The organism is Klebsiella sp. 141240 (assembly GCF_050600805.1).
GTDB classification, from domain to species: domain Bacteria; phylum Pseudomonadota; class Gammaproteobacteria; order Enterobacterales; family Enterobacteriaceae; genus Klebsiella; species Klebsiella aerogenes.
The window spans coordinates 229992-460677 of the sequence record NZ_JAQIRK010000002.1 but is presented as its reverse complement, the minus strand read 5'-3'; the positions used below and the strand labels follow the sequence as shown (position 1 = coordinate 460677).

General features: G+C 55.9%; 208 protein-coding genes and 7 tRNA genes (1 of these 215 running past the window's edge). 118 read left to right on the top strand and 97 right to left on the bottom strand.

The window, feature by feature from the left end:
* The 16 genes from tolA to sdhC form a co-directional block, all read right to left on the bottom strand.
* Positions 1-1299, bottom strand: the 5' portion of a protein-coding gene (gene tolA / locus PGQ95_RS05180) for a cell envelope integrity protein TolA (protein ID WP_032714098.1). 21 nt of this gene lie to the left of the window's left edge; the window shows 1299 of its 1320 coding nt (coding positions 1-1299); its start codon is at positions 1297-1299; its stop codon lies off the left edge, out of view.
* Positions 1300-1389: 90 nt separating this feature from the next.
* A complete protein-coding gene (gene tolR / locus PGQ95_RS05175; RefSeq protein WP_015367661.1) occupies positions 1390-1818 on the bottom strand; it encodes a colicin uptake protein TolR in 429 nt (142 codons plus the stop codon).
* A 3-nt stretch (positions 1819-1821) separates the two neighbouring features.
* Positions 1822-2514 carry a Tol-Pal system protein TolQ gene (gene tolQ, locus PGQ95_RS05170; RefSeq protein WP_015704769.1) on the bottom strand — a complete coding sequence of 231 codons (693 nt, stop codon included), beginning with the start codon at positions 2512-2514 and terminating at the stop codon, positions 1822-1824.
* The gene (gene ybgC / locus PGQ95_RS05165) at positions 2511-2915 is read right to left on the bottom strand and encodes a tol-pal system-associated acyl-CoA thioesterase (RefSeq protein ID WP_004859689.1); all 405 of its coding nucleotides are present in this window, start codon (positions 2913-2915) and stop codon (positions 2511-2513) included. Before ybgC ends, tolQ begins: the two co-directional genes overlap by 4 nt.
* 160 nt (positions 2916-3075) lie before the next feature.
* On the bottom strand, positions 3076-3366 hold the full coding sequence (gene ybgE / locus PGQ95_RS05160) for a cyd operon protein YbgE (protein ID WP_087860209.1): 291 nt from the start codon (positions 3364-3366) through the stop codon (positions 3076-3078).
* Positions 3366-3479, bottom strand: coding sequence for a cytochrome bd-I oxidase subunit CydX (cydX, locus tag PGQ95_RS05155; RefSeq protein WP_004100325.1), 114 nt, complete (start codon positions 3477-3479; stop codon positions 3366-3368). The genes ybgE and cydX overlap by 1 nt, the downstream gene beginning before the upstream one ends.
* Before the next feature lie 15 nt (positions 3480-3494).
* On the bottom strand, positions 3495-4634 hold the full coding sequence (gene cydB / locus PGQ95_RS05150; RefSeq protein WP_015367665.1) for a cytochrome d ubiquinol oxidase subunit II: 1140 nt from the start codon (positions 4632-4634) through the stop codon (positions 3495-3497).
* A gap of 15 nt (positions 4635-4649) precedes the next feature.
* Positions 4650-6218, bottom strand: a complete 1569-nt coding sequence (gene cydA / locus PGQ95_RS05145) for a cytochrome ubiquinol oxidase subunit I (RefSeq protein WP_015367666.1) — start codon at positions 6216-6218, stop codon at positions 4650-4652.
* Between the two features lie 791 nt (positions 6219-7009).
* Positions 7010-7879 (bottom strand): succinate--CoA ligase subunit alpha, encoded by an 870-nt coding sequence (sucD, locus tag PGQ95_RS05140; protein ID WP_015367669.1) that lies wholly within the window; start codon positions 7877-7879, stop codon positions 7010-7012.
* On the bottom strand, positions 7879-9045 hold the full coding sequence (gene sucC, locus PGQ95_RS05135; protein WP_015367670.1) for an ADP-forming succinate--CoA ligase subunit beta: 1167 nt from the start codon (positions 9043-9045) through the stop codon (positions 7879-7881). The genes sucD and sucC overlap by 1 nt, the downstream gene beginning before the upstream one ends.
* Before the next feature lie 104 nt (positions 9046-9149).
* Entirely contained in the window at positions 9150-10370 is a 1221-nt protein-coding gene (gene odhB, locus PGQ95_RS05130; protein WP_020079338.1) for a 2-oxoglutarate dehydrogenase complex dihydrolipoyllysine-residue succinyltransferase, read from the bottom strand.
* 14 nt (positions 10371-10384) lie between these two features.
* A complete protein-coding gene (sucA, locus tag PGQ95_RS05125; protein ID WP_045381571.1) occupies positions 10385-13192 on the bottom strand; it encodes a 2-oxoglutarate dehydrogenase E1 component in 2808 nt (935 codons plus the stop codon).
* 382 nt (positions 13193-13574) lie between these two features.
* The gene (gene sdhB / locus PGQ95_RS05120; protein ID WP_020079339.1) at positions 13575-14291 is read right to left on the bottom strand and encodes a succinate dehydrogenase iron-sulfur subunit SdhB; all 717 of its coding nucleotides are present in this window, start codon (positions 14289-14291) and stop codon (positions 13575-13577) included.
* 15 nt (positions 14292-14306) lie between these two features.
* Positions 14307-16073, bottom strand: coding sequence for a succinate dehydrogenase flavoprotein subunit (gene sdhA, locus PGQ95_RS05115; RefSeq protein WP_032707635.1), 1767 nt, complete (start codon positions 16071-16073; stop codon positions 14307-14309).
* Positions 16073-16420, bottom strand: a complete 348-nt coding sequence (gene sdhD, locus PGQ95_RS05110; protein WP_015367674.1) for a succinate dehydrogenase membrane anchor subunit — start codon at positions 16418-16420, stop codon at positions 16073-16075. Before sdhD ends, sdhA begins: the two co-directional genes overlap by 1 nt.
* Positions 16414-16818: a succinate dehydrogenase cytochrome b556 subunit gene (sdhC, locus tag PGQ95_RS05105; RefSeq protein WP_020079340.1), complete on the bottom strand. Its 405-nt coding sequence runs from the start codon at positions 16816-16818 to the stop codon at positions 16414-16416. The genes sdhD and sdhC overlap by 7 nt, the downstream gene beginning before the upstream one ends.
* Positions 16819-17142: 324 nt before the next feature.
* Here sdhC and PGQ95_RS05100 point away from each other — a divergent pair, with 324 nt between their 5' ends.
* Positions 17143-17274, top strand: a complete 132-nt coding sequence (locus PGQ95_RS05100; RefSeq protein WP_418268990.1) for a hypothetical protein — start codon at positions 17143-17145, stop codon at positions 17272-17274.
* A 183-nt stretch (positions 17275-17457) separates the two neighbouring features.
* Positions 17458-18741, top strand: a complete 1284-nt coding sequence (gltA, locus tag PGQ95_RS05095; protein WP_015367676.1) for a citrate synthase — start codon at positions 17458-17460, stop codon at positions 18739-18741.
* Between the two features lie 97 nt (positions 18742-18838).
* Here gltA and nei read toward each other — a convergent pair whose 3' ends face one another.
* The 8 genes from nei to ybgI form a co-directional block, all read right to left on the bottom strand.
* Positions 18839-19630, bottom strand: coding sequence for an endonuclease VIII (nei, locus tag PGQ95_RS05090; RefSeq protein WP_213317416.1), 792 nt, complete (start codon positions 19628-19630; stop codon positions 18839-18841).
* A 15-nt stretch (positions 19631-19645) separates the two neighbouring features.
* Positions 19646-20290: a pyroglutamyl-peptidase I gene (gene pcp / locus PGQ95_RS05085; protein WP_430917170.1), complete on the bottom strand. Its 645-nt coding sequence runs from the start codon at positions 20288-20290 to the stop codon at positions 19646-19648.
* A 9-nt stretch (positions 20291-20299) separates the two neighbouring features.
* Positions 20300-21295: a DUF979 domain-containing protein gene (locus PGQ95_RS05080; RefSeq protein WP_430917168.1), complete on the bottom strand. Its 996-nt coding sequence runs from the start codon at positions 21293-21295 to the stop codon at positions 20300-20302.
* Positions 21292-22017: a DUF969 domain-containing protein gene (locus PGQ95_RS05075; protein WP_015704763.1), complete on the bottom strand. Its 726-nt coding sequence runs from the start codon at positions 22015-22017 to the stop codon at positions 21292-21294. Before PGQ95_RS05075 ends, PGQ95_RS05080 begins: the two co-directional genes overlap by 4 nt.
* 73 nt (positions 22018-22090) lie before the next feature.
* Positions 22091-22834: a 5-oxoprolinase subunit PxpA gene (gene pxpA, locus PGQ95_RS05070; RefSeq protein ID WP_087860213.1), complete on the bottom strand. Its 744-nt coding sequence runs from the start codon at positions 22832-22834 to the stop codon at positions 22091-22093.
* A complete protein-coding gene (pxpC, locus tag PGQ95_RS05065; protein WP_087860215.1) occupies positions 22824-23756 on the bottom strand; it encodes a 5-oxoprolinase subunit PxpC in 933 nt (310 codons plus the stop codon). The genes pxpA and pxpC overlap by 11 nt, the downstream gene beginning before the upstream one ends.
* Positions 23750-24406 (bottom strand): 5-oxoprolinase subunit PxpB, encoded by a 657-nt coding sequence (gene pxpB / locus PGQ95_RS05060; RefSeq protein ID WP_316424638.1) that lies wholly within the window; start codon positions 24404-24406, stop codon positions 23750-23752. Before pxpB ends, pxpC begins: the two co-directional genes overlap by 7 nt.
* Positions 24407-24420: 14 nt before the next feature.
* The gene (gene ybgI, locus PGQ95_RS05055) at positions 24421-25164 is read right to left on the bottom strand and encodes a radiation resistance protein YbgI (protein WP_032707631.1); all 744 of its coding nucleotides are present in this window, start codon (positions 25162-25164) and stop codon (positions 24421-24423) included.
* 268 nt (positions 25165-25432) lie between these two features.
* Here ybgI and dtpD (PGQ95_RS05050) point away from each other — a divergent pair, with 268 nt between their 5' ends.
* Positions 25433-26911 carry a dipeptide permease DtpD gene (gene dtpD, locus PGQ95_RS05050; RefSeq protein ID WP_430917166.1) on the top strand — a complete coding sequence of 493 codons (1479 nt, stop codon included), beginning with the start codon at positions 25433-25435 and terminating at the stop codon, positions 26909-26911.
* 3 nt (positions 26912-26914) lie between these two features.
* Here the strand turns inward: dtpD (PGQ95_RS05050) and phrB are convergent, their stop codons facing one another.
* The gene (gene phrB / locus PGQ95_RS05045) at positions 26915-28324 is read right to left on the bottom strand and encodes a deoxyribodipyrimidine photo-lyase (protein WP_430917164.1); all 1410 of its coding nucleotides are present in this window, start codon (positions 28322-28324) and stop codon (positions 26915-26917) included.
* Positions 28325-28502: 178 nt separating this feature from the next.
* Positions 28503-28709, bottom strand: a complete 207-nt coding sequence (locus PGQ95_RS05040; RefSeq protein WP_015367687.1) for a DUF2517 family protein — start codon at positions 28707-28709, stop codon at positions 28503-28505.
* Between the two features lie 313 nt (positions 28710-29022).
* Here PGQ95_RS05040 and kdpF point away from each other — a divergent pair, with 313 nt between their 5' ends.
* Genes kdpF through kdpE form a run of 6 tightly spaced genes read left to right on the top strand, consistent with a single transcriptional unit; the run spans position 29023 to position 36808 of the window.
* Positions 29023-29112, top strand: a complete 90-nt coding sequence (gene kdpF / locus PGQ95_RS05035) for a K(+)-transporting ATPase subunit F (RefSeq protein WP_020079348.1) — start codon at positions 29023-29025, stop codon at positions 29110-29112.
* Positions 29112-30791 carry a potassium-transporting ATPase subunit KdpA gene (gene kdpA / locus PGQ95_RS05030; protein ID WP_430917162.1) on the top strand — a complete coding sequence of 560 codons (1680 nt, stop codon included), beginning with the start codon at positions 29112-29114 and terminating at the stop codon, positions 30789-30791. Before kdpF ends, kdpA begins: the two co-directional genes overlap by 1 nt.
* A 20-nt stretch (positions 30792-30811) precedes the next feature.
* The gene (gene kdpB / locus PGQ95_RS05025) at positions 30812-32860 is read left to right on the top strand and encodes a potassium-transporting ATPase subunit KdpB (protein WP_430917160.1); all 2049 of its coding nucleotides are present in this window, start codon (positions 30812-30814) and stop codon (positions 32858-32860) included.
* Between the two features lie 10 nt (positions 32861-32870).
* Positions 32871-33443, top strand: a complete 573-nt coding sequence (kdpC, locus tag PGQ95_RS05020) for a potassium-transporting ATPase subunit KdpC (protein ID WP_430917158.1) — start codon at positions 32871-32873, stop codon at positions 33441-33443.
* Between the two features lie 3 nt (positions 33444-33446).
* Entirely contained in the window at positions 33447-36134 is a 2688-nt protein-coding gene (kdpD, locus tag PGQ95_RS05015) for a two-component system sensor histidine kinase KdpD (protein ID WP_430917156.1), read from the top strand.
* Positions 36131-36808 carry a two-component system response regulator KdpE gene (gene kdpE, locus PGQ95_RS05010; protein WP_101704229.1) on the top strand — a complete coding sequence of 226 codons (678 nt, stop codon included), beginning with the start codon at positions 36131-36133 and terminating at the stop codon, positions 36806-36808. The genes kdpD and kdpE overlap by 4 nt, the downstream gene beginning before the upstream one ends.
* A gap of 2 nt (positions 36809-36810) precedes the next feature.
* On the opposite strand, the gene PGQ95_RS05005 is transcribed toward kdpE, so the two are convergent.
* From PGQ95_RS05005 to seqA, 3 genes are read right to left on the bottom strand one after another with little or no spacing between them, the layout of a single operon-like run.
* Entirely contained in the window at positions 36811-37227 is a 417-nt protein-coding gene (locus PGQ95_RS05005) for an arginine:ornithine antiporter (RefSeq protein ID WP_430917154.1), read from the bottom strand.
* A 55-nt stretch (positions 37228-37282) separates the two neighbouring features.
* Positions 37283-38923 (bottom strand): phosphoglucomutase (alpha-D-glucose-1,6-bisphosphate-dependent), encoded by a 1641-nt coding sequence (gene pgm / locus PGQ95_RS05000; protein ID WP_087860223.1) that lies wholly within the window; start codon positions 38921-38923, stop codon positions 37283-37285.
* Positions 38924-38955: 32 nt separating this feature from the next.
* Positions 38956-39516, bottom strand: a complete 561-nt coding sequence (gene seqA / locus PGQ95_RS04995; protein ID WP_213317403.1) for a replication initiation negative regulator SeqA — start codon at positions 39514-39516, stop codon at positions 38956-38958.
* A 229-nt stretch (positions 39517-39745) separates the two neighbouring features.
* Here seqA and ybfF point away from each other — a divergent pair, with 229 nt between their 5' ends.
* The 8 genes from ybfF (at position 39746) to PGQ95_RS04955 (ending at position 47388) form a co-directional block, all read left to right on the top strand.
* Positions 39746-40519: an esterase gene (ybfF, locus tag PGQ95_RS04990; protein ID WP_113373861.1), complete on the top strand. Its 774-nt coding sequence runs from the start codon at positions 39746-39748 to the stop codon at positions 40517-40519.
* Positions 40520-40652: 133 nt separating this feature from the next.
* Positions 40653-40946, top strand: a complete 294-nt coding sequence (gene ybfE, locus PGQ95_RS04985; protein ID WP_015367696.1) for a LexA regulated protein — start codon at positions 40653-40655, stop codon at positions 40944-40946.
* Between the two features lie 149 nt (positions 40947-41095).
* Positions 41096-41626, top strand: coding sequence for a flavodoxin FldA (gene fldA / locus PGQ95_RS04980; RefSeq protein ID WP_015367697.1), 531 nt, complete (start codon positions 41096-41098; stop codon positions 41624-41626).
* Between the two features lie 292 nt (positions 41627-41918).
* Positions 41919-42371, top strand: a complete 453-nt coding sequence (fur, locus tag PGQ95_RS04975) for a ferric iron uptake transcriptional regulator (protein ID WP_015367698.1) — start codon at positions 41919-41921, stop codon at positions 42369-42371.
* Between the two features lie 113 nt (positions 42372-42484).
* Positions 42485-43411 (top strand): tricarballylate utilization LysR family transcriptional regulator TcuR, encoded by a 927-nt coding sequence (gene tcuR / locus PGQ95_RS04970; RefSeq protein ID WP_047038231.1) that lies wholly within the window; start codon positions 42485-42487, stop codon positions 43409-43411.
* A gap of 96 nt (positions 43412-43507) precedes the next feature.
* Complete coding sequence (tcuA, locus tag PGQ95_RS04965) at positions 43508-44911, top strand: FAD-dependent tricarballylate dehydrogenase TcuA (protein WP_430917151.1); 1404 nt, start codon at positions 43508-43510, stop codon at positions 44909-44911.
* Positions 44898-46037: a tricarballylate utilization 4Fe-4S protein TcuB gene (gene tcuB / locus PGQ95_RS04960; RefSeq protein WP_430917149.1), complete on the top strand. Its 1140-nt coding sequence runs from the start codon at positions 44898-44900 to the stop codon at positions 46035-46037. Before tcuA ends, tcuB begins: the two co-directional genes overlap by 14 nt.
* Positions 46038-46092: 55 nt before the next feature.
* The gene (locus tag PGQ95_RS04955; RefSeq protein ID WP_049034978.1) at positions 46093-47388 is read left to right on the top strand and encodes an MFS transporter; all 1296 of its coding nucleotides are present in this window, start codon (positions 46093-46095) and stop codon (positions 47386-47388) included.
* A 52-nt stretch (positions 47389-47440) separates the two neighbouring features.
* On the opposite strand, the gene chiQ is transcribed toward PGQ95_RS04955, so the two are convergent.
* From chiQ to nagE, 4 genes are all read right to left on the bottom strand, one after another.
* Positions 47441-47773, bottom strand: a complete 333-nt coding sequence (chiQ, locus tag PGQ95_RS04950; protein ID WP_430917147.1) for a ChiQ/YbfN family lipoprotein — start codon at positions 47771-47773, stop codon at positions 47441-47443.
* Between the two features lie 47 nt (positions 47774-47820).
* Positions 47821-49221 (bottom strand): chitoporin ChiP, encoded by a 1401-nt coding sequence (chiP, locus tag PGQ95_RS04945; protein WP_047077883.1) that lies wholly within the window; start codon positions 49219-49221, stop codon positions 47821-47823.
* Between the two features lie 435 nt (positions 49222-49656).
* Positions 49657-51324 carry a glutamine--tRNA ligase gene (gene glnS / locus PGQ95_RS04940; RefSeq protein ID WP_045381516.1) on the bottom strand — a complete coding sequence of 556 codons (1668 nt, stop codon included), beginning with the start codon at positions 51322-51324 and terminating at the stop codon, positions 49657-49659.
* Positions 51325-51501: 177 nt separating this feature from the next.
* Entirely contained in the window at positions 51502-53454 is a 1953-nt protein-coding gene (gene nagE / locus PGQ95_RS04935) for a PTS N-acetyl glucosamine transporter subunit IIABC (RefSeq protein WP_271032765.1), read from the bottom strand.
* Positions 53455-53768: 314 nt separating this feature from the next.
* On the opposite strand from nagE, the gene nagB reads away from it, so the two are divergent.
* From nagB to PGQ95_RS04875, 12 genes are all read left to right on the top strand, one after another.
* Positions 53769-54569, top strand: a complete 801-nt coding sequence (gene nagB, locus PGQ95_RS04930; protein ID WP_015367707.1) for a glucosamine-6-phosphate deaminase — start codon at positions 53769-53771, stop codon at positions 54567-54569.
* 102 nt (positions 54570-54671) lie between these two features.
* Positions 54672-55820: an N-acetylglucosamine-6-phosphate deacetylase gene (gene nagA, locus PGQ95_RS04925; RefSeq protein WP_015367708.1), complete on the top strand. Its 1149-nt coding sequence runs from the start codon at positions 54672-54674 to the stop codon at positions 55818-55820.
* Between the two features lie 8 nt (positions 55821-55828).
* Entirely contained in the window at positions 55829-57049 is a 1221-nt protein-coding gene (gene nagC / locus PGQ95_RS04920) for a DNA-binding transcriptional regulator NagC (protein ID WP_087860229.1), read from the top strand.
* 45 nt (positions 57050-57094) lie between these two features.
* Positions 57095-57847 carry an HAD-IIA family hydrolase gene (locus PGQ95_RS04915; RefSeq protein WP_045392984.1) on the top strand — a complete coding sequence of 251 codons (753 nt, stop codon included), beginning with the start codon at positions 57095-57097 and terminating at the stop codon, positions 57845-57847.
* A 279-nt stretch (positions 57848-58126) separates the two neighbouring features.
* Complete coding sequence (gene asnB, locus PGQ95_RS04910; protein WP_015367711.1) at positions 58127-59791, top strand: asparagine synthase B; 1665 nt, start codon at positions 58127-58129, stop codon at positions 59789-59791.
* Positions 59792-60016: 225 nt separating this feature from the next.
* Positions 60017-60093 (top strand) — tRNA-Met (locus tag PGQ95_RS04905).
* An 8-nt stretch (positions 60094-60101) separates the two neighbouring features.
* Positions 60102-60186, top strand: a tRNA-Leu gene (locus PGQ95_RS04900).
* Positions 60187-60209: 23 nt separating this feature from the next.
* Positions 60210-60284 (top strand) — tRNA-Gln (locus PGQ95_RS04895).
* Between the two features lie 36 nt (positions 60285-60320).
* Positions 60321-60395: transfer RNA gene (locus tag PGQ95_RS04890), tRNA-Gln, on the top strand.
* Positions 60396-60418: 23 nt separating this feature from the next.
* A tRNA-Met gene (locus PGQ95_RS04885) sits at positions 60419-60495 on the top strand.
* A 45-nt stretch (positions 60496-60540) separates the two neighbouring features.
* Positions 60541-60615, top strand: a tRNA-Gln gene (locus PGQ95_RS04880).
* Between the two features lie 35 nt (positions 60616-60650).
* A tRNA-Gln gene (locus tag PGQ95_RS04875) sits at positions 60651-60725 on the top strand.
* A gap of 114 nt (positions 60726-60839) precedes the next feature.
* Here PGQ95_RS04875 and ubiF read toward each other — a convergent pair.
* Positions 60840-62015: a 3-demethoxyubiquinol 3-hydroxylase gene (ubiF, locus tag PGQ95_RS04870; protein ID WP_430917145.1), complete on the bottom strand. Its 1176-nt coding sequence runs from the start codon at positions 62013-62015 to the stop codon at positions 60840-60842.
* Positions 62016-62185: 170 nt separating this feature from the next.
* Between ubiF and miaB the strand changes: the two genes are divergently transcribed.
* The 11 genes from miaB (at position 62186) to PGQ95_RS04815 (ending at position 75394) form a co-directional block, all read left to right on the top strand.
* The gene (gene miaB, locus PGQ95_RS04865; RefSeq protein WP_045381508.1) at positions 62186-63610 is read left to right on the top strand and encodes a tRNA (N6-isopentenyl adenosine(37)-C2)-methylthiotransferase MiaB; all 1425 of its coding nucleotides are present in this window, start codon (positions 62186-62188) and stop codon (positions 63608-63610) included.
* Positions 63611-63766: 156 nt separating this feature from the next.
* Entirely contained in the window at positions 63767-64813 is a 1047-nt protein-coding gene (locus PGQ95_RS04860) for a PhoH family protein (RefSeq protein WP_087860232.1), read from the top strand.
* On the top strand, positions 64810-65283 hold the full coding sequence (gene ybeY, locus PGQ95_RS04855; protein WP_087860233.1) for an rRNA maturation RNase YbeY: 474 nt from the start codon (positions 64810-64812) through the stop codon (positions 65281-65283). Before PGQ95_RS04860 ends, ybeY begins: the two co-directional genes overlap by 4 nt.
* A gap of 158 nt (positions 65284-65441) precedes the next feature.
* Positions 65442-66320, top strand: a complete 879-nt coding sequence (gene corC / locus PGQ95_RS04850) for a CNNM family magnesium/cobalt transport protein CorC (protein ID WP_015704743.1) — start codon at positions 65442-65444, stop codon at positions 66318-66320.
* Positions 66321-66342: 22 nt separating this feature from the next.
* Entirely contained in the window at positions 66343-67881 is a 1539-nt protein-coding gene (lnt, locus tag PGQ95_RS04845; RefSeq protein ID WP_430917143.1) for an apolipoprotein N-acyltransferase, read from the top strand.
* Between the two features lie 428 nt (positions 67882-68309).
* Positions 68310-69221: an amino acid ABC transporter substrate-binding protein gene (locus PGQ95_RS04840; RefSeq protein WP_087860235.1), complete on the top strand. Its 912-nt coding sequence runs from the start codon at positions 68310-68312 to the stop codon at positions 69219-69221.
* Between the two features lie 163 nt (positions 69222-69384).
* Positions 69385-70125, top strand: coding sequence for an amino acid ABC transporter permease (locus PGQ95_RS04835; RefSeq protein WP_087860236.1), 741 nt, complete (start codon positions 69385-69387; stop codon positions 70123-70125).
* Complete coding sequence (gltK, locus tag PGQ95_RS04830; protein ID WP_045381494.1) at positions 70125-70799, top strand: glutamate/aspartate ABC transporter permease GltK; 675 nt, start codon at positions 70125-70127, stop codon at positions 70797-70799. The genes PGQ95_RS04835 and gltK overlap by 1 nt, the downstream gene beginning before the upstream one ends.
* The gene (locus tag PGQ95_RS04825; RefSeq protein WP_015367722.1) at positions 70799-71524 is read left to right on the top strand and encodes an amino acid ABC transporter ATP-binding protein; all 726 of its coding nucleotides are present in this window, start codon (positions 70799-70801) and stop codon (positions 71522-71524) included. The genes gltK and PGQ95_RS04825 overlap by 1 nt, the downstream gene beginning before the upstream one ends.
* 363 nt (positions 71525-71887) lie before the next feature.
* Positions 71888-73561, top strand: a complete 1674-nt coding sequence (locus PGQ95_RS04820; RefSeq protein WP_213317392.1) for a ShlB/FhaC/HecB family hemolysin secretion/activation protein — start codon at positions 71888-71890, stop codon at positions 73559-73561.
* Positions 73562-73600: 39 nt separating this feature from the next.
* Positions 73601-75394 carry a filamentous hemagglutinin N-terminal domain-containing protein gene (locus tag PGQ95_RS04815; RefSeq protein ID WP_430917141.1) on the top strand — a complete coding sequence of 598 codons (1794 nt, stop codon included), beginning with the start codon at positions 73601-73603 and terminating at the stop codon, positions 75392-75394.
* 44 nt (positions 75395-75438) lie between these two features.
* On the opposite strand, the gene PGQ95_RS04810 is transcribed toward PGQ95_RS04815, so the two are convergent.
* Positions 75439-75921 (bottom strand): zinc ribbon-containing protein, encoded by a 483-nt coding sequence (locus tag PGQ95_RS04810; RefSeq protein ID WP_045393055.1) that lies wholly within the window; start codon positions 75919-75921, stop codon positions 75439-75441.
* A gap of 226 nt (positions 75922-76147) precedes the next feature.
* Here PGQ95_RS04810 and leuS point away from each other — a divergent pair, with 226 nt between their 5' ends.
* From leuS to lipA, 15 genes are all read left to right on the top strand, one after another.
* On the top strand, positions 76148-78730 hold the full coding sequence (leuS, locus tag PGQ95_RS04805; RefSeq protein WP_015704739.1) for a leucine--tRNA ligase: 2583 nt from the start codon (positions 76148-76150) through the stop codon (positions 78728-78730).
* Between the two features lie 14 nt (positions 78731-78744).
* Positions 78745-79335, top strand: a complete 591-nt coding sequence (gene lptE / locus PGQ95_RS04800) for an LPS assembly lipoprotein LptE (protein WP_087860239.1) — start codon at positions 78745-78747, stop codon at positions 79333-79335.
* On the top strand, positions 79335-80366 hold the full coding sequence (gene holA / locus PGQ95_RS04795) for a DNA polymerase III subunit delta (RefSeq protein WP_113373848.1): 1032 nt from the start codon (positions 79335-79337) through the stop codon (positions 80364-80366). The genes lptE and holA overlap by 1 nt, the downstream gene beginning before the upstream one ends.
* The gene (nadD, locus tag PGQ95_RS04790) at positions 80359-81009 is read left to right on the top strand and encodes a nicotinate-nucleotide adenylyltransferase (protein WP_162750181.1); all 651 of its coding nucleotides are present in this window, start codon (positions 80359-80361) and stop codon (positions 81007-81009) included. Before holA ends, nadD begins: the two co-directional genes overlap by 8 nt.
* Positions 81010-81060: 51 nt before the next feature.
* Entirely contained in the window at positions 81061-81669 is a 609-nt protein-coding gene (locus tag PGQ95_RS04785; RefSeq protein ID WP_430917139.1) for an adenosylcobalamin/alpha-ribazole phosphatase, read from the top strand.
* Positions 81670-81912: 243 nt separating this feature from the next.
* Positions 81913-82230, top strand: a complete 318-nt coding sequence (rsfS, locus tag PGQ95_RS04780) for a ribosome silencing factor (RefSeq protein WP_002894623.1) — start codon at positions 81913-81915, stop codon at positions 82228-82230.
* A 3-nt stretch (positions 82231-82233) separates the two neighbouring features.
* Complete coding sequence (gene rlmH, locus PGQ95_RS04775; protein ID WP_430917137.1) at positions 82234-82701, top strand: 23S rRNA (pseudouridine(1915)-N(3))-methyltransferase RlmH; 468 nt, start codon at positions 82234-82236, stop codon at positions 82699-82701.
* Positions 82702-82728: 27 nt separating this feature from the next.
* Positions 82729-84630 carry a peptidoglycan DD-transpeptidase MrdA gene (gene mrdA, locus PGQ95_RS04770; RefSeq protein WP_015367733.1) on the top strand — a complete coding sequence of 634 codons (1902 nt, stop codon included), beginning with the start codon at positions 82729-82731 and terminating at the stop codon, positions 84628-84630.
* Positions 84630-85742 carry a peptidoglycan glycosyltransferase MrdB gene (gene mrdB / locus PGQ95_RS04765; RefSeq protein WP_008805635.1) on the top strand — a complete coding sequence of 371 codons (1113 nt, stop codon included), beginning with the start codon at positions 84630-84632 and terminating at the stop codon, positions 85740-85742. Before mrdA ends, mrdB begins: the two co-directional genes overlap by 1 nt.
* 10 nt (positions 85743-85752) lie before the next feature.
* The gene (rlpA, locus tag PGQ95_RS04760; protein WP_213794477.1) at positions 85753-86889 is read left to right on the top strand and encodes an endolytic peptidoglycan transglycosylase RlpA; all 1137 of its coding nucleotides are present in this window, start codon (positions 85753-85755) and stop codon (positions 86887-86889) included.
* 142 nt (positions 86890-87031) lie between these two features.
* Positions 87032-88231, top strand: coding sequence for a D-alanyl-D-alanine carboxypeptidase DacA (gene dacA / locus PGQ95_RS04755; protein WP_015367735.1), 1200 nt, complete (start codon positions 87032-87034; stop codon positions 88229-88231).
* A gap of 113 nt (positions 88232-88344) precedes the next feature.
* A complete protein-coding gene (gene ybeD, locus PGQ95_RS04750) occupies positions 88345-88608 on the top strand; it encodes a DUF493 family protein YbeD (RefSeq protein WP_015367736.1) in 264 nt (87 codons plus the stop codon).
* A 100-nt stretch (positions 88609-88708) separates the two neighbouring features.
* Positions 88709-89350 carry a lipoyl(octanoyl) transferase LipB gene (lipB, locus tag PGQ95_RS04745; protein WP_087860243.1) on the top strand — a complete coding sequence of 214 codons (642 nt, stop codon included), beginning with the start codon at positions 88709-88711 and terminating at the stop codon, positions 89348-89350.
* Positions 89351-89493: 143 nt separating this feature from the next.
* Positions 89494-90444: a YbeF family transcriptional regulator gene (locus PGQ95_RS04740; protein ID WP_430917135.1), complete on the top strand. Its 951-nt coding sequence runs from the start codon at positions 89494-89496 to the stop codon at positions 90442-90444.
* A gap of 181 nt (positions 90445-90625) precedes the next feature.
* Positions 90626-91591: a lipoyl synthase gene (gene lipA / locus PGQ95_RS04735; protein WP_015367739.1), complete on the top strand. Its 966-nt coding sequence runs from the start codon at positions 90626-90628 to the stop codon at positions 91589-91591.
* A 203-nt stretch (positions 91592-91794) separates the two neighbouring features.
* Here the strand turns inward: lipA and tatE are convergent, their stop codons facing one another.
* Entirely contained in the window at positions 91795-92001 is a 207-nt protein-coding gene (tatE, locus tag PGQ95_RS04730) for a twin-arginine translocase subunit TatE (protein WP_045381457.1), read from the bottom strand.
* 138 nt (positions 92002-92139) lie between these two features.
* Entirely contained in the window at positions 92140-92928 is a 789-nt protein-coding gene (locus PGQ95_RS04725) for a deaminated glutathione amidase (protein ID WP_087860245.1), read from the bottom strand.
* An 89-nt stretch (positions 92929-93017) separates the two neighbouring features.
* Between PGQ95_RS04725 and crcB the strand changes: the two genes are divergently transcribed.
* The gene (crcB, locus tag PGQ95_RS04720; protein WP_087860424.1) at positions 93018-93401 is read left to right on the top strand and encodes a fluoride efflux transporter CrcB; all 384 of its coding nucleotides are present in this window, start codon (positions 93018-93020) and stop codon (positions 93399-93401) included.
* A 57-nt stretch (positions 93402-93458) separates the two neighbouring features.
* Here crcB and cspE read toward each other — a convergent pair whose 3' ends face one another.
* Together cspE and pagP are read right to left on the bottom strand one after the other, a co-directional pair.
* Entirely contained in the window at positions 93459-93668 is a 210-nt protein-coding gene (gene cspE / locus PGQ95_RS04715; RefSeq protein WP_012542460.1) for a transcription antiterminator/RNA stability regulator CspE, read from the bottom strand.
* A gap of 193 nt (positions 93669-93861) precedes the next feature.
* Entirely contained in the window at positions 93862-94437 is a 576-nt protein-coding gene (gene pagP, locus PGQ95_RS04710) for a lipid IV(A) palmitoyltransferase PagP (protein WP_430917132.1), read from the bottom strand.
* 291 nt (positions 94438-94728) lie between these two features.
* Between pagP and dcuC the strand changes: the two genes are divergently transcribed.
* From dcuC to uspG, 4 genes are all read left to right on the top strand, one after another.
* Entirely contained in the window at positions 94729-96102 is a 1374-nt protein-coding gene (gene dcuC, locus PGQ95_RS04705) for an anaerobic C4-dicarboxylate transporter DcuC (protein WP_087860246.1), read from the top strand.
* A gap of 93 nt (positions 96103-96195) precedes the next feature.
* Positions 96196-96993, top strand: coding sequence for a ribonuclease I (rna, locus tag PGQ95_RS04700; protein WP_430917130.1), 798 nt, complete (start codon positions 96196-96198; stop codon positions 96991-96993).
* 172 nt (positions 96994-97165) lie between these two features.
* Positions 97166-97576 carry a nucleoside diphosphate kinase regulator gene (gene rnk / locus PGQ95_RS04695; RefSeq protein WP_015367745.1) on the top strand — a complete coding sequence of 137 codons (411 nt, stop codon included), beginning with the start codon at positions 97166-97168 and terminating at the stop codon, positions 97574-97576.
* A 189-nt stretch (positions 97577-97765) separates the two neighbouring features.
* Positions 97766-98194 carry a universal stress protein UspG gene (uspG, locus tag PGQ95_RS04690; RefSeq protein WP_015367746.1) on the top strand — a complete coding sequence of 143 codons (429 nt, stop codon included), beginning with the start codon at positions 97766-97768 and terminating at the stop codon, positions 98192-98194.
* Between the two features lie 87 nt (positions 98195-98281).
* Here the strand turns inward: uspG and ahpF are convergent, their stop codons facing one another.
* Both ahpF and ahpC read right to left on the bottom strand, forming a co-directional pair.
* Positions 98282-99847, bottom strand: coding sequence for an alkyl hydroperoxide reductase subunit F (gene ahpF, locus PGQ95_RS04685; RefSeq protein ID WP_015367747.1), 1566 nt, complete (start codon positions 99845-99847; stop codon positions 98282-98284).
* Positions 99848-99975: 128 nt separating this feature from the next.
* Positions 99976-100539, bottom strand: a complete 564-nt coding sequence (gene ahpC, locus PGQ95_RS04680; protein WP_004859485.1) for an alkyl hydroperoxide reductase subunit C — start codon at positions 100537-100539, stop codon at positions 99976-99978.
* Positions 100540-100941: 402 nt separating this feature from the next.
* Between ahpC and dsbG the strand changes: the two genes are divergently transcribed.
* From dsbG to PGQ95_RS04660, 4 genes are all read left to right on the top strand, one after another.
* Positions 100942-101694 (top strand): thiol:disulfide interchange protein DsbG, encoded by a 753-nt coding sequence (dsbG, locus tag PGQ95_RS04675; protein ID WP_430917127.1) that lies wholly within the window; start codon positions 100942-100944, stop codon positions 101692-101694.
* A 193-nt stretch (positions 101695-101887) separates the two neighbouring features.
* The gene (citR, locus tag PGQ95_RS04670; RefSeq protein WP_087860249.1) at positions 101888-102790 is read left to right on the top strand and encodes a DNA-binding transcriptional repressor CitR; all 903 of its coding nucleotides are present in this window, start codon (positions 101888-101890) and stop codon (positions 102788-102790) included.
* A gap of 149 nt (positions 102791-102939) precedes the next feature.
* The gene (locus tag PGQ95_RS04665; RefSeq protein WP_411325850.1) at positions 102940-104163 is read left to right on the top strand and encodes a phosphoadenosine phosphosulfate reductase; all 1224 of its coding nucleotides are present in this window, start codon (positions 102940-102942) and stop codon (positions 104161-104163) included.
* Positions 104148-104774 (top strand): IbrB-like domain-containing protein, encoded by a 627-nt coding sequence (locus tag PGQ95_RS04660; RefSeq protein ID WP_087860251.1) that lies wholly within the window; start codon positions 104148-104150, stop codon positions 104772-104774. The genes PGQ95_RS04665 and PGQ95_RS04660 overlap by 16 nt, the downstream gene beginning before the upstream one ends.
* Here PGQ95_RS04660 and PGQ95_RS04655 read toward each other — a convergent pair whose 3' ends face one another.
* The gene (locus PGQ95_RS04655) at positions 104775-105920 is read right to left on the bottom strand and encodes a pyridoxal phosphate-dependent aminotransferase (RefSeq protein ID WP_183269012.1); all 1146 of its coding nucleotides are present in this window, start codon (positions 105918-105920) and stop codon (positions 104775-104777) included.
* 184 nt (positions 105921-106104) lie between these two features.
* Between PGQ95_RS04655 and mtnC the strand changes: the two genes are divergently transcribed.
* Both mtnC and PGQ95_RS04645 read left to right on the top strand, forming a co-directional pair.
* Positions 106105-106794, top strand: coding sequence for an acireductone synthase (gene mtnC, locus PGQ95_RS04650; RefSeq protein WP_430917267.1), 690 nt, complete (start codon positions 106105-106107; stop codon positions 106792-106794).
* The gene (locus PGQ95_RS04645; protein WP_113373842.1) at positions 106791-107333 is read left to right on the top strand and encodes a 1,2-dihydroxy-3-keto-5-methylthiopentene dioxygenase; all 543 of its coding nucleotides are present in this window, start codon (positions 106791-106793) and stop codon (positions 107331-107333) included. Before mtnC ends, PGQ95_RS04645 begins: the two co-directional genes overlap by 4 nt.
* A gap of 3 nt (positions 107334-107336) precedes the next feature.
* Here the strand turns inward: PGQ95_RS04645 and PGQ95_RS04640 are convergent, their stop codons facing one another.
* A complete protein-coding gene (locus tag PGQ95_RS04640) occupies positions 107337-107942 on the bottom strand; it encodes a methylthioribulose 1-phosphate dehydratase (RefSeq protein ID WP_087860255.1) in 606 nt (201 codons plus the stop codon).
* A gap of 25 nt (positions 107943-107967) precedes the next feature.
* Positions 107968-108993 carry an S-methyl-5-thioribose-1-phosphate isomerase gene (gene mtnA, locus PGQ95_RS04635; RefSeq protein WP_430917124.1) on the bottom strand — a complete coding sequence of 342 codons (1026 nt, stop codon included), beginning with the start codon at positions 108991-108993 and terminating at the stop codon, positions 107968-107970.
* 104 nt (positions 108994-109097) lie between these two features.
* Here mtnA and mtnK point away from each other — a divergent pair, with 104 nt between their 5' ends.
* Complete coding sequence (gene mtnK / locus PGQ95_RS04630; protein WP_430917122.1) at positions 109098-110297, top strand: S-methyl-5-thioribose kinase; 1200 nt, start codon at positions 109098-109100, stop codon at positions 110295-110297.
* Positions 110298-110305: 8 nt separating this feature from the next.
* Here mtnK and PGQ95_RS04625 read toward each other — a convergent pair whose 3' ends face one another.
* The 3 genes from PGQ95_RS04625 to PGQ95_RS04615 are packed head-to-tail and all read right to left on the bottom strand — an operon-like array spanning position 110306 to position 113888.
* Complete coding sequence (locus PGQ95_RS04625) at positions 110306-111370, bottom strand: sugar ABC transporter substrate-binding protein (protein ID WP_087860258.1); 1065 nt, start codon at positions 111368-111370, stop codon at positions 110306-110308.
* A 20-nt stretch (positions 111371-111390) separates the two neighbouring features.
* Complete coding sequence (locus PGQ95_RS04620; RefSeq protein WP_032714059.1) at positions 111391-112389, bottom strand: ABC transporter permease; 999 nt, start codon at positions 112387-112389, stop codon at positions 111391-111393.
* The gene (locus PGQ95_RS04615) at positions 112386-113888 is read right to left on the bottom strand and encodes a sugar ABC transporter ATP-binding protein (RefSeq protein ID WP_430917120.1); all 1503 of its coding nucleotides are present in this window, start codon (positions 113886-113888) and stop codon (positions 112386-112388) included. Before PGQ95_RS04615 ends, PGQ95_RS04620 begins: the two co-directional genes overlap by 4 nt.
* Before the next feature lie 307 nt (positions 113889-114195).
* Between PGQ95_RS04615 and PGQ95_RS04610 the strand changes: the two genes are divergently transcribed.
* The 3 genes from PGQ95_RS04610 (at position 114196) to PGQ95_RS04600 (ending at position 115804) form a co-directional block, all read left to right on the top strand.
* Positions 114196-114939 (top strand): SDR family NAD(P)-dependent oxidoreductase, encoded by a 744-nt coding sequence (locus PGQ95_RS04610; protein ID WP_015367762.1) that lies wholly within the window; start codon positions 114196-114198, stop codon positions 114937-114939.
* Positions 114940-115122: 183 nt separating this feature from the next.
* The gene (locus PGQ95_RS04605; protein ID WP_015367763.1) at positions 115123-115425 is read left to right on the top strand and encodes a type II toxin-antitoxin system RelE family toxin; all 303 of its coding nucleotides are present in this window, start codon (positions 115123-115125) and stop codon (positions 115423-115425) included.
* Complete coding sequence (locus PGQ95_RS04600) at positions 115400-115804, top strand: helix-turn-helix domain-containing protein (protein WP_430917117.1); 405 nt, start codon at positions 115400-115402, stop codon at positions 115802-115804. The genes PGQ95_RS04605 and PGQ95_RS04600 overlap by 26 nt, the downstream gene beginning before the upstream one ends.
* On the opposite strand, the gene PGQ95_RS04595 is transcribed toward PGQ95_RS04600, so the two are convergent.
* The 7 genes from PGQ95_RS04595 to entC form a co-directional block, all read right to left on the bottom strand.
* Positions 115801-115998 carry a YbdD/YjiX family protein gene (locus tag PGQ95_RS04595; RefSeq protein ID WP_002893903.1) on the bottom strand — a complete coding sequence of 66 codons (198 nt, stop codon included), beginning with the start codon at positions 115996-115998 and terminating at the stop codon, positions 115801-115803. The genes PGQ95_RS04600 and PGQ95_RS04595 overlap by 4 nt on opposite strands.
* Before the next feature lie 79 nt (positions 115999-116077).
* Positions 116078-118183: a pyruvate/proton symporter CstA gene (cstA, locus tag PGQ95_RS04590; RefSeq protein WP_213794470.1), complete on the bottom strand. Its 2106-nt coding sequence runs from the start codon at positions 118181-118183 to the stop codon at positions 116078-116080.
* A 297-nt stretch (positions 118184-118480) separates the two neighbouring features.
* Complete coding sequence (entH, locus tag PGQ95_RS04585) at positions 118481-118894, bottom strand: proofreading thioesterase EntH (protein ID WP_087860261.1); 414 nt, start codon at positions 118892-118894, stop codon at positions 118481-118483.
* Positions 118895-119650: a 2,3-dihydro-2,3-dihydroxybenzoate dehydrogenase EntA gene (entA, locus tag PGQ95_RS04580; protein WP_087860262.1), complete on the bottom strand. Its 756-nt coding sequence runs from the start codon at positions 119648-119650 to the stop codon at positions 118895-118897.
* A complete protein-coding gene (gene entB, locus PGQ95_RS04575; protein ID WP_213794469.1) occupies positions 119650-120501 on the bottom strand; it encodes an enterobactin biosynthesis bifunctional isochorismatase/aryl carrier protein EntB in 852 nt (283 codons plus the stop codon). Before entB ends, entA begins: the two co-directional genes overlap by 1 nt.
* Positions 120502-120514: 13 nt before the next feature.
* Positions 120515-122122, bottom strand: a complete 1608-nt coding sequence (entE, locus tag PGQ95_RS04570) for a (2,3-dihydroxybenzoyl)adenylate synthase EntE (protein WP_113373834.1) — start codon at positions 122120-122122, stop codon at positions 120515-120517.
* Positions 122123-122131: 9 nt separating this feature from the next.
* Positions 122132-123307: an isochorismate synthase EntC gene (entC, locus tag PGQ95_RS04565; RefSeq protein WP_045361975.1), complete on the bottom strand. Its 1176-nt coding sequence runs from the start codon at positions 123305-123307 to the stop codon at positions 122132-122134.
* A 187-nt stretch (positions 123308-123494) separates the two neighbouring features.
* Here entC and fepB point away from each other — a divergent pair, with 187 nt between their 5' ends.
* Positions 123495-124454: a Fe2+-enterobactin ABC transporter substrate-binding protein gene (gene fepB / locus PGQ95_RS04560; protein ID WP_113373833.1), complete on the top strand. Its 960-nt coding sequence runs from the start codon at positions 123495-123497 to the stop codon at positions 124452-124454.
* Between the two features lie 229 nt (positions 124455-124683).
* Positions 124684-126810 (top strand): glycosyl hydrolase family 18 protein, encoded by a 2127-nt coding sequence (locus PGQ95_RS04555; protein ID WP_430917113.1) that lies wholly within the window; start codon positions 124684-124686, stop codon positions 126808-126810.
* Between the two features lie 58 nt (positions 126811-126868).
* Here PGQ95_RS04555 and entS read toward each other — a convergent pair whose 3' ends face one another.
* Positions 126869-128110 carry an enterobactin transporter EntS gene (gene entS / locus PGQ95_RS04550; protein ID WP_213794467.1) on the bottom strand — a complete coding sequence of 414 codons (1242 nt, stop codon included), beginning with the start codon at positions 128108-128110 and terminating at the stop codon, positions 126869-126871.
* A gap of 112 nt (positions 128111-128222) precedes the next feature.
* Here entS and fepD point away from each other — a divergent pair, with 112 nt between their 5' ends.
* The 3 genes from fepD to fepC are packed head-to-tail and all read left to right on the top strand — an operon-like array spanning position 128223 to position 131010.
* Positions 128223-129230 carry a Fe(3+)-siderophore ABC transporter permease gene (fepD, locus tag PGQ95_RS04545; RefSeq protein WP_213794466.1) on the top strand — a complete coding sequence of 336 codons (1008 nt, stop codon included), beginning with the start codon at positions 128223-128225 and terminating at the stop codon, positions 129228-129230.
* Complete coding sequence (gene fepG, locus PGQ95_RS04540; protein WP_213317422.1) at positions 129230-130219, top strand: iron-enterobactin ABC transporter permease; 990 nt, start codon at positions 129230-129232, stop codon at positions 130217-130219. Before fepD ends, fepG begins: the two co-directional genes overlap by 1 nt.
* Entirely contained in the window at positions 130216-131010 is a 795-nt protein-coding gene (gene fepC, locus PGQ95_RS04535; RefSeq protein ID WP_087860268.1) for an iron-enterobactin ABC transporter ATP-binding protein, read from the top strand. Before fepG ends, fepC begins: the two co-directional genes overlap by 4 nt.
* Here fepC and citG read toward each other — a convergent pair.
* The 8 genes from citG to PGQ95_RS04495 are packed head-to-tail and all read right to left on the bottom strand — an operon-like array spanning position 131007 to position 138075.
* Positions 131007-131858, bottom strand: coding sequence for a triphosphoribosyl-dephospho-CoA synthase CitG (citG, locus tag PGQ95_RS04530; RefSeq protein WP_430917111.1), 852 nt, complete (start codon positions 131856-131858; stop codon positions 131007-131009). The genes fepC and citG overlap by 4 nt on opposite strands.
* Positions 131836-132003 carry a hypothetical protein gene (locus tag PGQ95_RS04525; RefSeq protein ID WP_430917109.1) on the bottom strand — a complete coding sequence of 56 codons (168 nt, stop codon included), beginning with the start codon at positions 132001-132003 and terminating at the stop codon, positions 131836-131838. Before PGQ95_RS04525 ends, citG begins: the two co-directional genes overlap by 23 nt.
* A gap of 39 nt (positions 132004-132042) precedes the next feature.
* Entirely contained in the window at positions 132043-133560 is a 1518-nt protein-coding gene (citF, locus tag PGQ95_RS04520; protein WP_430917107.1) for a citrate lyase subunit alpha, read from the bottom strand.
* A 22-nt stretch (positions 133561-133582) separates the two neighbouring features.
* Positions 133583-134455 carry a citrate (pro-3S)-lyase subunit beta gene (gene citE / locus PGQ95_RS04515; protein WP_113373827.1) on the bottom strand — a complete coding sequence of 291 codons (873 nt, stop codon included), beginning with the start codon at positions 134453-134455 and terminating at the stop codon, positions 133583-133585.
* Positions 134455-134745, bottom strand: a complete 291-nt coding sequence (gene citD / locus PGQ95_RS04510) for a citrate lyase acyl carrier protein (RefSeq protein ID WP_430917104.1) — start codon at positions 134743-134745, stop codon at positions 134455-134457. Before citD ends, citE begins: the two co-directional genes overlap by 1 nt.
* Positions 134746-134773: 28 nt before the next feature.
* Complete coding sequence (gene citC / locus PGQ95_RS04505; RefSeq protein ID WP_113373825.1) at positions 134774-135814, bottom strand: [citrate (pro-3S)-lyase] ligase; 1041 nt, start codon at positions 135812-135814, stop codon at positions 134774-134776.
* An 11-nt stretch (positions 135815-135825) separates the two neighbouring features.
* Entirely contained in the window at positions 135826-136707 is an 882-nt protein-coding gene (locus tag PGQ95_RS04500) for a fumarylacetoacetate hydrolase family protein (protein ID WP_113373824.1), read from the bottom strand.
* A gap of 21 nt (positions 136708-136728) precedes the next feature.
* Positions 136729-138075 (bottom strand): 2-hydroxycarboxylate transporter family protein, encoded by a 1347-nt coding sequence (locus PGQ95_RS04495; RefSeq protein WP_113373823.1) that lies wholly within the window; start codon positions 138073-138075, stop codon positions 136729-136731.
* Positions 138076-138380: 305 nt separating this feature from the next.
* Between PGQ95_RS04495 and PGQ95_RS04490 the strand changes: the two genes are divergently transcribed.
* Together PGQ95_RS04490 and PGQ95_RS04485 are read left to right on the top strand one after the other, a co-directional pair.
* A complete protein-coding gene (locus PGQ95_RS04490; RefSeq protein WP_430917101.1) occupies positions 138381-140018 on the top strand; it encodes an ATP-binding protein in 1638 nt (545 codons plus the stop codon).
* A complete protein-coding gene (locus PGQ95_RS04485; protein ID WP_113373821.1) occupies positions 139999-140709 on the top strand; it encodes a response regulator in 711 nt (236 codons plus the stop codon). Before PGQ95_RS04490 ends, PGQ95_RS04485 begins: the two co-directional genes overlap by 20 nt.
* 99 nt (positions 140710-140808) lie before the next feature.
* On the opposite strand, the gene entF is transcribed toward PGQ95_RS04485, so the two are convergent.
* From entF to fes, 3 genes are read right to left on the bottom strand one after another with little or no spacing between them, the layout of a single operon-like run.
* Positions 140809-144690, bottom strand: coding sequence for an enterobactin non-ribosomal peptide synthetase EntF (gene entF, locus PGQ95_RS04480; RefSeq protein WP_430917099.1), 3882 nt, complete (start codon positions 144688-144690; stop codon positions 140809-140811).
* A 10-nt stretch (positions 144691-144700) separates the two neighbouring features.
* Positions 144701-144904: an MbtH family protein gene (locus tag PGQ95_RS04475; RefSeq protein ID WP_015367778.1), complete on the bottom strand. Its 204-nt coding sequence runs from the start codon at positions 144902-144904 to the stop codon at positions 144701-144703.
* A gap of 3 nt (positions 144905-144907) precedes the next feature.
* Positions 144908-146176 carry an enterochelin esterase gene (fes, locus tag PGQ95_RS04470; protein WP_430917265.1) on the bottom strand — a complete coding sequence of 423 codons (1269 nt, stop codon included), beginning with the start codon at positions 146174-146176 and terminating at the stop codon, positions 144908-144910.
* A gap of 236 nt (positions 146177-146412) precedes the next feature.
* On the opposite strand from fes, the gene fepA reads away from it, so the two are divergent.
* Positions 146413-148641, top strand: a complete 2229-nt coding sequence (gene fepA / locus PGQ95_RS04465; RefSeq protein ID WP_058676001.1) for a siderophore enterobactin receptor FepA — start codon at positions 146413-146415, stop codon at positions 148639-148641.
* A 44-nt stretch (positions 148642-148685) separates the two neighbouring features.
* Here fepA and PGQ95_RS04460 read toward each other — a convergent pair whose 3' ends face one another.
* Positions 148686-149627, bottom strand: a complete 942-nt coding sequence (locus tag PGQ95_RS04460) for a transketolase family protein (RefSeq protein WP_430917097.1) — start codon at positions 149625-149627, stop codon at positions 148686-148688.
* A complete protein-coding gene (locus tag PGQ95_RS04455) occupies positions 149620-150450 on the bottom strand; it encodes a transketolase (RefSeq protein WP_087860274.1) in 831 nt (276 codons plus the stop codon). Before PGQ95_RS04455 ends, PGQ95_RS04460 begins: the two co-directional genes overlap by 8 nt.
* 373 nt (positions 150451-150823) lie before the next feature.
* Here PGQ95_RS04455 and PGQ95_RS04450 point away from each other — a divergent pair, with 373 nt between their 5' ends.
* The 10 genes from PGQ95_RS04450 (at position 150824) to PGQ95_RS04405 (ending at position 162091) form a co-directional block, all read left to right on the top strand.
* Positions 150824-151774, top strand: coding sequence for a sugar-binding transcriptional regulator (locus PGQ95_RS04450; RefSeq protein WP_087860276.1), 951 nt, complete (start codon positions 150824-150826; stop codon positions 151772-151774).
* A gap of 348 nt (positions 151775-152122) precedes the next feature.
* Positions 152123-153643, top strand: a complete 1521-nt coding sequence (locus tag PGQ95_RS04445) for an FGGY family carbohydrate kinase (protein WP_271032744.1) — start codon at positions 152123-152125, stop codon at positions 153641-153643.
* A gap of 169 nt (positions 153644-153812) precedes the next feature.
* On the top strand, positions 153813-154748 hold the full coding sequence (locus PGQ95_RS04440; protein ID WP_015367786.1) for a D-ribose ABC transporter substrate-binding protein: 936 nt from the start codon (positions 153813-153815) through the stop codon (positions 154746-154748).
* A gap of 43 nt (positions 154749-154791) precedes the next feature.
* Positions 154792-155412, top strand: a complete 621-nt coding sequence (locus tag PGQ95_RS04435; protein WP_087860278.1) for a DUF2291 family protein — start codon at positions 154792-154794, stop codon at positions 155410-155412.
* Between the two features lies 1 nt (position 155413).
* Entirely contained in the window at positions 155414-156958 is a 1545-nt protein-coding gene (locus PGQ95_RS04430) for a sugar ABC transporter ATP-binding protein (RefSeq protein ID WP_430917095.1), read from the top strand.
* Between the two features lie 17 nt (positions 156959-156975).
* Positions 156976-158043 (top strand): ABC transporter permease, encoded by a 1068-nt coding sequence (locus PGQ95_RS04425; RefSeq protein ID WP_015367789.1) that lies wholly within the window; start codon positions 156976-156978, stop codon positions 158041-158043.
* Positions 158044-158105: 62 nt separating this feature from the next.
* Positions 158106-158903, top strand: coding sequence for an SDR family oxidoreductase (locus tag PGQ95_RS04420; protein WP_020079384.1), 798 nt, complete (start codon positions 158106-158108; stop codon positions 158901-158903).
* An 88-nt stretch (positions 158904-158991) separates the two neighbouring features.
* Positions 158992-159777, top strand: a complete 786-nt coding sequence (locus PGQ95_RS04415) for an SDR family oxidoreductase (RefSeq protein ID WP_430917093.1) — start codon at positions 158992-158994, stop codon at positions 159775-159777.
* A 275-nt stretch (positions 159778-160052) separates the two neighbouring features.
* On the top strand, positions 160053-161033 hold the full coding sequence (locus tag PGQ95_RS04410) for a DUF1852 domain-containing protein (RefSeq protein WP_308958343.1): 981 nt from the start codon (positions 160053-160055) through the stop codon (positions 161031-161033).
* A gap of 26 nt (positions 161034-161059) precedes the next feature.
* Positions 161060-162091: a methionine synthase gene (locus PGQ95_RS04405; protein ID WP_271032740.1), complete on the top strand. Its 1032-nt coding sequence runs from the start codon at positions 161060-161062 to the stop codon at positions 162089-162091.
* 67 nt (positions 162092-162158) lie between these two features.
* Here PGQ95_RS04405 and betT read toward each other — a convergent pair whose 3' ends face one another.
* On the bottom strand, positions 162159-164192 hold the full coding sequence (gene betT / locus PGQ95_RS04400; RefSeq protein ID WP_015704693.1) for a choline BCCT transporter BetT: 2034 nt from the start codon (positions 164190-164192) through the stop codon (positions 162159-162161).
* Between the two features lie 128 nt (positions 164193-164320).
* Here betT and betI point away from each other — a divergent pair, with 128 nt between their 5' ends.
* The 5 genes from betI (at position 164321) to PGQ95_RS04375 (ending at position 170132) form a co-directional block, all read left to right on the top strand.
* Positions 164321-164914, top strand: coding sequence for a transcriptional regulator BetI (betI, locus tag PGQ95_RS04395; protein ID WP_171829429.1), 594 nt, complete (start codon positions 164321-164323; stop codon positions 164912-164914).
* Positions 164915-164925: 11 nt separating this feature from the next.
* Entirely contained in the window at positions 164926-166398 is a 1473-nt protein-coding gene (gene betB, locus PGQ95_RS04390) for a betaine-aldehyde dehydrogenase (RefSeq protein ID WP_048230691.1), read from the top strand.
* Positions 166399-166412: 14 nt separating this feature from the next.
* On the top strand, positions 166413-168077 hold the full coding sequence (gene betA, locus PGQ95_RS04385) for a choline dehydrogenase (protein ID WP_430917090.1): 1665 nt from the start codon (positions 166413-166415) through the stop codon (positions 168075-168077).
* 159 nt (positions 168078-168236) lie between these two features.
* Complete coding sequence (locus PGQ95_RS04380) at positions 168237-169352, top strand: YbdK family carboxylate-amine ligase (RefSeq protein WP_316553591.1); 1116 nt, start codon at positions 168237-168239, stop codon at positions 169350-169352.
* Positions 169353-169400: 48 nt separating this feature from the next.
* Complete coding sequence (locus PGQ95_RS04375; protein WP_430917088.1) at positions 169401-170132, top strand: phosphodiester glycosidase family protein; 732 nt, start codon at positions 169401-169403, stop codon at positions 170130-170132.
* A 40-nt stretch (positions 170133-170172) separates the two neighbouring features.
* Here PGQ95_RS04375 and PGQ95_RS04370 read toward each other — a convergent pair whose 3' ends face one another.
* Positions 170173-172896, bottom strand: coding sequence for a cation-transporting P-type ATPase (locus tag PGQ95_RS04370; RefSeq protein ID WP_430917086.1), 2724 nt, complete (start codon positions 172894-172896; stop codon positions 170173-170175).
* 501 nt (positions 172897-173397) lie between these two features.
* Between PGQ95_RS04370 and PGQ95_RS04365 the strand changes: the two genes are divergently transcribed.
* Positions 173398-173646 carry a DUF1158 domain-containing protein gene (locus PGQ95_RS04365; protein ID WP_430917084.1) on the top strand — a complete coding sequence of 83 codons (249 nt, stop codon included), beginning with the start codon at positions 173398-173400 and terminating at the stop codon, positions 173644-173646.
* 57 nt (positions 173647-173703) lie between these two features.
* Here the strand turns inward: PGQ95_RS04365 and PGQ95_RS04360 are convergent, their stop codons facing one another.
* Complete coding sequence (locus PGQ95_RS04360) at positions 173704-174045, bottom strand: RamA family antibiotic efflux transcriptional regulator (RefSeq protein WP_015367806.1); 342 nt, start codon at positions 174043-174045, stop codon at positions 173704-173706.
* Between the two features lie 32 nt (positions 174046-174077).
* A complete protein-coding gene (locus PGQ95_RS04355; protein ID WP_430917082.1) occupies positions 174078-175193 on the bottom strand; it encodes an MBL fold metallo-hydrolase in 1116 nt (371 codons plus the stop codon).
* Between the two features lie 173 nt (positions 175194-175366).
* Between PGQ95_RS04355 and PGQ95_RS04350 the strand changes: the two genes are divergently transcribed.
* The 3 genes from PGQ95_RS04350 (at position 175367) to nfsB (ending at position 177090) form a co-directional block, all read left to right on the top strand.
* Entirely contained in the window at positions 175367-175948 is a 582-nt protein-coding gene (locus PGQ95_RS04350; RefSeq protein ID WP_087860289.1) for a TetR/AcrR family transcriptional regulator, read from the top strand.
* Positions 175948-176316 (top strand): MmcQ/YjbR family DNA-binding protein, encoded by a 369-nt coding sequence (locus PGQ95_RS04345; protein WP_213317360.1) that lies wholly within the window; start codon positions 175948-175950, stop codon positions 176314-176316. The genes PGQ95_RS04350 and PGQ95_RS04345 overlap by 1 nt, the downstream gene beginning before the upstream one ends.
* A gap of 120 nt (positions 176317-176436) precedes the next feature.
* Positions 176437-177090 carry an oxygen-insensitive NAD(P)H nitroreductase gene (gene nfsB / locus PGQ95_RS04340; protein WP_015367810.1) on the top strand — a complete coding sequence of 218 codons (654 nt, stop codon included), beginning with the start codon at positions 176437-176439 and terminating at the stop codon, positions 177088-177090.
* Between the two features lie 470 nt (positions 177091-177560).
* On the opposite strand, the gene PGQ95_RS04335 is transcribed toward nfsB, so the two are convergent.
* Both PGQ95_RS04335 and PGQ95_RS04330 read right to left on the bottom strand, forming a co-directional pair.
* Positions 177561-178598 carry a DUF2157 domain-containing protein gene (locus tag PGQ95_RS04335; protein WP_430917080.1) on the bottom strand — a complete coding sequence of 346 codons (1038 nt, stop codon included), beginning with the start codon at positions 178596-178598 and terminating at the stop codon, positions 177561-177563.
* A 24-nt stretch (positions 178599-178622) separates the two neighbouring features.
* A complete protein-coding gene (locus PGQ95_RS04330) occupies positions 178623-179492 on the bottom strand; it encodes a helix-turn-helix transcriptional regulator (RefSeq protein ID WP_162750177.1) in 870 nt (289 codons plus the stop codon).
* Between the two features lie 109 nt (positions 179493-179601).
* Here PGQ95_RS04330 and PGQ95_RS04325 point away from each other — a divergent pair, with 109 nt between their 5' ends.
* The 3 genes from PGQ95_RS04325 (at position 179602) to PGQ95_RS04315 (ending at position 182901) form a co-directional block, all read left to right on the top strand.
* Positions 179602-181029: an MFS transporter gene (locus PGQ95_RS04325; RefSeq protein ID WP_430917078.1), complete on the top strand. Its 1428-nt coding sequence runs from the start codon at positions 179602-179604 to the stop codon at positions 181027-181029.
* Between the two features lie 77 nt (positions 181030-181106).
* On the top strand, positions 181107-182351 hold the full coding sequence (locus PGQ95_RS04320) for a mechanosensitive ion channel family protein (protein WP_015367814.1): 1245 nt from the start codon (positions 181107-181109) through the stop codon (positions 182349-182351).
* A 133-nt stretch (positions 182352-182484) separates the two neighbouring features.
* The gene (locus PGQ95_RS04315) at positions 182485-182901 is read left to right on the top strand and encodes an Exc2 family lipoprotein (RefSeq protein WP_045381305.1); all 417 of its coding nucleotides are present in this window, start codon (positions 182485-182487) and stop codon (positions 182899-182901) included.
* Between the two features lie 36 nt (positions 182902-182937).
* Here PGQ95_RS04315 and pheP read toward each other — a convergent pair whose 3' ends face one another.
* The 3 genes from pheP to PGQ95_RS04300 all read right to left on the bottom strand — a co-directional run bounded on the left by pheP (position 182938) and on the right by PGQ95_RS04300 (position 187537).
* Entirely contained in the window at positions 182938-184314 is a 1377-nt protein-coding gene (pheP, locus tag PGQ95_RS04310) for a phenylalanine transporter (protein ID WP_430917076.1), read from the bottom strand.
* 106 nt (positions 184315-184420) lie between these two features.
* Positions 184421-185725, bottom strand: coding sequence for an NAD(P)/FAD-dependent oxidoreductase (locus PGQ95_RS04305; protein ID WP_430917074.1), 1305 nt, complete (start codon positions 185723-185725; stop codon positions 184421-184423).
* A 327-nt stretch (positions 185726-186052) separates the two neighbouring features.
* On the bottom strand, positions 186053-187537 hold the full coding sequence (locus tag PGQ95_RS04300) for an aldehyde dehydrogenase family protein (RefSeq protein WP_430917072.1): 1485 nt from the start codon (positions 187535-187537) through the stop codon (positions 186053-186055).
* 158 nt (positions 187538-187695) lie between these two features.
* Here PGQ95_RS04300 and PGQ95_RS04295 point away from each other — a divergent pair, with 158 nt between their 5' ends.
* The 4 genes from PGQ95_RS04295 (at position 187696) to PGQ95_RS04280 (ending at position 191778) form a co-directional block, all read left to right on the top strand.
* Positions 187696-188997, top strand: a complete 1302-nt coding sequence (locus PGQ95_RS04295; protein ID WP_430917070.1) for an NAD(P)/FAD-dependent oxidoreductase — start codon at positions 187696-187698, stop codon at positions 188995-188997.
* 13 nt (positions 188998-189010) lie between these two features.
* Positions 189011-189376 (top strand): cupin domain-containing protein, encoded by a 366-nt coding sequence (locus tag PGQ95_RS04290; protein ID WP_113373801.1) that lies wholly within the window; start codon positions 189011-189013, stop codon positions 189374-189376.
* 373 nt (positions 189377-189749) lie between these two features.
* Positions 189750-191249 (top strand): APC family permease, encoded by a 1500-nt coding sequence (locus PGQ95_RS04285; RefSeq protein ID WP_430917068.1) that lies wholly within the window; start codon positions 189750-189752, stop codon positions 191247-191249.
* A complete protein-coding gene (locus PGQ95_RS04280) occupies positions 191227-191778 on the top strand; it encodes a DUF3156 family protein (protein ID WP_430917066.1) in 552 nt (183 codons plus the stop codon). The genes PGQ95_RS04285 and PGQ95_RS04280 overlap by 23 nt, the downstream gene beginning before the upstream one ends.
* A gap of 22 nt (positions 191779-191800) precedes the next feature.
* On the opposite strand, the gene PGQ95_RS04275 is transcribed toward PGQ95_RS04280, so the two are convergent.
* The 5 genes from PGQ95_RS04275 to PGQ95_RS04255 form a co-directional block, all read right to left on the bottom strand.
* Positions 191801-192163: a helix-turn-helix domain-containing protein gene (locus PGQ95_RS04275; protein WP_172408062.1), complete on the bottom strand. Its 363-nt coding sequence runs from the start codon at positions 192161-192163 to the stop codon at positions 191801-191803.
* A complete protein-coding gene (locus PGQ95_RS04270) occupies positions 192164-192466 on the bottom strand; it encodes a type II toxin-antitoxin system HigB family toxin (protein WP_045393363.1) in 303 nt (100 codons plus the stop codon).
* A gap of 116 nt (positions 192467-192582) precedes the next feature.
* Complete coding sequence (locus PGQ95_RS04265; protein ID WP_271032038.1) at positions 192583-193698, bottom strand: class II histone deacetylase; 1116 nt, start codon at positions 193696-193698, stop codon at positions 192583-192585.
* Positions 193695-194888, bottom strand: coding sequence for an MFS transporter (locus PGQ95_RS04260; RefSeq protein WP_430917064.1), 1194 nt, complete (start codon positions 194886-194888; stop codon positions 193695-193697). Before PGQ95_RS04260 ends, PGQ95_RS04265 begins: the two co-directional genes overlap by 4 nt.
* A gap of 117 nt (positions 194889-195005) precedes the next feature.
* Complete coding sequence (locus PGQ95_RS04255) at positions 195006-195689, bottom strand: helix-turn-helix transcriptional regulator (protein WP_015367829.1); 684 nt, start codon at positions 195687-195689, stop codon at positions 195006-195008.
* Between the two features lie 425 nt (positions 195690-196114).
* On the opposite strand from PGQ95_RS04255, the gene PGQ95_RS04250 reads away from it, so the two are divergent.
* The 4 genes from PGQ95_RS04250 to PGQ95_RS04235 all read left to right on the top strand — a co-directional run bounded on the left by PGQ95_RS04250 (position 196115) and on the right by PGQ95_RS04235 (position 200762).
* Positions 196115-197302: an anaerobic sulfatase maturase gene (locus tag PGQ95_RS04250; protein ID WP_430917062.1), complete on the top strand. Its 1188-nt coding sequence runs from the start codon at positions 196115-196117 to the stop codon at positions 197300-197302.
* 44 nt (positions 197303-197346) lie between these two features.
* A complete protein-coding gene (locus tag PGQ95_RS04245) occupies positions 197347-199080 on the top strand; it encodes an arylsulfatase (protein WP_430917060.1) in 1734 nt (577 codons plus the stop codon).
* A gap of 88 nt (positions 199081-199168) precedes the next feature.
* Positions 199169-199945: an SDR family NAD(P)-dependent oxidoreductase gene (locus PGQ95_RS04240; RefSeq protein ID WP_430917058.1), complete on the top strand. Its 777-nt coding sequence runs from the start codon at positions 199169-199171 to the stop codon at positions 199943-199945.
* A gap of 25 nt (positions 199946-199970) precedes the next feature.
* Positions 199971-200762 carry a MoaF C-terminal domain-containing protein gene (locus tag PGQ95_RS04235; protein ID WP_430917056.1) on the top strand — a complete coding sequence of 264 codons (792 nt, stop codon included), beginning with the start codon at positions 199971-199973 and terminating at the stop codon, positions 200760-200762.
* Positions 200763-201537: 775 nt separating this feature from the next.
* Here the strand turns inward: PGQ95_RS04235 and PGQ95_RS04230 are convergent.
* From PGQ95_RS04230 to PGQ95_RS04220, 3 genes are all read right to left on the bottom strand, one after another.
* On the bottom strand, positions 201538-202491 hold the full coding sequence (locus PGQ95_RS04230) for an aldo/keto reductase (RefSeq protein WP_430917054.1): 954 nt from the start codon (positions 202489-202491) through the stop codon (positions 201538-201540).
* 129 nt (positions 202492-202620) lie between these two features.
* Positions 202621-203397: an ABC transporter substrate-binding protein gene (locus tag PGQ95_RS04225; RefSeq protein ID WP_430917052.1), complete on the bottom strand. Its 777-nt coding sequence runs from the start codon at positions 203395-203397 to the stop codon at positions 202621-202623.
* A gap of 19 nt (positions 203398-203416) precedes the next feature.
* Positions 203417-204595 (bottom strand): M20 aminoacylase family protein, encoded by a 1179-nt coding sequence (locus PGQ95_RS04220; protein ID WP_430914415.1) that lies wholly within the window; start codon positions 204593-204595, stop codon positions 203417-203419.
* Between the two features lie 236 nt (positions 204596-204831).
* Here PGQ95_RS04220 and PGQ95_RS04215 point away from each other — a divergent pair, with 236 nt between their 5' ends.
* The 3 genes from PGQ95_RS04215 (at position 204832) to PGQ95_RS04205 (ending at position 208244) form a co-directional block, all read left to right on the top strand.
* Positions 204832-205422, top strand: a complete 591-nt coding sequence (locus PGQ95_RS04215) for a YSC84-related protein (protein WP_430917050.1) — start codon at positions 204832-204834, stop codon at positions 205420-205422.
* Between the two features lie 163 nt (positions 205423-205585).
* Positions 205586-207130: a nucleoside hydrolase-like domain-containing protein gene (locus PGQ95_RS04210; RefSeq protein WP_430917048.1), complete on the top strand. Its 1545-nt coding sequence runs from the start codon at positions 205586-205588 to the stop codon at positions 207128-207130.
* Positions 207131-207227: 97 nt separating this feature from the next.
* Positions 207228-208244 carry an ROK family protein gene (locus PGQ95_RS04205; RefSeq protein ID WP_430917046.1) on the top strand — a complete coding sequence of 339 codons (1017 nt, stop codon included), beginning with the start codon at positions 207228-207230 and terminating at the stop codon, positions 208242-208244.
* Positions 208245-208304: 60 nt separating this feature from the next.
* On the opposite strand, the gene PGQ95_RS04200 is transcribed toward PGQ95_RS04205, so the two are convergent.
* The 7 genes from PGQ95_RS04200 to PGQ95_RS04170 form a co-directional block, all read right to left on the bottom strand.
* Entirely contained in the window at positions 208305-208769 is a 465-nt protein-coding gene (locus PGQ95_RS04200) for an RcnB family protein (protein WP_430917044.1), read from the bottom strand.
* 175 nt (positions 208770-208944) lie between these two features.
* Positions 208945-209370, bottom strand: coding sequence for a hypothetical protein (locus PGQ95_RS04195; RefSeq protein ID WP_045393394.1), 426 nt, complete (start codon positions 209368-209370; stop codon positions 208945-208947).
* Positions 209371-209485: 115 nt separating this feature from the next.
* Entirely contained in the window at positions 209486-210628 is a 1143-nt protein-coding gene (locus tag PGQ95_RS04190; protein WP_411325827.1) for an HlyD family secretion protein, read from the bottom strand.
* Entirely contained in the window at positions 210628-210963 is a 336-nt protein-coding gene (locus PGQ95_RS04185) for a DUF3302 domain-containing protein (protein WP_430917041.1), read from the bottom strand. Before PGQ95_RS04185 ends, PGQ95_RS04190 begins: the two co-directional genes overlap by 1 nt.
* Before the next feature lie 93 nt (positions 210964-211056).
* A complete protein-coding gene (locus PGQ95_RS04180; protein WP_373431804.1) occupies positions 211057-211698 on the bottom strand; it encodes a helix-turn-helix domain-containing protein in 642 nt (213 codons plus the stop codon).
* Positions 211699-211816: 118 nt separating this feature from the next.
* A complete protein-coding gene (locus PGQ95_RS04175; RefSeq protein ID WP_087860313.1) occupies positions 211817-212755 on the bottom strand; it encodes a LysR substrate-binding domain-containing protein in 939 nt (312 codons plus the stop codon).
* A gap of 110 nt (positions 212756-212865) precedes the next feature.
* Positions 212866-213351 (bottom strand): DUF1097 domain-containing protein, encoded by a 486-nt coding sequence (locus PGQ95_RS04170; RefSeq protein ID WP_430917039.1) that lies wholly within the window; start codon positions 213349-213351, stop codon positions 212866-212868.
* A gap of 259 nt (positions 213352-213610) precedes the next feature.
* On the opposite strand from PGQ95_RS04170, the gene PGQ95_RS04165 reads away from it, so the two are divergent.
* The 6 genes from PGQ95_RS04165 (at position 213611) to PGQ95_RS04140 (ending at position 220558) form a co-directional block, all read left to right on the top strand.
* Complete coding sequence (locus tag PGQ95_RS04165) at positions 213611-214216, top strand: ankyrin repeat domain-containing protein (protein ID WP_430917262.1); 606 nt, start codon at positions 213611-213613, stop codon at positions 214214-214216.
* Between the two features lie 39 nt (positions 214217-214255).
* A complete protein-coding gene (locus PGQ95_RS04160) occupies positions 214256-215119 on the top strand; it encodes a DUF2877 domain-containing protein (RefSeq protein WP_430917037.1) in 864 nt (287 codons plus the stop codon).
* On the top strand, positions 215109-216656 hold the full coding sequence (gene fdrA, locus PGQ95_RS04155) for an acyl-CoA synthetase FdrA (protein WP_430917035.1): 1548 nt from the start codon (positions 215109-215111) through the stop codon (positions 216654-216656). Before PGQ95_RS04160 ends, fdrA begins: the two co-directional genes overlap by 11 nt.
* Positions 216656-218074 (top strand): DUF1116 domain-containing protein, encoded by a 1419-nt coding sequence (locus tag PGQ95_RS04150; protein WP_213794424.1) that lies wholly within the window; start codon positions 216656-216658, stop codon positions 218072-218074. The genes fdrA and PGQ95_RS04150 overlap by 1 nt, the downstream gene beginning before the upstream one ends.
* Positions 218075-218201: 127 nt before the next feature.
* Positions 218202-219152, top strand: coding sequence for a carbamate kinase family protein (locus PGQ95_RS04145; RefSeq protein ID WP_430917033.1), 951 nt, complete (start codon positions 218202-218204; stop codon positions 219150-219152).
* Positions 219153-219169: 17 nt separating this feature from the next.
* Positions 219170-220558 (top strand): amidohydrolase family protein, encoded by a 1389-nt coding sequence (locus PGQ95_RS04140; RefSeq protein ID WP_430917031.1) that lies wholly within the window; start codon positions 219170-219172, stop codon positions 220556-220558.
* 58 nt (positions 220559-220616) lie between these two features.
* Here the strand turns inward: PGQ95_RS04140 and lysS are convergent, their stop codons facing one another.
* The 5 genes from lysS to cadC form a co-directional block, all read right to left on the bottom strand.
* Positions 220617-222134, bottom strand: coding sequence for a lysine--tRNA ligase (gene lysS, locus PGQ95_RS04135; protein WP_015704650.1), 1518 nt, complete (start codon positions 222132-222134; stop codon positions 220617-220619).
* A gap of 204 nt (positions 222135-222338) precedes the next feature.
* Positions 222339-223811 carry a dipeptide permease DtpD gene (gene dtpD / locus PGQ95_RS04130; RefSeq protein WP_015704649.1) on the bottom strand — a complete coding sequence of 491 codons (1473 nt, stop codon included), beginning with the start codon at positions 223809-223811 and terminating at the stop codon, positions 222339-222341.
* A 60-nt stretch (positions 223812-223871) separates the two neighbouring features.
* Positions 223872-226019, bottom strand: a complete 2148-nt coding sequence (gene cadA / locus PGQ95_RS04125) for a lysine decarboxylase CadA (RefSeq protein ID WP_015367858.1) — start codon at positions 226017-226019, stop codon at positions 223872-223874.
* An 82-nt stretch (positions 226020-226101) separates the two neighbouring features.
* A complete protein-coding gene (gene cadB, locus PGQ95_RS04120) occupies positions 226102-227439 on the bottom strand; it encodes a cadaverine/lysine antiporter (RefSeq protein ID WP_015367859.1) in 1338 nt (445 codons plus the stop codon).
* Between the two features lie 365 nt (positions 227440-227804).
* The gene (gene cadC, locus PGQ95_RS04115; protein ID WP_087860322.1) at positions 227805-229331 is read right to left on the bottom strand and encodes a lysine decarboxylation/transport transcriptional activator CadC; all 1527 of its coding nucleotides are present in this window, start codon (positions 229329-229331) and stop codon (positions 227805-227807) included.
* A gap of 205 nt (positions 229332-229536) precedes the next feature.
* Between cadC and PGQ95_RS04110 the strand changes: the two genes are divergently transcribed.
* Positions 229537-230643, top strand: coding sequence for an alkene reductase (locus PGQ95_RS04110; RefSeq protein ID WP_087860323.1), 1107 nt, complete (start codon positions 229537-229539; stop codon positions 230641-230643).
* Positions 230644-230686: the final 43 nt, after the last annotated feature.

Sequence of the window (230686 nt, the reverse complement as noted above, 5' to 3'; positions counted from 1 at the left end):
GGCATTTTTTATTTTCTCATAAACAGCCTGACTTGGCGGTTTAGGAATACTCGCAGTACGTGCTGCCGTTAATGCCGCCTGACACAGCGCAGGGTCGCCTCCTTCAGAGGTGATATCCTTTAATGTGCCGTCAGGCCCAAGGTTGATATGCAACACGCAACGCTTGCCTTGATAGAGGCTGGCATCATACAGGCGGCTTTGAATAGCCATCTGTATTTGCTTTGCGTATGCGCTGATATCAGCGCCCGTTGCCCCGCCGTTGGCGCCAGAGGCACCGCTATCTTTCGATGGCTGGCCATTACCTTTAGCGCCACCGCCGGTTTTCGGCGCATTCTTACCTGAACTCAGGTCGCCGAGCAGATCGTCAACACCGCTTGCTTCTTTAGCGGCAGCGGCTTTCTTGGCCGCGGCGGCCTTCGCGGCGGCGGCTTTGGCTGCTTTATCAGCCGCCGCTTTTTCTGCGGCGGCAGCTTTGGCGGCGGCGGCTTTTTCGGCTGCTGCGGCTTTTTCAGCAGCGGCCTTCTCGGCGGCTGCTTTTTCCGCGGCAGCTTTCTGGGCAGCGGCTTTCTCAGCGGCGGCCTTTTCTGCCGCAGCCTGTTTCGCCGCTTCCTGCTGGGCTTTCTTCTCGGCCTGCTGCTGCGCTTTCTTCTCTGCATCCTGCTGAGCTTTTTTCGCAGCTTCCGCTTCGGCTTTCTTCTGCGCATCCGCGGCGGCTTTGGCCGCTTCGGCTTCCGCCTGCTTCTTGGCGTCGGCAGCCGCTTTAGCCGCCGCCTTAGCGGCAGCCGCTTCCGCGACTTTCGCCTGAGCATCGGCCTTAGCTTTGGCATCAGCGGCGGCTTTGGCGGCAGCTTCCTGCGCCTCTTTCGCCTGGGCATCCGCTTTCGCTTTTGCCGCGGCGGCAGCCTTAGCTGCGGCCTCTTCAGCCTGTTTCTGCTGTTCTTTCGCTTCTTTCGCCGCTTCCTGCGCCTGCAGACGTTCTTGTTCCATTTGCTTCAGGCGTTCCTGCTCGGCAGCCTGTTTTTCCCGCAGTTCCTCGGCCTGCTGCTGAGCCTGCTTTTCACGCTGCTCGGCCGCGCGACGCGCGCTGGACTGCTGCTGCTGCTGGCGGTTGTAGTTGTTGACTACCGCGCCAGGATCGACCATCACCGCATCAATGGACGAACCTCCGCCGCCGCCGGAAGTATCCAGATGCTCGTCGAACGAACTCCAGATCAGTAGCGCAATCAGAATGATGTGCAGCACCACTGAAACTATGATCGCTCGTTTAAGCTTATCGTTTTGTTCGGTTGCCTTTGACACTATCGGTTCCCAAAAACTGTTCGCCTGTTGCCGCTTAAAAGCAACGGCGGAATGCTATCGATATCCACCGCCGCTCGCTTTGCGGGCCGATTAAATAGGCTTGGTCATTAAGCCAACCGATTTAACCCCTGCGCTATGCAACAGGTTAAGCGCTTTAATAATTTCATCGTAAGGCACATCTTTCGCGCCACCGATAAGGAACACCGTCTTCTCATTCGCTTCGAGTCGGCGCTTCGCTTCAGCAATGACCTGCTCCGGCGGCAACTGAGACAACGTTTCCTGACCGACTTTCACGCTGTACTGCCCTACTCCGGAGACTTCAACGATAACCGGTGGTTCATCGTTGCTTTTCACCGCTTGCGACTCCGTGGCGTCCGGCAGATCGACTTCCACGCTCTGCGTAATGATCGGCGCTGTCGCCATGAAGATCAGCAACAGCACCAACAGGACATCCAGCAGCGGAACGATGTTAATCTCGGACTTCAGTTCGCGACGTCCGCGTCCACGTGCTCTGGCCATGGCTTACCCCTTATTGCTTTCGCTGCTGGTAAACGCCTGACGGTGCAGAATAGCGGTGAACTCTTCCATAAAGTTGTCGTAGTTCAGTTCAAGTTTGTTCACGCGCTGGTTCAGACGGTTGTAGGCCATAACCGCCGGGATGGCGGCGAACAGACCGATTGCCGTGGCGATCAGCGCTTCCGCGATCCCCGGCGCAACCATCTGCAGCGTCGCCTGCTTCACCGCGCCGAGGGCGATAAAGGCGTGCATGATCCCCCAGACGGTACCGAACAGGCCGATATACGGGCTGATAGAACCCACGGTGCCAAGGAACGGAATATGCGTTTCCAGCGTTTCCAGCTCGCGATTCATCGAGATACGCATCGCGCGCGACGCCCCTTCGACAATCGCTTCCGGCGCATGGCTGTTGGCGCGATGCAGACGAGCGAACTCTTTAAAGCCGCTGTAAAAAATCTGCTCGGAACCGGCGAGACTATCGCGACGGCCCTGGCTCTCCTGGTACAGGCGAGACAGTTCAATGCCGGACCAGAACTTATCTTCAAACGCTTCGGCTTCGCGGCTGGCGGAATTGAGGATACGCGTTCTCTGAATAATAATAGCCCAGGAAGCGATAGAAAAACCAATCAAAATCAACATGATAAGTTTAACCAGAAGGCTCGCCTTCAGGAACAAATCAAGGATATTCATGTCAGTCACTGCTTAAACTCCGCGACAATAGACTTGGGAAGCGCACGAGGCTTCATTAAGAGTGGATCAACGCACACAATGAGAACTTCAGCTTCGTTCAAAACTGTATTCTCGGCGTTGACGATTCGCTGCGTGAAAACCAAAGAGGTGCCTCGCATCGAGGTAATTTCCGTCTGGATTTCGAGCATGTCGTCGAGTCTGGCGGGCGCAAAATACTCCAGCGTCATTTTGCGAACGACAAAGGCAACTCGTTCAGCCAACAGAACCTGCTGACTGAAGTGATGGTGGCGCAGCATCTCTGTGCGTGCTCTTTCATAAAAAGCGACGTAACTGGCGTGGTAAACCACACCACCGGCATCGGTATCTTCGTAGTAGACCCGGACCGGCCATCGAAACAGCGTTGTATTCACTTTACATCCCGGTAATGCAAAAAAAGAGTAGTGCTTTCAAACTTCGCTACTATACGCGCGGGAATCGTGGTTTGGAATGGGAGAAAGTAAACGGCGAGTAAATTTTTATGGGCTTATGCAAGCCCATGCGGTTAACAGACTTCTCTTATACTCTTATCTTTCAAAAGAAGAAAAAGATCAGGCCTGCGAAGAGAACGATATCAGCGATAAGCGGACAAAAAATCCCCTGCCAGTGCACGGCTTTCGGACGGAAGCCCACACCGTGAATGACGCCAGCGCACACCGCCCACATCAGCAAGAATCCATGCCAGATTTCAAGCTCGCTGGTCTTCGCCGCAAAGCGCGACGGATCCCAGAAGATGCAGCCTGCCAGCAGCAGCGCCAATAATAAGGAAAGCGCCCTTAACGGGCGCTTGTCCATTATCGCGTAAAGGGTCGCGATAATTTTCATCAATGCTCTTCTTTACCTGCTTTGGTGGCTTCCACGTGCTCAAGCGCCAGCGCGGTAATCACCCCAAAGGCACAGGCAAGCAGCGTTCCCAAAATCCATGCGAAGTACCACATATATAGCTCCTTACCTTAGTACAGCGAGTGGGTGTTCTTTTCGATGTCTTCGCGGGTAATGCGGCCAAACATCTTCCAGTAACACCAGGTGGTGTAGCCGAGGATAATCGGCACAAACACGATAGCCACGTAGGTCATCACATTCAGCGTCAGCTGGCTGGAGGTGGCATCCCACATCGTCAGGCTCGCATTCAGCATCGTGCTGGACGGCATGATGAACGGGAACATCGCGATACCCGCGGTCAGGATGATGCAGGCCAGCGTCAGCGAGGAGAACAGAAACGCCATGGCGCCTTTATCTGCTTTTGTCGACGCGACGGTCAGCAGCGGCAGCACCACGCCCAGGGCAGGAATAGCCCACAGCGCTGGCATATTGTTAAAGTTAACCATCCACGCGCCGGCTTCACGCGCCACTTCTTTGGTCAGCGGGTTAGACGGACCGGTATGATCCAGCACCGATTTCACCACGTAACCGTCGATACCGTAGTAGACCCATACGCCCGCCAGCGCGAAGCAAACCAGCGTCACCAGCGCCGCCACCGTGGAGACGGTGCGGGTGCGCAGATGCAGTTCGCCTACGGTACGCATCTGCAGGTAGGTCGCACCCTGCGTCAGGATCATCGCCACGCTGACGATACCCGCCAGCAGACCAAACGGATTCAGCAGCTGGAAGAAGTTGCCGGTGTAGTACAGACGCAGATACTCATCAATATGGAACGGTACGCCCTGCAGCAGGTTGCCGAAAGCCACGCCGATAACCAGCGGCGGCACAAAGCTCCCCACGAAGATGCCCCAGTCCCACATGTTGCGCCAGCGGGTATCTTCAATCTTGGAGCGGTAGTCGAAGCCCACCGGACGGAAGAATAAAGATGCCAGCACCAGAATCATCGCCACATAGAAGCCGGAGAACGCGGCGGCGTATACCATCGGCCAGGCAGCAAACAGCGCGCCGCCGGCGGTGATGAGCCACACCTGGTTTCCGTCCCAGTGCGGGGCGATGGAGTTGATCATGATTCGACGCTCGGTGTCATTACGACCGAGGAAACGGGTGAGCATGCCCACCCCCATGTCAAAACCGTCGGCGACGGCGAAGCCAATCAGCAGGATGCCGATCAGTAGCCACCAGATTAAACGCAATACTTCATAATCGATCATTTGACGACTCCTGTCTTAGCGTGCCGACTGAATAGCCGCGGAGGACTGTTCAAAGTGATAGCGACCCGTTTTCAGGCTGCTCGGTCCTTTGCGGGCAAACTTGAACATCAGGAACAGTTCAGCCACCAGGAACAGCGTATATAGACCGCAGATCAGCAACATCGAGAAGATCAGATCGCCCGCGGTCAGCGATGAGTTCGCCACCGCTGTAGGCAGCACTTCACCAATCGCCCACGGCTGACGGCCATACTCGGCAACAAACCAGCCCGCTTCAACGGCAATCCACGGCAGCGGCAGACCGAAGAACGCGGCGCGCAGCAGCCATTTTTTCTCGCCAATGCGGTTGCGAATCACGGTCCAGAAAGAGGCGCCGATAATCAACAGCATCAGTACGCCGCACGCCACCATGATACGGAAGGCGAAGTACAGCGGCGCTACGCTCGGAATAGAGTCTTTGGTCGCTTTAGCGATCTGCTCTTCCGTGGCGTCAGCGACGTTCGGGGTATAGCGCTTGAGCAGCAGGCCATAACCGAGGTCTTTCTTAACATCATTGAACCGATCGCGTACCGCCTGATCGGTGGAACCGGCGCGCAGCTGTTCCAGCAGCGCATAGGCTTTCATCCCGTTACGGATACGCTCTTCATGCTGCGCCATCAGATCTTTCAGGCCGATAACCGGCTTATCCACCGAGCGGGTAGCGATGATACCCAGCGCGTAAGGGATCTGGATGGAGAAGTGGTTGGTTTGCGCTTCCTGGTCGGGAATACCAAACAGGGTAAAGGCAGCCGGCGCCGGCTGAGTTTCCCATTCCGCTTCAATCGCCGCCAGTTTGGTTTTCTGCACGTCACCCATTTCGTAACCGGACTCATCGCCGAGGACGATAACGGAGAGGATAGCGGCCATACCAAAGCTTGCAGCAATCGCGAAGGAGCGCTTAGCAAAGGCGAAATCACGGCCTTTAAGCATGTACCAGGAGCTGATGGCAAGGATGAACATCGCGCCAGTCACATAGCCGGAGGCCACGGTGTGGACGAATTTAACCTGAGCAACCGGGTTCAGGACCAGCTCGGAGAAGCTGACCATCTCCATACGCATGGTTTCAAAGTTGAAATCCGATGCGATCGGGTTCTGCATCCAGCCGTTGGCCACAAGGATCCACAGCGCGGAGAGGTTAGACCCCAGCGCGACCAGCCAGGTCACCGCCATGTGCTGAACTTTGCCCAGACGATCCCAACCGAAGAAGAACAGACCTACAAAGGTAGATTCGAGGAAGAAGGCCATCAGACCTTCAATGGCCAGCGGCGCACCGAAGATATCGCCCACATAGTGAGAATAGTAAGACCAGTTAGTCCCGAACTGGAACTCCATGGTCAAACCGGTTGCGACACCCAGAGCGAAGTTGATACCAAACAACTTGCCCCAGAACTTGGTCATATCTTTATAAATCTGTTTGCCGGAAAGGACGTAGACCGTTTCCATGATGGCCAGCAGGAACGCCATACCGAGCGTTAGCGGCACAAAAAGGAAGTGGTACATCGCGGTCAAGGCAAACTGTAAGCGCGACAGTTCGACTATATCTAACATCATGACTCCTTGCTCATCGCATGAAGACTCCGAGAACGAACCCAAAATTCAGGTTCATACGCATGCCCCAATACAAAATTATTTGCTCCCTGGTACGTTACTGCTCATCTGGCGATGAAACAGCGCCCTCGCAAAGGTTACAAATACGTTAACGAAAAAACCAAATGATTCTCTAATATATTACGCCGCAATAACCTTACAATAAATAGGATTTTATTGTTCCAGCTTTACATTTTTCGACGGTGATCAATATATAGCGAAAATGCCCTGAATAGGCCAATTTGATTTGCGACAATTTAACGTTTTTTGGGGATTTTTTCCAAGTATTAAGCATTGATATAAATCAATTTTTCCCGCCCATGTTAATTATGTGGCGCAATAAAGAATAACAGTGAAATTGATGTTAAAAATGTGTTTAAAGTCTGCCGCTAGCGGTTACTAAAAAGAGAGAGATGAGAATTATAGGTAATATAATTTTAACTTTAACCAATTTAAGGCAAGAAATGATGCGATCCTAATAATGTTAGACCGGTCACACTATTTTTCCCAATCGAAATGCAAAAAATAACGTCTGCGTTTTTCTGTTTATTTTCACATAAAATTAACCATCTCCCCTCCCCCGGAAAGCGGCGAGTGATTATTCCCAATAATATTCATCAAATCAATACAATAGCGTTTTTTAACGCAAGGGAGAGCCTGCGGCATGACGACAAGGCAAAAAAAAGGCCACCTGACGGTGGCCAACCATGTCGAAATCGGACATTAGTCTGCTCCTGAGGAGCAGTGAGGGTTTACTTGATGATTGCTTTCAGCGCTTCGCCGATATCCGCCAGGCTGCGAACGGTTTTCACACCGGCCGCTTCCAGCGCAGCAAATTTCTCATCAGCAGTACCTTTACCGCCAGCGATGATGGCGCCGGCGTGGCCCATACGCTTGCCTTTCGGCGCGGTAACGCCCGCGATGTAGCCGACAACCGGCTTAGTCACGTGCTCTTTAATGTAAGCTGCCGCTTCTTCTTCCGCGCTGCCGCCGATTTCACCGATCATGACGATCGCTTCGGTCTGCGGGTCTTCCTGGAACATTTTCAGGATATCGATGAAGTTGGAGCCCGGGATCGGGTCGCCGCCGATACCGACGCAGGTAGACTGGCCGAAGCCGTAGTCGGTGGTCTGCTTAACCGCTTCATAGGTCAGGGTACCGGAACGGGAAACGATGCCCACTTTACCCGGCTTGTGAATGTGACCCGGCATGATGCCGATTTTGCATTCGCCCGGGGTGATAACGCCCGGGCAGTTAGGGCCGATCATGCGAACGCCAGCTTCGTCCAGCTTCACTTTCACGGTCAGCATATCCAGGGTCGGGATACCTTCGGTGATGGTGATAATCAGCTTAATGCCCGCGTCGATAGCTTCCAGAATGGAGTCTTTGCAGAACGGCGCCGGAACGTAGATGACGGTCGCAGTCGCGCCGGTGGCTTCAACGGCTTCGCGCACGGTGTTAAATACCGGCAGGCCCAGATGAGTGGTGCCGCCTTTACCTGGCGTTACGCCGCCAACCATCTGAGTGCCGTAAGCGATCGCTTGTTCAGAGTGGAATGTACCCTGGCTACCGGTAAAGCCCTGGCAGATAACCTTGGTGTCTTTATTAATTAAAACTGACATTATTTCCCCTCCACTGCGGCAACAACCTGCTGTGCTGCGTCCGTCAGACTTTTCGCTGCAATAATATTCAGGCCGCTGTCAGCCAGTTTTTTCGCGCCCAGTTCGGCGTTGTTACCTTCGAGACGAACCACAACCGGTACGTTAACACCCACTTCTTCAACCGCGCCGATGATGCCGTCAGCGATCAGGTCGCAACGTACGATACCGCCGAAGATGTTAACCAGAACCGCTTTAACGTTGTCGTCAGAGAGGATGATTTTGAACGCTTCGGTCACGCGCTCTTTGGTTGCGCCGCCGCCAACGTCGAGGAAGTTAGCCGGTTCGCCGCCGTGCAGCTTAACGATGTCCATGGTGCCCATCGCCAGGCCTGCGCCATTAACCATGCAACCGATGTTGCCGTCGAGGGCAACGTAGTTCAGTTCCCACTGCGCCGCCTGAGCTTCGCGCGGATCTTCCTGAGACTGGTCGCGCATTTCGCGCAGATCCGGCTGGCGGAACAGCGCGTTGCCGTCAGCGCCCAGTTTACCGTCGAGGCAGATCAGGTCGCCCTGCTTGGTGATAACCAGCGGGTTGATTTCGATAAGCGCCAGGTCGCGCTCCAGGAAGATGGTCGCCAGACCCATGAAGATCTTGGTGAACTGCTGAACCTGTTTACCTTCCAGACCCAGTTTGAACGCCAGTTCACGACCCTGGTAAGGCATCGGGCCCGCCAGCGGATCGATAGCGATCTTGTGGATCAGGTGTGGGGTTTCTTCCGCCACTTTTTCGATTTCCACGCCGCCTTCGGTAGACGCCATGAACACCACGCGACGGGAGCTACGGTCAACAACCGCGCCCAGATACAGCTCTTTATCAATATCGGTCGCCGCTTCAACCAGAATCTGGTTTACCGGCTGGCCGTTAGCATCTGTTTGGTAAGTCACCAGGCGTTTGCCCAGCCAATGCTCAGCAAAAGCGCGAATCTCTTCTTTGCTCTTAACTACTTTCACACCGCCCGCTTTACCGCGGCCACCAGCGTGAACCTGACATTTCACTACCCACGGACCCGCGCCGATTTTTGAAGCGGCTTCTTCTGCTTCACGCGGAGTAGTACAGGCATAACCCACCGGCGCCGGTAAGCCATAGCGGGCAAAAAGTTGTTTTGCCTGATATTCATGTAAGTTCATGTGTTCAGTCCATCCTTCAGGTAATCGTTATCATGTAGCCGACACAATTGCAGGCCGATGATGTTTTTATTGGCCCGGGCAGACGCACCGGGCCATTGTGACTACTACACGTCCAGCAGCAGACGAGTCGGATCTTCCAGCAGCTCTTTAATCGCTACCAGGAAGCCTACCGATTCACGTCCATCGATCAGACGGTGGTCGTAGGAGAGCGCCAGGTACATCATCGGCAGAATTTCTACCTTGCCATTCACCGCCATCGGACGGTCTTTAATGGCATGCATACCCAGGATGGCGCTCTGCGGTGGGTTGATGATCGGCGTGGACATCAGAGAACCGAATACGCCGCCGTTGGTAATGGTGAAGTTACCGCCGGTCAGGTCATCTACGGTCAGCTTGCCGTCACGGCCTTTCACTGCCAGCTCTTTAATATTCTTTTCGATATCCGCCATGCCCAGCAGGTCAACGTCACGCAGAACCGGAGTCACCAGGCCGCGCGGCGTAGAAACCGCCATGCTTACGTCGAAGTAGTTGTGATAAACCACGTCGTCGCCATCGATGGAAGCATTTACTTCCGGGTAGCGTTTCAGCGCTTCAACCACCGCTTTCACGTAGAAGGACATGAAGCCCAGACGGATACCGTGACGTTTTTCGAACGCTTCGCCGTACTGCTTACGCAGATCCATAATCGGCTTCATGTTGACTTCGTTGAACGTGGTCAGCATGGCGGTAGAGTTTTTCGCTTCCAGCAGACGCTCGGCAACGCGTTTACGCAGACGGGTCATCGGTACGCGTTTTTCAGAGCGGTGGCCCAGTTGCGCAACCGGCGCCGCAGCAGCGGCTGGCGCTTTCGCTTCAGCTTTCGCCGGCGCGCTCGCCAGATGCTTCTCAACGTCTTCGCGGGTCAGACGGCCGCCAACGCCGGTGCCTTTAATCGCCGCCGCGTCGAGGCTGTGTTCAGCCAGCAGACGACGGATAGCCGGGCTAAGCGCGTCGTTGCTTTGCTCTTCCAGAGACGCTTGCTGACGCTGAGCCGGGGTGGACTCTTTAGTATCAGCTTTCGCATCAGCGGCTTTACCGGCGCTGTTGCCTTCACGCAGGCGGCCCAGAATCTGACGAGACAGCACGGTGGCGCCTTCGTCTTCCAGTACTGCATCCAGAATGCCGTCCGCTGATGCCGGTACTTCCAGTACCACTTTGTCAGTTTCGATTTCGACCAGAACTTCGTCGCGGACTACCGCGTCGCCCGGTTTTTTGTGCCAGGTGGCGACGGTTGCGTCAGCTACGGACTCAGGAAGGTCGGGAACCAGAATATCTACGCTACTCATTGTGTATCCTTTAATTAATCGACGTTCAGCGCGTCATTGACCAGATCTTGTTGCTGTTTCTGGTGAACGGACATATACCCTACCGCCGGAGAGGCGGAGGCCGGGCGGCCTGCATAACGCAGAGAGGCCCCAAATGGAACTACTTCACGAAGGTGGTGCTGGCTGCAGTACCATGCGCCCTGGTTGAGCGGCTCTTCCTGGCACCAGACAAAATCGTGGACGTGCGAATAAGCTTTCAGCGCTTCCTGCACCGCCTGATGCGGGAACGGATAGAGCTGTTCGATACGCACGATGGCGACATCTTTTTGCTCGTTTTTGCGGCGCTGTTCCAGCAGGTCGTAGTAAACCTTACCAGAGCACAGTACGACGCGTTTCACGGCTTGCGGATCGAGCTCGTCGATTTCGCCAATCGCCGGCATAAAGGTGCCGTTCGCCAGTTCGTCCATGCTGGAAACCGCCAGCGGGTGGCGCAGCAGAGATTTCGGCGACATGACCACCAGCGGACGGCGCATACCGCGCAGCGCCTGACGACGCAGCATGTGGTAAACCTGTGCCGGAGTGGACGGTACGCAAACCTGCATGTTCTGCTCAGCACACAGCTGCAGATAACGTTCCAGACGCGCGGAGGAGTGCTCCGGGCCCTGCCCTTCGTAGCCGTGCGGCAGCAGCATCACCAGGCCGCACATCCGGCCCCATTTCTGCTCGCCGGAGCTGATGAACTGGTCAATCACCACCTGCGCGCCGTTGGCGAAGTCGCCGAACTGCGCTTCCCAGATGGTCAGGGTGCGTGGTTCCGCGGTGGCGTAACCGTATTCGAATGCCAGTACCGCTTCTTCAGACAGCACGGAGTCCCAGACGCGGAACTGGCCCTGGCCATTGTGTACGTTCTGCAGCGGCGTATAAGTAGAGCCGTTGCTCTGGTTATGGATAACCGCATGACGGTGGAAGAAGGTGCCGCGACCGGAGTCTTCGCCGGACAGACGTACCGGAATACCTTCGTCAACCAGGGTGGCGTACGCCAGGTTTTCCGCCGCGCCCCAGTCGAACAGCTTCTCGCCCGCCGCCATCAACTGACGGTCGCCGTAGATTTTCGCTACGCGAGACTGCATCTCAACGCTTTCCGGTACCGTGCTGATGCGTTTGGCCAGCTCTTGCAGACGTTTTGGCTCAACTTTATCCGGATAGCTCTCGTCCCACTCATGGTTGAGGTACGGAGACCAGGTAAAGGAGTGCATGTTCATCGGACGCCATTCCGCTACCACGCAATCGCCGGCATCCAGCGCATCGCGGTAGAGGTTAACCTGTTCGGTAGCGTCTTCCAGCGTCGCGACTTTGTCCTGCTCCAGCTTGTCAGCATAGATTTTGCGCGGAGTCGGATGCTTTTTGATTTTCTGGTACATCAGCGGCTGGGTTGCGCTCGGCTCGTCGGCTTCGTTGTGGCCGTGACGGCGATAGCACACCAGGTCAATGAAGACATCGCGTTTGAAGGTATTACGGAAATCCAGCGCCAGACGGGTAACGAAAGCGACCGCTTCCGGGTCATCCGCGTTAACGTGGAAAATCGGCGCCTGAACCATCTTACCGATATCGGTGCAGTAAGGCGTAGAACGCGCATCCAGCGGGTTGGACGTGGTGAAGCCAACCTGGTTGTTGATAACGATGCGAACGGTACCGCCCACTTCGTAACCGCGCGCTTTGGACATGTTCAGGGTTTCCTGAACCACGCCCTGGCCGGCTACCGCGGCGTCGCCGTGGATGGTGATTGGCAGAACTTTGTTGCTGCTCGGCTCGTCCAGACGATCCAGACGGGCGCGTACGGAGCCGATAACCACCGGGCTTACGATTTCCAGGTGCGACGGGTTAAACGCCAGCGCCAGGTGAACCAGGCCGCCTTCGGTTTCCATATCGGAAGAGAAGCCCATGTGGTACTTCACGTCGCCGGTGCCGAGGTGTTCTTTATGTTTGCCCGCGAATTCGTCGAACAGATCCTGCGGTTTTTTACCCAGCACGTTAACCAGTACGTTCAGACGACCACGGTGCGCCATGCCCAGCACCACTTCACGGGTGCCGCTCTTACCGGCGTGACGGATGATCTCTTTGAGCATCGGGATTAACGCATCGCCGCCTTCCAGCGAGAAGCGTTTCGCGCCCGGGAATTTGGCGCCGAGGTAGCGCTCCAGGCCTTCCGCGGCGGTCAGTTCGCTCAGGAAGCGCTTTTTCTCTTCCGCGGTGAAGCTCGCTTTACCCGCTACTGACTCAATACGCTGCTGGATCCAGCGTTTTTCTTCAGTAGAGGTGATATGCATGTATTCCGCGCCGATGGAGCCGCAGTAGGTTTGCTTAAGCGCCGCAATCAGGTCGCCCAGCTTCATCGTGTCTTTTCCGATGGCGAAAGAACCTACGTTATAGCTTTCCTGGAAATCGGCCTCGGTGAGATCGTGGTAAGCCGGATCGAGATCCGCCACTCTCTCTTGCTGCCACAGTCCCAGCGGATCGAGATTCGCCTGCTGGTGACCGCGGAAACGGTATGCGTTGATGAGCTGCAGGACTTTAACCTGCTTCACATTGGTATCAGGGTCGGATATCGAAGAAGTGTAACGTGAGGCATCCTTCGCCAGTCGACGGAAATAATCACGTGTTTTCGAATGAAATTGATCCGGTTTAACTCCGGTGCCAGGTAACTGCTGGAACATCGAACGCCAGTTGGCGTCAACAGAGTCAGGATCGGTTAAGAAGTCTTCATAGAGCTGTTCTATCCAGCTCTGGTTCGAACCAGAGAGGTAAGAAGAGTCCAGCCAGGCTTTCATTGCGCCGTTCTGCATCGTGATCCCTTAAGCATTTTTATGCTTATTTCGCCGTAGAAACTACCACGCACACCGAGTGCACGTGCCGGGGTTCACTTGTTGCGGACGAGTTGTGGTTTCTATCCGCTAAGGAACCTTTAAAAACTGCCATTAATCTTCAGCGTTCAGGCTGCGGTTGCGTTGGCTGCCTTCGCTTACCCCGGTCACATAGTTCACTATGCTCCCGGGGATGCGCTCAGTTGCCGCCTTACCTCGCACTGAACGCCTCGATTACTGGTACATATTTGGCGGTTTTTAAAGATTTCCTGCTATCTGTCCCCCGGCGGCGCTAGCGCTTGCCGGGGCTACTTCTTTGGTAGCCCGGATAAGCGCAAGCGCCATCCGGGACAGACCGTGTTGCTTACGCGCTGCGCTGCAGCAGCATCGACTTAATATGGCCGATGGCGCGCGTTGGGTTCAATCCCTTAGGACAAACACTGACGCAGTTCATAATGCTGTGACAGCGGAATACGCTGAAAGCATCGCTCAGACCTTCCAGACGCTCGCTGGTTTCGGTATCGCGGCTGTCGATCAGGAAGCGATACGCGGCCAGAAGGCCTGCCGGGCCGATGAACTTGTCCGGGTTCCACCAGAACGACGGACAAGAAGTCGAACAACATGCGCACAGAATACACTCGTACAGACCATCGAGTTTCTCGCGCTGCTCAGGCATCTGCAGATGCTCGCGAGCCGGAGGATTTTGCCCATTATTCAATAAGTAAGGCTTGATCTTCTCATATTGTGCGTAGAATTGCCCCATGTCTACCACCAAATCGCGGATAACCGGCAATCCAGGCAGCGGACGAATAACAATTTTCTTACCCGGCTGATTCAGCGCGGAGATCGGCGTGATACACGCCAGACCATTTTTACCGTTCATGTTCAGACCATCGGAACCGCACACCCCTTCACGGCAGGAGCGGCGGAACGACAGCGACGGATCTTTTTCTTTCAGCTGGATAAGCGCATCCAGCAGCATCATGTCGCGACCTTCTTCCGCGTCGAGGGTGTAATCCTGCATATGCGGAGCGTCATCAACATCCGGGTTATAGCGATAAATTGAAAACTCGAGTTTCATATTCCTGTCTCCGCATTAATAAGTACGAATCTTCGGCGGGAATGCCGGACGCAGTTTCGGTTCCATGTTGACCGCTCGACGCGTCATGGATTCCGACTCTGGCAGATACAGGGAATGGCACAGCCAGTTTTCATCATCACGTTCCGGGAAGTCGAAGCGGCTATGCGCGCCGCGGCTTTCGGTACGGAAGTTAGCGGATACCGCCGTGGAATACGCCGTTTCCATCAGGTTATCCAGCTCCAGGCACTCAACGCGCTGGGTGTTGAACTCGCTGGAAGTGTCGTCCAGGCGCGCATTTTTCAGACGCTCGCGAATCTCTTTCAGCTGTTCCAGACCTTTATGCATCGCGTCGCCTTCACGGAAGACCGAGAAGTTATGCTGCATACATTCCTGCAGCGCTTTGCGGATAGCAACCGGGTCTTCGCCGGAACGGGTGTTGTTCCAACGGTTGAGGCGATCCAGGGAAGCTTCGACATCGGACTCGCTGGCAGCACGCAGCGCGCCCTGCTCGGCGATGGATTCCTGCAGATGCAGACCCGCCGCGCGGCCGAAGACCACCAGGTCCAGCAGCGAGTTGCCGCCCAGACGGTTGGCGCCGTGTACCGATACGCAGGCGATTTCGCCAACGGCGAACAGGCCCGGAATCACCACATCTTCGCCCTTCTCGTTCACGGTCAGCGCCTGGCCGGTCACTTTGGTCGGAATACCGCCCATCATGTAGTGGCAGGTTGGGATAACCGGAATCGGTTCTTTAACCGGGTCAACGTGGGCAAAGGTACGAGACAGTTCAAGAATGCCCGGCAGACGGGATTCCAGCACTTCTTTACCCAGGTGATCCAGTTTCAGCTTGGCGTGCGGGCCCCACGGACCATCGCAGCCGCGGCCTTCGCGGATTTCGATCATGATGGAACGCGCCACCACGTCACGACCCGCCAGGTCTTTCGCGTTCGGCGCATAACGCTCCATAAAGCGCTCGCCGTGTTTGTTCAGCAGGTAACCGCCTTCGCCGCGGCAACCTTCGGTGACCAGCACCCCTGCCCCGGCGATACCGGTCGGGTGGAACTGCCACATTTCCATATCCTGCACCGGAACGCCCGCGCGCAGAGCCATACCGACGCCGTCACCGGTGTTGATGTGGGCGTTGGTGGTGGATTGATAAATACGGCCTGCGCCGCCGGTCGCCAGCACGGTAGCGCGGGCTTTGAAGTACACCACTTCACCGGTTTCGATGCACAGAGCGGTACAACCGACCACCGCGCCGTCCTGGTTTTTCACCAGATCGAGGGCATACCATTCGGAGAAGATAGTGGTGTGGTTTTTCAGGTTCTGTTGATACAGGGTGTGCAGCAGCGCGTGACCGGTACGGTCGGCCGCCGCCGCGGTACGTGCCGCCTGCTCGCCGCCGAAGTTTTTCGACTGGCCGCCAAACGGACGCTGATAAATACGGCCGTCATCAAGACGGGAGAACGGCAGGCCCATATGTTCCAGCTCAAGAATCGCTTCCGGGCCGGTCTTACACATATATTCGATGGCGTCCTGGTCGCCGATATAGTCCGACCCTTTCACGGTATCGTACATGTGCCATTCCCAGTTATCTTCATGGGTATTACCGAGCGCGACGGTGATGCCACCCTGCGCGGAAACGGTATGGGAACGGGTAGGGAAAACTTTAGAGAGCAGCGCACAGGTCTGTCCGCTCTGGGAAATCTGCAGCGCCGCGCGCATACCTGCGCCGCCGGCACCAATTACAACTGCATCAAATTCTCTGACTGGCAATTTCATTACACACCCCACACCACAACAAATCCATAAAGAACGTAAGCCACCAGCGCCACAACGATAATCAGTTGCAGAACTAAGCGCACGGCCAGTGGTTTAACGTAGTCCGTCAACACCTGCCACATACCGATCCAGGCGTGAATCAGGATGGAAACGAGAGCCAGCAGGGTAAAGACTTTGGTGAACGCGGAGGAGAAGAATCCGGTCCAGATTTCCCAGGAGATCTCACCGGAGGTGGCGAAGAAGCCAACCATGTAGATGATGTAGAGGGTCAGAACGATGGCGGTAGCACGGACCAGAATAAAGTCATGTACGCCGTTGCGTCCCAGTGCTGAGGCGTTGCTTACCATACGAGGACTCCTGCGAGAAGTGAAAGCACGACAGTAATAACAAAAGAAATTTTGGCGGAGCGTGTCCCTGCTTCGAGGGTTTCTTCCAGATAGCCAAAGTCCATCAGCAGATGGCGGATACCGACAACGGCGTGATAAGCCAGCGCGGTGAGGATGCCCCACATGATGAACTTCACGAAGAAGCTATTCATGATGGAAGCGGCCGTCAGGAAGCCCTCCGGAGAGGAAAGGCTGGTGCCCAGCAACCAAAGCAGAATACCGACCGCCACAAAAGTGATCACACCGGATACGCGATGGAGAATGGACGCTATCGCCGTGATTGGGAATCGAATCGTTTGTAGATCCAGATTGACAGGTCTTTGTTTTTTCACATTTCTTACCATGAATAACGCCCACATGCTGTTCTTATTGTTTCCTTCCTCCGGTCTGCTTGCGGGTCAGACAGCGTCCTTTCTATAACCAGAAGTCATGTTAAAACCCCTTTCCAGGAGTAAAAGCGTGACCAAACAACGCTGGGTGGCTCGGGATTGCAGGGTGTTCCGGAGACCTGGCGGCAGTATAGGCCGTTCACAAAATCATTACAATTAACCTACATATAGTTTGTCGGGTTTTGTCCGGAACAGTGATCAAGGTCACGATTACAACATTATTTTAAATTTTAATCACCTGATTTGACAAATATTAAACATTCTTGTTACAACCATTACTAGATTAATGCAATAATGCCCAAAAGTTATGGGGTCACTCTTTCACCTGAGAATAAGTTATGTAACAGTGTGATGGTATTGACCGATGTAATCAGGACAGTTATTAGTGGTATACAGGTTTTAATATTCGGGCTGCTAAAACGCTGATTTGCTGCCGTTTCACTCCCGGGCTGAAGACGTACCATCAAGCGCCTGCGCTCTGTACCCTGCAATTTTCGCGACACAGAGCTGTGAGCAACATAACAATCTGGTAACGTAGTCAGGTTCGGGCCGAATGCAAATCCACCACCCGGCAGTCTTAAGCAATAAAAGGCGCTAAGGAGACCATAAATGTCTGATGCTAAAGCAAAAATCACCCTGGGTGGTGACACTGCTATTGAACTTGATGTGCTAAAAGGCACGCTCGGTCAGGATGTTATTGATATTCGTAGTCTTGGTTCAAAAGGTGTCTTCACCTTCGACCCCGGTTTCACTTCAACAGCCTCGTGTGAATCTAAAATTACTTTTATCGACGGCGATGAAGGGATCCTGCTCCACCGCGGTTTCCCGATCGATCAGCTGGCTACCGAGTCAAATTATCTTGAAGTGTGCTACATCCTGTTGAACGGCGAAAAACCGACTCAACAGCAGTACGACGAATTCAAAACTACCGTTACCCGCCACACCATGATCCACGAGCAGATTACCCGTCTGTTCCACGCGTTCCGCCGCGACTCTCACCCGATGGCGGTGATGTGCGGTATTACCGGCGCGCTGGCGGCGTTCTATCACGACTCCCTGGACGTAAATAACCCACGTCACCGTGAAATCGCTGCCTATCGTCTGCTGTCTAAAATGCCGACCATGGCAGCAATGTGTTACAAATATTCTATCGGCCAGCCTTTCGTGTATCCGCGCAACGATCTCTCCTACGCGGGTAACTTCCTGAATATGATGTTCTCCACGCCGTGCGAAACCTATGAGGTTAACCCGGTACTGGAACGCGCAATGGACCGTATCCTGATCCTGCACGCTGACCACGAACAGAACGCATCAACCTCTACCGTGCGTACCGCTGGCTCTTCCGGCGCTAACCCGTTCGCCTGTATCGCTGCGGGTATCGCCTCCCTGTGGGGACCGGCGCACGGCGGCGCCAACGAAGCCGCGCTGAAAATGCTGGAAGAGATCAGCTCCGTTGAACACATTCCGGAATTCGTGCGCCGCGCGAAAGACAAGAATGACTCTTTCCGCCTGATGGGCTTCGGCCATCGCGTGTACAAGAACTACGATCCGCGCGCCACCGTAATGCGTGAAACCTGCCACGAAGTACTGAAAGAGCTGGGCACCAAGGACGATCTGCTGGAAGTGGCGATGGAACTTGAGCACATCGCGCTCAACGACCCGTACTTCATCGAGAAGAAACTGTATCCGAACGTCGATTTCTACTCCGGCATCATCCTGAAAGCGATGGGTATTCCATCCTCGATGTTTACCGTCATCTTCGCGATGGCGCGTACCGTCGGCTGGATTGCCCACTGGAACGAAATGCACAGCGACGGTATGAAAATTGCCCGTCCGCGTCAGCTGTATACCGGCTACCAGAAGCGCGATTTCAAGTCCGATCTCAAGAAGTAATTTCACCCCTTTTGGGGTTAGCAAAAAAATCGGGGACCTTCCCCGATTTTTTTTTATTTAAGCGTACAAAAAAATTTGAATCACTCAACAACTGGCGTTAGTGCTGGCAGCCAGGGCACCAGTAAAAGGGTCGCGATGACAGCATCGTTTTCTCAATGATGCTGCCGCAACGTTCGCAGGCCTCCCCCTCGCGATGAAAAACCTTAAAACGGAATAGCGCGCCATGATGTTTGTTTTCATCCACTTGCCCGCGGGTGCGGTAAGAAAGGCGCGGGATATCCAGCAGCGCGTGCGCCAGCGCATCGAGCTGCGTGTCATTGAGCTCGGCGGCCTTATGCTGCCCGGTCAGCCCTACCTGCCACAGGATCTCCACCCGCAGATAGTTACCGAGCCCGGCGAGAAACGCCTGGTCCAGCAACAGGCCGGAAAACTGGCGATTGCGAAATTTCGCCGATAACAGCCGCTCTCTGACCTGCCCGGCGGTTAACGTCATATCCAGCACATCCGGCCCGACCCGTTGTAAAAACGGATGATCGGCCAGCTGTTGCGCCGTCAGCATCTCAATCTCCGAGGCGCTATAGAGCAAAATCGCCTTGCGTGCGGTCTGCAGTCTGACGCGCAGTACGCGGTTCGATTGCGGCTCAACGCCGGCATCCACCACGCGCCAGACCCCATACAGCTGGTTATGGCTATACAGCGTCAATCCACCGGAGAAGTGGGTTAACAGGGCCTTGCCGCGGGTGGCGATATGGGTCACCCGTTGGCCAATCAGCTGGCTTTGATAGGGTTGCAACTGTGGAAAGGCGAACCAGGCTTCGGTTAACGGTTCGCCTTTGATAGCCGCCTCCAGGTTATCCGCCGCGCGGCGGATCTCCGGGCCTTCAGGCATAGTATCGTCCTTCTGTTAGTGCGTGGCGCCGCCGCCAATTTTGACGTCGTCATCCTGTTCAAGAGCGACGGCAATCGCCGTTTCCAGCGCCGCGCGTACCGTCTCGACCGACATACTCGCCTGCCCCGGATGAGCCGCCGCCTGTTCAGGCAGATACGGAATATGGATAAAACCGCCCTTCTGCCCGGCTTTGCCCTGCAACTGATGCAGCAAGCCATACATCACGTGATTGCAGACAAAAGTGCCCGCGGTTTGCGACACCGAGGCCGGGATCCCCTGCTGGCGCAACGCGCTAACGATCGCTTTGATCGGTAGCGTACTGAAGCAGGCCGCGGGGCCGTCAGCGACGATCGGCTCATCGATCGGCTGCTGGCCTTTATTGTCGGGGATCCGCGCATCATCGACGTTGATAGCCACACGTTCGACGGTAATATCGACACGGCCGCCGGCCTGGCCGACGGCAATCGTTAGCTGCGGTTGATAGGTTTCCAGCGCGGCGTTCAGCACCGTCAGCGCCTCGCCGAACACGCAGGGTAACTGTTTAGCCACCACCTGCTGCCCGCGAATAATCATGCCATCAAGCTGCTTAACCACTTCCCATGAAGGATTAACCGTTTCGCCGCCGAACGGCTCAAAACCGGTAATTAATACGCCAGCCATCATCCCTCCTTACAGGAACATCAGGAAATAGAGTAAGAATACGTTGACGATAAGCAGCAGGATACCGGTCGGTACCTGGGCTTTAATCACCGCGTTTTTATCCGGCAGTTCGAGCAGCGCCGCCGGTACGATATTAAAGTTCGCCGCCATCGGCGTCATCAGCGTGCCGCAGTAGCCGGAAAACATACCAATCGCCGCCATTACCGCCGGATTACCGCCGTGCTGCAGAACTAAAATCGGAATGCCAACCCCGGCGGTCACGATCGGGAAAGCGGCAAAGGCGTTACCCATCACCATCGTCAGCACCGCCATGCCGATGGCGTACACGGCCACGGCGATAAAGCGGTTATCTACCGCCAGATAGTGCTCGGTCAGCCATGAAATGCTGGTTCCGACGCCCGCCGCGGTAAATAGCAGCCCCAGCACCGCGAGGATTTGCGGCAGGATAAAGGCCCAGCCGACGGAATCCAGCAAACGGCGCGCTTCCTGCATCGGTTGCGCCACCGTTTCATGCGTCATACGAATCGCCATCGCCAGGCCAATCAGCGTACCGACGGTCATCGAGAACAGGGTAATCAGCGTCGCGTGGTTGCCCGGCCCGAAGAGCGCCACCTGCCATGAAGGCAGATTGTTAAACAGCAGAACGCCAATAACGGTGACGACCGGAATCGCCAGCGCCGGATAGAAAAGTTTGTTGCCGAGGCGTTTCGCGCTGGCGGTTTTCTCTTCCTGGGTACGCTGATGGTAGCTGCCGAGGCGCACGCCGCCAAAACCAGCGATTAGCGCCAGTACAACCACCAAGCCGCCGACGGCGATGTTCACCGTACGCTTATCGCCCACCAGTTGATACGTCCAGTCGCCGAGCAAAAACACCAGCCCGTACAGGCCCCAGAACAGGCCGGTTGTCAGGCGCCGCGGATTGCTTTTGTCGCGCCAGGACATGATAGCCACGACCAGCAGTACCACGCCGGCCAGCCAGTATAAATACGTTTGCTGGAAGTTCATGCCGCACCGCCTTTCGCCTGCCCGGCGTTAACGCGGTCCAACTCGCGCTGGAGATGGCGATCGAGGCGCCACAGGCGCGCGGCGTGGATCAGGAAGGCGCAGATAGCCGTCGGGATCCCCCACAGGGCAATATGCAACGGTTCCGTCTGGATCCCGCCCGACTCCAGCATAAAGTTGTGCATGAAGATGATCGCGCCAAAGGCGACAAAAATATCTTCACCGAAGAACAGGCCAACGTTGTCGGTCGCCGCCGACATCGCACGCAGGCGGTAGCGCACATGACCCGGCAGAGGGCCAAAGCGCTTTTCCGCCGCCCCCTCCGCCATCGGCGCCAGCAGCGGGCGCACCATTTGCGGATGTCCGCCGAGGCTGGTCAAGCCCAGGGCGGCGGTGGCTTCGCGCACAAACAGATAGACGATCAGCAGACGTCCGGCGGTCGCGCTATGGATCTTCGCGATCCACGCCTGCGCCCGCTCTTTCAGACCATGGCGCTCCAGCAGCCCGATCACCGCCAGCGGCAACAGCAGAATAAACGGCAGATTACGGGTATTAAGGAAGCCCTCGCCCAGTTTCTCCAGAATAGTGGCTATTGGCATATGCGCCGCCACGCCGGTGACGATCCCGGAGATAATCACCACCAGCACCGGGTTAAAGCGTAATACAAAACCGACCACAATCACGGCAATGCCGATCAGCGGCCAGAGGGATATCGCCTCTTGCATAATAACGTCCTGTTCAGTTGTGAGTGTTGTTAGTTATTTGATTTAATTATTATTAAAATACTAAGGCGGACTATTAATCGATGTCCGCGCTGACGTCGATATTGCGCCCTGCGAAAGCAGCGCGCAAGCGTCGGGCGAAATCGAGCGCATGAGCGCCATCGCCATGCAGGCAGACCGTTTCCGCCTTCACATGCGCCCATTCGCCGCTCAGGCTGCGCACCCGATTGTGTTGCACCATTTCCAGCGTTTGCGCCAGCGCCTGCTCTTCGCTCTCTATCAGCGCGCCCGGCTGGCTACGCGGCACCAGGCTACCGTCGGCGAGATAGCCGCGATCGGCGAAGACTTCCTGACGCGTCGTCAGCTGATAATGCTGTCCGGCGCGAATAAGCTCGCTCCCCGCCAGCCCGACCAGCACCAACCCGGCGTCGGCATCGCGCACCGCACGGGCGATGGCATCGGCCAGCGGTGGCTCTTTCGCCGCCTGGTTGTACAACATGCCGTGCGGTTTAACGTGCCGCAGCTCGCCGCCCTGGGCATGCACAATCGCCGCCAGCGCGCCAATTTGGTACAGCACCTGGGCGTAGACCGTTTCTGGCGGTAACTGCATTGCGGTTCGACCGAAATTTTCCCGGTCCGGGAAGCTCGGGTGTGCGCCAATAGCGACGCCGTTTTTCAGCGCCTCGCGCACGCACTGCTGCATAAGCAGCGCATCGCCGGCGTGAAAGCCGCAGGCGATATTGGCGGAAGAGACCAGCTGCAGCAGCGCGCTATCGCTGGCGCAGCCTTCGCCGAGGTCGGCATTTAAATCAATTTTCATCGCTCAATCTCCAGGCCAGTTGTTCAAGGTAACGCTGCTGGTCGGCGCGCGCTTTCAGCGCTTCTTCCAGCGAACAGGGGACGAAATGGATCGGCTGACCCAGCGGAATTTGCGCCAGTTGGTACATATCGGCTTCAATAATGCAGGCTATACGCGGATAGCCGCCGGTGGTCTGCGCATCGTTCATCAACACGATCGGCTGGCCGTTATGCGGCACCTGTACCACCCCAGGCAGTAGGCCATGGGAGAGCATTTCACGGTCGGTTGTGCGCTTGAGCGGCTGACCCTGCAGGCGGTAGCCCATACGGTTGCTCTGCGGGCTAAGCCGCCACGGCGAACGCCAGAACGACTCCTGCGACACGCTGTCGAATTCGTGATACTCCGGCCCCGGCAGCGCACGAATGATATTACCGGTCGGTAGCTGTTTAACGCCGCGCGAGGCGCTAAAGCGGCGGGAGGATTTCCCAATCTTCAATTGATCGCCATCCTGCAATCGGCGCCCTTCGATTCCGCCGATGCCAACTTTCAGATCGGTAGAGCGGGAACCTAAAACTTCAGGTACGTCGATGCCGCCCGCCACCGCCAGGTAGCTGCGGATCCCATGCTGAGGATTTTTCAGCACCAGCCGCTGTCCGGCCTTCGCTTCCATTCGCCAGCCCAGCCAGACCGGCGCGCCGTCGAGCGTCGCTTCACAGGCGGCGCCGGTCAACGCGAACCAGCAGTGGCGGGTAAACTGCACATCGATCTGACCCAGCGTAATTTCCAGCGCCGCCGCCTCCGGCGCATTGCCTACCAGCAGATTGGCAATGGTCATCGCCGGTTTATCCAGCGCGCCGCAGCGGCTAATCCCCCACTGCCGCTGGCCTTCCCGGCCGCCATCCTGTACCGAGGTGTACATGCCGGCGCGGATAAATTTCAACATACCCCCTCCTTCTGAGGCACAAAGCGTACGCGATCGCCAGAACGTAGTAGCACCGGTTCTTCACGCTTTGGATCGAATAATGCCAGCGGCGTGCGCCCCAGCAGCTGCCAGCCGCCCGGCGTCGCCAGCGGATAAATACCGGTTTGCGATCCGCCGATACCGACGGATCCCGCCGGTACCAGTACGCGCGGCTCGGCGCGACGCGGCATGGCCAACTGCTCCGGCAGGCCGCCAAAGTACGGAAATCCCGGCTGGAACCCCAGAAACCACACCACATACTCCACCGAAGAGTGCAGTTCGACCACCTGCTTTTCGCTCAACCCGCTATGGCGCGCGACGTCGCCAAGATCTGGCCCCGCTTCACCGCCATAGATAACCGGGATACTTATCTCACGGGATTCCGGCTCCAGCGCATCGCTCTCTTCCCACCAGCGCTGCAGCTTGTCAATCGCCTCCCACGCCATCTCCTGCGGACGACGCAGCACAACGGTGATGTTGTTCATCCCCGGGATCACTTCAATCACCTCTTCGTGATCGGTTAACCGCTGCGTCAGGCCCCAGATACGTTTTTGGCTCTCCAGGGTCACCGGAGGCTCAAGCTCCAGGACCACCGCCGTTTCACCTAATAGATAACAACGCGCTCGCTGCACTTTTTTCTCTCTCATCAGGCCGGGTTAGGGATATCAATAAAGGTGACGTCCAGGTCGGTATTTTCCGTCAACCACTCGCTCAGGGCGCGAATACCGCCGCGCTCGGTGGCATGATGGCCGGCGGCATAAAAATGCAACCCCTGCTCACGAGCGGAATGGATAGTCTGCTCAGACACTTCACCGGTAATAAAGGCATCGACGCCAAAGCGGGCCGCGCTATCGATAAAGCTCTGGCCGCCGCCGGTACACCAGGCGACGCGGGTAACTTTGTCCGGCCCGGTATCGCCGCACCACAGCGGTTTACGCCCTAATCGCGCTTCAATCCACGATGCCAGTTCCAGCCCGGATACCGGCATAGACAGCTCGCCCCAGGGCACCAATGGTTCGATTTCCCCCATCACATTGATCCCCAGCAGCTGCGCCAGTTGGGCGTTATTGCCCAGCTCCGGATGCGCATCCAGCGGTAAATGCCAGCCATAAAGATTGATATCGTTGGCCAACAGCGTTTTCAGGCGATTGCGCTTCATGCCGCGGATCACCGGCGATTCGCCTTTCCAGAAGTAACCGTGATGCACAATCACCGCATCCGCCTGCAGACGCACGGCTTCATCGAGCAGCGCCTGGCTGGCGGTCACGCCGGTGACGATTTTCCGCACCGTCTCCCGCCCTTCCACCTGCAGGCCATTCGGGGCGTAATCACTGATGGCCGCGCTATTCAGTTTTTCGTTAATTAATTGTTCCAGTTCGCTATTTTTCATTGCCGCTCCATCAGAAAATCAGTTTGTACAAACCTATAACATAACCACATCCGCCCGAGTCGTCGATAGCGACGCCAAAGGGTCCATTTCAGCCATTCGCATAATCGCCCAAATTGCCTCTTCCCCTCACCGCGCATTAGTGTATATTTATGCACTTATAAAGCATATTAAATAACCAGAAAGCCATTTAGGCCATGAATAACACCAGACAAACGCTATTCATGCAGAAAGATCGACTTTCGTTTTACGGCCAGGAAATGAACGTTACATGAACAGACAAACTTCACAGCCACGGGCGATTTACTACGTCGTTGCGCTGCAAATTTGGGAATACTTCAGTTTTTACGGCATGCGGGCGCTGTTAATCCTGTACCTCACCAACCAGCTCAAGTACGACGATAATCACGCCTATACCCTGTTTAGCGCCTACTGCTCCCTGGTCTATGTCACCCCTATTCTCGGCGGCTTCCTCGCCGACAAACTGCTCGGCAACCGCATGGCGGTGATGCTCGGCGCGCTACTCATGGCTATCGGCCATCTGGTGCTCGGCGCCAGCGAAGTCGCCCCCACCTTCCTCTATTTATCGCTGGCGATTATTGTTTGCGGTTACGGGCTGTTTAAATCCAACGTCAGCTGCCTGCTTGGCGAACTGTACGAGCCGACCGATCCGCGCCGCGATGGCGGCTTCTCGCTGATGTACGCCGCGGGAAATATTGGTTCGATCATCGCGCCTATCGCCTGCGGCTACGTGCAGGAAGAGTACAGCTGGGCGATGGGCTTTGCGCTGGCGGCAGTCGGTATGATTGCCGGTCTGGTGATCTTCCTCTGCGGCGGTCGCCACTTCCGCCATACCACCGGCGTTAACCGCGAGGCGCTGCGCGCCCGGACCTTCCTCCTGCCGAACTGGGGCTGGCTGCTGGTATTGCTGGTGGCGACGCCGCTGTTGATTACCGTGCTGTTCTGGCAGGAGTGGTCGGTGTATGCGCTGATCGTCGCGACGGTGATTGGCCTGGCGGTACTGGCGCGTATTTACCTGCGCGCGGAGAACGACAAACAGCATAAAGAGCTGCGTCTGATTATCGTCCTCACCGGTTTTAGCCTGCTGTTCTGGGCCTTTGCCCAGCAGGGCGGCAGCTCCATCAGCCTCTATATCGACCGTTTCGTGAACCGCCACGTCATGAGCTATGAAGTACCAACCGCGATGTTCCAGTCGGTTAACGCCTTCGCGGTGATGCTCTGCGGTATGGTGCTGGCATGGCTGGTCAAAGAGAACATCAAGGGCAACCGCACCGTGCGTATCTGGGGGAAATTCGCCCTCGGTCTGGGGCTAATGAGCGCCGGGTTCTGCATTCTGACCTTAAGCGCCCGCTGGTCGGCCGCGTATGGCCACTCTTCCATGCCGCTAATGGTACTGGGGCTGGCGGTGATGGGTTTCGCCGAACTGTTTATCGACCCGGTAGCGATGTCGCAAATCACCCGGATCGAAATCCCCGGCGTCACCGGAGTGCTGACCGGTATCTATATGCTGCTTTCCGGGGCGATCGCCAACTATCTGGCCGGCGTCATCGCCGACCAGACATCGCAGGCGTCGTTTGATGCCGCGGGCGCGGTTAACTATTCGATTGAAGCCTACATCGACGTCTTCAGCCAGATCACCTGGGGCGCGCTGGCCTGCGTCGGCCTGGTGCTGGTCATCTGGCTGTATCACTCCGTGAAGGTCAAAACCCGCCAACTGGCGGTAGAATAAAAACTATCTGGCGGCTTCCCAGGCCGCCAGCGTCTCCAGCCGCGCCTGCTTATGGTCAACCAGCGGGCGCGGATACCTCAGCGCTACCCCCTGTTTATCCGCCCACAGCCACGGCTGATGCAGCGCTTTCTCTGGTACTTCAGCCAGTTCCGGCAGCCAGCGGCGAATAAACTCGCCCTGCTTATCAAACTTCTCCCCCTGGGTCGTCGGATTGAAAATACGAAAATAAGGGGCTGCATCGGTACCGGTCGAGGCCGCCCACTGCCAGCCGCCGTTGTTGGCCGCCAAATCGCCGTCGATCAGTTGGCTCATGAAATAGCGCTCTCCGTGCCGCCAGTCGAGGCGCAGGTCTTTCGCCAGGAAGCTGGCGACAATCATCCGCAGGCGATTGTGCATCCAGCCGGTGGCGTTAAGCTGCCGCATGGCGGCATCGACGATGGGGAAACCGGTTTGCCCCTGTTGCCAGGCCCGCAGTTCATCCTCATTGCTGCGCCAGGCGACCTTGTCGGTCCAGGCGACAAAGGGCCGGCCTTTACACAGTTTCGGGTAGTAAACCATCAGATGACGATAGAACTCGCGCCAGATAATCTCGTTCAGCCAGCTTGCGCCCGCTTCGCCATCCAGCGCGCCGGGCTGCTCCCGTAACAAGCGATGCAGGCACTGGCGCGGCGACAGTACGCCTACCGCGAGACATGGCGATAGCCTGCTGGTTCCTTCTATTGCCGGAAAATCGCGCTGCTGATCGTAATCCGCCGCCGGCTGCTGGCAAAACGCGCGCAATCGAGTCAACGCCGTTTTTTCATCTGCCGCGAACAGTTCGGTGTCAAATGCCGTTTGTGGATAGTTGATCTCAGGCAGGGGCGGCGCCTGCCCGGCGGCTGACTGGCGTGGTTTCGGCGCCGCCACGCACTCCGGCAGCCCTTCACGCAGGCGGCGGATAAACGCATTTTTAAACGGCGTAAAGACTTTATACATCTCACGGTTGCCGGTCATCACGCTGCCCGGCGGCAACAGTACGCTGTCGTCAAACCCCTGGCAGGTAACTTCTGTCAGGGTTTTCTCGACGTCGGCGTCGCGCCGGCGCTCATTAAACTCATACTGATAGTTATAAAATAGATGGCTCACCTGGTGCTGTTTACAGAAGCGCGTCAGCAACTCGATGCTGGCGGCGAAATCGTCCGCCTCTTCTACCAGCAGCGGAATACCGCGTTCCGCTAATGCCGCGTGCAGGCTGCGTAAATGGCTGGCGATAAAGGCCGCCTGGCGCGGCGCCATATGATGCTGGCGCCACTGCTCTGGCGTGGCGATATAGAGCGCCAGCACCCGCGCCTGCGGGTCGCGGCAGGCGGCGGCCAGCGCCAGATTATCGTGTAGGCGTAAATCCATGCGAAACCAGACCAGATGGGTGGCCATAAAACTCCTCACTCTCCGTAAGCAAAACTCATCACTCAGGCCGGCAAAATAGCGCGCTGCGACAAAATAAGCACCTGCCAATTCTGCCACGGCGCGTGAAAGCTAAGTGTAGACAGCGGACGAAAAAAAACCGCCGGTCGTCAACCGGCGGTTTTTATATTCGTCGCAGCAGCGCGGATTAGTAGAAGTCGTGCGCGGCTTTTTCCGCCTGCGCCATCCATACCGGCTGTTCACTGGTTTTCGCCCATACGCGATGCAGCCAGCTGTAGTAACGGGCGCGATCTTTCCAGAACAGCATCACCGGCAGCGCAGCAACCCCGGCCACGACGGCGAAAGCGCGACGCATCAGGATAATGTGAGCAGGATAAGCTTTGTACAACGCCATAATTTCTCTCCCCTTTGTCAGGCCGGCAAGCAGCGCCGGTAAATGTCACAATGTTTGTCTGCACAAATAATACCGCGCTGGTTGTAATTTTACTACTCATCCGACCACTAAAAAGCACTTATTTATACTTAATTTACATTCACGGCGTAACTGAGTTACAAAAAAGTTAAATTAATACTAACCATTAGTTAAATTGTGCCTTTAGCCATTTTTATACTTTTTTTACACCGCCCGCGGCGATTTTTGCGAAATCTTTGCGCCGAAATTTCTACCCTCTCGGTATATCAATAAGAGACACACCCGGAGGTGGAAAGTGACTACAGGCATCATTGCCGGCGTAACGCTGGTATTCCTGCTGCTGGCGTATCTGGTCTATGCCCTGATACATGCGGAGGCGTTCTGATGGCCGCGCAAGGGTTCTTACTTATCGCCAGCTTCCTGCTGGTACTGCTGGTACTGGCGCGGCCGCTCGGTTCGCTGCTGGCGCGAATGATCAACGACCTCCCGCTCCCGGGGCTTGCCGGCGTTGAGCGCGGTATATGGCGGCTGGCGGGGATTCGCAGCCAGGAGATGGACTGGCGGCAGTACTTGATCGCCATTGTGCTGTTTAACGCGATTGGTCTCGCGGCGCTGATGACGCTGCTGATGTGTCAGGGTTGGCTGCCGTTCAATCCGCAGCACTTCCCCAACCTGTCATGGGATTTAGCGTTGAATACCGCGGTAAGCTTCGTCAGCAACACCAACTGGCAGGCCTACGCCGGGGAAACCACCATGAGCTATCTCAGCCAGATGGTAGGTCTGGCGGTGCAAAACTTCCTGTCGGCCGCGACCGGTATTGCGGTTATCTTCGTGCTGACCCGCGCCTGGGCGCGACAGAAAGTCAGCACCCTCGGCAACGCCTGGGTCGACCTGACCCGCATTACGCTGTGGCTGCTACTGCCTCTTTCTCTGCTGATCGCGCTGTTCTTTGTGCAACAGGGCGTGCCGCAGAACCTGCAGGCTTATCAGCCGTTCACCAGCCTGGAAGGCGTTCGCCAGTGGCTGCCGATGGGACCGGTCGCCTCGCAGGAAGCGATCAAAATGCTCGGTACCAACGGCGGCGGCTTCTTTAACGCCAACTCATCGCATCCGTTTGAGAACCCGACGGCGTTAACCAACCTGGTGCAGATGCTGGCGATCTTCCTGATCCCGGCGGCGCTGTGTTTTGCCTTTGGCGAAGCGGTCGGCGATCGCCGTCAGGGACGCGCCATCCTGTGGGCAATGGCGCTGATTTTCGTGGTCTGCGTGGCGGTGGTGATGTGGGCGGAAACTCGCGGAAATCCGCACCTGCTCAGCCTTGGCGCCGACAGCAGCCTGAATATGGAAGGGAAAGAGAGCCGCTTTGGCATTCTCGCCAGTAGCCTGTTTGCGGTAGTCACCACCGCCGCCTCCTGCGGCGCGGTCAACGCGATGCATGATTCCTTCACCGCGCTGGGCGGCATGGTGCCGATGTGGCTGATGCAAATTGGCGAGGTGGTCTTCGGCGGCGTGGGCTCCGGGCTGTACGGCATGCTGCTGTTCGTCATGCTGGCGGTATTTATCGCCGGGCTGATGATTGGCCGCACGCCGGAATATCTCGGCAAGAAAATCGACGTGCGCGAAATGAAAATGATCGCGCTGGCGATTCTGGTGACCCCAACGCTGGTACTGCTCGGCACCGCGTTGGCGATGATGACCGAAGCCGGTCGCAGCGCCATGTTGAATCCGGGCCCGCACGGCTTTAGCGAAGTGTTGTACGCGGTCACCTCGGCGGCCAACAACAACGGCAGCGCCTTCGGCGGCTTAAGCGCCGGCACGACCTTCTGGAACCTGCTGCTGGCGTTCTGCATGCTGGTGGGCCGCTTCGGGGTGATCGTCCCGGTGATGGCGATTGCCGGGTCGCTGGTGAACAAGAAAATTCAGCCCGCCAGTTCCGGCACGCTCGCCACCCACGATGCGCTGTTTATCGGCCTGCTGATCGGTACCGTCCTGCTGGTCGGCGCCCTCACCTTTATCCCCGCACTGGCGCTCGGCCCGGTGGCGGAACATTTCTCTTTACTTTAAGCGATGCGGAGCAGCCTGTTATGAGTCGCAAACAATTAGCCCTGCTGGAGCCGACGCTGGTGCGTCAGGCGCTGCTGGATGCCGTGAAAAAACTCAGCCCTTCGGTGCAGTGGCGTAACCCGGTGATGTTTATCGTCTGGATTGGCAGCGTGCTGACCACCCTGCTGGCGATGGCCATGGCCGGGGGATATCTTACGGGTCACGCCGGCTTTACCGCAGCCGTGAGTCTGTGGTTGTGCTTTACCGTGCTGTTCGCCAACTTCGCCGAAGCGATGGCCGAAGGACGAAGCAAAGCGCAGGCCAACAGCCTGAAAGGGGTGAAAAAAACCGCTTTCGCCCGTAAGCTGCGCGCGCCGCAGCACGATGCCCCGGTGGATCACGTCCCGGCGGAAGAGTTACGCAAAGGCGATATCGTACTGGTGGAAGCCGGCGACATTATCCCCTGCGACGGCGAAGTGATCGAAGGCGGCGCTTCGGTAGATGAAAGCGCCATCACCGGGGAATCCGCGCCGGTTATCCGCGAGTCCGGCGGCGATTTCGCCTCGGTCACCGGCGGCACCCGGATCCTCTCTGACTGGCTGGTGATCCGCTGCAGCGTCAATCCGGGTGAAACCTTCCTCGACCGGATGATCGCCATGGTTGAAGGCGCGCAGCGCCGTAAAACGCCGAACGAAATCGCATTGACGATCCTGTTGATCGCCCTGACGCTGGTGTTCCTGCTGGCCACCGCCACCATCTGGCCCTTCTCGGCGTGGAGCGGTAATGCGGTTAGCGTGACCGTACTGGTGGCGCTACTGGTATGCCTTATCCCAACCACCATCGGCGGCCTGCTCTCCGCTATCGGCGTCGCCGGGATGAGCCGGATGCTCGGCGCCAACGTTATCGCCACCAGCGGGCGCGCGGTGGAAGCCGCCGGCGATGTCGACGTACTGCTGCTGGATAAAACCGGCACCATCACCCTCGGCAACCGTCAGGCCTCAGCGTTTCTGCCGGCTCGCGGCGTCGAAGAGCGCGTGCTGGCCGATGCCGCCCAGCTATCGTCGCTGGCGGATGAAACGCCAGAAGGCCGCAGCATCGTGGTGCTGGCGAAACAGCGCTTTAATCTGCGCGAACGCGATCTGCAGTCGCTGCACGCCACATTTGTCCCCTTCACTGCCCAGACCCGTATGAGCGGTATTAACATCGACCAACGCATGATCCGTAAAGGATCGGTGGACGCGATTCGCCGCCATATCGAAGCTAACGGCGGCCACTTCCCGGCCGATGTCGATAAGCAGGTAGAAGAGGTCGCCCGCCAGGGGGCCACGCCGCTGGTCGTCGCCGAGGGCGAACGCGTGCTGGGGATTATTTCGCTCAAAGATATCGTCAAAGGCGGCATTAAAGAGCGTTTCGCCCAGCTGCGCAAAATGGGCATTAAGACGGTGATGATCACCGGTGATAACCGTCTGACCGCCGCCGCCATCGCCGCCGAAGCGGGGGTTGATGATTTTCTTGCCGAAGCGACGCCGGAAGCCAAGCTGGCGCTGATTCGCCAGTATCAGTCGGAAGGACGGCTGGTGGCGATGACCGGTGACGGTACCAACGACGCCCCGGCGCTGGCGCAGGCTGATGTTGCGGTCGCGATGAACTCCGGCACCCAGGCAGCGAAAGAGGCGGGCAATATGGTGGATCTCGACTCGAACCCGACCAAGCTGATTGAAGTGGTGCATATCGGTAAACAGATGCTGATGACCCGAGGGTCGTTAACCACATTCAGTATCGCCAATGACGTCGCCAAGTATTTCGCGATTATTCCGGCCGCCTTCGCCGCCGCCTATCCGCAGCTGGCGATGCTGAACGTGATGCATCTGCACTCGCCCTCTTCGGCGATCATGAGCGCGGTTATTTTTAACGCCCTGATTATCGTCTGCCTGATCCCTTTAGCGCTGAAGGGCGTGAGCTATCGTCCGCTGTCGGCATCGGCGATGCTGCGCCGCAACCTGTGGGTTTACGGCCTCGGCGGGCTGATCGTGCCGTTTGTCGGTATTAAAGCTATCGACCTGTTGCTGACCCTGACCGGTCTGGTGTGAGGATATTACCATGTCATTGATTCGTCCGGCACTTGTGCTATTTATTCTGTTAACCCTGCTCACCGGCGGCCTGTATCCGTTACTGACTACCGCCTTAGGGCAGTGGTGGTTCCCGCAGCAGGCTAACGGCTCGCTGATCCATCTCGACGGCGAGGTGCGCGGCTCCGCTCTGATCGGGCAGAACTTTACCGCCGCCGGTTATTTCCACGGCCGCCCTTCCGCGACGGCAGAGGTGGCGGATAATCCGCTGGCCTCCGGCGGCAGTAATCTGGCGGTCAGCAATCCGGCGCTGGATAAAGCGATAAGCGAACGGGTACAGGCATTACGCGCCGCTAACCCGCAAGCGAGCCCGACGGTGCCGGTCGAGTTGGTTACCGCGTCGGCCAGCGGACTGGATAATAACCTGACCCCAACCGCGGCGCTGTGGCAGGTACCGCGCGTCGCTAAAGCGCGCAACCTCAGCGATGCGCAGGTGAAACAGTTAGTGGACCAGGCGACGCAAAAACCGTTGCTCAGTTTTCTCGGTCAACCTGTGGTAAATATACTGCAACTGAACATGGCGCTGGATGCCCTAAAGGATTAATCAATGAGTGACGAGCCGCTGCGTCCGGACCCCGACCGTCTGCTGCAACAAACCGCTGCGCCGCATCGCGGCAAGCTGAAGGTGTTTTTCGGCGCCTGCGCCGGGGTGGGTAAGACCTGGGCAATGCTGGCGGAAGCGCAGCGGCTGCGCGCTCAGGGGCTGGATATTCTGATCGGCGTGGCGGAAACCCACGGCCGCAAAGATACCGCCGCCATGTTGGAGGGGCTTAGCACCCTCCCGCAAAAGCGCATTTCCCACCGCGGACGCTACGTTCATGAGTTTGATCTTGATGCCGCGCTGGCCCGCCGCCCGGCGCTGATCCTGGTGGACGAACTGGCGCATAGCAACGCGCCGGGTTCGCGCCACCCGAAGCGCTGGCAGGACGTCGAAGAACTGCTCGAAGCCGGTATCGACGTCTTCACCACCGTCAACGTCCAGCATCTTGAAAGCCTCAATGACGTGGTCAGCGGTATTACCGGCGTGCAGGTGCGCGAGACCGTCCCCGACCCCTTCTTCGACGCCGCCGATGATGTAGTTCTGGTGGATTTACCGCCGGACGATCTGCGCCAGCGCCTGAATGAGGGCAAGGTGTACATTGGCGGCCAGGCCGAACGCGCCATCGAAAACTTCTTCCGCAAAGGTAATCTGATCGCCCTGCGCGAGCTGGCGCTGCGCCGTACCGCCGACCGGGTAGACGAACAAATGCGCGCCTGGCGCGACCGCCAGGGGCAGGAAAAAGTCTGGCACACCCGCGACGCCATTCTGCTGTGCATCGGCCACAACACCGGCAGCGAAAAACTGGTTCGCGCCGCCGCCCGGCTGGCGGCCAGGCTCGGTAGCGTCTGGCACGCGGTCTATGTAGAAACGCCCGCGCTGCACCGACTGCCGGAGGCCAGGCGGCGGGCGATCCTCGCCGCGCTGAAGCTAGCGCAAGAGTTAGGCGCCGAAACCGCGACGCTCTCCGACCCATCGGAAGAAAAAGCGGTGCTGCATTACGCTCGCGAGCACAACCTCGGCAAAATTGTGATTGGTCGCCAGGGAGAGCGCCGCTGGTGGGAACGAGCCGGGTTTGCCGACCGTCTGGCGCGTCGCGCCCCGGACCTCGATCTGGTGGTGATCGCGCTGGATGAAAAACCGGCCTCCCTGCCCGCCCGTGCAAATGACAATCGTACGGCTATTGATAAATGGCGCCAACAGTTGAAGGGTTGTCTGTTGGCCGTGGCGCTGTGCGCCATTATCACCGTAGTCGCCATGCAGTGGCTGATGGCCTTTGAAGCCGCCAACCTGGTGATGCTCTATCTACTTGGCGTGGTGATAATCGCCCTGCTGTATGGCCGCTGGCCATCGGTGCTGGCGACCTTTATCAACGTGATTAGCTTCGATCTCTTTTTTGTCGCCCCACGCGGTACGCTGGCGGTTTCCGACGTTCAGTACCTGCTGACGTTCGGCGTGATGCTGACCGTTGGTCTGGTGATCGGCAACCTGACCGCCGGGATGCGATACCAGGCGCGGGTGGCGCGTTATCGCGAGCGGCGTACCCGCCATCTGTATGAAATGTCAAAAGCGCTGGCGGTCGGCCGCAGCCGTGAAGATATCGCCGCCACCAGCGAACGCTTTATTACTTCCACCTTTCAGGCCCGCAGCCAACTACTGCTGCCTGATGAGAACGGGCAGTTGCAGCCGATGACCCAGCAATCCGGCGTTTTCTCGTGGGATGATGCGATTGCCCGCTGGAGTTTCGATAAAGGTCAGCCAGCCGGGGCCGGTACCGACACTCTCCCCGGCGTGCCGTATCAAATTCTGCCGCTACAAAGCGCCGCCCGCACCTGGGGGCTGCTGCTGGTCGAACCGGAAAATCTGCGCCAGCTGATGATCCCCGAACAACAGCGGCTGCTGGAAACCTTTACCCTGCTGGTGGCCAGCGCGCTTGAGCGCCTGACCCTGACCGCCAGCGAAGAGCAGGCGCGCTTGACCAGCGAACGCGAAAGCCTGCGCAACTCACTGCTGGCCGCCCTCTCTCACGATCTGCGGACGCCGCTGACGGTCCTGTTCGGCCAGGCGGAGATCCTGACCCTCGATCTGGCCAGCGAAGGGTCGAAGCACGCGCCGCAGGCCAACGAAATTCGCCAGCACGTGCTCAACACTACCCGGTTGGTGAATAATCTACTGGATATGGCGCGTATTCAGTCCGGCGGTTTTAATTTGCATAAAGAGTGGTTAACTCTCGAAGAGATCGTCGGTAGCGCCCTGCGTATGCTGGAGCCTGGGCTTGGCGGCCAGCACATCCAACTGTCGCTGCCGGACCCGCTGCTGTTGGTCCATGTTGACGGCCCGCTGTTTGAACGAGTGCTGATCAACCTGCTGGAGAACGCGCATAAATACGCCGGCGCACAAGCGCAGATTGGCATTCATGCCGAAGCGGATACGCAACAGTTGATCATCGAAGTCTGGGATAATGGTCCAGGGATCGCGGCAGGCCAGGAACAGGCTATCTTTGATAAATTCGCCCGCGGTAATAAAGAGTCGGCCATCCCCGGCGTCGGCCTGGGGCTGGCGATTTGCCAGGCCATTGTCGAGGTGCACGACGGCAGCATTACCGTCAGCAACCGTCCGGAGGGCGGCGCCTGTTTCCGTGTTACACTGCCGCGAGAAGCCCCCCCAGAACTGGAAGAGTTAGCCGAGGAAATGTGATTAACGTTTTAATCATCGAAGACGAACACGCTATCCGCCGCTTTCTGCGCACCGCGCTGGAAGCCGACGGCATGCGCGTATTTGAAGCCGAAACCCTGCAGCGCGGACTCATCGAAGCCGCCACCCGCAAACCGGATTTAGCGATCCTCGATCTTGGCCTGCCGGACGGCGACGGTAATGATTTTATCCGCGAAGTCCGCCAGTGGAGCCAGATGCCGATTATCGTGCTGTCGGCGCGCAGCGAAGAACATGACAAGATCGCCGCCCTTGACGCCGGCGCCGATGACTACCTAAGTAAACCGTTTGGTATAGGCGAACTGCAGGCGCGGCTACGCGTCGCGCTGCGCCGTCACGGCAGCGCGCAGGCCGATGAGCCGGTGGTGCGTTTTGCCGATATTAGCGTCGACATCCCCGCCCGCCGTATCGTGCGCGGCAGTGAAGAAATTCACCTGACGCCCATCGAGTTTCGCCTGCTGGCAGCGCTGCTGAACAATCCGGGCAAAGTGCTCACCCAGCGCCAGCTTCTGAATCAGGTATGGGGACCTAACGCCGTCGAACACAGTCACTATTTACGGATTTATATGGGGCACTTACGGCAAAAGCTGGAGGCTGACCCGGCGCGGCCGCAGCATCTGCTGACCGAAACCGGGATTGGCTATCGCTTTATGCCTTGACGCTATTTCCTGAACCGCCACACGGTATACATTTTTAGCGCTTCAGAAAGCAGTAGAAATGATAAATTTAATATGACATTACCAATTTGCATTTTGTTTAGGAGCCATATCCCAACGTAGAACGAAGGCATCACAAAAAACAAACGGAACGGCGCTTGTATCCACATCGCCGCGGTGGCATAGCGGCTTTGTTTAAAAAACAGGATCATCGACAGCGGAATACTAAGAACAAGCAAGATGCTTACCGGGAATTGCCAGGCTAGCGCGGGGTCGATAGAGTCCAGCAATTGCACAAATGCCAGGGTATCGTCATAGATGGGGATTCGGCGTAAGGAAAAGTTACACCACATTATGTCGAGAATGAAACATAGATCCATCCATCCCCAAAACAGTAATACGTTTTTCCGTTGTAATTTCATCGCATTCCTTGCGAAAGAAATCAGGCCCGCAGGGGGCCTGATGCAGATAGGACAATCAGGCGTTTTTCAGCACTTCGCTGACAATCTCTACCGCTTCTTTTTCAATTAGCTTGCGATGCTCTTCGCCAAGGAAGCTCTCGCAGTAGATTTTGTAGGCGTCTTCGGTGCCTGACGGACGGGCCGCGAACCAGCCGTTGTCGGTCATCACTTTCAGCCCGCCGATAGAAGCGCCGTTGCCCGGCGCCGCGGTCAGACGCGCGGTGATCGGATCGCCCGCCAGCGTATCGGCGCTCACCATTTCCGGCGAAAGCTTAGACAGCGCCGCTTTCTGCGCGGAAGTGGCCGATGCCTGCAGACGGTTGTAGCTCGGGGCGCCAAAGCGTTCCGCCAGCTCGTTGTAGTGTTCCTGCGGGTTCTTACCGGTCACCGCGGTGATTTCCGCCGCCAGCAGGCACATGATGATACCGTCTTTATCGGTGGACCACGGCGTGCCGTCGAAACGCAGGAACGATGCCCCCGCGCTCTCTTCGCCGCCGAAGCCGAAGCTGCCGTCGAACAGACCGTCAACAAACCATTTAAAGCCTACCGGCACTTCCACCAGCTTACGGCCCAGATCGTTAACCACGCGGTCAATCATCGCCGAAGAAACCAGCGTTTTACCAACCGCAACATCTTTGCCCCACTGCGGACGATGCTGGAACAGGTAGTTGATAGCCACCGCCAGATAGTGGTTCGGGTTCATCAGGCCAGCCGGGGTCACGATACCGTGACGGTCGTAATCCGGATCGTTGGCGAAAGCCAGATCGAACTTATCGCGCAGCGCCAGCAGACCCGCCATCGCACACTCGGAGGAGCAGTCCATGCGGATCGCGCCATCTTTATCAAGGTGCATAAAGCGGAACGTCTGATCGACCTGATCGTTGACGATGGTCAGATCCAGCTTGTAGTGCTGGCCGATGCGTTTCCAGTATTCGATACCCGAACCGCCCAGCGGGTCGACGCCCAGTTTCAGGCCCGCTTTCTGGATAGCCGCCATATCGACGATATCCGCCAGCCCTTCAATAAACGGCTGTACCAGGTCCTGCTCTTTCACGTGGCCGGAAGCCAGCGCGGCGTCGAGAGAAATACGTTTCACGCCCTGCAGACCAGCAGCCAGCAGTTCATTAGCGCGGTTCTCTACCACTTTAGTCACGTTAGTATCAGCCGGGCCGCCGTTTGGCGGGTTGTACTTAATACCGCCATCTTCCGGCGGGTTGTGCGACGGGGTAATGACAATACCATCCGCCAGCGGGCCGCCTTTTTTGTTATGCACCAGAATCGCGTTGGAAACCGCCGGCGTCGGGGTGAAGCCGTTGTTTTCCTGAACGATCACATCAACACCGTTCGCCGCCAGCACTTCCAGCACGGAAATAAATGCCGGTTCGGATAAAGCGTGGGTATCCTTACCCACGTAGCACGGGCCGGTGATGCCGTTTTTCGCGCGGTTTTCCGCAATCGCCTGCGCAATCGCCAGAATATGCTGCTCATTGAAATTGTGGCGCCCTGCGCTACCGCGATGGCCGGAGGTGCCGAATTTAACCGCATGCTCCGCATTGCCCGCTTCCGGCTTCAGCACATAGTACTGAGCGGTCAGCTGGGCGACGTTAATCAAATCACTCTGTTGTGCCGGCTGACCCGCACGTTTATCGATTGCCATTGCCTGATCCTTCTGGTGCAAAGTTTAATTAACTAGATCGTGCCGCAAACCTTTTCAATGAGCTCCGCAGGGAACTGCATTGATTGCATGATGTGTTCGATCATGCTGCATTTACGGCCGGTATTAGTATTGGTGATAACCCACCACGGCGTACCAGGAACCTGTTTCGGTTTGGTCTGATTACCGCTTTTCAGCAGCGTCCGTGAGTCTTCGGCGAAGTATACGCGGGTGCGTCCGTGCAGAGACTCAGTGGCTTCTGAAAATGCCTTACTGTCTAACGAGTAAAGCGTAGTCAACACCAGCATGAAGCGGTTAACCGCGCGCTTTTGTTCAGCGTATTCGTCAGATAACAGCAGCTCGCGCATCGCGCGGACTTTATCTTTAACCGGGTTGGCCGGCTTCGCTTCGACGGCTGGCGCCGCCGCAGGAGCAGCCGTCGGCGCGGCTTTCGCCGCTGGCGCGCCAGATGCAGGCTGAGAAACGGCGGAAAATTTCAGCATGCGCCGTAAAATGTCGGATGCGCTCTCGCCAATATGCTGAGTGTGGCTGGCAATATAGCGGTAGAGCTCATCATCAACTTCGATTGTTTTCATCTTAATCCAGTGCGATTTCTTTGTTTCTGAATACAAGTCGTCGGGATTAACTATCCTTTGTCTTTCACGCCGCAGCGCAACAGGCAGCAGATAGAGGACAAATCCCAACCGCGAATAGCGTCAAACCAGGATGGCGTTAAAACTCAGAATGCTTCCGGGTCTTGCAGCCTAATGGCAGAATGTCCAACATAATACCCTAACCCGACGGAGCGAAAAAAAGAACTTTGCCATGAAATTAAATAGCCGAGCGCAATCTGCACAAAACCCGCACAATAAATCCCCAATCGTCCTGGTACATGGCCTGTTCGGCAGCCTGGACAATCTTGGGATCCTCGCCCGCGATCTGGTCGCCGACTACGATATATTGCAGGTCGATATGCGAAACCACGGTTTATCCCCGCGTTCGCCGGAGATGACCTACCGCGCGATGGCGCAGGATCTGCTGGATACTCTTGACGATCATCAGATAGAGAAAGCGACCTTTATCGGCCATTCAATGGGCGGCAAAGCGGTGATGGCGCTGACCGCGCTGGCGCCGGATCGCATCGCCGGGCTGGTGGCGATTGATATTGCGCCGGTGGCTTATCACGTCCGCCGTCATGATGAGATCTTCGCGGCGATTAACGCGGTCAGCGAATCCGCCGCCAGCACCCGCCAGCAGGCGGCGCAGGTGATGCGCGAGCATATAAAGGAAGAAGGCGTCATTCAGTTTCTGCTGAAATCCTTTGTCGACGGCGCGTGGCGCTTCAACGTGCCGGCGCTGTGGGATCAATACCCGCATATTGTCGGCTGGGAAACCGTGCCAGCCTGGCCGCACCCGGCGCAATTTATTCCCGGCGGCAACTCCCCTTATGTCACCGATGAATACCGCGACGCGCTGCTGGCGCAGTTCCCGCAGGCCCGCGCCCACGTCATTGCCGGCGCCGGACACTGGGTGCATGCGGAAAAACCCGAGGCGGTTTTACGCGCAATTCGCCGTTATCTGAGCACAATTGAAGCCTGAGTGGCTAAAAAACGCCCGACCGCGCGGCATAATGCCCGCGGTCGTTGGCGCAGCGGTTCGCCTGATGTATTATGGCGCGCTATCTGCGCCGGCTATAGCCCGGCAGCTTGTTTCCCCGAAGTCACTCTGAATCATGGCAAAAGAACAAACGGACCGAACGACATTAGATTTGTTCGCAAATGAGCGTCGCCCGGGTAGACCGAAAACCAATCCGCTTTCGCGCGATGAACAACTGCGCATCAACAAACGCAATCAGCTCAAACGCGATAAGGTTCGCGGCTTGAAGCGCGTTGAGTTGAAGCTCAACGCCGATGCGGTCGACGCGCTTAATGAGCTGGCGGAAGCCCGCAACATGAGCCGCAGCGATCTTATCGAAGAGATGCTGATGCACCAACTGGCCTGCCTGCGTAACCAGGGCGAAGTCTGAAAAACGCAAAAAAATCGCTTTCATGTAGCAGAGTGTGCACCAGGACGTTATTGCTGTTTCCGCGCCCTTCCCTGTTCTGCTATGATTGCCGTTAACTGTAGGCATAATGCCACTACCACATCATTAAGTTTCAAGAGGTTATTTTACTCATGGCAATCATCGGCATCTTTTTTGGCAGCGACACCGGCAACACCGAAAATATTGCAAAAATGATCCAAAAGCAGCTCGGTAAAGACGTTGCTGAAGTTCACGACATTGCCAAGAGCAGCAAAGAAGATCTGGAAAGCCACGATATTCTGCTGCTCGGCATCCCAACCTGGTACTACGGCGAAGCGCAGTGCGACTGGGACGACTTCTTCCCGACGCTGGAAGAGATCGACTTCAACGGTAAGCTGGTAGCCGTCTTTGGCTGCGGCGACCAGGAAGATTACGCAGAATACTTCTGCGATGCGCTGGGCACCATTCGTGACATCATTGAACCGCGCGGCGCAACCATCGTTGGCCACTGGCCGACCGCGGGTTACCACTTTGAAGCGTCGAAAGGCCTGGCGGACGACGATCACTTCGTAGGTCTGGCGATTGATGAAGACCGTCAGCCGGAACTGACCAACGAGCGCGTTGAGAAGTGGGTGAAGCAGATTTCCGAAGAGCTGCATCTGGAAGAAATCAAAAACGCCTAATAATCAAACGGCGCAGCTATTAAGCTGCGCTGAATTAATAGATAAAAGCAATCAAACTAATAGCTACAAGTTTTTAACTTTTCATCACATATCTGTACAATGTCCTCTGATTCCACGAGGTCACGTGACACAGTTTGTAGCTGGTAATTCGTTTTTGACAGCTTACAAGGCGCGATGCTTGCAGTTTTCATTTCAGAGTAGCAGCTCTATAATGAGACGCATTACATCGGGTGATTCTCTGTATTGCTTCCCTTTGAAGGAAGCCGATCTTTAGCAACAGGACAGATTCCGCATGACTGACAACAATATCGCATTAAAGAAGGCTGGCCTGAAAGTCACACTTCCCCGACTGAAAATTCTGGAAGTGTTGCAGGAACCGGATAACCATCACGTCAGTGCGGAAGATTTATATAAACGCCTGATCGATATGGGTGAAGAGATTGGTCTGGCTACCGTTTACCGCGTGCTGAACCAGTTCGACGATGCAGGCATCGTGACTCGTCACAACTTCGAAGGCGGTAAATCCGTATTCGAGCTGACTCAGCAGCACCACCACGATCACCTGATTTGCCTCGACTGCGGCAAAGTGATCGAGTTCAGCGATGATTCTATCGAATCCCGCCAACGTGAAATTGCTGCGCAACACGGCATCCGCTTAACTAACCACAGCCTGTACCTGTACGGCCACTGTGCGGAAGGCGACTGCCGCGAAGATGAACATGCCCACGATGCGGTGAATAAATAATTTCCCGTCTCGTTTGTCGTAAAAAGCCAACCTGAAGGTTGGCTTTTTTTATGGGCGAAATCCGCCTGAATGCGTATTCTGTCAGAGCCTATCGCCTTGTACGGAGAGTCACTATGGAGCTGCGCCAGCTACGCTATTTTGTCCGCATCGTGGAAACCGGCAGTATGGGCCGCGCCGCGCTCGATCTGAATATTGGCGTCTCTGCGCTCAGCCAGCAAATGGCGCGTCTGGAAAATGAACTCGCTATCCGCCTGCTGCAACGGACTTCGCGTGGCGTAATGCCCACCAGCGCCGGGCTGGCCTTTTACTCACAGGCGCAACTGGCGCTGCGCCATGCTGACGATGCCATTCTCGCCGCGCGTGAAGCACGCCTTTCCGGTCACGTCAGCGTCGGTATGGCGCCCAGCACCGCTTCTGTACTTGGCGTACCTTTTATCAACGCCATGCGCGAAAGCTACGCCGACGTCCGCCTGCACCTGGTGGAGAGCCTCTCCGGCAATCTGGAACGGATGATCAATACCCGCCAGCTCGATTTAGCCATCGTTTTCCAGAAAGAGAAGATCCTGCGCTGGAGCGCCAGACCCATTCTCGAAGAGCGTCTGTTTCTCATTGGCGCCCATGACGTGCTGGCGCCGCTGCCCGGCGATAGCATCTCCCCGAACCAACTGGCCGCCATCCCGCTGATTATGCCAAGCCAGGGGCATGGCCTGCGCGGCAGGCTGGACGCTATTTGCCAGGAGCACGCCATCAACGTTGACGTGGTAGCTGAAATCGATGGCCTGGCCCTGCTGATGCGGGCCGTCCGTGATGGCCTCGGCGCCACGCTGCAGCCGGGCGCGGCGATTTCTCATCTCGACAGCGAGGCGCTAAGAGTGATCGGCGTCGACAATCCAGTACTTAGCCGACCTAATTTTCTGGTCAGTCTCTCAGATGATGAACTCACCCCGGCAGGCCTTGCCGCGCGCGTGATATTGACCAAAGTCATGCGTCAGCTTGTGGAAACTGGCTGCTGGCCGGGCGCCAGTCTTTACACTTACTAAACCCCTCTTTAGCTTTACGCCATAGCGCCTGCCGCCCCTGCACCTTACATTTCCATTACAAATTTAACAATTAGTCAAAGCGTAATGGAGCCGATAATGGTGGATGTACTGGTGATTGGCGGCGGCAACGCCGCGTTATGCGCCGCCTTAACCGCCCGGGAAGCAGGCGCATCCGTCCTGCTGCTGGAGGCCGCGCCGCGGGAATGGCGTGGCGGTAACTCTCAGCACACGCGTAACCTGCGTTGTATGCACGATGCGCCGCAGGATGTCTTAGTCGACAGCTACCCGGAAGAAGAATACTGGCAGGATCTGCTGCGCGTGACCGGGGGCAACACCAACGAAACGCTGGCCCGGTTGGTGATCCGCACCTCGTCGCAATGTCGGGACTGGATGCGCCGTCATGGCGTTAACTTTCAACCGCCCTTATCCGGCGCCCTGCACGTCGCCCGCACCAACGCCTTTTTTATGGGCGGCGGTAAAGCCCTGGTCAATGCCTATTACCGCAGCGCCGAGCAGATGGGCGTGCAGATCCGCTATAACACGCCGGTGCAGGCGCTTGAATTACGTGATGGCGAATTCGTCGCCGCGCTGGCGGGCACCGAGCGGATCGCCGCGAAAACCTGCGTGCTCGCCGCCGGCGGTTTTGAATCTAACCGCGAGTGGCTGCGCGAAGCCTGGGGGCAAAATGAGCGCGGCGAATGGCCTGCCGACAACTTTCTCATCCGCGGCACCCGTTTTAATCAGGGAGTGCTGCTCAAATTTATGATCGACGCCGGGGCCGATATCATCGGCGATCCTTCGCAGTCGCACTGCGTCGCCATTGACGCCCGGGCGCCGCTCTATGACGGCGGCATCTGTACCCGCGTCGACTGCGTGTCGCTGGGGGTGGTGGTGAACCGCGATGCTGAGCGCTTTTATGATGAAGGGGAAGATTTCTGGCCCAAACGTTACGCCATCTGGGGCCGTCTGGTCGCCCACCAGCCAGGGCAAATCGGCTATTCGATCATCGACAGCAAAGCCGTTGGACAGTTTATGCCGCCCGTATTTCCGGGCGCCCAGGCCAATACCATCGCGGAACTGGCCCGCCAGCTGGGGCTGGACGGCGAACGTTTGTCACAGACCATCGCCAGCTACAATGCCGCCTGTACGCCAGGCCAGTTCGACCATACCCGTCTTGATAACTGCGCCACCGCCGGCCTGACGCCGCCGAAGACCCACTGGGCGCGGCCTATCGATACGCCGCCTTATTACGGTTATGCCCTACGTCCTGGGATCACCTTCACCTACCTCGGGCTGTACGTCAATCAACACGCCGCCGTCCACTTTGCCGGCAAGCCGAGCCGCAATCTGTTTGTCGCCGGCGAAATGATGGCCGGCAACGTGCTGGGCAAAGGCTATACCGCCGGCGTAGGCATGTCGATCGGGACCACATTCGGCCGCATTGCCGGTCAGCAAGCCGCCCTGGCGGCGCAGCAGGAGAAACATCATGAAGTCGCTTGAAAAGCTGATCATCGAGGCGCAAATCATCACCGAGCCGGAAGCGGAAGTCGAACGGGTGATGCAGGTCTGTAACGCCTGCCGCTATTGCGAAGGCTTTTGCGCCGTATTTCCGGCCATGACCCAGCGTCTGTCCTTTGGCAAGGCGGATATTAACTATCTGGCGAACCTGTGCCACAACTGCGGCGCCTGCCTGCACGCCTGCCAGTATGCCCCGCCGCACGAGTTTGCGATTAATGTTCCCAAAGCGATGGCGGAAGTGCGGCTGGAAACCTATCAACATTACGCCCGGCCCGCCGCTTTCGGCAGTTTATATCGCCGTGCGGGGATCGCCACGGTGCTGGCGCTGGTCGCGGGTCTTGTCCTGTTTCTGCTGCTGGCGATGGGGCTCAAAGGCTCGCTGCTGCACCCGCCGCTGGCCGGCGATTTCTACCAGATTTTCCCACATAACCTGCTGGCGTGGATGTTTGGTTCAGTCTTTATTTTGGCCATCGGTTTACTGATGAGCGGGGTGATTCGTTTCTGGCGCGAGATCTCGCCGGGCCAACCGCAGGCGGCTGATATCGCCAGGGCCTCACATGATGCGCTGACGTTGAAATATCTCGACGGCGGACACGGTAAAGGCTGTAACGAGGCCGATGACGCCTTCACCCTGATGCGCCGCCGTTTTCACCACTTCACTTTCTACGGTTTCATGCTCTGTTTCGCCGCCACGGTTGTGGCCACCGGCTATCACTACTTCGCCGGTTGGGAGGCGCCCTACCCGTTCTTCAGCGTACCGGTGCTGTTGGGCACGTTCGGCGGCATCGGGCTGCTGGTAGGCCCTGCGGGTTTGCTATGGCTGAATCTGCGCCGCTCGTTGCTGCACGGCGACGCGCGGCAAAAACCGATGGATCGCGCTTTTATCCTGCTGTTGCTGCTGACCAGTTTTACCGGGCTCGCGCTCCTGGCGGGCCGGGACACCTCGTGGATGGGCATTCTGCTCGCTATCCATCTCGGGGTGGTGATGGCGCTGTTTTTAACGCTGCCATACGGAAAATTTGCCCACGGATTTTATCGCTGTGCGGCGTTACTCAAGTGGGCGATTGAGAAGCGGCGCGGAAAACAGGCGGCAGTCGCAGGCGACTAACCCGCTCACTCTTACCTCTATAACAACAAGATAAAGACAATGGAGAGCAAACTCTATGACCCAACCAACATCGCGCGCCGGTACCTTCGGCGCAATTCTCCGCGTAACTAGCGGTAATTTTCTCGAGCAATTCGACTTCTTTCTGTTTGGTTTCTATGCCACCTATATCGCCAGAACCTTCTTTCCGGCAGAGAGCGAGTTTGCGGCGTTGATGCTCACCTTTGCCGTATTTGGTTCCGGCTTTCTGATGCGCCCCATTGGCGCGGTGGTGCTGGGCGCCTATATCGACAGGATCGGGCGCCGTAAAGGACTGATGGTCACCCTGGCGATTATGGGCTGCGGCACGTTACTGATTGCGCTGGTGCCGGGTTACCAAACCATCGGCGTGCTGGCGCCGGTGTTGGTATTAATTGGCCGTTTGCTGCAAGGATTCTCGGCCGGGGTCGAGCTCGGCGGCGTGTCGGTCTATCTGGCGGAAATCGCCAAACCGGGGAAAAAGGGGTTCTATACCAGTTGGCAGTCCGCCAGCCAACAGGTCGCCATCGTCATGGCGGCGCTGATTGGCTACGCGCTGAACGAGACGCTGGGTCACGACGAGATTGCAGAATGGGGCTGGCGCATTCCCTTCTTTATCGGCTGCCTGATTATCCCGCTGATTTTCGTGCTCCGGCGTTCGCTGCAGGAGACCGAAGCCTTTCTTCAGCGTAAGCATCGTCCCGATACGAAAGAGATACTGACCACAATTGTTAAAAACTGGCGCATCATCAGCGCAGGCACCTTACTGGTAGCGATGACGACCACCACCTTTTATTTTATTACCGTCTATACCCCAACTTACGGCAGAGCGGTACTGCATCTGAGCGCACGCGACAGCTTGCTGGTCACGATGCTGGTCGGTATCTCTAACTTTATCTGGTTGCCGATTGGCGGGGCGCTGTCAGACAAAATAGGCCGCCGTCCGGTGCTGATGGGAATCACCGTCCTGGCGTTGCTGACCACCTGGCCGGTGATGCAATGGCTCACCGCCGCGCCGGACTTCACCCGCATGACGCTGGTGCTGCTGTGGTTCTCGTTCTTCTTTGGTATGTATAACGGCGCAATGGTGGCGGCGCTAACGGAAGTGATGCCGGTCTACGTTCGCACCGTGGGCTTTTCGCTGGCGTTTAGCCTCGCCACCGCTATCTTCGGCGGCCTGACGCCGGCTATCTCTACCGCGCTGGTGGAAATCACCGGCGATAAGAGCGCGCCGGGCTGGTGGCTGATGTGCGCGGCGCTATGCGGATTCGCCGCCACCGCCATGTTGTTCATGCGTCTGAGCCGCGGCTATCAACCAGCGGAAATACCGCGTTAAAATAGCGACGGGCGGAGTGTGCGCTCCGCCCGTATACGCTTAACTGTCTGCTTTACTTAGTGGTGTTATTACTGCGAATCTCCTGCCAGATTTTATCGCAGCGCGCTTTGACCGCCTGGTCATTACCGGTGCGCGTCGCCTGAATACAGGCCTGATAATCCAGCACTCTGACGCTCTCCTGCGTCGCAAACTGCTGATGCGGTTTATCTTCCTTCAGGACATTGAGCACGCTCTGACAGGCTTCAATTTTGTCCGGATTACCTTCCGCCGTGTTGATACAGGCGCTATAGGCATCTTTCAATTTGGAATCTTCTTTCGGCGCTGGCGATTGCGCGCAGGCAACCAAACCCGATGCCATGATGGCGATGAGCAGCAGCTTTTTCATAATTATTCTCCCGGAGGGGCGGCAGGCTCACGCCCGCCGCGCAGGCATCAGAAAATGGTGAACGGTGCGATAACCATAAACTTCACGTCACGCTCATCCTGGAAGATGTTGCCGTAACCGCCGCTCCAGCTCGGGATGTCGGAGTGGTTGTCGTATTGCGTGAAGTGCAGTTTGAACATCGTTCCTTTCGCGCGGCCTTCCTGCAGGGTGTAGATAGCATCCAGGCTGTAGGCGGATTCTTTCAGACGATAGTTAGGATCGTAGTAAGCATCCGGGGATGCCATTCTGCCAGGCTTAGCATCCCAGGCGTAAACATAGGATGCGCCAAACGCCCAGCCCGGCATGTCCCAGTTCTTCATGTCGTACATCGCACCGAAGAACACCGCTTTCTCGCCGTTGGCGTTAAAGTCAGAGCGGTTATCCCACCAGATATCGAGACGACCGTTAGAGGAGGCATAGGTTGGCGTCATACGCTGCAGGAAGTAGCCCTGCTGGCCATCGGCTTTCACCCAGGTCCCTTCCAGACGCAGATCCAGCACATCGGCCGCTTTATAGCCGAAAGTGATCGCCTGCAGCCACGCGGTGCCGTCGTAGATATCGTTGACGCCGCCGTTGCTGACTTTATCGCGGGTACCGTAGAACTGATAGCTGGTGCTCAACGGCGAACCCGCGATATCAAATTTGTAGCTGGCTTTAGCAAAGTACTGATCGATATAGCCCTGGGCCTGACCAAATGCGGCTTCCAGCACCAGATCGTTTTTAAAATCGTACTTCGCGCCAACAGAGTGCAGATAGTCAACTTTGGTTTTCTTATCGTTCTGGTAAAAATCATCCATCTCGATATGCCACGGCGCTTTATATTCGTTTGTCCACATATAGGAGAAACTCAGCGCGCCGTTATCGCCGTAGTCGAAGTTCGCCCCGGCTTCAGCCCCCTGATAGGTACCCGGCATAAAGCTCCAGTGCGGCGCCAGCAGCGTTTGTCCGGTCGGCTGAATGTAGCCTGCGCGCGCCCACGCCGGGCCAAATTTAAATTTTGCTGCCGCTTTATACAGGCTTATCCCGCTCTTATCGCCGGTATAATCTTCGCTGTACGCACGGTTGCTGGAGGAGAAAGCAATTTCGTTCGGATGGCCGCTGTCGCCGTTTTCCGCCATTTCAATCGCGGTGAAGGCAGCAATATCCAGACCAAACATATCGGCGGCATAGCCGGACTGGAAATCCAGGTTGGCGTTCCAGGTAGAATGGGAAAGGTTAGTTTCGTATTTGTCGGTTTCTACGTTTTTACGGTCGCGCTCGCGCTGCCAGTAATAGATACCGCCGGTTAAGGTAGAATCATCGATAAAGCCTGCTGCGCTGGCCTGTGGAGCCACAACCCAACCCGACATCGCGGTGACGGCGGCAATAGCCAGCGCCAGCGTACTACGTTTGCCACTAAACGTACGCATGTGCATATCCTCTTTGACGTTTTAAAATTGCGATTGCCAAAGGCAGCTCGCTAAAAAAATAAAAAAGTACTAAAAGCGGTGCGGTTAAAAGTCCGCGAAACCACTATGGATAGACTATTTTTCGTGACGCGAATTATCAATCTCTTTCGCAGAGCAAAGCTTAAGATTATGACAAAGCGCACATAATTTATGTCGTTTTGTTACAGACTTACTTCTCAGCTTTTTTAACGATAAGTCATGGTTATATCGAAAAAAAATTGAAAATCCGTCAAAGCTGAAACGGTTAAATGTAAATACGCAGGCAGGAAGAGATGGGGAATTATTACTGCGTTTTAATAAGATTAATTCGCATCGAAAAAATATCGATTCTTAATTCACTGATTCTGAAATAAAAAAAACGCCGCAGTGCGCGGCGTTTCATGAAGACGGTGAGCATTACTCGCCGATTTTAGCCCAGGTGTCACGCAGGCCAACGGTGCGGTTGAAGACCAGATGGCTCTCGGTGGCGTAGCGGCTGTCGAGGCAGAAGTAACCTTCGCGCTCGAACTGGTATGCTTTACCCGCCTGCGCTTTCGACAGGCTCGGCTCCGCGAAACCTTGCTTGATGACCAGCGATTCCGGGTTCATTACCGCCAGGAAGTCATCCGCCGCGCCCGGGTTCGGCACGCTAAACAGACGGTCATAGAGGCGAATTTCAACCGGCAGCGCGTGCGCCGCGCTCACCCAGTGGATAACGCCTTTAACCTTGCGGCCATCGGCCGGGTCTTTGCTCAGGGTGTCGGCATCGTAAGTACAGAAGATGGTAGTGATATTACCTTCTGCATCTTTCTCAACGCGTTCCGCTTTAATCACGTAGGCGTTGCGCAGACGCACCTCTTTACCCAGCACCAGACGCTTGTACTGTTTGTTGGCTTCTTCGCGGAAGTCCGCGCGATCGATCCAGATCTCAGCGCTGAATGGTACCTCGCGGCTACCCATTTCCGGCTTGTTCGGATGGTTCGGCATCGCCACCATTTCGCTTGCGCCCTGCGGATAGTTTTCGATAACCAGTTTAACCGGATCGATTACCGCCATCGCGCGCGGCGCGTTTTCGTTAAGATCTTCACGAATGCACGACTCCAGCGACGCCATCTCAATGGTGTTGTCCTGCTTGGTCACGCCGATGCGTTTGCAGAACTCGCGGATGGATTCAGCGGTATAACCACGACGGCGCAGACCGGAAATAGTCGGCATACGCGGGTCATCCCAACCTTCCACGTGCTTCTCGGTCACCAGTTGATTCAGCTTACGCTTGGACATCACGGTGTATTCGAGATTCAGGCGCGAGAATTCATACTGACGCGGATGCACCGGAATACTGATGTTGTCGAGCACCCAGTCGTACAAACGACGGTTGTCCTGGAACTCCAGGGTACACAGCGAGTGGGTGATACCTTCCAGCGCATCGCTGATGCAGTGGGTGAAGTCGTACATCGGGTAGATGCACCACTTGTTGCCGGTCTGATGGTGTTCCGCAAATTTAATGCGATACAGCACCGGGTCACGCATCACGATGAACGGCGACGCCATGTCGATCTTCGCGCGCAGGCAAGCTTTACCCTCTTCAAAGCCGCCGGTGCGCATTTTTTCGAACAGCGCGAGGTTCTCTTCCACGCTGCGATCGCGGTAAGGGCTGTTTTTACCCGGCTCTTTCAGGGTACCGCGGTATTCGCGGATCTCGTCGGCGGACAGTTCGTCAACGTAGGCCAAACCTTTGTTGATCAGTTCAACCGCATACTGATGCAGCTGATCGAAGTAATCAGAGGAGTAGCAGACATCGCCGGACCAGTGGAAACCTAACCACTGCACGTCGTTTTTAATCGACTCCACGTATTCGATATCTTCTTTCACCGGGTTGGTGTCATCGAAACGCAGATTACATTGACCTTGGTAATCCTGAGCGATGCCGAAGTTCAGGCAAATGGATTTTGCATGGCCAATGTGCAGGTAGCCGTTCGGTTCCGGCGGGAAGCGGGTATGAACGGTGGTGTGCTTACCGGTAGCCAGATCTTCATCGATGATCTGACGGATAAAGTTAGTCGGGCGGGCTTCTGCCTCACTCATCACGGGTTCCTCAAAGCGTAAACAACGTATAACGGCACATGATCTTACAAGCAGGGCGCAGAGACAACTATTAGTTACGCAAAATACGTATCTGTTGTTGGATATGGGGGTATTTGCTGCAAAAAAAAGCGGCGCAGGTTTCGCTGCGCCGCTGAGGCAAAACTCTACTCAGGAGCCTTACTTGCCTTTAATCTCGAACAACGGCGTTTGGCCGGCGACAACGTTACCCGTTGCCTGAATCACCAGCGCGCTGTAATCATCGCTGTTGCTGCAGACGACCGGACTAATCATCGAGCGAGCGTTGGCGTTGAGGAACGCCAGATCCATTTCCAGAATCGGCTCGCCGGCTTTCACCTGTGCGCCCTCTTCAACCAGACGTTTAAAGCCTTTGCCTTCCAGCGCGACGGTATCGATGCCCATATGGACGACGATTTCCGCGCCATTATCGGTTTCCAGGCAGAACGCGTGGTTGGTGTTGAAGATTTTCACCACCGTACCGGCCGCCGGCGCGACAACGATGTTATCGGTCGGTTTCACCGCGACACCGTCACCGACGGCTTTGCTGGCGAAGGCTTCATCCGGCACCTGTTCAAGCGCCACCACTTCGCCGGTAATCGGGGAAACCAGCGCTTCGACGGTTTTAGCGTTTGCAACCGCCTGCGGTTTGACCGCAGGCGCGGCGGCTGGCGCGCTGTCAGTCGAGACGGCGGTAGCGGCAACCGGACCACGGGCAACCACTTTCTTCATGGCGTCGCCAACGGATTCCGCTTTCGCGCCAACGATGACCTGGATAGTCTGTTTGTTCAGTTTCACCACGCCGGAGGCGCCGAGACGTTTACACGCGGCATCGTTGACTTTCGCCGAGTCGCCGACGGTCAGACGCAGACGGGTGATACAGGCATCAATGGCTTTCAGGTTATCGGTACCGCCTACGGCTGCGATGTAGTTGGTCGCCAGCTGAGTCAGACCTTCTTCGGTGTTGCTGTTAGCTTCTTCAGTCACGACATCGTCGGTTTTATCTTCACGACCCGGCGTTTTCAGGTTGAACATGCGGATAACCGCGCTGAACAACAGGAAGTAAACGAAGAAGAACACCACGCCCATCACCAGCAGCATCCAGACGTTTTTGCTGGCTGCCGGCAGGCTGTACATCAACACGTAGTCGATAGCGCCCGCGGAGAAGGAGAAGCCCGCATGGATACCCAGCGCCGTTGCGATGAACAGGCTGATACCGGTCAGGATAGCGTGCAGGAGGTACAACAGCGGAGCCAGGAACATGAACAGGAATTCCAGCGGCTCGGTCACACCGGTCAGGAACGCGGTGATGGCCACGGACAGCAGCATACCGCCGACCATCGGACGACGCTCTTTCGGCGCAGCCATGTACATTGCCAGCGCAGCGCCCGGCAGACCGAACATCATGATCGGGAAGAAGCCGGACATGAACATCCCCGCGGTGCCGTCACCGGCATAGAAGCGGTTGATGTCGCCGTGGAAGACCGCGCCCGCGGCGTTGGTGAACTCGCCAATCTGGAACCAGGCGATGGTGTTCAGCACCTGATGCAGACCGGTTGGGATCAGCAGACGGTTGATGAAACCGAAGATACCGGAACCCAGCGCGCCCGCAGACACGATCCATTCGCCGCCCGCATGAATAGCGTGCTGCACCGGCGGCCAGACATAACCGAAGATCGCAGCCAGCACCAGACAGAAGAAGCCGGTAGCGATAGGTACGAAGCGTTTACCGCCGAAGAAGCTCAGGAAGTCTGGCAGTTTAATGCCGGCCCAACGGTTATAAACAGCACCCGCGACCAGACCGGTAATGATACCCGCCAGCACGCCCATGTTAATTTCCGGGTTAATGGTGACCATCGCTTTGGTCATCACGAAATAACCTACCGCGCCGGCCAGCGCCGCAGAACCCGCGTTATCTTTGGACCAACTTGATGCCACGCCGATGGCGAAGATCAACGCTAAGTTGTCAAAGATTGCCCCACCCGCTTGCGCGATGAAGGGTACGTTCAGCAGATCTGGTTGCCCGAATCGCAGCAGCAAGGCCGCGACCGGCAGCACTGCGATAGGGAGCTGTAACGCCCTACCCAGCCGCTGAAAGAAACCTAAAATATTCATCTTATTCCCCCTATGAGACCCCGATGAGGCTCATTTCAAAGCCACTTTTTTATTGTGTAACAAGGTCGGATTTATCACTTACCGGCAAAGTGTGTGAAAAATTAATTCGTATCGCAAATTAAACGGGTATTTTTTGTGACTATAATCACCAAATATCGTATTCCCCCCTCCCTTTGACTGGCTAACATCGAAAACTTATTTTATCATTCAAAAAATCAACACGGATTGACCCCGGTCGGCGCAGTTGCTGCAATACTCTTCATAGTATGCTGGCGCCAATCCGCCAGGTTCTAATTTAACTATAGAGGTGAAGAATGAGACTGATCCCCCTGGTAACAGCTGAACAAGTAGGTAAATGGGCTGCCCGTCATATCGTTAACCGCATTAACGCGTTCAAACCGACCGCGGACCGTCCGTTCGTACTGGGTCTGCCTACCGGTGGTACGCCTCTTACCGCTTACAAAGCGCTGGTTGAAATGCATAAAGCAGGCCAGGTTAGCTTCAAGCACGTTGTTACCTTCAACATGGATGAGTATGTCGGCCTGCCGAAAGAGCATCCAGAAAGCTATCATAGCTTCATGCACCGCAATTTCTTTGACCATGTTGATATTCCAGCTGAAAATATCAACCTGCTGAATGGTAATGCGCCGGATATCGATGCAGAATGCCGTCGTTATGAAGAAAAAATCCGCTCCTACGGTAAAATCCACCTGTTTATGGGCGGCGTAGGTAACGATGGTCATATCGCGTTTAACGAACCGGCCTCTTCTCTGGCGTCCCGTACCCGTATTAAAACCCTGACCCATGACACCCGCGTGGCCAACTCCCGCTTCTTCGACGGCGATGTGGATCTGGTGCCGAAATATGCGCTGACCGTGGGCGTGGGTACTCTGCTGGATGCGGAAGAAGTGATGATTCTGGTGCTGGGCCATCAGAAAGCGCTGGCGCTGCAGGCGGCGGTCGAAGGTAACGTCAACCACATGTGGACCATCACCTGTCTGCAGCTGCATCCGAAAGCGGTTGTGGTCTGCGACGAGCCGTCCACGATGGAACTGAAAGTGAAGACTCTGAAATATTTCAACGAATTAGAAGCTGAAAATATTAAAGGTCTGTAATGTAGTCCGTCCCGCGCCCTGGCGTGGGACCATCTTTTTCTTTGTATGCCACACCAGAACAATGCGAGTTGAGCTGGTGGGGCGTATATACCGGGGGTCGTAATGTATGCATTAACCCAGGGCCGGGTTTACACCGGTCATGAAATTCTCGATGACCATGCGGTTGTTATCGCCAATGGCCGTATCGAACGTCTCTGTCCGCTGGCTGATTTGCCGTCTGAAATTGAGCAACGCTCGGTCAACGGCGCGATTATTGCCCCCGGTTTCATCGACGTCCAGCTGAACGGCTGCGGCGGCGTGCAGTTCAACGATAGTCCGGATGCGGTCACCGTCGAAACGCTGGAAATTATGCAGAAAGCGAATGAGCGTTCCGGCTGCACCAACTTCCTACCGACGCTGATTACCTCCAGCGATGACCTGATGAAGCAAGGCATTCGCGTGATGCGCGAATACCTGCAAAAACACCCGAACCAGGCGCTGGGTCTGCATCTGGAAGGGCCGTGGTTGAATATCGTTAAAAAAGGCACTCACAACCCGGACTACGTGCGTAAACCGGACGCCGCGCTGGTCGACTTCCTGTGCGACAACGCCGACGTTATCACCAAAGTGACGCTGGCCCCTGAACGCGTCGAACCGGAAGTGATCCGTAAACTGGTTGCCGCCGGCATCGTCGTTTCAGCAGGCCACTCTAATGCTACGCTGAAAGAGGCGAAAATCGGTTTCCGCGCCGGTATCACTTTTGCGACGCACCTTTATAATGCCATGCCATATATTACCGGTCGCGAACCAGGCCTGGCCGGCGCCATTTTCGACGAGCCGGATGTCTACTGCGGTATCATCGTCGACGGTATGCACGTCGATTATGCCAACGTGCGTAACGCTAAACGCCTGAAAGGCGATAAACTGTGCCTGGTGACTGACGCCACCGCGCCGGCAGGAGCTAATATTGACCAGTTCATTTTTGCTGGTAAAACAATATACTACCGCAATGGTCTGTGCGTGGATGAAAACGGCACCCTCAGCGGCTCTTCGCTGACCATGATTGAAGGGGTACGTAACCTCGTTGAACATTGCGGCGTGGCGCTGGACGAAGTGTTGCGTATGGCGACGCTCTACCCGGCGCGCGCGATTGGCGTGGACAAGCAGCTCGGCAGCATTGCGCCGGGTATGGTCGCTAACCTGACCGCTTTCAGCCGCGATTATAAAATCATCAAGACCATCGTTAATGGTAACGAGGTCGTCACTGAGTAAGTAAAAGTATGACAGCAGGCGGACAAGCTCAAATTGGTAACGTCGATCTGGTAAAACAGCTGAACAGCGCGGCCGTCTATCGGCTGATTGACCAACATGGTCCCATCTCGCGCATTCAGATAGCGGAACAAAGTCAGCTTGCCCCTGCCAGCGTAACCAAAATTACGCGTCAGCTTATTGAGCGCGGCCTGATCAAAGAAGTCGATCAGCAGGCCTCCACCGGGGGGCGCCGCGCCATCTCTATCATTGCGGAGACCCGCAATTTCAACGCCATCGGCGTGCGGCTTGGCCGCTATGACGCCACCCTGACCCTCTATGATTTAAGCAGTAAGACGCTGGAAGAAGAGCATTTCCCGCTGCCGGAGCGTACCCAGGAAACCCTCGAGCACGCGCTGCTGAATATCATCGCCACCTTTATTGAAAATTGTCAGCGCAAAATCCGCGAGCTTATCGCCATTTCGGTCATTTTGCCGGGGCTGGTCGATCCGGAAAGCGGCGTTATCCGCTATATGCCGCATATTCAGGTCGAGAACTGGGGGCTGGTCGGCGCGTTGGAAAAACGCTTTAGCGTCACCTGTTTTGTCGGCCACGATATCCGCAGTCTGGCATTGGCCGAGCACTATTTTGGCGCAAGCCAGGATTGCGAAGACTCCATCCTGGTGCGCGTACACCGCGGTACCGGCGCGGGCATTATTTCCAACGGGCGTATTTTTATCGGCCGTAACGGTAACGTCGGTGAAATTGGCCATATCCAGGTTGACCCATTAGGCGAACGCTGTCACTGCGGCAACTTCGGCTGTCTGGAAACCGTCGCCGCGAACGCCGCCATTGAGCACCGCGTCCGTCATCTGCTTGAGCAGGGCTATCAAAGCCGTATCACGCTTGATGACTGTAATATCAAAACCATCTGCAAAGCGGCAAATAAAGGCGATGCGCTGGCCTGTGAAGTGATCGAATACGTTGGTCGTCATCTGGGTAAAACCATCGCCATCGCCATCAATCTGTTTAACCCACAAAAAGTGGTGATTGCCGGCGAAATCGTCGAGGCGGAAAAGGTGCTGCTGCCGGCCATTGAAGGTTGTATCAACGGCCAGGCGCTGAAAGCGTTTCGTAAAAACCTGCCCGTGGTACGTTCGACGCTCGATCACCGCTCGGCCATCGGCGCCTTCGCGCTGGTCAAGCGCGCGATGCTCAACGGCATCCTGCTACAGCATTTGCTGGAAAGCTAATCCAGCTTTATAGTTTCGCCTTTCGTTAATGATGTTGGACTGTCCATGACCATTCAAAACGTAATTTGTGATATCGACGGCGTGCTGATGCACGATAACGTGGCTGTTCCCGGCGCCGCTGAATTTATCAAACGCATCCTGGATAAAGGCATGCCGCTGGTGATGCTGACCAACTATCCTTCGCAAACCGGCCAGGACCTGGCCAACCGTTTCGCCACCGCCGGTATCGAAGTGCCGGATACCGCGTTCTACACCTCCGCCATGGCCACCGCTGATTTCCTGCGTCGCCAGGAAGGTAAAAAAGCCTATGTGGTTGGCGAAGGCGCGCTCATCCACGAACTGTATAAGGCCGGCTTCACCATCACCGACGTTAACCCAGATTTCGTCATCGTTGGCGAAACCCGCTCCTTTAACTGGGAAATGATGCATAAAGCGGCTTTCTTCGTCGCCAACGGCGCGCGTTTCATCGCCACCAACCCGGATACTCACGGCCGTGGCTACTACCCTGCTTGCGGCGCGCTCTGTGCGGGAATCGAAAAAATCTCCGGCCGTAAACCGTTTTATGTCGGTAAGCCGAGCCCGTGGATTATTCGTTCTGCGCTGAACAAAATGCAGGCCCACTCCGAGCAAACGGTGATCGTCGGCGATAACCTGCGTACCGATATCCTCGCCGGTTTCCAGGCGGGCCTTGAGACCATTCTGGTGCTTTCCGGAGTCTCCACGCTGGATGATATCGATAGCATGCCGTTCCGCCCGTCGTGGATTTATCCGTCGGTCGCCGAAATCGACGTTTTTTGAGCCGAAACCACGTCCCTGGACGTGGTTTTTTATTTTTGGTGCCGCCAAAAATAGATTCATCTAATGAAAATGGCTTATCACTAAACAATCATCAATAAAGCCGAGCTAAACATACTCATTTTTCAACATCCGGCAATCAGCATTGCACTTTTTACTTTCCTGCCAGTAAATCTCTTGCGCCCCACTCTCCTTTACGGCATTTTCTTTAACACGCACTAAGACCTTGCAAGAGACGAGGTCTGCATAACATCACTACAAGACAGGGTAACGGAGAAGGCTATGTGTTCTATTTTTGGCGTACTGGATATCAAAACTGACGCAGGCGAACTGCGTAAAAAGGCACTGGAACTTTCCCGCCTGATGCGCCACCGCGGACCGGACTGGTCCGGCGTTTATGCCAGCGATAAAGCGATTCTCGCCCACGAACGTCTGTCGATCGTCGACGTCAACGCCGGGGCCCAGCCGCTCTATAACCAACAAAAAACCCATGCGCTGGCGGTCAACGGTGAAATTTACAACCACCAGGCGCTGCGCGCCGAATATGGCGATCGCTACCAGTTCCAGACCGGTTCCGACTGTGAAGTAATCCTCGCGCTGTACCAGGAAAAAGGGCCTGAGTTCCTCGATGAACTGCAGGGGATGTTTGCCTTCGCGCTGTATGACAGCGAGAAAGATGCTTACCTGATTGGCCGCGACCATATCGGTATTATCCCGCTGTATATGGGCCACGACGAGCACGGCAACTTCTACGTCGCCTCTGAAATGAAAGCGCTGGTGCCGGTCTGCCGCACGATTAAAGAGTTCCCTGCGGGTAGCTACCTGTGGAGCCAGGATGGCGAAATTCGCCAGTACTATCAGCGCGACTGGTTCGATTACGACGCGGTAAAAGACAACGTCACGGATAAAAACGAGTTGCGTCAGGCGCTGGAAGAGTCAGTAAAAAGCCACCTGATGTCCGACGTACCTTACGGCGTGCTGCTCTCCGGCGGCCTGGACTCGTCGGTGATTTCGGCCATTACCAAAAAATACGCCGCCCGCCGCGTTGAAGATCAGGAGCGCAGCGAAGCCTGGTGGCCGCAGCTGCACTCATTCGCGGTCGGCCTCGAAGGCTCCCCTGACCTGAAAGCGGCGCAAGAAGTCGCGAACCACCTCGGCACCGTGCATCACGAAATTCACTTTACGGTGCAGGAAGGGCTGGATGCGATCCGCGACGTTATCTATCACATCGAAACGTATGACGTGACCACCATTCGCGCCTCGACGCCGATGTACCTGATGTCGCGTAAAATTAAAGCCATGGGCATTAAAATGGTGCTCTCTGGCGAAGGTTCCGATGAAGTCTTCGGCGGCTATCTCTACTTCCACAAAGCGCCGAACGCCAAAGAACTGCATGAAGAAACGGTGCGTAAACTGCAGGCGCTGCACATGTTTGACTGCGCCCGCGCCAACAAAGCGATGTCTGCCTGGGGGGTAGAGGCCCGCGTGCCGTTCCTCGATAAGAAATTCCTCGATGTGGCGATGCGCATCAACCCGCAGGATAAAATGTGCGGCAACGGCAAAATGGAAAAACATATTTTGCGCGAATGCTTTGAGTCCTATCTGCCAGCCAGCGTCGCCTGGCGCCAGAAAGAGCAGTTCTCCGACGGCGTGGGCTATAGCTGGATTGATACGCTGAAAGAAGTGGCGGCAAAACAGATTAGCGACCAGCAGCTGGAGACGGCAAGCTTCCGCTTCCCGTACAACACGCCGACCTCTAAAGAAGGCTATCTGTACCGCGAGATCTTCGAAGAGCTGTTCCCGCTGCCAAGCGCGGCGGAATGCGTACCCGGCGGCCCGTCCGTCGCCTGCTCTTCAGCGAAAGCCATCGAGTGGGATGAAGCGTTCAAAACCATGAACGATCCATCAGGACGCGCGGTCGGCGTGCACCAGTCAGCTTATAAATAAGCCATTCTGGCGAACAACGGACCCTACGGGGTCCGTTTTTTTTATGCCAAAATTGGCAAATAAAAACGATAAATAATCAATTCTTGCCGATTATTGCAGCATGCTGTTCGCAACCTAACCAAACAGTCACATTACGACGATTTTCCTTGAAAAAGTGGTTGACGCTCGCAGGCCCAATACGCATAATGCGCCCCGCAACGCCGATAAGGTAACGCGAAAAAAGATGGCTACGTAGCTCAGCTGGTTAGAGCACATCACTCATAATGATGGGGTCACAGGTTCGAATCCCGTCGTAGCCACCATCTTTTTTGCGGGAGTGGCGAAATTGGTAGACGCACCAGATTTAGGTTCTGGCGCCGCAAGGTGTGCGAGTTCAAGTCTCGCCTCCCGCACCATTCACTAAAAAGCGTTGCACGGATGGGGTATCGCCAAGCGGTAAGGCACCGGTTTTTGATACCGGCATTCCCTGGTTCGAATCCAGGTACCCCAGCCATATTTCTTCGATATTTGCGGTTAGCCGCGACGGTATTGGGGTATCGCCAAGCGGTAAGGCACCGGTTTTTGATACCGGCATTCCCTGGTTCGAATCCAGGTACCCCAGCCATCGAAGAAACAGCATGACAATTTGGCTACGTAGCTCAGCTGGTTAGAGCACATCACTCATAATGATGGGGTCACAGGTTCGAATCCCGTCGTAGCCACCATATTCAGGACTATCGGTTAACATCGGTAAATCCGTAAAAATTTGTTGGGGTATCGCCAAGCGGTAAGGCACCGGATTCTGATTCCGGCATTCCGAGGTTCGAATCCTCGTACCCCAGCCAAATTCAAAAGACGTTCCTCTGTGAACGCAGCCTGTTGGGGTATCGCCAAGCGGTAAGGCACCGGATTCTGATTCCGGCATTCCGAGGTTCGAATCCTCGTACCCCAGCCACTTATTAACAAAAAAGCTCACTTCGGTGAGCTTTTTTGCTTTCTGCGGATAGTCATCTTGCCGATGCAGGTACTGCAAAACCTCAGTATGCAGCCCCCATCGGCAAAAGCCCCTTTACAACCCTAATGCATACTTCAATGCCTGGCGCTTTAATACTCCAGCACGTTCGGCTGCCATCAAGCCAATATTACGCAACACGCGTACCGGCGCTAAATCGTTGCTGAAGCCCGCATAGAACAGATCCATGCCGGATTGCATAATAAAGTTATCCGCCCGACGCCGCGCCTGATAGCGCTTCAGCACCGGCAAGCTGGACCAGGCTTCCCCGCGCCCGCGGGCTTCCGCCAAAATATCCAGCAGCGCGTCAACGTCGCGATAGCCAAGGTTAACCCCCTGCCCCGCCAGCGGATGAATGGTATGCGCAGCGTCCCCCACCAGCGCCAGTCCCGGTTGCACGTACTGCAATGCATGACGGCGGGTTAACGGGAAGGCGCCGGCGCTCATCGGCGTCACGCCGCCCAGACGTTTCGGAAAATGCGCGCTGATTTCCTGCTGCAGTTGGGACATCGACATCCCCTGCAGCTGGCGGATGCGCGCCGGGGTGTCGTACCACACCAGCGACGCCCAGTTATCGAATAGCGGCAGGAAGGCGCGTGGCCCGCTGGGGGTAAACTGTTGCCAGGTGCTATCACCGGGATTGTCGGCGCACTGCACGCTAATTAGCATACAGGATTGTTGATATTGCCACGCCTGAACGCCGATGCCGGCCAGTTCGCGCACCTGAGAATTCGCGCCGTCTGCGCCGATCGCCAGTTGCGCCGTGCAAACGCTCTCATCGCTCAGGCGCAGCGAAACGCCCTGCGGCTCACGATTAAGCTCGCTTAACGTCACGCCAACCCGCAAGGTCACCTGCGGATGGGCTTCGAGCGCCTGCCACAGCGCCAGCTGTAGCACGTTATTTTCCACCATATAGCCAAGCTCAGGCAGCTTCAGTTCGGCGGCATTAAAGTCAACGTGCGCGCTTTCCCACTCCCAGGTTTCAAGACGACGATAAGCATGCGCGCGCATAGCGCGTACCGCTTCCCAGACGCCGAGGCTTTTGAGCAAGCCGACCGACGACGCGCTGATCGCCGAAATACGCACATCCGGCGCCGCAGCGGCATCAAAGGCCGGAGGCGCGTGTTTTTCTATCACCGTCACCGAAAACCCGTGTTGCGCCAGCCCCAGCGCCAGCGCGCCGCCGACCATTCCGCCGCCGACAATGGCGATATCTGTTGCATGAATTGTCATGGCAATTATCCTTAAAGCTGATTTCCTTAAGTTTACCGGATTTTTTGCGCCTTGCGGGGGATCGTGGTCGCACTGGTCAGGTGGCAACCAAAGCATTACAATGCGTACCCTGCAAACGAATTCTAATTCTTAACTTATACCCGTCTTTATAATTGAGCATGAGCAAGTCGATGACAAAAAAACTCCATATTAAAACCTGGGGCTGTCAGATGAACGAATACGATTCATCCAAGATGGCCGATCTGCTGGATGCCACCCATGGGTATCAACTCACAGAAGTGGCCGAAGAAGCGGACGTGCTGCTGCTCAACACCTGCTCAATTCGCGAGAAGGCGCAGGAAAAAGTGTTCCATCAGCTTGGCCGCTGGAAACTGCTGAAAGAGAAAAAACCCGGCGTGATTATCGGCGTCGGCGGCTGCGTTGCCTCCCAGGAAGGCAAGCTGATTCGCCAGCGCGCCCATTACGTTGACATTATTTTTGGCCCGCAGACGCTGCACCGCCTGCCGGAGATGATCGACGCGGTGCGCAACAACCATAAACCGGTTATCGACGTGAGCTTCCCGGAAATCGAAAAATTCGATCGCCTGCCGGAACCGCGCGCCGAGGGGCCGACCGCCTTCGTTTCCATCATGGAAGGCTGCAACAAATACTGCACTTACTGCGTGGTGCCCTATACCCGCGGTGAAGAAGTAAGCCGTCCGTGCGACGATATTCTGTTTGAAATCGCCCAACTGGCGGCGCAAGGGGTGCGTGAAGTCAACCTGCTCGGGCAGAACGTGAACGCCTGGCGCGGCGAAAACTACGACGGCACGACCGGCAACTTTGCCGATCTGCTGCGTCTGGTCGCCGCCATCGACGGTATCGACCGTATTCGCTTCACCACCAGCCACCCGATTGAGTTTACTGACGATATCATCGAGGTCTATCGCGATACCCCTGAGCTGGTGAGTTTCCTGCATTTGCCGGTGCAGGCCGGTTCCGATCGCGTGCTGAACCTGATGGGCCGTACCCACACCGTGCTGGAATATAAAGCGATTATCCGCAAGCTGCGCGAAGCGCGCCCGGATATTCAGATTAGCTCCGACTTTATCGTCGGCTTCCCGGGCGAAACGACGGAAGACTTCGAAAAAACCATGAAGCTGATTGCCGAGGTTAACTTTGACGTCAGCTACAGCTTTATCTTCTCTGCCCGCCCGGGCACCCCGGCGGCGGATATGGTCGACGATGTCTCTGAAGCCGATAAAAAACAGCGCCTGTACATTCTGCAGGAGCGTATTAATCAGCAGGCGATGGCGTGGAGCCGCCGCATGCTCGGCACCACCCAGCGTATTCTGGTAGAAGGCACGTCGCGTAAGAGCCTGATGGAGCTCTCCGGGCGCACCGAGAACAACCGCGTGGTGAACTTCGAAGGTACGCCGGATATGGTCGGTAAATTCGTCGACGTGGAAATCGTCGATGTCTACACTAACTCACTGCGCGGCAAAATTGTCCGCACCGAAGACGAGATGGGGCTGCGCGTCGTGGAATCGCCGGAATCGGTCATTGCGCGTACGCGTAAAGAAAACGATCTGGGCGTCGGCATCTATCAGCCGTAATCCCCGCAGGCCTGTCGGTTCCGACAGGCCTTGTATTTCCCCTCCTCGCCCCTATATCTACAGCAATGCTTGCGCCATATTCCCGTGACGTGAATAATTTCCTTATTGGCCGGATGACGAACGCCCTCCGGCAACACGCGTAATAAGAGGAACAGTTTGAACATAGAAACCCGTGAAATTACCCTGGAGCCAGCGGACAACGCCCGCCTGTTAGGGCTGTGCGGCCCGTTTGACGACAACATCAAACAGCTGGAGCGCCGGTTGGGTATTGAGATCAACCGCCGCGACAATCATTTTAAACTGACCGGCCGCGCCATCTGCGTACACGCCGCGGCAGATATTCTGACAAGCCTGTATGTTGATACCGCGCCAATGCGCGGCCAGATTCAGGATATTGAACCGGAACAAATCCACCTGGCTATTAAAGAAGCCCGGGTGCTCGAGCAAAGCGCCGAGAGCGTGCCGGAATACGGCAAGGCCATCAATATCAAAACCAAACGCGGGGTCATCAAACCGCGTACGCCAAACCAGGCGCAGTACATCGCCAATATCCTCGACCACGACATTACCTTTGGCGTCGGGCCTGCGGGTACCGGTAAAACCTACCTCGCGGTTGCCGCGGCGGTAGATGCCCTGGAGCGCCAGGAAATTCGCCGTATTCTGCTGACCCGTCCGGCGGTCGAAGCAGGCGAGAAGCTCGGCTTCCTGCCGGGCGACTTAAGCCAGAAGGTTGACCCGTATTTGCGCCCGCTGTATGACGCGCTGTTCGAGATGCTCGGCTTTGAGAAAGTTGAGAAGCTGATTGAGCGTAACGTCATTGAAGTCGCGCCGCTGGCCTACATGCGCGGGCGTACGCTGAATGACGCCTTTATCATTCTCGATGAAAGCCAGAACACCACCATCGAGCAGATGAAGATGTTCCTGACCCGTATCGGCTTTAACTCGAAAGCGGTTATCACCGGCGACGTTACCCAGATTGACCTACCGCGCAATACCAAATCAGGTCTGCGTCACGCCGTTGAAGTGCTGGCGGAAGTCGATGAAATCAGCTTCAACTTCTTCCACAGCGAAGACGTGGTGCGCCACCCGGTGGTCGCCCGCATCGTCAATGCCTATGAGGCATGGGAAGAAGCCGAACAAAAACGTAAAGCAGAACTGGCCGCCGAGCGCAAACGCGAAGCCCAGGAACAGGAGCAAAAATGAGTCAGGTGATTCTCGATTTACAGCTGGCCTGCGAAGACACCGGCGGTCTACCGGACGAAGCCCTCTTTCAACGCTGGGTGGATGCCGTCATCCCGCAGTTCCAGGAAGAGTCAGAGTTAACGATTCGCCTGGTCGATGTCGCCGAAAGCCACGAGCTGAACCTGACCTATCGCGGCAAGGATAAGCCGACTAACGTCCTCTCCTTCCCCTTCGAAGCCCCGCCGGGCATTGAGATGCCGCTGCTCGGCGATCTGATCATCTGCCGCCAGGTGGTTGAACAGGAAGCCAAAGAGCAGGAAAAACCGCTGGAGGCCCACTGGGCGCACATGGTCGTGCACGGTAGCCTGCACCTGCTGGGCTACGATCATATCGAAGACGACGAAGCGGAAGAAATGGAAGGCCTCGAAACAGAGATAATGCTTGCTCTGGGCTATGAGGATCCGTACATTGCCGAGAAGATTGCTGAATAGTAACTTGCCGGATGACGGCGCGAGCGCCTTATCCGGCCTACATTCATGCGTATCCCAAGCCTGATAAGCGTAGCGCCATCAGGCGAAACATGCCGTACGACGCTGAGTTTACGCGCGACGAGCGACAATTAAATCAACACGAGAACCCATACGACGCCATGAGCGACGACAATTCACACAGTAGTGACACAGTAAACAGCAAAAAGGGATTTTTCTCCCTCTTACTCAGCCAACTTTTCCACGGTGAACCGAAAAACCGTGATGAATTATTGGCGCTGATCCGTGACTCCGGGCAGAACGAGCTTATCGATGAAGATACGCGCGACATGCTCGAAGGGGTAATGGATATCGCCGACCAGCGCGTCCGCGATATTATGATCCCGCGTTCGCAAATGATTACCCTGAAACGCAACCAGACGCTGGACGAATGCCTCGATGTCATCATCGAATCCGCCCACTCGCGTTTCCCGGTCATTAGCGAAGATAAAGATCACATTGAAGGGATTCTGATGGCTAAGGATCTGCTGCCGTTTATGCGCAGCGACGCCGAAGCTTTCAGCATGGAAAAAGTGTTACGCCCGGCGGTTGTCGTGCCTGAAAGCAAGCGGGTTGACCGCATGCTGAAAGAGTTCCGCTCGCAACGTTATCATATGGCGATCGTCATTGACGAGTTCGGCGGCGTCTCCGGTCTGGTAACTATCGAAGATATTCTTGAGCTTATCGTCGGCGAAATCGAAGACGAATATGACGAAGAGGAAGATATCGATTTTCGCCAGCTAAGCCGTCATACCTGGACGGTACGCGCGCTGGCATCGATTGAAGACTTCAATAAAGCCTACGGTACCCACTTCAGCGATGAAGAGGTCGATACCATCGGCGGACTGGTGATGCAGGCCTTTGGTCATCTCCCGGCCCGCGGCGAGTCGATTGACATTGATGGTTACCAATTCAAGGTCGCAATGGCTGACAGCAGACGTATTATTCAGGTCCATGTAAAGCTTCCTGATGATGCGCCGCAGCCGAAGCTGGAAGACTAATTTAACGGGACGATTAACCTAAATGGTATTTGCCTCTTTACTTGAACGCCAGCGCGTACGTCTGCTGCTGGCGCTGTTATTCGGAGCCAGCGGAACGCTGGCTTTTTCACCTTACGACTTCTGGCCGGCGGCAATTGTCTCGCTCTTTGGCCTGCAGGCGCTCACTCTCAACCGTCGCCCGCTACAAAGCGCCTGGATTGGCTACTTCTGGGGGCTGGGGCTATTCGGTACCGGCATCAATTGGGTTTACGTTAGCATCGCGCAGTTCGGCGGCATGCCGGGCCCGGTTAACGTTTTCCTCGTTGCCTTGCTGGCGGCCTATTTATCGCTGTATACCGGTCTGTTCGCCGGGATCCTCGCGCGACTGTGGCCGAAAACCAACTGGATCCGTCTGGCCATCGCCGCGCCTGTCATCTGGCAAATTACCGAATTTCTCCGCGGCTGGGTGCTGACCGGTTTCCCGTGGCTGCAGTTCGGCTATAGCCAGATTGACGGCCCGCTGAAGGGGCTGGCGCCGGTGATGGGCGTTGAGGCGATAAACTTTCTGTTGATGATGGTCAGCGGCCTGCTGGCGCTGGCAGTCGTACAGCGTCACTGGAAACCGCTGCTGGTGGCGATAGTGCTGTTTGCCCTGCCCTTCCCGCTGCGTTATATCCAGTGGTATCAACTGCTGCCTGAACGGGCGACGGAAGTCTCTTTGGTGCAGGGCGATATTCCGCAGGCGATGAAATGGGATGAAAACCAGCTGGTAAACACCCTGAAAACCTATCTCGATCTCACCCAGCCGCATATGGGTAAATCGCAGCTGATTATCTGGCCGGAGTCGGCGATTCCGGATCTGGAAATCAATCAGCAGCATTTCCTTAGCATGGTTGATGACCTGATGCGGGCAAAAAATAGCTCGTTGATTACCGGTATTGTCGATGCGCGGCTCAATAAACAAAACCGCTACGATACCTACAACACCATCATCACGCTGGGTAAAGATAACCCGTACAGCTACGACTCGAGCAATCGCTATAACAAAAACCATCTGGTGCCGTTCGGCGAATTCGTACCGCTGGAGTCGATTTTACGCCCGCTGGCGCCATTCTTCGATTTGCCGATGTCCTCGTTCAGCCGCGGACCTTACGTGCAGCCGCAGCTGGTGGCGCATAACCTGAAGCTTACGGCGGCAATCTGCTACGAAATTATTCTCGGCGAACAGGTCCGAGATAATTTCCGCCCGGATACCGATTATCTGCTGACCATCTCCAACGATGCGTGGTTTGGTAAGTCGATAGGCCCGTGGCAGCACTTCCAGATGGCGCGGATGCGCGCGCTGGAGCTGGCGCGCCCGCTGCTGCGCAGCACCAACAACGGTATTACCGCCGTTATTGGCCCTCGAGGTGAAATTCAGGACATGATCCCGCAGTTTACCCGCGCGGTGTTGACCACCAAAGTCACGCCAACCACCGGCCTGACGCCGTATGCTCGTACCGGCAACTGGCCGCTGTGGGCGTTAACCGCCCTCTTTGGCTTTGCCGCGCTGGTGATGAGCCTGCGCCAGAGTCGACGCTAATCTTTTCCGCCGGGCAGCCGCCCGGCCTGCTCCCGGCGGCATTCGTCGCCGGCGGGTCTTCCCCGCTTTACGCTCTCCAGCGCCAATCTGGCACGTCCATTGCTTAATTTCATCACTGTAGGCGATTTTGACCGCGGTTGTACCGGGGTTGCACCGAAAGCGTTCGCACTTCGCGCCAGGTTGGTGCAACAACCCATTTTTGCCCACAAATGGTGCGGAGCACTTCGCAAAAATAAACAATAAAGCATCAAAATCTTTACATTAAGCCAAACTAAATGCTAACAAGCTCATACAAATACTGCACTTTAAGATTGCAGACGATTCCCGAAAGCGCCGCCTTACCGCAGTGCCGGAAGGAATAACAACACATACACACAATCACAATGGGTATCACTAGCGTCCCTGGCGTTAAGGATAAGGAGTTGGATATGCAATTACGTAAACTGGCCGCCGCAATGCTGGTCATGGGAGTGACCGCCGGTCTGGCGCACGCTGAAGATGCCGCCCCGGCAGCAGGTCAGAGCACGCTGGATAAAATCGCTAAAAACGGGGTGATCGTCGTCGGCCACCGCGAATCGTCAGTACCATTCTCCTATTACGATAACCAACAAAAAGTGGTGGGTTACTCTCAGGATTACTCCAACGCTATCGTTGAAGCCATCAAGAAAAAGCTGAACAAACCCGACCTGCAGGTGAAACTGATTCCAGTGACCTCGCAGAACCGCATCCCGCTGCTGCAGAACGGCACTTATGATTTCGAGTGTGGTTCCACCACCAACAACCTTGAGCGTCAGAAGCAGGCCGCCTTCTCCGATACCATTTTCGTCGTCGGCACTCGTCTGCTGGTGAAAAAAGGCGGCCCGATTAAAGACTTCCCGGATCTGAAAGACAAAGCGGTGGTCGTTACTTCCGGTACCACCTCGGAAGTGCTGCTGCATAAGCTGAACGACGAGAAGAAAATGAACATGCGCATCATCAGCGCGAAAGATCACGGCGACTCCTTCCGCACTCTGGAAAGCGGCCGTGCGGTAGCCTTTATGATGGACGATGCCCTGCTGGCCGGCGAGCGCGCAAAAGCGAAGAAACCGGATAACTGGGAAATCGTCGGTACGCCGCAGTCAAAAGAGGCTTATGGCTGCATGCTGCGTAAAGATGACGCATCGTTCAAAACGCTGGTCGATGACACCGTCGCCCAGGCGCAGACCTCCGGCGAAGCGGCAAAATGGTTCGACACGTGGTTCAAGAACCCGATTCCGCCGAAAAATCTGAACCTGAACTTCGAACTGTCAGAAGACATGAAGGCGCTGTTCAAATCACCGAATGACAAAGCTCTTAACTAATTAAAAAAACAGGGGCTCGACTAAGTAGCCCTCCCGATTGTTGCCTTCGCACGGACAGACTATACGGTGGCTGGTCGTTCCCCAGCCGCCGCGAATACCGAAACAAGCAGGGCAACAATCTTCGAGGGTAGCGCTGCTACCCTTTTTTTTCTGGAGTTTATTTATGTCAATAGACTGGAACTGGGGAATATTCCTGCAACCCGCCCCGTTCGGCAACACGACTTACTTAGGCTGGTTATGGAGCGGCTTTCAGGTTACCGTCGCGCTGTCGATTAGCGCCTGGATTATCGCTTTCCTTGTCGGCTCACTGTTCGGTATTCTGCGTACCGTCCCTAACCGCTGGTTAGCCGGGATCGGCACCTGCTACGTCGAGCTGTTTCGCAACGTTCCACTGATCGTACAGTTTTTCACCTGGTACCTTGTTATTCCGGAATTTCTGCCGGAAAACATCGGCATGTGGTTTAAGTCAGAGCTGGATCCCAATATCCAGTTCTTTGTCTCCTCAATGCTGTGCCTCGGGCTGTTTACCGCTGCCCGCGTCTGCGAACAGGTTCGCGCCGCGATACAGTCTCTGCCGCGCGGGCAAAAAAATGCCGGCCTGGCGATGGGGCTGACCCTGCCGCAAACCTATCGCTACGTGCTGCTGCCGAACGCCTATCGCGTTATCGTGCCGCCGATGACCTCGGAAATGATGAACCTGGTAAAAAACTCGGCCATCGCTTCTACCATCGGCCTGGCGGATATGGCGGCGCAGGCCGGCAAGCTGCTGGATTACTCTGCCCACGCCTGGGAATCCTTTACCGCGATCACCCTCGCCTATGTCTTCATCAACGCCGTCATTATGCTGGTGATGTACGTGGTTGAACGTAAAGTTCGTCTGCCGGGCAATATGGGAGGCAAATAATGTACGATTTTGACTGGAGTTCAATTGTCCCTTCCATGCCCTACCTGCTGGCAGGATTGGTCATTACCCTGAAAATCACCGTCACGGCGATTATATTCGGTATCGTCTGGGGTACGATTCTGGCGGTGATGCGCCTGTCGAGCTTCCTGCCGCTGGCGTGGTTCGCCAAGACCTACGTTAACGTTTTCCGCTCGATTCCGCTGGTGATGGTGCTGCTGTGGTTCTATCTGATTGTTCCCGGCTTCCTGCAAAACGTGCTGGGACTGTCGCCGAAAACCGATATTCGCCTGATTTCGGCGATGGTGGCATTTTCAATGTTTGAAGCGGCCTACTATTCGGAAATTATTCGCGCCGGGATCCAGAGTATTTCCCGCGGTCAGTCGAGCGCCGCGCTGGCGTTGGGGATGACCCACTGGCAATCGATGAAGCTGGTGATTCTGCCGCAGGCCTTCCGCGCAATGGTCCCGCTGCTGTTAACCCAGGGTATCGTCCTGTTTCAGGATACCTCGCTGGTGTATGTCCTGAGCCTGGCCGATTTCTTCCGTACCGCTTCCACTATCGGCGAACGCGACGGAACCCAGGTGGAAATGATCCTGTTCGCAGGCGCCGTTTATTTTGTATTTAGTCTCAGCGCATCGCTGTTGGTCAGCTGGTTGAAGAAAAGGACTGTGTAATGATTACCCTGAAAAATATTTCGAAATGGTATGGTCACTTTCAGGTGCTGACCGATTGCTCCACCGAAGTGAAAAAAGGCGAAGTGGTGGTAGTTTGCGGGCCGTCTGGCTCCGGTAAATCGACGCTGATTAAAACCGTTAACGGCCTTGAGCCGGTGCAGCAAGGCGAAATTATCGTTGATGGCACTCAGGTTAACGATAAGAAAACCAATCTTGCTAAACTGCGTTCCCGCGTCGGTATGGTATTCCAGCACTTTGAACTGTTCCCGCACCTGTCGATCATCGACAACCTGACGCTGGCGCAGATTAAGGTTCTCAATCGCGATAAAGAATCTTCGCGTAAAAAGGGACTTAAGCTGCTGGAACGCGTGGGTCTGGCGGCGCATGCGGAAAAATATCCGGCGCAGCTCTCCGGCGGCCAGCAGCAGCGTGTCGCGATCGCCCGCGCGCTGTGCATGGATCCGATTGCGATGCTGTTCGATGAGCCGACTTCAGCGCTTGACCCGGAGATGATCAACGAAGTGCTGGATGTCATGGTTGAGTTGGCTAACGAAGGTATGACTATGATGGTGGTGACGCACGAAATGGGCTTTGCCCGTAAAGTAGCCAACCGGGTCATCTTTATGGATGAAGGTAAAATTGTCGAAGATGTCGATAAAGAAGCCTTCTTTGCCAACCCACAATCAGAGCGCGCTAAAGATTTCCTTGCCAAAATCCTGCACTAAAATCCCAGCGCGCACGTCATGTGCGCGCTTTCTTCCCCTGCGGTATTTGCATACATATATTAGTGGTTTATTTTAAGCTTCCTTCTATCAGGCAAATAAATAATTCAACCTCCTCGCCTAATAATTCACATTCTAAATTAGTTTAATTCATATAAAATTCAGTTTCCTTCGCATGGCTAAGCGTTACCGCCACCGCTAACATACCCCCCTTTAAAAACGACCTCAGGAAATACGTCTCTACATAACATTATCAACAATAAAAATAATATTTTTATAGATGACCCTATGGGCTTAATTACGCCACGCCTTGAGCGCGCTTAAACAACGGCATACACACTCAATGAAACAAATGGATCTTGCTTCATGTTTAATAAACACAATCTGCTTCACGCTCTACTAATTTTATTATTATGCCAGCATCAGGCTATTGCCAACACCATTGCCTCGGCCACAACGAATCAAAACGAGCAGGATAAAGCGCGTCAGGCGGCGCTGACGCCACAGCATCAGGCCGCCCAGGCTTCACAAATTAATACCGACCGGCAAACGCTCACCTTTCCGGAGGAAGAAAACTGCAGGCTCATCAATAATATTTATATCGATTCTGCCGAGCCGAAGCTCACTCATCAGCTTCTGGACAACCTTACAGCTCAGGCTCTGCATCGTTGTCTGGGGATTAACGGCATTCAGCATCTCGCCATGGCATTACAAAATGAGTTAATCGCCCGGGGTTATATCACTTCATTGGTGACCATCCCGGAACAATCATTGGCGGAAGGGACATTAAGGCTCGAGCTGGCTTATGGCAAAATCGGTGAAATACTCTGGTCAACCGCAAGTGAGCAAACCACCAGCATCTGGAACAATATCCCCGCCAGCAAGGGAGATATTCTGCGCCTCTCCGATCTCGAACAGGGGATGGAAAACCTGCGTCGCCTGCCGGGAAGCTCAGCGAATATGCAAATATTGCCGGGACAGCGAGAGGCGGAAAGCAATCTGCAGCTTACGCGGCGTCTGGATAAAAAGTGGCAGGTCGGCGCCTGGATGGATGATGCCGGCAGCCGCGCCAGCGGCCGCTATCAGGCCGGCGGCGCGCTCTATCTTTATGATATCACCACGCTCAACGATATATTCTATGTCTCCGGCGGCGGCGATATTGAATTTAATCAGCATAATGACGGCAACCAGAATGGGAGTCTGTATTACTCGATCCCCTTCGGCTACTGGGCATTAAGTCTTTACGGTTCGCAGAGTCAATATAGGCAATTGTTCAAAGGCGCCTGGTCGCAAACGGACTATAAAAGTAAAAACCGCTACTACAGCGCGACGCTGTCGCGGCTCCTGTCACATACTCGTCAACAGCAAACGTCGCTGGATTTACGCATCGCCAAAAGCTCATCACATTATTACTTTGGCGGAGAGGAACTCGGGGTGATGCGCAAACAGAACCCGACATGGGAGCTGACGCTCCGCCAGCAACGCTACTTCGATAAAAAAGTCGTCGCCGCCAGCCTGGGGCTGCAACGCCGCCTTCCATGGCTAAGCTCCGTCGCCACGCCCGAAGAAAAAGCGGGCCTGTTCAGTAAGCGTTCACGTGTCGTACATGCCGATTTACAGGCTTTGATGAAATTCGATGTAACCGGCGATAAATTTAGTTACGCACCGCATGTTAATGCGCAATATAGCCCGGACATCCTCTCTTCGGACAACCAATTTAATATTGGCAACCGCTGGACGGTCCGTGGATTTGATGGCGAATATACGCTCTCCGGCAATCAGGGCTGGTACTGGAGTAATGATTTCATCTGGGATATCGCCGGCCCGGAACAGCAATTTTATTTAGGATTAGATATTGGTCGTATTATTGGCAGTGAACAATATCGGCAAGGAAAAGTTATTTCAGGTGCGGTTAGCGGATTACGTGGCAAGCTATTGTTCACACAATATGATCTTTTTATCGGCACGCCGCTAAGTAAACCGGATAACTTTCAGAGCGACTCACTTAATCTGGGCTTCGCATTGAAATGGAAGTATTAAAAACCACGTATTATCAATCATATTTAAAGGAATAAATTCATGTTTAAGTTTAAATTAACCTATGTTGCGTTAGCAGCGGCGTTAAGTTCTACGATAGCGTACGCCGACCCAACGACTTACACCCATCTGTCAGGAGCAACGGTTGTAGATATTGAAGCCCCTAACGCCGCCGGCGTCTCGCACAATCTGTATCGCGAATTTAACGTAGGTAGTAATGGATTAATACTCAACAACAGCGACAGCGATATCAATCACGCGACTTTTGGCAATATTGCTAAAAACAATAATCTGACCAACGGCGGCGCATCGGTGATCCTCAATGAAGTCACCTCAAATAAAGCCAGTTCCCTGAATGGTTTTATTGAGGTCGCCGGACTAAAAGCCGATGTCGTGATTGCCAACCCCAATGGCATTACCTGCTCTGGTTGTAGTTTCGTTAATACCAACAAGGCGGTATTAACCACAGGCCAGGTCAATATGACCGATGAAGGCGCTATCGGCAGCTATACCATCACCGATGGCAAAATTACTATTGGCGAAAAGGGCATGGATGCCACTACCAGCTATGCCGCATTGCTGGCTGATGCCGTCGCCATCAATGGCATGGTCAACGCAGGTAACGCCACGGTCGGCGGCGGTAACTTCACCTTCGACAACAGCACGGGCGCCATGACTAGCGCAGGTAAAAGCGCGACCGTCCTGCAAATGATAAGCCCAGTATACAGCATTGATATCAGTAGCCTGGGCGGCATTAAAGCCAACAGTATCAGTATGGTCGGCAACAATTTGGGCTTTGGCGTGCGTAACAAAGGGGCAATCACCGCCAACTCGACGCTTTCTATCACCAACAATGGATTACTGACCAACGATGGCTCCATCGCCAGCAATGGCCTTCTCACCAGCATCGCCGCCTCCGGTAACTTCACGAATAACGGTACGCTGACGACTAAAAACTTGACGAAAATCACCACATACGGCGCACTCACTAACGGCAGTAAGGGCAGTATCAGTTCCACTAAACAATTAATTCTGAGTGCCGCAGGCAATTTACAGAACAGCGGAACGATTAGCGCGACGTCCAGTCTGGTGGCCGCCAGCAACGGGGCGATAACCAACAACGCCGGCGCGAAAATCACCTCGGATGCGCAGATTACCGCTACCTCGCTAGGTAATTTCACCAATGCCGGCACGATTAACGGTAAAAACGTCGCGCTGAATTTTATTGGTACTAATTTTAAAAATACCGGAACCATCGCCGCGACCAGTAATGTCGCCGTGAAATCGTTAAATCAGGACAGCACCCTCAACACCGGTGAGATTTACAACTTAGGCAGTATTAGCGGCGCAAATATCGATATGCAAACCGACGGCACGTTGGCGCAGAGCACTGACGGCAAAATGACAGCGACAGACGCTTTTACCGCCCATAGCTATTGGTTGAATAATAATGGCGCGATAAAGGCGGCGACTATCACTACCGATCATGGTCCGGTCAACAATACGGGATCCATAAAAGGTGACACCATTTCAATCACATCCAGATTTGATATCGTAAATGAAGGCACCATCTTCAGCACCGGCGATCTGCTGCTGGATACGCAGAATAAAGCGAATATTTACAATTACTATTTACTGCAGGCGAACGGCACCTTAACCATGACGGCTAAAAAGATAGTTAACGGCGGTCGCGGCTGCGGCTGGTTAAAATTGAGTACCTGCGACGTCGGCACTATCTATGCCGACAAGATGATCCTCAACTCCTCATACAAATACGCCAGCGAGATGGGCGGATATCAATACTTTAAGATTGCGGAAATCAATACCGTTCTGTAATGACTCAGCGATGCGCAGCGCAATGCGCATCGCTGCTTTAGCGTTTACGGTTCAAATGGCCGCCGCTGGAACTGGTCATGCCCGCATTTCGGGCAGCGCGGCAGCACATCCGGGGTGTATACCGCCAGATGGTAGTGGCACTTTTCGCACACCAGGTTGCCAAGGCCCACCACTTCCCCGCTGTGATAGACGCCATGGTGGTTCAAATCCTGGAATACCTCACGCCACTCAAGCTGGGTTTTGTCGGTGATATCGGCAAGCTCCTGCCACAGGCTCTCTTTGATCACCCGCATAAAGACGCTGTCGCTATCGTCTTCATGGCTCTCTTCATAGCTGCGGGCAAATTCTTCCAGATCGCGCTTCACCGCCGCGATAAGTGACTCAACCTCGCTCTGCGTCAGATCGCCTGCCTGGGTGATTTTCTCCCTCGCCTGCTTCACCAGCGCGTCAATGTCACGCTCTCCATTGCGCAGCCGTTCACTGAGCGAGGAGACCAGTTCCCGGTAATATTGAGCAACCTTGTTCATCATTTCGCCTCCGGTGTGATTAACTGCTTCTAATAATAGACGTTATCGGCGGTTTGCTTTGCCATCCGCGCCACAGAGTCGCGAAAAATTCTGCGCCGCTTTTGCCGATGTTAATGTGCGAAAGGCTGTTTTGACGTGGACGTTTGGGCTATGCTATGCCGATCTGAAACAACACATCCATTGGCTACATTTTGTAGCTGTATTGAAAACAGGACCACTGGCTGCCATGCAAGAGCAATACCGCCCGGAAGAGATAGAATCGAAAGTCCAGCTTCACTGGGACGAAAATCGTACATTTGAAGTAACTGAAGACGAGAGCAAAGAGAAGTATTACTGCCTGTCGATGCTTCCTTATCCTTCTGGTCGACTACACATGGGTCACGTGCGTAACTACACCATCGGCGACGTCATCGCGCGCTATCAGCGCATGCTGGGCAAAAACGTCCTGCAGCCGATCGGATGGGATGCGTTTGGTCTGCCTGCGGAAGGCGCAGCGGTGAAAAACAACACCGCGCCGGCTCCGTGGACTTACGACAACATCGCTTACATGAAAAACCAGCTGAAAAAGCTGGGCTTCGGCTATGACTGGAGCCGTGAAATTGCGACCTGCACCCCGGAATACTACCGCTGGGAGCAAAAATTCTTCACCGAGCTGTATAAAAAAGGCCTGGTATACAAGAAAACCTCCGCGGTCAACTGGTGCCCGAACGATCAGACCGTGCTGGCTAACGAACAGGTTATCGACGGCTGCTGCTGGCGCTGCGACACCAAAGTTGAGCGCAAAGAGATCCCGCAGTGGTTTATTAAAATCACCGCCTACGCCGACGAACTGCTCAACGATCTGGATAATCTGGATCACTGGCCTGACACCGTTAAGACCATGCAGCGCAACTGGATCGGCCGCTCTGAAGGGGTAGAAATCTCCTTTGACGTCAACGACTACGCCGATAAGCTGACTGTCTACACCACCCGCCCGGATACCTTCATGGGCTGCACCTACCTGGCGGTCGCTGCGGGTCACCCGCTGGCGCAGCAGGCTGCGGCTAATAATCCGGCGCTGGCCGCCTTTATCGACGAATGCCGTAACACCAAAGTTGCCGAAGCTGACATGGCGACAATGGAGAAAAAAGGCGTCGACACCGGCTTTAAAGCTATTCACCCGCTGACCGGCGAAGCCATCCCGGTATGGGCGGCGAACTTCGTGCTGATGGAGTACGGCACCGGCGCGGTGATGGCCGTTCCGGGTCACGACCAGCGTGACTACGAGTTTGCCAGCAAATACGGCCTGAACATCAAGCCGGTAATCCTCGCCGCCGACGGTTCTGAACCGGATCTCTCAGAACAGGCCCTGACCGAGAAAGGCGTGCTGTTCAACTCCGGCGAATTTAGCGGCCTGGATTACGAAGCGGGCTTCAACGCCATCGCCGACAAACTGGCCGCGATGGGCGTTGGCGAGCGCAAAGTGAATTACCGCCTGCGCGACTGGGGGGTTTCCCGCCAGCGTTACTGGGGCGCGCCAATTCCGATGGTGACCCTGGAAGACGGTACCGTGATGCCGACGCCGGAAGATCAGCTGCCGGTTATCCTGCCGGAAGACGTGGTTATGGACGGCATCACCAGCCCGATCAAAGCCGATCCTGAGTGGGCGAAAACCACCGTTAACGGCATGCCGGCGCTGCGTGAAACCGACACCTTTGACACCTTTATGGAGTCTTCCTGGTACTACGCTCGCTATACCTGCCCGCAGTACGATAAAGGCATGCTGGATCCGAATGCCGCGAACTACTGGCTGCCGGTGGATATCTATATCGGCGGTATCGAACACGCCATTATGCACCTGCTCTATTTCCGCTTCTTCCACAAGCTGATGCGCGATGCCGGTATGGTGAACTCCGATGAGCCAGCCAAACAGCTGCTGTGCCAGGGCATGGTACTGGCCGATGCGTTCTACTACGTCGGCGAAAACGGCGAGCGTAACTGGGTATCACCGATTGACGCCACCGTTGAGCGTGATGAAAAAGGCCGCATCGTCAAAGCCTTCGATCCGCAGGGCCGCGAGCTGGTGTACACCGGCATGAGCAAAATGTCCAAGTCGAAGAACAACGGTATCGACCCGCAGGTTATGGTTGAACGTTATGGCGCGGATACCGTACGTCTGTTCATGATGTTCGCGTCTCCGGCTGAAATGACCCTGGAGTGGCAGGAATCCGGCGTAGAGGGTGCAAACCGCTTCCTGAAACGTGTCTGGAAACTGGTTTACGAGCATACCTCTCAGGGTCCGGCTGTCGCCCTGGACGTGGCAAGCCTCAGCGAAGATCAGCAAGCGCTGCGTCGCGACGTGCACAAAACGATTGCCAAAGTGACCGATGACATCGGCCGTCGTCAGACCTTCAATACCGCCATTGCCGCGGTGATGGAGTTGATGAACAAACTGGCGAAAGCGCCGCAGGAAGGCGAACAGGATCGCGCGCTGATGCGTGAGGCTCTGCTGGCCGTGGTACGTATGCTCAACCCGTTCACCCCGCATGCCTGCTTCACCTTGTGGCAAGAACTGGGCGGCGAAGGCGATATCGATAATGCGCCGTGGCCGGTAGCGGACGAAAGTGCAATGGTTGAAAACACGACTCTGGTCGTCGTCCAGGTAAACGGTAAAGTTCGTGGTAAAATTACCGTTGCGGTAGATGCAACCGAAGAGCAGGTTCGTGAACGTGCAGGCCAGGAACATCTGGTCGCAAAATACCTTGAAGGCGTGACCGTACGTAAAGTGATTTACGTTCCGGGCAAACTGCTCAATCTGGTCGTTGGCTAAGCGCGGGAGGAAGCGTGCGATATCTGGCAACAATGCTGTTATCTCTGGCGGTGTTAATCACCGCCGGTTGCGGCTGGCATCTGCGTAGCAATACGCAGGTTCCAACCACAATGAAAACTATGATTTTCCAGTCAAGCGATCCGAATGGTCCGTTAAGCCGTGCGGTACGCAATCAGCTGCGTCTGAATGGCGTCGAGCTGATCGATGCCGATACGCTGCGTAAGGACGTTCCGTCCCTGCGTCTGGGTAACTCATCCATTCAGAAAGATACGGCATCCATTTTCCAGGATGGTCGTACTGCTGAATACCAGATGGTGCTGACCGTTAACGCCACCGTATTGATACCGGGTCATGACATTTACCCAATCAATACCAAGGTTTATCGTTCGTTCTTCGATAACCCGCAGGCGGCGCTGGCGAAAGATGCCGAGCAGGACATGATTGTTCGAGAGATGTACGACAAGGCCGCGGAACAACTGATCCGCAAATTGCCGAGCGTGCATGTTGCGGATGTCGAAGCCACCAAAGAGGCTGAGCAGCCGGTGTCTGGAACCCCGGCCACCTCGACCTCTGGCAACCGCGTCTCCACTACGCTGGGTAACTGATGATTCGGTTGTACCCGGAACAACTCCGCGCGCAGCTCACTGAAGGGCTGCGCGCGGCGTATTTATTGCTTGGTAGCGATCCATTGCTGTTACAGGAAAGCCAGGATGCGATCCGCGAAGCCGCGGCCGCTCAGGGCTTTACCGAACATCACACCGCGACCATCGATGCCAGCACCGACTGGCCCGCCCTTTTCTCTTTAAGTCAGGCGCTGAGCCTCTTTTCCAGTCGCCAGACGCTTCTGCTTATTCTGCCGGAAAACGGCCCGAATGCGGCGATTAACGAACAGCTTGCCACGCTGGTCGGTATGCTGCATGAAGATTTGCTGCTGATTGTCCGCGGCAACAAGCTTACCAAAGCCCAGGAAAATGCAGCATGGGTGACCGCGCTTGCCAGTCGCGCCGTACAGGTCAGCTGCCAGACGCCGGAATATGCGCAGCTACCGCGCTGGCTGGCCGCCCGCGCTAAACAGAACAAGCTGCAATTAGATGACGCCGCCAGCCAGCTGCTGTGCTACTGCTATGAAGGTAACCTGCTGGCGTTAGCGCAGGCGCTGGAGCGGCTCTCGCTGCTGTGGCCTGACGGCAAGCTGACGTTGCCTCGCGTTGAACAGGCGGTGAATGATGCCGCCCACTTCACGCCGTATCACTGGGTCGATGCCCTGCTGGCCGGCAAAAGCAAGCGCGTACTGCACGTCCTGCAGCAGTTGAGGCTTGAGGGCTGCGAACCCGCCATTTTGTTGCGTACGTTGCAGCGCGAACTGCTGCTGCTGGTGAACCTGAAGCGCCAGTCGGCGCATACGCCGCTACGCACGTTGTTTGATAAACACCGGGTCTGGCAGAACCGCCGTCAACTGGTTGGCGACGCGCTCACGCGCCTCAGCGCCGAGCAACTGCGCCAGGCCGTCACGTTATTAACCCGCGCCGAGCTCACCTTCAAACAAGATTATGGCCAGTCAATATGGCCCGAGCTGGAAAGTCTTTCGTTACTGCTCTGCCATAAAGCGCTGGCAGACGTTTTCATTGATGGTTGATATGACTCAGTTGCAGGCGATGTACGGCGGCACCTTCGATCCGGTGCATTATGGCCACCTGAAGCCGGTAGAAATTCTGGCTAACCAGATCGGTCTTAACCGGGTGATTATCGTCCCCAATAATGTCCCGCCGCATCGTCCGCAGCCGGAGGCCACCAGCGCCCAGCGCGTACATATGCTCGAGCTGGCGATTGCGGATAAACCACTGTTTGTCCTCGACGAGCGCGAGCTGCGACGCGATACCCTCTCATGGACGGCGCAAACGTTGCAGGAGTGGCGGCAGGAACAGGGTCCCGAGCGGCCGCTGGCGTTTATCATCGGCCAGGATTCGCTGCTGACCTTCCCCACCTGGCATAACTACGCCACGATCCTCGATAACGCCCATCTGATCGTCTGCCGCCGCCCGGGATATCCACTGGCGATGAAGCGTGAAGAAGATCAGCAATGGCTCGATAAACATCTCACCCACGACGTCGAGCAGTTACATAACCGCCCCGCCGGAGCTATCTATCTGGCGGAAACCCCGTGGTTCGATATTTCCGCTACGCTGATTCGCCAGCGTCTGCAGCAGGGCGTCTCCTGCGCCGATATGCTGCCTGCAGCCGTGCTGGACTACATTCACCAGCAGAAGCTCTATTGCTGAGAACCCGCTACGGGGATATCGTTACGCTACGCGAGTTCCACGGAGTGCATCATGAAATTATGGCTGGTTCGCCACGGCGAAACGCAGGCTAATGTCGACAGACTGTATAGCGGTCATGCCCCAACCCCCCTTACCGAACGAGGGATCCAGCAGGCCCGCTCGCTGGGTGACTATCTGCGGGCGGTGCCTTTCGAGCTGGTATTGTGCAGTGAGCTGGAGAGAACCCAGCATACCGCCGACTTATTGCTCGCTGGACGGCCAATCCCACGGCAAGTGATTCCTTCGTTGAATGAGATGTTTTTTGGTGATTGGGAAATGCGCCACCATCGCGATCTGCAACAAGATGACCCGCAGAACTACGCCGCCTGGTGCAAAGACTGGCAACATGCTGCGCCGACCAACGGCGAAAGTTTCCAGGCCTTCGCGCAGCGTATCGCGGCTTTTGCCGCCACCCTCGGGCAATATCAGCAGCGGGATAATCTATTGATCGTCGGCCACCAGGGCGCTTTAAGCCTGTTAATCGCACTTTTATTGCAGATGCCTGCGGCAGCAATGTGGCATTTTCCCCTCGCCCACGGTAGCTGGAGCCTTATCGAACGGCGCCACGATTTTACTACCCTGCGGGTATTAAATAGCCAGGCGCGGTGGCGCGCGGAATAAGAATTAATCGTCGCCCATTGACAGCCAAATGCAGGCTGTTATTCTCCGCAGCCAGGCTACACCCGCTATACGCATCTTGCAGAAATTGTTTTACAAAAATGGCGATGCATTCGTCGGCAAGGGATGGGATGATAGCCCGCTTTCAAGGGCTGAAAGCTGACTTTTCTCCCGACATTGCCATGACTTCGGGTATACTGTCAGGCTCGTTATTGTTATCACTCTTCACGCACCCAGGGGGAACACTTGCAGGGTAAAGCACTCCAGGATTTTGTTATCGACAAAATTGATGACCTGAAAGGTCAGGACATCGTCGCCATTGATGTACATGGCAAATCCAGCATCACCGATTGCATGATTATTTGCACCGGCACGTCTACGCGCCACGTGATGTCCATCGCCGACCATGTGGTGCAGGAATCCCGCGCCGCCGGGATGCTGCCGCTGGGCGTTGAAGGTGAAGCCGCCGCCGACTGGATCGTGGTCGATCTGGGCGACGTGATGGTTCACGTCATGCAGGAAGAGAGCCGTCGTCTGTACGAGCTGGAAAAACTCTGGAGTTAATGCGTGAAGCTACAATTGGTGGCCGTTGGCACCAAAATGCCGGACTGGGTTCAGACCGGCTTTAGCGAATATCTGCGCCGTTTTCCAAAAGATATGCCGTTCGAACTGGTAGAGATCCCTGCCGGTAAGCGCGGAAAAAATGCCGATATCAAACGCATCCTCGAAAAAGAGGGCGAAATGATGCTGGCGGCCGCAGGCAAGAACTGTATCGTGACCCTGGATATTCCCGGTAAGCCGTGGGATACGCCGCAGCTGGCGCGAGAACTGGAACGCTGGAAGCAGGATGGCCGGGACGTCAGTTTACTCATTGGCGGCCCGGAAGGTCTCTCTCCGGCCTGCAAAGCGGCAGCGGAACAGAGTTGGTCGCTTTCCACGCTCACGTTGCCTCACCCGTTAGTTCGCGTGCTGGTCGCTGAGAGCCTGTATCGTGCGTGGAGCATTACGACTAACCACCCTTACCACCGTGAGTAATGATGACCTGGGTAGACTAAGCAGCGAATGAAATTACAGAATTCTTTCCGCGACTATACGGCTGAATCCTCGCTGTTTGTACGCCGGGCGCTGGTCGCTTTTACGGGCATTTTGTTGCTTACCGGCGTGCTGATTGCCAACCTCTACAACGTACAGATTGTCCGTTTCAACGACTATCAAACGCGTTCCAATGAAAACCGCATTAAGCTGGTCCCTATTCCGCCCAGCCGCGGCATTATCTACGATCGCAACGGCACGCCGCTGGCGCTGAACCGCACCATCTATCAGCTAGAGATGATGCCGGAAAAAGTCGATAACGTGCAGCAGACGCTGGATGCGCTGCGCGACGTCGTCGACCTGACCGACGACGATATCGCCGGCTTTAAAAAAGAGCGCGCGCGCTCTCACCGCTTCACCTCGATTCCGGTGAAGGTCAATCTTAATGAAGTCCAGGTGGCGCGCTTCGCCGTAAACCAGTACCGCTTTCCCGGCGTCGAAGTCAAAGGCTACAAGCGCCGCTACTATCCCTATAACTCCGCCCTGACCCACGTTATCGGCTACGTTTCTAAAATCAACGATAAAGACGTCGATCGCCTGGATAAAGAGGGCAAGCTGGCCAACTACGCATCGACCCATGACATCGGTAAGCTTGGAATCGAGCGCTATTATGAAGACGTGCTGCACGGGCAAACCGGTTATGAAGAGGTTGAAGTCAACAACCGCGGCCGCGTTATTCGCCAGCTTAAAGAAGTGCCGCCGCAGGCCGGACGCGATATCTACCTAACCCTTGATTTGAAGCTGCAGCAGTATATCGAAACGCTGCTGGCGGGCAGCCGCGCGGCGGTAGTGGTCACCGACCCGCGCAGCGGCGCGATTCTGGCGCTGGTTTCAACCCCGAGCTACGATCCCAACCTGTTTGTCGATGGTATCTCCAGCAAAGATTATTCCGGGCTACTCAACGATCCGAATACCCCGCTGGTTAACCGCGCGACGCAGGGGGTTTATCCACCTGCATCGACGGTGAAACCCTACGTCGCCGTCTCAGCCTTGAGCGCCGGCGTGATTACGCGCAACACCAGTCTGTTCGACCCCGGCTGGTGGCAGTTGCCTGGTTCGGAAAAACGCTATCGCGACTGGAAAAAATGGGGCCATGGACACCTGAACGTCACCAAAGCGCTGGAAGAGTCCGCGGATACCTATTTCTATCAAGTCGCCTATGATATGGGCATCGATCGCCTTTCCGAATGGATGAGTAAGTTTGGCTACGGCGACTACACTGGCGTTGACCTGGCGGAAGAACGCTCCGGCAACATGCCCACTCGCGAATGGAAGCTCAAGCGCTTTAAGAAACCCTGGTATCAGGGTGATACCATCCCGGTCGGTATCGGCCAGGGCTACTGGACCGCTACGCCGATTCAGATGAACAAAGCGCTGATGATCCTGATAAACGACGGCGTGGTCAAAGTGCCCCATCTTCTGCAAAGCACTCTCGAAGACGGTAAACAGGTACCGTGGGTACAGCCGCATGAACCGCCGGTCGGCGATATTCATTCCGGCTATTGGGAAATCGCTAAAGACGGCATGTACGGCGTTGCTAACCGCGGCAACGGTACCGCGCACAAATACTTTGCCAGCGCGCCGTATAAGATTGCGGCGAAGTCCGGTACCGCGCAGGTATTCGGCCTGAAAGCCAACGAAACCTATAACGCGCACCGAATTTCCGAACGTCTGCGTGACCACAAACTCATGACGGCGTTTGCGCCTTACAACAACCCCCAGGTCGCGGTGGCGATGATCCTGGAGAATGGCGGCGCCGGCCCGGCGGTCGGTACCATTATGCGCCAGATCCTCGATCACATCATGCTGGGTGATAACAACACCAATCTGCCGAGTGAAAGCCCGGCGGTGACGGCGGGGGAGGATCAATAATGACCGATAATCCGAACAAAAAATCACTATGGGATAAAATCCATCTGGACCCCACGATGCTGCTCATCCTGCTGGCGCTGCTCACCTACAGCGCGCTGGTTATCTGGAGCGCCAGCGGCCAGGATGTGGGAATGATGGAGCGCAAAATCGGCCAAATCGCCATGGGCGTGGTGATTATGATCGTGATGGCGCAGATCCCGCCGCGGGTATACGAGGGCTGGGCGCCCTACCTCTATATTTTCTGTATTATTTTACTGGTTGCCGTAGATGCCTTCGGCGCAATATCCAAAGGCGCGCAGCGCTGGTTGGATCTCGGTATTGTGCGCTTTCAGCCCTCGGAGATTGCCAAAATAGCCGTGCCGCTGATGGTGGCGCGGTTTATTAACCGCGATGTCTGTCCGCCGTCATTGAAGAATACCGCTATCGCGCTGGTCCTGATCTTCCTGCCGACCCTGCTGGTTGCGGCGCAGCCAGACCTCGGCACCTCGATTTTGATCGCCCTCTCCGGCCTGTTTGTTCTGTTCCTCTCCGGCCTCAGCTGGCGCTTGATCGGTATTGCGGTGGTGCTGGTCGCCGCCTTTATTCCGATTTTATGGTTCTTCCTGATGCACGACTACCAGCGTCAGCGCGTGATGATGCTGCTCGACCCGGAGACCGATCCGCTGGGCGCGGGCTATCATATTATTCAGTCGAAAATCGCTATTGGTTCCGGCGGATTACGCGGTAAAGGATGGTTGCATGGTACTCAGTCGCAGCTCGAATTCCTGCCGGAGCGCCATACTGACTTTATCTTCGCCGTGCTGGCGGAAGAGCTGGGTCTTATCGGGGTGTTGATCCTGCTGGCATTGTACATTTTGCTTATCATGCGCGGACTGTGGATCGCCGCCCAGGCGCAAACCACCTTTGGCCGCGTCATGGCGGGCGGTTTAATGTTGATTTTATTCGTTTATGTCTTCGTAAATATTGGTATGGTAAGTGGTATTTTGCCGGTGGTGGGGGTACCTTTGCCGCTGGTCAGCTACGGGGGCTCAGCCCTGATCGTATTGATGGCCGGGTTTGGTATCGTGATGTCGATCCATACCCACAGAAAAATGTTGTCGAAAAGCGTTTAAGGGGTTCGCAATGCGTAAGCAATGGCTGGGGATCTGCATAGCAGCAGGGCTGCTGGCGGCATGTTCGGGTGAAGACGTTCAGCAGAAGACGGTTAGCGTCCCGCAGCCGGCCGTCTGTAATGGTCCGACGGTAGAAATCAGCGGCGCCGATCCGCGTTTCGAAACGCTGAATGCCACGGCCAATCAGGATTATGAGCGCGACGGCAAAAGCTATAAAATCGTCCAGGATCCGGCTAACTTCACCCAGACCGGTCTGGCGGCAATTTATGATGCCGAACCGAACAGCAATCTGACCGCCTCTGGCGAAGCGTTCGATCCAACTCAGCTCACCGCCGCGCATCCAACCTTGCCCATCCCGAGCTACGCGCGTATCACGAACCTGGCCAACGGCCGGATGATCGTGGTGCGCATTAACGATCGCGGCCCGTACGGCAATGATCGGGTCATTTCCCTGTCCCGCGCGTCCGCCGACCGCCTGAATACCTCGAACAATACTAAAGTTCGTATCGATCCTATTATCGTCTCTCAGGACGGCGCTTTGTCGGGCCCGGGTATGGCGTGTACCACCGTCGCCAAACAAACCTATGCCCTGCCTTCACGGCCAAACCTTGATGGCGATGGTTCCGCGGCCATCGCCCCGGCCGACCAATCAAACATTCACGCCATCAGCAACTCAACGCTTAAGCCTGAGGATAACGTGGGCGCGCCGGTCAGCAATAGTGGATTCCTTGGCGCGCCGACGCCGCTGAATAATGGCGTGCTGGAAAGCAGCGAACCTGCTGCTGCGCCTGCCGCCGTCGCCGCGACGCCGACAGCACCCAGCGCTCCAGTCACCGCGCCGGGCTCGATTCAGGGGAGCGTTGCGCCTGCCGCGGCCGCAGCAGCAACCGCGACTGTTGCCGCGCCAAGCGCCAGCACCAGCGGCGAGTTCGTCGTGCAGGTCGGCGCCGTTAGCGACCAGGCTCGCGCCCAGCAATATCAGCAGCGCTTGAGCCAGCAGTTCGCCGTTCCGGGCCGAGTGATGCAAAATGGCGCCGTGTGGCGAATCCAATTGGGTCCATTTACCAGTAAGTCGCAAGCGTCGACGGTACAGCAGCGCCTGCAAAACGAAGCGCAGCTGCAATCATTTATTACTCGCGCCAACTAAACGTAACGCCGCGGTATCTCCCGCCGCCGCATATGTAAAAGTCGTTAACAAAGTCATATGCAATGTCGGATGCCGCTGCGAAACGCATTTGTTATAGTAAGGCACTTTTTTTAATTTCATCACGGATGCCGTTGTTCTAACCATGAAGACCTCTTTCACCGCTCGTTTACTCGTTACGGCCCTCTCCGTTGCGGCACTGTCTACCGCTGCCCGCGCCGATGACCTGAATATGAAAACCATGATCCCAGGCGCTCCGCAGATCGATGCTGAATCCTGGGTTCTTATCGATTACAACTCAGGTAAAGTGCTGGCGGAAAACAACGCCGACGCCCGTCGCGATCCGGCGAGCCTGACCAAAATGATGACCAGCTATGTCATTGGCCAGGCCATGAAGGCGGGCAAATTCAAAGAATCCGATCTGGTCACCGTAGGTAACGACGCGTGGGCAACCGGTAACCCGGTGTTTAAAGGTTCTTCCCTGATGTTCCTGAAACCGGGCATGCAGGTGCCGGTTTCTCAGCTGATCCGCGGCATCAACCTGCAATCCGGTAACGATGCCTGCGTGGCGATGGCCGACTACGTTGCCGGCAGCCAGGACGCGTTTGTCAGCCTGATGAACAATTACGTTAACGCGTTGGGCCTGAAAAACACCCACTTCCAGACCGTTCACGGCCTGGATGCCGACGGTCAGTACAGCTCCGCGCGTGACATGGCGCTGATCGGCCAGGCGTTGATCCGCGACGTACCGAATGAGTATTCCATCTACCGTGAGAAAGAGTTCACCTTTAACGGTATTCGCCAGCTGAACCGTAACGGTCTGCTGTGGGATAACAGCCTCAACGTCGATGGCATTAAAACCGGCCATACCGATAAAGCCGGCTACAACCTGGTTGCCTCTGCTACCGAAGGCCAGATGCGCCTGATCTCCGCGGTCATGGGCGGGCGTACCTACAAAGGGCGTGAGTCCGAGAGCAAGAAACTGCTGACCTGGGGCTTCCGCTTCTTTGAAACCGTCAACCCTATTAAAGCAGGTAAAGAGTTCGCCTCTGAACCGGCCTGGTTCGGCGATAGCGATCGCGCCTCTCTGGGCGTAGATAAAGACGTCTATCTGACTATCCCGCGCGGCCGTATGAAAGATCTGAAAGCCAGCTATGTGTTGAATAACACCGAGCTGCACGCGCCGCTGCAGAAAAACCAGGTGGTCGGTACCATCAACTTCCAGTTAGATGGCAAAACTATCGATCAGCGTCCGTTAGTGGTGCTGCAGGAAATTCCGGAAGGTAATTTCTTCGGCAAAATCATTGATTACATTAAGTTAATGTTCCATCACTGGTTTGGTTAAAAATTGAACACTTGAAAGTGTGATTTCTATCCCCATATACTATTCATCAAAGAAACCTGATAACTCCCACATTACGTGGGAGTTATTATTTTAGTCGTCACACCGGAGCTGACATGAAAACCAAACTTAACGAACTGCTTGAATTCCCTACTCCATTTACTTACAAAGTAATGGGGCAGGCGTTGCCTGAGCTGGTTGATCAGGTGGTGGAAGTGGTACAGCGCCATGCGCCTGGTGATTACTCTCCGTCAGTAAAACCGAGCAGCAAAGGTAACTACCACTCGGTCTCCATCACCATTAACGCTACCCACATTGAGCAGGTCGAAGCCCTGTACGAAGAGTTGGGCAATATCGAAATCGTGCGGATGGTGCTGTAATCCATCTCCTTACCCGGCCTCAAGGGCCGGGTAATCCTCCCTCTTTCGCTGTGATATACTCTCCCCCACTTAAGTCATCCCTCTCGGCGGAGACGTTGTTTTGCAGCACAATACCATTCTTATCCGACAACTTGGCCTGCAACCTTACGAACCCATCTCGCAGGCAATGCATGAATTTACCGACAGCCGTGACGACACGACGCTGGATGAAATCTGGCTGGTAGAACATCACCCGGTCTTCACTCAGGGTCAGGCCGGTAAAGCCGAACACGTGCTGGTACCAGGCGATATCCCGGTCATTCAGAGCGATCGCGGCGGCCAGGTGACCTATCACGGGCCAGGCCAACAGGTGATGTATGTATTGCTGAATCTTAAACGGCGTAAACTCGGCGTGCGTGAATTAGTGACGCTGCTGGAGCAGACCGTGGTCAATACTCTCGCGGAGTATCAGATTGAATCCCACCCACGCGCCGATGCGCCTGGGGTTTACGTTGGTGAACAGAAAATTTGTTCGCTGGGGCTGCGTATTCGTAAAGGCTGTTCTTTCCACGGCCTGGCGCTGAATGTGGCAATGGATTTGACGCCATTCCTGCGCATTAACCCGTGCGGCTATGCCGGTATGGAGATGACGCAAATGCGCCAGTGGCAGCCGCAGGCCACCACGGAAAACGTCGCGCCGCGGCTGGTCGCCAACCTGCTGGCGCTGCTGAATAACCCACCGCATGAGTATGTAGCCGCTTAAGAAGCTTCGCGCTCTGAAATCTCAGAGCGCCTGTAAATTGCGCAAGTCATTATTAATACTTTATATTTGCAATCAATTATCACGTTCCGCAATGCCACGGCCCGCTATAATAGCGCTATACACCCGACAACCGGATACGCTGAGTGGCAGAAAACCATCCCCCATCGGAACTCAATGAACACCCTGAAGATCGGCAGATTTTTCGTATTCTGCGTAATATTGATCTTAATCTGCTGACCATCTTCGAAGCGGTGTACGTGCATAAAGGCATCGTCAACGCGGCGAGGGTGCTAAATATCACCCCTTCGGCCATCAGCCAGTCCATCAATAAATTACGGGCTCTGTTTCCTGACCCGCTCTTTATTCGTAAAGGACAGGGGGTGACGCCGACGGCTTTTGCCACTCACTTGCATCAGTATATTAGTCAGGGGATGGAAGCCTTTCTCAATGCGCTGGATTTGGGCAGCAGCTCGCAGCAACAGCGCGTGCTCACCATCGCTACCACTCCAACCATCGGCGCCCTGGTGATGCCAACGATCGCCAATGCGTTGAAACCGAGGTTTCCTCAGGTATTACTGCACAATATTGCGATTACCGATGCCGCCAGCCAGCTCAACCAGCGGCAGGTTGATTTGCTGATCGACAGCTATAACCATAGCGGGCTGGCCATTGCACACCAGGTACTGTTTTCCGAACCGGTCGTCATGTTCTGCCGGAAAGATCATCCCATTTTGCCTCTTCTGCTGACGCGGGAAAATCTACAGCAGTTTGAGTTTGCGCTGCTGCTGCCGGAAGGACAGCGCTACCCTACCCTGCATCGGCAACTTGATGAATTTATCGGCGAACGCCGCTGCGGTTTTAGCAGCTATAACCTGTTGACCCAGGCGGCGATGATAAATAATAGCGATTTGCTGGGGCTGACGCCTGAGAGCATGTTCGCGCTGGTGGCGAAGATCTGGGATTTACAAGCGATTCCTTTTCCACCGCTGCAGGACCAGCGTATTGATATTTCGCTCCATTACAACCGACAAAGCGCCCAGGAACCGTTACTGAAAGAGATTATCGACACTATTGTGCAAACTTATTCCTGCTAACCGCACGCGAGGGAAAAGGATAAAACAACAACTATTTTACAATTTGCCGGGTAACCAGGCTGCTTTCAACCCCGTATCAATGATATACTGCCTGTCCTTAGTTCAAAAATAGTTGATAAATACAACATTTGATTGAATTAATTCGCTTTCCTTCGTGACTCGCAACTGGAACACGCACGCTATGAGTAAACCCATTGTGATGGAACGCGGTGTTAAGTACCGCGACGCCGATAAAATGGCCCTTATCCCGGTGAAAAACGTGGCAACTGAGCGTGAAGCTCTGCTCAGAAAACCGGAATGGATGAAAATCAAACTTCCGGCTGACTCGTCCCGTATTCAGGGGATCAAGGCAGCGATGCGTAAGAATGGCCTGCACTCCGTGTGCGAAGAAGCCTCTTGCCCGAACCTTGCCGAGTGCTTCAACCACGGTACCGCGACCTTTATGATCCTCGGCGCTATCTGTACTCGCCGTTGTCCGTTCTGCGATGTTGCCCACGGTCGTCCGGTGACGCCTGATGCCAATGAGCCGCAAAAACTGGCGCAAACCATCGCCGACATGGGTCTGCGCTACGTGGTGGTGACTTCCGTTGACCGCGACGATCTTCGTGACGGCGGCGCGCAGCATTTCGCCGACTGTATCAGCGCTATCCGCGAAAAGAGCCCGAACATCAAGATTGAAACGCTGGTGCCGGATTTCCGCGGTCGTATGGATCGCGCGCTGGATATCCTGAAAGTGACGCCGCCGGATGTGTTTAACCACAACCTGGAAAACGTACCGCGCCTGTATCGCCAGGTACGTCCGGGCGCAGATTACAACTGGTCGCTGAAGCTGCTTGAGCGCTTTAAAGAAGCGCATCCGGAAATCCCGACCAAATCGGGTCTGATGGTGGGTCTTGGCGAGACCAATGAAGAGATCATCGAAGTAATGCGCGATCTGCGCCGTCATGGCGTCACTATGCTGACGCTGGGTCAGTACCTGCAGCCGAGCCGTCACCACCTGCCGGTGCAGCGCTACGTCAGCCCGGAAGAGTTTGAAGAGATGAAAGCTGAAGCCATGGCGATGGGCTTTACCCATGCCGCCTGCGGCCCGTTCGTCCGCTCTTCCTATCATGCCGATCTGCAGGCAAAAGGTATGGAAGTAAAATAACCTCTGCCTTTCTTTGGCCGCCGTTCGCGGCGGCCAGATTTACCTGCTAACGCCCCTTTCTATCGTCACACCTGGTTGCAACTTTTTCGCATCCCAAACAACGACCATAAAAAAGGCGACAACGAATACGCTGCCGCCTCTTTGCCGCCAGAGCTTCACACCCGGCCGCGACGCGCCCCCGCTTATCGGGAGCCCGTGATTAATTACTCTTTATGAGAGAGTTTCTGTGCCGGCGCTTCTTCCTCAGCGCTGGTCTTTTTGGCACTGTCATCGTCATCATTCATGGCTTTCTTGAAGCCTTTGATAGCCGAACCCAGGTCTCCACCCAGCGTGCGTAATTTTTTGGTACCAAACACTAAAATAATCAGCGCTGCGACTACCAGCAGTTTGGTAATACTAATCTCACCCATAGCTAACCTTCTTCTCTATACAAGCTCAAGCTGCGAATACGCCATCATACACATATACGCATACAATTAACGGCTATTTGACGCGCCGACACAATAGCAATCTGTAACAAGGTGAATCAAGCCTTGTTTAAAAAAACGTCACAATAATTGCGGTGGCGCAAATCTGCGATTACGCAGCACCGGCAAACTCTCGCGCACCTGATGAATATAATCTGCGGATATCTCAGCAAAAATCAGCTGCGGCTGGGCTGCGGCGCCAGCAATGGTGGTACCGAGCGGATCGATAATCCGGCTCTGGCCGATATTACGCGTTCCACACTCGCCTGCCGCAATAATGTAGCAGGTAGTATCCAGCGCCCTTGCCGCCAGCAGCGTCGCCCAGTGATGTTCTTTCAATGGCCCACGCACCCAGGCTGTCGGAAGCACCAACACATCAGCCCCCTTTAACGCTAACGATAGCGCTAATTCGGGAAAGCGTAAATCGTAGCAGGTCATTAAGCCGATTCGCATCCCATTTACCTCTATTAACGGCGGGATTTGCTCGCCGGCATCCACCAGCCGTGACTCCTGCATATTAAACGCATCGTACAAATGGAGTTTCTGGTATTGTGCGCAAATCGCCCCTCGGCATATCGCCACCAGCGTATTGCTCGCGCGCCCTTCAGCAGAAGGCACGTGTAGCGTTAATATCGTGGTTAAGTCATTCCGCCGGCTTTCCGCCAGTAACTGCTGCATAAAGCCGCCATCCAGCGCCTGCGCGGATTTTACCGACATATCCGGGTCGTTATCGGCTCGCGCCAGTAGCGCCTCGGGCAAGACCAGTAACGAAGCGCCGCATTCTGCCGCCTGATGCATCAGCTCAACGCAGGTCTGCGCATTTTTTTGCCACTGCGCCGTGACGGCGAATTGTCCCGCAGCTACCCGCATCTCTTTCTCCCACTTGCGAATCCATAGCCAAAAACGCGTTTATCGCGCTACACTCAACCCTCTCTCTAACGTATTAGCAGGAAATGACCGTGTTACAACTCCTTTTAGCCGTTTTTGTTGGCGGCGGAACCGGCAGCGTGTTGCGCTGGTGGCTGGGCATGAAATTTAACCCCATGCATCATGCGATTCCCATTGGCACGCTAGTCGCTAACCTGCTGGGCGCCTTTATTATCGGTGCCGGGCTGGCGTGGTTTAATCGTCTGACGCATGTCGATCCTATGTGGAAGTTGCTCATCACTACCGGTTTCTGCGGCGGCCTGACGACCTTCTCCACCTTTTCCGCAGAAGTCGTCTTCCTGCTCCAGCAGGGGCGTTTCAGCTGGGCGTTGCTAAACGTTCTCGTCAACCTGCTTGGTTCTTTCACCATGACCGCGACGGCATTCTGGCTATTTTCACAGTCAGCCGCCCGTTAACGACAGGCAAAAAAAAACCCGCTATAAGCGGGTTTTTATATTCTACTGACGTGTTGGTTAGATAGCCATTACGTTTGCAGCAGAAGGGCCTTTGGCACCGTTAGTGATTTCGAACTCTACGCGCTGACCTTCAGCCAGAGTTTTGAAACCGTTGGACTGGATTGCAGAGAAGTGTACGAATACATCTTTGCTGCCATCTTCCGGAGTAATGAAACCGAATCCTTTGGACTCATTAAACCACTTAACGTTACCTTTAATCTTAGACATCAAAATTACCTTTAAATTAAAAAACGACACTAATGCTGTGTCGGATACCAGTACATCAATTGTGATGCCTTTTGTCCAGCGTAACTTTCTTAAAAAGTGATAAAAGTCTCTATCTTTATAGCCGACAGTTACGTTAGTCATTGTTTTTCAACAAGACAAAGAACTTATCACTTTTGTCACTACGTTATAACGATTAAAACTGAATGCGCGCCCAGGCAAAATAAACGTTGCCGTTGTTATAAGTGCCGGGGATGTAGGTCATCTGGAACGTCGCCGGGCCGTAGCCAATCGAGGCCAGCGGCAGCACTACCGGGATCGGGATATAGTTCCAGTTATCGCGCGCCGTTACGCCAAGGGTGTAACCAAGGCCAAGGTGGAAGTTGTCATCGGCCAGCGGACGCCAGGTTTTTTCCCAGCCATAGCCGCCAATCGGCTCCCACTTATTAAAGGAATCTTTAAACGCCATCAGATACAGGCCGTGCCAGTTTCCTTTATCGTCCCAACGCGACACGCCGAATCCCGCGCCCCACGGGCGTTCGTTGTACTTATCGGTTTTCTCTTTGTCATAGGCAAAACGCGCGTGCCAGGTGATCGCCGGAACGTACAGATCGTAGTGCTCAGGCTCGTTCCAGGTTTGCGAGACATTGTCCGTCAGCGTATTGTAGCCATCGCGGAGCGTTGACGAGAACGAGGCGTTAGCATAACCGGACGACAGCAGCAGGCCGGACAGCGTAAGAATAAACAATGTAAATTGACGTAGTTTCAACACTTCTCTATTACCGATTTCAATTTTAAAAACGAAGTAAAGTAACAAATGTAATCTTAATAGACTGTTAACGGAATAAGGCAAAATCCTGAATTGCGCCATGGCAAAAACCGCATCCTGGGAGACGACTTTTGTGATGTTAGCCGCGCCGCAGGTTCCGATTAGTCAATTCTCAGTAGTTTATTGATTTGGGTCAGCAAGTTCTGTCCGTTTTTTGGGCACATTCCCTCACTTAATTTTTGTAGTGCTTTAGATATCAGCAGATTCTTTGGGTTAATGGCTTAGGGGTAAAGTATGCTTACGCTTGTTGAGATCCTAATCGGGGTCGTGGTTATTGTGGGCGTCGCCCGCTACATTATAAAAGGCTATTCCGCGACAGGGGTGCTGTTTGTCGGCGGTTTAGTCTTACTTATCGCCAGCGCCATCATGGGGCATAAGGTTCTCCCGGCCAGCGCCGCCAGTACGGGTTACACCGCGACCGACATCTTCGAGTATATTAAAATACTGCTCATGAGCCGCGGCGGCGACCTCGGCATGATGATTATGATGCTCTGCGGCTTCGCCACCTATATGACGCATATCGGCGCCAACGATATGGTGGTTAAACTGGCCTCTAAACCGCTGCGATATATTAACTCACCTTATCTGTTGATGATTGCCGCCTACTTCCTCGCCTGTCTGATGTCGCTGGCGGTCTCCTCAGCGACCGGCCTGGGTGTGCTGCTGATGGCGACGCTGTTCCCGGTAATGGTCAACGTCGGCATCAGCCGCGGCGCCGCGGCGGCGATTTGCGCCTCCCCTGCCGCGTTGATCCTGTCTCCGACCTCCGGTGACGTAGTACTGGCGGCCAAAGCTGCCGAAATGCCGCTAATCGATTTCGCGTTCAAAACCACCTTGCCTATCTCGATTGCCGCTATCGTCTGTATGGCCATCGCTCACTTCTTCTGGCAGCGCTACCTCGATAAAAAAGAGAACGCCTCGCACGAAATGCTCGACGTCAACGAGATAACCACCACCGCGCCGGCGCTGTACGCTATTCTACCTTTCACGCCGATTATCGGGGTGCTGATTTTCGACGGCAAATGGGGTCCTGAATTACACATCATCACTATTCTGGTGCTCTGTATGGTGCTGGCTTCGGTACTGGAATTCCTGCGCAGTTTTGACACTAAAAAGGTCTTCGCCGGGCTGGAAGCCGCCTATCGCGGTATGGCTGACGCCTTCGCCAGCGTCGTCATGCTGTTGGTCGCGGCGGGCGTATTTGCCCAGGGTCTGAGCACTATCGGTTTTATCGACGGACTTATCTCCATAGCCACCTCGTTCGGTTCCGCCAGTATCATTCTGATGCTGGTGCTGGTGATTCTGACCATGCTGGCGGCGATGACCACCGGCTCCGGCAACGCGCCATTTTATGCCTTCGTAGAGATGATCCCGAAGCTTGCCCACTCTTCCGGCATCAATCCGGCTTACCTGTCGATCCCTATGTTGCAGGCGTCGAATTTGGGACGCACTATTTCACCGGTTTCCGGCGTGGTGGTGGCGGTGGCGGGAATGGCGAAGATTTCGCCATTTGAAGTCGTTAAGCGCACCTCGGTCCCCGTTATCGTCGGCCTGTTGGTGGTGATCGTCGCCACCGAGATTCTGGTCCCCGGCGCCGCGGTTCAATAAACTACAAACCACAGTGAAAAGGCGCCAGCAGGCGCCTTTTTTATGCTTTAATAAATCCCAGCAATTAATCATCTCCCACTATCAGGAATAAAAATGTTCAGGAAGGATGTCGTCGCCATTGCCCTTTTACTCGGCGCAACGCAGGTTGGCGCAGAGCCGCTTACCGCGACGAAATACGGTGATTTCGATCGTTACGTGCTGGCACTGTCCTGGCAAACCGGTTTTTGTCAGAGCATGCTGGATAGTAACCGTAATGAGCCCGAGGAGTGCCGGCTACAGCAGGACGAACGCAACAAAGCCGATTTTCTGACGGTACACGGCCTATGGCCGGGCCTGCCGAAGTCGATCGCCTCACGCGGCGTCGACGAGCGCCGCTGGATGCGCTACGGCTGCGCGACGCGCCCGATCCCCAATATGCCGGAAGTCAAAGCCGGGCGTAAATGCCAGGCCGCGGAAACCGGGCTGTCGCTGGAAATGGCTAATAAGCTGAATAGCGTGATGCCGGGTTCTGGCGGGAACTCTTGTCTGGAACGTTATGAGTATGCCAAGCATGGCGTCTGTTTCGGCTTCGATCCGGATAGCTACTTCGGTACGATGGTGCGCCTGAATGGCGAAGTGAAGCAAAGCGCAATCGGTGATTTTCTGGCAAAACACTACGGACAAACCGTTAGCCGTAGCGATTTTGATGCCGCCGTCGCCAAAGCGTATGGCGCGCAAAACGTCAAAGCCTTTAAATTAACCTGCGACGGCAACCCGGCTTATTTAACGGAAATGCAAATTTCCATCAAGGCTGGCGCTATTAATGCCCCGTTGGGCGCAGATTCGTTCCTGCCGCAGCCGCATCCGGGCAACTGCGCTAAGCAGTTTGTTCTGGACAAAGTCGGTTCTTGATAACAGGGCGATGCGCCCACTTCATCTGCTTTTGCTCACGATGCGCTGAATGTGCGCTTAATCACTTCAAACATCAGGCAAGTCTCAGTATGATGAAGGGACATTAACCCTTGCCCCTTTCGGCGAGGGTTTTCTTTTACGGAAAAGGTTCCTGGATAACATGGAGTATGCAATGACCAGACCCGCAATCATTATTAACGAATTCGATGCTGAACGTATCGACAGACTGCTTGAGCAACCGGCTTACGCTAATTCGCCGGTCGCCGATGCCCTGAACGACGAACTGGATCGTGCGCAAATGCTCGCGCCGGAAGCAATGCCGCACGACGTCGTGAGCATGAACAGCAAAGTCCGCTTTCGCGATTTAACCAGCGGCGAAGAACGCGTGCGGACTCTGGTCTTCCCGGCTCAGGCGACCGATAGCGCCACTCAGCTTTCGGTTCTGGCGCCGGTTGGCGCAGCGCTGCTTGGGCTGAAAGTCGGCACCTCCATTCACTGGGAGTTGCCTGGCGGCGCATCGGCGCATCTGGAAGTGCTGGAGCTGCTATACCAGCCGGAAGCCGCAGGCGAATTCCACCGCTAAGTTCCCCGCTGCCTGAGGCGTTTGACGCTTTATTCAGAGGATGCTTCGCCATCCTCTTTCTGTTTTCCCTTCCTGTCTGACAAAGTTTTACCTCATCTCGTGACGGCGTATACAGTTTTGCGACCTGAATGCCACAATATCCTTGTATAATATGTTGATATAGAAACAGACAAACAAGGAGAAATGCATATGTATAAAACTATCATTATGCCGGTTGATGTCTTTGAAATGGAGCTGAGCGACAAGGCTGTCCGCCATGCAGAGTTTCTTGCCCAACAGGACGGCATTATTCATTTACTTCACGTCTTACCCGGCTCATCCAGCTTCACCATGAGCCGTTTTACCGCCGATCTACGCCGCTTTGAAGAGCATTTGCAGCATGAAGCGGAAACCCGCTTGCAGACCATGGTCGGCCACTTCAGCATCGACCCTTCACGCATCAAAAGCCATGTACGTTTCGGCAATGTACGCGACATGGTTAATGAACTGGCCAATGAAATAAAAGCTGACGTGGTAGTAATTGGTTCCCGCAATCCGTCGATCAGCACCCATTTGCTGGGTTCAAACGCCTCAAGCGTCATCCGTCATGCGCATATTCCGGTGATGGTCGTGAGATAACGAAACGGTGAAATAAGCAAAAAAAAAGAGGCGACCCTATGGTCGCCTCTTTGCTGTATGCAGGTATTGTCTTACGACTTTTTATGTTTATGCGCTTTTGGTGCGAATCAGATAATCGAATGAGCTCAGAGAAGCTTTCGCGCCTTCGCCAGTGGCGATAATAATTTGCTTGTACGGTACGGTGGTGCAGTCACCGGCCGCAAACACGCCCTTCACGTTGGTTTCACATTTGGCATCGATGATGATTTCACCCATGCGGTTACGCTCAACCGTACCTTCCAGCCAGTTGGTATTCGGCAACAGGCCGATCTGGACAAAAATACCGGCTAACGCGACATGATGCTCATCGCCGCTGACGCGATCGCGATACTGCAGCCCCGTCACCTTGCTACCGTCGCCAACCACTTCGGTAGTCTGGGCGTTGAGAATAATATCGACATTTTTCAGGCTGCGTACTTTATCCTGCAGCACCTGGTCGGCTTTCATTTCTGGTGCGAATTCCAGTAGCGTCACGTGCTCAACGACGCCCGCCAGATCAATCGCCGCTTCAACGCCGGAGTTACCGCCGCCAATCACCGCCACGCGTTTACCTTTAAACAGCGGGCCGTCGCAGTGCGGGCAGTAGGTTACGCCTTTAGTCCGGTATTGGTCTTCACCCGGTACGTTCATGTTACGCCATTTGGCGCCGGTCGCGATGATCACGCTGCGCGCTTTCAGCACCGCGCCGGAGGCGGTTTCAATCTGATGCAGGCCGCCTTCGACGGCTGCCGGGATCAGTTTTGCCGCGCTTTGTGAATCAATCACATCAACATCATACTCACTGACGTGCGCTTTCAGCGCCCCCGCCAACTTCTGACCTTCGGTTTTCGGTACGGAAATATAGTTTTCGATATCTACGGTATCCAGTACCTGACCGCCGAAGCGTTCGCCCATCAGGCCGGTACGAATGCCTTTACGCGCGGAGTATACCGCCGCCGCGGCGCCAGACGGGCCGGAACCCACAATCAGAACGTCATAAGCATCGCGTTTGTTAAGCTCTTCCGCCGCACGTTTTTCCGCGCCGGTATCCACTTTGGCAACGATTTCAGTCAGCGTCATACGACCTTGACCAAATTCCTGACCATTCACAAACACCGCCGGTACGCCCATCACGTTGCGATCGGTGATTTCATTCTGGAAGGTCCCGCCATCAATCGCCGTGTGTTTGATACGCGGGTTAAGCACCGCCATCAGGTTCAGCGCCTGCACCACGTCCGGGCAGTTGTGGCAAGAGAGCGAGTAGTAGGTCTCAAACTCAAAATCACCGTCAAGATTGCGGATCTGTTCCAGCAGCGACTGGGCTTCTTTCGACGGATGGCCGCCGGTCCACAGCAGCGCCAGCACTAATGAGGTGAATTCATGTCCCAGTGGAGAACCAGCAAAACGCGGGCCCTGGTTGGAACCTGGGTTAGTAATCAGGAACGATGGCTTACGTACCGCCAACGTATTGTCTTCTTTAAAGGTAACTTTGTCTGACAGTTCAGCGATTTCAGCCAACAGTTCCTTGATCTCTGCCGATTTAGCGCTGTCATCCAGCGTGGCAATCAGCTCAACAGGTTTGGTCAGCTTCTCAAGATAGGCCTTGAGCTGGGTTTTCATGTTGGTGTCGAGCATTTTTATCTCCTGGGCTTAAAACATCATCATGCAAGCGGCCTTTATCAGGCAGCCTGAATGCGCTTGCATCATGGTGTTGGAATAAAACGGGCGCGGGTACGCCCGTTGATTAGCGGGAATAAAACGAATTAGATCTTACCAACCAGATCTAAAGAAGGAGCCAGCGTCGCTTCACCTTCTTTCCACTTAGCCGGGCACACTTCGCCTGGGTGGGAAGCAACGTACTGAGCGGCTTTGATTTTACGCAGCAGGTCAGACGCATCACGGCCGATACCTTCAGCGGTAACTTCGATTGCCTGGATGATGCCCTGCGGGTCAACAACGAAGGTCGCGCGGTCAGCCAGACCTTCATCTTCACGCATGTTGTCGAAGTTACGGGTCAGGGCGCCAGTCGGGTCGCCGATCATCGCGTATTTGATTTTAGCGATGGTGTCAGAGCTGCTGTGCCACGCTTTGTGGGTGAAGTGGGTGTCGGTAGATACAGAGTACACGTCTACGCCCAGTTTCTGCAGTTCTTCGTAATGGTCAGCCACGTCGCCCAGTTCTGTCGGGCAAACGAAAGTGAAGTCAGCCGGGTAGAAGAAGAAGACGCTCCAGCGGCCTTCAGTATCTTTTTCGGTAACTTCGATGAATTCACCGTTTTTGAATGCCTGGTTTTTGAAAGGTTTGATTTTGGTATTAATTAAAGACATCGATACTTCCTCCGTGTTTTTGTTGAGGTCTAAGTTAACGAATTTTTCCTGACTCGACCAATGCGTTTGCATTATCAAATCAATAAGCGTTATCTAACAACCGCCACAAGACAACTTTGTGAACCTGCCGTCGCGATCGCGGTTTTTACCCGTGTTTCGCCTCATTTCGCTAAAAGTAAAAAGGCCGCCCTCTCAGGCGGCCCCGTTACCTGAAATACCCGCAGGTAGCTTCAGCGCCAGAATGGCTGGCAATATGTTGCGCTCTACACCTTAATGTAACAGCATGAAGGATTACATCATTCGCCGAACTAAAGGGCAACCAAACGCCCGGCAGGTCTTATCTATGACTGCGATAGGTTTCACCACCACTTCGCATTAGTTTCTGATTTAAAAGGAATACTCATGTTAAAACGACTGCTTTTCCTGAGCCTGTTGCCGTTGTGCAGCTATGCCGAAGACCTCCCTGCCCCCATAAAAGCGATAGAAAAACAGGGTATTACTATCATTAAGCCCTTTGAAGCTCCCGGTGGCGTCAAAGGCTGGCTCGGAAAATATCAGGATATGGGTGTTGCTATCTATCTCACCCCCGACGGTAAACACGCCATTTCCGGCTATATGTACGACGAAAAAGGCAACAATCTGAGCGAACAGCTTTTCCAGAAAGAGCTCTATACCCCGGCAGGACAGGCGATGTGGAAAAAACTCGAATCCGCTGATTGGCTACTGGAAGGCAAAAAAGAGGCGCCCATCGTCCTTTATGTGTTTGCCGACCCTTTCTGCCCTTACTGTAAACAGTTCTGGCAACAGGCGCGACCGTGGGTTGAATCCGGTAAGGTGCAGCTGCGCACCTTATTGGTCGGCGTGATTAAACCAGAGAGCCCGGCCACCGCGGCAGCCATTCTGGCCAGCAAAGACCCGGCGCAAACCTGGCATGATTACGAACAGTCCAACGGCAAAATGAAGCTAAACGTACCGGCAGATATCCCTGCAGCGTTGATGAGGACACTGAATGTCAACCAGCAGCTGATGGATGACCTCGGCGCTAATGCCACCCCGGCTATTTACTATATGAATAAAGACAACATGCTGCAGCAGGTAGTGGGGTTACCTGATAAAGAGAAACTGCAGGTGATGATGGGTGAAAAACAGCAGTAAAAAATAACGTATTTCCGCCAGAGTCTTAAGGACAAAAAAGGATCTGGCGGAAAGCGATTGGTTGGTATACATTTAGTAGGGATTAATTGTAGATTTAGCTATAATAATGATAATTCATGGCATCGCTCCAAATTTATAACGGGAAGAAATAGTAATCCGTTCGCCTCGATGCAACATAAACAGGACGTTAAGCATGGCCAACCTTTATGACTTAAAAAAATTCGATCTAAACCTGTTGGTTATCTTCGAGTGTATTTATCAACATCTTAGTATCAGTAAAGCCGCAGAAACGCTGTTTATTACCCCTTCTGCGGTTAGTCAGTCGCTGCAGCGGTTACGCAATCAATTAAACGATCCGCTATTTGTCCGTTCGGGCAAGGGGATAACGCCAACGATCGTTGGGGTGAATTTACATCATCACCTGGAACAGAACCTCAATCAATTAGAAAAAACAATTAATATTGCCAATCATTCTGAATTAAGTAAAAGATTTGTTATTTATAGCCCACAATTGTTTGTTGCCCCTGGTACAATGGATTTGATCAATGATTTATATCAGGATCCAAACCTCCAAATTGAACACCGCGATCTTCTTTTATCTTCGGAGAGCGCTGATGATTTGATGGCCTATCGAAAAGCGGATCTGGTTTATAGTCTAACGCCAATCTCAAATCATAGTGTCGTATGCCAACCATTTCAGGAAATTGAGGTGGTTCTGATTTGCCGTAAGGATCACCCAAGAAAGGCGTTACTTAATACACAGGAAGCGATTGAGAAGGAAGGATTCACTTATTATATTTCTAATGATCCAGGTGTGAAATTATTTCAAAATCAAAATGAAAATATATTTACCAATCGTAGAATTGCGTTCCAAAGCAACTCGTTGATAGCTATTTTAACCATGATTCATCAAAGTGATTTTATCGGTTATATGGCCAGACACGTACTGGAGTACTTTAAAGGTTCATTTGATTTTCATGAAATCATTCAGCCACACCCCGTACCGCCCATCAAGACATATATGATTTACAATCGTTCATCACTTAACAATCCTAAATTTGCTGCTTTTATCAGCAGACATAAAAACACCGATTAATTAAACCCACAATATATTCACATAACAAATATATTGTGGACCTCCATTTATGAACCAGGTGAAACATTACTAATATATATTAACCTTACCATTAATGTGTTCTACACTATCCGTGAAATCGTACCTATCACATTAAAGGATTAATGGTAATGTCATTAATAAAAATTCCATTACCCGAGTCCGTTCTTCAAGCAAGCCAGCAGCGGATACAGTGGGTATTAGAAAATTTTTCACGCATCTGCATCTCTTTCTCCGGCGGAAAAGACTCCACCACTATGCTGCACCTGGCGGCGCTTTGCGCCCGGCAAATGGGCAAGAAATTCAGCGTGCTGTTTATTGATTGGGAAGCGCAATTTTCCTGCACCATTCAGCATTGCGAAAATATTCGCACCGAATACCAGGATGTTATTGAAAAATTTTATTGGGTGGCCCTGCCGCTCACCACGCAAAACTCACTGACGCAGTTTTCGCCGGAGTGGCAATGCTGGGAACCTGGCGTCAACTGGGTACGCCAGCCGCCCGCTGACGCTATTACCGATCCCGGCTATTTTCCGTTTTATAGATGCGGAATGAGCTTTGAAGAGTTCGTTCGTGATTTCGCCGACTGGTTTTCGCAAAACCGCCCGGCGGCAATGATGGTGGGTATCCGGGCAGATGAATCGCTTAATCGTTTTATGACCATCTCATCGCAGCGCAAGCTGCGCTTTGCCGATGACAAGCCATGGACAACATCGGCGCCGGGCGGTCATACCTGGTACATCTACCCGATCTATGACTGGAAAACCGCCGATATCTGGACGTGGTTTAGCAAAAGCGGCCATACCTATAACCCCCTTTACGATCTGATGTATCAGGCCGGGGTGCCGCTACGCTATATGCGCATCTGTGAACCTTTTGGCCCGGAGCAGCGCCAGGGACTCTGGCTGTATCACGTGCTGGAACCCGAGCGCTGGGCAGCCATCTGCCAGCGCGTAAACGGCGTGCACAGCGGCGGTATTTATGCCGGATATGACAACAAATTCTATGGCCACCGTAAGCTCGATAAACCCGGGCACCACAGCTGGAAGAGTTATGCCCTGTTTCTGCTGGATAGCATGCCGCGGCCAACCGCCGAGCATTATCGTAATAAAATCGCGGTTTATCTGCACTGGTATCAAAAGCAGGGAATGGACGATATCCCCGATAGCCAGGAGAGCGACATCGGCACCCGGGATATCCCTTCATGGCGACGCGTCTGCAAAGTGTTATTAAACAATGATTACTGGTGTCGCCAGCTTTCATTTAGCCCAACTAAGGCCACCCGCTATAAAAACTACTGCGAGCGCATAAGTAAAAAACGCCAACAATGGGGACTGTTATGCAACAACGACTAATAACCCAGATAGAAGAGTATCTGGCCGCGCTGCCGGAAGAGGAAAAAATCGACGCGCTGAACCGCTTTCGCCAGGCTCTGCACCGCCATAGCCCTTTTCGCAACCAGCCGGTTGACTGCGTGCTATGGGTTAAAGAGGAAGAAGTGGTTCCCAATGACTACAACCCTAACAATCTTGCACCGCCGGAAAAGCGACTGTTGTTAACTTCGCTGGAGGCCAACGGCTTTACGCAACCTATCGTGGTGCAGCATCAGCAGCCAAAGCGTTATACCATCATTGACGGTTTTCACCGCCACGAACTGGTTAGCAGCAAAGTGTCATTAAAAAAGCGGCTCAAGGGATATTTACCGGTAACCTGTTTGACGGAGAATAGCCACCCGCGCGATGCCCTGATGGCCGCCACTATTCGTCACAATCGGGCCCGCGGACGCCATCAGATTCACGCGATGTCGGAAATTGTCCGCGAGCTGGCCAATCTCGGTTGGAGCAACGCAAAAATCAGTAAAGAGTTGGGGATGGATGCCGATGAAGTGTTGCGCCTGAAGCAAATTAACGGTCTGGCCGAGATGTTCGGCGACCGTCAATTTTCCCAGGCGTGGACGGTGAAATAGCTACAGCCGACGCAGACGGTCTGCCGCCGCCAGCAGGGTTTCCGGCTGCTTAGCGAAGCACAGGCGAATCAACTTATGCGGGAACGGATCGGCACAGAATACCGACAGCGGGATCGCCGCCACGCCGACGTCCGTGGTCAGCCAGCGACAGAAGCTGACGTCATCAAGGTCAGAAATGGCGCTATAGTCCGCCAGCAGAAAGTAGGTGCCTTCACACGGCAGGATCTCCAGCCGGCTGTCGCGTAGCGCATCAATAAACAGATCCCGGCGCTGCTGATAAAACGCAGGCAGCTCGCGGTAGTGCTCCGGCTGCGCGCGCAGCATATCCGCCAGCGCCAGCTGAGCCGGCGTATTAACGGCAAAGGTTAAATACTGGTGCACTTTACGCAGCTCGGCGCTGATGGCGGCAGGCGCCACGCAATAACCCACTTTCCAGCCGGTCATATGAAAGGTTTTACCGAAAGAAGAGACCGCTACCGCCCGTTCACGCAACTGCGGATGAGCCAGCACGCTGGCGTGCCCCTGCTCTGCAAAACAGATATGCTCATACACTTCGTCGCTGATAACGTAAATTTCCCGCCCGGCGATCGCCTGCCACAGCGCGGCAAAATCTTCCCGCTGCCAGACGGTGGCTGATGGATTATGCGGCGTATTAAGAATGACCAAACGGGTGCGGTCGCTTAACGTGGCGGCAAACTGCTGCCAGTCAACGCGGAAATGCGGCGGCTGCAGAGCAATACGTTTCAGCACGCCGCCGGAAAGTTCTACCGCCGGCGCGTAGCTGTCATAGCTCGGATCAAAGCAGATCGCCTCATCGCCCGCCCTCACCAGCGCAGTAATCGCCGCATACAGCGCTTCAGTCGCGCCGGCGGTCACGGTCACTTCGCTATTAGCATCCGGGCGATAGCCATAAAGTTCAGCGGTTTTATCGGCAATGGCTTCGCGCAGCGCCGGTACGCCGGTCATCGGAGCATACTGGTTGGCTCCCTGGGCGACATGCCACGCCAGGCGTTCCTGTAAATAGCGCGGGCCGTCAAAATCCGGGAAACCTTGTGATAGATTGATGGCCTGATGCTGCTGCGCCAGCGCGCTCATCTGGGTAAAAATGGTGGTGCCTAATGCAGGGAGTTTACTTTCAGGAATCAGTGGCTTATTGCTCATTATCTTCGTTCCGATTGTAATGCTGTTGTTGAAGCCACTATAACACGATGTTAATATTTGGCAATCAAGACGCTTAGACGTCTAAATGCTAACGTTATTTCGCTTGCCGCAGGCAGGCGGCAAACCGACGCCACCGGCAGCACGGCGCACTATCCACTCTGGAGATACCATGATCCGCGCTATCGTGACCGATATTGAAGGCACCACCAGCGACATTCGCTTCGTCCATAACGTCTTATTCCCCTACGCCCGCGAGCGGCTGGCCGCATTTGTCACCGCGCAGCAGTATGTCGAGCCGGTCAGTACCATTCTCGACAATCTGCGTACGGAAATCGCCGCCCCCGAAGCCAGCACCGCAGCGCTTATCGAGACGCTATTCCGCTTCATGGATGAGGATCGTAAATCGACGGCGCTGAAAGCGCTGCAGGGCATTATCTGGCGCGAAGGCTATCTGAACGGTGATTTTACCGGCCATCTTTACCCCGATGTTCTGCCGTCGCTGGAGAAATGGAAGGCAATGGGCATTGATTTATATGTATATTCCTCAGGCTCGGTTGCCGCGCAGAAATTGTTATTTGGCTACAGCGACGAAGGTGATATTACTCATCTCTTTAGCGGCTATTTCGATACCCTGGTCGGCGCTAAACGCGAAGTTCAATCCTATCGCACCATCGCTGAGCAACTGGGGCATAGCCCGGCGCGCATTCTGTTCCTCTCTGATATTCATCAGGAACTGGACGCCGCTGAAGAAGCGGGTTTCCGCACTCTGCAGCTGGTACGCGGCGACCGCGATCCGGCCTGCCATCATCCACAGGTTCAGCGTTTTGACGACATCGACCCGGAGCAACTTCCCTCATGAGCGCATTAACTATTTTTTCCGTTAACGATGCCAGCCATCCACGCTGGCACAGCAGCAACGCCGATGAGATCCAACAGCAATTGCGCGCGAAAGGGGTGCGCTTCGAGCGCTGGCAGGCCGATCGCAACCTTGGCCCGGCGCCAAGCGCTGAAACCGTTATTGCGGCCTATCAGCACGCGATTGATAAACTGGTGGCTGAAAAGGGCTATCAGAGCTGGGACGTCATTAGCCTGCGAGCGGATAATCCGCAGAAAGAGGCGCTGCGGGCAAAATTCCTCAATGAGCATACCCATGGCGAAGATGAAGTGCGCTTCTTTGTCGAAGGCGCCGGGCTGTTTTGCCTGCATATCGGCGATGAAGTCTTTCAGGTGCTGTGCGAAAAGAACGATCTGATCTCCGTCCCGGCAAATACCCCACACTGGTTCGATATGGGTTCGGAGCCGAATTTCACCGCCATTCGTATTTTTGACAATCCGGAAGGCTGGATAGCGCAGTTCACCGGCGATGCTATCGCCGATGCCTACCCGCGCTTACCCTAACCTTTATGCATAGCGGCGGCGCAGCAGCTCGCATTCGAAGAGAAATTCGAGCCCTTCCAGCTGACGCCGCGCCTCGCTAACATCCCTGCCCCAACAGGTTAAACCGTGGCCGCGGATCAAAAATCCATAACGTAAAGGATGGCTACGGGCATACGCTTCAATCCGCGCCGCCAGCGCCTCAATATCCTGATCGTTATCAAAAATCGCCACCGGTACGCTATCGAGATGGCTATGCTGCCCGCTCAGCGTTTTTTGCATTTCATAGCCCTGCAGCTGCAGGGTATCGCTGGTTTCAAGACGTGAGAGCACCGTGGCGTGCACGGTATGCACGTGCAGCACGACGTTCGCTTGCGGAAACAGACGATAAACCAGCGTATGCAACCCGGTCTCCGCCGACGGTTTACGTCCCGATGGCGCGCGATTGCTGGCGATGTCCACCTGCAAAAAATCGTCGCGGGTCAGGCTGCCCTTATCGCGCCCCGATTCGCTTAACCAACACCAGCGCGCATCCTCGCGTACTGACATATTGCCGCCGGTTGCCGGCGCCCACCCTTTCGCGCCAATCCAGTGACAGGTGGTCACCAGTTGTGCGAGTCGCTCTTGCCACATAATCGTTCCTTATCGATGTTAACCGTTACGCCAGCGGCGCAAATATGCCGTCCGCCACCTGCTGTGGCGTGACCACGCCGCTATCCAGCACCCAACCACTGATTAACGACGCTGGCGTCACATCAAAGGCAGGGTTGTAAACCGGCGCGTTTTCTGGCGCCCACTGTACGGCGCCAAAGCTGCCTTTTACGCCGGTCACCTCTTGCGCCGCACGCTGTTCAATCGGGATCGCCGCGCCGTTCGGGCAGTGGCGATCGAGAGTGGTTTGCGGCGCCGCCACGTAGAAAGGAATGCGATGATAGTGAGCCAGCACCGCCAGCGAATAGGTCCCAATTTTATTCGCCACGTCGCCGTTGGCGGCGATACGATCCGCACCGACCCATACCGCATCAACCTGCCCCTGCGCCATCAGGCTGGCGGCCATGGAGTCGGTAATAAGCTGATACGGCACGCCCAGCTCCCCCAGTTCCCAGGCGGTCAGGCGGCCGCCCTGCAGCAGCGGCCGCGTCTCATCGACCCAGACGTTAGCCACCTTGCCCTGTTCATGGGCCAAAGCGATAACCCCCAGCGCGGTGCCAACCCCCGCCGTCGCCAGACCACCGGTATTACAGTGGGTCAATAAACGGCTACCCGGCGTGACCAGCGCATTGCCAGCTTCGGCAATGCTGGCGCACAGCTGTATATCTTCGGCAATCAGACGCAGCGCTTCAGACTCCAGCGCCTGCGGATAATCTTCCTGCGCCAGAGCCTGCTTCATACGATCGAGATTATTCATCAGATTGACCGCCGTCGGCCGCGCCGCGCGCAGGGTTTCCAGCGCCTGAGCGAGCTCGTCGCGGGATAAACCGCGCTGCGCCAACAGCGCCAGCAACAGGCTGGCGGAGAGACCAATCAACGGCGCGCCGCGCACCCGCAAAGCATGAATATGGTCCACCAGCAGCGCAACGTTATCCGCCGCCAGCCAGCGTTTTTCCTGCGGCAATGCCTGTTGATCGAGAATAAAAAGCTGATTTTCGCTTACCCGCAGGCTGGTGGTCTGTAGTGTCTGCATATCGTTAAATCCCTGTTGCGTTGTTGTATCACATTGTGTCAGGATGAAATCCAGATGTATAGACGTCTGAACGGCTTAATTCAGCACTTTTGAGGATCGAGGCAATGTCGCAATACCATACCTTCACGGCCAGCGATGCGGTGGCTTACGCACAACAATTTGGCGGGCTCGACGATCCGTCTGAGCTGGTGTCGGCGCAGGAGGTAGGCGACGGCAACCTCAATCTGGTGTTCAAAATTTTCGATGCTCAGGGCGTGAGCCGAATTATTGTTAAGCAGGCGCTGCCCTACGTGCGCTGCGTCGGCGAATCCTGGCCGCTGACACTGGACCGCGCGCGCCTCGAAGCGCAGACCCTGGTCGCCCACTATCAGCACAGCCCGCAGCATACGGTACAGATTCTTCATTTCGACCCCGCTCTGGCGGTGATGGTAATGGAAGACCTTTCCGACCACCGTATCTGGCGCGGCGAGCTTATCGGCAACGTCTACTATCCGCAGGCAGCAAGCCAGTTGGGCGAATATCTGGCGCAGACGCTGTTCCACACCAGCGATTTCTATCTCCATCCGCATGAGAAAAAAACGCAGGTGGCGCAATTTATTAATCCGGAAATGTGCGAGATCACCGAGGATCTGTTTTTTAACGATCCGTATCAGATCCACGAGCGCAATAACTACCCGGCGGAGCTGGAAGAAGATGTTGCCGCCCTGCGTGAGGACGCTCAGCTTAAACTGGCTGTCGCGGCGCTGAAGCACCGCTTTTTCTCACAGGCCGAAGCCCTGCTGCACGGCGATATTCATAGCGGCTCCATCTTCGTCGCTGAAAATAGCCTTAAAGCCATCGATGCCGAATTTGGCTATTTCGGCCCAATCGGTTTTGACGTCGGCACCGCCATTGGCAACTTGCTGCTTAACTACTGCGGTTTGCCCGGTCATCTCGGCATTCGCGATGCCGCCGCCGCGCGCGAACAGCGGCTCAACGATATTCAGACCTTGTGGCACACCTTCAGCGAGCGTTTCCAGGCGTTAGCGACGGAGAAAACCCGCGATACCGCGCTGGCCTGCCCCGGTTACGCCTCAGTATTCCTCAAAAAGGTTTGGTGCGATGCTATTGGATTCTGCGGAACCGAACTGATACGCCGCAGCGTCGGGCTTTCACACGTCGCCGATATCGATTCTATTCAGGACACGGCCATGCGCCACGAATGCCTGCGCCACGCAATTACGCTCGGCAAAGCGCTGATCGTCATCGCCGAGCGTATCGATAGCGTGGACGAACTTATCGCCCGCGTGCGTCAGTACAGCTAAACGCGTGATTATTTATGTTGGGCTTCCAGGGTGGCAAACCACGGGGCAATAAAATCTTCGGTCTGCCCCCAGCCTGGGATTATTTTCCCCAGCGACGCCACGTTGACCGCCCCAGGCTGTGCCGCCAGCAGCGCCTGCGGGATCGCCGCCGCTTTGAAATCGTAGGTAGCCGGGGTGCTTTCTCCGGCAATCTTATTGGCAATCAAGCGCACGTTGGTGGCGCCGATGAGTTTCGGGTCGACCGCCACGCTAACCTTCCACGAACTACCGGCTTCCCGCATCAGCTGTAAATCCTGATTGGAAATATCGATGCTGTAGAGTTTGATTTCGCTGCGTCCGTTTTCTTTCAGCGCCTTATAGGCCCCCTGGCTAAAGGCATCCCAGGTGCCCCAGATGGCGTCGATTTTCCCTTTCGGATACTTGGCCAGAATCGCGCCGACTTTGTTAGCGGTGTCACCCTGCACGTCGGATGAAACGGCGCCGATAGACTCCAGCTCTTTAATCCCCGGATTTTGTTTAAGCAGCGTCTGGTAGGCCGCCTGCCGGCGTTCCATTGGCGGGAAGCCTGCCACCCACAGCTTGATAATGTTGGCCTTGCCGTTGAAATCTTTCACCAGTTGGCCAAAAGAGAGCTCGGTCAACGAGGCGTCATCCTGCTGGCTAACCGTCACGCCGGGGATGGATCCCTGCACCGCGGTATCGAACACCGCGACTTTGATCCCGGCATCGACCGCCTTTTTCACCAGCGCGGTCGAGTACGGGTCGCGCCCCTGGGAAAGAATAATACCGTCATATTTCTGGCTAATGGCCTGATTGACGAAGTCCTGGAATTTGGCGTCATCACCGTTGCTCAGGAAGGCGCTGACTTTAAAACCGAGCTTTTTACCTTCCTGAATCGCCCCGGCGACAAACTGGGTAGTGTTATCGTCAGAACCGAGATTGCGAATCACCGCGATGCGGATCGGGCCGTTATGCTCAGCGATCGCCGCCGGAACCGGCGTCGGGGTCTGCGCCAGCGCTGCCATCGACTGCAGCAGGCCCAGCGCTATAAGAGAAAGTGCTATCTTTTTCATTTTGTTTACCCTGTAAAGTGTTAGGTCCGGCGCTGAAAATAGGTCAGTGCCAGCGCGCCAGCCAGCACCAGCCCTTTAATAATGTCCATCGCGTAATAGGGCACCGACAGCATCACCAGGCCATTGGAAAGCACGCCGAGGATCACCGCACCCACCAATGTACCCAGCGCATTCGGCTTGCCGGAGCCCGCCAGCGAAAAGCCGATCCACGCCGCCGCGACCGCATCCATCAGGTAACCGCCCCCGGCGTTCACCTGGGAAGAACCAATCCTAGATGCCAGCAGAATGCCGCCCAGCCCGGCCAACAGCGAGGCAATCACGTAGGCCGCCACTTTATAGCGCGTGATCCGCAGGCCGGAGAGTCGCGCCGCCTCCGGGTTGCCGCCGATGGCGTACATCCTCCGCCCGTGAGTGGTGAACGACAGCGCCAGCTGCGCGATTAGCGTTACCACCAGCATGATAATGACGATGGTCGGTACCTGCCCCAGCGCGCCAAACGCCGCCGGGATCGTACCTTCGGCCATCTCGCCGCTCGGCAGCACCATATTTTCGGTGATCGAGCCGCCGTAGCTGTAGGTCATCGCCACGCCCTGAATCACAAACAGGCTGGCAAGCGTGGCGAGCATGTCAGGAATGCGCAGCACCACGATCAGAAACGCGTTGAATAGCCCAACCAGCGTACAGAGCGCGAGGGTGATCAGAATGGCTTCAGTGGTGTTCAGGCCGTGCCAGACAAACAACGAAATCACTAACGCATTCGCCAGCGACGCCGTCGACCCCACCGACAGATCAAAGCCGCCGATGGTAAGAGAAATCGATACCCCAATGGCAATCACCGTCACGATAGCGATGGAGCGCAGAATGTTGATGATGTTAAACGGGTCAAGAAAGTTATCCGAGGCCAAACCAAAGACGCCAACCAGCAGCACCACGGTCAGCAACATGCCCCATTTATAGAGAAAATCGAAAAACCGCTGACGGCCCGATACCGTCGCGTTAACTGCCAGAGCCTTGCTCACGCTGCCGCTCCTCCGGTGGAGTAATAAAGAATCGTCTCCTCCCGCGCCTCGGCGCCGGGAATTTCCGCCACAATGCGCCCATCCCACAGCACGCAGATGCGATCGCACAGGCCTACCAGCTCGGAAAATTCGCCGGAGGCGTAAATCACGCCCCGGCCTTCCCGCGCCAGGCCATCAATCAACTGAAACAGATCGGTTTTCGCTTTCACGTCCACCCCTTTCGTCGGCTCGTCGAAAATCAGCACGTTTGCACCGCCGCGCAGCCATTTGCCGATGGCCACTTTTTGCTGATTACCGCCGGAGAGGCGGCGCAGCGTCTGCCCCGGCCCGGTGGCGCGCACGCCGATACGGGCAATAACCTCCTGCGCCCACCGCCACGCCTGCCGATGGCCGAACAGGCTCCAGCGCGAAAAGCTGTTATCGGCGCTGACCGCCAGATTCATGGCGATCGCCTCATCGATGAATATCCCCTCTTTGCGCCGCTCTTCCGGCACCAGCGCCAGCCCCTGGAGGACGGAATCGCCCGGATCGCGCGGCCGCCACGGCTGGCCGTTAAGTTCGCCGTAGCGCACCCGGCTTTTACTGGCGCCGAATAAGGCTTTGCAAAGTTCAGTTTTCCCCGCGCCCGCTAAGCCGGCGATACCGAGAATTTCGCCCTTATGCAGACGTAGCGAGATATCCTGCAACAGCGCTTCGTCATGCAAACCGTCAACCTGCAGCAGCACCTCTTCGCCATGCGGCGGACGCGCAGGCGGAAAAATATCGCTCAACTCGTGGCCGAGCATTTTTTCGACGATCTGCTCGCCGCTGAGCTGCGCCATCGGGCCGCTTTCGATTAAACGGCCATCGCGCAGTACCGTCAGGGTGTCGCAAATCGCTTTTAGTTCATGAATACGATGCGAAATAAAGACCACGCCGATCCCCTGATGCTGCAGACGACGAACCACCGCAAATAAGCGTTCGCTTTCGTGCTGATCCAACGGCGCGGTGGGTTCATCAAGAATCAAAAAACGGCAATGGTGCGACAGTGCGCGAGCCAGCAGAATTTGCTGTTTTTCGGCAAGGGTACAGCTATCGATTGAACGTCGAACATCCAGCGCAATATCAAGCTGCGCCAGCGCTTCGCGCGCCTGCTGACGCACATGCGACCAGCGAAAAACCGCACCCGGCTCAGCCAGCCTGTCCAGCATGATGTTTTCGGCAATGCTCAGCCCCGGAACCAGCGCAACATCCACCTCCTGCTGTACCAGATGGATGCCCAGTTGCTTTGCATCGCGCGGCGAACGAATGCTAACCGGCTGGTTATTGATCGCGACTTCGCCTTCGTAATCGGCGTGCGTCCCGCACAACACCGCCATCAGCGTCGATTTGCCAGCGCCGTTGGCGCCGGTCAGCGCATGCACCGTTCCGCCCTTAAGGGTAAAATTCACCTTGCTCAGCGCCTGAAAGCCGGAAAAGGCCAGGCTAATGTTATGCATCTCAAGGCGATTCACGCTCATCACCCTCCCCAGGGCAATTAATATTCTGATTTAACGAATTTTTCACAGCCGCCGATGCCTGACAACTGCGTAAAAAGCATAAGATAAAACCAAATAATATTAGCCATCTGGATGTCCAGACATAACATCAGGTTAGCCCAACACCCATAAGGAGCGCTTCCCGCCCTGGCAGCGCTTTAGCCTGCCGGCGACGTTAACCCCTGACGCTTTGCGCGCGACGTTTGAGAAGGTGGAATACTTCAGCCGTTAATCACCCAGACCATCTATACCTAATGATGATTCTCACCACTCTCGTAACGAGGTCATCATGCAGATCGATTTAACAGGTAAGAAGGCGCTGGTTACCGGCGCCAGCCGTGGGTTGGGTCGCGCTATTGCGCTGTCGCTGGCGCGCGCCGGCGCCGATGTGGTTATTACGTATGAAAAATCGGCCGATAAAGCCCAGGCAGTCGCTGATGAAATTAAGGCGCTGGGTCGGTACAGCGAAGCGGTGCAGGCAGACAGCGCCAGCGCGCAGGCCATTCAGGATGCCGTCACCCATGCAGCCCGGGCCCTCGGCGGGCTGGACATTCTGGTCAACAACGCTGGCATCGCCCGCGGCGGTCCACTGGAATCCATGACGCTGGCGGACATTGACGACCTTATCAACGTCAATATTCGTGGGGTGGTCATCGCTATCCAGGAAGCGCTGGTGCATATGTCCGATGGCGGACGGATCATCAACATCGGCAGCTGTCTGGCCAACCGCGTAGCCATGCCGGGCATCGCGGTTTACGCCATGACCAAGTCCGCCCTCAACTCCCTGACCCGTGGCCTGGCGCGTGATTTAGGCCCTCGCGGGATCACCGTTAACCTTGTCCATCCAGGGCCGACCAACAGCGATATGAACCCGGAGGATGGGGAACAGGCGGAAGCCCAGCGCCAGATGATTGCGGTCGGTCACTACGGCCAGCCGCAAGACATCGCCGCGGCGGTCACCTTCCTGGCCAGCCCGGCCGCCGGGCAGATCTCCGGTACGGGGCTCGACGTGGATGGCGGCCTGAACGCCTGATCGCATATTTTCTGCAAGCCTCTGTCGCCCGGCAGAGGCCTTCCCGCGCCGCCTCGACGGGTTACGCTTTGCCTCTTACCTGCGTTTTTTCTCCGCTCTACTGTACTCCATAAGAAATTCGGAATTTATCTAATAGTCTTATTATTTCCTTATGTTTTGTGTGGGCGTACAGTGGAGGTACGGATGAAGATTGTCTGGTCAAAAACGGCAAATAAGCAATTTTCTAAAATCGATAATCGGTATAAGAACCGCATTAAATCCAGGCTGGAGAAGATGAATGATAAAGCTTCACCTATCTCGGATATCAAAAAATTGTCCTTTCCCGAAAACCACTACAGGCTGCGATTAGGTGATTACAGAGTCATCTACACCTTTGGGGATCCGCCGGACGATACCTGCTACGTAGTGGCGGTTAAACGCCGAACCACCACCACCTACCTTCATGAGGAACATACCGAATATGACTATTCAGTACATCAAGGATGAAGAAGGAAAAGACCAGTATGTCGTCATTCCTTACAGTGATTACTTTCGTATGCGCCTGGCTCTGCTGGAGTACGACGACGAGGATGAAAACAATTGGGAAGATATTTCTTATGAATCAGATATCTATGATAACGTAATGCTGCCAGGGGATGTCTGCGACGTGATGCATAAAGAAAACGTCAGCCTGCAGGCCGCGTGGCGTATCCTGCGCGGACTCTCACAGCGGGAGGTCGCGGCTAAACTCGGCATCAGCCAGTCCGCGGTGTCACAGCTGGAAGCGCTGAACTCCCGTCCGCAGAAGCGAACCCGCGAAAAACTGGCGGCGATTTACGGCTGTACCCAGGAGCAAATCAGTCTTTATTTACCGAAAGAAGGCTAGCAGCACTTTGCCCCGCCCTTACCGCCGTAGCGTGCGTCCTGGCGCTCGCGGAAGAATTCTTCATAGGTCATCGGCGTCTGGTCCGGATGCGTGATCCGCATGTGTTCGACGTAGTTGTCGTAATCCGGCACGCCGATCATCATCTTCGCCGCCTGGCCTAAATATTTTCCTGCTTTTGAAAGGGTGTCGAACATAATGAGTTCCTCGCTTATTCCCCTCACCCCAGCCCTCTCCCACAGGGAGAGGGAGGAGAAGAAAGGTAGGCCAAACAGGTTAATGCGCGCGCTTCGCCTGCGCCGTTAAGGTCTGCGCATCCGCGGGCATCGCTTCATACGGCGTCTCTTTCGCCGTCGGTTTATCCTCTTTCAACGCCGCCAGCGCGGTTTTAATCGAGAACAGCGCCAGAACCACCACCACAATCATAAAGAAGATAGTCAGCCCGGCATCGAGACGGTTATTAAACACCAGCTGCGCCAGCTGCGATTCCGTATACTGCGGCGGAATGGCGCCGCTGTCGATCATCGCCTGGAATTTATTGGCGATGGCCAGGAAACCGACTTTGGTATCCGGGCTAAACGATTTCTGCCAGCCGGCGGTCAGCGTACAAATCAGCAGCCAGCTTGTCGGCAGCAGCGCCACCCACGCATAGCGCTGGCGTTTCATCTTGAACAGTACCACCGCGCACAGCATCAGCGCCATTCCCGCCAGCATCTGGTTGGCGATACCGAACAGCGGCCACAGGGTATTGATGCCGCCCAGCGGGTCAACCACCCCCTGATGCAGGAAGTAGCCCCACGCCAGGACGCACAGCGCGGTCGCCAGCAGGTTAGCCGGAAGCGAGCTGGTTTTTTTCAACCCGGGGCTAATCACGCCCAGCAGATCCTGCAGCATGAACCGCGCCGCGCGGGTGCCGGCATCGACCGCCGTCAGGATAAACAACGCCTCAAACAGAATGGCGAAGTGGTACCAGAAAGAGACATCCATCAGCCCGCCCAGCGAGCCGTGCAGAATGTAAGCCATCCCCACCGCCAGCGTCGGAGCGCCGCCGGCGCGTGAAATAATCGACTGTTCGCCGACCTCATGGGCTATTTGATTCAGCGTATCCGGGGTAATGCTAAAGCCCCAGCCGCTCACTACCTGCGCCGCCGAGGCCACGACGTCAGTCGTCCCCGCCGGCGCCAGCACCGCCATCGGGCTGTTCATCGCGAAGTAGACGCCCGGGTCGATAATACAGGCCGCCACCAGCGCCATAATCGCCACGAAGGATTCCATCAACATGCCGCCGTAGCCGATAAAGCAGGCCTGGCCTTCGTTGGCTAACATCTTCGGCGTGGTGCCGGAGGAGATCAGCGCGTGGAAACCAGAAACCGCGCCGCAGGCGATGGTGATAAACAGGAACGGGAACAGGTTGCCGGTCCAGACCGGGCCGGTACCGTCGACGAACTTCGTCAGCGCCGGCATAGTCAGCGTCGGGCGCATAATCAGGATGCCAATCGCCAGCCCAACGATGGTGCCGATTTTCAGGAACGTGGAGAGATAGTCGCGCGGCGCCAGCAGTAGCCAGACCGGCAGTACCGCGGCAACAAAGCCGTAACCCACCAGAATCCACGTCAGCTGTACGCCGGTATAATCAAACCACGGCGCCCAGGTCGGGCTTTCCGCCACCCAGCCGCCGGAAATAATCGCGAACACCAGCATCACCAGGCCTATCACCGACACCTCGCCGATGCGCCCCGGGCGCAGGTAGCGAATATAGATGCCCATAAAGATCGCCAGCGGGATGGTAAAGGCGACGGTGTATGTCCCCCAGGGACTGTGGGTCAATGCTTTCACCACGATCATCGCCAGTACCGCGAGGATGATCACCATGATCATAAAACAGGCCACCAGCGCCAGTACGCCAGCGGTCGGCCCCATCTCCTCTTTAACCAGTTCGCCAAGCGAACGGCCATCGCGGCGGGTCGAAACAAACAGCACCATAAAGTCCTGCACGGCGCCGGCCAGCACCACGCCGGCGAGGATCCAGATCATCCCCGGCAGGTAGCCCATCTGCGCGGCAAGCACCGGGCCAACCAGCGGCCCTGCGCCGGCAATCGCGGCAAAATGGTGACCGAACAGCACTTTTTTGTCGGTCGGAACATAATCGAGACCGTCGTTATGTCGTACCGCCGGCGTCATCCGCGTTGGGTCAACGCCGAGGACGGTTTTGGCGATATACAGGCCGTAGAAACGATACGCGATCAGATAAACGCAGACCGCCGCGACGACAATCCACAGCGCGTTTATCTGCTCACCCCGGTTTAAGGCGATATAGCCGAGGGCAAAGGCTCCGATTACGGAGAGCAGTGTCCAGATAAGGTATTTCCCTGAATTATTCATTGTTGTGGTCCACCGGTAGGGTAATCAGGATGTTACAGTTTGTTTCTAGAACACAACGCAGAATTTAACAACTTCGAAACAGCGCAGATGCCATGCCGCGGCGGAGATTTGTCTCACATTGCTAGCGGGATCACTTAAGACAGGAAAATTAATGAAAGGATTGCCGTGAACGGTGCCGTTTTTTTGTCGGGTGGCGGCCTCAAAACCCCCGGTGGCGCTACCGCTTACCGGGGCTACAGCGCTGTGCGATTTGGTAGCCCGGCTCAGCGCAGCGCAAGCCGGGGAAATAGCGGCGTCTTAGCCAAGCACCGCGGTACCCAGACGACAGGTGCAGCAGCGCCGCCCTTTTTCGTCATACACTACAATTTCCCAACTCTGACTCTGGCGGCCAAGATGCAGCGGTCGGCATTCACCGCGCACTTTACCGCTGGAGACCGGACGATGGTGGGTAGCGTTAAGCTCGGTGCCCACCACGCACTGCCCATCCTCCGTCATCAGCCAACCGGCCATCGAGCCCAGCGTCTCCGCCAGCGCCGCGGAAGCGCCGCCGTGCAGCAGGCCAAACGGCTGATGCGTGCGCGCATCCACCGGCATCTCCGCCTCCAGTAGCCCCTCTTCCAGCCGGGTGTAGACGATGCCAAGATGCGCCACCATGGTGTTTTCGCTGCTGGCGTTCAGCGCCGCAAGCGTGAGCTCTCGTTTCCAGGCCATTTACGCCCCCAGCGTCGAGCCGCCATCGACCACAATATCCTGCAGCGTGATATGGCTGGCGTGAGAAGAGGCGAGGAACAAAATGGTATTGGCGATCTCCTGCGGACGGGCGATTTTGCCCAGCGGGATCCCAAGCTTAAACTGCTCGCCAAATCCGCGGATCCGCTGCTGTTCAGCATCTTCATTGACCCACAGGGTACGTTGCATATCGGTGTCGGTGGAGCCCGGCGATACCAGATTACAACGCACGCCGCTGCCTGCCAGCTCAAGCCCGACGGTCAACGCCAGGCTTTTCAGCGCCGCTTTCGAGGCGCCATAGGCGCTCATGCCGATACGCGGAGTATGCGCGGCATCGGAGGCGACGGTGACGATCGCCCCGCCCTGCTGACGGCGGAACTGCGCCATCGTCTGCTGAAACAGATTAAACGCGCCGCCGACGTTCACCGCGAAGGTCTGCTGCCAGTCCTCCGCGCTCAATTGATCGGTCGCCCCCATGCGCAGGATCCCGGCCGCATTCACCAGCACGTCCAGTCGTTCGATATCGTTGAGCAGACGCGCGCAAACGTCGCGTACCTGGTCGGCATCGGCGACGTCCAGCATTTCGGTGGCAAACGGGTAGCTTTCGCCGTCAAAGGCAAGGTCGAAACCGGTGACGTTGGCCCCGGCCTCGACGAAAGCCAGCGCGGTGGCATAGCCAATGCCTTTACCTGCGCCGGTCACCCACACGGTCTGGCCGTGAAAATCCAGCGCCGCCATTATTTCACCTCGCGGGAAAGCAGCGCCCACCAGGCGTCGATGGTCGGGTTTTTCGCCAGCATCACGAAGTCGATATCGCCGTGCACTTTGCGCCAGCGGGCGGCCAGCGCCATCATACGCACCGAATCCAGCCCGTAGTCGATCAGGTTTTCATCATCCAGCGGTTCGTCGGATTCGTCGAGCAGCGGCAGAATTAGTGCGCGCAGGGCCGCTTTGGAGGCCGGCAGCGGCAGCAGTTCTTCGGTCATCACCACCCGTCCGGAACGGCCAGCGACGTATTTCAGCGCCATCAAATGCTCTTCGCGGCTGAAGTCCGCCAGCGCATCGGCGACAAAGAACGGTTTGATATCGCGCATAAAAGCGTCGGTGGCGGTAGTCATGCAGCCGATATGGGCGTAAACGCCGGTGATGATCAGCTGGTCGCGGCCGGTCTCTTTCAGCATTTCTTCAAGCGGCGAGCGATGAAACGCGCTGTAGCGCCATTTCACCAGCACCGTATCCTGTTCATCCGGCGCCAGCGCGGCAATCACCTGTTGCTGTTCCGGCGAGCGAGTTAACCCCGGCCCCCACATATCATTCAGCAGGGCGCGGTCTTCATCGCTCTGCTCTTTCGGCTGGGCGGTGTAGTACACCGGAATACCGTTTTGTTTGCAGAAGTCGCGCAGGGAGGCGATATTGGCCACCACTTTTTCCATCATCGCGCTGTTTTCGCCCCAGAAATTGAGGAAATACTCCTGCATGTCGTGGATCAGCAGCGCGGCGCGCGACGGCTCAAAGGCCCAGTTAACTTTGTTCGCCGGAATATCGCTGGCTTCCGGCAGCGCATAAGCCTGTAATTTAGGGATTGCCATTTTCTGTTCTCCTTCAGCCCAGCTTGCCTTCGGCCAGCCACTGACGTAATTGTTTTTTATCGACTTTGCCCACCGGCGTCAGCGGCAGCGCGGCAACGCACTCCACGCGATCCGGCAATTTAAATTCAGCCACGCCCTGCTCGCGCAGGAAGCGGCGCACCGCGACGGCGCGCAGCGGCGATGTCACCACCAGATAAGCGCAGCTCTTCTCGCCCAGCAGATTGTCCTCAATGCTGACCAGCGCGGCGTGGATCACCGCCTCATGGCGCAGCAGCAGGTTTTCTATCTCTTCAGCGGCGATCTTCTCGCCACCGCGGTTGATCTGATCTTTTTCCCGGCCCTGGACGGTGATATAGCCATCTTCATCGATCGAAATCAGATCGCCTGAGCAGTAAAATCCATCGGCATCAAAGGCTTCCGCGTTATGTTGCGGACTGTTGTAGTAGCCGCGGAAGGTATAAGGCCCACGGGTCATCAGACGGCCAACTTCGCCGCGCGGCAGCGGGTTGCCATCGGCATCCGCCACCCACACTTCGTCGTCCGGGCACATCGGGCAACCCTGGGTATTGATAATCCGCTGCGGGCTATCGTTGAGACGGGTGTAGTTAACCAGCCCCTCCGCCATGCCGAACACCTGCTGCAGCTGGCAGCCGATTTCCGCCGGAATGCGCGCGGCGAGCGTCGCGGACAGGCGCGCTCCGCCAACCTGCAATAACTGCAGCGATTGCAGTTGCGCGTTGCTGCCCCATTCATGAATAGCCTGCAGCCACAGGCTGACCGCCGGCGGCACCAGCGACGCGACGTTAATCTGATGTTTTTCAATCAACGGGAAACAGAGCGTGGCGCTCGGGTCGGCGGCGAGGATCACCCGGCCGCCGGCGAGGAAGACGCCCAGTGAGCCCGGCGAGCTCATCGCATAGTTGTGCGCCGCCGGCAGCGCGTTGAGATAGCGCGTATCGGCGTTAATACCGCAGATCTCGTTGCTGCGGCGGATACTGTAATCGTAATCGTTATGGGTACGCGGGATAAGCTTCGGCGTCCCGGTGCTGCCGCCTGAGAGCTGGAAAAAAGCCACTTCGTCAGCCGGGGTCGGATTGGCGACAAAGTTATCCGCCGTACGGTTAATTTCCGTCGCCAGGTCGCGCTCGCCGCCATCGTTACGCAGCAGCGCGACGCGCAGTGAAGGATGCTCAGCGATAAAACCATTGAGGAAGCTATCGTCCGCAAACAGCGCGTGCTCGCGATCGGCAATCAGCAGCGAGGGTTTAATCTGCGCGGCGTAGGCGTTGAGTTCGCTACGCTGGTGGCTAAACAAGGCGTTAACCGGAGCGACGCCGATGCGCAGCAGCGCAAAGAAGGTAATGTAGAACTCGGCGACGTTGCCAAGCTGCACCAGCGCGGTTTCTCCGCGCTTAAGCCCCTGATGCTGCAGGGAAGACGCGAGGTTATCCACCAGCAGGTTAAACTGGCGGAAGCTAATCTGCCGCTCGCCGTCGATAATCGCCACGGCGTCATTTTCCGCATGACGAGTAATCAGATTGGTTAACGGCAGATCCTGCCAGTAGCCTTTTTGACGATAGCGGGCCGCAAACTCTTCCGGCCAACGGGTAAATGCAATCATCCTTGCCTCTTAATTCAAGCCAAATACGTTAAGCATGGTGGTGAGTTTGACGCCGGTTTCGCGCCATTCGCCCAGCGGCGAGGAGGCCGGGACGATCCCCGCGCCGGCAAACAGGCGCAGCGAGCGTTGATGTAGGCGCGCACAGCGGATGGTCACTACCCATTCGCCGTTGCCTTCGTCATCGCACCAGCCGACAATGCCGCCAAACAGCTGGCGATCGAACGGTTCGAGCTCGGCAATCAGGCGCTTCGCCACCTGGTGCGGGAAACCGCTCAGCGCCGGGGTCGGGTGCAGCAGGCAGGCCAGCGACATGGCGTTTTCTTCCGCCAGCGCCGTACCTTCGATCGGCGTCGCCAGGTGCCATAAGGTTGGCGTGGTAATCAACTGCGGTGATTCCGGCAGCGACAGCTGGCTACTGCGCGGGCCAAGCACGCTCTTCATCGCCTGGGTCACCAGCTCGTGCTCATGGCGATCTTTACCGGAGGCCAGCAATTTATTGCCTGCTTCGCGGTCCAGCACGTCGTCAGGCTGGCGGCGGGCAGAGCCGGCCAGCGGCAGCGAACTGAAATGCAGCCCTTCTTTACGCAGCAGGAGTTCCGGGCTGGCGCCCAGCAGTACCCCGCCGTCTGACAGCGGGACATGGAAATTAAAGCTCGCCGGGTTCTGGGCAATCAGCCGCTCCAGCAGCGCGCCGCTATCGACCCGGTCGCGGGTAGTGATATCAATCAGCCTTGAGAGCACCACTTTGTCGACTTCCGGAGTCGCCGTCAGCGCGGCGGCACGTTCCACCATCGCCAAAAACTCGTCCTGTTCCGGGATCTCCTGACGATCGACAACATCCATCGCCTTGAGCGGCGCCGCGTAACGCGCGGACTGCTGTTTGTCGGTACGGGAGAAGGTTTCCCAGCGTTCGGGGATATAGAGCTCGGAAGGCTGATTGGTGTCGAACGGAATCGCCCCGACCATTACCGGCTTGCGGATCCCCGCCGCGCGGGCTTCGGCAAAAGCGGCCGCCATTTTCTGCTGGAACTCGCCGTTCAGTGAATCACCGCCGACGGCAGGTTGGGAAAAACGGCTAAAACAGCCGGTGGTGCTGAAGCTGCGGTACGGCGACATAAAGAAGAAGCTTTGCGGCGACAGGGTCTGCGTTTTTTCCTGTACATCCTCAGCCAGTGACGTTTCCATATCATCCTCCAAAAACGATAAAGATATTAAGAATAATTATCATTTATATTTTTGTTGGCTAACCTAAAAGGTATTGCTCTCCTTGTCAACCGCACAAACAGCAGGTTATGCGACTTAAACTTGCATCCAGGCAACACAATGTTGAAAATGAGACGTATTTACTACAACTGACTCAGGATGCGAATTCGTGAATTTTGCCACTTTTTGCCGTCGTACTTTACTCGCCAGCGGGCTGTGCCTTTTAGGAATTACCTCAGCGCTGGCGGCGGACTGGCCGCGTCAGATCGCCGATAGCCGCGGCACCCATACGCTGGAAAGCCAGCCGCTGCGCATAGTCTCAACCAGCGTTACCCTCACCGGCTCGCTGCTGGCTATTGATGCGCCGGTGGTGGCCAGCGGCGCAACCACGCCGAATAACCGCGTGGCCGACGCGCAGGGCTTTCTGCGCCAGTGGGGCGATGTCGCGAAAAAGCGCAAACTGGCGCGACTGTATATTGGCGAACCCAGCGCCGAAGCGGTGGCGGCGCAGATGCCGGATCTGATTTTGATAAGCGCCACCGGGGGAGATTCCGCGCTGGCCCTGTACGACCAGCTTTCGACTATCGCGCCGACGCTTGTCATCAACTACGACGATAAAAGCTGGCAGACGCTGCTTACCCAATTAGGGCATATCACCGGTCACGAGAAGCAGGCGGACGCGCGCATTGCCGAATTCAATAAACAGCTCGTTTCGTTAAAAGAGAAACTGAAGTTGCCGCCGCAGCCGGTCACCGCGCTGGTTTATACCGCCGCGGCGCATAGCGCCAATATCTGGACGCCGGAATCAGCGCAGGGTCAGATGCTGGAACAGTTAGGCTTTAAGCTGGCGGCGCTGCCGGGCGGCCTTCACGCCAGCCAGAGCCAGGGTAAGCGTCACGACATCGTGCAGTTGGGCGGCGAGAATCTGGCGGCGGGTATCAACGGCGAAAGCCTGTTCCTGTTCGCCGGCGACCAGAAAGACGCTGAGGCCATTTACGCTAACCCGCTGCTGGCGCACCTGCCGTCGGTTGCCGCGAAGCGCGTTTATCCGCTGGGTACCGAAACCTTCCGTCTTGACTACTACAGCGCCATGCTGGTCCTGCAGCGTTTATCCGCGCTCTTTGCCTGAGTCTCCCATCCCGGCGCCAGGCGCCGGGATCTCATTTCATCTCATCAAACACATCATCTATCTGTTACAAAAGACTTTTTATTCCTTTTCCCCTTTGATATCTCATCCATTCCTCATGCGAAACATCATCATTTGAGGTGTTGTTTTGTGATTAGCCATCGTCGCCGCCTTCCCCGAATATCTGCCCCACACCACTTGAGGTGGACATTCAACTCAGAAGGAACTTACCGTGACCACTAGCAAATTGATCAAGGGCGATACCCTGACCGAAACCAGCAACGCCGCAGATGGTTTTAACCCGGCAACTGAAGTCAGCAACTACAGCTACACGTCAGACCGCGTCGCCAAACCGGTCTATAACAAATACAAAAGCGCAACCACCAAACCAAAGGTATTCGGTTACTACACCGACTGGTCTCAGTATGATGGTCGCCTGCAGGGCAGCGATGCGAAAGATAACCGCGGCCGCGGCTACGACCTGACCAACGTCTCACCGACCGCTTACGATAAAATCATCGTTGGCTTCGTCGGCGTGACCGGCTTCCATAAAGTGGATGGTCTGTATCGCGATGTGGTGGCCGAAGGCGCCGAGCAGTGCGGCAAAGTCAAATATGAACCGACCTTCCTCGACCCGTGGGGCGACTTCCAGTCTTACGTTAACGTTGGCCACAGCGTTAGCGGCTGGGACGTCGATCCGAAAACCGTAACCCAGACGAACACCAAAGGCCTGCTCGGCGGCCTGCGCGACCTGCAGGCGAAAGCCAAACAGCAGGGCCACAACCTGGTGCTGTCCATGAGCATCGGCGGCTGGACCATGAGTAACGGCTTCCATGAAACCGCGGCATCTGATTCCGCACGTAAAACCTTCTCTAAAGGCGTGGTGAAGCTGTTCAAACAGTTCCCGATGTTCAGCGAAGTGGATATCGACTGGGAATACCCGAACGCTGAAGGCGCCGGTAACCCTTATGGCCCGGAAGATGGCGATAACTACGCCCTGCTGATTGCCGAACTGCGTAAGCAGCTGGATTCCGCCGGCCTGAGCGATGTCAAAATCTCTATCGCCAGTTCGGCGGTGGTGAAGACTTTCGATTATTCCAACGTCAAAGCGCTGCTCAGCGCCGGTCTGTACGGCATCAACCTGATGACCTATGACTTCTTCGGCACCCCGTGGGCCGAAAGCATTGCTCACCACAGCAACCTGAACGCCATTGAACAAGGCGGCTGGGCGGTTAACACCATCGTTGAACATCTGCTGGCGGAAGGTTTCCCCGCTGAACGTATCAACATCGGTTACGCCGGTTATACCCGTAACGGCCGCAACGCCGAGCTGGAGTCGCTGTCTCCGCTGAAAGGTACCTATAACCCGGGTAACGGCACCACCGTCGGTACCTTTGAATCGGGTACCACCGAATGGTATGACGTCATTTATAACTACCTGGACCTGGAAAACCAGAAAGGGCGTAACGGCTTTAACGTTTATACCGACCAGGTGGCTGACGCTGACTACCTCTACAACCCGGAATCCAAACTGTTTATGTCGCTGGATACGCCGCGCACCGTGAAAGCCAAAGGCGAATACGCGGCGAAGCTGGGTCTGGGCGGCATGTTCACCTGGACTATCGACCAGGACAACGGCGTGCTGGTTAACGCCGCCCGTGAAGGTCTGGGATATGAAATCGCTTCTGAAGTTATCGATATGGACCCGTTCTATTTCGAAGGCATCAACGTTGCGCCAGCTGATGAACAGGAGGAAGAAGATACAGACCAGACTGAACCGACGGTAAACCATGCGCCAGAGGCGGCGATTGAGATGATGGTCGTAGGCGGCTCCCGCGTTCGTCTGTCCGGGGAAAAGTCGTCTGATGAAGATAGCGACGAGCTGAGCTACAGCTGGGGCGTGCCGGCAGCGATTGATGTTGTGGATAAAACCGCCGCGGTTATTGAGTTCGATGTCCCGGTCGTCACCGCGGATACCGAGTTTACCTTTACCCTGTTCGTTCGCGACACCTGGGGCGAACCGTCAACCCAGCAGCGCTTTATCCTCTCCGTCGTCGTGGCTTCCGGAAACGGTCAGAGTGATGACAAGCCAGCCGATGAGCCGGCAGATGAACCTGCTGACGAAGAAAAAGAGACTGATGACACCACGCCTGCGCAGGATGATGACGTGGTACCGTCTGACGACGCTACGCCTTACCCGCTGTGGGATGCTAAAACCGTTTATGGCGGCAACTGGGGTACCTTTGAAACCGTGAGCTGGAAAGGTCACAACTATCAGGTGAAATGGTGGTCTCAGGGCAACCAGCCTGACCTGTACTGCGGCCAGTTCGACGTCTGGAAAGACCTCGGCGCATACTAAGTGTTATAAGTGAAGCCAGGCCCCGGAGCAATCCGGGGCCTTTTTGCTATTATCGCGCTTAACTTTCGCTGACCATCTCTGGACGCTGAAAACGACGTAGCTCGCGCAATAAGCCAATCAGTAATACGCCAACAATCACCAGCGCCCAGCCGCTGGCGCTGGCTGAAGCCACCGGGGTCATCACCGCCCCTAATCCGCCAAGCAACGCCGCGCCAATGGCATCACCGGTGACGTTCTGCGCGGTCCACAGGCCATTAATGCGCCCCAGCATATTCTCCGGCGTTTGCGTCTGGATAAGCGTGTACTGTAGCAGCGAGCTTATCGCGCTCAGCCAACCAAACAGCGCCAGACAGAGCGCGCCCAGCGCCCAGAACGGCATCACGCTGAATAAAGCGATCGCCACAAATGACCCTACCGTTGTCATCAGCATCAACGCTCCCGGCCTGGCGGTATGCGCCAGTTGCCCGCTGGTTAACGCTCCCAGCGCCGCGCCAAGTGGGATGGCGGCGTACAACAGGCCAATTTGCGAATTTGACATCTGCCAGCCTTCCGCCAGCGCCGGATAAAGCACCCGCACCGCGCTGGCCATCGTCAACAGGCCGCCGAGCAGCGCAATACCGCCAATAAGCGGGCTATTAAAGAGAAATTTTAGCCCCGCCAGTAACGATTTCAGCGGATGCTCGCGCGGCTGCGGCGGTGGCGGCAGCAGCGGCAGGCGTAGCAGCGTCAGGGTGGTAATGAACGTCCCTGCCGCCGCCAGGCCATAGTTCCAGGCAACACCACCGGTCGCCAGCAATAGGCCGCCGATCATCGGCGAGATCACCGAACCGAGACGCACGGTCAACATGGTGATAGCCCCTGCCTGCATCAGATTTTCGCGGCCCACCAACGCCGGCGTTGCCGCCAATAGCGCGGTTACGCCTAAAGAGGCGAAGAAGCCATCCCAGATCCCCAGCAGGTAAATTGCCGCCAGCGAGGGTTCCGGCAGCATGGCGTTCAGGCACAGGCCGACGAAGCCAACGCCGCAGGTGCCACGCGCCAGCAGGATCAGGCGTTTGCGTTCATAACGGTCGGCCAACACGCCGCCGACCATCAGCCCAATGAACATTGAACAGCCGGTCAACATCACCGAGAGCCCCACCTGCCAGGTCGAATGGGTCATCATCTGGATTTGTACCGGGATCGCCACGCCTAACAGGCCAAGCGACAGGATCGAGATAAAGCGAGCGATAAAGACGGCGCGGAACGCCGGATGGGTGCGCAGGAGGCTGACATCAAGCAGCCGGGAAGGTCGGTTCATGCAAGGGCCTTGTCGTTATTTTTCATACCATTTTTATGGTTTCTCATGATAACATACCTGAATAAAATCGATAACGATAACTACTATCATTATCATATCAGGGATTTGAACTATGTCGTTTTCTACGACCACGGTGCGCGCCGTCGCCGTGCCTGGTCTCTTGTTACTTTTAGCTCTCGCGATTGCGCTCAGCCTGCTTATCGGCGCCAAACCTCTGCCGCCTTCCGTGATTGTCGATGCCTTTTCCGGCAGTTGTCAGAGCGCCGACTGTACCATCGTACTGGATGCCCGCCTGCCGCGTACGCTGGCTGGATTGCTCGCCGGCTGCGCGCTCGGTCTCGCCGGCGCGCTGATGCAAACCCTCACCCGTAACCCGTTGGCCGACCCGGGCCTGCTCGGCGTCAACTCCGGCGCCAGCTTCGCCATCGTGTTAGGCGCGGCGCTGTTGGGTATCACTTCGCCGCAGGAGCAGCTGCTGATGGCCTTCTGCGGCGCCTTCGCCGCGTCGTTACTGGTCGCGTTTACCGGCAGCCAGGGCGGCGGCCAGCTTAGCCCGGTGCGCCTGACCCTGGCGGGCGTGGCGCTGGCGGCGGTACTGGAAGGCTTATCTAACGGCATCGCCCTGCTCAACCCGGACGTATATGACCAGCTGCGCTTCTGGCAGGCCGGCTCGCTGGATATTCGCACCCTGCAAACGCTGAAAATCGTCCTGCTGCCGGTACTGATTGCCGCCGCGGTAACGCTGTTTCTCAGCCGGGCGCTAAACAGCCTGAGTCTCGGCGCCGACACCGCCACCGCGCTCGGTAGCCGGGTCGCGCGCACCCAGCTTATCGGCCTGCTGGCGATCACCGTTCTGTGCGGCAGCGCGACGGCGCTGGTCGGCCCTATCGCCTTTATCGGCCTGATGATGCCGCATATGGCGCGCTGGCTGGTCGGCGCGGATCACCGCTGGTCATTGCCGGTTACGCTGCTCGCCACTCCCGCCCTGTTGCTGTTTGCCGACGTGCTTGGCCGCCTGTTGGTGCCCGGTGAACTGCGCGTTTCGGTGGTCAGCGCCTTTATCGGCGCGCCGGTGCTGATCTGGCTGGTTCGCCGTCAGCCGCGAGGAGGTGCGCTGTGATGGCCCCTTCCCGCCGCCTGATTTTCTGCTGCCTGCTGCTGATCGCCGCCAGTCTGCTGGTGTCGCTGCTCGGTCTGGGTAATGGCCTGGTGCCGCTCAGCATCGAACAGGTGGTTTCGGCGCTACTCGGCGACGCGCCGCGTAACGTCAGCATGGTGGTCACCGAATGGCGCTTGCCGCGCGTGCTGATGGCGCTGCTGATCGGCGCGGGGCTTGGCGTCAGCGGCGCCATTTTTCAGTCATTGATGCGTAACCCGCTGGGTAGCCCGGACGTAATGGGCTTCAACACCGGCGCCTGGAGCGGCGTGCTGGTAGCGATGGTGATGTTCGGCCAGAACCTGACCGCCATCGCGCTGGCGGCAATGCTTGGCGGCGTGCTGACCTCGCTGGTGGTGTGGCTGCTGGCGTGGCGCAACGGCATTGAAACCTTCCGCCTGATCATTATCGGCATCGGCGTGCGCGCCATGCTGGTGGCATTCAATACCTGGCTGCTGCTGCGCGCGTCGCTTGAGACCGCCCTTTCCGCCGGATTATGGAATGCCGGTTCGCTCAACGGCCTGACGTGGGGCAAAACCTGGCCATCGGCGCCGCTGATTCTGCTGATGTTGGCGTGCGGCGCGCTGCTGGCGCGGCGGATGCGGCTGCTGGAGATGGGCGACGATACCGCCTGCGCGCTGGGGGTTCGGGTCGAACGTTCGCGCCTGCTGCTGATGCTGGTGGCGGTGCTACTGACCGCTTCCGCCACCGCGCTGGCCGGGCCTATTTCTTTCGTCGCGTTGGTCGCGCCGCATATCGCCCGGCGGATAAGCGGTACCGCACGCTGGGGATTAACCCAGTCGGCGCTGTGCGGCGCGCTGCTGCTGGCGCTGGCCGATTACTGCGCTCAGCGCCTGTTCATGCCTTATCAGTTACCGGTAGGGGTGGTCACCGTCAGTCTTGGCGGTATCTACCTCATCGCGTTATTAATTCAGGAGTCCCGCAAAAAATGACCGCTGTAACTTCCCGTTTGCGCGGCGACCAGTTGACCCTGGCCTACGGCAAAAAGACCATCGCCGAATCGCTGAACGTCACAATTCCTGACGGCCATTTCACGGCGATTATCGGTCCCAACGGCTGTGGTAAATCAACCCTGCTGCGCACCCTCAGCCGCCTGATGACCCCGTCCAGCGGACACGTTTATCTCGACGGCGAGCAGATCCAGCGCTACGCCAGCAAAGAGGTGGCGAAGCGGATTGGCCTGCTGGCGCAGAATGCCACCACGCCCGGCGATATCACCGTACAAGAGCTGGTGGCGCGCGGGCGCTATCCGCACCAGCCGATGTTTACCCGTTGGCGTAAAGAAGACGAAACAGCGGTAAATAACGCGATGCGGGCGACGGGTATTGTCGACCTCGCGCTGCAGAGCGTGGATACCCTCTCCGGCGGCCAGCGCCAGCGGGCATGGATTGCGATGGTACTGGCGCAGGAGACAGCGATTATGTTGCTTGATGAGCCGACGACCTGGCTGGATATCAGCCATCAGATCGACCTGCTGGAACTGTTAAGCGAGCTGAATCGCGAGAAGGGATATACGCTGGCGGCGGTACTGCACGATCTCAATCAGGCCTGCCGTTACGCCACCCATCTGATCGCCCTGCGCGACGGTAAGATCGTTGCCGAAGGCGCGCCGAAAGAGATCGTCACGGCGGATCTGATTGAGCGTATCTACGGCCTGCGCTGCACGATAATCGAGGATCCGGTGGCGCATACGCCGCTGGTGGTGCCGCTGGGACGTCGTTAAGCATATAGCATAAGCACCTGGGCAACAGCTAAAAGGTCCGCACTCCCTCCTGGACTAAGGTTTCGGTTGGTTAGCGCTTTGTCCATGATCGCTAAATCCGCAGTAGTCCAGCCATGTGCAAGTAATTGGCTGGCATACAATTGGACAAAATGTAATCCTTCCAGCCCCCCTCTTGAGACGAGATTAGTATCGGGATTAACGGCCATTAAACTTAAGAGCGCCTGATGCAAACGTTTCCGAGGACAATGCTCAGTAAACCACCATGGCAGTATATGCTGGCGAATGATCTGAAACCCGCTTTCGGCCTCCCCTCGCGCCCCGGTTAATCCATATTGTTGATATAATCGCTCTCCCGCGGTCTTTCCAGAGCTGCCACCCTGCAGTTCTTTTGCCACAATGCCACGAGTAATGCGCCTGACCGTTTCGCAAAGGGATGATAACGTTAGCGCTTCGCTACGTCCGCTCAACCATCCTGCCGCAGCACAGAGTAACCCAAGAGAAAAGATGCCGCCTTTATGGGTATTAATACCATGAGTGGCGGTAAACATCGCTTGTTCACAAGCCAACCCAATTGGGCGAATCAGCGGCAATAGCGCGGTTTCATCCACATGGCAGTATTGCTCAGCCTTAAACCAGAAATGAGATAGCCACGGAGTAATCGCATCGATGCTGCGTAAGAATAGCGATAAATCCATATCCCGGTGCGCGCCATTATTAGCCGCATCCACCAAACCTGGCTTAGGTGTTAAGTAAACTTCATCAAGCAATGCCTGTCTGGCAGCCATGACAATATCAGGCATGGTTAATTGACTGGCGATACGCACGTTAATCACGACTAAACCAACCATCAATACGTTGTTCTATCTGGTTAGCCGCATCTGACAGCGGCCTCACCAGCAGTAAGAAAATAAACGGAAATTGCCAACGCGTCAGCCACTCCTGCTGGCGTGGAGCACAAAGCGCTTTCACCGCCAGCAGGAGATTGAGACTCACGCCCGACATTTCAGGCGTTGGTAGCATGGATTGTTTACCCTATTTCACCTGGTGCACCACATCAATGACGCTACCATCTCGATAGCGAATTATCCCCACCACGCGGTCGGTAAATTCGATAGGCTTTGGCTCGCCAGTCAGGGTGAGCGCGCGGGCATACAGCTCCGCCATCTCCAGTACCGGCAGACCTGCCGCCAGCAGACGCTCGCGAACTTCCGGGCGCGCCGGGTTCACTGCGATGCCGTGGTCGGTCACCAGCACATCAATGCTTTCGCCCGGCGTCACCATGGTAGTTACCCGCTTCACCACCGTCGGGATTCGGCTACGAATCAGCGGCGCCACGACAATCGTCAGGTTCGCTGCCGCCGCCACATCGCAGTGGCCGCCGGATGCGCCGCGCATCACCCCGTCGGAACCGGTGATGACGTTGACGTTAAAGTCGGTGTCGATTTCCAGCGCGCTGAGGATCACGATATCCAGCTGGTCGCAGCTGGCCGCTTTCGCCCCCGGATTGGCATACACATTAGTGGAGATTTCGATATGATTCGGGTTACGCGCCAGCGACGCCGCCGCCTGGCTGTCGAAGCACTGGGTGTCGAGCAATTTCTCAATTAACCCTTTTTCATGCAGATCGACCAGGCTGCCGGTAATGCCTCCCAGCGCGAAGCGGGCAACAATATTGTTGCGCTCCATCTTCTCTTCCATAAAGCGGGTGCAGGCGGTGGATGCCGCGCCGGAACCGGTCTGCATTGAGAAACCGTTATAGAAATAGCCGGAGTGCTCGATCACTTCCGCCGCGCGACGGGCGATCAGCAGCTCCCGCGGATTACTGGTGACGCGCGCCGCGCCGACGCTGATTTTCGCCGGGTCGCCAACGCTGTCCACTTTAACAATGTAATCAACCTGATCCTGTACCAGGCTCGCCGGCATGTTCGGGAACGGCACGAGTTCTTCCGTCAACAGCACCACATTACGCGCGAACTGCGCATCGACCATCGCGTAGCCGAGAGCGCCACAGCAGGCCTTACCCTGAGTCCCGTTGGCATTGCCGTATTCATCGCTGCAAGGTACGCCGAGGAACGCCACGTCGATTTTAATCTCACCATCCTGCAATAGCTTCACGCGACCCCCGTGCGAGTGGATCTGCACCGGCTCTTCCATCAGGCCATGGGAAATCGCCTCCGCCAGCTTGCCGCGCATACCGGAGGTCCAGATGCGGGTAATCACCCCGGACTGAATATGTTCAATCAGCGCGTCGTTGCAGGTCATCAGCGAGCTGGATGCCAGGGTCAGGTTTTTGAACCCCATTCGCGCCAGCAAAGCGACCACGTCATTGATCACCCTGTCGCCTTCGCGGAACGCGTGGTGGAAAGAGATGGTCATTCCGTCTTTCAGGCCGCTGCGTTTTACGGCCTCTTCAAGATTGGCGCACAGCTTGCGGTGGTGTTTAGCGTCGTTATCCGACAGCCAAGGCGTCATGGTATGCGCGCTGGTAAAAGGTTGTAGATGACGCAGGTGCGCGTATTTCTGGTGCAATTCTTCAGTTAACTTACTCATTACTTTTCCTCGCTGCGCACAATTAACGGCGAATGCCGGATTTCGCGCGTTCCAGAACGCGACGTGCATGGTCAATAATCGGGCCGTCAATCATTTTGCCGTTCAGCGATACCACGCCGAGGCCATTACGTTCGCCCTCTTCCGCTGCTTCCACCACGCGCAGCGCGTGGTCGACTTCTTTCTGCGTCGGGGCATAGGCGTTGTGCAACAAATCTATCTGGCGCGGGTTAATCAGCGATTTGCCGTTGAAACCCAGCTTGCGGATGTGATCGACTTCTTTCAGGAAACCTTCTTCGTCGTTAATGTCAGACCACACCACGTCGAAGGCGTCGATGCCCGCGACGCGCGCGGCATGCAGCACGGCACAACGGGCGTAGAACAGCTCGCTGCCATCACCGCGCTCGGTTTGCATATCCATCACATAGTCGAAGGCCGCCAGCGCAATACCGATCAGGCGCTTCGAGCAGCGGGCAATGGCAACGGCGTTAACCACGCCCAGCGCCGACTCAATCGCCGCCATCACGCGGGTAGAGCCCACTTCTCGACCACAGGCTTTTTCGATGCGTTCGATGTGTGCTTCCAGCTCGTAGATATCTTCCGGGGAATCCGTTTTCGGTAAACGGACAACATCCACGCCAGCGCGCACCACCGCCTCAAGATCCTGCAGGCCAAAGGGCGTATTCAGCGGATTAATACGAACGACGGTTTCGATATCCTGGTACATTGGGTGCTGGAGGGCATGAAATACCAGAACCCGCGCAGAATCTTTTTCACGCAGCGAGACCGCATCTTCCAGATCGAACATGATCGAGTCCGGGCGGTAGATAAAGGCGTTTGACAGCATGGCGGCGTTAGCGCCCGGGAGGAACAACATACTGCGGCGAAGTTTGCTCATTACATTTTCTCCCAGTCAATGGCGGTGACATTAGCCGCACGCATCACCGCGCTTTGCAGCCGGGCGCGGATCACGCAGTCCAGCGCCCCTTTATCTTCAATCACGATCAAACCTTCGCGAACGTCCAGCTTCGCCAGCGTCTCCTCGACGACTTCACGAATACGTTCGCCAAACTGCTTAAACACTTCGCTACGGATAACAATATCCAGCTCGCCGTCAGCAGGGGCGATTTTCACCATCAGGTCGCTTGATTCGACCGTTCCGGATAACGCTTCCTTAACGATTTTCATAATTTATTTCCTGGTAAATTCATTAAAATCATGCCGTTGCGGCAAAATAATTATCTGCTAAATGGTGGTAAGTGGTTTCCGGCACCATCTCACGAATCATCGCGAACTGGTGCTTATCCACCAGACGACGCACTTCAGAAGCAGAGATTGGCGGACCATTACGGCGGGCTTTACGCGGCAACTCTTCCACCTGAACCGGCGGCAGCCGCGGGTTCGACGGCGCACTCAGGCAACGACGCATCGCCTCGTTATACTGGCGGGTGATCGGGCAAAATGGCTCGCTGCCGACGAAGCGATGGGTGATCCCCAACGCCGGCGCGATGTGCTGGCGGAAAATTTGCAAATCCAGCTCGCACCACGCGGTCTCCACCAGCCCGCTGGCCTTCAGGAAGTAAGAGGGAAAGGTCGCACGCGAAATCACATACTCGCCGCCTTCGTGGACGGTGACGTTCTGCAGATGCGACACGCCTTCGCGAACCATCGCCAGCCGTTCGCGAAACGGGAAGAATGACGCTTCTTCGCGTACCACAAAGAGATGCAGCCAGTCGCAGCGTTTCGCCGCCTGTTCGGCCAGGTAGCGGTGTCCAAGGGTGAACGGATTGGCGTTCATCACCACGGCGCCGAGGGTGGCGCCGGGCTTACGCCGTTTGGTCAGCCCGGCACAGTACTGAGAGATACCGCGCGGGGTATTTTCCATCAGCAGCACGTTTTTCGTTTGCGACACCGGCCAGAAACCACACTGACGGAAACGTTCGCCGTTACAGGGGCGGGTGTAGAGGAACAGGTGAAAATGGCCCTTCTCCAGGGCCAGATTTTGTACCTCGCTGAGCAGGCGCGCGCTGAGGTTCAGACCGCGCCAGCGGTCATCAATCGCCACGCATTTGATGACGTTAGCTGCCAGGCCTGCGCAACCTACCAACGCATCCCCTGCCCAGGCGGTGACAAAAAGCGTCACTCCGCTGTCCATAACCAAGTCATTTGCCGCCAGCAGCGCCTGAATCGCCGCCAGCCTGGCCGGCTGGCGGGAGACATCAACGGTCCGCAGGTCAATACATTGGCTATCAAACATTACCCGCGTCCTTATGCCACCTGATGGCAAACTGCTTCGGTATTCGCCACGCTCACCGGCGCATCGGCAATCACGTTGCTCAGGCGACCGATATGCTCGATCTCCACTTCGATGCGATCGCCCGCCTGCATAAAGACCGGAGGGTTACGTTTTTTACCCACGCCGCCAGGGGAACCGGTGATGATCACATCACCTGCGCTTAATGCGGTAAACGTGCTGATATAAGCAATTAGCTCCGCCACGCGGTGGATCATGCTACCAGTATTATCGTCCTGCATCAGCTTGCCGTTCAGCCAGGTACGGATGCCCAGCTGGTGCGGATCGGGGATAATATCGCTGGTGGTCATCCACGGGCCAAATGCGCCAGTCTGGCGACCATTTTTACCCGCGGTATACCAGGTGTGCTGCCAGTCGCGCGCCGAGCCATCCATATAGCAGCTGTAGCCCGCAACAAAATTCAGCGCCTGTTCTAACGGAATGTTTTCGCCGCTATGTCCGATGACAACGGCCAGTTCGCCTTCATAGTCGAACTCAGAAGAATAATGCGGCTTCAGTACCGGCTGGCGGTGCCCGGTTTGCGAATCCGCAAAACGCACAAACAGCGTCGGTGCTGGGTTAAGTTCGTTAAACTCTTTGCGTTTTTCGGCATAGTTCATGCCGACGCAAAGGATCTTACCCGGGGTCTCGATCACCGGTAAAAATTCAACCTGTTCCATGGCGACATCCGCTTTTTCATGCGCAAACGCACGAGCTTCTGTCACAGCATTCCCTGCCAGTAACGCCTTTAAATCACCGTAGCGTTGTCCCAAACGGCTTCCGAGATCGACAATTCCATCGTCGGTAACGATGCCGTAGCTGCGGACACCGTTGAGTAAATAACTAGCAAGTTTCATAACCAGACTTCTTCTTTAGCATTACAGAATAAATTTACTTAGCACCAGCAACGACAAAGCGACGTTGAGTGCCCCACCGATACGAATCGCAATTTGAGCGAAAGGCATCAGAGACATGCGCTCAGCTGCGGAGAGAATCGCCACTGCGCCGGTACCGCCCTGGCCGCTCTGGCAGCAAGAGATCACCGCCACATCAATCGGATACATACCCAACTTTTTGCCTACGAAAGAACCGGTCAGCACTAGCGCGCCAACGGTCGCAATAATGACCACCAGGTTAGAAATGGTGAACGCGCTCATCAGGTCCTGCCACGGCGTAATCGCGACGCCCACAGCGAACAGCACCGGATAGGTGACGGCGGTCTGGAAGAATTTATATACAACCTGCGAGCCTTCCAGCATCCGTGGAGAGACAGCATTGGCTATCTTCAACAGTACGGCGACAAACAGCATGCCAACCGGCGCGGGTAAACCGGTGTATTTCTGGATAAGCATCCCCAGCATATAGAGCAGTACGGCCAGCAGCGCGCCGGAAGCCAGCGTCGTGACGTCAACCTTACCGCTCATGGCGTTGGTCAGGCTGTTGCCCACATCGCTCTGGTGATCCGGCATCAGTTCGCCATTACCGGTCAGGTGCGGGAAGCGCTTGCCAAGTTGGTTCAGACAACCAGCCATCACCACCGCCGACAGACCGCCCAGCATGACGATTGGCAAGACCTTACCCAGCGCCACGCCCTGATCCATATGCAAAATGGTGGCATAGCCGATCGACAGCGGAATCGCGCCTTCCCCGACGCCGCCCGCCATAATAGGCAGAACCAGGAAGAAGAACGTGTGGAACGGCGACATCCCGAGCAGATAACCCATCGCCACGCCCACCACCATGCCAACCGCTTCGCCGCAAACCATAGGAAAGACGATACGGAAGAAGCCGCGAATTAGCGTAGTGCGGTTCATACTCATGATGCTGCCGACGATGATGCAGCAAATGTAGAGATAAAGAATGTTGGTGGATTTATAGAACTCGGTGGTGGATTTCACCACGATCTCCGGTAACCAACCGTAGTACACCAATGCAGAAGGAATAAAGGTTGCACAAATCGCCGCTGCGCCAATTTTTCCTAACCATGGCAATCTTTTACCAAATTCACCGCAGGCAAAACCAAAAAACGCCAGCGTTGCCACCATGACCACGATATCGGCCGGTAATTTACCGTTCAGGCAGTCGACCGCAATGAGTGCGCCAGCCAGAACAAACAATGGCAACGGCACAATACCAATTTTCCAGGTATCGAGTATTCGCCACCACTTATCCTTCAATGATTTTTGTGCTGTTTGTGGAACAGCCACAATATCTTCAACGCTCATAAAAGCCCCCCAATTTTGTTAGCTGGGCTAGATTATTCAACGTTAAGCATAGAAATATGTGACAGCTAGCATATTAGAACTAGAGTTTTAAAGGTGAGTATGGCGTTTAATGTTTTTTTATTTATTACGCAACAAAAAATCAACTCAAAATATAAACAATAAAAACAAACGTATCCAATTATGTTTGAGGCAACAATTATTTACTTTTATCAATCATAGCTATCGCCAAAAGCTAACCTTTAGGTGGACTTCTTTTATCCCCATGGTAGTATGTTAAAATTACCTTACAAAACATAAATCAGGTTATGAAATTTAACTTTCAGATTAGATTATTTATTAATCTGGCACTTCTTATCGCATCACTCTTTATTATTTTAGGCGTCTGGTTGTACATTGGCCTGACTCATCAACTATATAATCGGATATCTTACCGAGCAGAACACGAGGCTGAACAAATAGCCTCCATTCCTGATTTACAACAAGCCATTGAATCTCATGACATAAAAAAAATCGCCAGCATTATGGATACCATAGTGAAATTCAGCGATGCCAGTTTTATTGTTGTGGGCGACACCAGAGAAATCCATCTTTATCACTCTGTGACCCCTGCTATTGTCGGGAAACAAATGATTGGTGGTGATAACGCATCAGTTTTAGCAGGCAAAAGTACGATCACCAAAAGGAAAGGGACTCTGGGGTTGTCACTCAGAAGTAAAGTTCCCGTATTTAATGCAAAAGGAAAAGTAATAGGCATCATCTCTGTCGGTTACCTACAGAGTTATCTGGATGAAATTACCCTTGGTCATATAGTCCATATTACTTTCGCTGTATTATTCATTATTGCTATTCTCTTTATTTTTTCCTGGCTTTTCACCCGTAGCATCAAACGTCAGATGTTTTCACTTGAACCCTGTGAAATTGGCATGTTGGTCCGCCAACAAAAAGCCATTCTTGAATCAATCTATGAAGGGGTCATTGTTATTGATACCCACAAAAGGGTTAAAATACTCAATCAAGCGGCTAAAAAATTACTGAATATTCAGCAAGCGAAAGCGACCATCCAAAAAAACCTCATGACCGATATCATACAGGACAGTGCGTTCCTCGATCCTCAGATAATGGAAAGCGATGATGCGTTTGATGAAATTGTTATTTTCAATCGCGTAACCATCGTCGCCAGTCGGGTCCGCGTTTATGTGGAAGGGAAATTGCAGGGATGGGTGATCACTTTTCGCGATCAAAATACAATAGACCGGCTCAGTGAGCAGTTAAGTCAGGTGAAACATTATGTCAACGACCTCCGGGTTATGCGCCATGAGCAGTTGAACCGTATCTCAACTATCTCTGGCTTACTGACCATGGGCCATTATGATGAAGCGCTGCATTACATCCAAACACAGTCTTCGCATATCCAATTAGTTTTGGATTTTCTGACGCAACGCTTCCAGTCACCTCTACTTTGCGGTCTATTACTCGGAAAATATTCCCGGGCGCAAGAGAAAGGCATCACATTAAATTTCGACCCTGGGTGTTTTATGCCGCAACAGAGTACCGTTTTCTCCGAATCTGAGCTTATCTCCATCGTCGGGAATCTACTGGACAATGCCATTGAAGCGACCCAAAAAGTGCCTCTTCCTCACCGGCCGATCGATGTGCTAGTTCAGCAAAATGAACGGGAGTTACTTATTGAAGTAGCAGATTACGGCATTGGTATTTCCTCGGAATTGAAATCAAGAATGTTCCAGCCTGGCGTGACCACCAAGCAAGATGACGATCACGGCCTGGGGTTACATTTGATCTCCAGCTATGTCCTGCGTGCCAACGGACTCATTGAGGTTTCAGACAACGCTCCGCACGGAACCATTTTCTCATTATTCATTCCTTCGCCACTACCTTATCCTACAGATAAAGAAGAACCTGATTATGCAACCCGAGATTATTGATGTATTAATTATTGAAGATGAGCCCCAACTGGCTCACTTCCATGCGGAAATACTCACCCGACACCCTTTATTAAGGCTTGCGGGTATCGCTGCCAACCTGAAAGATGCACGTAAGTTTTTACGTGCATCATCGCCACGACTCATTCTACTCGATAATTATCTACCAGACGGTAAAGGTATTTCCTTACTCAACGATCCAGAACTAAAATCACTTCAGTGTGCGGTTATCTTTATCACTGCCGCCAGCGATATGGAGACCTGTAGTATGGCCATCCGTAATGGCGCATTTGATTATCTGCTTAAGCCAGTATCATTAAAAAGACTGGAACAGTCCTTAGTACGATATATTAAATTTTATGAACAGCAACGAATCTGGAAAGTTGTCGATCAGCAAGGAATTGATGAGCTGCTGTCCCTACAGGCGGTCAACACCACATTACCATCCAGTAATAAGGGTATTGAAGAAGCAACATGGCAGAAAATTTTATCAGTATTTAATGACGATAAAAGAAAAGCGTTAACCATTGACGATATTGTCACCGCTACCGGACTCAGCAAAACCACACTACGGCGTTATCTTGAACATTCTGTTAGCAGCAACATACTGAGCGTTGAGAGATCCTATGGCCAGCCGGGACAACCCCGCCGACTTTACCGATTTATTGACAACGATAACCTACAATCCCATTAAAAACCTATCCCGCCAGGCGTATTGAGCGCAGCCTGTTTGTTACCCGGCTTGCGCTGCGCTGAGCCGGGCTACCAAAAAAGGGTAGCCCGAGCTCTACCGTTACCCCAGAATTTCCCGCACTACCGGGCCTATCGCTTCAAAGGCCTGCGGCGAGATAATCTCGACGTGAGCGCAGTTCTGGCTGAACACCTCCAGTTCGCCAACCCACGGCCCCCATGCGACCTGCGGATCCATCCCTTTCTGGCGCGTTTTCTCCGCCACAAATAGCGTTGCTTTACCGTCAAACTTTGCGCTGTGCGCGGTCGTCAACAGGCGCACCGCATCGGCGTAGTTACCTTCGATCGCGCTGAACAGCTCGCCGGAAGCCTGCCCCTGCTGAGCGGCGAGAAACGCTTCGCGCTCGCGGGCGATTTCCGCCAGTACTTCGGGATCCAGACCGTTCGCCTCTTTCTCCGCCCAGTTTTGCGTCTCCGGCGGCCAGGTATCGAGCAGGCCGAGGAACGCCACCTCTTCGCCGCGCTGACGTAAACGGGCGGCAATCCCCTGCGCCAGCGTTCCGCCGAGCGAATAACCAAACAGATAGTAAGGCCCATGCGGCTGCTGCGCTAAAAGCGTGCGCAGATGGTGCTCGCAGACTTCGTCGAGGTTGGCGGCGGAGGCCATCGGCCCCGTCGGACGCGGCGACTGAATACCGGTAATCGACCAGCGCGGGCTAAGATAACGCGCCAGCACGCTGAACTGCCAGGCAAAACCGGAGGCTGGATGGAAGCAGAACAGCGTCGGACCGTCGCTCTCGCGCAGCGGCAACAGCGTATCGAAGCCCAGGCGCTGCGCCTGCTCGTCGCTCAGGTCGGAAGCCAGCAGCGCGCTCAGCTTGCCGACCGTCGAAGCAACCATCACCTGCCCCGGCGTCACCTGCCGCGCCAGCTCGCGGCTAAGCTGCGCCGCCAGACGCATCGCCAGCAGCGAATGGCCGCCGAGGGCGAAGAAATCGGCCTCGATATCATTTACCTCGCAGCCCAGCAGTTGGCTGAACGCCGCGGCAACGGCCATTTCGGTAGCCGATTGCGGCGGGCGACCGCTGCGCTCGCTGCTTAAGGAGGGGAGCGGTAGCGCTTTACGATCCAGCTTACCGTTGGCGCTGAGCGGGAAAGATTCCAGCTGGATCAACACCACCGGCACCATGTGCGGCGGCAGCTGTTCGCTAAGACGGGCCTTCAGCGCCGCCACGTCCAGCGGCTGGCCGGACTCGCTCACCAGATAACCGACGAGCTGGCGGGCATCGCCGCCGGTGGCCGCGGCCTGGTTGAAGACGCAGGCGTGGCACACCGCCTGCGCGACGTCCGGCAACGCCGCCATCACCCGGTCGATCTCGCCAAGCTCAATGCGCTGGCCGCGAATTTTCAACTGATCGTCGCTGCGGCCAAGATACTCTACCGCGCCGTTATCCAGCCAGCGCGCCACATCGCCGGTGCGGTACATGCGCTCGCCGGGGGCAAACGGGTCGGCAATAAAGCGGCTGGCGGTGAGATCCGGGCGGCCCATATACCCCTGCGCCAGCTGGATGCCCGTGAGGTACAAATCACCCGCCACGCCCGGCGGCACCGGGCGCATGGCGGCATCAAGAATACGTAATCCGGTGTTCCATACCGGCCAGCCGATGGGCACGCTGTTGCCGGTTACCGCCGCCAGCTCTGGCCCGCAGGCGGGATACCAACTGACGTCCACCGCCGCTTCCGTCGGCCCGTACAGGTTATGCAGCGGCGCGCCGGTTAAGCGCTCCCATTCGCGACACAGTTCCGTCGGCAGCGCTTCGCCGCTACAGAAAACGCGTTTTAGCGTCCGGCAGGAAGACACATTATCGCTATCCAGCGAGGCGACAAACGCCGCCAGCATCGACGGAACAAAGTGGGTGGTGGTCACGCCGTACTGCGCGAAGAACCGCTGCATCGCCTGTGGATCGCGATGCGCCTCCGGCGCCGCCATCACCAGTTGGGCGCCGGTCATAAACGGCCACCAGAATTCCCATACCGAGACATCAAAGCTGCACGGCGTCTTCTGCGCCACCACATCGGCGACGGTTAACGGATAGTGATTTTGCATCCACAACAGGCGGTTCACGATGGCGGTCTGGCCGACCATCACCCCTTTCGGCCGTCCGGTGGAACCGGAAGTAAAGATGATATACGCGGTATGTTCCGGTTTTGACAGCGCCAGCGGCGTATCATCTTCAGCAGCCAGCGGCTGCTGATAACACAAGCTGGTCAGTCCCGGAATATCGCTAAACCGGGCCAGTTGATCGTCAGAGGTAATCAGCAGCGATGGCTGCGCATCTTCCAGCATCATCCGCAGACGGTCGTCCGGGTAGCCGGTATCCAGCGGCAGCCAGGCGGCGCCGGCTTCGACGATACCGTGCAGCGCCAGCGTCAGGAAGACCGAACGCGGTAAGGCAACCGCCACGCTATCCCCCGGCTGCACGCCGCGTTGCCGCAGCAGGTTGGCCAGCGCCACCACCTGTTGGCGCATTTCGCGGTAGCTAAAGCGCCAGTTGGCATCCGCCAGCGCCGGGGCATCCGGCGTTTTCCGCGCCTGTTCCGCCACCAGCGCGCTGAGGGTAGTGGTCGGCAGCGGCATCGCGGTATTGTTGATCAACGCCAGCTGCGCGCCTTCTTCTGCCGACAGCATCTCCGCCTCGCCGCAGCGCAGCGCCGGATTGGCGGCAAACTGCGCCAGTAACGATGTCAGACGCGATACGTGGCGGTTCAGCGTGACGTCATCATAACGTGCTTTATTGGCGAGGATCTCCAGCGACAGGCCGCCGTGTTCGTCCGGAAATAATGCCAGCTCGAGGTCATTCACCGGGCCGGTGGCGAGGGTATGCGTCTGCGCCTGCACATCGTCGATATCCAACTGGTAATCAAAGACTTTGATGTTCAGCACCGGGCCAAACAGCGGTTCGTCGCCCGCCGCTTTGCCGCTATCGCGGACAATTTGCTCGGCATCGTAGCGCTGATGGCGGCGCATTTTTTTTAGTTGCCCGGAGAGACGCGTCGCCAGTTGCGCCAGCGTCTCCTGCGCGTCGATATTCACCGCCAGCGGCAGTACGTTGAGTACCGGGCCGGTGGCGGTCAGCGCCGCCGATCCCATGCGGCGCATAAAGATAAAGCCAGCCGCGTAATCCATTCGGCCACACAGCCGCCCCAGCCACAACGTCGTCAGCGCCAGCGCCAGATCGGCACGCTGGCACTGCGGCGCGCTGGCGGCGAGCTGGCTGAAGACAGCCGGATCGGCCTCCAGTTTCAGGCGCCAGATATCGCTGCTGGTCGCCCGCCCGGCCAGCGGCGCGTCTGATAGCGAGGCCGGAGACGGCAACGCCTGACGCTGCGCCTGCCAGAAGGCTTTATCGCGCTGCCACGCCTCGCTGCCGTAGTAGCGCTGATACTCTTCCACCACCTCGGCGAACGGCGAAAACGGTGAATCCGGCGTCTCTTCGCCGCGTTGCCAGGCACGATAAATAGCGGCGATCTGGCGGGTAATGGCCGGGAAGCTAAAGCCATCGACCAGCAAATGGTGATAGCGCTGATACCAGTACCAGCAGTCGTCGCCAACGCGCATGAGCTGATGGCAGACCAGCGGATTACCGCTATCGACGCGCAGATTCTGCCCGAGATCGCTTTGCATCAGCGCCAGCGCGGCCATGTGCGGATCGGCCTGCTGGCGCAGGTCGACGCTTTGCGGCTCGGCAAACTCGCGCGCATCATCAACCCACTGCCATGCTTCGCCGTTATCTTCACAAAAGCGCATGCTCAGGGTATCGGCCTGCTTAAGCCCGGCGACGATCGCCTTACTCAGCAGCGCCGGATCAAGATTGCCGCGCAGTTCAACATAGTGGGCAACGCTCCAGGCGCCGGGTAGCGTGGAGAGGCGTTCAGCCATCCAAATTCCCGGCTGCGCCGCAACCAGCGGTAAACGTGTACTCATCGAAAGCTCCTCAGGAGGCGTAGTGCGCTGGGATAAGGGTTGACCAGTTGGCGGCAAGCCAGGCGTTACAGGCCTCTAATGACTGCGGCGGACACTCCACCGTCCAGCCTGTCGGCAGCGCGCAGTGATGCGGCCACAGGCTATATTGCCCCTGTGCGTTGCGCAGAATGTAAAACTGCCCTTGCGGATTGTCGAAGGGGTTGCTGAATTGCATCTCTCACTCCTCATTAAGCGCGTGTTGTTGCCCGCGGCGCAAAGGCTGCCACAGCTGGATAAGCCCGGACGTCAGCCCGCCGCGCCAGCATAGCGCGTCATGACCGCCGTCAACCTGGCGCCAGAAAACGGATGGCGTGGTCTGCCGTAGTTGCGCGAAAAGCGCCTGGTTGGCGCGAAAAATAATCGGCTCGCGCACGCCGGCTTCCAGCCAGATGCGCAGCCCCTGCGGTCGAAGCTCGCCGCGCTGCAGTTGTTCAAGTATCACTCCCGGCTGGCTACTGCCGCGCTGCGGCCACCAGTACGACCCCGACTGGCTCAGAACGCAGCCAAAACGATGCGGCCAATGGAGCGCGGCATACATCGCCGCCAGACCGCCGAAGCTCTGTCCCGCTACTACCGTCCGGTCGGCGCGATCGCTGAATGGCGCCACGGCCTGCACCAGCGGCAGCAGTTCTTCCTGTACCGCCAGCCAGAAATCACGATTGCAGGGCAGCTCCACGCCGCGGTGTTGATTGTCGATAACGTCGATCAGCACATAGACCGCCGGCGGCAGGCGGCCTTCCCGCGTCAGCCCCGCCAGCGGCGCAAAGACAGGCATGCTTTCGGCCCAGAACTGGCCGTCAAGCAGGACCGCCAGCGGGCGATCCGTCCCACTGCCGGTGGTGTAAATCCACACTCGTCGTTGGTTACCTAATCGCTGGCTGCGCCATTCAATACAGCGCGGCGCTGGCGAAACCGGCTCGCGATAATGCCAACCCGGCTGTTCCGGCGCCTGCGGCAGTTCCAGCGCCGAGACCGCGTGGCCGCGCCCCCCCTTCCAGCTTTGCGGATTGCGGGGATCGGCAACCGCCCGCGGCAGCAGTTTGCGCCAGCCTTCGCGCAGCAGCGCGCGGTCCGGTGCTTCACCGTTAAAAAGCTGCGGGGAAAAATCGTCGTCGCGTTCGGAAGGAATAAAACAGTAGCTGCCGCGCCAGCTGGCGGGGAGCGTGGTTTGCCAGCACCAGGCATCGGTACCGGGGATGCGCTGCAGGGTTTGCGGCGCCGCATTGTGGTGGTGATCGGTGACGCCGGTAATGTAAATCCACACCCGCCGAATCGGCGACGTGGTTTCGCTGCCCGCCGGATCGCGCCACCAGAAGGTCACCCGATATGCGTCGCCCAGCGCTTCTGTCTGCGGGCCGGCGATCCCCCGCCACCAGTCGTCACTTCCCGTTATTTGCATTCCGTCAGTAACCCTATGTTTACCGTGATTTTTATCAACAAAGGTAATATTTATTGATAATATTATTGATAACTATTTGCATTTGCAATAGCGTATTAACGCGCCTATGGGTAGCGCGTCTTCTCATTACATTAAATCAAGGTCAGAGAGGGTCTTTTCAGAGCGTTTGGCTCGGTCGGCTACGGAAAGCGTTCACCTTCTACTGGCTACATTTATGCCGTCTCCCCTCCCGGTGGGAAGGGGCTTCTGGGGAAAGCGGCAAAGAAAAGCGGAACTGACTTACAATGAATAACAGGATTAAGTCCCTGGCCTTAATGGTCAATCTGGGTATCTACGGGGTGGCATTCCCGCTGTGCGCGGCAGAAGAAACCACCGACAGTAAACAAACCGCCGGTGAAGAAACGATGGTCGTCACCGCCGAGGTGCAAAACCTGCAGGCGCCGGGCGTTTCTACCATTACCGCCGATGAAATTCGCAAACGTCCGCCGGCGCGCGACGTCTCTGAAATCATCCGTACCATGCCGGGCGTCAACCTGACCGGCAACTCCACCAGCGGCCAGCGCGGCAACAATCGCCAGATTGATATTCGCGGTATGGGCCCGGAAAACACTTTAATCCTGATTGATGGTAAGCCCGTGACCAGCCGTAACTCTGTTCGTCTCGGCTGGCGCGGCGAGCGCGACACCCGCGGCGATACCAGCTGGGTACCGCCGGAAATGATCGAACGTATTGACGTTATCCGCGGCCCGGCGGCGGCGCGCTACGGCAACGGCGCGGCGGGCGGCGTGGTCAACATCATTACGAAAAAATTCGACAACCAGTGGCATGGTTCGTGGAACGCCTACATGAACATGCCGGAGCATAAAGACGAAGGCGCGACCAAGCGTACCGACTTTAGCCTCAGCGGCCCGCTGGGCGGCGATTTCAGCTTCCGCATGTACGGTAACCTCGATAAAACCCAGGCTGATGCCTGGGATATCAACCAGGGCCATCAGTCTGAACGTACCGGCATTTACGCCGATACCCTGCCCGCCGGGCGTGAAGGGGTAGAAAACAAAAACATCAACGGCGTGGTCCGCTGGGATTTCGCGCCGATGCAGTCGCTGGAGTTTGAAGCCGGCTATAGCCGCCAGGGCAACCTGTATGCCGGTGATACGCAAAACACCAACAGCAACGATCTGGTGAAAGAGAACTACGGTAAAGAGACCAACCGACTCTATCGCAATACTTACTCCGTGACCTGGAACGGCGGCTGGGATAACGGCGTGACCACCAGCAACTGGGCGCAGTACGAACACACCCGCAACTCGCGTAAAGGCGAAGGTCTGGCGGGCGGCACCGAGGGGATCTTCAGCAGCAACCAGTTTACCGATATCGACCTGTCGGACGTGATGCTGCACAGCGAAGTCAATATTCCGTTCGACCTGTGGGTTAACCAGAACCTGACGCTGGGTAGTGAATGGAACCAGCAGCGCATGAAGGACAACGCCTCCAATACTCAGGCTCTGTCTGGCGGCGAAATTCCGGGCTATGACAGCACCGGCCGCAGCCCGTATTCGAAAGCGGAAATCTTCTCCCTGTTCGCCGAGAACAACATGGAAGTGACCGATACCACCATGCTGACGCCGGCGCTGCGTTTCGATCACCACAGTATTGTCGGTAATAACTGGAGCCCGTCCTTGAACCTGTCGCAGGGTCTGGGCGACGACTTTACCCTGAAAATGGGTATCGCCCGCGCCTATAAAGCGCCGAGCCTGTATCAGACCAACCCCAACTATATTCTCTACAGTAAAGGTCAGGGCTGCTACGCCAGCCAAGAGGGCTGCTACCTGCAAGGGAATAAAGATTTAAAAGCCGAGACCAGCATCAACAAAGAGATCGGCCTCGAGTTCAAACGCGACGGCTGGCTGGCGGGGGTTACCTGGTTCCGTAACGATTACCGTAACAAGATTGAAGCGGGCTACGCCCCGGTTTATCAAAATGCTAATCGCACCGACCTGTACCAATGGGAAAACGTGCCGAAAGCGGTAGTTGAAGGGCTGGAAGGCACGTTGAACGTGCCGGTCAGCGAGACGGTGAACTGGACCAACAACATCACCTACATGCTGCAGAGTAAGAACAAAGAGACCGGCGATCGCCTGTCGATTATTCCGGAATACACGCTGAACTCGACGCTGAGCTGGCAGGTTTATCAGGACGTTTCTGTGCAATCGACCTTCACCTGGTACGGCAAGCAGGAACCGAAGAAGTACAACTACAAAGGCCAGCCAGTCACCGGCAGCGAGAAGAACGAGGTCAGCCCGTATAGCATTCTCGGCCTGAGCGCGACCTGGGACGTGACCAAAAACGTCAGCCTGACCGGCGGCGTGGATAACGTCTTCGACAAGCGCCACTGGCGCGCGGGTAACGCCCAAACCACCGGCGGCGACAAAGGGAGTATGTACGGCGCTGGCGCGGAGACCTATAACGAATCCGGCCGTACCTGGTATATGAGCGTCAACACCCACTTCTGATAATATTAGTGTCTGACGCCCTCCCCGCCGGGAGGGCGTTTTTTTCAACCCTGCGCTATTTTCTGTACCCGCGCGACAATCGACGCCGCATCAAAACCGTGATACTGACGCAACCAGCCGCGATCGGCGGCCGCCGCATACTCGCCATCCGGGATCCCCAGACGCTGCAAGGCAATCCCTGTCCCCGCTTCCGCCAGCACTTCGGCGACCAGGCTCCCCAGCCCGCCGTTGACGTTATGTTCTTCGACGGTAATAACTGAACGGCATGACTGCAGCGCCGCCAGCAGCGCCGTGGTATCGCAGGGACGAATCGACGGCACGCTGACCACTTTCGCCTCAATGCCGAGGTCGGCAAGCTGCTGCGCCGCCTCCACCGCTTCGTGCACCGTTGAACCGGTCGCTACCAGCGCCACCGCTTCGCCTTCGCGCAGGGTCAGTACCGCGCCGGGCACAAAACGGTACGCGTCGTCATGCAACTCCGGTAGCGCCTTGCCGTCAAGGCGGATATAAACCGGCCCCTGATACGCCAGGGCGTAGTCGATAATCTGCCGACATTCGCGCGGCGTGGAGGGGGCGAAAATCTGGATATTGCCGAAACCGCGCATTACCGCCAGGTCGTCAATAGCATGGTGGGTACTGGCCAGCGGGCCATAGCTGGCCCCGGCGTTAAGGCCAAAGAGCTTGACGTTGGTGTTGTTGTAACAGACATCGACTTTAATCTGCTCGTTAGCGCGGGAGACAAGGAACGGCGCGGCGTTACAGGTCACCGCCACTTTACCGCCGAGCGCCAGCCCCGCGGCGGTGCCGACCATGCTCTGCTCGGCGATACCGACGTTAACCAGCCGTCCGGGGAACTGCTTAATAAAAGGAGCGATCTTGGCCGTTGAGGTGGAGTCCGCGACCACCGGCACCAGATCGACGCCCTTTTCCACCGCGGCGATAAACGCCTCGACCATCACGTTCGCCAGGTGTTCTGCATTACTCATCTTTCAGTTCCTCCAGCGCCAGTGCAATTTCCTCGCCTTTCGGCACCCGGTGATGCCACTCCGGGCGCCCCTGGATAAAGGAGATGCCCGCGCCCTTCGTGGTGTTGGCAATAATGACGTTAGGTTTACCGTTCTGCTGCAGCCCTTCGATAGCCGCGACCACCGAGGCCATATCGTTACCCTCGCATTCGCTGACCTCCATGCCGAAGGCGCGCCATTTATCGGCCAGCGGATCGGTATTCATAATTTCGCGGGTTGGCCCAGCCAGCTGAAGATTGTTCTTATCATTAATAATGACCAGGTTATCGAGGCCATAATGGGCCGCCGCCAGCGCCGCCTCCCAGTTACTGCCTTCCGCCAGTTCGCCGTCGCCGGTGATTAAAAAGATGCGGCGGGAGCTATTGCTTTTCTTTGCGGCCAGCGCCAGCCCCACCGCAACGGGCAAACCGTGGCCCAGCGCGCCGGTATTTAGCTCAATGCCCGGCGTTTTCTGCCGCACCGGATGGCCGGGAAGGTGCGAGTTCGCGTGCTGGTAGGTCTCCAGCCATTCGATCGGGAAGAAACCCGCTTCCGCCAGTACGCAGTAGTAGCAGCCCACCGCATGGCCTTTCGACTGGATATAGATATCGCGCTGCGGGTCGTCAAGACGATCGGGCGCCGCATTGAGCACACGGAAGTAGAGCGCGGTTAACAGCTCGACCTGCGACAGGTCGGCCCCGGTGTGCCCGCCCGCCGGACTATTGGCGTTTAAGCGGACAATGTGGCGGCGCACGGCGCGCGCTTTGCGCTCAAGCGTCTGGACATCAAATCTGTAGGGATTCATTTAATACCTCTGAATTTATTTTCAATATGGAATATTTATTCCGTCAGGGACTAAAAAAACCAGATATCCCCATGCCGGTGGTTAGCCTTCCACCACAGCGCCGTACTCAGGAACATTCTGCCTCCCGCTCCAGGCGAAGCCCGGATAAACTCGTTGACTCAAAGCCACCTTGAATATATATTCAATGATGATTCTTTATTCGATTATGACCTGGCTGTTTTGTTTTTGTCCATAGTCGATTTTGATGAGTGGCAAAAATTTGACCACCATCACACTTAAGTGTGATTTTTTTTCGCGTATGATAAAAGTCACTACGATAATGGCTGCAGCTAAACGCCTGAAGAAAGGCGATAAATGATTTTCGAGGATAAATATGGCTAAGCAGGATGAACAACGGCTATTGGTGAAGATTGCCACGCTTTACTATCTGGAAGGACGAAAGCAGTCTGATATCGCCCAACTTCTCTCGCTATCTCAGTCATTTGTCTCTCGCGCGATTACCCGCTGCCAAAAAGAGGGCGTCGTGAAAATCAGCGTCGTGCAGCCATCGAATATTTTCCTCAATCTTGAAAAGGGGCTTGAGGATCGCTACGGGCTTAAACAGGCGGTGGTGGTCGATACCGAAGAAGAGGCCAGCGACCATACCATCAAGCGGGCGATAGGTTCGGCCGCCGCGCACTACCTGGAAACCCGCCTGCGGCCAAAAGATCTAATTGGCGTCTCTTCATGGAGCTCGACCATCCGCGCGATGGTTGATGAGGTCCACGCGCAAAATCTGAAGGCCAGCGGCGTCATCCAGCTGCTTGGCGGCGTCGGGCCCAACGGCAACGTGCAGGCGACGATCCTCACCCAGACGCTGGCCCAGCGTCTTAACTGCGATGCCTGGCTGCTGCCGTCGCAGAGCATCGAAGGTTCCATGGAAGAGCGCAACCGCCTGCTGGCCAGTAAAGATGTCGCCGACGTTGTTTCCCGCTTTGACGAGGTCGATATCGCCATTGTCGGCATTGGAATTCTCGAACCTTCCCAGTTGCTGAAAACGTCGGGTAACTATTATCACGAAGATATGCTGCAGGTGCTGGCGGCGCGCGGCGCGGTTGGCGATATCTGCCTGCACTACTACGACAAATACGGCCAGCCGGTGTTGCGTGATGATGAAGATCCAGTGATCGGCATGGCGCTGGAGAAAGTCAAAAAATGCCCGAACGTGGTCGCGCTGGCCGGCGGCACCGACAAAGTCGCGGCAATTAAAGGCGCGCTTACCGGCGGCTATATCGACGTTTTAATCACCGATTACCCCACCGCCAGACTACTGGTTAGCGACTAACCCACCGCAGTTTCCCGCCTCGACAATCCCTGAGGCTGTTTTTTCAGCCACAGGGATTGCAAAATAAATAATTATAATTCAATAAATTAATCCATCCCCCTCCCCGTCTTCGCGTCATATTCCCAATCTGTGAAATGTGATTGCCAGCACAATTGATGATTTTTCAGGTAGCCCATCACCGGGTTTGTGGCTTAAGGTATCAAATAAATAATCACTATCGAATATATATTCAGTGATGAAAAAGTGATAACGATATGTCACATCATGGCCTGCGTAGACGCATGCAATGGCCGGAGATAAACCATTCTCCGCCGTTCCAGGACAATGTGTGACCGAGGAGAGCATCATATGCAGGCGACAGCCAAAGAGTTCATCATTGCGCTGGATGAAGGCACCACCAACGCGAAAGCCGTGGTGCTGGACGGCAAAGGCAAAGTTAGCGTCAAGTTCTCGCAGCCGCTGGCGATCCAAACCCCTCGCGAAGGTTGGGTGGAACAATCCGGCGAGGCGCTGGTGGCGGCCTCGCTGGCGGTGATCGCCAAAGCGGTGGCTCACGTCGGCGCGGAAAACGTCGCGGCGCTGGCTATCAGCAATCAACGAGAAACCGCCATCGGCTGGTATCGCGCCAGCGGTGAACCGATTAACGCCGCCATCACCTGGCAATGCACCCGCAGCGCCGCGTTCTGCGACACCCTGCGTCGCGATCGTCAGGAACAGCGCATTAAGCACGCCACCGGCCTGCCGATTGCGCCACTGTTTTCCGCCTCTAAAATGCGCTGGCTGCTGGACGCCACTCCCGACGGCTATCAGCTTGCCGAACGCGGCGAGATTTGCCTCGGCACTATCGACAGCTGGCTACTGTGGAATTTGACCGGCGGACAATCTTTCTTCTGCGATTACTCCAACGCCGCCCGCACCCAATTGCTGAATCTGCACCGCGGCGAGTGGGATGACGAGATGCTGACGCTGTTTGGTATTCCGCGCGCGGCGCTGCCGGAGATTAAACCGTCGAGCGGTCTGTTTGGCTACACCAAAGGGCTAACGGCGATCCCTGACGGTATCCCGGTGATGGCGATGATCGGCGACTCACACGCCGCGCTATTCGGCCACGCGCTTGGCGAAGCTGGCTGTGTGAAAGCCACCTACGGCACCGGCTCCTCGGTGATGGCGCCAGTCAAATCGGCCCAGTGCGATATTGCCGCTCTGGCGACCACCGTCGCCTGGCACGATGGCGACCAGCTGGTGTGGGGGCTGGAAGGCAACATTCCCCATACCGGCGATGCGGTAGCATGGATGGCGGACAGCACCGGACTGAGCGAACTCTCCGCCGCCGATCTGGCCCATGAGCTGAATACCCTGCCCGCCTCCGTCGATTCGACTTTAGGGGTCTACTTCGTACCGGCGCTGACCGGGCTCGGCGCCCCCTGGTGGGACGACAGCGCCCGCGGGGTGATCTGCGGTCTGAGCCGCGGCGTCAAGCGCGCGCACCTGATCCGCGCGGCGCTGGAATCCATTACCTATCAAATCGCCGACGTGGTGGCGGCGATGCGCCAGCACGCTGAATTCACCCTGACGGCGTTAATGGTCGACGGCGGCCCAACCAACAACGACTGGCTGATGCAATACCAGGCCGACCTGCTCGGCTGCCCGGTGATGCGCAGCGATATCCCGGAACTGTCCGCCATCGGCGCGGCGTTGCTGGCGCGAAAAGCCCTCACTCCGGGTGAAACCGCCGACCTGCAAGCCTTCTTAACCGAACACAGCGCTTTTCAACCCGACATGGCCCGCCACCAGCGCCTACAGCAGCGCTGGCAGGAGTGGCGCCATGCGGTAAACAGAACATTATGGAAACCGGATTCGCCGGCCTGATGCCCATCGGCGTCAGATTGGGCGACGAACCTTATTAACCCACTACAGGAGAACCCCGGCCCATAACGATGTATCGCAACCCCCGAATTTATTCTGGGGAAATTTCAGACCGTAAACCCTGCCCGCTCAGGGATCATTTGTTCGAATATAAAAATACAGGAACAGAGTCATGAAATTACGTTTAACTCTTTTAACCGCTGCGACCCTGACCGCCTTTTCCTTTGCCGCGCATAGCGCCGAAAAAGGCACCATTATGATAATGGTTAACTCGCTGGATAACCCTTATTACGCCTCGGAAGCCAAAGGCGCCAGCGAAAAAGCGCAGGCCCTCGGCTATAAAACGACCGTGCTCTCGCATGGCGAAGATGTCAAAAAGCAAAATGAGCTGATTGATACCGCCATTGGTAAAAAGGTGCAGGGGATTATTCTCGATAACGCCGACTCCACCGCCAGCGTCGCCGCCATTGAAAAAGCCAAAAAAGCGGGCATTCCGGTGGTATTAATTAACCGTGAAATTCCGGTTGATGATGTTGCGCTGGAACAAATTACCCATAATAACTTCCAGGCAGGTTCAGAAGTCGCCAACGTATTTGTTGAGAAAATGGCGGAAAAAGGCAAATACGCCGAACTGACCTGCAACCTCGCCGATAATAACTGCGTCACCCGTTCTAAATCCTTCCACCAGGTGATTGACCAGTACCCGGATATGGTCAGCGTGGCAAAACAGGATGCCAAAGGTACCCTGATCGACGGCAAACGCATAATGGATAGCATTCTCCAGGCTCACCCGGATGTCAAAGGGGTGATCTGCGGTAACGGCCCGGTGGCCCTTGGCGCCATCGCGGCGCTAAAAGCGGCCAATCGTAACGATGTGATCGTCGTCGGTATCGACGGTAGCAACGACGAACGCGATGCGGTGAAGGCCGGTACGCTACAGGCGACCGTGATGCTCCAGGCGCAGGCCATCGCCGCCCAGGGCGTTACCGATCTGGATAACTACCTGCAAAAAGGCGAGAAGCCGGCGAAGCAGCGCGTGATGTTCCGCGGCATTCTGATTACCCAGGATAACGCAGATAAAGTTCAGGACTTCAACATCAAGTCCTGAGTTCGGGTGGTTGCGCCCCTGCGGGGGCGCAGAGGAGAGCATTATGTACAAGAAAACCTGTCTCGCGCTGGCCGTTCTGGCGCTGGGCGGCTGCCGCATCGTCTCGCAGCAGGAGCTGGCAGACCTGAAATCCCCGCCCAATCCGCATATGGCGAACATCGATAAAACCTGGCAGCAGAGCATCGTGCCGCAGGTGGTCGCCAACGCCCGCCCGGCGGCGGAGTTGATGAGCGCGCTGAAGGCGCAAAAAGATATCGATAGCGCCTGCAAAGCGCTGGGCTACCGCGCCCAGGACGAAAACCCGTGCATCTTTTACGTTAAGGTGGCGGGCGCCGTCAGCAAGCTGGATAGCGCCTCGCGCAGCGGCAAGATGACCCTCGCCGATGGCAGTATCGGTAATGTGATGGTGCAGATTGGCCCAACCCTGCGCGGCACCTTGCTGCGCGACGGTTACCGCGGCGCCAGCTACCAGGACTTTAACGACCAGGTGCTGTTTGGCGAATACAGCAAAAATATTAACAGTCAGGCGGTCAAGATGATTCAGGCGGCCAACCTGAAAACCGGCGACAACGTAGAAGTGTATGGCGTCTTCTCGGCCTGGGATATTCCACAAACTATTCCAGAAATCACGCCGGCGAAAATCGTTCATCCGGGAGGTCAATAATATGACGCCGCAAGATATCGTCGCTCCCCAACCAGTCGAATCTGAAGTGATTATCGAAACCCGCGGCCTTTCGCGCATTTATCCCGGCGTGACCGCGCTGGATAACGTGAACTACCGGGTCTATCGAAATAAGGTTAACGTTCTGATCGGAGAAAATGGTGCGGGTAAATCCACCATGATGAAAATGCTTGCCGGCGTTGAAACGCCCTCCTCCGGTCAAATTATTCTCGATGGCGAGGCGGTGACTTTAAACTCTACCCATCAGGCAGAGAAAGTCGGCATCAGCATTATTTTCCAGGAACTGAATTTATTCCCCAATATGAATGTGATGGACAACATATTCATGGCTAATGAATTCTTTCAGAAAGGACGCATCAACGAAAAATATCAATATGCGTTAGCCAAATCGCTGCTGGAGCGGCTGGAGCTCGACGTCGATCCCTACACGCAACTGGGCGAACTGGGGATTGGCCATCAACAGCTGGTTGAAATCGCCCGTGCGCTATCGAAAGACACCCGCGTGCTGATTATGGATGAACCCACCTCGGCGCTGAGCCAGTCCGAGGTCAAAGTGCTGTTTAAGGTCATCGAGCAGCTTAAGCGCCGCGGCGTCACCATTATCTATATTTCGCATCGCCTCGAAGAGCTGATGGAGATTGGCGACAACATCACCATTTTCCGCGACGGTCGCTTTATCAGCGAGCGCAACGTCAGCGACGCCAGCGTGCCGTGGATCATCGAACAGATGGTCGGCGATAAGAAAAAGCACTTTGATTATCAGCCCGCGCCAAAAGGCAACGCGGTGCTTGACGTCAAGGGGCTGACCGCGTTGCATCCGAGCGGCGGCTACAAACTCAATGATGTCACCTTTACCCTCAGCAAAGGCGAAGTGATCGGCATTTACGGCCTGCTGGGCGCCGGGCGCACCGAGCTGTTTAAAGGGCTGGTTGGCTTAATGCCCTGCCAGAACGGCGAGGTACATCTTAACGGCGAAAGCATCGGCAAATCTCGCTTTCAACACCGCCTGAAAAAGGGGCTGGCGCTGGTGCCGGAAGACCGTCAGGGCGAAGGCGTGGTGCAGATGATGTCGATTCAATCCAACATGACGCTCTCTGATTTTAGCCTGCAGGGTTTTCGCCGCGCCTGGCGCTGGCTGAATCCGCAGAAAGAAGAGTCCTGCGTAAAAGAGATGATTCAGCAATTGGCTATCAAGGTGAGCGACGCCAATTTGCCCATCACCTCGCTGAGCGGCGGCAATCAACAAAAAGTGGTGCTGGGTAAGGCGCTGATGACCCAGCCGCAGGTGGTGTTCCTCGACGAACCGACGCGCGGTATCGACGTCGGCGCAAAAACCGACGTCTATCACCTGATCGGCAAAATGGCCCAGCAGGGGCTGGCGGTCATGTTCTCCTCTTCGGAGCTGGATGAAGTGATGGCGCTGGCCGACCGCATCCTGGTGATGGCCGATGGCCGCATTACCGCCGATTTACCGCGCCATGCGGTGACCCGCGAAAAGTTAATCGCGGCTTCAACACCTCAAGATTAATCAGGCTGGAATCCATCATGAACCAGAAATATATGATTTATATGTACCTGCTGAAGGCCAGAACCTTCATCGCCCTGCTGCTGGTGATCGCATTCTTCAGCGTGATGGTACCGAACTTCCTGACCGCCTCTAACCTGCTGATCATGACCCAGCACGTGGCGATTACCGGCCTGTTGGCCATCGGTATGACGCTGGTGATCCTCACCGGCGGCATTGACCTGTCCGTCGGTGCAGTGGCGGGTATCTGCGGGATGGTCGCGGGCGCGCTGCTGACCAACGGGCTACCGCTATGGAACGGCGACATCATCTTCTTTAACGTCCCTGAAGTGATCCTTTGCGTCGCGGTCTTCGGCGTGCTGGTAGGGCTGGTTAACGGCGCGGTGATTACCCGCTTCGGCGTCGCGCCGTTTATCTGTACCTTAGGGATGATGTACGTCGCCCGCGGCTCCGCCCTGCTGTTTAACAACGGCAGCACCTACCCGAACCTCAACGGTATGGAGGCGCTGGGCAACACCGGTTTCGCCACGCTGGGCTCCGGTACCCTGCTTGGGGTTTATCTGCCGATCTGGTTGATGATCGGCTTCCTGGTACTGGGCTACTGGCTGACGACTAAAACGCCGCTCGGTCGCTACATCTACGCTATCGGCGGCAACGAATCCGCCGCTCGCCTCGCCGGCGTACCGATCGTCAAAGCCAAAATTTTCGTCTACGCCTTCTCCGGCCTGTGCGCCGCCTTCGTCGGCTTGATCGTCGCCTCTCAGCTACAAACCGCCCACCCGATGACCGGCAACATGTTTGAGATGGACGCCATCGGCGCCACCGTGCTCGGCGGAACCGCGCTGGCAGGAGGCCGCGGTCGGGTGACCGGCTCGATTATCGGCGCCTTCGTGATCGTCTTCCTCGCCGACGGCATGGTGATGATGGGCGTTAGCGACTTCTGGCAGATGGTCATTAAGGGCCTGGTGATCGTCACCGCCGTTGTCGTCGACCAGTTCCAGCAGAAGCTGCAGAACAAAGTCATTCTGATGCGCCGCCACGAAGAGAAGCTGGCCGCGATCCCGCCGAACGGCGCCACCTCCAGCTAATCGGCAACCATATTCACGTATTCCGCCGGGCCCGGCGCCCGGCTTATCGAAAGGGAAAAAATATGCAACGAGATTTCCATAATAAAACGGTAGTTATCACCGGCGCTTGCCGCGGCATCGGCGCAGGTATTGCGGAGCGCTTTGCCCGCGACGGCGCTAATCTGGTGATGGTCTCCAACGCCGAGCGCGTTCACGAGACCGCCGAAACCCTGCGTCAGCGCTATCAGGCGGATATTTTATCGCTGCAGGTCGATGTGACCGACGAAGCGCAGGTACAGTCGCTGTATGAGCAGGCCGCCGCGCGCTTCGGCGCCATTGACGTCTCCATTCAGAACGCCGGGGTGATCACCATTGATTACTACGATCGGATGCCAAAAGCCGATTTTGAAAAAGTGCTCGCGGTTAATACTACCGGCGTGTGGCTGTGCTGCCGCGAGGCCGCTAAATATATGGTGAAACAGAACCACGGCAGCCTGATTAACACCTCTTCCGGCCAGGGGCGTCAGGGCTTTATCTACACGCCGCACTACGCCGCCAGCAAAATGGGCGTGATCGGTATTACCCAAAGCCTGGCGCACGAGCTGGCGCCGTGGAACATCACCGTCAACGCCTTCTGCCCCGGCATCATCGAAAGCGAAATGTGGGATTACAACGATCGCGTGTGGGGAGAAATTCTCAGCACCGAGCAGAAGCGCTACGGCAAGGGCGAACTGATGGCGGAATGGGTCGAAGGGATCCCGATGAAGCGTGCCGGTAAGCCGGAAGACGTGGCCGGGTTGGTGGCCTTCCTCGCCTCCGACGATGCACGCTACCTCACCGGGCAGACCATCAATATCGATGGCGGTTTGATTATGTCCTGAACGCGGTAGCCCGGATAAGGCGCTACGCGCCGCCATCCGGGAAACCGGGCTCCCGAGGTTCGACACTATATTGAAGAGAGTAATCACTATGATCGGCAAAGACTTTGCACAGCAGCTGTTTAACCTGCAGGAGCGCGTCGCTTTCGTGACCGGCGCCGGCAGCGGCATCGGCCAAACCATCGCCTGCGCGCTCGCCAGCGCCGGCGCGCGGGTGGTCTGTTTTGATCTTCGCGAAGACGGCGGGCTGGCGGAAACGGTCAGCCATATTGAATCCATCGGCGGTCAGGCCTGTTCTTATACCGGCGATGTCCGCCAGCTTGCCGACCTGCGCGCCGGCGTTGCGCTGGCAAAAAGCCGCTTTGGCCGCCTCGATATCGCCGTTAACGCCGCCGGGATCGCCAACGCCAATCCGGCCCTGGAGATGGAAAGCGAGCAGTGGCAGCGGGTTATCGATATCAACCTCACCGGCGTATGGAACTCCTGCAAAGCAGAAGCGGAATTAATGCAGGAGTCTGGCGGCGGGTCGATTATCAATATCGCCTCGATGTCGGGGATTATCGTGAACCGCGGCCTCGATCAGGCGCATTACAACTGTTCGAAAGCCGGCGTTATCCATCTGTCGAAAAGCCTGGCCATGGAGTGGGTTGATAAAGGGATCCGCGTCAACGCCATCAGCCCCGGCTATACCGCCACGCCGATGAATACCCGCCCGGAGATGGTGCATCAGACCCGCGAGTTTGAAAGCCAGACCCCGATGCAGCGCATGGCGAAGGTAGAAGAGATGGCCGGCCCGGCGCTGTTCCTCGCCAGCGACGCCGCCTCATTCTGCACCGGTGTTGACCTGGTGGTCGATGGCGGGTTTGTCTGCTGGTAAAACCGGTCTTGCCCCGGCTAACGATGCACAAGCCGGGGCGTTTTCTTCAGCCGTCTTGCACATCTACGCAGAGCACATGATGGATCATGAAGATGGCTCATGCAGTATTGAAATTAACTCTCTTTCACTCACTCAATGACTCTGGCAAAAATAGTCTTCAGCAACTGCAGACAATATGAATGCTACTGAATAATAAATCCAGATAAATCGCAAGGTCATTCTGGGAATGTGAAATACCTGCATTTTTATATCAGAACCCAGGGTGGAAAGAGACGATGACAGACTTTACCTTTACGATTAAACGTAGTCGTTTTGATGAACACTATAACCCGGCGGAAAATACGCGTATTACCACCAATTTTGCCAACCTGGCGCGGGGCGAAAACCGTCAGCAGAACCTGCGCAATGCGCTGGCAATGATTGATAATCGCTTTAATAACCTGGTGCAGTGGGATAATCCGCACGGCGACCGTTACTCCGTCGAACTCGATATTATTTCGGTCGAGATGAATATTACCGATAACGGCCACAATGCGGCATTCCCGGTGATTGAGATTCTGCAAACCAATATTATTGATAAAGCCACCAACGCGCGAATCGAAGGTATTGTTGGGAATAACTTTTCCTCTTATGTGCGCGATTATGATTTTAGCGTATTACTGCCGGAATATAATAAAGATAAAGCCACATTCAGCGTGCCGGAAAATTATGGCGTTCTGCATGGCAATATTTTCAAACATTTCATACGCTCTGCCGAATACCATGAATGTTTTAAAAAGTCGCCGGTCATCTGCCTGAGCGTATCCAATAAGCATACCTACCGCCGGACCGGCAATCAGCACCCTATTCTCGGCGTCGAGTACCAGCAGGATGGCGTGGCGCTGACCGAGGCCTATTTCAATAAGATGGGCCTGCAGGTGCGTTACTTTATGCCGACCAATAGCGTAGCGCCGCTGGCCTTCTTCTGCGCGGGCGATCTGCTCAGCGATTACAGCAACCTTGAGCTTGCCAGCACTATTAGCACGATGGAGACGTTCCAGAAGATTTATCGCCCGGAAATTTATAACGCTAACTCCGCGGCCGGGCAGTGCTATCAGCCGAACCTGAATAATCAGGATCATTCGTTGACCCGGATTGTTTATGACCGCGAAGAGCGCAGCCGCCTGGCGATTGAACAGGGCAAATTTACCGAACAACAGTTTATTAAGCCGTACCAGCATATTCTTGAGCAATGGTCAGCTCATTACGCTCTCTAAATCATAAAAAAATAAAGGTCACCTGTATGAAAACATTGCTCCCGACATCCACCGCAGGCAGTTTACCGAAACCGACCTGGCTGGCGCAGCCCGAGACGCTGTGGTCACCGTGGAAATTACAGAATGAAGAGTTAGTACTAGGCAAACGCGATGCGCTGCGTTTATCCTTGGACGATCAGCTGCGCGCAGGCATTGATATCGTGAGCGATGGCGAGCAGACGCGTCAGCACTTTGTCACCACCTTTATTGAACATCTCAGCGGCGTCGATTTTGAGAAACGGCAAACGGTGAGAATTCGCAACCGCTATGACGCCAGCGTGCCGACCGTAGTCAGCGCCGTCGAACGCCAGCAGCCGGTGTTTGTGGAAGATGCAAAATACCTGCGTCAACTCACCAACAAACCGATTAAATGGGCCCTGCCTGGGCCAATGACGATGATCGATACCCTGTATGACAACCACTATAAAAGCCGTGAAAAACTGGCGTGGGAATTTGCCAAAATTCTCAACCAGGAAGCCCGGGAATTAGAGGCCGCCGGGGTAGATATTATTCAGTTTGATGAACCCGCATTTAACGTCTTTTTTGATGAAGTCAATGAATGGGGAATCGCCGCGCTGGAAAGAGCCGTTGAAGGTCTGAAATGCGAAACCGCCGTGCATATCTGCTATGGCTACGGTATTAAGGCCAATACCGACTGGAAAAAAACGCTCGGCTCCGAATGGCGCCAGTATGAAGAGGCGTTCCCGAAACTCCAAACCTCCTCTATCGATATTATTTCGTTGGAGTGTCATAACTCGCGCGTACCGATGGACCTGCTGGAGCTCATCCGCGGCAAGAAAGTAATGGTTGGCGCAATCGATGTGGCGACCAACGCCATTGAGACGCCAGAGGAGGTGGCCAGCACGCTACGCAAAGCCCTGCAGTTCGTCGACGCCGACAAGCTCTATCCATCAACCAACTGCGGCATGGCGCCGTTATCGCGTCAGGTCGCCAGCGGTAAGCTTCATGCGCTAAGCGCCGGGGCGGAAATCATTCGCCGGGAGCTGGTGGCGAAATAATCGCCGCCAGCCGTTCACTTCTGAAACAAGGCGTCATTGAAAACATGACGCCATATCAAAAGCGGGTTTACATCCCCGGAAACGTTACGCTATTCCCCGGCGCTTCCCTGTGTAGATGAATAAAGTTCAGGTGTCGCTCGTACTGGTCGAGAATATCGGTGATCACCTGCTCTTTGCTGTAATCCATCAGGTCATTGCCCTGGCTCCCCTCCAGCAGGAAAGTCTCAAGACGGTAGTAGGTCGATTTGCCGCTGCGCGCCCGGTAGGTAAAACCGGGAATCGAGTACTGCTGCGGCCAAATCTGGTAGACGAAGTTTTGTTCGTCGCCCATATGCACCAGCAGATCGAGGTGACCAAGGTTATCGCCCTCTTCCGGCGGCAGGCTTTTCAGCTCAACGTAAGCGCCGCGCAGCTTCAGCTCCTGCGCCACCTCTTCCATCGCCGGGAAGCATACCGTCTCCATCATCTGGCGGGTATAGCGCGTGCCGGGATAGTTCATTAAGCGTGACAAGCGCTTTTTCCAGCTCAGACGATCCTGTACGCCAAGCGGGCGCGGCGCAGTGTCGCGATTGGCGCTTTCGCGGCGATAATCTTCTACCTTCAATGACTTATATAATCCCGCCATCACGAAGAAAATCACAAAGCTGAACGGTAGCCCCATGATCACCGTCGCGTTCTGTAGCGCGGAGATGCCGTTAGTCATCAGCATACCGAGGGTCAACAGGCCAATCACCACCGACCAGAAGATGCGCAGCCAGTTCGGCGCATCGCTATTAATATCCTTCAGCTTCGAAGTGAAGTTGCCGAGCACCAGCGCGCCGGAGTCCGCTGAGGTGACGTAAAACAGTAGGCCGGTAATGGTGGCGACCGAAGCACTAAAGGTAAACGCCGGGTACTGCGCCAGCAGGTTATAGAAACCGCGCTCCGGGTGAGCGATGGCCTCGGCGGCAAAATCCGCATTGCCGTGAATAATTTCATACAGCGCGCTATTGCCGAATACCGACAGCCACAGCAGGGTGAAAGTGAACGGAATAATTAAGGTACCGACCACAAACTGCCGAATGGTGCGCCCGCGCGAAATACGCGCCAGGAACAGGCCGACAAACGGCGACCACGCCACCCACCAGGCCCAGAAGAATAACGTCCAGTTATTCATCCATTCAACCGGGCGGTCGAAGGCAAAGCTGTTCAGCGTCATTCCCATAAAGCGATTGACGTAATCCCCGACGTTCAACACCAGCGCATTGAGCAGGAACTCAGTATCGCCCATAAACAGAATGAATAAGATCAGCCCCAGCGCCAGTACCACGTTGAGCTCGGAAAGGATACGAATGCCCTTATCCACGCCAGAGGTCACCGAAATGGTGGCGATAATCACCGACAATACAATCAGCGCCGCCTTTGCGCCCAATGAATCAGGAATATGGAACAGCACGCTCAGGCCGTAATTGAGCTGCACCACGCCGATACCGAGGGTAGTGGCGATGCCGAAAATCGTACCGATCACCGCGGCGATATCGACGCTGTGGCCGATAGGGCCATTAATTTTTTTACCGAAGATTGGATAGAGCGCGGAGCGGATGGTGAGCGGCAAATTATAACGATAGCTAAAGTATCCCAGCGCCATTCCCATCAGGGCGTACATCGACCAGCCGGTGAGGCCGTAGTGGAATAGCGTCCACACCATCGCCTGGCGCGCCGCCTCCATGGTCTGTCCCGCCCCTTCCGGCGGCTGCATATACTGCGTGACCGGTTCGGCGACCGAGAAAAACATCAGGTCGATGCCGATACCGGCGGCAAACAGCATCGCCGCCCAGCTCAGCACGCTGAACTCCGGCTTCGAGTGTTCCGGCCCCAGCTTCACCGAACCGAATCGCGAACAGGCAATACAGACGACGAACACGATATACAGCGTGGCGGCGAGTAAATAATACCAGCCGAAGGTTTTAGAAACCCAGTTCAGGGTACGGCCAATCCAGGCCGCGGAAAAATCGCTGAAGAAGATAGTCATCAGGGAAAACAACAAAATCAGTCCTGCGGAAGTGTAAAAAACCACCGGATTGATTTTGTCCTTTTCTCTGCTCGGCGAAAGGTCTGTCATCCATTCTCCTTACATTTATTGCAACTATTAAAAAGCAAATCGGCAACAATTAAGACACATTTTATATTGAACGTCCAATCAAAAACCGCTTTAATAGATAAACAAATCTGATGAATGGAGTCCGGGAAATGCCAAAACTGGGGATGCAATCGATACGTCAGCGGCAGCTGATCGACGCCACGCTGGCGGCGATTAATGAGGTCGGCATGCATGACGCCACCATCGCGCAGATCGCCCGCCGGGCGGGCGTATCGACGGGCATCATCAGCCACTATTTCAAGGATAAAAACGGACTGCTGGAAGCGACGATGCGCGATATCACCGGCCAGCTACGCCATGCGGTGTTACAGCGGCTGCGGGCGCTACCCGGCGCCAGCGCTGAACGGCGCCTGCGGGCCATCGTCGCCGGCAATTTCGATGACAGCCAGATAAGCGGCGCGGCGATGAAGGCCTGGCTCGCCTTCTGGGCCAGCAGTATGCATCAGCCGATGCTCTATCGCCTGCAGCAGGTCAGCAGTAAGCGTTTGTTGTCGAACATCGTGTATGAGTTTCAGCGTCAGCTACCCCGCGAGCAGGCGCAGGAAGCAGGTTACGGTCTGGCGGCGCTGATCGACGGCCTGTGGCTGCGGGCGGCGTTAAGCGGTAAACCGCTCGACAAAACGCGTGCCGAAACACTCGCCGACCATTTCATCAGGCAGTATCTGCCACCGACTTCGCAATAATGGAGGAAACCATGTCCCGAATGGCCGAACAGCAGCTTTATATTCACGGCAAGTTTGTCGCCGCCACCAGCGGTAAAACTTTCGAGACCATCAACCCTGCCACTGGGGAAGTGCTGGCAACCGTCCAGGCCGCCGGGCGTGAAGACGTCGACCGTGCGGTAAAAAGCGCCCAACAGGGGCAAAAAGTATGGGCGGCGATGAGCGCAATGGCGCGCTCGCGGATCCTGCGTAAAGCGGTTGATATCCTGCGCGAACGTAACGATGAGCTGGCGCGTCTGGAGACGCTCGATACCGGCAAACCGCTGAGCGAAACCGCCGCCGTTGATATCGTGACCGGCGCCGATGTGCTGGAGTACTACGCCGGATTAATCCCGGCGCTGGAAGGCAGCCAGATCCCGCTGCGCGACAGTTCATTTGTTTACACCCGCCGCGAGCCGCTTGGCGTGGTCGCCGGTATTGGCGCCTGGAACTACCCGATCCAGATAGCCCTGTGGAAATCGGCCCCGGCGCTGGCCGCCGGTAACGCGATGATCTTTAAACCGAGCGAAGTCACTCCGCTCACCGCGCTGAAGCTGGCGGAAATCTACCGCGAAGCGGGTCTGCCGGAAGGGGTCTTCAACGTCCTGCCGGGGATCGGCGCCGAAACCGGCCAGTACCTGACCGAGCATCCGGATATCGCCAAAATCTCCTTCACCGGCGGCGTCGCCAGCGGCAAAAAAGTCATGGCCAATTCCGCCGCCTCTTCTTTAAAAGAGGTGACCATGGAGCTGGGCGGTAAATCACCGCTGATTATCGCGGAAGATGCCAACCTCGACCTCGCCGCCGATATCGCCATGATGGCCAATTTCTACAGCTCCGGACAGGTCTGCACCAACGGCACCCGCGTGTTTGTGCCCGCGAAGTTTAAAGCCGAATTTGAACACAAGATCCTGCAGCGCGTGGGCCGTATCCGCGCCGGAGACCTGTTTGCCGATGATACCAATTTCGGCCCGCTGGTCAGCTTCCCGCATCGGCAGAATGTCCTGCGCTATATCGAGAGCGGCAAAAGCGAAGGCGCTCGCCTGCTGTGCGGCGGCGATGTGCTGAAAGGCGAAGGCTTCGATAATGGCGCATGGGTCGCTCCGACGGTCTTCACCGACTGCACCGACGACATGACTATCGTGCGCGAAGAGATCTTCGGGCCGGTGATGTCGATTCTCAGCTATGACGATGAAGCGGAAGTGATTCGCCGCGCCAACGCCACCGAGTACGGCCTTGCCGCTGGCGTGGTCACGCCGGATCTGAACCGCGCTCACCGCATCATCCACCAGTTGGAAGCCGGCATTTGCTGGATAAACAGCTGGGGCGAATCGCCGGCGGAAATGCCGGTCGGCGGCTATAAACACTCCGGCATTGGCCGAGAAAACGGCGTGATGACGCTACAGAGCTATACCCAAGTGAAATCCATCCAGGTTGAGATGGGTCAGTTTCAATCCATATTTTAACCAGGAGGTCATTTTTGCAGTTTGACTACATCATTATTGGCGCCGGCTCCGCCGGCAACGTCCTCGCGACGCGTTTAACGGAAGATCCCAACACCACCGTCCTGCTGCTGGAAGCGGGCGGCCCGGATTATCGTTTTGATTTCCGTACCCAGATGCCCGCCGCGCTGGCTTTCCCGCTACAGGGCAGACGCTACAACTGGGCCTATGAGACCGAACCGGAACCCTATATGAACAACCGCCGCATGGAGTGCGGACGCGGTAAAGGGCTTGGCGGATCCTCGCTGATTAACGGCATGTGTTATATCCGCGGCAACGCCATGGACCTTGATAACTGGGCCGCCGCGCCGGGGCTGGAACACTGGAGCTACCTCGACTGCCTGCCCTATTACCGGAAAGCGGAAACCCGCGACATCGGCCCTAACGACTATCACGGCGGCGATGGTCCGGTGAGCGTCGCTACGCCGAAACAGAATAATAATCCGCTATTCCATGCGATGGTGGAAGCCGGCGTGCAGGCGGGCTATCCGCGTACTGACGATCTCAACGGTTATCAGCAGGAAGGGTTTGGCCCGATGGACCGCACCGTGACGCCGCAGGGACGTCGCGCCAGTACCGCCCGCGGCTATCTCGATCAGGCCCGCAGCCGCGCGAACCTGACCATCCGCACCCACGCCATGACCGATCACATTATTTTTGACGGCAAACGCGCCGTTGGCGTCGAGTGGCTGGAAGGCGACAGCAGCGCGCCGTCGAAAGCAATGGCCAATAAAGAAGTGCTGCTCTGCGCCGGCGCCATCGCCTCGCCGCAAATTCTGCAGCGTTCCGGGGTCGGCAATCCGGAACTCCTGCGCCAGTTTGATATTCCGCTGGTCCACGCCCTGCCCGGCGTCGGTGAAAATCTGCAGGACCATCTTGAGATGTACCTGCAGTACGAGTGCAAAGAGCCGGTATCGCTGTACCCGGCGCTACAATGGTGGAATCAGCCGAAAATCGGCGCGGAATGGCTGTTCGGCGGCACCGGGATCGGCGCCAGCAACCAGTTTGAAGCGGGCGGATTTATCCGCAGCCGCGAGGAATTCGCCTGGCCGAATATTCAGTACCACTTCCTGCCGGTGGCGATTAACTACAATGGATCCAATGCGGTTAAAGAGCATGGTTTCCAGTGCCACGTTGGCTCGATGCGTTCACCAAGCCGCGGTCACGTGCGTCTGAAATCGCGCGATCCGCATGCCCATCCGGCAATCCTGTTCAACTATATGTCGAGCGACCAGGACTGGCAGGAGTTCCGCGACGCCATCCGTATTACCCGCGAAATCATGAACCAGCCGGCGCTGGATAAGTATCGCGGGCGCGAAATCAGCCCTGGCGTTGAGTGCCAGAGCGATGCGGAGTTAGATGAGTTTGTGCGTAATCACGCCGAGACCGCGTTCCACCCGTGCGGCACCTGTAAGATGGGGTACGACGACATGGCGGTGGTCGACGGCGAAGGCCGCGTCCACGGCATGGAAGGATTGAGAGTCGTCGACGCGTCGATTATGCCGCAGATTATTACCGGCAACCTGAACGCCACCACTATCATGATTGGCGAGAAGATGGCCGATGCCATTCGCGGACGTCAGCCGTTACCGCGCAGCACCGCGGCCTACTATGTCGCCGGCGACGCGCCGGTTCGCCGCTAAACGAGCAGATCCCCGGATTGCGCTGCGCTCATCCGGGCGACCAAATAGTACAACTCTGTAGCCCCGGTAAGCGACAGCGCCACCGGGGTTTTCTCATCCCGTCCGCACTCACTGCGCTTCACCTATACTTGCAGTTTAAGCGGGGACAGGAGAAAGACGATGACGCTACCTGATTTTCATGTCTCAGCGCCTTTTACGCTTGGTATTGAGCTGGAGTTGCAGGTCGTTAACCCGCCGGGATACGACCTCAGCCAGGATGCCTCCACGCTGATTGCCGATGTCCAACGCGAACTGACGGCGGGAGAGGCCAAACACGACATCACCGAAAGCATGCTGGAGATAGCGACCGGCATCTGTCGCGATATCAGCCACGCCACCGCACAGCTCGGCGCCATCCATCAGGCGGTACAGCGCGCCGCTCTCCGTCACCACCTGCAAATCTGCGGCGGCGGTTCGCATCCTTTCCACGCCTGGCAGCGTCAACAAATCAGCGATAACCCGCGCTATGTGAAAACCGTCGAGCACTTCGGCTATCTGGCAAAGCAGGCGACGGTGTTTGGCCAACATGTCCACGTCGGCTGTCAGAACGGCGACGACGCCATCTATTTGCTGCACGGGCTGTCACGCTTTGTACCGCACTTTATTGCCCTCAACGCCGCCTCGCCGTGGTTCGACAGCACCGACAGCCGCTTTGCCTGCTCGCGTCTGAACCGTTTCTCTTCCTATCCCGATAACGGGCCGATGCCGTGGGTAGAGAACTGGCAGGCCTTTCAGCGTTTATTCCGCCGCCTGAGCTACACCAGTATGATCGACAGCATGAAGGATCTACACTGGGATATTCGCCCGAGTCCGGTTTTCGGTACCGTCGAGGTGCGGGTGATGGATACGCCGCTGACAATTAACCAGGCGGTGAATATTGCCGGATTTATCCAGACGCTGGCCTGCTGGCTATTGAGCGAACGGCCGTTTAAACATCAGCCGGAGGATTACCTCCTCTACCCTTTCAACCGCTATCAGGCCTGTCGTTACGGCCTCGACGGGGTGATAACCGATGTCTGGTCCGGCGAACAACAAAGCATCCGCGCGAACATTCTACAGTTAGCCGACAGACTGGCGCCCTTTGCCCATAAGGTGCACGCCAGCGCGGCGCTGGAATCGGTTGTGCGCCAGGCCAGGTCCACCATCAGCGAAGCGCAGCAGATGCGCGAATTCATCGCCAACGGCGGTTCGCTGATCGGCCTGGTACAAAAGCATTGCGAGATTTGGGCGGCATAAGGAAGCGAAACGGGTATACTCGGCGCAGGATATTCAAAAGGATTGTTCATGTTATTACGCCGCCTGCTCCCTCTTGCGCTTCTTCCCTTCACCGCCTTTACCCATGCTGCCTGTACGCTCACCGACCCAACGCTGACCTTGCAAAGCTATACGGTTAATCCGCAGCAAGAGCGCATCGTGATGTACTGGCAAAAGCAAAATGGCAAAGCCTGGGGATCGCTACGCTCGCTGCTTGCGGATATCAATAAAGACGACCGCGTCCAGATGGTGATGAACGGCGGGATATACGATAAGGCCTACGAACCGCTGGGCTTGTATATCGAAAATGGCGAGCAGATAAAGCCCCTCAACCGCGCCTCCGGCGGCGGCAACTTTTTCATTCGCCCCGGCGGCGTATTCTGGCTGAAGGGCCAGCGGGCGGGAATAACGCCTATCAACAAGTTTACGCCATCGCCTGAGATAACCTACGCCGTGCAGTCTGGTCCGATGCTGATTGAAAACGGCGCCATTAACTGGCGGCTGAAGCCCTCCGCCAGCTCGCGTAAGCTGCGCAACGGCGTCGGCATTGATAAACAGGGACGGGTGGTATTTATGCTTAGCGAGCGCGAAACCAATTTCTACGATTTTGCCTGTTACGCGCAGTCCAAACTCCACGTGCGCCAGATGCTGTACCTCGACGGCACGATTTCAAAAATGTATCAAAAGGGCGGCGGCATACCGTGGCAGTATCACCCTTTCGTCACCATGATAACCGTAGAAAGAAAAAACCTGGCTAAATGAAAATGGCGCCCGCTCAATCCTGAAGGGGCGCCGGACGGTATCAAGCAGGTTTACGCAAACGGCGGGTCAGCCGCTTCTCGACTTCAACCACCAGGAACATGGCCACACCAATTACCAGGGTCATGAACCAGTAGCGCAGCGGTAGCGCTTCGGTGCCGAACATGTTCTGCATTAGCGGTACATAGATGATGACCAACTGCATCAGCAACAGAACGCCGGTCACCAACCAGATGCCTTTGTTGCGCAGCAATCCTTTGTTCAGGGAGAAGCTGTCGCTGCTGCGGCAGTTAATCATATAGACCCACTGCGCGGTCACCAACATCTGCAGCAGCACGGTGCGGATGAACTCGGCGCTGTGGCCGCGCGGCGCCAGCCAGGCTTCGAGAATAAAAGCGGCGACGGCAATCATCGAACCGACAAAGGCGACGCGCCAGACGGCAAACCCATCCATCACGTGCTGGCCGGTCTTACGCGGCGGGCGATTCATCACGTTGCGCTCGGCGGCTTCAAAGGCCAGGCCGAAGGAGAGCGTGGCCGAGGTCGCCATGTTCATCCACAAAATCAGCACCGGCGTCAGCGGAATAATATTGCCCGCCAGCAGCGCGATGATGATCAACAGCCCCTGCGCGAGGTTGGTCGGCATGATGAACAGGATGGTCTTTTTCAAGTTGTCATAGACGCGACGCCCCTCCTTCACCGAGCTGGCGATGGTGGCGAAGTTGTCGTCGGTGAGCACCATATCGGCGGCCTCTTTGGTCACCTCGGTCCCTTTAATGCCCATGGCGATGCCCACGTCGGCCTGGCGCAGCGCCGGGGCGTCGTTAACGCCGTCACCGGTCATGCCGACCACTTCGCCGCTATCCTGTAGCGCCTTGACCAGGCGCAGCTTATGCTCCGGACTGGTACGGGCGAAAATATCAAACTCCACTGCAGCCTTCGCCAGCTCGGCATCATCCATATGCTCAAGCTGATAGCCGGTTATCGCCTGGCGGCTATTGGCGATCCCCAGCATCTGGCCGATGCTCATCGCCGTCTGCGGGTGGTCGCCGGTGATCATCTTCACGCGGATCCCGGCGGTCTGGCAGGCGTGGATCGCGTCAATCGCCTCCGGACGCGGCGGATCCATCATTCCGGCGATGCCGAGGAACACCAGACCTTCCTTCAGATCATCGTGGGTCAATGTGGCGCTGCCGACGGTTGCCGGTTTACAGGCGGCGGCAACCATCCGTAAACCCTGCCGGGCGAAGCGCGCCATTTCGTCTTCCCAGTACTGACGGTCAAATGGCATTGGCCCCTGTTTGCTCATCTGCTGGTCGCACAGGGCGAAGATGACATCCGGCGCGCCGGTAATCAGCACCCGCTCTTCATCGCCAATCTGCTGATGGGTGGCCATATATTTATACTGCGAATCAAACGGAATCTTCGCCACCAGCCGGGTAACGAGGGGCGCCAACCGGGCTTTTGCCGCCAGCACCTTCAGCGCCCCTTCGGTCGGACCGCCGGTGATACCCCACAGGCCACGCTCGTCCTGAACGATCTGGCTGTCGTTGCACAGATCGATGGTGCGCAGGTAGGTTTCCAGAACGCTACCCGGCTGGACCACCACCGGCTCGTCGCTGCCTTCCTGGAAAATGCGCCCCTGCGGCTCATAGCTATCGCCTTCTACGCGGTAGCAGCAGTCAGCGGTGATGACTGCTTTCACCGTCATTTCGTTCATGGTCAGGGTGCCGGTTTTGTCCGAGCACACCACGGTCATCGCGCCAAGCGTTTCAACCGTCGGCAGCTTACGGATAATCGCCCGCTTGCGCGCCATCGCCTGTACGCCGAGCGACAGGATAATCGAGATAATCGCCGGCAGGCCTTCCGGCACCGCCGCCACCGCGAGGCTAATCAGCGACAGCAGCAGCTCGCCCAGCGGAATATCGCGCAACGCAAGGCTGAAGAAGAACAGCGCCACCATCATCGCGAGAATGATGACAAAAATCGCTTTCCCCAGCTTATCCATCTGCACCAGCAGCGGAGTACGGTGCTTTTCAATAGCCGCCATCATCTGATTGATGTGGCCTAGCTCGGTCTCTTGACCGGTAGCGGTAACCACACCGACGCCGCTGCCGGCGCTGATAGTGGTGCCGGAGAAGACCATATTGGTGCGGTCGCCCAGCGGCAGTTCGCCCTGTAGCGTCACGGTGGTTTTATCCACCACCGTCGACTCACCGGTGAGGATAGCCTCTTCTACCCGTAGATTGTGGCTTTCAATCAGGCGCAGATCCGCCGGAACGCGATCGCCGGCGCGCAGAATAACAATATCGCCCGGCACCAGGTCACGGGTGGGAATCGTTTCATGCTTGCCGTTTCGCTGTACGCGGGCATCGCTGGAGAGCATGTTGCGGATCCCCTGCAGCGATTTTTCGGCATTGCTCTCCTGAATATGACCGATCAACGCATTAATGACGGTAACGCCGAGAATAACCAGAGTATCGACCCAGTGGCCCATCACCGCAGTGAGCGCGGCAGCGGCCAGCAGGACGTAAATCAGGACATCGTTGAAGTGGGCGAGAAAACGCAGCCATGCGGGTTTGCCTTTCTTTTCCGGCAGTGCGTTAGGGCCGTATGATTTCAGGCGACCGGCGGCTTCAGCGCTGCTAAGACCGTCGGCATGGCTCTTTTTTTGCGCCAGTACCGCCTCGACTGTTTGCTGATAAGCCTGCTGCGGCGCGCCGTCGCCCGAAGGCGTGATGTTGTGGGGATTAATCATCCTGGTCAAAATAAAGTTTCCTTTTAAATTCCGTGAATCGGAAAGCCTGAAATCATTTCTGGCCAATGAATTAATGCGTTTTGCGAGCAAGATCAAATTATCCAGCCACAACACTTATTTGCTCGCAAATTAAAAAATACATGGTAAGTTAGTTCTGAAAAACAAATATTACAGGGTATTTCTAAACCATTTATAAACGAGGTGAAACATGTTTGGAATCTACCGCGGACGCCGGCTGGCGCTGTATGTCGCGTTGGCAATCATTATTGCCACAATAGTAGGATATAGTACCTATACTTTTGTAAAAATGCTGGGGTAATAAATGACGTTAATTTACATCCAGGTGAAATTAACTTAATCACAAATATTACCCAATAAATTAACAGAGGGTTTTTTATTAATAATATTAGAAATAATATGAATGACGTAAATCAATCAGCAGATAAAGCATATTGCGTTAACGGACTTTTTACCGGACAATATGTTTTTTAACTGACGATTAACATCATAATGAAACACCCGCTGGAAACGTTATTATCCGCCGCCGGCATTTTGCTGTTAGCCCTGATCTCGTGCTTGCTGTTGCCGGCGCCCTCGCTCGGCCTGACGCTGGCGCAAAAGCTAGTCACATCCTTCCACCTGATGGATCTCAACCAGCTCTATACTTTGAACTTCTGCCTGTGGTTCTTAGCGCTGGGGGTAGTTGAGTATCTGGTATTGCGTTGGATATGGCGCCGCTGGTTCTCGCTGGCAGATTAAGCCGCAAGCGAGCAAAAAAAAGCCCGCCGAAGAGGCGGACTGGTATGCGACCGGCGCTCAATGCGCGCGACTGTGGTTCTCTTTGCGATACGCACCCGGCGGCTGATTGAAAGTACGGGTAAAGATGCGGGTAAAGGTTTGCTGAGAATCAAAGCCGTATTTCAGGCAGATATCATAAACCCGCTGGTCGGTATCTCGCAGGTCGCGCGCCGCCAGCAGCAGTTTACGCTCGCGAATGTAGCGCCCGAGACTTTCCCCTTTGTACTGTAAAAACAGCCGTTGCAGATGCCATTTTGAGTATCCGGCATGGCGCGCAATATCATCAATTCGCAGCGGTTGATGCAGATTGTCATCAATCCATTCCACGATAGTGTCAATCACCTGAGCGGATATATTCATATCTCTTCTCTCCTCCTGAACCACTCTGGCGGTTAGCGCCACCAGGCGTTAAATGATTGTGTCTTATCAGCGACCCACACCGGTTCGCCCAGCATTGGCGTGACTAAACGCCACTCACGTCCTTCACTGGCTGCCGCCAGCCGCTGGTACGGATCGTCCCAGCTGTGTTTTGCCAGCACAAAGCGTCCGGCATGCCCCGGTAATACCGACCGGGCGCGTAAATCATCGGCGGCCTGCGCCGTTTCTTCCGGCATCATGTGGATGTATTTCCAGTCCTGGTCATATTGACCGTTTTCCATGATTGCCAGGTCGATGGGACCAAACTGCTCGCCAATGGCCTTAAAATGCGGGCCATAGCCGCTATCGCCGCTGTAATAAATCTTTTGCTGCGGGGTGACGAACAGGAAGCTGGCCCACAAGGTTTGGTTGCGTTTCAACCCGCGGCCGGAAAAATGGCGAGCCGGCAGCGCGTGTACGGTCAGTTCATCGCTGATTTTTACCGCCTGGTTCCAGTCCATTTCATCAATGATCGCCGCATCCATTCCCCAGTAGCGCAGATGCGAGCCGACGCCGAGCGGCGTCACCACGCGTTTAACTTTCGACATCAGCGCTTTGATGGTGGCGTAGTCGAGATGGTCGTAGTGATCGTGGGAGATAATCAGCAGATCGATCTCCGGCATCCGCTGCGCGTTCCACGGATAATCACCGGGGAAAGCCTTATTGATGAAAGAAAACGGCGCGGCGTAATCGCTAAATACCGGGTCGATCAGGATACGTTTACCCGCCAGCTGCAGATACCACGATGAGCGACCGAGCCAGACCATCACGTCTTCACCAGAAGGTAGACCGGCAAGATCGGTATTCACCAGCGGCAACGGCTGCTGCGGGCGCGCGTTCTCTCGCTTCGTGACCAGAAAATCCCACCACGCGGCCAGCATGTTTTTCTGCCCGGTGAATCCCGGCGTCGGCAGTTGGTTATGGAACTGGCCGTCACGGTAGTTCGGCGACTGTTCGACAAGACTGAGCTGCGCACCCTGCGGCGCTTTGCCAAAACCGGCATTGAGAACAAACGGCAATGTCGTTGCTGCTGCTAATAACATAATGGCGACCACGCTAAAGGTGACACGGTTCATATCCTGACCAGACAAAAGCCCCATCCAGGGGACTTTATGATATAACTTGATTATGAGTGAGTAAGCACTCATTATTAGGAAGGAGTAGAAAATCGTCAAGACTATTTTCAATTTTTGACATCTGGCGTTGCAGTTGTGCGGTCCGCCGTGATTAGATCGAGGTTTAACTTTCAGCGAGGTAAAATGTAGTGGCTCGTCCTAAGAGTGAAGATAAAAAACAAGCGTTACTGGAAGCCGCCACGGCCGCTTTCGCCCAGTCCGGCATTGCCGCTTCAACATCGGCGATAGCCCGCAGCGCGGGGGTTGCTGAAGGAACGCTGTTTCGCTATTTCGCCACTAAAGATGAGTTGCTCAACGAGTTATACCTCGCCATTAAGATGCGCTTAGTACAGACGATGATCGACGGGCTCAATCCTGACGAAAAGCGCCCGAAAGAGAACGCGCGCAACATCTGGAACAGCTATATCGACTGGGGGATGCGTAACCCTATGGAATACCGCGCCATTCGCCGCATGGCATTGAGCGAACGCATCACCGATGAAACCCGCAGCCAGGTTAAAGAGAGTTTTCCCGAGCTGAACGAGATGTGTCAGCTGTCGGTGAAAGCGGTTTTCCTTAGCGACGCCTATCGCGCCTTCGGCGATGCCCTGTTCCTGTCGCTGGCCGAAACCACCATCGAGTTCGCCAGCCACGACCCGCAGCGTGCTCGAGAAATCATCGCCCTCGGTTTTGAGGCTATGTGGAATGCGCTGCATGAGAATGAGCATTAATGGATAACGAAGCGCTACACCATCACGCGCAGCGTATCGCGCTGACCTACCCTTTTACCGAACACTGCTGGCCGTTTGGCCCAGAGTATGACGTGTTTAAAGTCGGCGGGAGGATTTTCATGCTGACCATGACCCTTCGCGGGCGGGCGATCGTTAACCTGAAGGCCGAACCGCAAAAATCGCTGCTCAATCAGCAAATTTACCGCAGTATCGAGCCGGGCTATCACATGAACAAAAAGCACTGGATCACCGTGGTGCCGGGCGAGGATATCAGCGAGGATTTACTTGCCGAGCTTATTGATGACTCGTGGAATCTGGTGGTGGATAAGCTGGCGAAAAAAGACCAACGTCGGCTACGTCCCGGCTGATTTTCAAATAAATGCGATAAGTGTTATCGCATTTTTCACTCTTATCATTTCCCGCGCATCGCTGTACTCTTCCTCCCACGAAATGTGCCCGTAAGGGGCTGAAAATTGTGAGGAAGAGTCATGGATATTATCTCAGTTGCCTTAAAACGTTACTCCACTAAGGCTTTCGATCCGGCGAAAAAACTGACGGCCGAACAGGCGGAAAACCTGAAAACGCTACTGCAATATAGCCCGTCGAGCACCAACTCCCAGCCGTGGCACTTTATCGTCGCCAGCAGCGATGAAGGGAAAGCCCGCGTCGCGAAAGCGGCCAGCGGCACCTACGTGTTCAACGAACGTAAAATCCTCGACGCTTCCCACGTTGTCGTGTTCTGTGCGAAAACCGCGATGGACGATGCGTGGCTGGAAAAAGTCGTTGATCAGGAAGATGCCGATGGCCGTTTTGCCACTCCGGAAGCCAAAGCCGGTAACCACAAAGGCCGCACCTTCTTTGCCGATATGCACCGCAAAGAGCTGAAAGATGACGATCAGTGGATGGCGAAGCAGGTTTATCTTAACGTGGGCAACTTCCTGCTCGGCGTGGCGGCAATGGGTCTGGATGCGGTGCCGATCGAAGGCGTCGATTTCGCCATCCTCGACGAAGAGTTTGGCCTGAAAGCGCAAGGTTATACCAGCGTAGTCGTGGTGCCGGTCGGTCATCACAGCGTGGAGGACTTCAACGCCGCACTGCCGAAATCCCGCCTGCCGCAGTCTACCACCATCACAGAGATCTAATCTCCGCGAGCTGCCCTCCCCGGATGGCGGCGCTTTGCGCCTTATCCGGGCTACCCCGTTACAACCGCATCAATGCTGACTGAAACTGCTGGTGTTGGTGGCCTCAAAATCGCTGAGACGTTCCCGGAAGGCCGGGGCAGCCCGCATGGATGCGGGCTGAGGGCCGTGATTTGCAAGGACGCTGCCTCGGCCCGACCCGAAGCCTGCAGGGATAAGTCGAAGGTACCACGAAGTGGCGATTTTGGCGGCCAGAGCCCGGGAGTACAGAGGGCGTCGGCGACTGGCCGCCCTCTGTGCGCTCCCTGCACCATGAGAGACATAACGCAGAAGAATTATCGGGAGCGCAATGTGCTCGGAAACAGCGCAGAACAACCGTTTTTCCAGGAGCGAAGCAATCGAAAACCGATAACAAGGGCTACGGTCCAGTACTCGGTTGGTAGCCCCGGTAAGCGTAGCGCCACCGGGGAAGGTTACTTTTTCTCCCCCTCTCCGGCGTGCCAGATCCGCTCGGCGTAGCGGCCAATCATCGCCAGCGATGCCGCCAGGATCAGGAAGAACACCACCTTGTGCAGGCTATACCAGAAGAATTCGAAGAAGCGGGTGTAGAGGTTGATGGCGAGGAACGTCAGGCCAAATCCACGCAGCATGCCATCGTCGGTTTTCAGGCTGATATAAATACACAGCACCGCCGCCAGCGCAAACAGCAGCCCCCACGGCAGTAGTTGCGCCTGGCTCACCCCATACCAGCTCTCGGAATCGTAGTTGCCGAAAATCGACAGGATCCACAGCGCGACAAACAGCCAGGTCAGCCCCATCGCCTTACTGACGGTAAACAACTGCCGCTGGCGTAATACATTTTGCATCAAGTAGCACAGCGCCAGCAGCACGCCGCCGAACAGCACGAAACGAATCGGGAAGCTCATCCCCAGCCAGTAGGCGCCCCAACCTGATACATAGCCGGTTTCCGCGCCAAACCAGTTCCCCAGCGCCAGCAGAAAGAACAGCCACACCAGCCCGGAACGGGCGAAATACCCTATCAGGCCGTAAATCGCGCAGCCGAGCAGTATCAGCGGCGCCACGTGGCCGCTGCCGTCGTCCAGCCGATCGCCTAGCTGCCACAAGGCAATGGCGGTGCAAATCACGCCGAGGAACAAAATCGCCTCGGTGCTATAGTGCCACTGCGCTTCGCGACGCTGACGGCGGAACCCCCAATAATAAAATGCGATGGCCAGCAGCGTCGGCAGGATAATGCGCGCGACAGCGGAGTCGCTGAACAGATTGATAATCGCCGTAATCAATTCGGCGTCGGCGAACAGACTCCCCAGCGCAATCAATACGCAGGCCATCGCGGTCCAGAAGGCATAGCGGCTCAGGCGCTGCCAGTCGAAAGCGCGAACAGATAGCGACGCTGACAGCCGTTGGCCGTCGCTGCTGTTCAGGATCCCCTCCTGCTGCCATTGCTCGATAGCACGTTGAAGAATCCGCTGCTGCTTGCGGGTGACGTTCATAAGCGTTCCTTGTCCATTGCGGGCTTAGCCCTGTTGATCCAGCCAGGCCAGCGCCTGTTCTCCGGTTTCATCCAGCGGTAAATAGACCAGCAGACGCGAACCGTTGCGCGGCGCGGAATACCAGTACATTTGCTGCAGACTAAAGCGCCCGAGCTGCGGATGGTTAAAATTTTTCACCTGGTTTTCGACGCCGCGTACCTCGTAGCGCTGGTGCCATAGCGCTTCAAACTCCGCCGAGGCGGCGAAAAAACGAGCCAGCTTATCTTCCCACTCTGGCGAGCCGCGATGCTCAGCCATCGCCGCGCGAAAATAGGAAACAAAAGTGGGCAACACATCGCGATTTTCAATGCGGCTACGCCAGGTTTCGCAGGTGAGATAGAGATAAATGCAATTGCGGTCTTCTTCGGCAATCGTCGCGAAATCAACGCCCATCAGGCGGCAAAAGCTGTCGTTCCAGGCGACGATATCAAAGTTTGGTTTCTGAATGCTGGCGGGCTGCGGCATCAGGCTATCAAGCATGCGTCGGGTTCCGGGACTGATCCCCTCGCAGACCGTGGCCTGCGTGTTCTCCGGCGGCGTTAAGCCTGCCAGAACGAACAGATGACGGGTTTCCAGCGGGCTGCACTGAAGCGCGCTGGCCACGCCGCTTAATACCGCCGCCGACGGATTCACTTCCCGCCCCTGCTCAAGCCAGGTATACCAGGTCACGCCGACGTCCGCCAACATCGCCACCTCTTCCCGGCGCAGGCCCGGCGTCCTTCGCCGCCCGACGCGCGGCAGGCCGAGGCGCTGCGGGTCAAGACTTTCGCGGCGGGCGCGCAGAAATGCCCCCAGTTGTTTACGGCTATCATCGGGCGCAAGGTTCGGGGCCTCACGTTGCAGTATTAGCGACATAGTTCCTCCAGCATGGTAGTACCAATACCAGTATAGACAGGAACTGGTACCCGTTTAATTAATCGGTGATGCTACGGCCATACGCTGAATGACGCAATGGAGAGATCCGATGAATTCGTCTGCTGTTTCACCCGGCCGCGCCGGTTTACTGCTGTTACTGACCGGCCAGATGCTGCCGTTAATCGATACCTCGATAACCAACGTGGCGCTGGACTCGATCACCCACTCCCTCGATGCCAGCGCCACCCAACTGGAGCTTATCGTCGCGCTGTACGGCGTGGCCTTTGCCGTCTGCCTGGCGATGGGCAGCAAACTGGGCGATAACTATGGACGCCGCCGCCTGTTCCTGTGGGGCGTGGCGGTATTCGGCATCGCCTCGCTGCTATGCGGGATGGCTAACTCAATCACTACCCTGCTGGCCGCGAGAACGCTGCAAGGCGCGGGCGCCGCGCTGATCGTGCCGCAAATACTCGCCACCCTGCACGTCACCCTGAAAGGTACCGCCCACGCCCGGGCGATAAGCCTCTACGGCGGTATCGGCGGCATCGCGTTTATCGTCGGCCAGATGGGCGGCGGTTGGCTGGTCTCCGCCGATATCGCCGGGCTCGGCTGGCGTAACGCCTTCTTTATCAACGTCCCTATCTGCCTGCTGGTGTTAGCTTTTAGCCGCCGCTATGTGCCGGAAACCCGCCGCGAAAGCCATTCCAGCATCGATTGGCAGGGAACTTTCAGCCTGGCGTTAATCCTCTGCTGCCTGCTGTTCCCGATGGCGCTGGGGCCGGAACTGCACTGGCCATGGGAGCTACAGCTGCTTTTGCTGGCCGTACTCCCCCTGCTCGGCTGGATGCGCCTGAGCGCGCTGCGTAAACAGCAGCGCGGCGAGCAACCGCTGCTGCCGCCGCGGCTGTTGAAGCTCACCAGCATCCGTTTTGGTATGGCTATCGCGCTGCTGTTCTTCAGCGCCTGGTCCGGCTTTATGTTTTGTATGGCGCTGACCATGCAGGCCGGGCTTGGGATGGCGCCGTGGCAGTCCGGCAACAGTTTTATCGCTCTCGGGGTGGCCTATTTTATCTCCGCGCTGTACGCGCCGAAGCTTATCGCTCGCTATAGTATGGGGCGGATTTTGCTGATTGGCCTGGCGGTGCAGATTAGCGGCCTGCTGATGCTGAGCGCCACCTTTTATCAACTTGGCCTGCGGACCACGACGCTGGCGCTGGTGCCCTCCACCGCGCTGGTCGGCTATGGCCAGGCGTTAATCGTCAACAGTTTCTATCGTATCGGGATGCGGGACATTCGCGCCTGCGACGCCGGAGCCGGTAGCGCCATTCTCAGTACCCTGCAACAGGCGACGCTGGGGCTGGGGCCGGCCATTCTCGGCTCGCTGTTCTTAACCCTGGCCCAGCGCGGCGGTGGTGACTATGCGCAGGCGCTGATCGTCTTCCTGCTGGTCGAGGTGGCGATGATGCTGCTGCTGGGCGCTATAGCCCTCTGGCTGCGCCATCACCTGAATCTGCAGCCGGCGGTGACGGCGCCCTGATTCACAACTGTGTAACCTCTGATTTGCATAATAGTCATCCAGCGGTCATCATAACCGCTGGATGTACAGGAGACGTTATGCAGGAATTAATATCGCAAATCGCCGCATTAGGCATCAAAATCACCCCAACCACCTCGCTCATCATTACTTTTGGCATTATTTTTCTGACGGCGATTGTCGTTCATCTCATTCTACATAAAGTGGTACTACGCACCTTCGAAAAGCGGGCGCAGGCCAGCAGCCATTTATGGCTGCAGATCATCACGCAAAATAAACTTTTCCACCGCCTGGCGTTCACCCTACAGGGGATTATCGTCAACGTTCAGGCCGTGCTCTGGCTGCAGAAAGGCAGCGAAGCGGCGGAAATTTTATCCACCTGCGCGCAACTGTGGGTCATGGTTTACGCCATGCTCTCCTTCTTCTCGCTGCTGGACGTGATTTTCAATCTGGCGCAAAAATTCCCAACTGCCTCGCAGCTGCCGCTTAAAGGCATCTTCCAGGGTATTAAACTGGTTACGGCGATTATTATCGGCATTCTGATCATATCTCTGCTGATTGGCCAGTCGCCGGCGATTCTCATTAGCGGTCTTGGCGCGATGGCCGCCGTACTGATGTTAGTATTTAAAGACCCGATTCTTGGCCTGGTGGCCGGCATCCAGCTTTCCGCCAACGACATGCTCAAACTCGGCGACTGGCTGGAGATGCCGAAATATGGCGCCGATGGCGCGGTTATTGATATCGGCCTGACCACGGTAAAAGTGCGCAACTGGGATAACACAATCACCACAATCCCCACCTGGTCGCTGGTCTCGGATTCGTTTAAAAACTGGAGCGGGATGTCGGCCTCCGGCGGTCGTCGCATTAAGCGCAGCCTGAACATCGATACCACCAGCATCCATTTTCTTGACGAGCAGGAGCAGCAGCGGCTGATTCAGGCCAAATTGCTGAAGCCGTATATGGACTCGCGCCATCAGGAAATTAACGAGTGGAACCAACAGCACGCTAATGAACCCTCGGTGCTTAACCTGCGCAAAATGACCAATATCGGCACCTTCCGCGCCTATCTGCAGGAGTATCTGCGCAACCACCCTCGGCTACGTAAGGATATGACCATGATGGTGCGCCAGCTAGCGCCGGACGCTAACGGCCTGCCGATTGAGATCTACTGCTTCACCAATACCGTGGTGTGGGCGGAGTATGAAGGCATTCAGGCGGATATCTTCGACCATATCTTTGCGGTGGTTGACGAGTTCGGCCTGCGTATTCACCAGACGCCAACCGGCAACGACATTCGTTCACTGTCGGGCGCGCTGTCGTCCTGATTCCCGGCTGGCGCGCATTGCGGGCGCCAGCGTACTCTCACTCCACTATCATTTCTCAGGGCTAGCCGTCGACACTGTTTAAGGAGATGATCTTTTCACCAACATGGATTATCGCCAAAGGACGCTCTGCATAATGAAATTAACCACAACGTTTGTCGCGCTTGGCTGCGCTTTAGCACTCCTCTCCGGTTGCACCTCATCGAAGACCTCGCCAGAACGCCATGCTTACAGCTTCGTGTCTCATCGTTCTGATTTCGTCGGCGGCAATTTCACCGTTAACCGTCAGCAAAATTATCAGATGAACCTGCCTAACTTCCGCGATATCTACGCCCGCGGGCAAGAAGATCGGAAAAAAGGGGTGAGTGAAAGCGATGCGCAGCGAGTTGCCGACGCCATTAAGCAACAGGCGCTGGAAGGGGTGAAGTCGCAACACTCCTTCAACGGTAATGCGAGCGATCGGTGGAGCGAAACGATGGAAGCGAAGGATGCTCGTCTGTTTGGCAATGAGCTGGCTGGCGCCTATCTGGATGGCTTCCACGGGATAAAATAAGTTGTGTCGCCCCGCCAGTCCGCGGGGCGGTAAGCCTTACGCCGGGCGGCGCAGCAGTTTGAAGACGGCAAACAGGAAGATAATCCACACCGGCAGCAATATCGCCGACAGACGCATCCCGTCAATGGTGCACATCAGCACCAGAATCAAACCGAGAAAAGCGATGCAAAAGTAGTTGCTGGCTGGCGCCAGTAACGCTTTGAACTTCGACTCGCGACCTTTACGACGCTGCGCGGCGCGAAACTTCAGATGCGCCATGCAGATCATTATCCAGTTCAGCAGCAGCGTCGCCACTACCAGCGCCATCAGCAGCCCCAGCGCTTCATGCGGCAGCAGATAGTTCAGTACCACCACCAGCGAGGTAATGACGCCCGACAGCAGCAGCGAATTCACCGGCACGCCGCGTTTGCTGACGCGGGCGAGAAACTTCGGCGCGTTGCCCTGTACCGACAACCCGAACAGCATGCGGCTGTTAGAATAGACGCCGCTGTTATAGACCGACAGCGATGCCACCAGAATGACGAAATTCAGCGCGGAAGCCACCACGTTGCTGTCAAGATTATGGAAAATCATCACAAACGGACTACTATCGGATTTGATCTCCACCCACGGATAAAGCGCCAGCAGCACCACCAGCGAGCCGATGTAAAACAGCAGGATACGGTAAACCACCTGGTTGACCGCTTTCGGAATGCTCTTTTCCGGATCCTGCGCTTCCGCGGCGGTAATGCCGATTAGCTCCAGGCCGCCAAAAGAGAACATAATGACCGCCAACGACAGCACCAGGCCATGCCAGCCGGTGGCGAGGAAGCCGCCATGCTTCCACAGGTTATCAAAACCAGCTTTACTGCCGCCGTGACCGCCAAACAGCATCCACAGGCCAAAGGCGATCATGCCGATAATCGCCAGCACTTTAATCAGCGCGAACCAGAATTCCGCTTCGCCATACAGACGTACGTTGACCAGGTTGACGGCGTTAATAATGATGAAGAAGGCCGCCGCCCAAACCCAGGTGGGAACATCAGGGAGCCAGTACTGCATATAAATCCCGGCGGCGGTTAGTTCCGCCATCCCTACCAGCACGAACATCACCCAGTAGTTCCAGCCAGAGAGAAAGCCGGCGAACGGGCCCCAGTATTTATAGGCAAAGTGGGCAAAAGAGCCAGATACCGGCTCTTCCACCACCATCTCGCCAAGCTGGCGCATAATCAGAAAAGCCACAATACCGGCCACGGCGTAACCCAGTAATACCGCCGGGCCAGCCATTTGAATCGCGGGACCAATGCCAAGAAACAGGCCGGTGCCAATCGCGCCGCCAAGGGCGATAAGTTGAATATGTCGGTTCTGTAAACCGCGATGAAGCGTCGGGCCGCTCTCTTCCACGGCATCCGACGACGTTGACGCGTCTTTCACGTCGTTCCCCTGTGTATTTTTGTGAAGGGGCACCTTTTATCACTTAGGGGGAATTGTCGCAAGTTGCACGGGGCGCCGGGCCCCATGTCGGACTAAAAAACCACGATCAATGCAGCTTCAGGCGCGGGCGAATAATCCGGTTTATCCCCCCGGATAACATCATCAGGCCGGTTTTAAAATAACCGTGCAGCGTCACCTGATGCATCCGATACAACGAATCGTAAACCATCCGCGCAATACGGCCTTCGACCATCATCGGGCCAATCGGTAGATGTCCCATAATGCTGCCAAAGGTCGTGTAGCCGGAGAGAGAAACCAGCGAACCGCGATCGCGATAGGAGAACGATTTCAACTTATGCCCCTTCATGCGGGCGATAATGTTGTCGGCGGTCAAGAGCGCCATTTGATGCGCCGCCTGGCCGCGCGGCGGGATAAATCCACCTTCCGGACGCGGGCATGCCGCGCAGTCGCCGAAAGCAAAAATATCAGCGTCGCGCGTCGTCTGCAGCGTCGGGGTCACCACCAGTTGATTGATACGGTTGGTCTCCAGCCCGGCGATATCCTTCATGAAGTCCGGCGCTTTTATCCCCGCCGCCCAGACAATTAAACTCGCCTCGATAAACTGGCCATCTTTGGTCTGCAGGCCGCCTTTTTCAACGCCGGTGATCATGGTATTGGTCATCACATTCACGCCAAGTTTACTCAGCTTTTCGTGCGCGGCGCGGGAAATCCGTTTTGGCAGTGCAGGTAAAATACCGTCGCCGGCTTCTATCAGACTGACATTTAACGCCTCGTTGGTCAGATCTTTATAACCGTAGCTGCGCAGTTCTTTCACCGCATTATGTAATTCAGCAGATAATTCAACGCCGGTTGCGCCACCGCCAACAATGGCAATATTGACCTTACCGGTCGTCTGCGGGTCGGCGGAATAGCGCAGAAATTGGTTCAGCATTTGCTGATGAAATACTTTTGCCTGCTCAGCGCTGTCGAGGAAAATACAGTGTTCTTTTACCCCTGGCGTATTAAAATCGTTCGACGTACTACCCAGCGCCATCACCAGCGTATCCCAGCGCAACTTGCGTTCCGGCACCAGTACTTCGCCCTGCTCATCCCGCAGCGCGGCGATAGTAATGGTCTTATTCTGCCTATCGATATCCATTACCGAACCGTGCTGGAAGGAAAAGTGGTGTTTGCTGGCATGGGCGAGGAAACTCAACGCATCCACGCCTTCATCCAGCGAACCGGTGGCGACTTCATGCAACAGTGGTTTCCACAGATGACTCTGGCTGCGATCGACAAGAGTAATATTCGCTTTCCGCCGACGCCCTAATTTACGTCCCAGCTGGGTCGCTAGCTCCAACCCGCCGGCGCCGCCGCCGACAATAACGATCTCTTTTAATAGCGTAGTCAAAGTGACCTCTCAAATAATTAATTAAATGTTAATTAAAAACTCTCAGATAATTTTTAGTTAACAATAATTCAAACAATAAAATGCCAGTCATCCATTAGATGATGACGCGGTGCATATTGGTAATCGCAAATTTAATTGGCGGCAATTTTTAATCGGGATATTATTGTACAAGTTTTCGGGCGTTTTCCTTGAACGCATATTCGAGGTAAACAAAAAGGCCACTAAATTATTATTTAGCGGCCTGGCGGTGGGTTAGATAATAATAACCAGCAAGTCTTATCTTTCATTAATTAATAGTGATTAGCGGCATGCCGATATTCCTGTGTTTTAATAACGCATCATCACTGATTTAAGTTCGGTATAATCATCAATAAACGCGCTACCAAACTCACGGCCAATACCCGACCCTTTCATGCCGCCGAACGGCACTGCCGGGTCGAGGAAGGTATGCATGTTGACCCATACGATCCCGGCGTCAATGGCCTGCGAGTAGCGCAGCGCCTGGTGGATATTATCCGACCAGACGCTGGCCGCCAGTCCAAATGGGGAAGCATTAATTCGGGCCAGCGCTTCTTCTTCGCTGCGATAGCCAATAAAGCTGCATACCGGGCCGAAGGTCTCCTCGCGCATCAGGGTGCTCTCTTCGCTGCGCACCTTAACCGCCGTCGGCTGCAGGAAATAGCCCTCGCCGGGCAGCGCTTCGCCGCCGCAAACGATGGTATCACCCTCTTCGCGCGCGGTCTGAATGAGACGCAAGACTTTGTCATACTGCTGGCGGTTAGCCAGCGGCCCCATCAGCGTTTGTTCATCCAGCGGCGACCCCGGGGCGAAAGCGCTGAGCTTGTCTTTCAGCAGCGCCAGCACCGCATCCAGTTTTCCCTGCGGCAGATAAAAGCGCTCAGCGGCGGCGCAAATCTGCCCCTGGTTGAGGTAACCGGCTTCGATAATGCCGTTCACCATGGCCTCTGGCGGCAGGTCATCGAGGAACAGCGCGGCGTTTTTACCGCCCAGCTCCAGCGTAACCCGTTTACCTGACGCACTGGCCGACTGCTGGACTTTTTCCCCGGTCGCCACCGAGCCGGTGAAGCTCACTTTGGCGCAGGCCGAATGCGTGATAAGGCGTTGGGCGATTTCGCCGCCGGCGCCGTTGACCACGTTAATCACGCCATCCGGAATACCGGCTACCTTCGCCAGTTCCGCCACCCGCAGCAGCGTCAGCGGCGTATACTCGCTCGGCTTGATGACGATAGTGCAGCCGCAAACCAGCGCCGCCGCCATCTTCCAGATGGCAATCATAATCGAGAAGTTCCACGGCACGATGCCGACCACCACGCCCAACGGCTGGCGGCGGGTAAAGGCGGTATATCTTTCCCCGGCCATCGACGGCAGTGACACATCCAGGGTTTCTCCGGTGATTTTCCCCGCCCAGCCGGCGAAGTAGCGCAAAAACGCTACCGACTGATCCAGCTCGAGCATCCGCGCCAGGGTGATGGTCTTACCGGAGCAGAGGCTTTCCAGTTGCGCCAGCTCTTCGCGATGCTCTGCCAGCGTGTCCGCCAGCTTTAGCAGCAGCGCGCCGCGGGCCAGCGTCGGCATCTCGCGCCACTGATTAAACGCCAGGCGGGCGCTCTCCATGGCGCGGTCCGCCTGGCCGACATCCGCCGCCGTGACTTCGGCGATTGACTCTCCGGTCGCCGGGTTTATCACAGCGAACGGCGCGCCGTGGCCCGCCTCACGATGGCCGGCAATAAACTGCCCGTGCGGCTGGCGTAAAAAGGCGGTCACTTCCGCCAGTATGGTTTTCTCGCTCATCGTCAGCACCCGTTTTTTAGCAAAGTTAGCCCATCACAGCACGGTTGCGCCGCGCCGCCCATCGTTCTAAAGAACGTCATTCTTCCGGACGATATTCAACGCCCGCGCGGCGTGCTGTGATGAGGACATTGAGCCAGGCAAGACGACAGGGTAACGCGATGAATATTAAAATCGATGCGCTGAACTACTACGGCGCGACGAAGAAATACCAGCTCCATTTTCCGGCGCTGCGGGAAGATATCGAAGCCGATGTGGTGATTATCGGCGGCGGCTTTTCCGGTATTAACACCGCGCTGGAGCTGGCGGAACAGGGGATCACCAACGTGGTGGTGCTGGAAGCGCGCCATCTTGGCTATGGCGGCACCGGGCGCAACGGCGGCCAGGTGATGGCCGGGATCGGCCACGATATCGAAGCGGTGAAAAAACACGTCGGCAAAGAGGGGCTGGAGACGCTATTTAAAATCGCCAACCTCGGCGCGGGCATCATTCGCGAACGCATCCGCAAATACAACATCGACGCCGATTTCGTCCCCGGCTACGGCTACCTGGCCTATAACCAGCGGCAGCTCAAAACGCTACGCCAGTGGGAGAAGGAGTTTAAAGCCGCCACCCCGGATGAAGATATCGAACTGTATACCGGCAAAGAGGTACAGCAGGTGGTCGGCTCCGAGGTCTACTGCGGCGCGCTGAAACATATGGGCGGCGGGCAGATCCATTCGCTCAATATGCTGCTTGGTTCGGCGCAGGCCGCGCATTCTCTGGGGGTGAAGATTTTCGAATCCTCGCCGGTGGTGGAAGTGAATTACGGCAAACAGGTACGGGTGCGCACCGCGATGGGCAGCGTTAAAGCCGCCAAACTGCTGTGGGCCTGCGACAGCTTCCTCAACAATATGGAGCCGGAGATCTACAACAAAACGCTGGTCACTTACTCTTATCAGGTATCGACCGAGCCGCTCTCCGATGAACTGATCGAGCGCATCAGCCCGCTGCGCGGCGCCTTCAGCGATATTCGCCCGGTGATTAACTACTACCGCGTCACCCGCGAAAACCGCCTGCTGTTCGGCAGCGCTACCCGCTTCGTGGAATATACGCCGAACGATTTCGCCGCCTGGAATCGTACGCTGCTGGCGGAGGTCTTCCCGTACCTGAAAGATGTGAAGATCGACTTCGCCTGGGGCGGGCCGATGGCCTGCAGCGCCAACCTGTTCCCGCAGATCGGCACCTTACGCGACTATAACAACGTCTTTTACGTCCAGGGGTACTCCGGCTTCGGCGTCACCCCCTCGCACATCGTGTGCAAAATCCTCGCCGAAGGGATCAATGGCGGTTCCGACCGCTATCGCCTGCTAAGCAGCATTCCCCACGCGACCATCCACGGCCGTGACAGCCTGCGTCTGTTATTAGTCACCGCCGGAAAACTGATGCATCAAACCGCCGGTTTCTGGAAAGGCCGGAGTTAATCAGGAGAACGCAATGTACGCTTTTAAACTCGAACAACCGGTACCTGAACTGCAGCCGATCGGCAGCGTAAGTCTGCTCGGCGCGACGCCGACCGCCGGCGACCCGCAGGTAGCGGGCGCGATGATATATGGCGAGCCGCAGGACGCCTTTACCTGCGGACTGTTTTCGTCCACCGAAGGGAGCTTCACCATGACCTATCCATTTACCGAACACGCCACCGTGCTGGAGGGCGAAGTAGAACTGACCGTCGCCGGCGGCGAGCCGCAGCGCTTCGCGCCGGGCGACAGCTGGTTTGTCAAACAAGGCACCGAAGTGGAGTGGAAAATTCTCACCCCGCGTTTCGTCAAACACTATCTGGCGAACGTTGAGACGCGCTAACACGCTGATAATGCTCGGCGACGCATTGCGCCTTCTCCGGGCTACCAAATCGCACAGCGCTGTAGCCCCGGTAAGCGGCAGCGCCACCGGGGTTTTGAGGCCAAATTAAAGGCAGGCCGCACGGACCGTAGGCCGGGTAAGGCGCTAGCCGCCACCCGGCAGAAATACGCGCAACGTGGCAAGACAGATGGCCCCGGTTTCCGGGGCCATCTTGTTTATCAGTCGCCACATTCATGGACTACGTCACAGATTCACCCGTTGCTCTCCACCTTCCGGACGATATTCGTTGAGCAGGATGCCCGCCTAAATTATGACTATCCGGGAGTGGCGCTGGCTATTCCCTGCCCTCCCCTACATTGTGCAGAGGTTGACTATGTTTAGTAACAGACTCGCCAGCCATCTTGAACGCGGCGTCGTCGGCTTTCCGACGACCCTCGCTAGCTCGGTTGGGCTGATTATGGCAAGCCCGGTGATCCTGACGGTCACCAGCGGATTTGGCATGGGCGGCGACACCTTCGCGCTGGCGGTACTGCTGGCTTTTATTATGATGCAGGCGCAGGTCACTACCTTCGCCGAAGCCGCGACGTTAATCCCCACCACCGGTTCGGTGTACGACTATATCTCCTGCGGTATGGGCCGCTTCTTCGCCATTACCGGCGCGCTGTGCGCCTATCTTATCGTCCATATCTTCGCCGGAACCGCGGAGACCATTCTCGCCGGCATTATGGCGCTGGTGAACTTCGAATCGGTCAATGCGCAGATGGCCGCCCATCAAAACACCTGGATGGTAGGCGTCGGTATGGTGGTCATTTTCGGCCTGCTCAACGCCATTGGCGTGGAAATTTTCGGCAAGGTCGAAGTGGTGCTTACCTTTGGCATGTGGACGACGCTGACCATTTTCGGCCTGTGCGGCATTTTTATGGCGCCGGTGACTCACCTTTCCGGCTGGTTCGGCACGCCGCTGAACGTTAGCGATATCTCCGGCCTGTTCGGCTATATCGGCATGGCGATGTTTATGTTCGTCGGCTGCGAACTGGTGACGCCGATGGTGCCGGAAATCAAAAAAGCCCACCGCACCATTCCTCGGGCGATGGCGCTGGGTCTGCTGGGCGTCGCCAGCTGCATGTTTATCTACGGCGCGGCGATTAACCGCCAGGTGGAAAACGTGGTGGTCGATGCGGCGAATAACGTCCATCTGCTGGACACGCCGATGGCTATCCCGGCCTTCGCCGAGCGGGTGATGGGCCACGCCGGCCAGTATTGGCTCGGAGTCGGCCTGCTGCTGGCGGGCTGCGCCACGATTAATACCTTGATGGCAGCGGTGCCACGTATTATTTACGGTATGGCGCTGGACGGCGCGCTGCCGCGTTTTCTTACCTGGCTGCATCCGCGCTTCAAAACGCCGGTGATCGCGATTGCCATCGGCGTGGCCATCCCCTGCCTGCACGCCTGGTACCTGAACGGCGATCTGGACCGCATCGTGCCGCTGATCCTCGCCGCGGTCTGCGCCTGGGGCGTGGCCTATCTGTTGGTGACGCTGTCGGTGGTGATGCTGCGCATTCGCCGCCCGGACCTACCGCGCGCCTACCGCTCGCCGTGGTTTCCGCTACCGCAGATTATCTCCAGCGTCGGGATTATCATCGCTATCGTGAATATTACCCCACCGGGGATGGACAGCCGCGAGGTGCTGGTGCCGTTCGGGATTATGCTCGGCCTGACCGCCGCCTATGCCCTGTTCTGGACGCTGTGCGTACAGCGCGTTAATCCGTTCAAGCCGCTGGCGGTAGAAGAGGTGGTCGAGCGCGCTATCGGCAACTATGAGAAACAGACCCGCGGGGAGATGACGCCTGATGCCCTCCGTCCCCTGGTTTGAAACGCCATTAATGAACGCGGTGCAGCGCGATTTAGCGGGCTGGCCGAGCGAAAAACTGAGCGAAAGCAGCGCGATGTTGCGCTTGAACGACGCCACCTTCGTCACCTATAGGGTGCGTCAGAAGCGACTATTTATGGCCAGCATTCACAGCTGCGAGTTTGTCGTCGAGGGGCCGGTTACCCGGCCCGCTCGCGGTAAGATCCGCGCTCACCAATCCGGCTGGCTGAAACGTCAGCCAGTCCGCTTTATCGGCGGTAAAGAGAGCGCGGAACTCGCCGGCTATCTCAACGGTTTTCCTAATCTCCAGCAGACCTTAAGCGAGCTGGACTACCGCCGTTTTTCGTTGACCTTTGACGGTCGCGGCTGGCGCTGCTGCATTGAACCCTGGGCCGCCAGCGAAGTGGTCTGCAAAATGCCGCCGCTGCGCCGTTATCTGAAGCTCGAAGCGCAGCAGCGGATGCTGCTGCTCAGCGTGATGGCGATGATTAATCAAGCGGTAAGTCAGTGGATGATTGAAAAAAACCAATGATTAAGAGCTTATGGCCATGACATCACGCACCGATCAGACTCTCCAGAGGAATGCCGAACTGTGCATGAAGCCGGCGAATCATCGGGAGCGTCAGGTTGCGCGTGCCATTGAGAATTTCATAAACGCGATTAGATTTACCAATCGCCGGTTCCAGATCTTTTACGGTAAGCCCCTGCTGCTCCATGCGAAATTTTATGGCTTCAATGGGGGTGGGCGGCTCGATGGGATAGTGCCTTTTCTCATACTCTTCAATGAGCAAGCACATCACCTCAAAAAAATCGCCCTCTGGCGTATCAGGCGCTGGTTCATTATCAAAAAAAGGTTCAACCGCGCTTAACGCGGCTTCGTAATCTTGTTCAGTGCGGATAGGCTTAACATTCATCATTTACTTCCTCTCTATCGTCTCAGCGTTTATCACGTCATATTCCTTATGCGTTCCGATAAACTTAACGAACATCCATCCCCGCAGATAAGCAACAGCTACAATTAACCGATAATCATTTCCCTTTATGTTGAATACCACCCGCTTATTTTTCAATATGCTTGCGCTGCGGTATTGGTCCTTGATCTCCGCCGGGGTTTTCCAGTCAGCCTTTATTGCCTCGTCCACCCAAGCCTTTAGCGGTTGTTCCGCGTCGGGATTCTCCGCCCAGAAATCCCTGAGTACTTTCACTGAGATTATCTTCATGGACGGATATTAGTCCCAATTCGGGACCAGGTAAAGAAAAAAGTCCCAAACCGGGACTTTTGAGCCACATTGCGTCTTGCCCTTCTCCGCCATCACAGCGGGGAGGCTGAGGTGGTTTATAGCAGACCGAACTGCTGAGCCAGTCGATCGATAGCCTGGCGCTGGAACTGCGCGAACGCGGCGCGCGGCTGCTGCTGCTGAATAAATTCCAGCAGCGGATCCTGAACCTCGGTGCGCACGCCGCTCAGCGTTTCCATCACCGCCAGGCCGCAGAACGGCACGTAGGATTCGGCATAGCCGCCTTCGTGCACCATCACCAGTTTGCCGCCGCACAGGCGATCCGCCGCCTGCTGGACCTGTTCGGTCATCGCCCGGAAGCTGTCGCTATGTAGCTGCATCCGCGCCAATGGATCCATCGCGTTGGCGTCATAGCCGCAGGCGATAATAATCAGTTCCGGCTCAAAACGCGCCAGCGCGGGAATGACGATAGTTTCCAGCGCATAGCGCCAGCTGTCGTCGCCCGCCCCGGCCAGCAGCGGAATATTGATATTGTAACCTTCGCCGGCGCCAACGCCGCGATCGTCCTCGCCGGAGTAGCCCGGCGGGAAGCAGCCGTCCTGATGCAATGAAATAGTCAGCACGTCATCGCGCTGCAGATAGATATGCTGCGTACCGTTACCGTGGTGAACGTCCCAGTCAATAATCGCTACCTTGCCGAGCCCCAGCAACGCTTTCGCCCGTTCAACGGCAATGGGAATATTGGCGAGGAAACAAAACCCCATCGACTGGTCCGGTAGGCAGTGGTGTCCGGGCGGCCGCGACAGCGAATAGGCGTTATCCAGTTCCCCCTTAAGCACCGCTTCCACGGCGGCACAGGCCAGCCCGGCGGAAAGGCAGGCGATTTCATAACTCCCCGGCCCCAGCGGCGCCTCTTTGCCGAGCATGCCGCCGCCGTTATCGCTGATTGCCTTAAAGCGCTCAAGATAGCTATCGGGATGGATCCGCCGCAGGTCTTCCAGGCTCGCTGCCGCCGCGCTGCGTAGTTCCAGCTGCGGCGTCAGCCCGGAGACGTCCATCAGGTTTTTCATCCGCCGTTTGGTCTCCGGCGACTCGGCATGGCCGCCGCCGGCAGGCGGCTGTACCCAACCACCGACCGGCAGCGTTACCGCGTGCAGGCCGGTACTGTGCCAGAAACAACGTTCATCAAAGAAGAAACCGGTTTTTCTTTTCACTCTATCCTCCCGTTGGCTAAACCTTTCCCGGCGGACGACGCCGCCGCAATCAAAATCAGCGACAGCAGCGCGCAGGCGCCTGCCGCCGCCAGCAGCGGATTGGCGCTGGCGAAGTGTTGCAGTAAGGCCCCCGCGATCGCCGGACCGGCGGCCATTCCGCCGCCGATCACCAGATTGATGCTGTTCATCAACCGGCCGTTGTTATCGAGCGCGGCCACGCGAGCGAGGATAAAGGGCAGCACGAAAGTCCAGGTGAACTTAAACAGCAGCGCCGCGATGGCGTAACGCACCAGCAGCGGATGACCTGTCAGTAACAGCACGCTGGCGATCAGCAGCGCGTATCCCAGCCACACCGCCAGCCGGTCCGGACGTTGGGTACCGCGTAGCGCAGCGCCGCCGGCGCCGATAATGCCGAACACCGTCGCCGCCGCCAGCACCAGACCGACCTGTGTCGGACTCAACCCCGCCCCGCTGCCGATGGTGCCGATAAAGGTCCATACGGCGCTGAGGCTGATATAGAAGGTGAGAACCGCCAGCACCGCCAGCGCCTTTCGCCACGACGCCGCAGACGGCTGGCGATGGGAAGCCGATTGCGCTTGAAAACACGACGGGAAAGCGGAAACCAGCGGCAAACAGCAGAGCATGATGGCGGCAAGAATCAGATAAACGACCTTCAGGCCAAAGGTCACAAACAGGCCGGGCAACACCAGCAGGCCAAGCATGCCTAACAGCAGTTGCCCCAGTACCCAGAATGCGTACACCCGTGATGGATTCGGCGTTCCCGCCGCGCAGCTGATGCACAAGATCATCAGCGTGCCTCCCGCCAGGGAAGCAATAAAGCGTACCGCCAGCAGAGACGAATACTGGGTTACCGCCGCCGAGGCAAGGTTAGCGAGCAGAAATACCGCACAGGCAACGAGCGCGACCCGCCGCCAGTCGAGGCGGCTCATCCACCACCACGCCGGGAGCGTCGCCAGGCTCATCGCGCCGAGCTCCGCCGAAAATAGCCAGCCGATCTGCCCGGGTTTAAGGTGCCATTCGCTGGCCAGCTGCGCCGCCACCGCCGGCGCGGTCATTAAAATCCCCGGCGCAAGGGCGGCGAAAATGACAATCGCCGCCAGCAAACGCAGCGACACCACCAGCCTGCCAGGCCGCGAAAGAGTATTATCAGAAAGAGGTGTACTCGACATCGTAGGGCGTGCTCCAGTCAAAAAAGCCTCCCCCCGGACGGTTATCCAGGGAGTGATACCCTCAGGCATCAGGAAAACGCCGTGCTGCCACGGCGCGCGCGGGATGCGATAGTCAGATTACAGATGCAGCGTACGCTGAGCGGCAGGCATCCAGGTTCGGGAAACGAGTTCAGTCCGGTTGACGACTTCAGTCTTGGCGAAAATATTGCGCAGATGGGTTTTCACCGTCGAGAGCGAGATATCCAGCTGGCGGGCAATCAGCTTGTTGCTGGCGCCTTCACGCACCATGCCGACGATTTCGCGCTCTTTGGCCGTCAGGATGGCGGGGAGTTCATCCTCTTCCTGCAGGAAATCGCGAATAGCCAGTTCCACCAACGGCAGTACCGCCTGGGCCCGCAGCCGTTCTTCGCTGGAAAAAGGCACGTCGCGCATCAGCGAGATACCGGCAACGATCCGCCGTTCGCGGCGAATAAAGATTTCGGTCATGTCGCGTACGTTATTCGGCAACATAAATTCATGGTAGTAGTGCCGGTTACGGTCACAGAGTCGCGGCGTCATCGCCGCCATGGTCGTGCTCTGGTGGCTAAAGTGCGCCGGCAGGTGTGGATCCAACGGTTGGAAGCTCTCCAGATATTGTTGGTGTGTATTATCCGAAATATTATGCAATATATAGTTTTCAGGTTTTAAACGATTATTTACTCGATAAAAAACCGCTGAAGACAGTGGAATTAACTGTGAAATAGTCTGTAAACAACGGGCTATTATCGCATCATTACGACTGGCTTTTAATAAAGCAGACATGATATTTCCCCCCGTCAAGGTGGTGGTGCGTAACACGCGGATTACCAGAGTAAGATGAAGCATACATTTCACATTTAAGTAACACAATCATTAACATGTTAACAATGTGATATCGATTACATTATTTTCATCAATGCATTGTTATTTAAAGCATTTAAAAACAAGCCAGCGTTCTGTTAACGTGGACACGTTAAAACATAAACAAAAGTTATTAACACCACGCGTTATTTTCCGGCAAGGATTAAAAACCCTTATATTGGCAGGTCCGATCTCATCCTTAAGAACGATAGTTTTTTGCATTTTTTCATTTATACCCTAAAAAGGATGTCGATAATTTAACGCCGCGGCTTAATCAACGGATTACGCCTGACTTGCTATTGCCCAAATACGCCGCCCCAGGCCAGCAATTAATAGAGGATAAGCCGATGCTGAATATCGCCGCCTTACGCCAGCAGCAAATTCCGCTGGCCGTCGAACCGCGCTCATCGCTGCCGTTTCATATTCTGATGAAACCGATTGGCCCCGCCTGTAACCTCGCCTGCCGCTACTGCTACTACCCGCAGGATGAAACGCCGGTCAGGAAGATGGACGAGGCGCGGCTGGAGCAGTTTATCCGCCGCTATATTGCCGCCCAGCCCGCCAGCGCGCGGGAAATCAACTTTGTCTGGCAGGGCGGCGAGCCGCTACTGGCCGGGCTAAGTTTCTATAAAAAAGCGCTCGCCCTGCAGCAGCGCTACGCCCCTGATGGCGTAACCATCAGCAATAGCCTGCAAACCAACGGGACGCTGATCAACGACGCCTGGTGCCGGCTGTTTCGCGAACATCGCTTTATTATCGGCGTCAGCCTCGAAGGTAGCGAAACACTGCAAAACCACCATCGTCCTGATAAACGCGGGAAGGCTTCCTGGCCGGCTGCGCTGCGCGGTATCGCCCTGCTCCACCAGCATCAGGTGGAGTTTAATCTGCTGGTAGTGGTGCATAACGAAATCGCCGCCCACGCGGCGGCGATTTATGACCGGATGGTCACGCTTGGCGCGCGCTATCTGCAGTTCCAGCCGCTAATGAGCGAAGGCGCGGCGCTGCGCGAGGGTTATCAGCTCAGCGCCGATAATTGGGGGCGTTTTATGGTCGGTATCTGGCGACAGTGGCAAAAGCGCTGCGATATGGGGCGGGTGTTCGTCATCAATATCGAACAGGCGTGGGCGCAGTACTTTACCCATAGCAGCGGCAGCTGCGTGCATAGCGCCCGCTGCGGCAGCAATCTGGTGATGGAGTCTGACGGACAGCTTTACGCCTGCGATCATCTGATCAACGCCGAACATCGGCTGGGCCGTCTTGACGAGCAGACGTTCGCCGCGGCGGTCGACGCGTCTGTTCAGCTCCCTTTTGGCCAGCAAAAAAGCCGGCGCCGCGAATGTCAGACTTGCGCTGTAAAAATGGTCTGCCAGGGCGGCTGCCCCGCGCATCTCAACGCCGCTGGCAACAACCGCCTCTGCGGCGGCTATTACCGGTTCTTTAGCGAAATCCTCGCGCCAGTACGCCCCTTTTCCCGCGACCTTAACGGCCTGAAGGCCTGGCGGGCCGCGTTTGTTGGGTCTGCGCATACTGCGTAGCGCCTTACCCTGATGATATCCCCCTCTGAACAGGAGAGTCAGTCGTGAACAAAAAAGCCATGGCCGCGGCGGTCAGCATGATCCTCGCCGGCGGCGCGCACGGCGCGCAGAATGAGCATCCAAACGTCATCGTGATTATCGCCGATGATATGGGTTATTCCGATATTAGCCCCTTCGGCGGGGAGATCCCCACCCCCAACCTGCAGGCCATGGCGGAGCAAAGTATCCGCATGAGCCAGTATTACACCTCGCCGATGTCGGCCCCGGCGCGTTCGATGCTGTTGACCGGCAACAGTAACCAGCAGGCCGGGATGGGCGGCATGTGGTGGTACGACAGTACCATAGGCAAGGAGGGTTACGAGCTGCGGCTGACCGACCGCGTCACCACCATGGCCGAGCGCTTTAAAGATGCCGGCTATAACACGCTGATGGCCGGCAAATGGCATCTCGGTTTTGTTCCCGGCGCCACGCCGAAGGACCGCGGTTTTAACCACTCCTTCGCCTTTATGGGCGGCGGCACCAGCCATTTTAACGATGCGATACCGCTCGGTACCGTCGAGGCGTTCCACACTTACTATACCCGCGATGGCGAGCGCGTCTCCCTGCCGGATGATTTTTACTCCAGCGAAGCTTACGCCCGCCAGATGAATAGCTGGATTAAAGCGACGCCGAAGGAGCAGCCGGTCTTCGCCTGGCTGGCTTTCACCGCCCCTCATGATCCCCTGCAGGCGCCGGACGAGTGGATTAAGCGCTTTAAAGGCCAGTATGAGCAGGGTTACGCCGAGGTCTACCGCCAGCGCATCGCCCGCCTGAAAGCGTTGGGAATCATTCATGACGACACCCCGCTGCCGCATCTGGAGCTGGATAAAGAGTGGGAAGCGCTAACGCCAGAGCAGCAGAAATATACGGCGAAAGTGATGCAGGTATATGCGGCGATGATCGCCAATATGGACGCGCAAATCGGCACGCTGATAGAGACGCTGAAACAAACCGGGCGCGATAAAAATACCCTGCTGGTATTTTTAACCGATAACGGCGCCAACCCGGCACAGGGTTTTTATTACGAATCTACCCCCGAATTCTGGAAGCAGTTCGATAACAGCTATGACAACGTGGGCCGCAAAGGATCCTTTGTCTCCTACGGCCCCCACTGGGCGAACGTCAGCAATGCCCCCTACGCCAATTATCACAAAACCACCAGCGCCCAGGGCGGCATCAATACCGACTTTATGATCTCCGGTCCCGGCATTACCCGGCGCGGTAAAATTGACACCTCAACGATGGCGGTGTACGACGTGGCGCCGACGCTATATGAATTCGCCGGCATCGATCCCAATAAATCGCTGGCGAAGAAACCCGTGTTACCGATGATTGGCGTCAGCTTTAAGCGCTATCTAACCGGTGAAGTCCAGCAGCCGCCGCGCGGCAACTACGGGGTTGAACTGCATAATCAGGCGGCCTGGGTCGATGGCGAATGGAAGTTGCGGCGGCTGGTACCTCGCGGCCTCAACGCCGGCGATGCGCCGTGGCAGCTGTTTAACCTGCATGACGATCCGCTGGAAACGCATGACGTCGCGGCCCAACATGCCGATCGGGTCAAAACGATGAGCGACGCTTACGAGGCATTCGCCAAACGTACCATGGTCACCAAAGCGCAGGGCAAGATGATCGATTACGTCGGTATCGATAACAAAACCGGGCGTTATCTGGCGGTCGATCCGGCGACCATGAAGCCGGTGCCCGCGCCGCTGGCCATTCCTGTGAGCGAGGGCAAATAAACGAACCCGGCTATCGTTCTTCCGGGCGATAGCCGGAAGCTAACTCGCTTTCTAAGGTAATCCTGAACCCCATAACAGGAGAGAGCGGATGGCGAGAGTCGTGGTGATTACCGGCGGCGGAAGCGGGATCGGCGCCGCCTGCGCGCGGTTGATGAGCGCGGCGGGCGATCGGGTGTTTATTACCGGCAGACGCGAAGCGCCGCTACACAAGATCGCCGTTGAAACCGGCGCGACGGCGCTGGCGGGCGATGCCGCCGACGGCGACGTCTGGCGGGAACGGCTGCTACCGCCGATTCTCGACCAGACTCACGGTATTGATGTACTCATCTGCAGCGCCGGCGGCATGGGCAATAGCGCCGCCGCCGATACCAGCGATCGCCAATGGCGCGAGGCGCTGGACGCGAACCTGAATAGCGCTTTCGTCAGCGTGCGCGCCTGCCTGCCTTCGCTTATCGCCAGCCGCGGCAATGTACTGTTCGTCGCCTCCATCGCTTCCCTTGCCGCCGGGCCGCAGGCCTGTGGCTATGTCACCGCCAAACACGCGTTAATCGGCCTGATGCGCTCCATCGCCCGCGATTACGGCCCACAGGGCGTCCGCGCCAATGCGATTTGTCCCGGCTGGGTCACCACCCCGATGGCGGATGAAGAGATGATCCCACTGATGCAGCAACACGGGCTGTCGCTTACCGAAGCCTATCAACGGGTGTGCCGCGACGTTCCGCTACGCCGCCCCGCCAGCCCCGAGGAGATAGCCCAGGCCTGTCAGTTTCTCTGCTCGCCGCAGGCCGCCATCATCAGCGGCGCGGCGCTGGTCGCCGATGGCGGGTCCAGCATCGTCGATGTTCCAACGCTGGCGTTTACTTAGCGCCCCACTCTACTCAGGAGCTTATATGACTTCAGAAGCCGTATTTATCCAGGTCGGCGCGCTGGCCGATGGTTTTGCCCCGCACGGCAATCTGCTGGCCACCGCCAGTCTGCCCGCAGGCGAACGCTTTACCTTTTATGCCGCCGGGAGCGAGCCGCAGCAGCTGGTTATCGAAGATGAACAAACGCTTAGCTGGAATGGCAAACGCGCGCCCTGGCGGGCAACCGCACTGCGCCCCGATATTCTGTTTATCGATTTTCTTGACCCGGAGCGCGATAACGCCAGTATCAGCGCGGTATGCAACCTGACGCAGCGCAACGCCACGCTGGTATACGGCCAGCTACCGGACGAAGCCGCCGCGCGGCTGGACGCCTTCAGCCGGGTAGAGCAAGGGTTGCCGCTGACCGCGGTTGAGGCGCGATTTGTCTTCGCCCGCCTGGATACCCAGCCGGGACCGCTGCCGGACTTTACCACCGCGCTGGTCGGCATGCGCAATCAGTATACCTATAGCCCGACCGAGCGTTATGAACACATCTATCTCAACGATAATTTTTACGCCTGGCAGTGTCTGGATGGCGTGGAAAAGGGGCTGGCGGATGTCGATCGCTGCCATTACGTGCAGGTGGCTGAGGATCTCTATTTGTTCGTCTGGCGGGAGAAAATCATTCCCACGTTGGGGGCTATCTTGATCGATCTTCAGCAGATGCGTACCGATGGTAAGATCATGGGTTATCAGGGCAGTGATTTTGGCGCCTTGAGTAATTTCCCGGTCGGCGCGAGCGCGAAGATCCTCAACGTCACCCGCCATCAGGAATAATATTGCGTGGCCGGGAGACGCGCCCGTTCAACCGGAAGCGCCCCATCCGGTTGAACGGGCCATGTGGGTGCGGGTGCTTCGGCATCAGGCACTAACGGAAATGCATGTTCAGGAGCAGAAACGGCGGGTGAGCCTGATGAGTAAAGGGGGTCATGTGTCGCTACGCCGGGCAACATCCGCGGATAAGGAGCAGGTTTGCGCCGGATGGCGGCTGCGCCTTATCCGACCTACCGTTCGTGGAGCCCGCCGTTAATTTATTCACCATGGTGGCTGAAACTGCCGGTGTTGGTGGCCTCAAAATCGCTGAGACGTTCCCGGCAGGCCGGGGCAGCCCACATGGATGTGGGCTGAGGGCCGTGATTTGCAGGGACGCTGCCTCGGCCCGACCCGAAGCCTGCCGGGATAAGTCGAAGGCACCACGAAGTGGCGATTTTGGCGGCCAGAGCCCGGGAGTGCAGAGGGCGGCGGCGACTGGCAGCCCTCTGTGCGCTCCCTGCGCCACAGAAAACATATTGCAGAAAAATTAACCGGGAGCGCAATATACTCCGAAGCGCCACGGGATAAACGCTTTTCTCAGGCTAAAAAATTTGAAAAGTGGTAACAGTATCTACGGTCCGGGTGGTCTGCCATTAATTATTCACCACGCTGGCTGAAACTGTCGAGGTTGGGGGCCGCAAAATCCCCGGTGGCGCTAGCGCTTACCGGGGCTACGGCACTGTGCGATTTGGTAGCCCGGACAAGGCGCAACGCGCCGCCTCCGGGGAGAGCGACTGACTCAGGCGCTGGCGCTGTCGAGCCGCGCCAGTTGTTCGCTGCCGAGGTTCAGCGCCGCCGCGCGGGCGAAGCTTTCCACCTGCGCCAGGCTGGTGGCGCTGGCAATCGGCGCGGTAACGCCTTCCCGGCTCATCAGCCACGCTAACGCCACTTCTGCAGGCTTCGCGCGCTGTTCTTCCGCCACCGCGATCAGCGTGTCAATAATCCGCATTCCGCGTGGATTGAGATATTTAGCGATGCCGCTGCCGCGCTGGCTTTGCGCTAAATCGGACGACTGGCGATACTTGCCGCTCAGGAAGCCGGAAGCCAGGCTGTAGTAGGTCACCACGCCTATATCGCGGCTGACGCAGAGATCGCGAAGCGCCCCTTCAAAGGCGGAGCGGTGATAGAGGTTATATTCCGGCTGCAACACCTGCCAGGCCGGAAGGCCGCCTTTACGCGCCACTTCCAGCGCCGATGACAGCTGTCCGGCGTCGAGGTTTGAAGCGCCAATCGCTCGCACCTTGCCGGCCTGCTGCAGCGCCTGGAAAGCTTCTAACGTTTCATCGATTGGCGTTTCAGGATCCGGCCAGTGGGCAAAATAGAGGTCGACGTAATCCGTATTCAGGCGGCGCAACGAGTCATCAATCGCCTGCTGGATCCAGGCTTTTTTCAACCCTTTATGGCCGGGTAGCCCCATATCAGATCCGACTTTGGTGAATATTTTGACTTTATCGCGTATGCCGGGGCGCGCCTGTAGCCAGCGGCCAATAATGGTTTCGGATTCACCGCCCCGATTGCCTTCCGCCCAGCGGGAGTACACATCCGCCGTATCGATAGCATCAAAACCGTGGTCAACAAAAGCATCAAGAATGGCAAAGCTGGTTTTCTCATCGGTGGTCCAGCCAAAGACGTTGCCGCCAAAGACTAATGGGGCGATGGAAAATCCGCTTTTGCCCAATGGACGTGTCATCATGCCGATACTCCTTAGCTTATATTCTGTTTCCCTCAGATAACCGCAGGGGGTCTGAAGAGGATGTCGAGTGGATAATCAGAAAAGGAATCTTGCGGCGGGCAGTCCATGCCCGCAGGGTACACTCTGACATTATGTCCCGGAATAAACGTCAAAGCTAAAATATTTCCCGGCCAGTTTTTTGTAGGTGCCGTCGGCAAGCATTTTCGCAATCGCGCCATTTATCTCTTCACGCAGCGCATCGTCGCCTTGACGCAGGCCAATCGCCGCCCCGGCGCCAAACAGTTTATTATCCTGCAGTTGTCCGCCAACAAAGGCGAAATCCTTGCCCTGCGGCTGCTGCAGGAAGCTGTAATCGGCCATCATGCCGGAGAGCACCGCGCCATCGAGACGACCTGATTCAAGGTCGCGAACGACGCTATCGGCCCCCTGATAGGCGACAATGTTAATCCCCTGCGGCCGCCAGTACTGGTTAACGTAAGTTTCCTGCGCCGACCCCTGCTCGACGCCGATAGTTTTCCCCTTCAACTGCTCTGGCGTATTGCCTTTGAGGGTATTTTTGCGCGCCACCAGAAACACCGGCCCGTTGTACAGCTTTTCGCTAAAGGCAATCTGCTCTTTACGTTTTTCGGTCATATACATCCCTGAGAGGATCGCGTCGAATTTACGCGCCTTCAGCGCCGGGATGATGCCGTCGAAGTTGCTTTCCACCCACACGCACTTCGCCTGCAGCTGCTGACAAATCGCGTTGCCTAAATCGATATCAAATCCCGCCAGCTTGCCCTGCGGATCTTTCCATTCAAACGGCGCGAAGGTCGGGTCAACGCCAAAACGGATCTCTTTCGCCCCGGCGGCCAGCGCCGACGTCGACGCCATTAATGCCAAACATAACAACAGTGATTTTTTCATTCGAGATTTTCTCCAGGGATTAACGGCAGTGCGCTTGCACTAAACGCGCGAACAGCGTCGCGCCGGTGCTGATAATGTCATCGTTAAAGTCATAACCGGGGTTATGCACCATGCAGCTGCCCTTCTCGCCTTTTTCACCGTTGCCGAGCAGGAAGTAGCAGCCCGGACGTTCGCGCAGCATAAAAGCGAAATCTTCGCTGGCGTTCATTGGCGATACCGACTCCAGCACCCCTTCGCGGCCAAAGACTTCCAGCGCCAGCGCCTGGGCGAAATCGGTCTCTTCATTACTGTTGGTTAATACCGGATAGGAGTCGTAAATCTCGACCTCGCTGCTGGCGCCATAGCTTTTGGCGGTAAACTCGGTCAGCTCTTGAATACGCTTAATCAGCAGGTCGCGAATTTCCGGTTTCATCGCCCGCACGCTGAGCTCCATCACCACGCTCTCCGGAATCACGTTCGAGGCGATGCCGGCCTGGAAAGTCCCCACGCTGACGACCGCCGTTTCCCCTGGCGGCACGTTGCGCGCGACGATGCTCTGCAGCGCCATCACCAGCGCCGCGCCGGCCACAATAGGGTCGACGGTGCGTTCCGGGTGTGCGCCGTGGCCGCCGTAGCCGGTAATCGTGATTTTGACCGTGTCCGCCGAGGCCATAAAGTTGCCGGCATAGAAGCCCAGCTTGCCAACCGGTAGCCCCGGCATATTGTGCAGACCGAAGATGCGTTCGCAGGGGAACTGCTCAAACAGGCCATCTTTAATCATCAGATCCGCGCCGCCGATGGCTTCTTCCGCGGGCTGGAAAATCAGATGCACCGTGCCGTTAAACTGGCAGGCCGGCGAGGCGATATATTTCGCCGCCGCGAGCAAAATCGTGGTATGTCCATCATGGCCGCAGGCGTGCATTTTTCCAGGTACCGTGCTGGCCCAGGGTAAATCGGTGGTTTCATAAATCGGTAATGCGTCCATGTCGGCACGCAGGCCAATAGTGCGCGGCGAATCGCCTTTACTCAGGCTGCCGACGACGCCGGTTTTACCGAGGCCACGGGTCACCTGATAGCCCCATTCTGTCAGCTTACCGGCAACCAGCTCGCTGGTATTAAACTCTTCCAGACTTAATTCCGGATTGGCATGTAAATAATGACGGATAGAAATCATTTCATCTTCCGTGGCTTTAATTTCTGGAATTACACAATCAGACATGCCGTTCTCCGGGAATAGATTAAGAACTTAACAAGTTATCCTGGCTCAAAGTTTATGCAAGTAGCATTTCTAATTGCTGGAACGTCATCCATCATATTTTTAATACAGAAAAATCGCAGAACAATAGCCATTAAAAATGGCAAAATTTAAATATAAACGTTTATTTTATGGGTTCCATGCCAACACTTACTCTACCATCCCCGCTTTAATTCAGTTTTAAATAAAAATAAACAGCCATGAAATATCATTTACTTTTACTTGCCTGCGCGCTGACGCTGACAGGCTGCAGCGCTGAGGGCGACACCGCCAGCCAGCAACGCGCCAGTATTCAAAAGATGCGTACCAACACGCTCAGTAAACTCTATAGCCTGTACCCGGAAGCACGTAGCGATATCCAGCATTCAAAGGGCTACGCGGTCTTCGCCAGCAACAGTAGCAAGATATTAGTCTTTGGCTTCGGCAGCGGTTACGGCGTCGTTAAAAATAGCGCCACCGGCAAAGATACCTATATGAAAATGGCCCAGGGCGGCGCCGGTGTGGGTATGGGCGTGAAACAGCTGCGCACCGTACTGGTATTCCACGATAAAGACGCCTTGAATACTTTCATTACTAAAGGCTATATGGTCGGCGCGGATGCCAACGCGGCAGCGAAATATGACGACAACGGCATCGCCCCGATAGGCGCGTCGGCCAACGGCGTGGCGAAAGATACCGCCTCGCTGCCGTCAAAAGTCAACGTTTATGAAATCACCGAGAAAGGTTTGGCGGCTCAGGCAATGGTCAACGGTTATAAATACTGGCCGGATGACGAGCTGAATAAAAAGTAACCTTTCTTTGCTCCGCACAAAGCAGCGTGCGGCGCTCTCCCACCACAAGCAAAGCGCACAAAACTGCTACTCCTGTCACACTCCGTTTGTTTTTATTTTTACTTTGTTTCCTTGGTTAACTATGTTGGATTCACTTTTATGGCAAGGGACTCTCGAGGTAAACATGATCCAATCACAACGCAGCAGGCTCGCTCAAAGTATCTGGCTGGCGATGGCCGGGCTATTGGCAGCCTCCACGCCGCTGGCGGCCAGCGCCGATACCACCATCGGTCAAATAGCGGCTAAAGTGCTGCCGTATCAAGCCAAACCGCGCGTCTTCGTGCTCACCGACATTGGCAATGAACCGGATGACCAGATGTCGCTGACCCGTTTTCTGCTCTACGCCAATGAGATGAACGTTGAAGGACTGGTCGCAACCACCTCGACCTGGCAGCGCGAAAAGGTTCACACCGATATGATTGAACGGGTGGTGGGCCACTATGGTGAAGTGCAACCTAACTTGCTGAAACACGCCGCCGGCTTCCCAACCCAGAGCCAACTGGACGCGGTGGTCGCGCCGGGCGTGGCAGGCTATGGGCTGGCGGCGACCGGCGCCGGTAAACATACCGCCGGTTCCGATCTGCTGGTAAACGCTATTGAGAAAAGCACCAATGCCAGCCAGCCGCTATATATCAACCTGTGGGGCGGCGCCAATACCCTCGCGCAGGCCTTGAAAGACTTAAGCGCGAAGCATCCGGCCAGCACAGTGAACGCATTAACGCAAAACCTGGTGGTTTACGCGATTTCCGATCAGGACGATGCCGGCTTCTGGGTGCGGGAAAACTATCCTCAGATCACCTGGATTGGCGATCCCTCCAGCCAAACAGGCGAAGATTATGCCCGCGCCACCTGGACTGGCATCAGCGGCGATCGCTACTATCGCAACGCGCCGGGCGCGGATTTCACCACCGTTTCTCAGCACTGGCTGGATGACAACATCCGCAGTAAAGGGCCGATGGGCAAAGGCTATCTGCAGTATCTGTTCATTATGGAAGGCGATACGCCAGCATTTCTCGGGTTAATCCGTAACGGCCTCAATAGTGAGCGCAATCCGGGCTGGGGCGGCTGGGGCGGGCGCTATATTGTTCGTCAACCACAACACGAAACGCGCCCGTTCTGGAGCAGCGGCGGCGATTTCTATCCGGGTAACCCGAATGCAGCCGATACGGTCACCGGCGTCGATGGTCAGCGATATACCTCTAATCAGGCCACGATCTGGCGCTGGCGCGAAGCCTTCCAGCACGATTTCGCCGCGCGAATGGACTGGGGGATCAAAGACTATGCCGCGGCTAACCACAATCCACAGGCGGTGGTGAACGGTGATAGCGGGCAGAAAGCGTTGTTCCTGAATGCCAAAGTTGGCGAAACGTTGAAACTGAGCGCCGAGGGCAGTAAAGATCCCGATGGCAATCAGCTCAGCTATCGCTGGTTCCTCTATCCGGAAGCCGGCTCCGCCAGCTCACAGCCGGTGGCGGTTAACGACGTTCAGGGCCGTCGCGGCGAAGATAATCTGCAGGCGCCTGCGGTGCTGACGCTTGGCGAGGCCGCGCAATCTCACACCGAGGTTAAAGCGCAGCGTGCGGGAACCGAGCATCTGATCCTCGCGGTAACCGATAACGGCACGCCGTCACTTACCGCCTACCGTCGGATCATCGTCACCGTCAAGTAACCCTCGCGGACAGGAACCGCCTGTTTTTCCCGCCCGCAATCGCGCGGGCGGGATGGTATGATGACGCCTGACTTAACGGTGACAGGGGCGTGACGGCGTGGACTACAGACAGCAGATCCTCAACATTTTGCATAGCGAAAGCGAATCTCGGGCGGAGATGACCCGGCGGCTCGGCGTCACTAAAGCCTACATTACCAAGCTCACCGCCCGGCTGCTGGAAGAGCAATTAATCGAAGAGCGGGAAGTAAAAGACGCCGCTTTTGGCCGCCCGCAGCAGTGCCTATCCGTTAAAGAAGGCAATGCCTGGAGCGTGAATATCATGCTGCGTCGCGGCAGTTTCCAGGGCACGCTCAACGATTACCATACGCTGAAAGCGCCGTTAGCCAGCCATCAGTTCAGCCTCCCGGAGCAAATGACCCCGGATACGCTGGCGCAGTTTATTGCCGATGGCCTGCAGGCGTTATGCCAGCAGGCTTCGTTGAAAACGGCGCAAATCAAGGTAGTCAGCGTGGCGCTGCAGGGCGGTATTGAACATACCACCGGCGTGGTGCGCTACTGTCCGTTATTCGCCGACAACAACATTAACCTGCTGGCGCTGCTGGAACAGCGCCTCGGCATCCCTACCCGCATCTACAACATCGCCCACTGCACCAATTACCTGCTGGCGAAACGCTCGCCGGGGATCTCATACGTGGCGTTTATGCCCGGCTTCGGCAGCCTCGGTTACGGCTACTGTACCAATGGCGTTCCGGGATTGGGCGAAAACGGTTTTTATCCGGAAATCGTCCATTTACCTTACGATGGCGGGCTGGAGCCGGCGTTTAACGTCGATCCGACGAATAAAACCCCCGGTATTCAGGCGACCGCCCGCGCGCTTTATTTTGCCATCTGCTGTACCGCGCCTATTCACAATATTCGTCTGGTCATTGCCACCGGTGAGCTATTCGAAGATTACGGCGATGATATTCTGCCGCTGGCGCAGCAGATGCTGGATGACAACCCGAACCGTCATATTCGCGAGATTAAAATACGCCACTACAAAACCGGGCATAACTACGGCTGGCGAGGGCTTGTGCAGCTGAGCTCCGACGCGATTACCGCGCAACTGGCGTAAATAAGCCGGGTCAGACGCTAGCCTGCCCCGGCGCGAATGCCATGCCACTGATATCATTATTTAATGACCAAGGGCGCCGCTTACCAGTATTGAGGTAATGATTCCTGTCGCCGCGGCGATCAGCACGTAATTGCCATCGATATAAGACCAGTGATGGCCCTCCGGCGGGCGCGGCAGGCCACGCTCGTTCCAGTTACTGACGCGATATTCATCACCGCGATAACGCGCCGGCGCCGGATGGCCTTTACGGAAATCGTTCCCCCTCCAGGCGAAATGATCCTGCTCATGGCGTTCCTGGCGACGATCGTCATGACCGCTACGCTCCGGGCCGCGGTGGTCATTGTTGTCCTGATGGTTATCGCCAGGACCGCCCGGCTGGCGGCGTCCGTTTTGGTCGCCCTGTTTCGGGCCATTCTGCCATACCTGCTGTTGCCCCGGACGATGGTCATCATTTGGGCCATCGGCAAAAGCCTGAGCGCTCAGCACGCAGGATAAAATAACCGCCAGAGAAATAATCTTTTTCATAGTACACCTCCTGATATATTTCTTTTTTTACCCTGCAAATGTGGAGAAATAGTGATTAGCAAGCTATCCAGGACTATTCCTGGCTAAATCAGGAAGGCAGCAAACAATAAATTCAGCGAGCGCCAGACGTAAAAAAGGCCGCTTGCGCGGCCATTTTATTCTCAGTGAGTCCGTTTTACTCAGAGACTTTATTCTTTAACTCTTCAGCGCCTTGCTTGGTTTTATCCCAGCCTTTCTCGCTGACTTCTTTGGTCTTATCCCAACCTTTGCTGGCGCCTTCTTTAGTGGCGTTCCAGCCTTTCTCGGTGCCTTCTTTGGTCTTATCCCAACCCTTCTCGGCGCCTTCTTTGGTTTTGTTCCAGGTTTTCTGCGTGCCTTCACTTACCTGGCTGCCGACGCTATCGCTTTTCCCTTCAGCAGCATGTTTGGACTTGAGCTTCATCTCTTCGCCCTGATTCTGCGCCTGGTGCAGTTTTTCTTTCGCCGTGTTGGCATTCTCATGCGCTGCGGCCACGGTGTCATCGGTTGCATGTGTAGTGGTTGCTGCGAATACCGGAGAAGCGACCAGAATAGCGGATAGTGCAATCATTGCTTTTTTCATATTTTTCCTCTCTTAACGCGTGCTTTATGTTACGAGTCACATTCAGCATGGCATAAGCTCCTGCGCTTGGCATTAGGAAAAGTTCTTAAAACTGCCTCATCGCTATTCCGTCGTTTTAGTGATCGAGATAAAGATAGCTTTCCCAGCTTTTCATGCGGATGAGGATCTTTCTTATCAGCGACAGGTGCTCAAAATGCTGCGAATAGACGGCGGCTTCGACGTCCGCACCCTGCGGCAGCTGATAATTTGCCAGACGATCGTCGGTCACTTTTAATACCACCAGCGCTCGACCGCGCGCCGCCAGATCGTTGGCCGTCAGCAACGTTCCCTGCCCCTGAAACTGGCTTTCGCCAATCGCCGGCAGCACTTCCGCTACCTGCGCTTTAAACACGGTTCCGGGAATAGAGGGGAACAGCAATTCAGCCTGTTCACCTTTTTGCAAACGCTGCAGCGCGTTTTGGCGGAATGCGGCGACGTATTCACGTGAATTCACATTATCCGTTGGCACAAACGTCATCACCGGCTTCAACCCCAACGCGGTGGACATGGTCCCAGGACGCAGACCGACGGTACTGACGTAGCCGTCAGACGGCGCACGCACCACCGTGTTATCGAGCTTAAATTGCGCCTCACGCAGCTGCGCCAGCAGCGAAGCAACTTTGGTGTTCTCGCCGTGCACCACCGAATTGAGATCGTTACGCGCCTGTACGACCTTTGCCCGGGCGGCGTCAACCGCCGCCTGCGTCGCTTTCCAGTTCTGGCGACGCGTATCGACCATCTGATCGGAAAAGGCCCCTTTATCATGACCTGCCTGGAAGCGGGCGTATTCACGCTGGGCCCGGTCGCGCTCGGCGACCGCTTTGCTTAAATCAGCCTGCGCGCTGGTTAACCCCGCATCCAGCGACAACGCATCCTGGCTGGCCGCTTTCACCTGAGCGGTCAGGTCGTCGACTTTCGCCTGGAACGGGGTTGGGTCGATGGTGAACAAGATGTCGCCTTCATGCAGCATCTGATTTGGTTTCACCGGCACGCTGGTGACTCGACCGCGGGTTTGCGAAACAATGGGCACCGTGCGATAAACCTGCTTCCCGACTTCGCTATAGGGGAAGTTATAATTCATACCGAGGATTAACATGCCAATCAGTATCACGCCACCTAATACCGCAGTGGGAACCGTCCATTTATTTAATGGAATACGGAATACTTTAAATATCACGATACACAAGGCGGCATAACACAGCAGTAATAACGTTTCCATTATTTACCCTCCTGATTGACGGCGCTATTTTTCAGACGGTTTAATTCCGCCTGCATCGCATCCAGACGCTGATGTAAATCGTGCTGGTCGGTCTTTAACTGCTGCATTCCCCAGCCGCGGTCTTCTCGCCACAGCGTGGCCCAGATCCACAGCAGCGGCCACAGCACGTGCAGGGTGAACAAGCTCACCCAGCCAGCGTAATGAATCGCATCCTGGTGCGGATGATTTCTTTTTTTGGCTATTTCATAAGGAATATCGTGGATCACGATAATTCCATAAAATAAAATCAGCACCACCGTAATCAGGATGGCTAAAGCAATATAATCCAGGGTCATAAAATAACTCCAGAATGTGTGACGTATTTCACATTCACTTTATACAGGCGTCAGCAAGCCGGGCATAACCGCCCTGATAACTGACCATATTAATCAGAATTTATCCGGTATTTTTCGGTCGATAGAAATGAGTTGACCTTTTTTCACCGTGATATAACCGCCTTCTTTTAACGCCGCTAAAACCTGATAAACATAGCTGCGCGAAAGATTGGTCCGTTTAATAATAAAAGCGGACAGGCTTTCACGTTTTCCACTATCGATCTCGTTACGGTACAGATAACGCGATAACATCGATTTTATGGTCTGAAAACCGGACAGGTTGCCGCGCTCGTTGTGCGCATCGAGAGCAAAAATGCCCATGTAGGCCAGAATGGTCGTCAGTTCTTTCATATACTCCGGCGAAGAGTAAAAGAAGATACGCTCGAAATCCTCCACGCTGATTCTGGCAAAACGACAGCGGTCGAGGCATTGATATAGCAGCTCTACCGCCGGGCAGTAATACTCAAGCAGGCCCAGCGGCATATGCTCAATCACAATACCCAACAGGTTGTCAGGGTCGTTGACTGCGAGGGTGATTTGCCCGGACAGCAGAAAGTAAATGAACCCATCCTGCGGCTGAAAACGCTCGCCGGCGGCGCACTCGACGTTTTCGCTACAGGCGATGACGTGCGGGAGATGCGCATTTAACTGCAGCTTCTGGTAGCACGCATGAATACGACCAAAACTGCTATTCAACTTCCCCGTATCCATTGCCGAACTTTCCCGTATCACCGACGTCATCAAATATATATAAGGCAAAGCGAGGGGAAAAGTCCACAGCTGGAGTTTTGGCGTAAAGATATGTGTGGCAAGACTATTTCGCCTCTCCACGATGCAATAAATCAGCATATACAGCCGTTAAAATCCCGCCGGGGCGAAATTGCTTTTTTATCCACTGCGTCACCTGGCCGGTGGCGGCATGCTGCGTCGCCAGCAGCATGCCGGAATCCTGACGCGGATTGTGGATCTGACGGATCACCAACAGTTTCTCAGCTATCGCTTCGTTCACCATATAGTCAGGTAAAAAACCGATCCCCTCACCGAGGATCTGACACTGGCATTTAGTATTGAAGTCAGGGACCAGGATCGCCTCCTGACCATGCAGCAGCCAACCGACCTTTTTATTGATCGTGCTGGCGGTGTCCTCAACCATGATATTGGGATAGAGGCGTAACTGGCTTTCCGAAATAGGTTCGGGCATAAACGCCAGCGGATGATCCGGGGCAATGGCAAACACCCAGCGGATCGCGCCGATCTCGGTGTAATCAATACCTCCGCCGTCGAGCAGCGTGTCCGGCGCGCCGATAGCAATATTCGCCTGGTTATTGATGATCGAATCCCAAACGCCGTTGTATACCTCGGTGGTAACGGTTATCTGGCAGGTGGGAAACTGTTTTTTCAGCACCTGCAGCAGGCGGGCGGTATGGCGCGGCGTGTATAGCAGTTGATTAATGCAGATGCGCACCCGCGCTTCGATGCCTTGCGAGATAGTATCTATGCTGCGCTTTATCGCATGGAAATCATTAAGCAGATCGGTAGCCTTGCGAAACAGATAGTAGCCGGATTCCGTCAGTTCAATGCTGCGGGTGTTGCGGGTAAACAGCACTACGTCCAGTCCGGCTTCCATCCGTTTGATGGTATAGCTGATGGCTGAGGTGGTTAACCCCAGCTCGTCGGCCGCCTTGCTGAAGCTGCCAAAACGCGCCGCGGTGGTGAATGCCAGCAGATTTTCTTCAGTAAAAATCGAGTTCATGCGCCCTTCCCGCCTCAGCTAAACCATACCTGAGCTGAATGTATTGGTTACTGTGGCGAGGGGCAATCATTTTTGAACAATGCTTAATACCCGTCGCGACTTCAGGCACGCTACTTACTGGTCGCCTCGCTGAGTTTGCGCCCGCTATATTCTGAAATAAAGCCGACACAATTTCCCGCCAGAAATCCCAACAGCGTCACCGTCCAGTTCAAACCGGTGGCGAAAAAGAGCGTCATGCCGAGGAAACCGCCGGGAATAAACGAGGTTAGCGTAAAGCGCCCCTGCCAGACGATGACTGCCGAAAACGGCACCGTGGTAATGACGCTTGCCCAGAATCCCGACATACCGCTGGCTGAGGCGAGAGCGCTAGCGGCCAGCGCCGCCAGCCACGCCCACACCGCTCCGGAATAGTTAACGCACAGGCTTTTGACAAAGCCGGATTGGCCTCCCCCTGCCGCATAGAAACTACAGAAGGCCACGAAGCCGATGGTTCCCAATAATTCCCAACCATGCTGCAGCCCAACGTGCGAGGAAATCAGCTGCCAAACGCCTGCGCAAATACCGACGGTGATCCCCGTAGCGGTGAGTCCGTTCATCTCTTTCCCCTCTGAAAAATAGATCGATGACATTGCTTTCTGACGGTAACTATATCGAAAGAAAACCCGATTGCGTTAAGGGGTATAATTGTAAAGAAGTAAACATTGCTCTGCCGCACAGTCTGCATCAATTATTGAAATTTATTCAATAATCCACCGGATTATGGCGAATAAAATTTAAGCGGGTTCTTTTATCTATTTCTGGTTGCTATGCTCAAGCCATCAAGAAAGTCTCAGCCGCAACAACAGGAGCAAGATGATGGCCACGGAAAATATTATTGCTGACTATCTTTTGGCTGCAGAGCAGGGAAATATCGCGAAACTAAAAGCCTGCCTCGCAAGCGGTGTCGATATTAATGCCAGTAATCGCCAGGGGCGAACCGCTATTACCCTCGCCAGCCTGAATAAACATTATGCTTGTGTCTCTGTTCTTATTGCTGCTGGCGCCGATATTAATAAGCAGGACCAGACCTGTTTTAACCCGTTTTTAATCAGCTGTCTGAATAACGACGTCGAACTACTGCGCTTAATTTTACCGGCAAAACCCGACCTCGAACGATTAACGCGTTTCGGCGGCGTAGGCCTGACGCCGGCCTGTGAAAAAGGTCATCTTGAAATCGTAAAAATATTGCTGGCGGAAACTGACATTAACGTTAACCACACCAATTTCGTTGGCTGGACGCCGCTGCTGGAAGCGATTGTCTTAAACGACGGCGGCGCGACGCAGCAGGATATCGTCAAACTGCTGCTGGAGCACGGCGCCAACCCGCATATGACCGATAAGTATGGTAAATCTCCGCTGGAGCTGGCATGGGATAAGGGATTCAGTGAAATCGCTCACCTGCTGGTCGCCGCCGGAGCCTGAGTAAGGAGAATCGCCATAAACACCTCCTTGCGGCGGTGTGTGCAAGCGCTAACTGCGGATAAGAGCTTTCTCGCGCAGCGCGGCGGCGGACGGGTTGGAGAGGTTTTCGCCCATGCGGTGAACCTGCTAACCCCGGGCAAACCAGGTCTTGTGACGCTGCTGTGTGAAACCTCTGACAATGCGCCTAATAGCTGTAGGTTAGCACTCACCCACTTTGACAACCTGCTCCGGCCAGGGGAAAGCGTCCGGTTTACCGATTCAGGGATTTACGTTGGCGATAATACATGGATAGACATCTACCGTTGTGAGCACTGGCAAACGCCGCGGGCGGTATTAAACGCGGCAACATTTAACCAGATAGCCTGGCGACGATGGCATGACATTATCGTTACGCAGTTACATGAGGATGACACGTTATTTCTCTATCGCGGCGACAATCCCTTTTATCACGCGATGCGTCATGAACTCCAGCAGCGACGGGAAACCTTATTTAAAGCACTTGGCGAAAATAAAAATATCGGCGCCGCCGTGGCGCACATGATCGGATTAGGCATTGGCCTGACGCCATCGGCGGATGATTATTTGCTAGGCCTGAGCGTTATTTTATTCATAAAGGGACACCCGGCTAATCAATACCGGGAAGCATTTATAACCGCGCTGCAGAGCGCCCGACAAAATACTACGCCGCTCAGCGCGATAACGCTGGAGGCAGCGATAAACCAACGTTATCGCGAAAGTATCGCCGTGTTGATTAATCTGATGGTTAATCAATCGACAACCTTTTCTATTGAGGCTATTGCCGATATTAAAAATATTGGCTCAAGTTCCGGCAGCGACATGCTATTGGGCATGGCGGATGCCTGCGCGCTGAGCCAAACGTATGGAGGGAATAATGTCAGTTAAAATAGTGGTGAAGAAGAATACCTATTTTGATTCCGTCTCATTAATGTCGATTTCCACCCGCGCTAATAAGCTCGATGGCGTAGAGCAGGCATTTGTGGCGATGGCGACGGAAATGAACAAAGGGGTGCTGAATAACCTGGGACTGCTGACGCCGGAGCTGGAAGCAGCGAAAAACGGCGACCTGATGATTGTTATCAAGGGCAAAGACGGCGCCGATAGTGAACAGATACTCGGTGAAATAGAAGCGCTGTTCAGCAAAAAGGCCGACAGCGGCCAGCACGAAGCGCGCTACGCCACCCTCGCCAGCGCCAAAAAACATCTTCCGCAAAGTAACCTCGCGATTATCTCGGTCAACGGTCTGTTTGCCGTTCGCGAAGCGCGCCAGGCGCTGCAAAACGAACTTAACGTGATGCTGTTTTCCGATAACGTCTCTATTGACGACGAACTGGCGCTGAAACAGCTGGCCCACGAAAAAGGGTTATTGATGATGGGGCCAGACTGCGGCACCGCCATTATTAACGGCGCGGCGCTGTGCTTCGGTAACGCGGTTCGCCGCGGCAACATCGGTATTATCGGCGCCTCTGGTACCGGTAGCCAGGAGCTGAGCGTCCGTATCCATGATTTCGGCGGCGGGATCTCACAGTTAATCGGTACCGGCGGTCGCGATCTGAGTGAGAAAATCGGCGGCCTGATGATGCTCGACGCTATTCAGATGCTGGAAGCCGATCCGCAAACGGAAATCATCGTCCTTGTTTCTAAACCACCGGCTCCAGCGGTGGCGAAAAAAGTGCTCGAACGCGCTCGCGCCTGCCGTAAACCGGTAGTGGCGTGCTTCCTTGGCCGCGCCGAGCCTCCCGCCGATGAGCAAGGTCTGCAGTTCGCCCGCGGCACTAAAGACGCGGCGCTGAAGGCTGTCCTGCTGAGCGGTATTAAGCAGGAAAATCTCGATTTACATCCGCTGAACCAGGCGCTGATTGCTGACGTTCGCGCGCAGCTCACGCCACGGCAAAAGTATATTCGCGGCCTGTTCTGCGGCGGTACCCTGTGCGATGAAACCATGTTCGCGGTACTGGAAAAACACGCGGATGTTTATAGCAACATTCAGCCGGATCCGGCCTATCGTCTGAGCGATATCAATCGCAGCATCAAGCACACTTTCCTCGATTTCGGCGATGACGACTTCACCAACGGTAAGCCGCACCCGATGATCGACCCGACCAACCGCATCAGCCGCCTGCTACAGGAAGCGCGCGATCCCGAAGTGGCGGTCATCGTCATGGACTTCGTGCTGGGCTTCGGATCGCATGAAGATCCGGTGGGTTCGACGATCGCGGCGATCAAAGAGGCCAAAGCCATTGCCGCCGCCGATGGGCGCCCATTGACGATCCTCGCTTACGTGTTAGGTACCGACATCGATACGCCGTCGCTGGAGCAACAGCGCCAGATGCTACTTGACGCTGGCGTCATTCTGGCCAGCAGCAGCACCAATACCGGTTTGCTGGCGCGTGAATTTATCTGCAAAGGGGAGCAAGCCTGATGAGCCAGTCGCTATTTAACCAGCCGTTGAACGTAATTAACGTCGGTATCGCCATGTTCAGCGACGATTTGAAAAAGCAGCATACCGCCGTCACCCAGCTCGACTGGACGCCGCCGGGCCAGGGCAATATGCAGGTGGTCGAGGCGTTGGATCGCATCGCCGACTCGCCGCTGGCGGATAAAATCGCCGCCGCCAACCAGCAGGCGCTGGAGCGTATTATTCAATCGCACCCGGTGCTGATCGGCTTTGATCAGGCTATTAACGTCGTGCCGGGCATGACGCCAAAAACTATTCTGCACGCCGGCCCGCCGGTGGAATGGCAAAACATGTGCGGCGCCATGAAAGGCGCGGTCACCGGCGCGCTGGTCTTTGAAGGGCTGGCAAAAGATCTGGATGAAGCGGCCGAGCTTGCCGCCTCCGGTGAAATTACCTTCTCACCCTGTCACGAACACGACTGCGTGGGTTCGATGGCGGGCGTGACGTCAGCGTCGATGTTCATGCACATCGTCGAGAACAAAACCTACGGCAATATCGCTTATACCAATATGAGCGAACAGATGGCCAAGATTTTACGCATGGGCGCCAACGATCAAAGCGTTATCGATCGCCTGAACTGGATGCGCGACGTGCAGGGCCCCATGCTGCGCGACGCCATGAAGATCATCGGCGAAATCGATCTGCGCTTAATGCTGGCGCAGGCGCTACACATGGGCGATGAGTGCCATAACCGCAACAACGCCGGCACCACCCTGCTGATTCAGGCGCTCACGCCGGGGATTATTCAGGCCGGTTATCCGGTAGCGCAGCAGCGCGAGGTGTTTGAATTTGTCGCCAGCAGCGATTACTTCTCCGGCCCGACGTGGATGGCGATGTGCAAAGCGGCGATGGACGCGGCCCACGGCATTGAATACAGCACCGTAGTCACCACCATGGCGCGCAACGGCGTCGAGTTCGGACTGCGGGTCAGCGGCCTGCCGGGACAATGGTTTACCGGCCCGGCCCAGCAGGTGATAGGCCCGATGTTCGCTGGTTTTAAACCAGAAGACTCCGGCCTCGATATCGGCGACAGCGCCATTACTGAAACCTATGGCATCGGCGGTTTCGCCATGGCGACGGCGCCGGCTATCGTCGCGCTGGTCGGTGGAACGGTAGAAGAAGCGGTCGATTTCTCTCGCCAGATGCGTGAAATCACCCTTGGCGAAAACCCGAACGTCACCATTCCGCTGCTCGGCTTTATGGGGATCCCGACCGCGATCGACATCACCCGCGTCGGCAGCAGCGGTATTTTACCGGTGATCAACACCGCCATCGCCCATAAAGACGCCGGGATCGGCATGATTGGCGCCGGTATCGTCCATCCGCCGTTCGCCTGTTTCGAAAAAGCGATCCTCCGCTGGTGCGATCGTTACGACGTTTAACGTTGTAGCCCGGGCGAGGCGTTTGCGCCGACCCCGGGAAATCCCCGGCAGCCCTACGCCTGGCCGGGCGACTACCACGACCACACAATAACAATAACTACATCACCTTATGTAGCGGAAGCCAGATATGAAAGAACTTATCGTCGTTGCCATTGGCGGCAACAGCATTATCAAAGATAACGCCAGCCAGTCGATCGAGCATCAGGCCGAGGCGGTCAAAGCGGTGGCCAGTACGGTGCTGGAGATGCTGGCATCGGACTATAACGTGGTGCTAACCCACGGTAACGGCCCGCAGGTTGGGCTGGATTTACGCCGCTCGGAGATAGCCCACGAACGAGAAGGTCTGCCGCTGACGCCGCTGGCTAACTGCGTCGCCGATACCCAGGGCGGCATCGGCTACCTCATTCAGCAGGCGCTGAATAACCGCCTTGCCCAGAGCGGCGAGCAAAAGGCGGTCACCGTCGTCACCCAGGTTGAAGTGGATAAAAACGATCCCGGCTTTACCCATCCGACCAAGCCTATCGGCGCGTTCTTTAGCGAAAGCCAGCGCGATGAACTACAACAGGCGCATCCTGAGTGGCGCTTTGTGGAAGATTCGGGCCGCGGCTATCGCCGGGTGGTCGCCTCGCCGGAGCCGAAACGCATTGTCGAAGCGGAAGCTATTAAAGCGCTGACCCGGCAAGGCTTTGTGGTGATCGGCGCCGGCGGCGGCGGGATCCCGGTGGTGCGCAGCCCGCAGGGCGACTACCAGAGCGTGGATGCGGTGATCGACAAAGATCTCTCAACCGCCCTGCTGGCCCGCGAAATTGATGCTGATATTCTGGTGATCACCACCGGGGTGGAGAAAGTGTGCGTGAATTTCGGCAAGCCTAATCAGCAGGCATTGGGTCGCGTCGGTATCGACGAGATGAGCCGCTATATGCAAGAAGGGCATTTCCCGGCAGGCAGTATGCTGCCAAAAATCGTCGCCAGCCTCACGTTCCTGCAACACGGCGGCAAACGGGTGATCATCACCACGCCGGAATGTCTGCCAGCCGCGCTACGTGGCGAAACGGGAACCCATATTGTGCATGACTGACACAAAAGGAAGAAAGAATGAATAAAGACAATAGCCGTCGCGAATTTCTTACCCAAAGCGGCAAGATGGTCACCGCCGCCGCGCTGCTGGCAGCGGGCGCGCCGGCGGCGTATGCCGCGGGAAGCCAATCGTCCGCGGCCACCTGCGATAATAAAGGCGCGGCCAACGTCGCCGATAAACATTACTACCTTGATAACGTGCTGCTGGAAAGCGGCTTCGAATATGAAAACGGCGTGGTGGTTCACACCCGGACCGAACGGCAAACGCTGGAAATAAAAGACGGCAAAATCGTCGCCCTGCGCAGCAATAATAGCCATCCGGATGCCACGCTGCCGCGCTACGATGCGGGCGGCAAACTGATGCTGCCCGCCATGCGCGACATGCATATCCATCTGGACAAAACGTTTTACGGCGGCCCGTGGCGCTCGCTTAACCGCCCGGCGGGCACCACCATTCAGGATATGATCAAGCTTGAGCAGAAACTGCTGCCGGAACTCCAGCCTTATACTCAGGCGCACGCCGAGAAGCTTATCGACCTGATCCAGTCCAAAGGCTCCACTATCGCCCGCAGCCACTGCAACATTGAGCCGGTGTCCGGGCTGAAGAACCTTGAGAATCTGCAGGAAGTGCTGGCGCGGCGTAAACCAGGCTTCGATTGCGAAATCGTCGCTTTTCCGCAGCACGGGCTGCTGCTGTCGAAATCGGAATCACTGGTTCGCGAAGCGATGCAGGCCGGCGCCCATTATGTCGGCGGTCTCGATCCGACTAATGTCGATGGCGCGATGGAGAAATCGCTCGATACCATGTTCCAGATTGCGCTGGATTACGACAAAGGGGTGGATATTCACCTGCATGAAACCAGCCCGGCGGGCGTGGCGGCGGTGAACTATATGGTGGAAACCGTGGAGAAGACCCCGGCGCTGAAAGGCAAGCTGACCATCAGCCACGCTTTTGCGCTGGCGACGCTGAACGAGCAGCAGGTCGATGCCATCGCGATCCGCATGGCGGCGCAGCAAATCACCATCGCCTCCACCGTGCCGATCGGCACTCTGCACATGCCGCTCAAGCAACTGCGCGAAAAAGGCGTCTTCGTGATGACCGGTACCGATAGCGTGATTGACCACTGGTCGCCCTACGGACTGGGCGACATGCTTGAGAAAGCCAATCTCTACGCCCAGCTGTATATCCGCCCCAATGAGCAGACCCTGTCGCGCGCGCTGGCCATCGCCACCGGCGACGTGCTGCCGCTGAATGACAAAGGCGAGCGCGTATGGCCAAAAGCACAGGACGACGCCAGCTTTGTGCTGGTCGATGCCTCCTGCTCCGCCGAAGCCGTGGCGCGAATTTCGCCGCGTACCGCCACCTTCCATAACGGTAAGATGGTCTGGGGCAGCGTCGGAGCCTGATGCCAGCGTCATGTAAAAAACCCCGGCAAGCCGGGGTTTTGTCATTTACCAAACACGATTACTTCTGCGGACGCATGGCCGGGAACAGGATAACGTCGCGGATGGTGTGGCTGTTGGTAAACAGCATCACCATGCGGTCGATACCGATACCCAGGCCGGCGGTCGGCGGCAGGCCGTACTCCAGCGCGGTGACGTAGTCTTCGTCATAGAACATCGCTTCGTCATCGCCCGCCGCTTTGGCGTTGACCTGATCCTGGAAACGCTGCGCCTGATCTTCCGCATCGTTCAACTCGCTGAAACCGTTACCGATTTCGCGGCCGCCGATGAAGAACTCGAAGCGGTCGGTGATTTCCGGGTTCACGTCGTTACGGCGGGCCAGCGGAGAAACTTCCGCCGGATATTCGGTGATGAAGGTCGGCTGGATCAGATGCGCTTCCGCCACTTCATCAAAGATCTCCGTGACGATACGTCCCAGACCCCAGCTTTTCTCTACCTGAATACCGATAGATTCCGCCAGCGCTTTCGCCGCGTCGAAGTTATCCAGATCCGCCATGTTGGTTTCCGGACGGTGTTTCTTGATGGCTTCACGCATGGTCAGTTTTTCAAACGGTTTGCCGAAGTCAAACACCTGGTCGCCATACGGCACTTCGGTTTTGCCCAGCACCGTCTGCGCCAGAGTGCGGAACAGCGACTCGGTCAGTTCGATCAGGTCTTTGTAATCCGCATACGCCATATACAGTTCCATCATGGTGAACTCTGGGTTATGACGTACGGAGATCCCTTCGTTACGGAAGTTACGGTTGATTTCGAAGACGCGTTCGAAGCCGCCAACCACCAGACGTTTCAGATACAGTTCCGGCGCGATACGCAGGTACATATCCAGATCCAGCGCGTTGTGATGGGTGATGAACGGACGGGCGGAAGCGCCGCCTGGGATCACCTGCATCATCGGGGTTTCGACTTCCATAAAGCCGCGGGCAACCATGAACTGACGCATGGTGGCGAGGATCTGCGAACGGATACGGAACGTATGACGCGACTCTTCGTTGGCGATCAGATCCAGATAACGCTGGCGATAGCGGACTTCCTGATCCTGCAGGCCGTGGAATTTATCCGGCAGCGGGCGCAGGGCTTTGGTCAGCAGACGCAGCTCGGTGCAGTGAATGGATAGTTCGCCGGTTTGCGTTTTGAACAGCTTGCCGCGGGCGGCGATGATATCGCCGAGATCCCATTTTTTAAACTGTTCGTTGTAGACGCCTTCCGGCAGGTCATCGCGCGCGACGTACAGCTGAATGCGGCCGCCGACGTCCTGAAGGGTAACGAAAGAGGCTTTACCCATGATGCGGCGGGTCATCATACGGCCAGCAACAGAGACTTCAACGTTCAGGGAAGCGAGTTCATCGTTATCCTTCGCATCGAATTCAGCGTGCAATTGGTCAGAGGTATGATCGCGACGGAAATCGTTCGGGAAAGCGACGCCCTGCTCACGCAGCGCAGCCAATTTTTCGCGACGAGTTTTCAGTTCATTATTAAGGTCAATTGCCTCATCGGCACCTTGTGCTTGTTGTTCAGACATGTTGGTTCCTCATAACCCTGCTTTCAAACTAGCTTCGATAAATTGAACCAGGTCACCATTCAGCGCGGCCTGTCTCTGGTAACACACCAGAGAACAATCTTAACGACTCTGGATTCACTACAAGCTGATCTCACTCAGCTATGGCTTCACTAACGGTATTTTTTATCGTTGGCTTCCGCGCCTGCCAGAATATCCACCTCCTGCTCACTTGGCTGTTGAGTTAATGTCCCCGGTCGCGCTGCGCTGGCCGGTGCTGCAAATCGCGGCAAAGGCGACAATGACAATCACCGCTACGCAGCCGATAGTCCATTCACCCATCTGCGAGAAGAAATGCTGATAGGCGGCAATCGCCGTGTCGCTGATTTGCGATTCGGTGGTTTGCTGCGCCACCACCCCGGCCAGCCAGTTGGCGACCGCGCCGGTGGCCAACATATAAATGCCGGTTAATACGCCGGTGACGCCGGGCATGTTCAGACGGGTTATCTGCGCCATCGCCACCGGGTCAATAAACAGTTCGGCAAAGCCCATCATTGCCAGCCCGGCGACCATCATGCCCATCGAGGCCTGACCATCAGCCGCGCCGTGGCGGGCATTCAGCGCCAGCAGCATAAATCCACCGCCCATCAGCAGCAGGCCGAAAGCAAATTTCAGCCACACTTTTAACACCGAGCGGGTTCGCCCTTCCGGGCGGATAAGCCACGCCAGGATCACGCCGGCGGCCATCACCGCCACCGCGTTAACCGACTGGAACAGCGCGGTCGGTACTTCAATATTGAACAGCCGGCGATCAACAAAGTGGTCGATAAACAGGCTAATCGAGCTGCCGCCCTGCTGCGCCAGCACCCAGAACAGCGTTCCGGTCAACATCAGCAGAACGATTTGCCACAGCGCGCGGCGGTGCTGCGGCGATTTGATCATGATCCGCGCCACCATTTGCGCGGCGAACAGGCAGACAATCGCCAGCAGATAACCGGACCAGTTGTTTTCTAACAGCAAGGTGAAGAAGACCGGCGCCAGGCACAGCATCACCACCAGCCAGCCCCAGGTCGGCAACACGAATTTCACCGCGCGCAGCGCCTGTTTGTCGACGCCGCGGGTGTCGCGGAAGTAGCGGCTGCCGCTTAAGAAAATCATCAGGCCGATAAACATGCCGATCCCCGCCAGCGCAAAGCCGATATGCCAGCCGTACCACTGCGCCGCCAGCCCGCAGGCAATGGGGGCGGCTATCGAACCGACGTTACCGGCGGCATACAGCAGCGAGAAACCGCCATCGCGACGATGGTCGTCAGCGGCGTACAGTTCGCCGAGCAGGCAGCTGATATTGGATTTGAACAGACCATAGCCGCAGATAATGATCGCCAGCGCCAGATAGAGGCTCCAGGTGGAATCAGATTCGACGCCCAGCACCACGTGGCCGAGGGTCATCAACAACGCCCCGGCAATCACCGCCGTGCGGTTGCCGAGCAGGCGGTCGGCAAGCCAGCCGCCGAGAATGGGGGTTACGTAAACTAAAGATGCGTAGGCGCTGAACAGACTGATGGCGTGGCTATCGTCAAAGCCAAGTTGGTGGGTGAGATAAAGGATGAGTAAGGCGCGCATGCCGTAAAAGCTGAAGTACTCCCAGATCTGGATCGCTACGATGTAGTAAATCGCGCGCGGCTGTGAGGGTGTTTTCATAGGTTCTCCTTGCAGCGTGAAAAAAGGGAAGTGGCAAGCCACTTCCCTTGTGTGCGTCTATTACTTGTTGTTTTCTTCTTTCAGCACTTTAACGGTGTAACGACCATCCGCCTGACGATATGCGCCGTGGATATCGGTTTCGAAGCCCGGGTAGTGAGCGCCGATTTCGCACAGCATCTGCAGGAATTCCAGTACCGGGCGGCTTTCTTCGGTGATCATCTCACCAGGCATAACCAGCGGTACTCCCGGAGGATACGGCAGGATCATGTTGGCGTTGACGCGGCCTACCATCTCTTCGAGGTAAACTTCTTCAGTCTGACCGTGCAGCTCTTTCTGGAACGCGGCATACGGGGTCATCACCATGGATGGCAGCACTTCGAATGCGCGGAACATCAGGTCCGGCAGGTTGTGATGCTCAACCAGTTTATGAATGTTCTGCGCCAGGTCCTGAATACGCATGTTTTCATAGAATTCAGGATCTTCACGGTACAGAGACGGCAGCATGTTTTTCACCCGCAGGTTCAGGTCGAACGCGCGTTTGAAGTCGGTCAGCGCACGCAGCAGGCTCAGCGCTTTTGTCTTATCGATACCGATGCTGAACAGGAACAGCAGGTTGTACGGACCGGTTTTCTCAACCACGATGCCGTGTTCGTCGAGATATTTCGCCACGATGCTTGCCGGAATACCGAAATCATCCATGGTGCCGTCTTTCTTCATCCCCGGAGTCAGCAGCGTGACTTTGATCGGGTCGAGGTACATGTGCTCGTTATCGATGTTTTTGAAACCGTGCCATGCGCTATCGGAACGCAGCGGCCAGCATTCAGCGCCATCGATATGTTCCGGCTGCCATACATCGAAGAACCAGCCTTCAGACTCGCCTTTCAGACGTTTGATCTCTTTACGGAACTTGATCGAACGTTCGATAGAACCGTCGATCAGGCGTTTACCGGCGTTACCGCGCATCATCGCCGCCGCGGTTTCGGTGGAAGCCACGATACCGTAATGCGGAGAAGTGGTGGTGTGCATCATGTAGGCTTCGTTGAAGGTTTCTTCGTTAACGTCGCCTTTCACGTGGATCATCGAAGCCTGAGAGAATGCCGCCAGCAGTTTATGCGTGGACTGGGTTTCGTAGATCACTTTCCCTTCAACGCGGCCGCCGCTCATCCCGCATTTGCCTTCATAGATCGGCGAGAAGTTGGTGTAAGGCACCCATGCGGAGTCAAAGTGGATGGATTTCACATCCAGGGTTTTCTTGATGAAGTCGGTGTTATACAGCAGACCATCATAGGTTGAGTTGGTGATAACCGCGTGTACCGGCCAGGTCGCATTCGGCGTCTCTTTCACACGCTTGGCGATAGTCGCGTGCTGGAATTCGCTCTGCGGGATACCGCCGAGGATACCGTAGGCGTTACGGGTCGGACGGAAGTAGATCGGCGTAATGTCGCTCATCATCATCAGGTGAGTCAGCGATTTGTGGCAGTTACGGTCAATCAGCACGGTGCTGCCGGCAGGCGCGGAGTACATACCGACGATTTTGTTAGCGGTTGATGTACCGTTGGTCACCATGTAGCTGCGTTCAGCGTTGAAGACGCGAGCGATATACTCTTCCGCTTCTTTGTGCGGGCCGCTGTGGTCGAGCAGTGAACCCAGTTCAGAAACCGAAATGGAGATATCGGATTTCATGGTGTTGGAACCAAAGAAATCATAGAAGATGCTGCCTACCGGGCTTTTCTGGAACGCGGTACCGCCCATGTGGCCTGGGGTACAGAAGGTGTATTTGCCTTCACGTACATATTTGAACAGCGCTTTGGTCAGCGGCGGCAGAATGGTGTCGATGTATTCGTCAGTGTTCTGTTTGATTTTGTTCGCGATATCTTCAGCGGCGCCCAGCGCATATTCGAAGAAGCGAACCTGCATGCGCAGATCGTTGAGGCTAACGTCCAGAGTGGAGTAGGTGTTAGCGAAAGCGTACAGCGGCATGTACTCGTTCATTTTGCTGATTTCTTCGCACAGTTCGAGATTGTATTTATCCCAGTCGAAGATCACGCCGCACAGACGAGAGTTGTTTTCGATAAGTTTTAATAAGTCGTCACGGTCGTTCGGGTAGACAATACGGAAGTCCAGGCGTTCGAGAGCACGATGCAGTTCACGGATGGGTTCTTCTTTGAAGTAAACACCCATGTGATTCATGATTGCAATAACGTTCATAGTCAAATCTCCAGATGTAGAAAGCCCCTCCCGTCTCGATGTGACAGGTGATGGAAGGAGCCTCAGGAAAAAGGGTTACTGATTAGTGCGCGTTAGCGGGGCTGTTGTTATCCGTTGCGTTGTTCTGCTGGCGCTGGTGCATTTTGCGACCGTAGAACATCAGGATAATCAGGCTAACGATAAAGGTGCCGGCCAGTTCGAAGGAGCTTGCGCCCATCAGCGCGATGAAGCAGAACACGCAACCCAGTACCGAACAAATCAGGCTAACGAAGTTGCGGATGTTGATGCCTTCGAAACGAATCAGGTCAACACAGGAGTAGAAGTAAGGCAGCATGGTCAGCAGTACCGCGATACCGGTCAGCTCGCCGAACAGATCAGATGCTTTACCACCGGCGGAGTTCATCAGGGTAATCAGCACCATCAGCGCGGTCATTTTCACCGCGGCCAGCAGCAGGCCTTTTTTCGGGATACCGTTGCTATCGACTTCGCCATACACTTTCGGGAAGTTACCGTCGTTGGCGGCACGTACACCGGCCTGGCCAACCAGCATCATCCACGAGCCCAGAGAAGTCAGGCAAGCGAAGGCGGTGAAAGCGGAAACCATCGGAGCAGCCCAGCCGCCGAGAATGGTAGAGGCGCTAATTGCGAACGGCGCACCGGACGCGGCCATCTGAGAAGCAGGATACATACCGGCGATAACCTGAGTCGCGGCGATATAGACGATACCGGCCATCGCCGTACCCAGCATGGTTGCCAGCGGTACGGTACGTTTCGGGTTTTTCACCATCCCGGTACTCACTGCGGCGGATTCTACGCCAACGAAGGCCCACAGGCAGAGCAGGATACTTTTGATGACCGCGTGGCTATCAGTGGTGCTGGAGGTGTTCCAGTTCGCCTGATAGGTTGCCGCGTCAAACCAATGCCAGCCGACGACCGCTGTCATTACCACCGGAATAAGCACCAGTACCAGACCAATAGTGGTCAGACGGCTTACCCAGGTCCCGCCGAGCATATTAACGAAAGTAAAGATCCACACGATGGCAATACAGGCAATACCTGCTGGCACCGGGTTATTTAAAATTGGGAAGAACGTAGAGAGATAAGAGACGGCGGTAATACCGATTGCCAGGTTACCAATCCAGTTTGCATGATAATAAAGGACGCCGGTCTGGAAACCGAAGGCCGGAGAAATTTCCCCTGCGTAAGCAATTGGACCACCCTGCTGCGGGTTCTTGGTCGCCAGTCGGGCATAAACATAAGCCAAAGACATCGCGCCAATAATAGAAATCACCCAACCCCAAATGGCAATACCACCGATGCTGGCGAGGTTCGCAGGTAATAGTGCAATACCGCTCCCCATCATATTACCGGCGACTACGCCGGTACAGGCAAATAGCCCGATCTTCTTGGCAGAACTCATGGTTGTTTTTCTCCTAAGTTTATTTGGGAGGTACAGATCATGATATAGAACCATTTATTGACCCGACCAACTGCCAACAAGATTACTGATTCGTACGAGATAAATCCTAAAGATAAAGTGAAATAACTACAAACATCAGACAAATGATATTTTGACCTTTTTCGATTAACATATAAACATGACATGTTGATATCAAAAAAAGATAAACATCGCCTACTTACAAAGAGTTAGACGTGCATACTGGTGTTGAAATTGTGTTACCAGGCAGGAAAATAACGCTTATTTCAGGTAACAATCAGAGTGCTCATGAGATACATAAATTTAACCTCATCATACTCAAAACCATGAGCATGATGAGGGTTTACTTATTCTGAAGCGAGGAAATTGTCGAGATATGGTACTACGCGGGTGACGGAGGTCTGGAATACTCCGTTTTCAATCCAGTACAAGGTGTTTTCGCCAGGGCGTAAATTAAACGCCGTCAGGTAGGCATCGGCAGCTTCGCGGTTCTGTCCTTTCATCTCATAGACTTTACCGAGCAGCACGTAATTCATCCACGACATTTCTAAATCAATGCCTGTGTTGATAGCGCTGTACGCCTCATCTATTTTCCCTTTGCCTAACATATCTACCGTTTTTATCTGGTAGAAGATCGCCATATCTTTAATGCCGGGCATTTCACCCACTTTTTCAACCTCGGCATACAGCGTCGCTAATTGTTTTTCATCCAACGGCTGCTGCGAATGACGTAATACATCCACCAGCGCTTTTTCGGCGTAAGCATAAATAAAGTCCGGCGATTGTTTAATGACGTCATCGAGTATATCGCTGGCTTTACCTAATGAATCGACATCACCTTTCATTAACAGCTGATGGGCCTGATAAAGACGGGTTAATGAAGGGCTTTGCGCGGGTTGATACTGTTTCAGCATCGCTTTCATGCGATCCGGCCACGGCTGCATTAGCGCGGTTGACAGACTATCCAGCAGGTCATTCTGAATGGTGAGCTGGTTATCCATGGTAATAAAGTAGCGTTTATCGAGCATCGTCGAGCCGTCGGCGTTATCGACCAGTTGCACCGACATAAAGCACTGCTGGGCGCGATAGTGGCGCTGATTAACGAATTCGATGGTCAACGTTTTACCCGAACTGCTGGGCTCGTTGATGTTGTAGTTGGTTTTATCGTGGACCATAAAGGTCGAGAAAGTGTTGAGCGAGGTGGTTACCAGGCTGCCCAACCCTACCGCATAGGCATGCTGCGATGCCCAGTTGTTGCATGAACTGCCGTTTACCAGGTGTATGTCGATATCGCGCGGGTTTAGCAGCAGGCGAGTTTTGGTTTCCGGCGGCCGCGATTCTATCGACGACAAGGCGACTAACGCGACGCAACTGCCCAACGCCAGCAGGAACAGCGTCCACACCCAGAAGGTGGTGATCCGTTTACGTTTTTCCGGCACTGCCGCCGCCGCAGGCGAGGCAGATGAAGGAGAAATAGTCGGTGGCGACGTTTCAGGAACGGTGACAGGGGCTACTGGCGGGACAACCGGCGCCAACTCTTCGCCCTCTTCCGTACACCAAATTACCGGGACCGTCAGCTTGTAACCGCGTTTGGGCACCGTCGCAATATATTCCATGCTGCCGTCATCGCCGTCTTTCAGTGACTTACGCAACTCGGAAATACTCTGGGTGACGACATGGCTGGTCACCACGTTGCGCGTCCAGACGTGATCGATAAGCTCGTCCCGGCTAAGTACCTCGCCAGGATGTTGAGCAAAGTAGACCAGAAGATCGATTAAACGCGGTTCGAGAGTAAGCTGACGTCCGTTCCGGCTAATTTGGTTTACAGAAGGAGTAACGAGCCATTCCCCAACGCGAACAACAGGTTGTTGCATAAAAAAACCCCAGGACGAAAAGGGAAAGGCGCGATAATACCACATTTCGCCTACCTAATTATGCGGGTGGTCAATACCCCACACGTTTGGCATACGCTACCCCCTTTATATACAAATCAGTTAACAGTCTATGAACATCGTTGTCATTTAATCCAAAATAGCCAGGGTCTATGCTGCGTCCATCAAGTCGTTAAGGAGACGCATTATGTTATTCGACCACTATTCTTTGCCGGCCCTACCGTTAAACAACCGTATCGTGATGCCGCCGATGACGCGTTCCCGCGCCGGGGCCGGTGACGTTGCTACCGATCAGATGGCGGAGTATTACGCCCAACGCGCCAGCGCCGGTTTAATTATCAGCGAAGGCACGCAGATTAGCCAACAGGGACAGGGTTATGCCTGGACGCCTGGCATCTATAATGAAGCGCAGATCGCCGGCTGGAAAAAAGTCACCGCCGCGGTACACCAGGCGGGAGGCAAAATTTTTGCCCAGCTCTGGCACGTAGGGCGTGTCTCCCATACCGTACTGCAGCCGGGTAATGCCGCACCGGTTTCTTCATCTGCAATTCAGGCTGAAGGAGTGAAGGTCTTTGTCGATGTCGAAGGACGCGGTCCGGAAAACGGCGTTGGTGAAATGGTGCAGCACTCGATGCCGCGCGCCCTGACTCGCGAAGAGATCCCGGCTATCATCGAACAATATGCACAGGCCGCGCGTAACGCTATTGCCGCCGGTTTTGATGGCGTTGAGCTACACGGTGCGAATGGCTATCTGATCAATCAGTTTATTGATTCTCGTGAAAACCAGCGTACCGATGAGTACGGCGGTTCGTTAACCAATCGCCTGCGTTTCCTCAAAGAAGTGGCGCAAGCCGTTGCCGATGCGATTGGTAAAGAGAAACTGGGCATCCGCCTGGCGCCGCTGACCACCTTGATGGGGTCGAAAGATGATACGCCGGAAGCCACCTATCTGGCGGCGGCCAGCGTCCTCAATGATATCGGCATCGCCTATATCCATATCGCCGAAGCCGACTGGGATGATGCGCCAGTGATGCCCGCTGCCTTTAAAGAAGCGCTACGACAGGTGTTCCGCGGCACAATGATTTATTCGGGGAAATACACCGTAGAACGTGCCGAAGAAGCGCTGGCCAAAGGCTGGGCCGACCTGATTGGTTTTGGTCGCCCGTTTATCGCCAACCCGGATCTGCCGTATCGTCTGCAGCACAACCTGCCGCTCAATCAGCCAATCAGAGAGCAGTTTTTCGGCGGTGGTAAAGAGGGCTACCTCGACTACCCTACCGTCGACGCGAAGTAAACAGGATATATCGCTTCACAGTACTTAAATAAAAAACCCGGCA

Bases quoted from the DNA above. Each gene is read 5' to 3' on its own strand.
- PGQ95_RS04820 (WP_213317392.1), top strand. From the start codon at position 71,888: ATGTTTAATAAACACAATCTGCTTCACGCTCTACTAATTTTATTATTA.
- tcuR (WP_047038231.1), top strand. From the start codon at position 42,485: ATGGAGCTGCGCCAGCTACGCTATTTTGTCCGCATCGTGGAAACCGGC.
- citE (WP_113373827.1), bottom strand. From the start codon at position 134,455: ATGAGCAAACTTCGCCGCAGTATGTTGTTCCTCCCGGGCGCTAACGCC.
- mrdB (WP_008805635.1), top strand. From the start codon at position 84,630: ATGACCGATAATCCGAACAAAAAATCACTATGGGATAAAATCCATCTG.
- ybfE (WP_015367696.1), top strand. From the start codon at position 40,653: ATGGCAAAAGAACAAACGGACCGAACGACATTAGATTTGTTCGCAAAT.
- PGQ95_RS04300 (WP_430917072.1), bottom strand. From the start codon at position 187,537: ATGAGCGAGAAAACCATACTGGCGGAAGTGACCGCCTTTTTACGCCAG.
- ybeD (WP_015367736.1), top strand. From the start codon at position 88,345: ATGAAAACCAAACTTAACGAACTGCTTGAATTCCCTACTCCATTTACT.
- rnk (WP_015367745.1), top strand. From the start codon at position 97,166: ATGACCAGACCCGCAATCATTATTAACGAATTCGATGCTGAACGTATC.
- PGQ95_RS04240 (WP_430917058.1), top strand. From the start codon at position 199,169: ATGGCGAGAGTCGTGGTGATTACCGGCGGCGGAAGCGGGATCGGCGCC.
- gltK (WP_045381494.1), top strand. From the start codon at position 70,125: ATGTACGATTTTGACTGGAGTTCAATTGTCCCTTCCATGCCCTACCTG.
- citR (WP_087860249.1), top strand. From the start codon at position 101,888: ATGGCCAACCTTTATGACTTAAAAAAATTCGATCTAAACCTGTTGGTT.
- PGQ95_RS04425 (WP_015367789.1), top strand. From the start codon at position 156,976: ATGAACCAGAAATATATGATTTATATGTACCTGCTGAAGGCCAGAACC.
- PGQ95_RS04255 (WP_015367829.1), bottom strand. From the start codon at position 195,689: ATGTCTGCTTTATTAAAAGCCAGTCGTAATGATGCGATAATAGCCCGT.
- PGQ95_RS04475 (WP_015367778.1), bottom strand. From the start codon at position 144,904: ATGCAATTCAGCAACCCCTTCGACAATCCGCAAGGGCAGTTTTACATT.
- pxpC (WP_087860215.1), bottom strand. From the start codon at position 23,756: ATGTTGAAATTTATCCGCGCCGGCATGTACACCTCGGTACAGGATGGC.
- PGQ95_RS04405 (WP_271032740.1), top strand. From the start codon at position 161,060: ATGAAAACATTGCTCCCGACATCCACCGCAGGCAGTTTACCGAAACCG.
- dtpD (WP_430917166.1), top strand. From the start codon at position 25,433: ATGAACAGACAAACTTCACAGCCACGGGCGATTTACTACGTCGTTGCG.
- PGQ95_RS04600 (WP_430917117.1), top strand. From the start codon at position 115,400: ATGACTATTCAGTACATCAAGGATGAAGAAGGAAAAGACCAGTATGTC.
- leuS (WP_015704739.1), top strand. From the start codon at position 76,148: ATGCAAGAGCAATACCGCCCGGAAGAGATAGAATCGAAAGTCCAGCTT.
- sdhD (WP_015367674.1), bottom strand. From the start codon at position 16,420: ATGGTAAGCAACGCCTCAGCACTGGGACGCAACGGCGTACATGACTTT.
- kdpB (WP_430917160.1), top strand. From the start codon at position 30,812: ATGAGTCGCAAACAATTAGCCCTGCTGGAGCCGACGCTGGTGCGTCAG.
- miaB (WP_045381508.1), top strand. From the start codon at position 62,186: ATGACAAAAAAACTCCATATTAAAACCTGGGGCTGTCAGATGAACGAA.
- kdpD (WP_430917156.1), top strand. From the start codon at position 33,447: ATGAGTGACGAGCCGCTGCGTCCGGACCCCGACCGTCTGCTGCAACAA.
- ybgI (WP_032707631.1), bottom strand. From the start codon at position 25,164: ATGAAAAATAGCGAACTGGAACAATTAATTAACGAAAAACTGAATAGC.
- PGQ95_RS04645 (WP_113373842.1), top strand. From the start codon at position 106,791: ATGAGCGCATTAACTATTTTTTCCGTTAACGATGCCAGCCATCCACGC.
- mrdA (WP_015367733.1), top strand. From the start codon at position 82,729: ATGAAATTACAGAATTCTTTCCGCGACTATACGGCTGAATCCTCGCTG.
- PGQ95_RS04260 (WP_430917064.1), bottom strand. From the start codon at position 194,888: ATGTCGAGTACACCTCTTTCTGATAATACTCTTTCGCGGCCTGGCAGG.
- PGQ95_RS04270 (WP_045393363.1), bottom strand. From the start codon at position 192,466: ATGAAGATAATCTCAGTGAAAGTACTCAGGGATTTCTGGGCGGAGAAT.
- PGQ95_RS04640 (WP_087860255.1), bottom strand. From the start codon at position 107,942: ATGTGGCAAGAGCGACTCGCACAACTGGTGACCACCTGTCACTGGATT.
- glnS (WP_045381516.1), bottom strand. From the start codon at position 51,324: ATGAGTGAGGCAGAAGCCCGCCCGACTAACTTTATCCGTCAGATCATC.
- PGQ95_RS04325 (WP_430917078.1), top strand. From the start codon at position 179,602: ATGAATTCGTCTGCTGTTTCACCCGGCCGCGCCGGTTTACTGCTGTTA.
- tcuB (WP_430917149.1), top strand. From the start codon at position 44,898: ATGAAGTCGCTTGAAAAGCTGATCATCGAGGCGCAAATCATCACCGAG.
- entE (WP_113373834.1), bottom strand. From the start codon at position 122,122: ATGATTGCATTTACCCGTTGGCCGGAAGAGTTTGCGGCCCGCTATCGT.
- cydA (WP_015367666.1), bottom strand. From the start codon at position 6,218: ATGTTAGATATAGTCGAACTGTCGCGCTTACAGTTTGCCTTGACCGCG.
- PGQ95_RS04215 (WP_430917050.1), top strand. From the start codon at position 204,832: ATGAAATATCATTTACTTTTACTTGCCTGCGCGCTGACGCTGACAGGC.
- PGQ95_RS04210 (WP_430917048.1), top strand. From the start codon at position 205,586: ATGATCCAATCACAACGCAGCAGGCTCGCTCAAAGTATCTGGCTGGCG.
- nagA (WP_015367708.1), top strand. From the start codon at position 54,672: ATGTATGCATTAACCCAGGGCCGGGTTTACACCGGTCATGAAATTCTC.
- gltA (WP_015367676.1), top strand. From the start codon at position 17,458: ATGTCTGATGCTAAAGCAAAAATCACCCTGGGTGGTGACACTGCTATT.
- PGQ95_RS04165 (WP_430917262.1), top strand. From the start codon at position 213,611: ATGGCCACGGAAAATATTATTGCTGACTATCTTTTGGCTGCAGAGCAG.
- dtpD (WP_015704649.1), bottom strand. From the start codon at position 223,811: ATGAAAACACCCTCACAGCCGCGCGCGATTTACTACATCGTAGCGATC.
- entH (WP_087860261.1), bottom strand. From the start codon at position 118,894: ATGGCCTGGAAACGAGAGCTCACGCTTGCGGCGCTGAACGCCAGCAGC.
- phrB (WP_430917164.1), bottom strand. From the start codon at position 28,324: ATGGCCACCCATCTGGTCTGGTTTCGCATGGATTTACGCCTACACGAT.
- cydX (WP_004100325.1), bottom strand. From the start codon at position 3,479: ATGTGGTACTTCGCATGGATTTTGGGAACGCTGCTTGCCTGTGCCTTT.
- PGQ95_RS04420 (WP_020079384.1), top strand. From the start codon at position 158,106: ATGCAACGAGATTTCCATAATAAAACGGTAGTTATCACCGGCGCTTGC.
- dcuC (WP_087860246.1), top strand. From the start codon at position 94,729: ATGCTTACGCTTGTTGAGATCCTAATCGGGGTCGTGGTTATTGTGGGC.
- PGQ95_RS04725 (WP_087860245.1), bottom strand. From the start codon at position 92,928: ATGCGGGTAGCTGCGGGACAATTCGCCGTCACGGCGCAGTGGCAAAAA.
- nagC (WP_087860229.1), top strand. From the start codon at position 55,829: ATGACAGCAGGCGGACAAGCTCAAATTGGTAACGTCGATCTGGTAAAA.
- cadC (WP_087860322.1), bottom strand. From the start codon at position 229,331: ATGCAACAACCTGTTGTTCGCGTTGGGGAATGGCTCGTTACTCCTTCT.
- PGQ95_RS04145 (WP_430917033.1), top strand. From the start codon at position 218,202: ATGAAAGAACTTATCGTCGTTGCCATTGGCGGCAACAGCATTATCAAA.
- entB (WP_213794469.1), bottom strand. From the start codon at position 120,501: ATGGCAATCCCTAAATTACAGGCTTATGCGCTGCCGGAAGCCAGCGAT.
- PGQ95_RS04150 (WP_213794424.1), top strand. From the start codon at position 216,656: ATGAGCCAGTCGCTATTTAACCAGCCGTTGAACGTAATTAACGTCGGT.
- PGQ95_RS04415 (WP_430917093.1), top strand. From the start codon at position 158,992: ATGATCGGCAAAGACTTTGCACAGCAGCTGTTTAACCTGCAGGAGCGC.
- PGQ95_RS04330 (WP_162750177.1), bottom strand. From the start codon at position 179,492: ATGTCGCTAATACTGCAACGTGAGGCCCCGAACCTTGCGCCCGATGAT.
- betI (WP_171829429.1), top strand. From the start codon at position 164,321: ATGCCAAAACTGGGGATGCAATCGATACGTCAGCGGCAGCTGATCGAC.
- entS (WP_213794467.1), bottom strand. From the start codon at position 128,110: ATGAACCGACCTTCCCGGCTGCTTGATGTCAGCCTCCTGCGCACCCAT.
- ybeY (WP_087860233.1), top strand. From the start codon at position 64,810: ATGAGTCAGGTGATTCTCGATTTACAGCTGGCCTGCGAAGACACCGGC.
- PGQ95_RS04410 (WP_308958343.1), top strand. From the start codon at position 160,053: ATGACAGACTTTACCTTTACGATTAAACGTAGTCGTTTTGATGAACAC.
- PGQ95_RS04250 (WP_430917062.1), top strand. From the start codon at position 196,115: ATGCTGAATATCGCCGCCTTACGCCAGCAGCAAATTCCGCTGGCCGTC.
- PGQ95_RS05040 (WP_015367687.1), bottom strand. From the start codon at position 28,709: ATGGCGTTGTACAAAGCTTATCCTGCTCACATTATCCTGATGCGTCGC.
- PGQ95_RS04810 (WP_045393055.1), bottom strand. From the start codon at position 75,921: ATGAACAAGGTTGCTCAATATTACCGGGAACTGGTCTCCTCGCTCAGT.
- PGQ95_RS04375 (WP_430917088.1), top strand. From the start codon at position 169,401: ATGTTATTACGCCGCCTGCTCCCTCTTGCGCTTCTTCCCTTCACCGCC.
- nagE (WP_271032765.1), bottom strand. From the start codon at position 53,454: ATGAATATTTTAGGTTTCTTTCAGCGGCTGGGTAGGGCGTTACAGCTC.
- PGQ95_RS04295 (WP_430917070.1), top strand. From the start codon at position 187,696: ATGAATATTAAAATCGATGCGCTGAACTACTACGGCGCGACGAAGAAA.
- rna (WP_430917130.1), top strand. From the start codon at position 96,196: ATGTTCAGGAAGGATGTCGTCGCCATTGCCCTTTTACTCGGCGCAACG.
- cadA (WP_015367858.1), bottom strand. From the start codon at position 226,019: ATGAACGTTATTGCAATCATGAATCACATGGGTGTTTACTTCAAAGAA.
- sdhC (WP_020079340.1), bottom strand. From the start codon at position 16,818: ATGTGGGCGTTATTCATGGTAAGAAATGTGAAAAAACAAAGACCTGTC.
- fur (WP_015367698.1), top strand. From the start codon at position 41,919: ATGACTGACAACAATATCGCATTAAAGAAGGCTGGCCTGAAAGTCACA.
- PGQ95_RS04500 (WP_113373824.1), bottom strand. From the start codon at position 136,707: ATGAAACTTGCTAGTTATTTACTCAACGGTGTCCGCAGCTACGGCATC.
- PGQ95_RS04315 (WP_045381305.1), top strand. From the start codon at position 182,485: ATGAAATTAACCACAACGTTTGTCGCGCTTGGCTGCGCTTTAGCACTC.
- kdpA (WP_430917162.1), top strand. From the start codon at position 29,112: ATGGCCGCGCAAGGGTTCTTACTTATCGCCAGCTTCCTGCTGGTACTG.
- odhB (WP_020079338.1), bottom strand. From the start codon at position 10,370: ATGAGTAGCGTAGATATTCTGGTTCCCGACCTTCCTGAGTCCGTAGCT.
- ahpC (WP_004859485.1), bottom strand. From the start codon at position 100,539: ATGTCTTTAATTAATACCAAAATCAAACCTTTCAAAAACCAGGCATTC.
- nfsB (WP_015367810.1), top strand. From the start codon at position 176,437: ATGGATATTATCTCAGTTGCCTTAAAACGTTACTCCACTAAGGCTTTC.
- holA (WP_113373848.1), top strand. From the start codon at position 79,335: ATGATTCGGTTGTACCCGGAACAACTCCGCGCGCAGCTCACTGAAGGG.
- PGQ95_RS04230 (WP_430917054.1), bottom strand. From the start codon at position 202,491: ATGATGACACGTCCATTGGGCAAAAGCGGATTTTCCATCGCCCCATTA.
- PGQ95_RS04495 (WP_113373823.1), bottom strand. From the start codon at position 138,075: ATGAGCGTTGAAGATATTGTGGCTGTTCCACAAACAGCACAAAAATCA.
- cydB (WP_015367665.1), bottom strand. From the start codon at position 4,634: ATGATCGATTATGAAGTATTGCGTTTAATCTGGTGGCTACTGATCGGC.
- PGQ95_RS04200 (WP_430917044.1), bottom strand. From the start codon at position 208,769: ATGAAAAAGATTATTTCTCTGGCGGTTATTTTATCCTGCGTGCTGAGC.
- PGQ95_RS04665 (WP_411325850.1), top strand. From the start codon at position 102,940: ATGTCATTAATAAAAATTCCATTACCCGAGTCCGTTCTTCAAGCAAGC.
- PGQ95_RS04175 (WP_087860313.1), bottom strand. From the start codon at position 212,755: ATGAACTCGATTTTTACTGAAGAAAATCTGCTGGCATTCACCACCGCG.
- PGQ95_RS04435 (WP_087860278.1), top strand. From the start codon at position 154,792: ATGTACAAGAAAACCTGTCTCGCGCTGGCCGTTCTGGCGCTGGGCGGC.
- PGQ95_RS04320 (WP_015367814.1), top strand. From the start codon at position 181,107: ATGCAGGAATTAATATCGCAAATCGCCGCATTAGGCATCAAAATCACC.
- PGQ95_RS04615 (WP_430917120.1), bottom strand. From the start codon at position 113,888: ATGAGCGTGAATCGCCTTGAGATGCATAACATTAGCCTGGCCTTTTCC.
- PGQ95_RS04450 (WP_087860276.1), top strand. From the start codon at position 150,824: ATGGCTAAGCAGGATGAACAACGGCTATTGGTGAAGATTGCCACGCTT.
- sucC (WP_015367670.1), bottom strand. From the start codon at position 9,045: ATGAACTTACATGAATATCAGGCAAAACAACTTTTTGCCCGCTATGGC.
- PGQ95_RS04840 (WP_087860235.1), top strand. From the start codon at position 68,310: ATGCAATTACGTAAACTGGCCGCCGCAATGCTGGTCATGGGAGTGACC.
- fdrA (WP_430917035.1), top strand. From the start codon at position 215,109: ATGTCAGTTAAAATAGTGGTGAAGAAGAATACCTATTTTGATTCCGTC.
- PGQ95_RS04225 (WP_430917052.1), bottom strand. From the start codon at position 203,397: ATGAAAAAATCACTGTTGTTATGTTTGGCATTAATGGCGTCGACGTCG.
- PGQ95_RS04220 (WP_430914415.1), bottom strand. From the start codon at position 204,595: ATGTCTGATTGTGTAATTCCAGAAATTAAAGCCACGGAAGATGAAATG.
- PGQ95_RS04825 (WP_015367722.1), top strand. From the start codon at position 70,799: ATGATTACCCTGAAAAATATTTCGAAATGGTATGGTCACTTTCAGGTG.
- mtnK (WP_430917122.1), top strand. From the start codon at position 109,098: ATGTCGCAATACCATACCTTCACGGCCAGCGATGCGGTGGCTTACGCA.
- chiQ (WP_430917147.1), bottom strand. From the start codon at position 47,773: ATGAAAAAGCTGCTGCTCATCGCCATCATGGCATCGGGTTTGGTTGCC.
- nadD (WP_162750181.1), top strand. From the start codon at position 80,359: ATGGTTGATATGACTCAGTTGCAGGCGATGTACGGCGGCACCTTCGAT.
- entC (WP_045361975.1), bottom strand. From the start codon at position 123,307: ATGGAAACGTCACTGGCTGAGGATGTACAGGAAAAAACGCAGACCCTG.
- PGQ95_RS04140 (WP_430917031.1), top strand. From the start codon at position 219,170: ATGAATAAAGACAATAGCCGTCGCGAATTTCTTACCCAAAGCGGCAAG.
- ubiF (WP_430917145.1), bottom strand. From the start codon at position 62,015: ATGACAATTCATGCAACAGATATCGCCATTGTCGGCGGCGGAATGGTC.
- betT (WP_015704693.1), bottom strand. From the start codon at position 164,192: ATGACAGACCTTTCGCCGAGCAGAGAAAAGGACAAAATCAATCCGGTG.
- citF (WP_430917107.1), bottom strand. From the start codon at position 133,560: ATGAGTAAGTTAACTGAAGAATTGCACCAGAAATACGCGCACCTGCGT.
- PGQ95_RS04460 (WP_430917097.1), bottom strand. From the start codon at position 149,627: ATGAGTAATGCAGAACACCTGGCGAACGTGATGGTCGAGGCGTTTATC.
- PGQ95_RS04380 (WP_316553591.1), top strand. From the start codon at position 168,237: ATGACGCTACCTGATTTTCATGTCTCAGCGCCTTTTACGCTTGGTATT.
- entF (WP_430917099.1), bottom strand. From the start codon at position 144,690: ATGAGTACACGTTTACCGCTGGTTGCGGCGCAGCCGGGAATTTGGATG.
- PGQ95_RS04170 (WP_430917039.1), bottom strand. From the start codon at position 213,351: ATGAACGGACTCACCGCTACGGGGATCACCGTCGGTATTTGCGCAGGC.
- PGQ95_RS04595 (WP_002893903.1), bottom strand. From the start codon at position 115,998: ATGTTCGACACCCTTTCAAAAGCAGGAAAATATTTAGGCCAGGCGGCG.
- PGQ95_RS05075 (WP_015704763.1), bottom strand. From the start codon at position 22,017: ATGCAAGAGGCGATATCCCTCTGGCCGCTGATCGGCATTGCCGTGATT.
- mtnA (WP_430917124.1), bottom strand. From the start codon at position 108,993: ATGCAGACACTACAGACCACCAGCCTGCGGGTAAGCGAAAATCAGCTT.
- PGQ95_RS05080 (WP_430917168.1), bottom strand. From the start codon at position 21,295: ATGAACTTCCAGCAAACGTATTTATACTGGCTGGCCGGCGTGGTACTG.
- rlpA (WP_213794477.1), top strand. From the start codon at position 85,753: ATGCGTAAGCAATGGCTGGGGATCTGCATAGCAGCAGGGCTGCTGGCG.
- PGQ95_RS04455 (WP_087860274.1), bottom strand. From the start codon at position 150,450: ATGAATCCCTACAGATTTGATGTCCAGACGCTTGAGCGCAAAGCGCGC.
- pgm (WP_087860223.1), bottom strand. From the start codon at position 38,923: ATGGCAATCGATAAACGTGCGGGTCAGCCGGCACAACAGAGTGATTTG.
- PGQ95_RS04285 (WP_430917068.1), top strand. From the start codon at position 189,750: ATGTTTAGTAACAGACTCGCCAGCCATCTTGAACGCGGCGTCGTCGGC.
- pcp (WP_430917170.1), bottom strand. From the start codon at position 20,290: ATGGCTGGCGTATTAATTACCGGTTTTGAGCCGTTCGGCGGCGAAACG.
- dsbG (WP_430917127.1), top strand. From the start codon at position 100,942: ATGTTAAAACGACTGCTTTTCCTGAGCCTGTTGCCGTTGTGCAGCTAT.
- PGQ95_RS04365 (WP_430917084.1), top strand. From the start codon at position 173,398: ATGAAACACCCGCTGGAAACGTTATTATCCGCCGCCGGCATTTTGCTG.
- sdhA (WP_032707635.1), bottom strand. From the start codon at position 16,073: ATGAAATTGCCAGTCAGAGAATTTGATGCAGTTGTAATTGGTGCCGGC.
- PGQ95_RS04290 (WP_113373801.1), top strand. From the start codon at position 189,011: ATGTACGCTTTTAAACTCGAACAACCGGTACCTGAACTGCAGCCGATC.
- lipA (WP_015367739.1), top strand. From the start codon at position 90,626: ATGAGTAAACCCATTGTGATGGAACGCGGTGTTAAGTACCGCGACGCC.
- ybgE (WP_087860209.1), bottom strand. From the start codon at position 3,366: ATGAAAATTATCGCGACCCTTTACGCGATAATGGACAAGCGCCCGTTA.
- PGQ95_RS04915 (WP_045392984.1), top strand. From the start codon at position 57,095: ATGACCATTCAAAACGTAATTTGTGATATCGACGGCGTGCTGATGCAC.
- chiP (WP_047077883.1), bottom strand. From the start codon at position 49,221: ATGCGTACGTTTAGTGGCAAACGTAGTACGCTGGCGCTGGCTATTGCC.
- PGQ95_RS04490 (WP_430917101.1), top strand. From the start codon at position 138,381: ATGAAATTTAACTTTCAGATTAGATTATTTATTAATCTGGCACTTCTT.
- sucA (WP_045381571.1), bottom strand. From the start codon at position 13,192: ATGCAGAACGGCGCAATGAAAGCCTGGCTGGACTCTTCTTACCTCTCT.
- PGQ95_RS05100 (WP_418268990.1), top strand. From the start codon at position 17,143: ATGCCCAAAAGTTATGGGGTCACTCTTTCACCTGAGAATAAGTTATGT.
- betB (WP_048230691.1), top strand. From the start codon at position 164,926: ATGTCCCGAATGGCCGAACAGCAGCTTTATATTCACGGCAAGTTTGTC.
- PGQ95_RS04185 (WP_430917041.1), bottom strand. From the start codon at position 210,963: ATGACCCTGGATTATATTGCTTTAGCCATCCTGATTACGGTGGTGCTG.
- sdhB (WP_020079339.1), bottom strand. From the start codon at position 14,291: ATGAAACTCGAGTTTTCAATTTATCGCTATAACCCGGATGTTGATGAC.
- cstA (WP_213794470.1), bottom strand. From the start codon at position 118,183: ATGAATAATTCAGGGAAATACCTTATCTGGACACTGCTCTCCGTAATC.
- ybfF (WP_113373861.1), top strand. From the start codon at position 39,746: ATGAAATTAAATAGCCGAGCGCAATCTGCACAAAACCCGCACAATAAA.
- PGQ95_RS04345 (WP_213317360.1), top strand. From the start codon at position 175,948: ATGGATAACGAAGCGCTACACCATCACGCGCAGCGTATCGCGCTGACC.
- PGQ95_RS04485 (WP_113373821.1), top strand. From the start codon at position 139,999: ATGCAACCCGAGATTATTGATGTATTAATTATTGAAGATGAGCCCCAA.
- mtnC (WP_430917267.1), top strand. From the start codon at position 106,105: ATGATCCGCGCTATCGTGACCGATATTGAAGGCACCACCAGCGACATT.
- PGQ95_RS04440 (WP_015367786.1), top strand. From the start codon at position 153,813: ATGAAATTACGTTTAACTCTTTTAACCGCTGCGACCCTGACCGCCTTT.
- PGQ95_RS04955 (WP_049034978.1), top strand. From the start codon at position 46,093: ATGACCCAACCAACATCGCGCGCCGGTACCTTCGGCGCAATTCTCCGC.
- asnB (WP_015367711.1), top strand. From the start codon at position 58,127: ATGTGTTCTATTTTTGGCGTACTGGATATCAAAACTGACGCAGGCGAA.
- PGQ95_RS04445 (WP_271032744.1), top strand. From the start codon at position 152,123: ATGCAGGCGACAGCCAAAGAGTTCATCATTGCGCTGGATGAAGGCACC.
- PGQ95_RS04785 (WP_430917139.1), top strand. From the start codon at position 81,061: ATGAAATTATGGCTGGTTCGCCACGGCGAAACGCAGGCTAATGTCGAC.
- nei (WP_213317416.1), bottom strand. From the start codon at position 19,630: ATGCCTGAAGGCCCGGAGATCCGCCGCGCGGCGGATAACCTGGAGGCG.
- PGQ95_RS04280 (WP_430917066.1), top strand. From the start codon at position 191,227: ATGCCCTCCGTCCCCTGGTTTGAAACGCCATTAATGAACGCGGTGCAG.
- PGQ95_RS04110 (WP_087860323.1), top strand. From the start codon at position 229,537: ATGTTATTCGACCACTATTCTTTGCCGGCCCTACCGTTAAACAACCGT.
- fepC (WP_087860268.1), top strand. From the start codon at position 130,216: ATGACCGCTGTAACTTCCCGTTTGCGCGGCGACCAGTTGACCCTGGCC.
- tatE (WP_045381457.1), bottom strand. From the start codon at position 92,001: ATGGGTGAGATTAGTATTACCAAACTGCTGGTAGTCGCAGCGCTGATT.
- fepD (WP_213794466.1), top strand. From the start codon at position 128,223: ATGTCGTTTTCTACGACCACGGTGCGCGCCGTCGCCGTGCCTGGTCTC.
- cadB (WP_015367859.1), bottom strand. From the start codon at position 227,439: ATGAGTTCTGCCAAGAAGATCGGGCTATTTGCCTGTACCGGCGTAGTC.
- citD (WP_430917104.1), bottom strand. From the start codon at position 134,745: ATGAAAATCGTTAAGGAAGCGTTATCCGGAACGGTCGAATCAAGCGAC.
- seqA (WP_213317403.1), bottom strand. From the start codon at position 39,516: ATGAAAACAATCGAAGTTGATGATGAGCTCTACCGCTATATTGCCAGC.
- PGQ95_RS04275 (WP_172408062.1), bottom strand. From the start codon at position 192,163: ATGATGAATGTTAAGCCTATCCGCACTGAACAAGATTACGAAGCCGCG.
- citC (WP_113373825.1), bottom strand. From the start codon at position 135,814: ATGTTTGATAGCCAATGTATTGACCTGCGGACCGTTGATGTCTCCCGC.
- PGQ95_RS04195 (WP_045393394.1), bottom strand. From the start codon at position 209,370: ATGAAAAAAGCAATGATTGCACTATCCGCTATTCTGGTCGCTTCTCCG.
- tcuA (WP_430917151.1), top strand. From the start codon at position 43,508: ATGGTGGATGTACTGGTGATTGGCGGCGGCAACGCCGCGTTATGCGCC.
- sucD (WP_015367669.1), bottom strand. From the start codon at position 7,879: ATGTCAGTTTTAATTAATAAAGACACCAAGGTTATCTGCCAGGGCTTT.
- PGQ95_RS04605 (WP_015367763.1), top strand. From the start codon at position 115,123: ATGAAGATTGTCTGGTCAAAAACGGCAAATAAGCAATTTTCTAAAATC.
- PGQ95_RS04190 (WP_411325827.1), bottom strand. From the start codon at position 210,628: ATGGAAACGTTATTACTGCTGTGTTATGCCGCCTTGTGTATCGTGATA.
- nagB (WP_015367707.1), top strand. From the start codon at position 53,769: ATGAGACTGATCCCCCTGGTAACAGCTGAACAAGTAGGTAAATGGGCT.
- ahpF (WP_015367747.1), bottom strand. From the start codon at position 99,847: ATGCTCGACACCAACATGAAAACCCAGCTCAAGGCCTATCTTGAGAAG.
- tolR (WP_015367661.1), bottom strand. From the start codon at position 1,818: ATGGCCAGAGCACGTGGACGCGGACGTCGCGAACTGAAGTCCGAGATT.
- cspE (WP_012542460.1), bottom strand. From the start codon at position 93,668: ATGTCTAAGATTAAAGGTAACGTTAAGTGGTTTAATGAGTCCAAAGGA.
- PGQ95_RS04335 (WP_430917080.1), bottom strand. From the start codon at position 178,598: ATGAACGTCACCCGCAAGCAGCAGCGGATTCTTCAACGTGCTATCGAG.
- corC (WP_015704743.1), top strand. From the start codon at position 65,442: ATGAGCGACGACAATTCACACAGTAGTGACACAGTAAACAGCAAAAAG.
- fldA (WP_015367697.1), top strand. From the start codon at position 41,096: ATGGCAATCATCGGCATCTTTTTTGGCAGCGACACCGGCAACACCGAA.
- PGQ95_RS04815 (WP_430917141.1), top strand. From the start codon at position 73,601: ATGTTTAAGTTTAAATTAACCTATGTTGCGTTAGCAGCGGCGTTAAGT.
- PGQ95_RS04610 (WP_015367762.1), top strand. From the start codon at position 114,196: ATGCAGATCGATTTAACAGGTAAGAAGGCGCTGGTTACCGGCGCCAGC.
- PGQ95_RS04625 (WP_087860258.1), bottom strand. From the start codon at position 111,370: ATGAAAAAGATAGCACTTTCTCTTATAGCGCTGGGCCTGCTGCAGTCG.
- pxpA (WP_087860213.1), bottom strand. From the start codon at position 22,834: ATGAAAATTGATTTAAATGCCGACCTCGGCGAAGGCTGCGCCAGCGAT.
- PGQ95_RS04360 (WP_015367806.1), bottom strand. From the start codon at position 174,045: ATGAATATATCCGCTCAGGTGATTGACACTATCGTGGAATGGATTGAT.
- PGQ95_RS04235 (WP_430917056.1), top strand. From the start codon at position 199,971: ATGACTTCAGAAGCCGTATTTATCCAGGTCGGCGCGCTGGCCGATGGT.
- lysS (WP_015704650.1), bottom strand. From the start codon at position 222,134: ATGTCTGAACAACAAGCACAAGGTGCCGATGAGGCAATTGACCTTAAT.
- dacA (WP_015367735.1), top strand. From the start codon at position 87,032: ATGAAGACCTCTTTCACCGCTCGTTTACTCGTTACGGCCCTCTCCGTT.
- fepA (WP_058676001.1), top strand. From the start codon at position 146,413: ATGAATAACAGGATTAAGTCCCTGGCCTTAATGGTCAATCTGGGTATC.
- PGQ95_RS04835 (WP_087860236.1), top strand. From the start codon at position 69,385: ATGTCAATAGACTGGAACTGGGGAATATTCCTGCAACCCGCCCCGTTC.
- uspG (WP_015367746.1), top strand. From the start codon at position 97,766: ATGTATAAAACTATCATTATGCCGGTTGATGTCTTTGAAATGGAGCTG.
- fepG (WP_213317422.1), top strand. From the start codon at position 129,230: ATGGCCCCTTCCCGCCGCCTGATTTTCTGCTGCCTGCTGCTGATCGCC.
- citG (WP_430917111.1), bottom strand. From the start codon at position 131,858: ATGGTTGGTTTAGTCGTGATTAACGTGCGTATCGCCAGTCAATTAACC.
- kdpC (WP_430917158.1), top strand. From the start codon at position 32,871: ATGTCATTGATTCGTCCGGCACTTGTGCTATTTATTCTGTTAACCCTG.
- entA (WP_087860262.1), bottom strand. From the start codon at position 119,650: ATGGCGGCGCTGGATTTTCACGGCCAGACCGTGTGGGTGACCGGCGCA.
- lnt (WP_430917143.1), top strand. From the start codon at position 66,343: ATGGTATTTGCCTCTTTACTTGAACGCCAGCGCGTACGTCTGCTGCTG.
- PGQ95_RS05005 (WP_430917154.1), bottom strand. From the start codon at position 37,227: ATGAAATTACAACGGAAAAACGTATTACTGTTTTGGGGATGGATGGAT.
- PGQ95_RS04430 (WP_430917095.1), top strand. From the start codon at position 155,414: ATGACGCCGCAAGATATCGTCGCTCCCCAACCAGTCGAATCTGAAGTG.
- PGQ95_RS04660 (WP_087860251.1), top strand. From the start codon at position 104,148: ATGCAACAACGACTAATAACCCAGATAGAAGAGTATCTGGCCGCGCTG.